Source organism: Streptomyces sp. NPDC005898 (assembly GCF_040629635.1).
GTDB lineage: Bacteria > Actinomycetota > Actinomycetes > Streptomycetales > Streptomycetaceae > Streptomyces.
In genome coordinates this window covers 111,400-285,986 of record NZ_JBEXWC010000008.1, presented here as the reverse complement: position 1 = coordinate 285,986, position 174,587 = coordinate 111,400, and the positions used below count along the sequence as shown (strand labels likewise).

Annotated in this window: 159 protein-coding genes, 1 tRNA gene and 6 pseudogenes (1 of these 166 running past the window's edge); 106 read left to right on the top strand and 60 right to left on the bottom strand. The window is 71.1% G+C overall.

The window, feature by feature from the left end; translation table 11 throughout:
- Positions 1-141: 141 nt before the first annotated feature.
- Both ABZ385_RS14665 and ABZ385_RS14660 read right to left on the bottom strand, forming a co-directional pair.
- Complete coding sequence (locus tag ABZ385_RS14665; protein WP_358590018.1) at positions 142-936, bottom strand: ECF subfamily RNA polymerase sigma factor, BldN family; 795 nt, start codon at positions 934-936, stop codon at positions 142-144.
- Positions 937-1,277: 341 nt separating this feature from the next.
- Positions 1,278-2,219 carry an HAD-IB family hydrolase gene (locus tag ABZ385_RS14660; RefSeq protein WP_358590020.1) on the bottom strand — a complete coding sequence of 314 codons (942 nt, stop codon included), beginning with the start codon at positions 2,217-2,219 and terminating at the stop codon, positions 1,278-1,280.
- 137 nt (positions 2,220-2,356) lie between these two features.
- Here ABZ385_RS14660 and ABZ385_RS14655 point away from each other — a divergent pair, with 137 nt between their 5' ends.
- The 6 genes from ABZ385_RS14655 to hemB all read left to right on the top strand — a co-directional run bounded on the left by ABZ385_RS14655 (position 2,357) and on the right by hemB (position 9,127).
- The gene (locus tag ABZ385_RS14655; RefSeq protein WP_358590022.1) at positions 2,357-2,635 is read left to right on the top strand and encodes a glutaredoxin family protein; all 279 of its coding nucleotides are present in this window, start codon (positions 2,357-2,359) and stop codon (positions 2,633-2,635) included.
- A gap of 307 nt (positions 2,636-2,942) precedes the next feature.
- A complete protein-coding gene (locus ABZ385_RS14650) occupies positions 2,943-3,698 on the top strand; it encodes a redox-sensing transcriptional repressor Rex (RefSeq protein WP_358590024.1) in 756 nt (251 codons plus the stop codon).
- Positions 3,695-5,425: a glutamyl-tRNA reductase gene (locus tag ABZ385_RS14645; protein WP_358911555.1), complete on the top strand. Its 1,731-nt coding sequence runs from the start codon at positions 3,695-3,697 to the stop codon at positions 5,423-5,425. Before ABZ385_RS14650 ends, ABZ385_RS14645 begins: the two co-directional genes overlap by 4 nt.
- On the top strand, positions 5,422-6,420 hold the full coding sequence (gene hemC, locus ABZ385_RS14640) for a hydroxymethylbilane synthase (protein WP_358698436.1): 999 nt from the start codon (positions 5,422-5,424) through the stop codon (positions 6,418-6,420). Before ABZ385_RS14645 ends, hemC begins: the two co-directional genes overlap by 4 nt.
- The gene (locus tag ABZ385_RS14635; RefSeq protein ID WP_358580998.1) at positions 6,417-8,075 is read left to right on the top strand and encodes a bifunctional uroporphyrinogen-III C-methyltransferase/uroporphyrinogen-III synthase; all 1,659 of its coding nucleotides are present in this window, start codon (positions 6,417-6,419) and stop codon (positions 8,073-8,075) included. The genes hemC and ABZ385_RS14635 overlap by 4 nt, the downstream gene beginning before the upstream one ends.
- Before the next feature lie 62 nt (positions 8,076-8,137).
- On the top strand, positions 8,138-9,127 hold the full coding sequence (gene hemB, locus ABZ385_RS14630) for a porphobilinogen synthase (RefSeq protein WP_358581000.1): 990 nt from the start codon (positions 8,138-8,140) through the stop codon (positions 9,125-9,127).
- Here the strand turns inward: hemB and ABZ385_RS14625 are convergent.
- Both ABZ385_RS14625 and ABZ385_RS14620 read right to left on the bottom strand, forming a co-directional pair.
- Positions 9,090-9,329, bottom strand: a pseudogene (locus tag ABZ385_RS14625) (ATP-binding protein); the annotation flags it as partial. The gene hemB and the pseudogene ABZ385_RS14625 sit on opposite strands and share 38 nt — an antisense overlap.
- Before the next feature lie 24 nt (positions 9,330-9,353).
- Positions 9,354-10,262: an NAD(P)-binding domain-containing protein gene (locus tag ABZ385_RS14620; protein ID WP_358581002.1), complete on the bottom strand. Its 909-nt coding sequence runs from the start codon at positions 10,260-10,262 to the stop codon at positions 9,354-9,356.
- 318 nt (positions 10,263-10,580) lie between these two features.
- Between ABZ385_RS14620 and ABZ385_RS14615 the strand changes: the two genes are divergently transcribed.
- Both ABZ385_RS14615 and ABZ385_RS14610 read left to right on the top strand, forming a co-directional pair.
- A complete protein-coding gene (locus tag ABZ385_RS14615; protein ID WP_358911553.1) occupies positions 10,581-11,942 on the top strand; it encodes a helix-turn-helix domain-containing protein in 1,362 nt (453 codons plus the stop codon).
- A 104-nt stretch (positions 11,943-12,046) separates the two neighbouring features.
- The gene (locus ABZ385_RS14610; protein ID WP_358911551.1) at positions 12,047-13,255 is read left to right on the top strand and encodes a PLP-dependent aminotransferase family protein; all 1,209 of its coding nucleotides are present in this window, start codon (positions 12,047-12,049) and stop codon (positions 13,253-13,255) included.
- A gap of 86 nt (positions 13,256-13,341) precedes the next feature.
- Here the strand turns inward: ABZ385_RS14610 and argS are convergent, their stop codons facing one another.
- The gene (gene argS, locus ABZ385_RS14605) at positions 13,342-15,102 is read right to left on the bottom strand and encodes an arginine--tRNA ligase (RefSeq protein ID WP_358581008.1); all 1,761 of its coding nucleotides are present in this window, start codon (positions 15,100-15,102) and stop codon (positions 13,342-13,344) included.
- 146 nt (positions 15,103-15,248) lie between these two features.
- Between argS and lysS the strand changes: the two genes are divergently transcribed.
- Both lysS and ABZ385_RS14595 read left to right on the top strand, forming a co-directional pair.
- A complete protein-coding gene (lysS, locus tag ABZ385_RS14600) occupies positions 15,249-17,027 on the top strand; it encodes a lysine--tRNA ligase (RefSeq protein WP_358911550.1) in 1,779 nt (592 codons plus the stop codon).
- 132 nt (positions 17,028-17,159) lie between these two features.
- Positions 17,160-17,387 (top strand): hypothetical protein, encoded by a 228-nt coding sequence (locus ABZ385_RS14595; RefSeq protein ID WP_358581013.1) that lies wholly within the window; start codon positions 17,160-17,162, stop codon positions 17,385-17,387.
- Here the strand turns inward: ABZ385_RS14595 and ABZ385_RS14590 are convergent.
- On the bottom strand, positions 17,359-17,880 hold the full coding sequence (locus ABZ385_RS14590) for an MYXO-CTERM sorting domain-containing protein (RefSeq protein ID WP_358911548.1): 522 nt from the start codon (positions 17,878-17,880) through the stop codon (positions 17,359-17,361). The two genes, ABZ385_RS14595 and ABZ385_RS14590, sit on opposite strands and share 29 nt — an antisense overlap.
- Positions 17,881-18,006: 126 nt before the next feature.
- Here ABZ385_RS14590 and ABZ385_RS14585 point away from each other — a divergent pair, with 126 nt between their 5' ends.
- On the top strand, positions 18,007-19,878 hold the full coding sequence (locus ABZ385_RS14585; protein ID WP_358911546.1) for a trypsin-like serine protease: 1,872 nt from the start codon (positions 18,007-18,009) through the stop codon (positions 19,876-19,878).
- Between the two features lie 12 nt (positions 19,879-19,890).
- Here the strand turns inward: ABZ385_RS14585 and ABZ385_RS14580 are convergent, their stop codons facing one another.
- Positions 19,891-20,790: a hypothetical protein gene (locus ABZ385_RS14580; RefSeq protein WP_358911545.1), complete on the bottom strand. Its 900-nt coding sequence runs from the start codon at positions 20,788-20,790 to the stop codon at positions 19,891-19,893.
- A gap of 126 nt (positions 20,791-20,916) precedes the next feature.
- On the opposite strand from ABZ385_RS14580, the gene ABZ385_RS14575 reads away from it, so the two are divergent.
- Complete coding sequence (locus ABZ385_RS14575) at positions 20,917-21,777, top strand: DUF4231 domain-containing protein (RefSeq protein ID WP_358911543.1); 861 nt, start codon at positions 20,917-20,919, stop codon at positions 21,775-21,777.
- A 185-nt stretch (positions 21,778-21,962) separates the two neighbouring features.
- Here the strand turns inward: ABZ385_RS14575 and ABZ385_RS14570 are convergent, their stop codons facing one another.
- Together ABZ385_RS14570 and ABZ385_RS14565 are read right to left on the bottom strand one after the other, a co-directional pair.
- Positions 21,963-23,309, bottom strand: a complete 1,347-nt coding sequence (locus ABZ385_RS14570; protein ID WP_358911541.1) for a caspase family protein — start codon at positions 23,307-23,309, stop codon at positions 21,963-21,965.
- Positions 23,309-23,674 carry a hypothetical protein gene (locus ABZ385_RS14565; RefSeq protein WP_358911573.1) on the bottom strand — a complete coding sequence of 122 codons (366 nt, stop codon included), beginning with the start codon at positions 23,672-23,674 and terminating at the stop codon, positions 23,309-23,311. The genes ABZ385_RS14570 and ABZ385_RS14565 overlap by 1 nt, the downstream gene beginning before the upstream one ends.
- A gap of 350 nt (positions 23,675-24,024) precedes the next feature.
- Between ABZ385_RS14565 and ABZ385_RS14560 the strand changes: the two are divergent.
- A pseudogene (locus ABZ385_RS14560) lies at positions 24,025-24,645 on the top strand (transposase); the annotation flags it as partial.
- A 185-nt stretch (positions 24,646-24,830) separates the two neighbouring features.
- Here the strand turns inward: ABZ385_RS14560 and ABZ385_RS14555 are convergent.
- The 3 genes and pseudogenes from ABZ385_RS14555 to ABZ385_RS14545 all read right to left on the bottom strand — a co-directional run.
- A pseudogene (locus ABZ385_RS14555) lies at positions 24,831-25,028 on the bottom strand (DUF2637 domain-containing protein); the annotation flags it as partial.
- A 145-nt stretch (positions 25,029-25,173) separates the two neighbouring features.
- Positions 25,174-26,049: a DUF3558 domain-containing protein gene (locus ABZ385_RS14550; protein WP_358911540.1), complete on the bottom strand. Its 876-nt coding sequence runs from the start codon at positions 26,047-26,049 to the stop codon at positions 25,174-25,176.
- Between the two features lie 143 nt (positions 26,050-26,192).
- Positions 26,193-27,155, bottom strand: coding sequence for a DUF3558 domain-containing protein (locus ABZ385_RS14545; RefSeq protein ID WP_358911538.1), 963 nt, complete (start codon positions 27,153-27,155; stop codon positions 26,193-26,195).
- 181 nt (positions 27,156-27,336) lie between these two features.
- Between ABZ385_RS14545 and ABZ385_RS14540 the strand changes: the two genes are divergently transcribed.
- Positions 27,337-28,530, top strand: a complete 1,194-nt coding sequence (locus tag ABZ385_RS14540) for an RtcB family protein (protein ID WP_358581027.1) — start codon at positions 27,337-27,339, stop codon at positions 28,528-28,530.
- Positions 28,531-28,601: 71 nt separating this feature from the next.
- Here ABZ385_RS14540 and ABZ385_RS14535 read toward each other — a convergent pair whose 3' ends face one another.
- The 4 genes from ABZ385_RS14535 to ABZ385_RS14520 all read right to left on the bottom strand — a co-directional run bounded on the left by ABZ385_RS14535 (position 28,602) and on the right by ABZ385_RS14520 (position 31,113).
- A complete protein-coding gene (locus ABZ385_RS14535) occupies positions 28,602-28,826 on the bottom strand; it encodes a hypothetical protein (protein ID WP_358911536.1) in 225 nt (74 codons plus the stop codon).
- Positions 28,826-29,590 (bottom strand): SDR family oxidoreductase, encoded by a 765-nt coding sequence (locus tag ABZ385_RS14530; RefSeq protein ID WP_358911534.1) that lies wholly within the window; start codon positions 29,588-29,590, stop codon positions 28,826-28,828. The genes ABZ385_RS14535 and ABZ385_RS14530 overlap by 1 nt, the downstream gene beginning before the upstream one ends.
- An 85-nt stretch (positions 29,591-29,675) precedes the next feature.
- The gene (locus ABZ385_RS14525; protein ID WP_358911532.1) at positions 29,676-30,011 is read right to left on the bottom strand and encodes a YnfA family protein; all 336 of its coding nucleotides are present in this window, start codon (positions 30,009-30,011) and stop codon (positions 29,676-29,678) included.
- 565 nt (positions 30,012-30,576) lie between these two features.
- A complete protein-coding gene (locus ABZ385_RS14520; protein ID WP_358697343.1) occupies positions 30,577-31,113 on the bottom strand; it encodes a GNAT family N-acetyltransferase in 537 nt (178 codons plus the stop codon).
- Between the two features lie 128 nt (positions 31,114-31,241).
- On the opposite strand from ABZ385_RS14520, the gene ABZ385_RS14515 reads away from it, so the two are divergent.
- Together ABZ385_RS14515 and ABZ385_RS14510 are read left to right on the top strand one after the other, a co-directional pair.
- Positions 31,242-32,342: an LLM class flavin-dependent oxidoreductase gene (locus ABZ385_RS14515; RefSeq protein WP_358911530.1), complete on the top strand. Its 1,101-nt coding sequence runs from the start codon at positions 31,242-31,244 to the stop codon at positions 32,340-32,342.
- Positions 32,339-33,001 (top strand): CE1759 family FMN reductase, encoded by a 663-nt coding sequence (locus tag ABZ385_RS14510; RefSeq protein ID WP_358911528.1) that lies wholly within the window; start codon positions 32,339-32,341, stop codon positions 32,999-33,001. The genes ABZ385_RS14515 and ABZ385_RS14510 overlap by 4 nt, the downstream gene beginning before the upstream one ends.
- A gap of 64 nt (positions 33,002-33,065) precedes the next feature.
- Here the strand turns inward: ABZ385_RS14510 and ABZ385_RS14505 are convergent, their stop codons facing one another.
- Together ABZ385_RS14505 and ABZ385_RS14500 are read right to left on the bottom strand one after the other, a co-directional pair.
- Positions 33,066-34,100 carry an XRE family transcriptional regulator gene (locus tag ABZ385_RS14505; RefSeq protein WP_358911571.1) on the bottom strand — a complete coding sequence of 345 codons (1,035 nt, stop codon included), beginning with the start codon at positions 34,098-34,100 and terminating at the stop codon, positions 33,066-33,068.
- Between the two features lie 126 nt (positions 34,101-34,226).
- Positions 34,227-34,418 (bottom strand): annotated as a pseudogene (locus ABZ385_RS14500) (helix-turn-helix transcriptional regulator); the annotation flags it as partial.
- Between the two features lie 242 nt (positions 34,419-34,660).
- Between ABZ385_RS14500 and ABZ385_RS14495 the strand changes: the two are divergent.
- The gene (locus ABZ385_RS14495) at positions 34,661-34,912 is read left to right on the top strand and encodes a hypothetical protein (protein ID WP_358697339.1); all 252 of its coding nucleotides are present in this window, start codon (positions 34,661-34,663) and stop codon (positions 34,910-34,912) included.
- Positions 34,913-34,947: 35 nt separating this feature from the next.
- A complete protein-coding gene (locus ABZ385_RS14490; protein WP_358911526.1) occupies positions 34,948-36,075 on the top strand; it encodes an NAD-dependent epimerase/dehydratase family protein in 1,128 nt (375 codons plus the stop codon).
- On the opposite strand, the gene ABZ385_RS14485 is transcribed toward ABZ385_RS14490, so the two are convergent.
- Entirely contained in the window at positions 36,068-36,952 is an 885-nt protein-coding gene (locus ABZ385_RS14485) for a glycosyltransferase (RefSeq protein WP_358911524.1), read from the bottom strand. The genes ABZ385_RS14490 and ABZ385_RS14485 overlap by 8 nt on opposite strands.
- A gap of 84 nt (positions 36,953-37,036) precedes the next feature.
- On the opposite strand from ABZ385_RS14485, the gene ABZ385_RS14480 reads away from it, so the two are divergent.
- The gene (locus ABZ385_RS14480) at positions 37,037-37,744 is read left to right on the top strand and encodes a transferase (protein ID WP_358697333.1); all 708 of its coding nucleotides are present in this window, start codon (positions 37,037-37,039) and stop codon (positions 37,742-37,744) included.
- A 99-nt stretch (positions 37,745-37,843) separates the two neighbouring features.
- Here ABZ385_RS14480 and ABZ385_RS14475 read toward each other — a convergent pair whose 3' ends face one another.
- A complete protein-coding gene (locus ABZ385_RS14475) occupies positions 37,844-38,281 on the bottom strand; it encodes a hypothetical protein (RefSeq protein WP_358581112.1) in 438 nt (145 codons plus the stop codon).
- A gap of 334 nt (positions 38,282-38,615) precedes the next feature.
- Here ABZ385_RS14475 and hemL point away from each other — a divergent pair, with 334 nt between their 5' ends.
- The 7 genes from hemL to ccsB all read left to right on the top strand — a co-directional run bounded on the left by hemL (position 38,616) and on the right by ccsB (position 46,356).
- Positions 38,616-39,941, top strand: a complete 1,326-nt coding sequence (gene hemL, locus ABZ385_RS14470) for a glutamate-1-semialdehyde 2,1-aminomutase (protein ID WP_358581051.1) — start codon at positions 38,616-38,618, stop codon at positions 39,939-39,941.
- Between the two features lie 44 nt (positions 39,942-39,985).
- Positions 39,986-40,633: a histidine phosphatase family protein gene (locus tag ABZ385_RS14465; protein WP_358581114.1), complete on the top strand. Its 648-nt coding sequence runs from the start codon at positions 39,986-39,988 to the stop codon at positions 40,631-40,633.
- A gap of 205 nt (positions 40,634-40,838) precedes the next feature.
- Positions 40,839-42,071 carry a hypothetical protein gene (locus ABZ385_RS14460; RefSeq protein ID WP_358911522.1) on the top strand — a complete coding sequence of 411 codons (1,233 nt, stop codon included), beginning with the start codon at positions 40,839-40,841 and terminating at the stop codon, positions 42,069-42,071.
- A gap of 66 nt (positions 42,072-42,137) precedes the next feature.
- On the top strand, positions 42,138-42,788 hold the full coding sequence (locus ABZ385_RS14455; RefSeq protein WP_358911520.1) for a TlpA disulfide reductase family protein: 651 nt from the start codon (positions 42,138-42,140) through the stop codon (positions 42,786-42,788).
- Positions 42,788-43,552: a cytochrome c biogenesis protein CcdA gene (locus ABZ385_RS14450; RefSeq protein WP_358696792.1), complete on the top strand. Its 765-nt coding sequence runs from the start codon at positions 42,788-42,790 to the stop codon at positions 43,550-43,552. The genes ABZ385_RS14455 and ABZ385_RS14450 overlap by 1 nt, the downstream gene beginning before the upstream one ends.
- 3 nt (positions 43,553-43,555) lie before the next feature.
- Positions 43,556-45,268, top strand: a complete 1,713-nt coding sequence (locus ABZ385_RS14445; protein ID WP_358581059.1) for a cytochrome c biogenesis protein ResB — start codon at positions 43,556-43,558, stop codon at positions 45,266-45,268.
- A complete protein-coding gene (gene ccsB, locus ABZ385_RS14440; RefSeq protein WP_358911519.1) occupies positions 45,265-46,356 on the top strand; it encodes a c-type cytochrome biogenesis protein CcsB in 1,092 nt (363 codons plus the stop codon). The genes ABZ385_RS14445 and ccsB overlap by 4 nt, the downstream gene beginning before the upstream one ends.
- Before the next feature lie 98 nt (positions 46,357-46,454).
- Here the strand turns inward: ccsB and ABZ385_RS14435 are convergent, their stop codons facing one another.
- Positions 46,455-46,781 (bottom strand): PLD nuclease N-terminal domain-containing protein, encoded by a 327-nt coding sequence (locus ABZ385_RS14435; protein WP_358581065.1) that lies wholly within the window; start codon positions 46,779-46,781, stop codon positions 46,455-46,457.
- Between the two features lie 89 nt (positions 46,782-46,870).
- Between ABZ385_RS14435 and ABZ385_RS14430 the strand changes: the two genes are divergently transcribed.
- From ABZ385_RS14430 to ABZ385_RS14420, 3 genes are read left to right on the top strand one after another with little or no spacing between them, the layout of a single operon-like run.
- Positions 46,871-48,325, top strand: coding sequence for a menaquinone biosynthesis decarboxylase (locus ABZ385_RS14430; protein WP_358581068.1), 1,455 nt, complete (start codon positions 46,871-46,873; stop codon positions 48,323-48,325).
- Positions 48,322-49,227: a menaquinone biosynthesis prenyltransferase MqnP gene (gene mqnP / locus ABZ385_RS14425; protein ID WP_358581071.1), complete on the top strand. Its 906-nt coding sequence runs from the start codon at positions 48,322-48,324 to the stop codon at positions 49,225-49,227. Before ABZ385_RS14430 ends, mqnP begins: the two co-directional genes overlap by 4 nt.
- A gap of 25 nt (positions 49,228-49,252) precedes the next feature.
- Positions 49,253-49,936 carry a UbiX family flavin prenyltransferase gene (locus ABZ385_RS14420; RefSeq protein ID WP_358696783.1) on the top strand — a complete coding sequence of 228 codons (684 nt, stop codon included), beginning with the start codon at positions 49,253-49,255 and terminating at the stop codon, positions 49,934-49,936.
- 85 nt (positions 49,937-50,021) lie between these two features.
- Here the strand turns inward: ABZ385_RS14420 and ABZ385_RS14415 are convergent, their stop codons facing one another.
- Positions 50,022-50,159, bottom strand: a complete 138-nt coding sequence (locus ABZ385_RS14415) for a hypothetical protein (RefSeq protein ID WP_358911517.1) — start codon at positions 50,157-50,159, stop codon at positions 50,022-50,024.
- Between the two features lie 122 nt (positions 50,160-50,281).
- Here ABZ385_RS14415 and ABZ385_RS14410 point away from each other — a divergent pair, with 122 nt between their 5' ends.
- From ABZ385_RS14410 to ABZ385_RS14390, 5 genes are all read left to right on the top strand, one after another.
- Positions 50,282-50,737 carry an Lrp/AsnC family transcriptional regulator gene (locus tag ABZ385_RS14410; protein WP_030791839.1) on the top strand — a complete coding sequence of 152 codons (456 nt, stop codon included), beginning with the start codon at positions 50,282-50,284 and terminating at the stop codon, positions 50,735-50,737.
- 69 nt (positions 50,738-50,806) lie between these two features.
- Positions 50,807-51,970 (top strand): aminofutalosine synthase MqnE, encoded by a 1,164-nt coding sequence (mqnE, locus tag ABZ385_RS14405; RefSeq protein WP_358581080.1) that lies wholly within the window; start codon positions 50,807-50,809, stop codon positions 51,968-51,970.
- A gap of 87 nt (positions 51,971-52,057) precedes the next feature.
- The gene (locus tag ABZ385_RS14400; RefSeq protein WP_358581083.1) at positions 52,058-52,351 is read left to right on the top strand and encodes a DUF4229 domain-containing protein; all 294 of its coding nucleotides are present in this window, start codon (positions 52,058-52,060) and stop codon (positions 52,349-52,351) included.
- Between the two features lie 336 nt (positions 52,352-52,687).
- Positions 52,688-54,055 carry a dicarboxylate/amino acid:cation symporter gene (locus tag ABZ385_RS14395; RefSeq protein WP_358581086.1) on the top strand — a complete coding sequence of 456 codons (1,368 nt, stop codon included), beginning with the start codon at positions 52,688-52,690 and terminating at the stop codon, positions 54,053-54,055.
- A 162-nt stretch (positions 54,056-54,217) separates the two neighbouring features.
- Positions 54,218-55,783: an alpha/beta hydrolase gene (locus ABZ385_RS14390; RefSeq protein WP_358911515.1), complete on the top strand. Its 1,566-nt coding sequence runs from the start codon at positions 54,218-54,220 to the stop codon at positions 55,781-55,783.
- 59 nt (positions 55,784-55,842) lie between these two features.
- Here ABZ385_RS14390 and ABZ385_RS14385 read toward each other — a convergent pair whose 3' ends face one another.
- Positions 55,843-56,730: a helix-turn-helix transcriptional regulator gene (locus tag ABZ385_RS14385; protein WP_358581091.1), complete on the bottom strand. Its 888-nt coding sequence runs from the start codon at positions 56,728-56,730 to the stop codon at positions 55,843-55,845.
- 178 nt (positions 56,731-56,908) lie between these two features.
- On the opposite strand from ABZ385_RS14385, the gene ABZ385_RS14380 reads away from it, so the two are divergent.
- A complete protein-coding gene (locus ABZ385_RS14380) occupies positions 56,909-58,312 on the top strand; it encodes an MFS transporter (RefSeq protein ID WP_358911513.1) in 1,404 nt (467 codons plus the stop codon).
- A gap of 42 nt (positions 58,313-58,354) precedes the next feature.
- Here the strand turns inward: ABZ385_RS14380 and ABZ385_RS14375 are convergent, their stop codons facing one another.
- From ABZ385_RS14375 to ABZ385_RS14365, 3 genes are all read right to left on the bottom strand, one after another.
- Complete coding sequence (locus ABZ385_RS14375) at positions 58,355-59,365, bottom strand: molybdopterin-dependent oxidoreductase (protein ID WP_358581097.1); 1,011 nt, start codon at positions 59,363-59,365, stop codon at positions 58,355-58,357.
- Between the two features lie 232 nt (positions 59,366-59,597).
- The gene (locus ABZ385_RS14370) at positions 59,598-60,752 is read right to left on the bottom strand and encodes a lipase family protein (protein WP_358911511.1); all 1,155 of its coding nucleotides are present in this window, start codon (positions 60,750-60,752) and stop codon (positions 59,598-59,600) included.
- Between the two features lie 86 nt (positions 60,753-60,838).
- Complete coding sequence (locus ABZ385_RS14365) at positions 60,839-61,906, bottom strand: AraC family transcriptional regulator (protein ID WP_358911509.1); 1,068 nt, start codon at positions 61,904-61,906, stop codon at positions 60,839-60,841.
- Between the two features lie 94 nt (positions 61,907-62,000).
- On the opposite strand from ABZ385_RS14365, the gene ABZ385_RS14360 reads away from it, so the two are divergent.
- Positions 62,001-64,322: a long-chain fatty acid--CoA ligase gene (locus tag ABZ385_RS14360; RefSeq protein WP_358911507.1), complete on the top strand. Its 2,322-nt coding sequence runs from the start codon at positions 62,001-62,003 to the stop codon at positions 64,320-64,322.
- Here the strand turns inward: ABZ385_RS14360 and ABZ385_RS14355 are convergent.
- Both ABZ385_RS14355 and ABZ385_RS14350 read right to left on the bottom strand, forming a co-directional pair.
- The gene (locus ABZ385_RS14355; RefSeq protein WP_358581106.1) at positions 64,299-64,613 is read right to left on the bottom strand and encodes an AzlD domain-containing protein; all 315 of its coding nucleotides are present in this window, start codon (positions 64,611-64,613) and stop codon (positions 64,299-64,301) included. The two genes, ABZ385_RS14360 and ABZ385_RS14355, sit on opposite strands and share 24 nt — an antisense overlap.
- Positions 64,610-65,392, bottom strand: coding sequence for an AzlC family ABC transporter permease (locus ABZ385_RS14350; protein WP_358581108.1), 783 nt, complete (start codon positions 65,390-65,392; stop codon positions 64,610-64,612). Before ABZ385_RS14350 ends, ABZ385_RS14355 begins: the two co-directional genes overlap by 4 nt.
- Before the next feature lie 178 nt (positions 65,393-65,570).
- Here ABZ385_RS14350 and ABZ385_RS14345 point away from each other — a divergent pair, with 178 nt between their 5' ends.
- A complete protein-coding gene (locus tag ABZ385_RS14345; protein ID WP_358581116.1) occupies positions 65,571-66,113 on the top strand; it encodes an XRE family transcriptional regulator in 543 nt (180 codons plus the stop codon).
- Positions 66,114-66,279: 166 nt separating this feature from the next.
- On the opposite strand, the gene ABZ385_RS14340 is transcribed toward ABZ385_RS14345, so the two are convergent.
- Positions 66,280-66,483: a cold-shock protein gene (locus ABZ385_RS14340; protein ID WP_006138897.1), complete on the bottom strand. Its 204-nt coding sequence runs from the start codon at positions 66,481-66,483 to the stop codon at positions 66,280-66,282.
- A 371-nt stretch (positions 66,484-66,854) separates the two neighbouring features.
- Here ABZ385_RS14340 and ABZ385_RS14335 point away from each other — a divergent pair, with 371 nt between their 5' ends.
- Together ABZ385_RS14335 and ABZ385_RS14330 are read left to right on the top strand one after the other, a co-directional pair.
- Positions 66,855-67,709 (top strand): menaquinone biosynthesis protein, encoded by an 855-nt coding sequence (locus ABZ385_RS14335; protein WP_358581118.1) that lies wholly within the window; start codon positions 66,855-66,857, stop codon positions 67,707-67,709.
- A gap of 409 nt (positions 67,710-68,118) precedes the next feature.
- Positions 68,119-69,768, top strand: coding sequence for a serine/threonine-protein kinase (locus ABZ385_RS14330; protein ID WP_358911505.1), 1,650 nt, complete (start codon positions 68,119-68,121; stop codon positions 69,766-69,768).
- A gap of 33 nt (positions 69,769-69,801) precedes the next feature.
- On the opposite strand, the gene ABZ385_RS14325 is transcribed toward ABZ385_RS14330, so the two are convergent.
- Complete coding sequence (locus ABZ385_RS14325) at positions 69,802-74,565, bottom strand: FtsK/SpoIIIE domain-containing protein (RefSeq protein ID WP_358911503.1); 4,764 nt, start codon at positions 74,563-74,565, stop codon at positions 69,802-69,804.
- Positions 74,566-74,812: 247 nt separating this feature from the next.
- On the opposite strand from ABZ385_RS14325, the gene ABZ385_RS14320 reads away from it, so the two are divergent.
- The 5 genes from ABZ385_RS14320 (at position 74,813) to ABZ385_RS14300 (ending at position 78,181) form a co-directional block, all read left to right on the top strand.
- Positions 74,813-75,112 carry a WXG100 family type VII secretion target gene (locus ABZ385_RS14320; protein ID WP_358577163.1) on the top strand — a complete coding sequence of 100 codons (300 nt, stop codon included), beginning with the start codon at positions 74,813-74,815 and terminating at the stop codon, positions 75,110-75,112.
- 109 nt (positions 75,113-75,221) lie between these two features.
- Complete coding sequence (locus ABZ385_RS14315) at positions 75,222-75,530, top strand: hypothetical protein (protein ID WP_358911501.1); 309 nt, start codon at positions 75,222-75,224, stop codon at positions 75,528-75,530.
- Positions 75,530-76,900 (top strand): hypothetical protein, encoded by a 1,371-nt coding sequence (locus ABZ385_RS14310; protein WP_358911499.1) that lies wholly within the window; start codon positions 75,530-75,532, stop codon positions 76,898-76,900. Before ABZ385_RS14315 ends, ABZ385_RS14310 begins: the two co-directional genes overlap by 1 nt.
- On the top strand, positions 76,900-77,583 hold the full coding sequence (locus ABZ385_RS14305) for a hypothetical protein (protein WP_358911497.1): 684 nt from the start codon (positions 76,900-76,902) through the stop codon (positions 77,581-77,583). Before ABZ385_RS14310 ends, ABZ385_RS14305 begins: the two co-directional genes overlap by 1 nt.
- Position 77,584: 1 nt before the next feature.
- Positions 77,585-78,181 (top strand): hypothetical protein, encoded by a 597-nt coding sequence (locus tag ABZ385_RS14300; protein WP_358911495.1) that lies wholly within the window; start codon positions 77,585-77,587, stop codon positions 78,179-78,181.
- Between the two features lie 6 nt (positions 78,182-78,187).
- Here the strand turns inward: ABZ385_RS14300 and ABZ385_RS14295 are convergent, their stop codons facing one another.
- The 7 genes from ABZ385_RS14295 to ABZ385_RS14265 form a co-directional block, all read right to left on the bottom strand.
- Complete coding sequence (locus ABZ385_RS14295) at positions 78,188-78,793, bottom strand: hypothetical protein (RefSeq protein WP_358911494.1); 606 nt, start codon at positions 78,791-78,793, stop codon at positions 78,188-78,190.
- A complete protein-coding gene (locus ABZ385_RS14290; protein ID WP_358911492.1) occupies positions 78,790-79,416 on the bottom strand; it encodes a hypothetical protein in 627 nt (208 codons plus the stop codon). The genes ABZ385_RS14295 and ABZ385_RS14290 overlap by 4 nt, the downstream gene beginning before the upstream one ends.
- A complete protein-coding gene (locus ABZ385_RS14285; protein ID WP_358911490.1) occupies positions 79,403-79,831 on the bottom strand; it encodes a hypothetical protein in 429 nt (142 codons plus the stop codon). The genes ABZ385_RS14290 and ABZ385_RS14285 overlap by 14 nt, the downstream gene beginning before the upstream one ends.
- 48 nt (positions 79,832-79,879) lie before the next feature.
- Positions 79,880-81,145: a putative T7SS-secreted protein gene (locus ABZ385_RS14280; protein WP_358911488.1), complete on the bottom strand. Its 1,266-nt coding sequence runs from the start codon at positions 81,143-81,145 to the stop codon at positions 79,880-79,882.
- Between the two features lie 91 nt (positions 81,146-81,236).
- Positions 81,237-81,530 (bottom strand): hypothetical protein, encoded by a 294-nt coding sequence (locus ABZ385_RS14275; protein WP_358911486.1) that lies wholly within the window; start codon positions 81,528-81,530, stop codon positions 81,237-81,239.
- 76 nt (positions 81,531-81,606) lie between these two features.
- Positions 81,607-82,686, bottom strand: a complete 1,080-nt coding sequence (locus tag ABZ385_RS14270) for a hypothetical protein (protein WP_358911484.1) — start codon at positions 82,684-82,686, stop codon at positions 81,607-81,609.
- Entirely contained in the window at positions 82,683-83,354 is a 672-nt protein-coding gene (locus tag ABZ385_RS14265) for a hypothetical protein (protein ID WP_358911482.1), read from the bottom strand. The genes ABZ385_RS14270 and ABZ385_RS14265 overlap by 4 nt, the downstream gene beginning before the upstream one ends.
- Positions 83,355-83,784: 430 nt before the next feature.
- Between ABZ385_RS14265 and ABZ385_RS14260 the strand changes: the two genes are divergently transcribed.
- The gene (locus tag ABZ385_RS14260) at positions 83,785-84,426 is read left to right on the top strand and encodes a hypothetical protein (RefSeq protein WP_358911480.1); all 642 of its coding nucleotides are present in this window, start codon (positions 83,785-83,787) and stop codon (positions 84,424-84,426) included.
- A gap of 188 nt (positions 84,427-84,614) precedes the next feature.
- On the opposite strand, the gene ABZ385_RS14255 is transcribed toward ABZ385_RS14260, so the two are convergent.
- The gene (locus ABZ385_RS14255; protein ID WP_358911478.1) at positions 84,615-85,499 is read right to left on the bottom strand and encodes a serine protease; all 885 of its coding nucleotides are present in this window, start codon (positions 85,497-85,499) and stop codon (positions 84,615-84,617) included.
- Positions 85,500-86,195: 696 nt separating this feature from the next.
- On the opposite strand from ABZ385_RS14255, the gene ABZ385_RS14250 reads away from it, so the two are divergent.
- The 12 genes from ABZ385_RS14250 (at position 86,196) to ABZ385_RS14195 (ending at position 96,527) form a co-directional block, all read left to right on the top strand.
- On the top strand, positions 86,196-86,942 hold the full coding sequence (locus tag ABZ385_RS14250; protein WP_358911476.1) for a hypothetical protein: 747 nt from the start codon (positions 86,196-86,198) through the stop codon (positions 86,940-86,942).
- 17 nt (positions 86,943-86,959) lie between these two features.
- The gene (locus tag ABZ385_RS14245; RefSeq protein WP_358577188.1) at positions 86,960-87,805 is read left to right on the top strand and encodes a hypothetical protein; all 846 of its coding nucleotides are present in this window, start codon (positions 86,960-86,962) and stop codon (positions 87,803-87,805) included.
- Positions 87,802-89,112 carry an ATPase, T2SS/T4P/T4SS family gene (locus tag ABZ385_RS14240; RefSeq protein WP_358577190.1) on the top strand — a complete coding sequence of 437 codons (1,311 nt, stop codon included), beginning with the start codon at positions 87,802-87,804 and terminating at the stop codon, positions 89,110-89,112. The genes ABZ385_RS14245 and ABZ385_RS14240 overlap by 4 nt, the downstream gene beginning before the upstream one ends.
- 7 nt (positions 89,113-89,119) lie before the next feature.
- Complete coding sequence (locus ABZ385_RS14235) at positions 89,120-90,235, top strand: type II secretion system F family protein (protein WP_358697038.1); 1,116 nt, start codon at positions 89,120-89,122, stop codon at positions 90,233-90,235.
- Positions 90,232-91,161, top strand: coding sequence for a type II secretion system F family protein (locus tag ABZ385_RS14230; protein WP_358697040.1), 930 nt, complete (start codon positions 90,232-90,234; stop codon positions 91,159-91,161). The genes ABZ385_RS14235 and ABZ385_RS14230 overlap by 4 nt, the downstream gene beginning before the upstream one ends.
- A 105-nt stretch (positions 91,162-91,266) precedes the next feature.
- Entirely contained in the window at positions 91,267-91,518 is a 252-nt protein-coding gene (locus ABZ385_RS14225) for a hypothetical protein (RefSeq protein WP_358577444.1), read from the top strand.
- Between the two features lie 103 nt (positions 91,519-91,621).
- Positions 91,622-91,999, top strand: coding sequence for a TadE family protein (locus tag ABZ385_RS14220; protein ID WP_358911569.1), 378 nt, complete (start codon positions 91,622-91,624; stop codon positions 91,997-91,999).
- Complete coding sequence (locus ABZ385_RS14215) at positions 91,999-92,424, top strand: TadE/TadG family type IV pilus assembly protein (protein ID WP_358699099.1); 426 nt, start codon at positions 91,999-92,001, stop codon at positions 92,422-92,424. The genes ABZ385_RS14220 and ABZ385_RS14215 overlap by 1 nt, the downstream gene beginning before the upstream one ends.
- Before the next feature lie 11 nt (positions 92,425-92,435).
- Complete coding sequence (locus tag ABZ385_RS14210; protein WP_358911474.1) at positions 92,436-92,894, top strand: pilus assembly protein TadG-related protein; 459 nt, start codon at positions 92,436-92,438, stop codon at positions 92,892-92,894.
- A 498-nt stretch (positions 92,895-93,392) separates the two neighbouring features.
- Positions 93,393-93,722: a hypothetical protein gene (locus tag ABZ385_RS14205; protein WP_358911472.1), complete on the top strand. Its 330-nt coding sequence runs from the start codon at positions 93,393-93,395 to the stop codon at positions 93,720-93,722.
- On the top strand, positions 93,719-95,011 hold the full coding sequence (locus tag ABZ385_RS14200) for a hypothetical protein (RefSeq protein WP_358911470.1): 1,293 nt from the start codon (positions 93,719-93,721) through the stop codon (positions 95,009-95,011). Before ABZ385_RS14205 ends, ABZ385_RS14200 begins: the two co-directional genes overlap by 4 nt.
- A gap of 793 nt (positions 95,012-95,804) precedes the next feature.
- Positions 95,805-96,527 carry a hypothetical protein gene (locus tag ABZ385_RS14195; RefSeq protein WP_358911468.1) on the top strand — a complete coding sequence of 241 codons (723 nt, stop codon included), beginning with the start codon at positions 95,805-95,807 and terminating at the stop codon, positions 96,525-96,527.
- Between the two features lie 8 nt (positions 96,528-96,535).
- On the opposite strand, the gene ABZ385_RS14190 is transcribed toward ABZ385_RS14195, so the two are convergent.
- Positions 96,536-96,895, bottom strand: coding sequence for a hypothetical protein (locus ABZ385_RS14190; protein ID WP_358911567.1), 360 nt, complete (start codon positions 96,893-96,895; stop codon positions 96,536-96,538).
- 338 nt (positions 96,896-97,233) lie between these two features.
- Here ABZ385_RS14190 and ABZ385_RS14185 point away from each other — a divergent pair, with 338 nt between their 5' ends.
- From ABZ385_RS14185 to ABZ385_RS14155, 7 genes and pseudogenes are all read left to right on the top strand, one after another.
- Complete coding sequence (locus ABZ385_RS14185) at positions 97,234-100,362, top strand: BTAD domain-containing putative transcriptional regulator (protein WP_358911466.1); 3,129 nt, start codon at positions 97,234-97,236, stop codon at positions 100,360-100,362.
- A gap of 75 nt (positions 100,363-100,437) precedes the next feature.
- A complete protein-coding gene (locus ABZ385_RS14180; protein ID WP_358911464.1) occupies positions 100,438-101,163 on the top strand; it encodes an A24 family peptidase in 726 nt (241 codons plus the stop codon).
- Between the two features lie 73 nt (positions 101,164-101,236).
- Entirely contained in the window at positions 101,237-102,436 is a 1,200-nt protein-coding gene (mqnC, locus tag ABZ385_RS14175; RefSeq protein WP_358577221.1) for a cyclic dehypoxanthinyl futalosine synthase, read from the top strand.
- Positions 102,437-102,443: 7 nt separating this feature from the next.
- Complete coding sequence (locus ABZ385_RS14170) at positions 102,444-103,043, top strand: hypothetical protein (protein ID WP_358577223.1); 600 nt, start codon at positions 102,444-102,446, stop codon at positions 103,041-103,043.
- 275 nt (positions 103,044-103,318) lie between these two features.
- Positions 103,319-104,014 carry a demethylmenaquinone methyltransferase gene (locus ABZ385_RS14165; protein WP_358577226.1) on the top strand — a complete coding sequence of 232 codons (696 nt, stop codon included), beginning with the start codon at positions 103,319-103,321 and terminating at the stop codon, positions 104,012-104,014.
- A 172-nt stretch (positions 104,015-104,186) separates the two neighbouring features.
- Positions 104,187-104,255 (top strand): annotated as a pseudogene (locus tag ABZ385_RS14160) (zinc-ribbon domain-containing protein); the annotation flags it as partial.
- Positions 104,256-104,339: 84 nt separating this feature from the next.
- Positions 104,340-106,994, top strand: a complete 2,655-nt coding sequence (locus tag ABZ385_RS14155) for a hypothetical protein (protein WP_358911574.1) — start codon at positions 104,340-104,342, stop codon at positions 106,992-106,994.
- Between the two features lie 27 nt (positions 106,995-107,021).
- Here ABZ385_RS14155 and ABZ385_RS14150 read toward each other — a convergent pair whose 3' ends face one another.
- Positions 107,022-107,579 carry a GNAT family N-acetyltransferase gene (locus ABZ385_RS14150; RefSeq protein WP_358911565.1) on the bottom strand — a complete coding sequence of 186 codons (558 nt, stop codon included), beginning with the start codon at positions 107,577-107,579 and terminating at the stop codon, positions 107,022-107,024.
- Between the two features lie 118 nt (positions 107,580-107,697).
- On the opposite strand from ABZ385_RS14150, the gene ABZ385_RS14145 reads away from it, so the two are divergent.
- From ABZ385_RS14145 to ABZ385_RS14135, 3 genes are read left to right on the top strand one after another with little or no spacing between them, the layout of a single operon-like run.
- Positions 107,698-108,984, top strand: coding sequence for a geranylgeranyl reductase family protein (locus ABZ385_RS14145; RefSeq protein WP_358577228.1), 1,287 nt, complete (start codon positions 107,698-107,700; stop codon positions 108,982-108,984).
- Complete coding sequence (locus ABZ385_RS14140; protein WP_358911462.1) at positions 108,981-109,727, top strand: IclR family transcriptional regulator C-terminal domain-containing protein; 747 nt, start codon at positions 108,981-108,983, stop codon at positions 109,725-109,727. Before ABZ385_RS14145 ends, ABZ385_RS14140 begins: the two co-directional genes overlap by 4 nt.
- 48 nt (positions 109,728-109,775) lie before the next feature.
- Positions 109,776-110,111 (top strand): putative quinol monooxygenase, encoded by a 336-nt coding sequence (locus tag ABZ385_RS14135; RefSeq protein WP_358577234.1) that lies wholly within the window; start codon positions 109,776-109,778, stop codon positions 110,109-110,111.
- A gap of 95 nt (positions 110,112-110,206) precedes the next feature.
- Here the strand turns inward: ABZ385_RS14135 and ABZ385_RS14130 are convergent, their stop codons facing one another.
- A complete protein-coding gene (locus ABZ385_RS14130; protein ID WP_358577237.1) occupies positions 110,207-111,046 on the bottom strand; it encodes a C40 family peptidase in 840 nt (279 codons plus the stop codon).
- Positions 111,047-111,874: 828 nt separating this feature from the next.
- On the opposite strand from ABZ385_RS14130, the gene ABZ385_RS14125 reads away from it, so the two are divergent.
- The 15 genes from ABZ385_RS14125 to recQ all read left to right on the top strand — a co-directional run bounded on the left by ABZ385_RS14125 (position 111,875) and on the right by recQ (position 130,295).
- Positions 111,875-112,234, top strand: coding sequence for an NADH-quinone oxidoreductase subunit A (locus tag ABZ385_RS14125; RefSeq protein WP_358577239.1), 360 nt, complete (start codon positions 111,875-111,877; stop codon positions 112,232-112,234).
- A 21-nt stretch (positions 112,235-112,255) separates the two neighbouring features.
- Positions 112,256-112,810, top strand: coding sequence for an NADH-quinone oxidoreductase subunit B family protein (locus tag ABZ385_RS14120; protein WP_358577241.1), 555 nt, complete (start codon positions 112,256-112,258; stop codon positions 112,808-112,810).
- 68 nt (positions 112,811-112,878) lie between these two features.
- Positions 112,879-113,577 carry an NADH-quinone oxidoreductase subunit C gene (locus tag ABZ385_RS14115; RefSeq protein WP_358698343.1) on the top strand — a complete coding sequence of 233 codons (699 nt, stop codon included), beginning with the start codon at positions 112,879-112,881 and terminating at the stop codon, positions 113,575-113,577.
- Entirely contained in the window at positions 113,577-114,899 is a 1,323-nt protein-coding gene (locus ABZ385_RS14110) for an NADH-quinone oxidoreductase subunit D (RefSeq protein WP_358577243.1), read from the top strand. The genes ABZ385_RS14115 and ABZ385_RS14110 overlap by 1 nt, the downstream gene beginning before the upstream one ends.
- A complete protein-coding gene (gene nuoE / locus ABZ385_RS14105) occupies positions 114,896-115,747 on the top strand; it encodes an NADH-quinone oxidoreductase subunit NuoE (RefSeq protein ID WP_358911460.1) in 852 nt (283 codons plus the stop codon). Before ABZ385_RS14110 ends, nuoE begins: the two co-directional genes overlap by 4 nt.
- Entirely contained in the window at positions 115,747-117,108 is a 1,362-nt protein-coding gene (nuoF, locus tag ABZ385_RS14100; RefSeq protein ID WP_358577248.1) for an NADH-quinone oxidoreductase subunit NuoF, read from the top strand. The genes nuoE and nuoF overlap by 1 nt, the downstream gene beginning before the upstream one ends.
- A complete protein-coding gene (locus tag ABZ385_RS14095) occupies positions 117,105-119,615 on the top strand; it encodes an NADH-quinone oxidoreductase subunit G (RefSeq protein ID WP_358911459.1) in 2,511 nt (836 codons plus the stop codon). Before nuoF ends, ABZ385_RS14095 begins: the two co-directional genes overlap by 4 nt.
- A 38-nt stretch (positions 119,616-119,653) precedes the next feature.
- Positions 119,654-121,009 (top strand): NADH-quinone oxidoreductase subunit NuoH, encoded by a 1,356-nt coding sequence (gene nuoH / locus ABZ385_RS14090; RefSeq protein ID WP_358577454.1) that lies wholly within the window; start codon positions 119,654-119,656, stop codon positions 121,007-121,009.
- On the top strand, positions 121,002-121,763 hold the full coding sequence (gene nuoI / locus ABZ385_RS14085; protein WP_358911457.1) for an NADH-quinone oxidoreductase subunit NuoI: 762 nt from the start codon (positions 121,002-121,004) through the stop codon (positions 121,761-121,763). Before nuoH ends, nuoI begins: the two co-directional genes overlap by 8 nt.
- Positions 121,760-122,599, top strand: a complete 840-nt coding sequence (locus ABZ385_RS14080) for an NADH-quinone oxidoreductase subunit J (RefSeq protein WP_358697550.1) — start codon at positions 121,760-121,762, stop codon at positions 122,597-122,599. Before nuoI ends, ABZ385_RS14080 begins: the two co-directional genes overlap by 4 nt.
- Positions 122,596-122,895 (top strand): NADH-quinone oxidoreductase subunit NuoK, encoded by a 300-nt coding sequence (gene nuoK / locus ABZ385_RS14075; RefSeq protein ID WP_168543269.1) that lies wholly within the window; start codon positions 122,596-122,598, stop codon positions 122,893-122,895. Before ABZ385_RS14080 ends, nuoK (ABZ385_RS14075) begins: the two co-directional genes overlap by 4 nt.
- Positions 122,896-122,905: 10 nt before the next feature.
- Positions 122,906-124,852 (top strand): NADH-quinone oxidoreductase subunit L, encoded by a 1,947-nt coding sequence (gene nuoL, locus ABZ385_RS14070; protein WP_358577256.1) that lies wholly within the window; start codon positions 122,906-122,908, stop codon positions 124,850-124,852.
- Positions 124,853-124,857: 5 nt separating this feature from the next.
- Positions 124,858-126,429: an NADH-quinone oxidoreductase subunit M gene (locus ABZ385_RS14065; RefSeq protein WP_358577258.1), complete on the top strand. Its 1,572-nt coding sequence runs from the start codon at positions 124,858-124,860 to the stop codon at positions 126,427-126,429.
- Complete coding sequence (gene nuoN / locus ABZ385_RS14060) at positions 126,426-128,075, top strand: NADH-quinone oxidoreductase subunit NuoN (protein WP_358577260.1); 1,650 nt, start codon at positions 126,426-126,428, stop codon at positions 128,073-128,075. Before ABZ385_RS14065 ends, nuoN begins: the two co-directional genes overlap by 4 nt.
- 273 nt (positions 128,076-128,348) lie before the next feature.
- On the top strand, positions 128,349-130,295 hold the full coding sequence (gene recQ / locus ABZ385_RS14055; protein ID WP_358911563.1) for a DNA helicase RecQ: 1,947 nt from the start codon (positions 128,349-128,351) through the stop codon (positions 130,293-130,295).
- A gap of 165 nt (positions 130,296-130,460) precedes the next feature.
- Here recQ and fahA read toward each other — a convergent pair whose 3' ends face one another.
- Complete coding sequence (fahA, locus tag ABZ385_RS14050) at positions 130,461-131,774, bottom strand: fumarylacetoacetase (protein WP_358911455.1); 1,314 nt, start codon at positions 131,772-131,774, stop codon at positions 130,461-130,463.
- Positions 131,775-132,140: 366 nt separating this feature from the next.
- Here fahA and ABZ385_RS14045 point away from each other — a divergent pair, with 366 nt between their 5' ends.
- The gene (locus ABZ385_RS14045) at positions 132,141-132,953 is read left to right on the top strand and encodes an HAD family hydrolase (protein WP_358577267.1); all 813 of its coding nucleotides are present in this window, start codon (positions 132,141-132,143) and stop codon (positions 132,951-132,953) included.
- A 40-nt stretch (positions 132,954-132,993) separates the two neighbouring features.
- Here the strand turns inward: ABZ385_RS14045 and ABZ385_RS14040 are convergent, their stop codons facing one another.
- On the bottom strand, positions 132,994-135,009 hold the full coding sequence (locus ABZ385_RS14040; protein ID WP_358911453.1) for a CocE/NonD family hydrolase: 2,016 nt from the start codon (positions 135,007-135,009) through the stop codon (positions 132,994-132,996).
- Between the two features lie 110 nt (positions 135,010-135,119).
- Here ABZ385_RS14040 and ABZ385_RS14035 point away from each other — a divergent pair, with 110 nt between their 5' ends.
- From ABZ385_RS14035 to ABZ385_RS14015, 5 genes are all read left to right on the top strand, one after another.
- On the top strand, positions 135,120-135,377 hold the full coding sequence (locus tag ABZ385_RS14035; RefSeq protein WP_358911451.1) for a hypothetical protein: 258 nt from the start codon (positions 135,120-135,122) through the stop codon (positions 135,375-135,377).
- Entirely contained in the window at positions 135,374-136,384 is a 1,011-nt protein-coding gene (locus ABZ385_RS14030; RefSeq protein ID WP_358577273.1) for a polyprenyl synthetase family protein, read from the top strand. Before ABZ385_RS14035 ends, ABZ385_RS14030 begins: the two co-directional genes overlap by 4 nt.
- A 289-nt stretch (positions 136,385-136,673) precedes the next feature.
- Complete coding sequence (locus ABZ385_RS14025; RefSeq protein WP_358911449.1) at positions 136,674-137,972, top strand: DUF2092 domain-containing protein; 1,299 nt, start codon at positions 136,674-136,676, stop codon at positions 137,970-137,972.
- Between the two features lie 389 nt (positions 137,973-138,361).
- Positions 138,362-139,357, top strand: coding sequence for an ABC transporter ATP-binding protein (locus ABZ385_RS14020; RefSeq protein ID WP_358911447.1), 996 nt, complete (start codon positions 138,362-138,364; stop codon positions 139,355-139,357).
- Complete coding sequence (locus tag ABZ385_RS14015) at positions 139,344-140,294, top strand: ABC transporter permease (RefSeq protein WP_358911445.1); 951 nt, start codon at positions 139,344-139,346, stop codon at positions 140,292-140,294. The genes ABZ385_RS14020 and ABZ385_RS14015 overlap by 14 nt, the downstream gene beginning before the upstream one ends.
- Here the strand turns inward: ABZ385_RS14015 and ABZ385_RS14010 are convergent.
- The 5 genes from ABZ385_RS14010 to ABZ385_RS13990 form a co-directional block, all read right to left on the bottom strand.
- Positions 140,284-140,955, bottom strand: coding sequence for an NAD(P)H-dependent oxidoreductase (locus ABZ385_RS14010; RefSeq protein WP_358577281.1), 672 nt, complete (start codon positions 140,953-140,955; stop codon positions 140,284-140,286). The two genes, ABZ385_RS14015 and ABZ385_RS14010, sit on opposite strands and share 11 nt — an antisense overlap.
- Positions 140,956-141,049: 94 nt before the next feature.
- On the bottom strand, positions 141,050-142,741 hold the full coding sequence (locus ABZ385_RS14005) for a hypothetical protein (protein WP_358911444.1): 1,692 nt from the start codon (positions 142,739-142,741) through the stop codon (positions 141,050-141,052).
- Positions 142,742-142,813: 72 nt separating this feature from the next.
- Positions 142,814-143,161, bottom strand: a complete 348-nt coding sequence (locus tag ABZ385_RS14000) for a hypothetical protein (protein WP_358577285.1) — start codon at positions 143,159-143,161, stop codon at positions 142,814-142,816.
- Between the two features lie 192 nt (positions 143,162-143,353).
- A complete protein-coding gene (gene rarD / locus ABZ385_RS13995; RefSeq protein WP_358577459.1) occupies positions 143,354-144,358 on the bottom strand; it encodes an EamA family transporter RarD in 1,005 nt (334 codons plus the stop codon).
- A 207-nt stretch (positions 144,359-144,565) separates the two neighbouring features.
- Positions 144,566-145,426, bottom strand: a complete 861-nt coding sequence (locus ABZ385_RS13990) for an SDR family oxidoreductase (RefSeq protein ID WP_358577287.1) — start codon at positions 145,424-145,426, stop codon at positions 144,566-144,568.
- A 92-nt stretch (positions 145,427-145,518) separates the two neighbouring features.
- Here ABZ385_RS13990 and ABZ385_RS13985 point away from each other — a divergent pair, with 92 nt between their 5' ends.
- The gene (locus ABZ385_RS13985) at positions 145,519-145,893 is read left to right on the top strand and encodes a helix-turn-helix domain-containing protein (protein WP_358577290.1); all 375 of its coding nucleotides are present in this window, start codon (positions 145,519-145,521) and stop codon (positions 145,891-145,893) included.
- Positions 145,894-146,023: 130 nt separating this feature from the next.
- Here the strand turns inward: ABZ385_RS13985 and ABZ385_RS13980 are convergent, their stop codons facing one another.
- The 5 genes from ABZ385_RS13980 to ABZ385_RS13960 form a co-directional block, all read right to left on the bottom strand.
- Positions 146,024-147,085, bottom strand: a complete 1,062-nt coding sequence (locus tag ABZ385_RS13980; RefSeq protein WP_358577293.1) for a 2-oxoacid:ferredoxin oxidoreductase subunit beta — start codon at positions 147,083-147,085, stop codon at positions 146,024-146,026.
- Positions 147,078-149,009 carry a 2-oxoacid:acceptor oxidoreductase subunit alpha gene (locus ABZ385_RS13975; protein WP_358577296.1) on the bottom strand — a complete coding sequence of 644 codons (1,932 nt, stop codon included), beginning with the start codon at positions 149,007-149,009 and terminating at the stop codon, positions 147,078-147,080. The genes ABZ385_RS13980 and ABZ385_RS13975 overlap by 8 nt, the downstream gene beginning before the upstream one ends.
- 281 nt (positions 149,010-149,290) lie before the next feature.
- Positions 149,291-149,962, bottom strand: coding sequence for a response regulator transcription factor (locus ABZ385_RS13970; RefSeq protein ID WP_358577299.1), 672 nt, complete (start codon positions 149,960-149,962; stop codon positions 149,291-149,293).
- Positions 149,963-150,196: 234 nt separating this feature from the next.
- On the bottom strand, positions 150,197-151,555 hold the full coding sequence (locus ABZ385_RS13965) for a sensor domain-containing protein (RefSeq protein ID WP_358911442.1): 1,359 nt from the start codon (positions 151,553-151,555) through the stop codon (positions 150,197-150,199).
- 117 nt (positions 151,556-151,672) lie between these two features.
- Positions 151,673-152,899 carry a sensor domain-containing protein gene (locus tag ABZ385_RS13960; protein WP_358911440.1) on the bottom strand — a complete coding sequence of 409 codons (1,227 nt, stop codon included), beginning with the start codon at positions 152,897-152,899 and terminating at the stop codon, positions 151,673-151,675.
- Positions 152,900-153,150: 251 nt separating this feature from the next.
- On the opposite strand from ABZ385_RS13960, the gene ABZ385_RS13955 reads away from it, so the two are divergent.
- The 13 genes from ABZ385_RS13955 (at position 153,151) to ABZ385_RS13895 (ending at position 165,434) form a co-directional block, all read left to right on the top strand.
- Positions 153,151-153,540 carry an NADH-quinone oxidoreductase subunit A gene (locus tag ABZ385_RS13955; RefSeq protein WP_358577306.1) on the top strand — a complete coding sequence of 130 codons (390 nt, stop codon included), beginning with the start codon at positions 153,151-153,153 and terminating at the stop codon, positions 153,538-153,540.
- Complete coding sequence (locus ABZ385_RS13950) at positions 153,531-154,265, top strand: NADH-quinone oxidoreductase subunit B family protein (protein ID WP_358911438.1); 735 nt, start codon at positions 153,531-153,533, stop codon at positions 154,263-154,265. Before ABZ385_RS13955 ends, ABZ385_RS13950 begins: the two co-directional genes overlap by 10 nt.
- Complete coding sequence (locus ABZ385_RS13945) at positions 154,262-155,659, top strand: NADH-quinone oxidoreductase subunit C (RefSeq protein WP_358911436.1); 1,398 nt, start codon at positions 154,262-154,264, stop codon at positions 155,657-155,659. Before ABZ385_RS13950 ends, ABZ385_RS13945 begins: the two co-directional genes overlap by 4 nt.
- The gene (locus ABZ385_RS13940) at positions 155,656-156,624 is read left to right on the top strand and encodes a complex I subunit 1 family protein (RefSeq protein WP_358577313.1); all 969 of its coding nucleotides are present in this window, start codon (positions 155,656-155,658) and stop codon (positions 156,622-156,624) included. The genes ABZ385_RS13945 and ABZ385_RS13940 overlap by 4 nt, the downstream gene beginning before the upstream one ends.
- 2 nt (positions 156,625-156,626) lie before the next feature.
- The gene (locus tag ABZ385_RS13935; RefSeq protein WP_358911434.1) at positions 156,627-157,268 is read left to right on the top strand and encodes an NADH-quinone oxidoreductase subunit I; all 642 of its coding nucleotides are present in this window, start codon (positions 156,627-156,629) and stop codon (positions 157,266-157,268) included.
- Positions 157,265-157,840, top strand: a complete 576-nt coding sequence (locus ABZ385_RS13930) for an NADH-quinone oxidoreductase subunit J (protein ID WP_358911433.1) — start codon at positions 157,265-157,267, stop codon at positions 157,838-157,840. Before ABZ385_RS13935 ends, ABZ385_RS13930 begins: the two co-directional genes overlap by 4 nt.
- Positions 157,840-158,274: an NADH-quinone oxidoreductase subunit NuoK gene (gene nuoK, locus ABZ385_RS13925; RefSeq protein WP_358911431.1), complete on the top strand. Its 435-nt coding sequence runs from the start codon at positions 157,840-157,842 to the stop codon at positions 158,272-158,274. Before ABZ385_RS13930 ends, nuoK (ABZ385_RS13925) begins: the two co-directional genes overlap by 1 nt.
- Positions 158,271-160,265 (top strand): NADH-quinone oxidoreductase subunit L, encoded by a 1,995-nt coding sequence (locus tag ABZ385_RS13920; protein WP_358911429.1) that lies wholly within the window; start codon positions 158,271-158,273, stop codon positions 160,263-160,265. Before nuoK (ABZ385_RS13925) ends, ABZ385_RS13920 begins: the two co-directional genes overlap by 4 nt.
- Before the next feature lie 6 nt (positions 160,266-160,271).
- Complete coding sequence (locus ABZ385_RS13915; protein WP_358577325.1) at positions 160,272-161,861, top strand: NADH-quinone oxidoreductase subunit M; 1,590 nt, start codon at positions 160,272-160,274, stop codon at positions 161,859-161,861.
- Positions 161,858-163,408: an NADH-quinone oxidoreductase subunit N gene (locus tag ABZ385_RS13910; protein ID WP_358577328.1), complete on the top strand. Its 1,551-nt coding sequence runs from the start codon at positions 161,858-161,860 to the stop codon at positions 163,406-163,408. The genes ABZ385_RS13915 and ABZ385_RS13910 overlap by 4 nt, the downstream gene beginning before the upstream one ends.
- 171 nt (positions 163,409-163,579) lie before the next feature.
- A complete protein-coding gene (gene htpX, locus ABZ385_RS13905) occupies positions 163,580-164,443 on the top strand; it encodes a zinc metalloprotease HtpX (protein WP_358577331.1) in 864 nt (287 codons plus the stop codon).
- Positions 164,440-164,835, top strand: coding sequence for a YccF domain-containing protein (locus tag ABZ385_RS13900; RefSeq protein WP_358697828.1), 396 nt, complete (start codon positions 164,440-164,442; stop codon positions 164,833-164,835). The genes htpX and ABZ385_RS13900 overlap by 4 nt, the downstream gene beginning before the upstream one ends.
- Positions 164,836-164,879: 44 nt before the next feature.
- Complete coding sequence (locus ABZ385_RS13895) at positions 164,880-165,434, top strand: SMI1/KNR4 family protein (RefSeq protein WP_358697826.1); 555 nt, start codon at positions 164,880-164,882, stop codon at positions 165,432-165,434.
- A gap of 153 nt (positions 165,435-165,587) precedes the next feature.
- Here ABZ385_RS13895 and ABZ385_RS13890 read toward each other — a convergent pair whose 3' ends face one another.
- The gene (locus ABZ385_RS13890; RefSeq protein WP_358577338.1) at positions 165,588-166,820 is read right to left on the bottom strand and encodes an APC family permease; all 1,233 of its coding nucleotides are present in this window, start codon (positions 166,818-166,820) and stop codon (positions 165,588-165,590) included.
- A gap of 103 nt (positions 166,821-166,923) precedes the next feature.
- Here ABZ385_RS13890 and ABZ385_RS13885 point away from each other — a divergent pair, with 103 nt between their 5' ends.
- A complete protein-coding gene (locus ABZ385_RS13885; protein ID WP_358577462.1) occupies positions 166,924-167,190 on the top strand; it encodes a GlsB/YeaQ/YmgE family stress response membrane protein in 267 nt (88 codons plus the stop codon).
- A 192-nt stretch (positions 167,191-167,382) separates the two neighbouring features.
- Here the strand turns inward: ABZ385_RS13885 and ABZ385_RS13880 are convergent, their stop codons facing one another.
- On the bottom strand, positions 167,383-167,871 hold the full coding sequence (locus ABZ385_RS13880; RefSeq protein ID WP_358577341.1) for a YajQ family cyclic di-GMP-binding protein: 489 nt from the start codon (positions 167,869-167,871) through the stop codon (positions 167,383-167,385).
- 196 nt (positions 167,872-168,067) lie between these two features.
- Between ABZ385_RS13880 and ABZ385_RS13875 the strand changes: the two genes are divergently transcribed.
- A tRNA-Tyr gene (locus tag ABZ385_RS13875) sits at positions 168,068-168,149 on the top strand.
- 174 nt (positions 168,150-168,323) lie between these two features.
- On the opposite strand, the pseudogene ABZ385_RS13870 reads toward ABZ385_RS13875, so the two are convergent.
- A pseudogene (locus ABZ385_RS13870) lies at positions 168,324-168,587 on the bottom strand (site-specific integrase); the annotation flags it as partial.
- Between the two features lie 216 nt (positions 168,588-168,803).
- Here ABZ385_RS13870 and ABZ385_RS13865 point away from each other — a divergent pair.
- A complete protein-coding gene (locus ABZ385_RS13865) occupies positions 168,804-169,931 on the top strand; it encodes a hypothetical protein (RefSeq protein WP_358911428.1) in 1,128 nt (375 codons plus the stop codon).
- A 378-nt stretch (positions 169,932-170,309) separates the two neighbouring features.
- Here ABZ385_RS13865 and ABZ385_RS13860 read toward each other — a convergent pair whose 3' ends face one another.
- Positions 170,310-172,430 (bottom strand): tetratricopeptide repeat protein, encoded by a 2,121-nt coding sequence (locus ABZ385_RS13860; protein ID WP_358911426.1) that lies wholly within the window; start codon positions 172,428-172,430, stop codon positions 170,310-170,312.
- Complete coding sequence (locus tag ABZ385_RS13855) at positions 172,427-172,789, bottom strand: hypothetical protein (protein ID WP_358911424.1); 363 nt, start codon at positions 172,787-172,789, stop codon at positions 172,427-172,429. Before ABZ385_RS13855 ends, ABZ385_RS13860 begins: the two co-directional genes overlap by 4 nt.
- A 434-nt stretch (positions 172,790-173,223) precedes the next feature.
- Here ABZ385_RS13855 and ABZ385_RS13850 point away from each other — a divergent pair, with 434 nt between their 5' ends.
- The gene (locus tag ABZ385_RS13850) at positions 173,224-173,436 is read left to right on the top strand and encodes a hypothetical protein (RefSeq protein ID WP_358577343.1); all 213 of its coding nucleotides are present in this window, start codon (positions 173,224-173,226) and stop codon (positions 173,434-173,436) included.
- Positions 173,437-173,483: 47 nt separating this feature from the next.
- Here ABZ385_RS13850 and ABZ385_RS13845 read toward each other — a convergent pair whose 3' ends face one another.
- Both ABZ385_RS13845 and ABZ385_RS13840 read right to left on the bottom strand, forming a co-directional pair.
- Positions 173,484-174,140: an SDR family oxidoreductase gene (locus ABZ385_RS13845; RefSeq protein ID WP_358577345.1), complete on the bottom strand. Its 657-nt coding sequence runs from the start codon at positions 174,138-174,140 to the stop codon at positions 173,484-173,486.
- A 161-nt stretch (positions 174,141-174,301) separates the two neighbouring features.
- Positions 174,302-174,587: the 3' end of an amidohydrolase family protein gene (locus ABZ385_RS13840; RefSeq protein ID WP_358911422.1), read on the bottom strand. Its footprint extends 1,001 nt past the window's final position; only the last 286 of its 1,287 coding nucleotides appear in the window; the start codon falls outside the window, past its right edge — the gene reads right to left on this strand; it ends in the stop codon at positions 174,302-174,304.

Below are 174,587 nucleotides of genomic sequence, written 5' to 3'. Positions count from 1 at the left end.
GCGCCTCCACCCCCAACACCGTGGGGCGGGGCTTTGGGTTACGGCCCGTCTGGTTCACGGCACCGCAAATAACCCCCGCGGGGCGGGGGCGCCCCCCGCCCCCCCACGGAGGGTGAATTGGGCGTGACACCGCGTGCTGGGTCAGCGCGCGTCGTCCGGGAGCAGGCGGGCGAGGGTGCGGACGGCGCGGTACTGCAGGGTTTTGATCGCGCCCTCGTTCTTGCCCATGACGCGTGCGGTCTCGGCCACGGAGAGGCCCTGGAGGAACCGCAGGGTCACGCACTCCTGCTGCTGGGGGTTGAGGCGGCGGACGGCTTCGAGCAGGGCCGCGTTCGACAGGGACTCCAGGACGGAGTCCTCGGGGCTGCGCTCGACCTCGTTGGCGTCGAGCATTTCGCCGGTGGTCACTTCGAGACGGAAACGGCTCGACTTGAAGTGGTCGGCGACCAGATTGCGGGCGATCGTGACCAGCCAGGCGCCGAAGTCGCGGCCCTGCCAGGTGAAGGTGCCGATGCGGCGCAGGGCGCGCAGAAAGGTCTCACTGGTGAGGTCCTCGGCGGTCGCCTTGCCGCCCACGCGGTAGTAGATGTAGCGGTAGACCGTGTCGCTGTACTGGTCGTAGAGGCGGCCGAAGGCGTCGGCCTCGCCGGCCTGGGCGCGCTCGACGAGGTCCATCATGCGCGCGCTGTCGCTGTCCGCGGCGGGACGGCGGGGGGTGGGGGTCGAAGTGGCGGCAGCGGCGCCGGAACGGGCCCGTCTGTTGACAGCCGCACCGCCGTCCGCCAGGGCATAGCACGGCCCGGCGGGTGCGGGGACGGCGAGGGCGGGGACGGCGGGGACGGCGTACGCGGTGGGGACGAAGCCGCGCAAGCGGTCGATGACCGTTGCGCGCAGCGTAGCCAGGCCCGAGGCGTCAACCCCGACGTGTGGGTACACGGGACTCCCAGAGGCAGAGCTTCCATCACGTGCAGTACGGAACCTTTCACTCGTCGTAGCGACGCGAGGGGTCCGTTGTGCGTTTGAGGAGAATAACGCTTTGTACAGGCAGCGCTACACCGAGTTGCTAAAATCGCCGATTGCGTCGCTTCTGTGACGGAACGGAGTCGGTTCAAGTGCCGGAGAGTGAGCGGTTGTTGATCGAAAGAGTTCACATTCCGTCACGACGCGGGGCGTGTTGTGGCCGAGTTCCACCGCCGGGACTGGCCGCACGCGGGGCGGGGTAGGACCGGGGAATGGCTGGTGACCGGCGCTGTTGCCGGTGGGCGGGGGCCGCTCGGTCAGTGCCGGCGGCGGTGCAGGGCGATCGCCGCGGCCGTGCCGCCCGCGAGCGCGCCGACCCCGGCCGCGGCGGGGATGCCGACCTTCGCGGCCTTGCGGCCGGTGCGGTAGTCGCGCAGCCGCCAGTCCCGCTCACGGGCGTGCTTGCGCAGCTTGGCGTCGGGGTTGATCGCGTAGGGGTGCCCGACGAGCGAGAGCATCGGGATGTCGTTGTGCGAGTCGCTGTACGCGGCGCAGCGGGCCAGGTCCAGGCCCTCGGCGGCGGCCAGGGCGCGCACGGCCTCGGCCTTGGCGGGCCCGTGCAGGGGCTCGCCGACGAGCTTGCCGGTGTAGACGCCCTCGACGGACTCGGCGACGGTGCCGAGGGCGCCGGTCAGGCCGAGGCGGCGGGCGATGACCGTGGCGATCTCCACCGGGGCCGCGGTGACGAGCCAGACCTTCTGGCCGGCGTCGAGGTGGGCCTGGGCGAGGGCGCGGGTGCCGGGCCAGATGCGCTCGGCCATGTACTCGTCGTAGATCTCCTCGCCGATGGTCATCAGCTCGGCGACGCGGTGGCCCTTGACGATGGACAGGGCGCTGTCGCGGGCGTCCTGCATGTGCTCGGGGTCCTCGACGCCCGCGAGCCTGAACCACGCCTGCTGCCAGGCGAAGCGGAACAGCTCCTGGCGCTCGAAGAACTTCCGCTTGTACAGGCCGCGGCCGAAGTGGAAGATCGCGGCGCCCTGCATCACGGTGTTGTCGAGGTCGAAGAAGGCGGCCGCCTCGACGTCGCCGACGACGGGGAATTCCGGCTCGCCCGGCCCCTCGGGCAGTTTCCGCCCGGCGAGCTCCGCCAGCTCCTGGGAGGACTTGCGGGCGGCCTCGGCCGAGGCCTCGCCTGCCAACACGCTCCGCGCCGTGGCGGAGCGCCTACGGGGGGTGAGCCATCCGAGAGCGGCCATGCCGTGAGCATAGCCAGTTCGCCGGGTGCTGCCGGAGCCGGTGGGATGCGGGCCCGTGAACTCTTCGGGGCCGGGCCGTGAAAGGGCGCGCGGCGGGTGCGGACGCCGGGCGCGTCGGCGGGGCGAGAATGAGGGGCATGAGCCCGATTTTTCGTCGTACGGAGAAGAAGAAGCCCGCGGAGCGCACGGTCACCCTGATCGGGAAGCCGGGGTGCCATCTGTGTGATGACGCACAGCTGGTGATCGAGAAGGTCTGCCGGGAGCTGGGCGCCTCGTGGGAGAAGAAGGACATCACGCGGGACGAGGAGCTGCACCGGGCCTACTGGGAGCAGATTCCGGTCGTCCTGGTGGACGGGGAGCAGCACACCTTCTGGCGGGTGGACGAGGACCGGCTGCGGCGCGAGCTGGCGGGCTGACCGGCCGAAGTTACTGACCGGGTAGTCCAAACTGACTACTGAGTCGTTTACGCTTTGGGGCGGTTTTGGTCTCGGGGGCGATGATCGTGAGGGAGAGTGTGCGGTTTTGCCCCCATCCAGTGAGCAACGACGTCGCCCGCGCTTCGGTTCCATGGTGGCGCGTCGGAGGCGCGTGACCCCGGTCACGTTGGCCGGGCAAATCGGACACAATCTTTGTGCACGCGTTCACAAAGACATAGCCTGCATTCGACGGGGCGGTCTGGGGACGTGTGACCGCCTGCAGCCCCGCTCTACCCGCAGGAGCACCGTGGCAACTGGCCGAACTCACCGACCGGCGACCCGCAGCCGAGGGATTCCCGAGGCCACCGTCGCCAGGCTTCCGCTGTACCTCCGAGCCCTCACGGCGCTGTCGGAGCGCTCGGTGCCCACGGTCTCCTCCGAGGAGCTCGCGGCCGCCGCGGGAGTCAACTCCGCGAAGCTGCGCAAGGACTTCTCCTACCTCGGTTCCTACGGGACGCGGGGTGTCGGGTACGACGTCGAGTATCTCGTGTACCAGATCTCCCGCGAGCTGGGCCTGACGCAGGATTGGCCGGTTGTCATCGTCGGCATCGGCAACCTCGGCGCCGCCCTGGCCAACTACGGCGGGTTCGCCTCGCGCGGTTTCCGCGTCGCGGCCCTGATAGACGCCGATCCGGCAATGGCCGGAAAGCCCGTCGCCGGGATGCCCGTGCAGCACACCGACGACCTCGAGAAGATCATCGAGGACAACGGTGTCTCGATCGGTGTCATCGCCACCCCGGCCGGCGCCGCCCAGCAGGTCTGCGAGCGGCTCGTCGCCGCCGGCGTGACCTCCATCCTGAACTTCGCGCCGACTGTGCTCTCCGTGCCGGACGGTGTCGACGTGCGCAAGGTCGACCTCTCCATCGAGCTGCAGATCCTCGCCTTCCACGAGCAGCGCAAGGCCGGTGAGGAGGCCGCCGCGGACGGCGTCGTGCCGCCCGTCGCCGCCAAGCCGCACCGCAAGGGACCCGACGGGGACGTCCCCGCCGTGATGCCGGCATGAGTCTCCTGGTCGTAGGGCTGAGCCATCGCAGCGCCCCGGTGAGCGTCCTGGAGCGGGCCGCGCTGCCCGCCGACGCGCAGGCCAAGCTGCTGCACGACGCGGTGGCCGCCGAGCCCGCCGCCGAGGCCGCCGTGCTCGCCACGTGCAACCGCATCGAGCTGTACGCGGACGTAGACAAGTTCCACGCGGGCGTCGCCGAGCTGTCGACGCTGCTCGCGCAGCACAGCGGCGTGGGCCTGGACGAGCTGACCCCCTATCTGTACGTCCACTACGAGGACCGGGCCGTCCACCACCTCTTCTCGGTGGCCTGCGGCCTCGACTCGATGGTGGTCGGCGAGGGGCAGATCCTCGGGCAGATCAAGGACGCCCTCGCGCGGGCGCAGGAGCTGCACACCGCGGGCCGCCTCCTCAACGACCTGTTCCAGCAGGCCCTCCGCGTCGGCAAGCGGGCGCACTCCGAGACCGGCATCGACCGGGCCGGGCAGTCGCTCGTCACCTTCGGCCTCGAACAGCTCGCCGTGCGTACGTCCGTCGAGACCTGGGCCAAGGGCAAGCGGGCCCTGGTGATCGGGGCGGGCTCCATGTCCTCGCTCGCCGCGGCGACGCTCGCGCGCGCCGGGGTCGAGGAGATCGTCGTCGCCAACCGCACCCCGGAGCGGGCCGAGCGGCTCGCCGCCATCCTGGCCGAGCAGGGCGGCACGGGCGTGAGCGCCCGCGCCGTGCCCTGGGACCAGGTGGCCCACGAACTGACACGTGCCGATGTGGCGGTCTCCTGCACCGGCGCCACCGGTCTCGTCCTGACGGCGGACGTCGTCGCCTCGGCCGTCGAGGGGCGCGTCCCCGCGGGCAGCCGGCCCGGTGACGTACCGGCGCAGGCGCGGCACGGATCGGCCGGGCACCTCGCGCAGCCGACCGTCGCCGACGAGGGCTGCCCCGTCGACCTGTCCGTGCCGCGCGGTTTCTCCGTCGCCGGCGAGGCCGCCGTCGCCGGGATGGACGCCGCGTCCCTGGAGCAGCACGCCGCCTGGGTGGACAACGCCCCGGCCGAGCGGCGCGAGGACAGGAGCGACCCGCGCGCCGAGGCCGAGGCGATCGCCGCGCTGGTCGCGGCGGCGAGCGTCCTCGGGCGGCTGCCCGAGCGGCGCAGGCCCGTGTCGTCGGCGGGCGCGGCCCGTCCGGCGGTGCTCGCCCTGCTCGACCTCGCCATGCCCCGGGACATCGACGCCGCCGTGCACCGGATCCCCGGCGTGCGCCTCGTCGACATCGAGTCGCTCGCGGAGGCCTCCGCCGACGCGCCCATGGCCGCCGACGTCGAACAGGTGCGCGGCATCGTCTCCGACGAGGTCGCCGCCTTCGGCGCCGCGCAGCGCGCCGCGCACATCACACCGACCGTGGTCGCCCTGCGCACCATGGCCGCCGATGTGGTGGCGAGCGAGATCGCGCGGCTCGACGGACGGCTGCCGGGCCTCGCGGACAAGCAACGCGCGGAGATCACGCAGACCGTGCGCCGCGTCGTGGACAAGCTGCTGCACGCGCCGACGGTGCGGGTCAAGCAGCTGGCCGGCGAGCCCGGCGGCGCCGGGTACGCGGACGCGCTGCGCACGCTCTTCGACCTCGACCCGCAGACGGTCGCGGCGGTCAGCAGGGCCGACCACCTGAGCGCCGACCAGGTGTCCGCCGACCACTTGAACAACGAGAACGACGACCCGAATAGAGGCCGGGCATGACCGAGAGGGCTCTGAGGCTCGGGACCAGGCGCAGCAAGCTGGCCATGGCCCAGTCGGGCCAAGTGGCCGAGAAGGTGCGGCGGGTGACCGGCCGTCCCGTCGAGCTCGTGGAGATCACGACGTACGGCGACATCTCGCGCGAGCACCTGGCGCAGATCGGCGGCACCGGCGTGTTCGTCACCGCCCTGCGCGAGGCGCTGGTGCGCGGCGAGGTCGACTTCGCCGTGCACTCGCTCAAGGACCTGCCGACCGCGCAGCCCGAGGGGCTGGTGCTGGCCGCGGTGCCGGAGCGCGAGGACTGCCGGGACGTGCTGATCGCGCGCGACGGGCTGACCTTCGCCGAGCTGCCCGAGGGGGCCCGCGTGGGCACCGGTTCGCCGCGCCGCATGGCGCAGCTGAACGCCTACGCGCGCAGCCACGGGATGAGCGTCCAGGCCGTGCCGATCCGCGGGAACATCGACACCCGCATCGGATACGTGCACAAGGGGGAGCTCGACGCCGTCGTGCTCGCCGCCGCCGGACTGAGCCGCATCGGCCGGACCGGCGAGGTGACCGACTTCCTGTCGGTCGACACCGTTCTGCCCGCCCCCGGCCAGGGGGCACTGGCGATCGAGTGTGCCGCGGACAACGCGTCACTCGCCGCCGCGCTCGCCGAGCTCGACGACCCGCACACCCGGGTCGCCGTCACGGCCGAGCGGTCCCTGCTCGCCGCCCTGGAAGCCGGTTGCAGCGCACCTGTGGGTGCGCTGGCCGACCTTCCCCAAGCTCTCGACTTCGCTCGAGCAGGGGAGACCCCAACGGCCGACGGGCAGATTGTCAAGGAAATGCGCCTGCGCGGTGTCGTCGGTACGACCGACGGCTCGACGCTGGTGCAGCTGTCCACCACCGGTCCCGTGCCCGAGACGGAGGCCCGAGCCATGGCGCTGGGCCGTGAACTCGCGGTCGAGATGCTCGCCAAGGGCGCGGCCGGTCTGATGGGGGAGCGAGCACTTTGAGCCCCACCTCGAACCTTCCCGGCATTCCCGCCCACGGGCACGTCACCTTCCTCGGTGCCGGACCCGGAGATCCGGGACTGCTGACCCTGCGCGCCGTCGAGGCGCTGGCCCGAGCGGATGTGCTGATCGCCGAGCCGGATGTGCTCGACGTCGTCCGTGTGCATGCCAAGGGAGGTGTGGACACACCCCTGCCACCGGCGACTGACGACACGTCAGCGACCGCGGACACGGCGACGATCCGAGTCGCCGCCAATCTTGTCATGGAGGCCGCGAGGGGCGGCAAGCGGGTCGTGCGCGCGGTCAGCGGCGACCCCGGCCTCGACGCGTACGCGGCCGAGGAGATGCTCGCCTGCGCCGCCGAGGGCATCTCCTTCGAGGTCGTGCCGGGCATCGCGGCCGCGGTCGGTGTGCCCGCGTACGCCGGTGTGCCGCTGCGGGACGCGCAGGGCACGGACGTGCGCTTCGTCGACGCCCGTACGGCCTCCGAGCGCTGCTGGAGCGAGGTCGGCGCGTCCGACGCGACCGCGGTGGTCTCCACGTCGCTCGACTCCGTCGCGGCCACCGCGGGCGAGCTGGTGGCCGCGGGCCGCAAGCCGGACACCCCGATGACGGTGACCATCGGCGGCACGACGACGCGCCAGCGCACCTGGAACGCGACGCTCGGCACCATCGCGCAGGTCCTCAAGCAGGCCAAGGTGCTGCCCTCGCCCGACGGGGGCCGGTCCGTCATAGCCGTCGTCGGCGAGCGCTCGGCCGCCGCCCAGCGCGAGCAGCTGTCGTGGTTCGAGTCGAAGCCGCTGTTCGGCTGGCGCGTGCTGGTGCCGCGTACGAAGGAGCAGGCGGCCTCGCTCTCCGAGCAGCTGCGCTCCTACGGCGCGGTGCCGCACGAGGTGCCGACCATCGCGGTGGAGCCGCCGCGCACGCCCCAGCAGATGGAGCGCGCGGTCAAGGGCCTGGTCACGGGGCGCTACGAGTGGATCGCCTTCACGTCCGTCAACGCCGTCAAGGCGGTGCGGGAGAAGTTCGAGGAGTACGGGCTCGACGCGCGTGCCTTCGCCGGGATCAAGGTGGCGGCCGTCGGCGAGCAGACCGCCGCCGCGCTGATCGCCTTCGGCGTCAAGCCCGACCTGGTGCCGAGCGGCGAGCAGTCGGCCGCGGGCCTCCTGGAGGACTGGCCGCCCTACGACCCGGTCTTCGACCCGATCGACCGCGTCTTCCTGCCGCGGGCCGACATCGCCACGGAGACGCTGGTCGCCGGGCTGATCGACCTGGGCTGGGAGGTGGACGACGTCACGGCCTACCGGACCGTGCGCGCCTCGCCGCCGCCGGCCGAGACGCGGGAGGCCATCAAGGGCGGCGGCTTCGACGCCGTGCTCTTCACGTCCTCCTCCACGGTGCGCAACCTCGTCGGCATCGCCGGCAAGCCGCACAACGTGACCGTCATCGCCTGTATCGGCCCCGCCACCGCGAAGACCGCGGAGGAGCACGGGCTGCGGGTGGACGTGATGGCTCCCGAGCCGTCGGTCCACAAGCTCGCGCAGGCGCTGGCCGACTTCGGTTCGCAGCGGCGGGCGGCGGCGCTGGACGCCGGGGACCCGGTGACGCGGCCGAGTGAGCGACGGCCCGGTTCGCGCCGGCGACGCACCGCGCCGTAGGTTCGTGGGCGGGCCATCGTGCCCGCCCACCCACAGCAGCAGCACGAATCCAGGTGACGTCAGTGACGAAGTACGGATCTTTCCCCGGAACGCGGCCGCGGCGGCTGCGGACGACGCCGGCCATGCGGCGCATGGTCGCCGAGACGCGGCTGCACCCGGCCGATCTGATCCTGCCCGCGTTCGTGCGCGAGGGGATCGGCGAACCGGTGGCGATCGGCTCGATGCCCGGCGTCTACCAGCACACCCGCGACACCCTGAAGAAGGCCGCCGTCGAGGCGCTGGAGGCCGGCGTCTCCGGGATCATGCTCTTCGGGGTCCCGGAGGAGTCCAAGAAGGACGCCGCGGGGACGGTGGGCACCGACCCCGACGGCATCCTCCAGCTCGCGCTGCGGGACGTGCGCGCCGAGGTCGGTGACGAGCTGATCGTCATGTCTGACCTGTGCCTGGACGAGTTCACCGACCACGGGCACTGCGGGGTCCTGGACGCCGAGGGCCGCGTCGACAACGACGCGACCCTGGAGCGGTACGCCGAGATGGCGCAGGTCCAGGCCGACGCGGGCGCCCATGTGGTGGGCCCGAGCGGCATGATGGACGGTCAGGTCGGCGTCATCCGCGACGCGTTGGACCAGGCGGGGCACGAGGACGTGTCGATCCTCGCGTACACCGTGAAGTACTCCTCGGCGTTCTTCGGGCCCTTCCGCGAGGCGGTCGGCTCGTCCCTGAAGGGCGACCGCAAGACGTACCAGCAGGACACGGCCAACATCCGGGAGTCGCTGCGGGAGTTGGCGCTGGACCTGGAGGAGGGCGCCGACATGGTGATGGTCAAGCCGGCCGGTCCCTACCTCGACATCCTGGCGAAGGTCGCCGAGTCGGCGGACGTGCCGGTGGCGGCGTACCAGATCAGCGGCGAGTACGCGATGATCGAGGCCGCCGCCGAGCGGGGCTGGATCGACCGCGACAAGGCGATCATGGAGTCTTTGACGGGGATCAAGCGCGCGGGCGCGGACATGATCCTCACGTACTGGGCCACCGAGGTGGCGCGGCAGCTGTAGCGCAGCCCCCGCCGCCCGCGGCCGGGGCGTCGTCCAGGTGGCGGGTGCGGTGGCTGTCGGCCTCCAGGGTGATGACGTCCGCGTGGTGGGCCAGGCGGTCCACCGTCGCGGAGGCCGTCGCGCCGTCGCCGAACGCCTCGTCCCAGCGGCTCAGCGGCCGGTTGCCGGTGACGATCAGCGAGCCCCGTTCGTAGCGGTGCGAGACGAGCTGGAAGTGCCGTACTTCTCAGTCCTTCGCCGCCGGGATCTGGTCCTTTCCGATCAGAGTGACGAGGCGGGAGAGGCCGTCGGCCGCGTGTCCCTCGTCGATCGCGCGGTCGAGGAGGGACTGGAGCGGCTCGAACAGGTCGCCGCGCAGGCCCTGTTGTGCGAAGGCCGTCAGGAAGTTGGGGAGCGCCGCCTGGTTGACCGCGAGCGACGACACGTCCGTGCGGTGCCGCCCGGAGTCCAGTGCCTCGGCCATGCCGGGCACCAGGCCGTCCGTCATCGCGGCGATCCAGTCCCTGAGCAGCGGCGCGAACTCGCGGGCCGGCACGCCCGCGCTGCCGATCAGGGCGTAGGCCTGCACGACGCCCATCACCATGCCGTACATGCCGGTGAGCAGCGACAGGTCGTACAGGGCGGCGCCGCCGGGGTCCTTGCCGACCCATCTGGTCCCGGCGAGCGCCGCCAGCGTGGGGCGGTGCGTCTCGTACGCCTCCTCGTCGGCGCCGCTGTAGAGGATGTACGCGCCGGGGGTGGCGATCATCTGGGGGACGGCCATGATGCCGCCGTCCAGGTAGGTGATGCCGCGCTCGGCGGACCAGTCGGCCAACTCCCGTGCCTGGGCCGGGGTTCCGTTGGTGAGGTTGACGACGGTCCGCCCGGCGAGGGCCTCCGCCGTGTCCTCCAGCAGGCCGCGTACGGCGGAGTTGGTGGTGAGGCAGACGAGGACGAGAGGGGCGGCGCGGACGGCCTCGGCCGCCGTGTGGGCCGGGAGGGCGCCCTGGGCGGCCAGGGGTTCCGTCTTGGCGGTGGTGCGGTTCCAGACGGTCGTGCGGTGGCCCGCCTTGAGCAGGGCGGAGGCGAGCGCGCCGCCCATCAGGCCGAGGCCGAGGACGGTCACGGGCGCGGGGCGTGCGGTGCTGCGGGACACGGGGGCTCCTTCAGAGGTGGTCCGGGGATGTCTCCGATCCTGGTGGGGCCCTGCGGAGAGGACAAGTACCGACTAATTGGTGCGGTACTCACCAAAAGGTCAGTGAGCTGGTGGCGGCGCCGGTGCGGGCGGCCGAAAGGCAACGGGCCCGTGCGGCACGGGACATGGCTGATCCTCGGCGTTGTCCGGGCGGGGGAGCGGGCGGCGCGGCGGCTGTCGCGGGCGGCGTGCTTGGATGGCCACAGCTTGTGCGGTGGTGCGTCCCGGTCGCCAGAGGCGCAACCCCGGCACGCGGTACCGGAATGGGGGAGGACGGGGATGGATTCGCTCGCGGAGCTGCTGCGGGAGCTCAAGGAGCGGTCGGGGTTCAGCTACGGGGTGCTGGCCAAGCGGCTCCACATGAGTACGTCGACCCTGCACCGGTACTGCAACGGCGACGCGGTGCCGGTGGACTACGCCCCGGTGGAGCGGTTCGCCCGGCTCTGCAAGGCCTCGCCCGAGGAACTGGTGGAGGTGCACCGGCGGTGGATCCTGGCGGATGCCGCGCGCGGTCAGAAGGCGGGGCCGCGAGGGGGTGCGGTGGCCGTGCCCCCTTCCGTGTCCGCGCCGCAGGACGAGCCCGACGCTGCCCCCGCCCCCGAGTCGGAACCCGCCGCCCCCGAGTCGGCGTCCGAGGCCCGCCCCGCCGCTGAACCCGGGGCGCCCGTAGCCGAGTCCGCTGCCGCGCCCGGCGTTTCGGACCAGCCCGTCGGCGGGGGGCGGCGGCGCATGACCGCCATGGCCGCCGCCGTCGCCGCCGTCGTGGGGATCGGCTCCGTCGCCCTCGCCCTGAGCGCCGACGACGACGGCGGCCACCGGCGCGCCGAGGGAGCCACCGCCCCCGCGAGCACCTTGCCCCGGGCGGAGGACGCCAAGGGCGAGGAGCGCGAGGACCGGGGCGAGGTGGAGAAGGACAAGGACAAGCCCTCCGCGCCGCCCTCGCGCAAGGAAGGCCGGGGCGGCCCGAAGCCGGACGCCTCGCGGGAGGGCGGGGCCGGCCGCGACCACACCTCGTCCGCCGGTGGCACGCAGAACACCGACCTCGTCGAACCCCTGACGGCACGCACCAAGCCGTACGTCTACGAGGACGCCTGCACCCAGCACTTCCTGGTCGACCGCAAGCCCGGCGAGGTGCCGCAGCCGCCCCCCGAACAGGACGCGCCCGCCTGGGTCGCCGACCTCGGCGCCGTCTCCTCGGGCGAGCAGTTCATCGAGGTCACCGTCCAGGGCGCCGGCGAGGAGACCGTCGTACTCCAGGACATGGACGTACGCGTGCAGAGCACCAGCGCGCCGCTGGCCTGGAACGATTACGCGATGGAGACCGGCTGCGGCGGCAACGTCTCCACCAAGTCCTTCGGCGTCGACCTCGACGACGCGGCGCCGCGCACCGAGCCCCGGGCGGGCCAGCGCGACTTCCCGTACAAGGTCAGCGAGAACGACCCCGAGGTCTTCTACATCAAGGCCGCCACCAAGGCGCACGACGTGCGGTGGTACCTGGAGCTGCGGTGGTCGAGCGGCAAGCGGCACGGCACGCTCCGCGTCGACGACCAGGGCAGGCCGTTCCGCACCAGCGGCCGGGAGGGGCGCACCACGTACGGCTGGCCGCTCGGCAGCACGAAGTGGGGCCGTCAGCCCGGTTGAGCCCTTGCGGAGAGGTGCCGTCCGTATCCCGGAACGGCGGGTGTAGGCAGCACGGACGTGCTTAGGGTGCGGGCAGAGTCGTCCGATCCGAAGGAGTCACCGCCGTGACCGTCGCCGAGCACGCCCCCGCCGCCGCCCCCATGCCGCCGCTCGCCGCGCGCGCCGCCGCGGTCGGGGGCTCGCCGGTACGCGACATCCTCGCCGTCACCGCGCGGCCCGAGGTCATCAACTTCGCGGGCGGCCTGCCCGCCCCCGGCCTCTTCGACGCCGAGGGCATAGCGGCCGCCTTCCGCGCGGTCCTCGCGGAGGTGCCCGAGCGCGCGCTGCAGTACTCCACGACCGAGGGCGAGCCCACGCTGCGGGCCGCCATTGCCGCGCGCACCGCGGCGCGCGGCCTCGCGACCGACGCCGACGACGTGCTGGTCACCACCGGCTCGCAGCAGGCGCTCTCGCTCCTCGCGACCGCGCTGATCGAGCCGGGCGACACGATCCTGGTCGAGAACCCCTGCTATCTGGCGGCGCTCCAGGCCTTCGCCTTCGCGGGCGCGCGCGTGGTGCCGGTGCCCGGCGACGAGCTGGGCATGGACCCCGCCGCCCTGGACGAACTCGTCGCCCTGCACCGGCCGAAGCTGCTCTACACCGTGCCCACCTTCCAGAACCCGACCGGACGCACCCTGCCCGCCGCGCGGCGCGCCGCGGTGGCCGAGGTCGCCGAGCGGCGCGGGCTGTGGATCGTGGAGGACGACCCGTACGGGGAGCTGCGGTTCGAGGGCGAGCGGGTGCCGTGGATCGCCACGTACCCGGGGGCCGAGGGCCGCACCGTCCTGCTCGGCAGCTTCTCCAAGGTCATGGCCCCCGGCCTGCGGCTCGGGTGGCTCCGGGCCCCGCGGGCGCTGCTGCGTGCCTGCGCGGTGGTCAAGCAGGCGGCGGACCTGCACACGCCGACCGTCAACCAGCTCGCCGCGGCACGGTACTTGGCGGACTCGGACCTGGACGCGCACGTGGCCAAGGTCGCGGGGGTCTACCGGGAGCGGCGGGACGCGATGCTTTCGGGCCTCGCGGACGCGCTGCCCGATGGGTCCGGCTGGCTCCGGCCCGAGGGCGGCATGTTCGTCTGGGCGAAGCTGCCCGAGGGGTACGACACGGGGGCGCTGCTGCGGGATGTCGTCGCGCACGACGTGGCGTACGTGCCGGGGGCGCCGTTCTTCGCGGGGGCGCCGGACGTCTCCACGGTGCGGCTGTGCTTTGTGACGCAAGGCGTCGAGGAGATCGCCGAGGGGTTGCGTCGGCTGCGGCGTGCGTTCGGGGGGTGAGATCTGCGGGTCCGGTGGGGCTGGTCGCGCAGTTCCCCGCGCCCCTCATGGGGGCGCCCCTCGCGGGGCGCCCCCATGAGGCGCCTTCAGAGGCGCTCGGGGGTCCTGATGCCCAGCAGGGCCATGCCCTTGTGCAGGGTGCGGGCCGTGATGTCGCACAGGAACAGGCGGTTCTCCACCTGCGCCGGGCTGTCCGCCTTGAGGACCGGGCACTTGTCGTAGAACGAGGTGTACAGCGACGCCAGCTGGTAGAGGTAGGCGGCCAGCTTGTGCGGGGCGTACTCGGCGGCGGCCTCCGCGAGCGTGTCGCCGAACGCGTCCAGGTGCAGGCCCAGCGCCCGCTCCGCCGGGTCCAGCGCCAGCTCGGGGTGGGCCGCCGGGCCCGTCCCCGCGCCCGCCTTGCGCAGGATCGACTGGATCCGGGCGTACGCGTACTGGAGGTAGACGGACGTGTCGCCGTGCAGGGACACCATCTGGTCGAGGTCGAACTTGTAGTCGCGGTTCGCCGACGTCGACAGGTCCGCGTACTTCACCGCGCCGATGCCGACCTGGAACGCCCGCTCCTGGATCTCCTCCTCGGTGAGGTCGCGCGCCTTCTCGCGCACGACCTCCGCCGCGCGCTGCACCGCCTCGTCCAGCAGGTCCTGCAGCCGTACGGTCTCGCCCTCACGCGTCTTGAACGGCTTGCCGTCCGCGCCGAGCACCGTGCCGTAGCCCATGTTGTGGGCCGTGACCTCGTCGTTCAGCCAGCCCATGCGGCGGGCCGCCTCGAAGACCATCTTGAAGTGCAGCGACTGCCGCACGTCCACCACGTACAGCAGGGTGGTGGCGTGCAGGCCGAGGACGCGGTCGCGGATCGCCGAGAGGTCGGAGGCCGCGTACCCGAAGCCGCCGTCCGCCTTCTGCACGATCAGCGGGACCGGCTTGTCGTCCTTGCCCTTGATGTCGTCGAAGAACACGACGAGCGCGCCCTCGGAGCGCACCGCGACGCCCGCCTCCTCCAGGAGCCGCGCCGTCTCGGCCATCATGTCGTTGTACGCCGACTCGCCGACGATCTCCTCGTCGCGGACCTCCATGTCCAGCTTCTCGAAGACCGAGTAGAAGTAGACCTTCGACTCGTCCACGAAGCGCTGCCACATCTCCAGCGTCTCCTTGTCGCCCGACTGGAGGGCGACGACCCGCTTGCGGGCCCGGTCCTTGAAGTCCTCGTCCGCGTCGAAGACGGCGCGCGAGGCCTTGTAGACCCGGTTGAGGTTGCTCATCGCCTGCTCGCCGTCGACGTCGGCGGCCGGGGCGAGCCGGTCGGGGTTCTCCACCAGGTACTGGATGAGCATGCCGAACTGGGTGCCCCAGTCGCCGATGTGGTGGCGGCCGATCGTCTTCTCGCCCGTGAAGTCCAGCATGTGGCGCAGCGCGTCGCCGATGACGGCGGACCGCAGGTGGCCGACGTGCATCTCCTTGGCCACGTTCGGCTGGGCGTAGTCGATCACGGTGGTGCCCGCGTGCGGGTTCAGCGGCACGCCGAGCCGCTCGCCGTCGGCGGCCCGGGCCGCGAGGGTGTCCACGATCGCCTTGTCGGTGACCGTCACGTTCAGGAAGCCGGGGCCCGAGACCTCGATGTCGGCGAGCAGCTCGCCGCTGTCGATCCCGGCGACGACCCGCGTGGCCAGCTCCCGCGGATTGCCCTTGAGCTTCTTGGCGAGCGCCAGGATGCCGTTGGCCTGGAAGTCCGCCCTGTCGCTGCGTCGCAGCAGCGGATCCGCGGCGCCCGCTTCCGGCAGAGCTGCCGTCAGGGCGTCCGCGAGGCGCTGGTGGACGGAGGCGGTGAGGGACGTGACCGAGGCCATGAATGGGTGCCGTTCTGCTCGGGTGTCTGGGTGTGCTCAAGCTGTGAGAGCCGAGTATCCCACGCGGGGAAAAGCGGTTTTCGCCCTCCGGGAACGACCTGGGAGAATGGCTGCGTCAAGCGGTACTCACGTAGAAGAAGAAAGGCGTGCCGATCGTGGCTCAGAGCACTGATTCCACCGACTGGGTCTCCCGCTACGCGGACGAGGTCATCGCCGAGTCGGAGCGTCGTGCCCCGGGCGCGAAAGACGATGGCGCCGCCGCGCCGGTGGTCGTCGTCGCCTCCGGTCTCTCCCCCTCCGGCCCGATCCACCTCGGCAACCTCCGCGAGGTCATGACCCCGCACCTGGTCGCCGACGAGATCCGCCGGCGTGGGTACCAGGTCCGCCACCTGATCTCCTGGGACGACTACGACCGCTACCGCAAGGTGCCGGCCGGCGTCCCCGGCGTCGACGAGTCCTGGGCCGAGCACATCGGCAAGCCCCTGACGTCGGTGCCCGCCCCCGCCGGGTCCGCGTACCCGAACTGGGCCGAGCACTTCAAGGCCGCCATGGCCGAGGCGCTCACCGAGCTGGGCGTCGAGTACGACGGGATCAGCCAGACCGAGCAGTACACCTCGGGCGCCTACCGCGAGCAGATCCTGCACGCCATGCGGCACCGCGGCGACATCGACGCGATCCTCGACCAGTACCGCACCAAGAAGGACCCCGCCAAGGCCGGCAAGGGCAAGCAGCAGAAGCCCGTGGACGAGGCCGAGCTGGAGGCCGCCGAGGGCTCCGGCGCCGCCAGCGAGGACGACGGCAGCGGCGGCACCGGCGGCTACTACCCGTACAAGCCCTACTGCGGGAAGTGCGAGAAGGACCTGACGACCGTCGTCTCCTACGACGACGAGTCCACCGAGCTGGTCTACACCTGCACGGCGTGCGGCTTCGGCGAGAGCGTCCTGCTCAGCGAGTTCAACCGCGGCAAGCTGGTCTGGAAGGTCGACTGGCCCATGCGCTGGGCGTACGAGGGCGTCGTCTTCGAGCCGAGCGGTGTGGACCACTCCTCGCCCGGGTCGTCGTTCGTCGTCGGCGGGCAGATCGTGCGGCAGATCTTCGACGGCGTGCAGCCGATCGGCCCGATGTACGCCTTCGTGGGCATCAGCGGCATGGCGAAGATGTCCTCCTCCAAGGGCGGCGTGCCGACCCCGGCCGACGCGCTGAAGATCATGGAGGCGCCGCTGCTGCGCTGGCTCTACGCCCGCCGCAGGCCCAACCAGTCCTTCAAGATCGCCTTCGACCAGGAGATCCAGCGGCTCTACGACGAGTGGGACAAGCTGGAGGCCAAGGTCGCCGACGGCTCCGCGCTGCCCGCCGACGCCGCCGCGCACTCCCGCGCGGTGCGCACCGCCGCGGGCGAGCTGCCGCGCACCCCGCGGCCGCTGCCGTACCGCACGCTGGCCTCCGTCGCCGACATCACCGCCGGCGCCGAGGACCAGACGCTGCGCATCCTGAGCGACCTGGACCCCTCGACGCCGCTGGCCTCCCTGGACGAGGTCCGGCCGCGCCTGGACCGCGCCGAGAACTGGATCACCACGCAGGTCCCGGCCGACGCCCGCACCGTCGTGCGCTCCGAGCCTGACACCGTGCTGCTGGCGTCCCTGGACGACGAGGGCCGTGAGTCGCTGCGGCTGCTCCTGGAGGGCCTGGACTCGCACTGGTCCCTGGACGGCCTCACGCACCTCGTGTACGGCGTGCCGAAGGTGCGGGCCGGGTTCTCGGCGGACGCGACGGCCAAGGAGCTGCCGCCGGAGATCAAGGTGGCGCAGCGGACGTTCTTCGCGCTGCTGTACCGGCTCCTCGTGACTCGGGAGACCGGGCCGCGGCTGCCCACGCTGCTGCTCGCCGTGGGCGCGGACCGGGTGCGCAAGCTGCTCGGCGCGTAGCGCTCGGCGCCGGCGGGGCGGGCGGGGACTCCAGGTCCCGCCCGCCCCGCCGTGTGTCTGCATTTTTCGGGTGACCGCCGTTTCCACCCCAGGCAGGACGTCCCCGGGTGATCCGCCCGGGATCGTGGACGCATGAAGGAAATCATCGCCATCGTCGGATGGGTCGTGGGAATCCAGGGCGGCCTCGGCGCCGCGGGCCGCCTCTTCGGGGACGGCCCCTGGGGGCTGCTGCACAAGTGGTGGGACATCCCCACCCCCCTGTACGTGGTGCTGTTCGCCGTCGGCGCCGCTCTCGCCGTCTACGGGGAGCTGGGCAAGATCCGGGCGCGTGCTAGGAGCGGCGCCGCCGGCGCAAGGTGACGAAGGCGAGCGTGGCCAGCGCCGCGAGGGCGGCCGCGCTGATGGTGACGGTCACCGGGGACCAGTCGCCGCCCTCGGGCTCGGCGGCGCACTCGGGGCGGGGGTCCGACCCGGTGTCCGCCACGACCCGCATCCTGCCGTTCGTCCTCGCCTCGTCCGGGGGGACCGGCCGGTCGAAGCGCAGGGTGTACGCGCCCGGTTCCGCGTCGCAGCGGACGGTGGCCCGGCCGCGCCAGGAGACCTTGCCCGAAGGGGCGAGCCGTACCGGCCCGGCGAAGGCGTCGGAGTGGACGGTCACGCGGTGCCCGTCGTCCATCTGGTCCATCAGCTCCGGGTTCAGGACGGACAGCGTGACGCTCTGCCCGGGGGCCACCGGGCCGGGTGCGACGTGGAGTTCGCCCGTTCCGCCCGACTGGGCCGCGGCGCCGGGAATTGCCGTCAGTGAAAGGGCGAGGGCGAACACTCCAGCGATCACGGCGGGTTTACGTGGCATAAGGTGCAGTCCTCGGGTTCGGCCGCCGGAGTTTGTTCTCCGGTTCGCTGGGTCCGTTCTTTGCGATCTTAACCAGGGGGAGTCCGGCCACCCGCCGACCTCGGGTGCGCCGGCAGAAAGGCAGTTGTGGGCATTTCCCGTTGGGCCCGGGCCCTCGCCATGGGGATAGGCGGCGGATTGCTCGCCACCTCGGTGACGGCCACCGCTTTCGCCGCGGCGCCCGCCGCGCCGGAATCGACGTACGAGGACACGCCCGCGCCGAGCCCGACAAAGGGCGACGCGAACGAAGACGGTCCGGGCCGGAAGAAGGCCGTTCCGAAAAAGAGCGGCGCGCAATGGGGGGCGCCGGCCGCGGAGCGGTTCTGGACCGCCGAGCGCATGGAATCCGCGACACCGCCCGAGGGGGCGACGGGGCGGCGGACTGCCGAGGGGCCGGCCGGGCGGGAGGCCTCCGTGCGGCGCGGGGCCGTCGCGCGCGGGGCGCTGCGCGCCGAGACGTACCCCGAGGGCGCCAAGACCATCGGCGTCCTCTACTTCGTGGACAAGGACATGGCCACGCACAACTGCACGGCCAGCGTGGTGCACAGCCCCAAGGGCAACCTCGTCCTCACCGCCGCGCACTGCGGCAACGGCAACAAGTACGCCTTCGTGCCGCAGTACCGCACCGGCAAGTCCCCGGCCCGGCAGCCGAACGGCATATGGGCCGTCGACCGGGTCTTCCGGGACCCGCGGCACACCGACCGGGGCCCCGGCTCGGACCTCGACTTCGCGTTCGCGACCGTCAAGGCCGACCGGCGCGGCCGCCAGGTCGAGGAGGTCACCGGAGCCAACACGCTGACCAGGACGCCCGGTTACCAGGTGCCGGTCACCGTCATCGGCTACCCCTCGGCGCGGAACGCCCCCAAGGACCAGGCGATCAAGTGCCGGGTGAAGACGGCCCGGCTGCCCGGCTACAAGCAACTGCGCATGGCGTGCGGCGGGTTCTACGGCGGCACCTCCGGCAGCCCCTGGCTGATGAACTACGACGAGCGGACCGGGACCGGGCAGGTCGTCGGCAACCTCGGCGGGGTCGGCGGCGGCGGGGCCACCGACGCGGTCTCCTACGCGCCGTACTACGACGACGAGGTCTTCAGGCTCTACGACGACGCCGTGGGGGACGTCGCCGTGGTCGAGCGGCCCCCGCTGCCGCCCACCCTCGGCACCGGCGAGACCTGGCAGTACGCCAAGCGGCTGGCCACCGGCGAGTACACCGGGGGCGGCGGGGCCGACCTGCTCGCGGTGTGGGCCGACGGCGAGGTCACCCTCCACCCCGGCGACGGGAAGGGCGGGTTCACCGCCGAGCGGCGCCTGGTGAAGCCCAACGCCACCTGGAAGCACGCCACCGACGTCACGGGCGGCGACTTCGCGGGGACGGGCCTCTCCGACCTGCTGGTGCGCTGGTCCGACGGCGAGGTCACGCTGTACCAGGACGTGTCCGCCGCGGGGCTCGGCAAGGAGACCAGGCTGGCCGCCGCCGGGTCCGCGTGGAAGAAGGCCGCCCAGCTCACCGCGGGCCGCTTCGGCGCCGGCGAGAAGAGCGACGACGTCGTCGTGCGCTGGGCCGACGGCGAGGTCAGCCTCTACAGCGACGTGGACGTGCGCGGCTTCAGGAAGAAGACGCGGCTCCAGAAGCCCGACGCCACCTGGCAGCGCACCGCCCTGCTGACCGGCGGCGACTTCACCGGCACCGGCCTGTGGGACCTCCTCGTCCGCTGGAGCGACGGCGAACGCACCGTCCACAAGGACGTCAGCACGGCCGGCACCGGCACCAGGACCCGCATGGGAGCGCCCGGCGCCCTGTGGAAGAACGCCAAGGTGATGACGGCGGGCGCCTACACCGGGGGCGGCCGTCCCGACGACCTGATCGTGCGCTGGAGCGACGGCGAGGTCAGCCTCTACGCCGATACGACGACGAAGCTCGGCCGCGAGGTCGGCCTGGTCCCGCCGAAGGTGCCCTGACCCGCCCAGGGGTCACGCGATGTACTCCGCCTCCGCGTCCAGGTCCTGCTGGTAGCGGCCGCGGAAGTCGTGCAGGTACGGGCGGAGGGTGCTCTCCGTGAGCGGTCCGCCCGCCTGGCCCGTCACCCCGTACAGGTCCATCAGGTACAGGCCGAACTGGCGGGCGTTGGGGTACTCGCCGTGCTCGCTGACGTACTTGCGGAACGCCGCGAAGTACGCCTCCTCGCGGGTCACGTCCTCGGGCAGGCCGGGGATGTCGGGGGCGGCCTCGGACTCGGGCTGCTGGGGCTGCTGTTGGGGCTGGACCTGGGCCTGGGCCTGCGGCTGCGGCTGGGATTGCGGTCCGGGCGCGCGCCCCGGCTCTCGCTCCGACCCCGGCCCCGACCCCGGCTCCCGCCCCTGCTCCGGCTCCGCGACGCGCTGGTCGGCGTGCTGCCCGTCGTCGTAGGGCGCCTGCTCCTCGTACCACTGGTCGTACGGCTCCTCGGGGGCGTACGACGCGGGGTGCCGGGCGAACCACGGGCTCTCGTGCGGCAGGATCTCCGGCTCGGGCTCGGGTCCGGGTCCGGTCTCCGGGTGGGGGCGCGGGGCGTGCTGCGGCTGCGGCTGTTCGTCCCGGGGCCCGGAGTCGTGGTGGGGGTCCCGGGCCCGGGGGAGCTCCGGCTGCTGCGGGGACGTCGCGGGGACCGGGGGCAGCAGGGCGGGCTCGATGCCGGCGGCGGCCAGCCCGGCGGGAGCGGTCTCGGCGAGGGGGACGCCGTAGCGGGCCAGGCGCAGCGGCATCAGGGACTCCACCGGCGCCTTGCGGCGCCAGGCACGGCCGAAGCGGGAGCGCAGCCGGGCCTGGTAGACGAGACGTTCCTGCTCCAGCTTGATCACCTGGTCGTAGGAGCGCAGCTCCCACAGCTTCATATTTGTCTCTAGGCCCCTGACGCCACTCCTGATCGGTAGGGCGTTCTGCCTTCTGGCACGTGAGTTCCGTCGGCCGCAGTGATGGTCGGCTGGCATGATGAGCGTGCCGCAGGGACAGGGGGAACAGTGACTGTAGGGACAGACGGCGGGGCGGGCTCGGCGCCACTGACGGAAGAGCAGGAGCGGGCACTCCAACAGGAGTACCGCGAGAAGGTGAGAGCCTTCGACCAGTTGGAGGACGATCTACGCGCCGCCCGGACGTTTCAGCGGATCTTCTTGCTGACGATGTTGGGCGCCATCGCCTTGGCGTTCTTGCTGGGCTACACCGTCGTCGTGGGTTTGTGGAACGAGCAGCCGACCTTCACACGGTACGTCGGCCTGGTCATCGTGCTGGTGCTATGGGTGGCCGCTGGGTGGGCGCTCTGGAAGAACCGCAAGAAGATAGTGGCAGCGAACACGACGCTGCGGAATGCATCGCTGGACCGGCAAACGGCTGCGGCGAAGCTCCCGCTGGATTCGCCATCAGGGCTGCGGATCTATCGCGAAGCATCACTCGACCTGATCGACCAGTACAGGAAGGGTGCGGCGACAAACCGCCGTGTTCACAACTTCTTCCAGATCATCATTATCACGGGGTCGATCGTTACGTCGACGCTGGCGGCGATGAACGAAGGCTCCAACTTGGTCTTGCGGATCATCACGTCAGCCCTTAGCGCCCTAGTGGGTATCTCCGCTGGCATCACTGGCTACTTCAAGTTCCGTGAACGTGGGTACAACCTTCAGTCAACGGCCGACGACATCGAGAAGCATTACAATGCGTCGCAGTTCATGCTCGATGACTACGCGGGAACCGACCCGACACGGCCCCTCTCGGAGCAGGAGAGGCTGAGAATGTTTGCGCGATTCGTCGAGCGTCTGAAGGAAGAGCAGCGCAAGAGGGAACTGCAGCTTGAGCAGCAGAGTTCAACCGAAGAACGGTCGGCCTGACGCGGGCTTCGGGTGAAGCGCGGCTGTCATTGCCGGTGGGGCAGAACCAGCCGTGGTGGACAGAGCGCCCAAGACAGACCGTCATGAGTATCACCAGGCAGCTCGTATCCGCAGGTGACCGCCTCTGGGCGGCAGGCCGTGCGTATACGGGTCGGTGGCCTCAGCCGAAACTGGGTGGCTGGCTTCTATTTTTCCTCAATCTCCCGGTACCGGCGCAGGCTGTCGGCCAGGTGCGCCTCTTCGGCATCTCTCTTTGTCGAGATGAAAGCCTCCCTACGCTTCGCCTGGATCATCCTCTTCACATCCGGATGAAGCTCAGGACACAGGATATCCACGACCATTCCGCGGAATAGGTACGGAACGTAGGAGATAGGCATCAGAAGCATCGCCACCCCGTAAGCCCTGACCGGCAGGCCTCGACCATCCGTAACCTGCCAAGCATAGAGGAACGGCCCCAAAGAGAGCACTACCGACGAGAGTATGTACGAGTATCTTGGGAGGCTGATTCCGCGCCTTCGGTAATCAAGGTCGAGGCGCACGATGGCGAAGAAGACCAGGGGAGGCATGAAAACGAGCATCGACTTGTCTATCCATTTTTCACCTTCCATCGACTTCCAGCCGAGGTAGCTGGACCACAGAACGACTGCGACGGCGAAGACGGAACCAACCCAAGGCAGGAATCGTCGACTTCTGCGCGTCTTTCTTTCATCGAGAGCAGAGTCGCTCACCGGTGCGCCGGGCTCCACCTCTACAGGGAAGGCTTGCCGCTTACGAGCCTCCTCCCCCTTCCTCGGTGGCGCGACATCCGACTGGGTCTGACGTCGCGCGATGGCCACATCTCCCTCACCACGGAAGTTCAGTTGTGGGGTGATAACCGTGTCGGCTGTCATCCGGTCATGCACTTGCTGGTACGTCTCGGAAAGAGTCAAGTACTCACAAGAACCCGTGGGTTGAGCGGTACGCAGCACCCGCACGAGTCGCTGTGTGAAGGGGCTGGGGTTTCCGAATCCGATGGCTGCCTGGGTGAGCTGAGTGGACCGACTGCTTGTGAGCACATAACGCCCACGTCCCTCGGCCAGTAGTGCGGGTGCAGTGCTCTTGAAAGCGCCGCTGTAGCAGCAATCGAGAATCACAACCGTGGTGCCGGCGGGTGAACCGTCGATGATGTTGTTAATCTCAATGGCGCTGAGGGCAGTTGCACGTAGCGCCCCGGTTCTTGTGTCTGTGGCCCCCAGGTAGAGCGTGCCACGTTCGTCGAGTTGACCGTGGCCGCTGTAATAGAGCAAGAGCACGTCTTCCCGGGAGGCAGTCGTGAAGAGTTCGTCGACCCGCTCCCTCAGTTCCTGGATGCCACAGTCGGCCAAGACTGCGAGGTCGGCGGGGTTGAAGAGCCCGACCTCTGGATCCGTGAGCGCAAGGTTCAGCTCCTCGATGTCGGTGAGGGGGCCGTCGATTGCAGGCAGTGCGTGGGGATCGCGGACGTAGGTGGCGTTTCCGATCAGCAGTCCTCGGTAGCGCCGTTGCTCGCTCATCAGTCGTGGCCCAAGCGGTTTTCGAGGGACTTAACGAGTGCTTGGAATGATGCCTGGTCAATGTTGTCACCTGCTAGGTGCAGTCGCTGCTCAGCTCCAGTCCCATCGGTCCACGTGATGGTGAGTGTTCTGGTCTTGTCCCGGGCTAGCCATGCCCGAAAGCATGTCACCGCTGCGGTCAAGACGCCCGAAGACCCCAGCGCAAGCGCCGTCGCTTCCACTGCGCCCTTCTGTCCAGGGGCCGGCACGCCGCCCCGAGCCGGTGCACCAGCCTCCTCTGAGAGCAACACGTACAGGGTTGCAACCTGATCTCGCCATGCCTGACTGCCCTCCCCGTACCTGCCGGTCCCTGGCTGAATCGACACCTCAACCACTGCGAACTCCTCTCCCTGTCATGCCTCTGGAACAGGGACCTTATGTCCAGGAGGCTCGCAGAACATGTTCTGGGCCAGATATGACGGCGCCGAGTCAGCAGTTGACATGCCGCCGACGGAACGACGCGCTCAGCCACCATTGCAGCGGCGTAACCAAGCGGACCCCACAAAACAGCACGTCGCGCTCACCGGGAGTGTAAGAGGATGTCTCGTGTGGTGACAGCGTGAGCTGCGGCATGATGTCTCTTCGTGAGTGTCGATCTGTCGTAGCGGCTGGTCCCGACGGCCTGTGGGAACTGGTTGCCCTGTAGCTAGCGTCGGTCAACTCCCGCCCACGAGGCGGCGGGATCGCTCCGCTGGGCAAGCGGGCGGTGTGCGCGGCGGTGGTGTACGTGCTGACCAGTGGGTGTTCCTGGCGGCATCTACCGGAGGCGTTTGGGGTGTCGCCCGCGACGGTGCCTCGCCGGTTCACTGCATGGACCGGGGCGGCCCTGTGGCGCCGATTATACCGGGCGGCCCTAGACGAACTCGGCGCCCGGGGCAACCTCGACTGGACCTCGGAGATCGTCGATGCCGCGTCCGCGTGGGCGAAAAGGGAGATTCGCAGACCGCACCCAAGCCGGTCGATCGCAGAAAGAAGGGTACAAGCTGCGTGCTGCCGAGGCCCAGGGCATTCTGCGCGTCGTCGCCGTGCCCGGCGCGAACATGCGCGACAGCCTCGCCCTCAAGCCGCTGATCCGCGGCATACCCGCAATCCGTTCCCGGCGCGGGCCACGGCGGCGTCGATCGGTCAAACAGCGCGCCGACACGGCGTACGTCTCCGCCGAGCACCTCGCCTGGCTGCGGGACGAACGAGCATCCCGCGCATCGCTGGCCCGGCATCCGAGCGAAAGGACGCCTACTTCCTCGGTCTCGCCGCAACGCTGACCTGCTACAAGGAACTGACGATACTCACCACGTGAGACAACCTCTTAGACCGACCCTCGAACGGCTCTCATGGGCTCCCCAAGCCGACGGCTCTCGAGAGCGCGTCCCCTGAAAGGTGTGAGCCAGCTTCACTGCTGGTTCCACGACGGATGACGCTTGAGGCCTTTGCGGTGCTGCCCATGGCGAGATGAGGATCTGAACACAAGAACTTGACAGGGAACAGGGCGAGCAGCACGCAGATGCCCGCGTCGATGCCGATCGGGAAGACCGCCGAGAAGTCGCCGAAGCCCTTCTTCTCGGCGAGTTCGCGCACCGCCGCGTACGACCCCGCGAAGCCGATCCCGGCGATGACGACCGCACCGGCGACGACCACCCCGATGAGTATCCGGTGCGTGCGTGTCAGCTGCATCGCGGCCACCCGCGAACCCCTCCCTGTTCGGCCTGTGTCGGCTTGTTGCGATCGATAGCCTGGCACACGTGTACGGAGGGTCGGTCGGCCGGTACGCCGGGAGCCCGGCCGCTTCGGGCCGGGCTCCTTCAACTGCTGTGTCTGACGGGCGTGTTCAGGACTTCGACTTGGCCTTGGTGGCGCCGGACTTGCCGTCGTCGGACTTCGCGGAGTCCTTCTTCGGGTCGTCCTTCTTCGGGTCGTCGTCCTTCTTCGGCTTCTCGTCGGAGTCGGCGGGCGCCTTGCCGCCGCCCTCGTTGGCGGAGACGACCGCCGCCGCGGCCTCCTTCGCCGCCTTCTGCGCGGCCTTCGACAGGTCACCGGCGTCGGGGGACTTGTCGCCCGCGAGACCCGCGCCGTTGTAGTCGACCGTGACGACCGCGTTCTCCACGCGCGTCACGAACGTCTGCTGCTTGAAGGTGTCCTTGTCCTTCTTCAGGTCGTAGCGCACCAGCGTCGCCTGGTCGCCGACGCCCTGCACCGGCTCCGCCTTGACGCCCTTCGCGTCCTTGGTCGCCTGCGCGTCGGCGACCTGCTTGGCGAAGTTGTCCTGCGCGCGCTTGGCGCCGCTGCCCAGGGAGGGGTCCGACTCGAAGCGCATCAGCGACACGCGCAGCCAGCGGAACTGCGAGCCGTCCACGCCGTTGTTGTCGAGGCTGTCCCAGGAGCAGCTGCCGCGCAGCGCCGTGTCCGTGGACGTGCCCGCCTTGCCCTTGTCCTTGGCCTGCGGGACCAGCTCCTGCAAGGTCTTCTTCGACAGGACGGCGCAGGGCTCGGGGAGCTTGGCGTACGCGGCCTTCTCCACGGCCGGGGGCTTGTCCGCGCTCTTGTGGGAGGCCGAGGCCTTGGCGCCCGTGTCCTTCTTGGCCCCCTCGGAGCCGGAGTCGGAATCGGAGGAGCAGCCGGAGGCGACGAGGATCACCGGTACGGCGGCCGCGCTGACGAGGATGCGGCTCAGACGCTGGCGCTGTCGCTGTGCAGGTCGGTGCATGGTTCCTTCACTCAGTTCGTCTCGTGACGTCCGGTTCGTCTCGTGACGTCTTCGGGTCCGAGGGGCCACGGTACGCGTACGGGGCGACGGGCGGCTCGCTTCCGGGGGGCCCGGCCGCCGTGCTCGCCCGCCGGGTCCGCCCGCTACTCGTCGAACGCGTCGGCGAGCCCGTCGGCCAGTTCCCGCGTCTTGTCCTGCATTTCCTTGCTGTCGGGGACGTCGGTGCGCCGGCCGGGCTGCTCGTCGTACTCGATGGTCACGATGACGTTCGACGTGCGGAACACCACAGTCACGGTGCGGTGACGGGTGGCCGAAGCGGCGGTGGTGAGGGCGTCGTCCAGGAAGGCCTCGTCGCCGAGGTCGTCCAGGGTGCGCGGTTCCAGGCCGGCGGGCGGGGTGGTGGGCGAGGTGGAGGCGTCGTCCGCGCCCTCGTCCTTCTCGCCGTCGCCGTCCGGCTTGCCCTTGTCGTCCCCCGTGTCCTTGCCGACGTCGTCCGGGCTCTTGCTCTTGTCGCTCTTCCCGCCCTGGGCCTTGTCGCCCCCCGCCTTGTCGCCCGCCGCCGTCTTCTCGGCGTCGCCGGATCCCTTCGAGGGGGAGGAGTCGGGACTCTCGCCGTCCCCGCCGTCGCCCTCGTCCTGAGTCCCGGAGCTGGGGGGCGCCGACAGGCCCGCCTCGCGCAGCTTGGTCGCGTAGACCTCCGCGGCGCGGTCGTCGTCGCTGACCGCGCCGTCGAAGGAGACGACCCGCTCGAAGTCGACGAGGAGGTGGTGCGAGGCGCCGGCGGACTCGACCTTCCAGCGGCAGCCCACCCGCCGGTCGGTGTCGTACGTGACCATGGGCGTGCCCTCGTACGCCTTCTCGCGCTGCTCGGTGTCGGTCAGCTCCTTGATGCCGGGCAGCATCGCGTCGAGGGTGCCCGGGTCGACCTCGCCGCAGGGCTCCGGGAGCGTGCGGTACCTGCCGGGCTCGGCGGGGGCGGCGGAGCTGCCGGTGTCGCCGGGCTTGGAGTCGTCGGAGGCGCCGTCGCCACCGGAGCCGGAGGTGCAGCCGACGAGCAGCGCCGCGAGGAGCGCGGCGACACCGGGTGCGTGGACCTTCCGCTGCACCGTGATGGCTCCTCTCATAGGGGATATTCGGTTGCCGCTGACGGGCGACCGGTGGACACAATGTCTATCGCACGCGCTGCCGTGGATGCCGGTCCGTCCCCCTTTTCGTCGACCTCGGCTCCGGTATTTGCGCTTCACGCACTTCAGGGCTCGTAGTGGATTGCGGGGGAAAGAGGGCGAAATGTCTTACGTAGAGGTGTCCGGGGCGAAGGTGCCGATCCGGATGTGGGCCGACCCGGCGTCGGTCGAGGAGTCCGCGATGCGGCAGCTCCAGAACGTGGCGACGCTGCCGTGGATCAAGGGCCTGGCCGTCATGCCGGACGTCCACTTCGGCAAGGGCGCGACGGTCGGCTCGGTGATCGCGATGCGGGGCGCGGTGTGCCCGGCGGCGGTCGGCGTCGACATCGGCTGCGGGATGTCAGCGGTCAGGACGTCGCTGACGGTCAACGACCTGCCGGGCGACCTGTCGCGGCTGCGGTCGAGGATCGAGCAGGCGATCCCGGTGGGCCGCGCGATGCACGACGACCCCGTGGACCCGGGGCGCTTCCACGGCATGGCGACCGCCGGCTGGGACGACTTCTGGGGGCGGTTCGCCGGGGTCGCGCGGGCGGTGCGGTTCCGCGAGGAGCGCGCCACCAAGCAGATGGGGACGCTCGGCTCGGGCAATCACTTCGCGGAAGTGAACATCGACGAGGACGGTGCGGTCTGGCTCATGCTGCACTCCGGTTCGCGCAACATCGGCAAGGAGCTGGCCGACCACCACATCGGGGTGGCCCAGGGGCTCCCGCACAACCAGGGGATCATCGACCGTGACCTGGCGGTCTTCGTCGCGGACACCCCGCAGATGGCCGCCTACCGGAACGACCTCTACTGGGCGCAGGAGTACGCGAAGTACAACCGCGCGATCATGATGGCGCTCTTCAAGGACGTGATCCGCAAGGAGTTCAAGAAGGCGAAGCCGGTGTTCGGTCAGGAGATCTCCTGCCACCACAACTACGTCAGCGAGGAGCGGTACGACGGGATGGACCTGCTCGTCACCCGCAAGGGCGCGATCCGCGCGGGCAGCGGCGACTTCGGGATCATCCCCGGCTCCATGGGCACGGGCTCGTACATCGTGAAGGGCCTCGGCAACGAGGCGTCCTTCAACTCCGCCTCGCACGGCGCCGGCCGCCGCATGAGCCGGAACGCGGCCAAGCGGCGCTTCTCCACGCGGGACCTGGAGGAGCAGACGCGGGGCGTCGAGTGCCGCAAGGACGCGGGCGTCGTGGACGAGATCCCGGCCGCGTACAAGCCGATCGAGCAGGTCATCGACCAGCAGCGGGACCTCGTCGAGGTGGTGGCGAAGCTGAAGCAGGTCGTCTGCGTGAAGGGCTGACGGCCCCGGGCGCGGGTGGGCCGGCGCCCGTGCGCCCGGGTGCCTGGACCGTCAGGGGCGGCCGGCGACCTTCAGGGGCGTTCGGCGCGTTCGCCCGCGTGGCGTTCGCGGGCCGCGGCCAGTGCCGTGTCGAAGTCGCGCTGGGTGTCGTCGCACCAGTGCAGCAGGTCCGCGAGGACGCGCTGGAGCGTCTCGCGGGGACTGTCGCGCCAGCCCTCCTCGGAGAGGGCGTACGCCTGCAGGGCCTCGGTGGCCCGGCGTGCGGCGGCGGTGTGGGCGTCGGACGCGTCCGGCATCACAGCTCCCGGTGGATCTTGGTGTTGGAGGCCTGGGCGCGGGGGCGGACCACCAGGAGGTCGATGTTGACGTGCGGCGGGCGGGTGACCGCCCAGGTGATCGTGTCGGCCACGTCCTCGGCCGTGAGCGGCTCGGCGACGCCCGCGTAGACCTTCTCGGCCCGCTCGGCGTCGCCGCCGAAGCGGGTCAGCGCGAACTCGTCCGTCTTGACCATGCCGGGCGCGACCTCGATGACGCGGACCGGGGTGCCGACGATCTCCAGGCGGAGGGTCTCGGCGAGGACGTGCTCGGCGTGCTTGGCGGCCACGTAGCCGCCGCCGCCCTCGTAGGTGCCGTGGCCCGCCGTGGAGGACAGGACGACGACCGTGCCGTCGCCGCCGGCGGTGAGCGCGGGCAGCAGGGCCTGCGTGACGTTCAGCGTGCCGATGACGTTCGTCTCGTACATCCGGCGCCAGTCGGCCGGGTCGCCCGCGGCGACGGTGTCCGCGCCGAGCGCGCCGCCCGCGTTGTTCACCAGGACCGCGACCTTCTTGAAGGCGGTCGCGAACGTGTCCACCGCCGCGCGGTCGGTGATGTCGAGCGCGTACGCCATCGCGTCGTGCCCGGCGCCGGTCAGCTCGGCGGCGAGCGCCTCGATGCGGTCCTTGCGGCGCGCGGTCAGGACGACGCGGAAGCCGGCGGCGGCCAGGCCGCGGGCGGTGGCGGCGCCGATGCCGCTGCTGGCGCCGGTGACGATCGCGATGCGCTTGGCTGCGGCGGTCATGGTGCGCTCCTTGGGCTGGGGGAGGTCAAAGGGGGCCGGTGGCCGTGGGGTTGGCCCGTGCCGTGAGCCAGGATAGGTCGGCGCCTCAGCGGCCACGCGGCGCGTACATGATCACGGCCATGCCGGCGAGGCAGATCAGCGCGCCGGTGACGTCCCACCGGTCGGGCCGGTAGCCGTCCGCCGCCATGCCCCAGGCGATCGACCCCGCGACGAAGACCCCGCCGTACGCGGCGAGGACGCGGCCGAACTCGGCGTCGGGCTGGAGCGTGGCCACGAAGCCGTAGACGCCGAGCGCGAGGACGCCGGCGCCGATCCACGCCCAGCCGCGGTGCTCGCGCACGCCCTGCCAGACGAGCCAGGCCCCGCCGATCTCGAAGAGGGCGGCGAGCACGAAGAGGACGACGGACCGGACGTTCCACATGCCGCCAGCGTGCCACGCCCTCGGGGCAGCTACCGCGCCCCTCGCGCCCCGGGGCAGCCCCCGCGCCCCTCGCGCGAAGGCGTGCGGCCAGCGATCTGGGGGCGGCCACCGCGCCCCTCGCGCCCCGGAGCGGCCCCGCGCCCCTCGCGCCCGGGGCGGCCACCGCGTCTCCGGCGCCAAGGCGCGCCGCCGGTCACCTGGGGCGGTTGCCGCACCCCTCCGCGTGAGGGCGCGCTGCTAGTCGCCTGGGGCGGCCCACACGCCCCGGATCTCCAGGCGTACCGCACCGGGGGCGGCTACCGCGCCCCCGCTTTAAGGCATGCGGCCACCGCACCCCGGACATCCAGGCGCACCACCCATCACCCGGGGCGGGCGCCGCGACCCCCGCACCAGGGCGTGCGGCCAGTGGCCTGGGGCGGCCCCCGCACCCCGGTGCCGAGGCGTGCCGCCGGCCACCCGGGCCGGCCACCGCACCCCGCATGACCGGGAGCACCACCAGCCAGCCCCCGAAAACACCAAGGCGTGCCGCCAGCCAGCCCCCGGAAACACCAAGGCGTGCCGCCCGTCAGCCCCCGGCGCGGGGTGCCGCGTCCCCGTCGCTCAAGGCGTACCGCCAGTCGTTGCAGGGGTGCCATCGGCCCTTCGGGTATTCGATCAGCGCCTCGCCCCGCAGGGTGAAGCCCGCCTTGCGGCAGACCCCGTTGGACGCGCCGTTGTCCGTCGCGGGGAACGCGTGCAGGAAGGCGTGGCGGTCCGCCGCTCTCGCCTCGCGGATGATCAGGCGGGCCGCGTCCGCCGCGACGCCCCTGCCCTGGAACTCCGGCAGGACGCCCCAGCCGGTCTCCCAGACCGTCTCGCCCTGCCAGGTCGTCTCCCAGTACCCGATCGAGCCGGCCGTCTCGCCGTCCAGCGTGATGCGGAACATCCGCCCCTTGTCGCCGAGGCGGAGATAGCGAAGGTGCCGCTCCGCCAGCTTCTCCGGGGTCTCGGGGCCGCCCAGGTGCGCCGTCATCTCGGGGGTGTTGAACCGGGCGAGCAGCGCGGGGCCGCCCTCCTCCGACCAGGGTGCGAGGCGCAGGTCCGACCGCTGTGATCTCTCCATGGCCTCACGGTAGGGGTGGGGTCCGACAGCGGCCCCGGCGTCGGCACCGAGGGGGGAATAGGCGGGGCCGCGCCCCCGTTCTGTGGGTATAGTTGAAGCATCAACAACCTGCGAAGGGTGAGCCAGCCATGCAGTTCGGAATCTTCAGCGTCGGTGACGTCACGGTCGACCCGACCACCGGGCGCGCGCCCAGCGAGGCCGAGCGGATCAAGGCCATGGTGGCGATCGCCCTCAAGGCCGAGGAGGTCGGCCTCGACGTCTTCGCGACCGGCGAGCACCACAACCCGCCGTTCGTCCCCTCGTCCCCGACGACCATGCTCGGCTACATCGCCGCCCGCACCGAGCGCCTCGTCCTGTCCACCTCCACGACCCTCATCACCACCAACGACCCGGTGAAGATCGCCGAGGACTTCGCGATGCTCCAGCACCTCGCGGACGGCCGCGTCGACCTGATGATGGGGCGCGGCAACACCGGCCCCGTCTATCCGTGGTTCGGCAAGGACATCCGCGACGGCATCGACCTCGCCGTCGAGAACTACGCGCTGCTGCGCCGCCTGTGGGACGAGGACGTCGTCACCTGGAAGGGCAAGTTCCGTACGCCGCTGCAGTCGTTCACCTCGACACCCCGCCCGCTGGACGGCGTCGCGCCCTTCGTGTGGCACGGCTCCATCCGCTCCCCGGAGATCGCCGAGCAGGCCGCGTACTACGGCGACGGCTTCTTCCACAACAACATCTTCTGGCCCGCCTCGCACACCAGGCAGATGGTCGAGCTCTACCGGCGCCGCTACGCCCACTACGGGCACGGCACCGAGGAGCAGGCGATCGTCGGCCTCGGCGGCCAGGCGTTCATGCGCAAGAACTCCCAGGACGCGGTACGGGAGTTCCGGCCCTACTTCGACAACGCCCCGGTGTACGGACACGGGCCCTCGCTGGAGGAGTTCACCGAGCAGACCCCGCTGACGGTGGGCTCGCCGCAGCAGGTGATCGAGCGGACCCTGTCCTTCCGCGAGACGGTCGGCGACTACCAGCGCCAGCTCTTCCTGATGGACCACGCGGGGCTGCCGCTGAAGACCGTCCTGGAGCAGCTCGACATCCTCGGCGAGGAGGTCGTGCCGGTCCTGCGCGAGGAGTTCGCCAAGAACCGCCCCGCCTCGGTCCCAAAGGCGCCCACCCACGCCGCCCGCGTGACCGCCGCCCACCACAGCCCCCAGGACGAGGTGACCGCATGAAGCTCGTCGTCGTGTCCGCGGGGCTGAGCCAACCCTCGTCCACCCGGCTGCTCGCCGACCGGCTGACCGCCGCCACCGTGCGGCGGGCCGCCGCCGACGTCGAGGTGATCGAACTGCGGGACCTGGCCACGGAGATCGCCCAGCACCTGGTCACCGGCTTCCCGCCGGCCCGACTGGCCGCGGCGCTCGACGCGGTGGCCGGCGCGGACGGGCTGATCGCGGTGACCCCGGTGTTCTCGGCCTCGTACAGCGGTCTGTTCAAGTCGTTCTTCGACCTCATCGACAAGGACGCCCTGACCGGGAAGCCGGTGCTGGCCGGCGCGACCGGCGGCACCGCGCGGCACTCCCTGGTCACCGAACACGCCCTGCGCCCGCTCTTCACCTACCTGCGGGCCCTGGTCGTGCCGACCGCCGTCTACGCGGCGTCACAGGACTGGGGCGAGGAAGGCCTCGCGGCCCGGATCACCCGCGCCGGCGAGGAACTGGCCCGCTTCATGGCCCCCGTTGAGGGAGCCGAGCGGCCTCGCACCCCCGACACCGACACGACCGCGGCGATCGCCCCTCGCTCACTCACCGGCGCGATCACCTCCGTGGACCCGACGGCCGGCTTCGAGGTCGTCCCCTTCGAACAGCGCCTGGCCGCCCTGCGCACGGGGTGAGGCGAGGGCGGTCACCGCTCCCAGGCCCCTCAGGGCCTGCGCCCTGGAGGTGCCCCGGGCGTCCTCAAGAGAGAGCGCCGACGCGTTCCGCGAACGTCCGTACGCCGGGGAGGGAGCGGTCGTGTCGCATCAGGCCGACTGCCATGGTGCGTACGGAGCCACGCCGGACCTCCTGTGGTGCGGCCTTCTCGGCGGCCAGAAGAGCGCGGTAGCAGCGGTCGGGCTTGCCCCACTGATCGAAGGCTCGGGCGACGTCGATCCAGTAACGGGCCTGCCGCTCGGTGGTGGGCAGTGCGGCGACGTCGACGTGGCGGGCGTGCTCGATGGCTTGCCCAGCGTTGCCGAGGAGGTGGCTGACGGAGATCTGGTGGAGGAGGACTTGGCTGGGGCCAAAGGTGGTTCCGCGTGCTGACCGGCCCTGGCCAAGCCGGTCGGCGCTGGCTGTCGCCTCGGTGATCAGCGCCTGGGCGGTGTGCCTGTCGCCGTGTTTCGCCGCGGTGTAGGCGGCGGTGGCGTACAGGTCGCCCTGCACGGACAGTCGCTCGGTCTGGTTGGTGGTGCGGTCTGCGGCAAGTTGCTGGGCGGCGGTGACCGCGATGTCGGTGGCGCGGGCGTAGTGACCCTGGCGGCGCCAGGCACTGGAGACCATGCGGTGGGCTTCTGCCGTGACCAGCGCGTCGGGACCGCCCAGCGCGGCGGTCAGCGCACGATCGGCTGTGACGGCGGCGAGGCCGTCCTCGCCGAGCTTGATGCAGAGTCTCGTTGCGGTGTTGTACAGCTCGGCGACCGCGATCGTGGCCTGTTCTGGATGTCCGTCAGCGCCGAGGGCGTGGGCGAGCGCGATGCGCGAGGGAAGCGCACGGGCGAGGGTGTCGTAGCGGCAGGCACTGAAGTCGCGGCGTGCGGCGTCCACGGCCGCGGCGACTGCGGCTGTGGTGGGGTCAAGGCCACGGACCGCACCATGGTGTCGATGGAGCAGCAGGTCTTCAAGACCGGACAGGCTCGGTCCTACGGGAGCGTGGGCGGCGGCGGAGGTGGCGCCGAAGGCGGCGCTGGTGGTGGCTCCGGCCAGACCGGCCAGGAGTTTGCGGCGTCGCACCGGGTCCTCACCCTCCTCACCAAGTAGCTTCGCGCCCAGCCTAGTAGCGCCACGAGGGTGGTGAGACGCACATCCATGAGGCGTCACCTGCTCGTGTCGAGGAGCTAGACCGAGCAGGTGGGGCGGGATGTCCAGGGCGCCTGCGACCCGCTGGAGCAAAACCACGTCACGCATCGGCTGCTTACCGCGCTCCATACGCGAGAGCGACGCGGCGGTGTAGCCGACACTCCGTCCAAGTTCAGCCAGCGTGATGTCGGCCGCGCGGCGAGCGAGGCGGACGATCGCCCCGGCATCGCGGCGGGCGAGAGCGTCGCGCATGGGGGTCGAGCCCCAGATCGGATGTGTGACGTCCACGGCGGGTCACCTCCTGCCGCGCTGATTATCCCCTCAACGCGCTTTTGAGCGCGAGGAGTTGCAAGGCATTTACACCGCGTGCAAACCGTGTGCGTGCTGATGAGTCGCCCCTGCCCGCATCGCGGCGAGTGCGGTGTGCTCGGTGGCGCGAGCGGCTCCGCATCAGGAGGGTCGCTCCGTCACCGAATCCGAGGGACGTGATCGCGATGGAAGAGAGCAAGAACGCCGCTGCCGACAAGGGGGCGTGGGCCTCCGTAACCTACGCGACCCCGCTCAAGCAGGACGCGACGTACGACCACAGGGCCCAGCAGGCTGCCCTCGGCATCCAACTGCACCACACCGACGGGCGGACGACGCAGTCGGTTCTGATCCTCACGCCTGACCAAGTGGAGCTCTACGCCATTCAGTTGGAGCACCTCATCACCAAGCGCCAGCAGGCCCTTGACGCGGACCGGTGAGCACCGCTCGCAGTACCACCACCCTTGGAGGCACCGTGCACGACACGTATCTCACCGAACTCTCCGGCCGGACCGTGCTGGTCACCGGCGGGGCCGGATTGATCGGCAGCCGCATCACCGCATACCTTCGACAGCTCGGAGCACGGCCGGTCTCGCTCTGCACCCTGGACGCCTACCCGCCGCACGTCTACCGCGACCTGTTCGGCGTCGACACCGCTGACTCGGACGTCATCGCAGGCGATGTCCAGGACCCGGCCTTGGTGAGACAGGTGGTCTCCGAGTGCGACTACGTGATCCACACCGCCGCCCTCGCCGACGTCGCCGCCTGTACCCGCCACCCCATGGCCGCGATCCAGACCAACATCACCGGCACCCAGGTACTCCTCGATGCGGTGGCCGCGTGCGAGGGTGTCCGCCGGTTCTGCTTCGTCTCCTCAGCCGGCGTCTACGGCAACGGCAATCCGGACGACTGGGCGTCACCACGGGATGAGTGCCGGACCATGCGCCAGCTCCTGGAGTCGGTCTACGGCCAGATCCCGCACCAATTCCACGAGCACACCCCGCTGCGCCCCATGTCCGTCTACGCCAACACCAAGGCGTGGGGCGAGACCCAGACCGCGCTCGTCCTGGGCGCCGTGCACACCTCGTACACGATCGTGCGGTACTTCTCGGTCTACGGTCAACCGCAGGTCGTCAAGGAGAACAGCCACTCGTGGGTGGTGGCCTGGTTCGCCACCCGGGCCGCCCTGGGTCTGCCGCTGCACCTCAACGGCGGCGGCCGCCAGGTCCGGGACCTGGTGCACGTAGAGGACGTGGCCGCCGCCACCGTGCGGTCCCTCGTCGCGCCGCGCGCTCACAACGAGACGGTCAACGTGGGGACCGGCACTCCCACCAGCATCCGCACGGTTGCCGAACTGATCACCAGGCACTACCCCGGCACGCGGGTGAAGGAGACACTGATGCCACCCGGCGACCCCTCGGGTGGTTACGCGGCCACCCACCGTATGGAAGCGGTGCTCGGCTGGCGGCCGACGGTCACTGTCGCCGAAGGCGTCAAGAGCTACGCGGCCTGGCTCGCGAAGCATCCCGCGGCCATCCCCGCGTGGCTACGGGCAGCGCGACACGAGGCCACCGGCGTCGAACCTTCCGAGCCTGTCAGATGAATGGAGGGCGCCCCAGCCGGGCCATCCGCCACACCGTCGCCCAGCGCATCGGGCGACGAGGCGGACACGAGGTGCGCAGCCCTTCCGCAAAGCCGCCGAACCAAGCCCGCAGTCCTCTCAGTGAACGGGTGCGGGCGAGAGTGAGGGCGATCCACACGCCGAGGTAGACGGGCACGAGGAGAGCAGGCAGGCGGCGCTTGGCCAGCCAGACCCGGTTGCGGGCGGTCATCCGGAAGTAGACCGCGTGCCGCGCCGGGGACGTCTTGGGGTGCTGGAGCAGCAACTCCGGCTCGTAGAGGATTTTCCAGCCCCCATCGAGGGCCCGCCACGCGACGTCGGTTTCCTCATGAGTGAAGAAGAACTCCGCCGGCCAGTCGCCGATCTCGCCCAGCATCCGCATCGAGAAGGCGTGCCCGCCGCCCAGGAAACCGGTCACCGGACCGCGGCGCATCGGGTCCTTGGCGCGCAGTCGAGGAACGTGCCGCCGCTGCGTCTCGCCGAGCTCGTCGGTGATACGGAAGCCGACGATGCCAAGGCACGGGTCACCGGCGAACAACTCCCGCACCTTGCGGAGGACCACGCCGTCGACCAGAAGCCCGTCGTCATCGAGCTCGACCACCACATCCACATCGCCGAAGTCGCGCAGCCTGGCCAGTGCCACGTTGCGGCCGCCGGGACAGCCCAGGTTGTCGTCCAGTTCGATGACGGTCAGCTCACCGGGCAGGCCAGGGAAGGCCGGCAGCGGCGAACCATTGCCCACGATCACGATCCGCTCCGGTGGAGCGTCCTGCTCGGCCACCGACTCCAGCAGAGCGGCGACCTCTCCGGGCCGGTTGCCCATGGTCACGACGGCCACACCAACACGCGGGTGACGCACGGATGAACTCTCCGTTCCTCGGGTCTGGTGCCCGCGATGCTAGCCGCCCCGGGGGACGCACACCGACACACACCGGAGGCCCTCATGCCCACCGTCCGCCTCGGCGACTACCTCACCGCTCCCACCGACGGCGACCTCGTCGGAACCCCGTACGAGCAGCTGGAACAGGCGGAGTTGACTGCTTTCCTCGCCGACTGGGACAGCTGGCACGGTCAGGCCCTGGCTCACGTTCCGCAGCGCATCCACCCCACCGCGCAGATCCATCCCACCGCCCTCATCGGTGACGAGGTCATCATCGGTCCACACGTGCGGGTCTGGGAGTTCTCCACCGTCCGGGCGGGCTCCGTACTGTGTGCCGGAGCCTCGGTCGGCTTCAACTGCGAGGTGACGAAGGCTTTTGTCGGCGAGCGGGCGGTGCTCGGTCACCGCATCGGCCTCAACCGCACGCTCGTCGGAGCAGACGCCCACCTGTCCGCCAACTTGACCGTCGCGGCCATCAGCATGTGGAGCCCCGACCTGCGCAAGCCCGAACGGGAAGTCGTCCTGCGCACCCCCGACGGCCTCTATCGCTGCGGAACACCGCAGTTCGGCGCCCTCATCGGCGACCGCTGCCAGACCGGCAACAGCATCAGCCTCGGCCCCGGCCTGGCCATCGGCCGTGACTGCCGAATCAGCAGCGGCGTCACCCTCGCCGGACGGGCCATCCCCGAGCGCAGCGCCATCAGCGCCCCGCACACCACCGACGTCCACGTGCGCCAGAGGCCCCTCCGGCTCCCGGCCCCCGAGGGGTGACGCCGGGGGCAGGGACGCGGCTTCAGCGGCGACGAAGCGACCGACGCCCGAGTGCGGCCGACGGGCAGGGCACAGCCGGGCGGCAAACCAAGGGCATGGTCAGGGCCACACCAGGCAGTAGGCCTGATGCCCCGCGTCATGGAGGCGGTGGCTGAAGTCCTGCCATTCGTGGAGGAGGCGGTAGACGTTGAAGGCGTCGCGGGGGCCGCCGCGGTCGGGGACCGTGGACCATATGAACGCGGCGGCGCCCACCGACTCCTCGCCGACGCCGCGCAGCGGGTCCACGACCGTCATGGGGAGCTTCACCACGGCGTAGTCGGGGTGCAGGACGACCAGTTCGAGCGGGGGGACCTTGTGCAGGGGTATGCCCTCGATGCCCGTGAGGACCATCGCCGCCATCGTCTCCGGCTTGATCTTCGTGAACATGCCGCCCATGCCCAGTTCGTCGCCGCCCAGTTCCTCGGGCCGCATCGAGATCGGCACGCGGGCGGCGGTCGCGCCGTCCGGGGCGCCGAAGTACTTGTACGTCACCCCCACCCCGCCACTCCTGCTGCTCACCCGGTCCGGCCGGGACTCGATGGACTCGCCCCGCACCTGCTCGGGCGCCTGCGCGGGCTGCGCCCCCGCCTCGCGTCGGTGCCTGCCCCGCCGGGCACGCCGCGGACCCAGGCCGTCGGTCCCCTCGCCCAGTCCGCCACCGCGATGCATATCTCCACCCGACTGCTTTCCAGGGCGGCACGGCCCTGTCTTTTCTAGGCCTCGCGGCCCCCGCCACGCAACCCGATCATCGTGTCAGTGACCTCCCCCACGTGCACCCGCTAAAACGTGGAGTGAAACACCTGTCCGCAGGATGTCCGCACCCTCTGACACCATGGCTCGTGTGAGCTTCCCGTATAGCGCCCCAGTTTCGCAGACTCTTTTCGACCGTGCGGCGGCCGTGACGCCCGGCGGTGTGAACTCTCCCGTGCGCGCGTTCCGCGCTGTGGGTGGTACGCCCCGTTTCATGGTGTCCGGTACCGGTCCGTACCTGACCGACGCCGACGGCCGCGAGTACGTCGACCTCGTGTGCTCGTGGGGTCCGATGATCCTCGGCCACGCCCACCCCGAGGTGACCGCCGCCGTCCAGGAGGCCGTCGCGCGCGGCACCTCCTTCGGCACGCCCGGCGAGGGCGAGGTCGCCCTCGCCGAGGAGATCGTGGCCCGCGTCGAGCCCGTCGAGCAGGTGCGGCTGGTCTCCAGCGGCACCGAGGCGACCATGTCCGCCATCCGCCTGGCCCGCGGCTTCACCGGCCGCGCCAAGGTCGTCAAGTTCGCCGGGTGCTACCACGGGCACGTCGACGCCCTGCTGGCCGCCGCCGGTTCGGGCGTGGCGACCCTCGGCCTGCCCGACACCCCGGGCGTCACCGGCGCGCAGGCCGGCGACACCATCGTCGTCCCGTACAACGACCTGGACGCCGTACGCGCCGCCTTCGCCGCGCACGAGGGCCAGATCGCCTGCGTCATCACCGAGGCCTCGCCGGGCAACATGGGCGTCGTACCGCCGGGCGAGGGCTTCAACCAGGGCCTCGCCGACCTGTGCCGGGCGAACGGCGCGCTGTACATCTCCGACGAGGTGATGACCGGCTTCCGCACGTCCAGGGCGGGCTGGTACGGCGTCGACGGCGTCCGCCCCGACCTGCTGACCTTCGGCAAGGTCATGGGCGGCGGCTTCCCCGCCGCGGCCTTCGGCGGGCGCGCCGACGTCATGGCGCACCTCGCCCCCGCCGGGCCCGTCTACCAGGCGGGCACCCTCTCCGGGAACCCCGTCGCGACCGCCGCGGGCCTCGCGCAGCTGCGGCTCCTGGACGACGCGGCGTACGAGACGGTGAACTCCGTCTCCGCGCGGCTGCGCTCCCTGGTGAGCGAGGCGCTGGGCAAGGAGGGCGTCGCGCACACCGTGCAGAACGCCTCCAACATGTTCTCCGTCTTCTTCACCGACCGGCCGGTGCGTGATTACGAGGACGCCAAGAAGCAGGAGTCCTTCCGCTTCACCGCGTTCTTCCACTCGATGCTGTCGCAGGGCGTCTATCTGCCGCCCTCCGCCTTCGAGTCCTGGTTCGTGTCCGCCGCCCACGACGAGCGGGCGATCGAGCGGATCGCCGCCGCCCTGCCGGGTGCCGCGCGCGCCGCCGCGGAAGCGACGGAGGCCACCGCGTGAGCGCCGCCGCTGCCGCTGCCGACGAGCTGACCGTCGTCCATGTGATGCGCCACGGCGAGGTGCACAACCCCGACGGGATCCTGTACGGGCGGCTGCCCGACTACCACCTCTCGGAGCTGGGCCGCCGGATGGCCGACCGGGTCGCCGAGCACCTCGCCCGGCGCGACGTGACCCACGTCGTCGCCTCGCCGCTCGACCGCGCCCAGGAGACGGCCGCGCCGATCGCCAAGGTGCACGGCCTTGAACTGGCCACCGACGCCCGGCTCATCGAGGCGGAGAACGTCTTCGAGGGCAAGACCTTCGGCGTCGGCGACGGCGCCCTGAAGAACCCCGAGAACTGGCGGCACCTGGTCAACCCCTTCAAGCCGTCCTGGGGCGAGCCGTACGTCGAGCAGGTCGTACGGATGATGGGCGCGCTGGACGCGGCGAAGGACGCGGCCCGCGGTCACGAGGCGGTCTGCGTCAGCCACCAGCTGCCCATCTGGATCGTGCGCAGCTTCGTGGAGAAGCGGCGGCTGTGGCACGACCCGCGCAAGCGGCAGTGCACGCTCGCCTCGCTGACGACGTTCACCTACCGCGGCGACAAAATCGTTTCCGTGGGCTACTCCGAACCGGCCCGGGACCTCGTCCCCGCCCATCTCCTCGCGGGCGCCAAGCCGGTGAAGGGCAAGAGCAAGGCGTTCGGGGCCTAGCCGCCATTTCGGGAACACCACGCCCGTCGTCCATTGACGTGGCGTAATCGCGCCGCAACTGTACGTCCCTTTTGGGGAAAGTGCGGCAAATAACCGCGATACGCAGGAACCGCACTCTTCGTCGCGCCCTCTAACAGGTCGTTCCTCTTGCCCGCCGGACCGGGCAGGACGGACGGAACGCAAAGGGCGCGACGAAGGGGATGGAATGCGCGACATCAGCCGCAGGGGAATGCTTGGACTCGGGGCCGGCACCGCGGCCGCTCTCGGGCTCGCGGCATGCGGCTCCGGAGGCGACGGGGATTCCGCGGGGCCCGCGGACCACGCCGGGAACGGGAAGGGCGGCCAGGCCAGGCGCCCGGCCAAGCTGATCGGCGACGGCTCGACCGCGTACACCGGCAAGCAGCCCAGGCAGCCCGCCAAGCCGGTCCCGCTGGAGCCCGGCGAGACGCCCCCGCAGTTCGTGGTCTTCTCCTGGGACGGCGCCGGCGAGGTCGGCAACGGCCTCTTCCCGCGCTTTTTGAAGCTCGCCGAGGACCACGACGCGCACATGACCTTCTTCCTCTCCGGGCTTTACCTGCTGCCGGAATCCAAGAAGCGCCTGTACCGCCCGCCGAACAACGCCGTCGGCGCCTCGGACATCGGTTATCTCACCGACGGTCACATCAAGGCCACGCTGAAGTACGTGCGGCAGGCCTGGCTCGAAGGCCACGAAATAGGCACGCACTTCAACGGGCACTTCTGCACGGGCAACGGAACGGTCGCCAAGTGGACCCCCGCGCAATGGCAGGACGAGATCGACCAGGCCAAGTCCTTTGTGCAGAAGTGGCGCACGAACACCGGCTGGAGCGAGCTGCCGCCGCTGCCCTTCGACTACGACAAGGAACTCGTCGGCGGCCGCACGCCCTGCCTGCTCGGACAGGACAACCTGCTGCCGACCGCGAAGAAGCTCGGCTGGCGCTACGACGCGTCCTCGCCCGGCGGCCGCCAGCGCTGGCCCCAGAAGAAGATGGGCGTCTGGGACCTGCCCCTGCAGGCGGTGCCCTTCCCCGGCCACTCCTTCGAGGTCCTGTCGATGGACTACAACATCCTCGCCAACCAGTCGCAGAACTCCACGAAGGCACCGGCCCACAACTACCCGGGCTGGCGCAAGCAGGCCACCGACGCCTACATATCCGGGTTCAAGCGCGCCTACGAGAGCAACCGCGCCCCGTTCTTCATCGGCAACCACTTCGAGGAGTGGAACGGCGGCATCTACATGGACGCCGTCGAGGAGGCCCTGAAGCACATCGCGGGGAAGAAGGACGTACGCCTCGTCTCCTTCCGGCAGTTCGTCGACTGGCTCGACGTACAGGACCCGAAGGTCCTCGCCGAGCTCCAGGGCCTCGACGTCGGACAGCGGCCGGCGGGGGGTTGGAAGGGGCTCGCGAAGGCCGCCTGAAATGGGACTTTCCGCAACCGCGGGGGGTGCGGAAGATCCCCGGAACAGACATGCGAAACTTTTCACATGAGTGCCGCCAGCCGCGCCCCCCAGAGCACGCACCACCGTCGTAGCCGTCGCCGCGGCGGCCGTCGCGGCCGGGCCGCCCTGCTGGCCACCGGGGCCGCGGTCGCCGCGCTGACCCTGTCGGCCTGCGACTTCGGCGGCACCTCGGGCGGCTCCGGCAACACCAACTTCGTCGCCGGGTCCGACGGCATCGCCACCGCCGCCAAGGCGGACCGCAAGCCCCTGCCCGACCTCGACGGCAAGACCCTCGACGGCAAGCCCCTGAACCTCACCGAGGCGTACAAGGGCAAGGTCCTCGTCATCAACGTCTGGGGCTCCTGGTGCGCCCCCTGCCGGGCCGAGGCGCCGAACTTCGTCAAGGTCGCCAAGGAGAAGAAGGCCGAGGGCGTCGAGTTCGTCGGCATCAACACCCGCGACCCCGAGCGCGGCCCGGCGACCGCCTTCGAGGATGCGCACGACGTGCCCTACCCGAGCGTGTACGACCCCACGGGCAAGCTGATGCTGCGCTTCCCCCGGGGCACGATGAACCCCAACTTCATCCCCTCGACGCTCGTCGTCGACCGGGACGGCAAGATCGCCGCGCGCTCGCAGCAGCCCCTCAGCGAGGCCAAGCTGCGCAAGATGATCGACCCCGTGCTCGCGGAGAAGTGATGTCCACCCTCGCCGCCATCAGCGGACCGAACCAGACGGTCATGAGCGGGGCGCTGCTCCTGGCGATCCCGCTCGCCGTGCTCGGCGGGCTCGTCTCCTTCTTCTCGCCGTGCGTCCTGCCGCTCGTGCCGGGCTATCTGTCGTACGTCACCGGGGTCAGCGGCCAGGACCTCGGCGAGGCACGGCGGGGCCGGATGGCCGCCGGCGCCGCGCTGTTCGTGGCCGGTTTCACCGTGGTCTTCGTCAGCGTCACCGTCTTCTTCGGGGCGCTGGGACACACCCTGAAGGAGCACCAGAGCACCATCAACACGGTGCTCGGCGTGGTGATGATCGCGCTCGGGCTCTTCTTCATGGGGCTCATGCCCTGGCTCACCCAGCGCGAGTTCCGCTTCCACCGGCGCCCGGCCGTCGGACTCGCCGGCGCCCCCGTCGTCGGCGCCCTCTTCGCCGTCGGCTGGACCCCGTGCGTCGGCCCGACCCTCGCCTCGGTCCTCGCGCTCTCCGCCGACACCGGCAACGCGCAGCGCGGCGCGCTCCTGGGCGTCGCGTACAGCCTCGGCCTCGGCATCCCGTTCATCCTCGCCGCCGTCGCCTTCCGCAAGGCGCTCGGCGCCTTCGGCTGGGTGAAGCGGCACTACGTCTGGGTGATGCGCGTCGGCGGCATCATGATGATCGCGACCGGCCTGCTGCTCGTCACCGGAGTGTGGGACAGCATGGTGCAGCAGATGCAGGTCTGGACGAGCAGTTACACCGTGGGGATCTGATCCATGAGCAAGACCGAAGCCCCCGAGCGGCGGGACGACCTGGGCGCCGCGGGCGAGCACCTGTCGACCGCCCCCCAGGAGGAGTCGCCGAACCTGCCCGCTCTCGGGGTGATCGGCTGGCTGCGCTGGTTCTGGCGCCAGCTGACCTCGATGCGGGTCGCGCTGATCCTGCTCCTGCTGCTCTCGCTGGGCGCCATCCCGGGCTCGCTGATCCCGCAGCGCAACGTCGACGAGCTCAAGGTCCAGGACTTCATGGACCGGCACACCACGCTCGGGCCCCTGTACGACAAGCTCCAGCTCTTCGACGTCTACAGCTCGGTGTGGTTCTCCGCGATCTACATCCTGCTGTTCGTCTCCCTCATCGGCTGCATCGTGCCCCGCACCTGGCAGTTCGTCGGCCAGCTGCGCGGCCGCCCGCCGGGCGCCCCCAAGAAGCTGACGCGGCTGCCCGCGTACACGACGTGGCGCACCGAGGCCGGGCCCGAGCAGGTGCGCGAGGCCGCGCTCACGCTCCTCAAGGGGCGCCGCTTCCGGGCGGACCTCACCGGGGACGCGGTCGCCGCCGAGAAGGGCTATCTGCGCGAGGCCGGGAACCTCGTCTTCCACATCGCGCTGATCGTGATGCTGATCGCCTTCGCCGCCGGCCAGCTCCTGAAGTCCGAGGGCGGCAAGCTGGTGATGGAGGGCGACGGCTTCTCCAACACGCTCTCCCAGTACGACGACTTCAAGTCCGGCAGCCTCTTCGACACCGACGACCTGGCGCCGTTCCACTTCGTGCTGGACGACTTCAAGGGCACGTACGAGAAGACCGGCCCCAATCGCGGCACGCCCCGCACCTACCGGGCGGACGTGACCTACAGCGAGGGCGCCGACGGCCCCGAGAAGAAGAAGTCGATCGAGGTCAACGAGCCGCTGGAGGTCGACGGCTCCAAGGTCTACCTCATCGGCCACGGCTACGCCCCCCAGGTCACCGTCCGCGACCCCAGGGGCAAGGTCGTCTACCGGGCCTCCGTGCCGCTGCTGCCCATCGACCAGAACGGCACCGCGACCGGCGCCATCAAGGTCCTGGACGGCTACCGGGACAAGAGCGGCGCCAAGGAGCAGCTCGGCTTCAACGCCTTCTTCGTGCCGACCTTCGCGGGCGAGGGCAAGGGCCAGATGTTCTCGCAGTTCCCCGCGCCCGACTTCCCGGTGCTCGCGCTGTCCGCGTACCACGGGAGCCTCGGCGTCGACTCCGGTGTCCCGCAGAACGTGTACCAGCTCGACACCCGCAAGATGACGAAGTTCGAGGACGCCAAGGGCGAGCTGTTCAAGGAGCGGCTGCTGCCCGGCGAGACCATGAAGCTGCCGAACGGCGCCGGGTCCATCACCTTCGAGAAGGACCTCAAGGAGTGGGCGACCTTCCAGATCTCGCAGGAGCCCGGCTCCGTGTGGGCGCTGGCCGGCGCGCTCGCCGCGATCGCCGGGCTCGCCGGGTCGCTGTTCATCCAGCGCCGCCGTGTGTGGGTGCGGGCGGTGCGGGGAGCCGACGGCGTCACGGTCGTGGAGATGGCGGGCCTTGGCCGCAGCGAGTCCGCGAAGCTCCCCGAGGAACTGTCCGACCTCGCCGCCCACCTGCACGAGAGGGCGCCGAGCGCGCCCGACCCCGACCCGGACGCCCCCGCAGCCTCCGACCCCGACCCCGATGTAGTACCTGCCGAAGGGGCTGAGAAGTGAATCTCGCCACCACCCTGGCCGCCGAACCCAACGAGAACCTCGCGCACATCAGCAACGTGCTGATCTACTCCGCGATGGCCGTCTACCTCCTGGCCTTCTTCGCGCACATGGCGGAGTGGCTCTTCGGCAGCCGCAGCAAGGTCGCCCGCACCGCCGCCGCGCTCACCCCGGGCAGGACCGCGGCCGCGGCGCCCGCGGTGACCGTCCGGGCCAAGGGCGCCACCGCCACCCTGGAGCGGCCGAAGGTCGTCACGCGCTCCGTCACCGGCGCCCGGGACGTGCCGGACGGGCCCGGCGCGGCGGCCGGGGACGAGAAGGGCGACCTGTACGGCCGGATCGCGGTCTCCCTCACCGTGCTCGCGTTCCTGCTGGAGTTCGGCGGGGTGCTCACCCGCGCCCTGTCGGTGCGGCGGGCCCCATGGGGCAACATGTACGAGTTCAGCATCACCTTCTCCACCGTCGCCGTCGGCGTGTACCTGGTGCTGATGGCGCTGAAGAAGAACATCGCCTGGCTCGGCCTGCCGCTGGTCACCACGATCCTGCTCGACCTCGGCCTCGCCGTCACCGTCCTGTACACCTCCAGCGACCAGCTGGTCCCGGCCCTGCACTCGTACTGGCTGTGGATCCACGTCTCCACGGCGATCTTCTGCGGCGCGGTCTTCTACGTCGGCTTCGTCGCGACGATGCTCTACCTCTTCCGGGACAGCTACGAGGCGAAGCTGCAGAGCGGGGGCCGGCCCGGCAGGTTCGCGACCTCCGTGCTGGAGCGGCTGCCCGCCGCGGCCTCGCTGGACAAGTTCTCCTACCGCCTGAACGCGGCGATCTTCCCGCTGTGGACGTTCACGATCATCGCGGGCGCGATCTGGGCGGGCGAGGCCTGGGGCCGCTACTGGGGCTGGGACCCCAAGGAGGTCTGGTCCTTCATCACCTGGGTCGCCTACGCCTGCTACCTGCACGCCCGCGCCACGGCGGGCTGGAAGGGCCGCAAGGCCGCCTACCTGGCCCTGATCGCCTTCGGTTGCTGGCTGTTCAACTACTACGGCGTGAACATCTTCGTCACCGGCAAGCACTCGTACGCGGGGGTGTGACCCGCGCCACGCCTGGCCGCAGGCCGGCTCGGTGGTGGCCCGGGTGAAGCCGCGGACGGTGGTCACCTCCTCGAAGGTGACCACCAGGCGCGGCTCCGTCAGTCGTCGCTGCCCTTGTCCCGCTTCTTCTCGTCGGGGTCCTCGTCGCGGGCCTCGTCCTTGAGGGACTTCAGGAACTCCGGGTTGTCGTCCGGCGCGACCCAGCGCGTGCGGCCGCGAGCGGCGCCGGCGCCCGGCGCGTGCCGCACCTTGCCCGTCACGAGCCATGCGACGGGCCCCAGCAGCACCTCGCCGAAGAGCAGCACGATGATGACCCACACCACCTTGGGCAGATGCCTGACCTCCTTCTCCGGAGTGTTCAGGACATCGATGAAGGCGTAGATCCACACCGCCAGGACCAGCAGGAACGGCAGATACCTGAGCATGGTGGAGCGATCCCCCAAGTGGCGACGGCGAGGGGCGTGCGGCCCCCCGGTGACGGGGCCAGGGTAGCCGGTGCCGGATACTGGAACGCATGGCTTACGACGATCTTCGCTCCCTGCTCCGTGCACTGGAGCGCGAGGGCGATCTCAAGCGCATCAAGGCCGAGGTCGACCCGTATCTGGAGGTCGGTGAGATCGTCGACCGGGTGCAGAAGGCCGGCGGCCCCGCGCTCCTCTTCGAGAACGTCAAGGGCTCCGCGATGCCTTTGGCGATGAACGTGTACGGGACGGACCGCCGCCTGCTGAAGGCGCTCGGCCTGAAGTCGTACGGCGAGATCAGCGAGAAGATCGGCGGCCTGCTCAAGCCGGAGCTGCCGCACGGCTTCGTCGGGGTGCGGGAGGCGTTCGGCAAGCTCGGCGCGATGACGCACGTACCGCCGAAGAAGGTCAAGGAGGCGCCCGTCCAGGAGGTCGTCCTCACCGGCGACGACGTCGACCTGGAGCGGCTGCCCGCGCTCTTCACCTGGCCCGAGGACGGCGGCTCCTTCTTCAACCTCGGCCTGACCCACACCAAGGACCCCGACACCGGGGTGCGCAACCTCGGCCTGTACCGCCTCCAGCGTCACGACAAGCGCACCATCGGCATGCACTGGCAGATCCACAAGGACAGCCGCAACCACTACCAGGTGGCCGCCCGCAGGGGCGAGCGGCTGCCGGTCGCGATCGCCTTCGGCTGCCCGCCCGCCGTCACCTACGCCTCCACGGCGCCGCTGCCCGGTGACATGGACGAGTACATGCTGGCCGGGTTCATCCAGGGCAAGCGCGTGGAGATGGTCGACTGCAAGACGGTCCCGCTCCAGGTGCCCGCGCACGCCGAGGTCGTCGTCGAGGGCTGGCTGGAGCCCGGCGAGATGCTGCCCGAGGGGCCCTTCGGCGACCACACCGGCTTCTACACCCCGCAGGAACCGTTCCCCGCACTGAAGATCGACTGCGTGACGATGCGGAAGCGGCCGCTGCTCCAGTCGATCGTCGTCGGCCGCCCGCCGACGGAGGACGGGCCGCTCGGCCGCGCCACGGAGCGCTTCTTCCTGCCGCTGCTCAAGGTGATCGTCCCGGACATCGTGGACTACCACCTGCCGGAGTCGGGCGGCTTCCACAACTGCGCGATCGTCTCGATCGACAAGAAGTACCCCAAGCACGCGCAGAAGGTCATGCACGCCATCTGGGGCGCCCACATGATGTCCCTGACGAAGCTGATCGTCGTCGTGGACAAGGACTGCGACGTGCACGATCTGCACGAGGTGTCCTGGCGGGCGCTCGGCAACACGGACTACGCCCGGGACCTGACCGTCGTCGAAGGCCCGGTCGACCACCTCGACCACGCCTCCTACCAGCAGTTCTGGGGCGGCAAGGCGGGCATCGACGCGACGCGCAAACTGCCCGAGGAGGGGTACACGCGGGACGGGGGCTGGCCGGAGATGGTCGTGTCCGACCCGCAGACCGCCTCGAAGGTGGACCGTCGCTGGAAGGAGTACGGACTCTCGTGACCTCAGCATCCGCCGCGCTCCCGCAGCAGCCGGGCAGGACCAAGGCCTTCCTGCGGCTCGTCATGATCGAGCACTCGGTGTTCGCGCTGCCCTTCGCCTACATCGCCGCGCTGACCGCGATGTTCCGGCTGGACGGGAACATCCACTGGGTGCGGCTGCTCCTGGTGACCGTCTGCATGGTGGGCCTGCGCACGTTCGCCATGGCCGCGAACCGGATCATCGACCGGGAGATCGACGCCCGCAATCCGCGGACCGCCCACCGCGAGCTGGTCACCGGCGCGGTGTCCGTGAAGTCGGCGTGGACGGGCGCGCTGATCGCGCTCGCCGTGTTCCTCGGCGCGGCCGCCCTGCTCAACCCGCTGTGCCTGGCGCTGGCGCCGGTCGCGGTGATCCCGATGGTCGTCTACCCCTACGGCAAGCGGTTCACGAACTTCCCGCAGGCCATCCTCGGCCTCGCCCAGGCGATGGGGCCGGTCGGTGCATGGATCGCGGTCACCGGCGAGTGGTCGTGGCAGGCGGTGATCCTCGGCCTCGCGGTCGGCGTGTGGATCGGCGGCTTCGACCTGATCTACGCCTGCCAGGACGTGGAGACGGACCGCGAGGTCGGCGTGAAGTCGGTGCCCGCGCGGTTCGGCATCCCGGCCGCCATCCGGGGCGCGCGCGGCTGCCACCTGGTGACCACGGCGCTCTTCGCCTGGTACGCGCTCGACACGGACGCCGGTGTCTTCTTCTGGCTGGGCCTCGTGATCGTCGCGGGCGCCTTCCTGTACGAGCACTCCATCGTGAAGCCGCACGACCTGTCCCGCCTGAACCGCGCCTTCTTCCAGGTGAACGGTTTCATCGGGATCGCCCTGTTCGCGTGCGCGCTGCTGGACCTGCTGGTACGCGGCCTCACCGTCTGACATCCCACTCGGTAGGCTTCACAGCGTGAACCCAGGAGATACGCAGCGTAGGCCTTGGATCGTGGGGGTGTCCGGCGCGTCCGGTACGCCTTATGCCGCTGCCGTCCTGCGCGCGCTGCTCGGCGCGGGGGAGAGCGTGGACCTCGTCGTGTCGCGGGCCTCGCGGCTGACGCTGCTCGACGAGACCGGCATCTCCTTCCGGGACGCGCACTGGCGCGAGGACCTGCGGCAGTGGCTGGCGCGCGGCGCGGACGGCAAGCCGGATACGTTCGACGTGCGCGAGGAGTCGTCGGCGGACGTGCGGTACTGGGCGGCCGGGGATCTGGCCGCGGGCCCGTCCTCGGGCTCGTACCCGGCCAAGGGGATGCTGATCGTGCCGGCGTCCACGGCCGGCGTGGCCGGGGTGGCGCTCGGGCTCTCGAAGGACCTGCTGCAGCGCGCGGCGAGCGTGACGCTCAAGGAGGGCAGGCCGCTCGTGGTCTGTGTCCGCGAGACGCCGCTGAACGGGCAGACGCTGAAGCACCTGGTGAGCCTGGACGAGGCGGGCGCGATCGTGCTGCCCGCCTCACCGGCGTTCTACGCGGGGGCGACGCACATCCAGGATCTGGTGGACTTCGTCGCCGGGCGGGTGCTGGACGCGGCGGGAGTGCCGCACAGCCTGTACCGCCGCTGGAAAGGGGAGCTGGGGGGCGCTTCCCGTGCCGACTGAGCGCGCCCCCGAAGGGGCGCGGGGAACTGCGCGATCAACCACGACGAAGCCGCGGTCGGCACCGCCCCCCACCCCCACGGCGGGACTACCGCTTCTTGGCGCCCCGCGACTTCCGGGTGGCCTTCCGCGGCACCGCGACCTCCGCACGCGAGCGGTTGGCCAGGTCCTGGAGCTCGCGCATACGGGCGTAGGCCATCTCGAACGAGTACACGGGGTGACTCACTCCTGAAGGATCGTCGTTGATCTGCTGAGATTGAGAAAGATTCACAGGGTGCAGACCCTGTTGCGCCTTAGATTCTACACATAGACTCGCGGTATCGCTGAATAATGAAAGGCATCGCACCTATGGACGCCGTGGACAGGCAGCTCATCCAGGCCCTGCGGGAGAACGGCCGCGCCTCGTACGCCGAACTGGGGCGGCTCGTGGGCCTCTCCGGGCCGAGCGTCACGGACCGGATCAACCGTCTCGAAGCGGCCGGTGTCATCACGGGCTACCGCGCGACCGTCGACTCGGCCTCGCTGGGCCTCGGCGTCATCGCCCTCATCGGCATCTCGCTCTCCGACGCCGCCGACCACGAGGACGTGGCCCGCCGCCTGAAGGACCTGCACGAGATCGAGGACTGCTGGTTCATCGCCGGCGACGACTCGTACATGCTCAAGGTCAGGGCGAGCGACGTGGACGGCCTGGAGAAGACGATCCGCCGGCTCAGCGGCACGCGCGGGGTCTCCCGGACGCGTACGACGATCGTGCTCTCCACCAAGTGGGAGAACCGCGTCGGGGAGCTGCCCGAGGAGGAGTGAGGTCCGGGGCGTACCGTTGGCGCAGGTTTGTCGTAGGTCGTAGGTCGCTGGAGAGGTAAGGGCGAGGGCATGGACGCAGGTCTCAAGCGCGAGCTGGAGCAGAAGGTCCGGGACGGCGAGCGGCTGTCCCGCGAGGACGGCATCGCGCTCTACGAGTCGGACGACCTGGCCTGGCTCGGCGGCCTCGCCCACGAGGTGCGCACGCGCAAGAACGGCGACGTCGTGCACTTCAACGTCAACCGCCACCTCAACATGACGAACGTGTGCACCGCCTCCTGCGCCTACTGCTCCTTCCAGCGCAAGCCGGGCGAGAAGGACGCGTACACGATGCGCATCGAGGAGGCCGTCCGCCTCGCCAAGGCGATGGAGGGAGAGAACCTCACCGAGCTGCACATCGTCAACGGCCTGCACCCCAACCTGCCGTGGCGCTACTACCCGCGTTCGCTGAGCGAGCTGAAGAAGGCGCTCCCGAACGTCTCCCTGAAGGCCTTCACCGCCACCGAGATCCACCACTTCGAGACGATCTCCGGCATGTCGGCCTCCGACATCCTGGACGAGCTGATCGAGGCGGGCCTGGAGTCGCTGACCGGCGGCGGCGCGGAGATCTTCGACTGGGAGGTGCGCCAGCACATCGTGGACCACCGCACCCACTGGGAGGACTGGTCGCGCATCCACCGCCTCGCGCACGAGAAGGGCCTCAAGACCCCGTGCACGATGCTGTACGGCCACATCGAGGAGCCGCGCCACCGCGTCGACCACGTCCTTCGCCTGCGTGAGCTCCAGGACGAGACCGGCGGCTTCCAGGTCTTCATCCCGCTGCGCTACCAGCACGACTTCGTGGACATGAAGGACGGCAAGGTCAGGAACCGCCTCCAGGCGCGCACGACCATGGCGTCCGGCGCCGAGGCCCTGAAGACGTTCGCGGTCTCCCGCCTGCTCTTCGACAACGTCCCGCACGTCAAGGTCTTCTGGGTCATGCACGGCCTGCAGACCACACAGCTCGCCCTCCAGCACGGCGCCGACGACATGGACGGCTCGGTCGTCGAGTACAAGATCACGCACGACGCGGACAACTTCGGCACGCCGAACAAGCTGACCCGCGAGGACCTGCTCGACCTGATCCGCGAGGCCGGCTTCCGCCCGGTCGAGCGCAACACGCGCTACGAGGCGATCCGCGAGTACGAGGGCCCCGACCCGATGCTGCGCGAGACCCCGCAGGCGATGCGGGTCTGACCCCCTTGCCGGGGGCGGGCTCCGCCATGCTTCACTGGAGAGGCTCGTCCAGCCAAGAGCCCTTTCGGAACGGAAGAGTGGATTGACATGCTCCGCTACACGCTGATGCGCCTCGGGATCTTCGCGGGCTGCTTCCTGGTCGTCTGGGGCCTCGTCTACTCCGGGATGCTGCCGCGCGGCCTCGGCGACTCCAACATGCTGTGGGTCGCGCTGCTCGCGCTCGTCGTCTCGGCGCCCATCAGCTTCGTCGTGCTGCGCAAGGAGCGCGACCGCGCCTCGGCGGACGTCGTCGCCCGCGTGGACCGCGCCAAGGCCTCGCTGGACGCCAACCGCACGCAGGAGGACGGCGTGGACGACCTGGCCCGCGCCCAGCGCTCGTAACCTCCGTCACACTCTCCCCGGACCCCGGTCCGGAGCATCCCGCTCCGGACCGGGGTTCCGTGCGTTGCGGGGGCCCGGCCCGGCCCGCGCCTCAAACAAGGCCTTTGATGTTCTCAAAGTACGAGTGTTAACGTGTTTGTCATGAAGGCAGCAGCAGCGCACCGCAACGCCATGAGCGTCCCGCTCGTGGCGCGCCTGCATGTCGATCTCTGCCGCTGCATGTCCGCGGCCTGTCACGCCTGAGCGTGTCCCCCGACGCAGCGGCCCCGCTGACCCTTCGCGGTCGCCGCTCCCGTACGTCCCCCACCCCCTGACTTACCTCACCGGAGTGTGTCCGTGTCCGCGAACTCCGCGACGCCCGCCGACCAGGCGGGCGACACCCGAAAGCCCCAGTCCGGCTTCCGGATACCCGACTTCCTCAAGATTCCCTTCTGGGCGCAGATCCTCGGCGGTCTGGTGCTCGGCGTCCTGCTCGGCTGGCTCGCCCGCAGCCAGGACATCTCCTGGCTCGTCACCACCCTCTCCAAGGTCGGCGACACCTTCATCGGGCTGCTGAAGCTCGCGGTCGCCCCGCTCGTCTTCTTCGCGATCCTGGTGTCGATCACCAACCTGCGGAAGGTCAACAACGCCGCGCGCCTGGCCACCCGCACCCTGCTGTGGTTCATGATCACCTCGCTGATCGCGGTGGCCATCGGCCTCGCCATCGGCCTGCTGACCAACCCCGGCTCCGGCACCGGCCTCACCCCCAAGGACGGCAAGGCCCCCGACCACGCGGGCTCCTGGATCGACTTCCTGACCGGGATCATCCCCACGGACGTCATCACGCCCTTCACCGAGCTGAACGTCCTGCAGATCGTCTTCATGGCCGCCGTCGCCGGTGTCGCCGTACTGAAGATCGGCGACAAGGCCCAGCCGATCCTGGAGCTGTCCGAGTCCGTCCTCGCGCTGCTCCAGAAGGCCCTGTGGTGGGTCATCAAGCTCTCCCCGATCGGCACCATCGGCCTCATCGGCTTCGCCATCGCGGACTACGGCTGGAACCTCATCAGCAAGTACGCGACGTTCACCGCGGACATCTACGTCGGCTGCGCCCTGGTGATGTTCGGCGTCTACCCGCTGCTCCTCGCGTTCGTCGCCAAGGTCAACCCGCTCCAGTTCTTCAAGGGCGCCTGGCCCGCGATCCAGCTGGCCTTCGTCTCGCGCTCCTCGGTCGGCACCATGCCGATCACCCAGAAGGTCACCGAGCGGCTCGGCGTCCCGAAGGAGTACACCTCCTTCGCGGTGCCCTTCGGCGCCACCACGAAGATGGACGGCTGCGCCGCGATCTACCCGTCGATCGCCGCGATCTTCGTCGCGCAGATCTTCGACGTGAACCTGGGCATCAAGGAGTACCTGCTCATCGCGTTCGTGTCGGTCGTCGGCTCGGCCGCGACCGCCGGTCTGACCGGCGCCACGGTGATGCTGACGCTGACCCTGTCCACGCTCGGCCTGCCGATGGAGGGCGTGGGCCTGCTCCTCGCCATCGACCCGGTCCTCGACATGATGCGCACCGCCACCAACGTGGCCGGCCAGGCGCTGGTCCCCGTGATCGTCGCCGCCCGCGAGAGGATCCTCGACCGGGAGGCGTACGAGAGTGCCTCGGCGTCGCCGCTCGACGACGCGGACGACTTCGAGGACGCGCCGCGGGCGGTGCCCGCGGCCGCGTAACCCTCGCGAGCGCCCCCGCGCGAATGTCCCGCCCCGTCCCGGAGCTGCTCCGGGGCGGGGCTCTCGCCTGCCGGGGGGCCACGGGCGGGCACGGAGAGTGAGGGGGCGCGGGGGGACGGGGGCGCTTAGGGTGGGGCGGGGGGAGACCCCTGGGAGGTTGCCGTGCGTGGAGCTTGCGCAGTCGCCGGTCTGACCGTACTGGCCGTGGTGGGAGCGGGCGTGCCGGGCGTCGCCTCGGCGGCCGGCGACGACGATCGGCCCGACCTCTCGCGGTACTACACGCAGAAGATCGAATGGGCCGCCTGCAAGGGCGGCACCAAGGCCATGGCGGAGACCTCCGGGCACATGGACGACGTCCGGTGCGGCAAGGTGAGCGTCCCGCTCGACTACGCCAGACCGGCGGCCGGCACGGTGGACCTCGCGATGATCCGCATGAGGTCGAGCGCGCGCGAGCCGCGTGGCTCCCTGCTGCTGAACTTCGGCGGTCCCGGCGGCCCCGGCGTCTCCGCGCTCGCCGGGTCGCAGAAGGAGTTCGGCTTCCTCAGCAAGGGGTACGACGTCGTCTCCTTCGACCCGCGCGGTGTCGGCCTGAGCGCCCCCGTCAGCTGCGGCGACGCCGACGGCGACACCGAGCCCGAGCTGGGGGAGAAGGACGATCCCGCCGCCGTGCTCGCCGAACTGCGCAAGGCCGCCAAGGAGTGCGAGGCCCACTCCGGTCCCGTCCTGCCGCACATGGGGACCGTGAACGTCTCGCGCGACCTGGACGTGATGCGGGCCGCCCTCGGCGACAAGAAGCTCAACTACCTCGGTTTCTCCTACGGGACGCGGATCGGCGCCGTCTACGCCGCCCAGTTCCCGAAGAAGGTCGGCCGGATGGTGCTCGACGGCGTCGACACGCTGACCGAGCCCGTCGCCGAACAGTCCCTCGTGCTCGCCGAGGGACGCCAGACCGCCCTCGACAACTTCCTCACCTGGTGCACAGGCAACGCGGGGTGCGTCTTCGGCACCGACGCGCGCGCCGCCCGGCACTCCATGGTCCAGCTCATCCAGGACATGGACGCCATGCCGCTGCGGTCCATGGAGGGCGAGGAGTTCACGGGGCAGGACGTCGTCGGCGTCCTCGGTCAGGCCCTGTACAGCAGGCAGGCGTGGCCCGCGCTGTCGCAGGCGCTGGGCGCGCTGCTCGCGGACGGCGACCCGCGCGCGCTGATCCGGATGAGCGGCGGGCTCGCGGGCGGCGTGGGCGCCGCCCAGCTCGTGGGCGACGAGGTGCCCATGGACAACATGTCCGCCGCCCTCATGGGCGTGACCTGCGCCGACGACCCCGACCGGCCGGACGCCGCGCGCGTGGCGAAGGAAGTGGGCCGGCTCAAGAAGGAGTTCGAGGAGGCATCCCCCGTCTTCGGCAAGTCGATGCTGATGCCGGTGCTGCTCTGCTTCGGGCGTCCGCCGGGGACCCGGTACATCCGCGACGACGTCCGGGACGTGAAGACGCCGAAGCTGCTGCTCGTCGGCACGCGCGGCGATCCTGCGACGCCCTACCGCTGGACGGAGGAGACCGCCCGCCGCCTCGGCCCGCAGGCCGTCGTCCTGGACAACAAGGGGGACGGGCACACCGGTTACCTGGCCTCCACGTGCGTCCGGGACAAGGTGGACGGTTTCCTGCTGTACGGCGAGACACCGAAGAGCGGCACGTCCTGCGCGGCGGAAACGGACTCGGCGCAGTGACGTCGGGGCGCGTGGGGTCCCGTTCCCGGGTGTCGTTCCCGGGCGGGACGGCCCGGGTGTCACTCGCGGTCGGGTGCCAGCCGCAGCATCGCCGTCTCGTCCGGTGTGCCCGGGGCTGCCTGGTAAACGACCATGCGCTGGCCGCCCGTCCGCGCCAGCCTCATCACCTCGTACGTGAGGGTCATCGCACCGACCTTCGGATGCGCGAAGGACTTGGTGCCGCCGCCGCGCTCCCGGACGTCGTAGCGCTCCCAGATGCGGGCGAAGTCCGGTGATTTGAGGAGCAGTTCACCGACGAGGTTCGTCAGGCGCGGCGAGTCCGTGTCGGTGCCGCCGACGGCGCGCAGATGGGCCACCGACGTGGTGACCGTCTCCTCCCACGGCTGGTACAGCTCGCGTCCCACGGGGTGCAGGAACAGGTAGCGGGTGACGTTGCGCCGCTCGGCGGGCCAGTCCCACAGGCCGGGGAGCAGCGCCTTGCCGGGGGCGTTGGCGGCCAGCATGTAGCTGTGCCGGCTCACGACATAGGCGGGCAGCGGCGTCAGGGCCTCCAGCATGCGCCGGGTGGACTCGCGGACCGTCTCGTCGGCCGTGGGGTGCGGTTCCGTGAGCCGGCCCGAGGCCAGCTCCGCGAGTTCGCGCAGCCGCTCGTGGGCGTCGCCCGTCAGGTGCAGGACGCGGGCCAGGGCGTCGATGACGGCGGGGGAGGGGTTCGTCTCGCGCCCCCGCTCCAGGCGCGTGTAGTAGTCGACGCTCACCCCGGCGAGGGCCGCGAGTTCCTCGCGCCGCAGGCCGGGGGTGCGGCGCAGGCCGGTGCCGGCGGGGAGGCCCGCGTCGGCGGGGGAGACACGGGCCCGGCGGGCGCGGAGGTATCTGCCGAGTTCCGTCCCCGCCGGGGGTGCGCCCGCTGCGCGCGGGGCGGCGTCTGCTGTGCCGGTCGTGGTCATCCCGCCATTCTTCCCGGCCGGGCGCCCGCGTGGGGGGCCCTGTCAGGGCCAGGAACAGGGCGGTCTGGCCGGACCCGCCGCTCGCGGGCATCGTCGGGGTCCCACGGCCGCCCCGGCGACCACCCCGTTCCCCCTTGGAACGCCCCGCACGAATCTCCCGCCACAGGAGCCGCCCGTCATGGCCGTCACCCTCGCCTCCGCCCGCGTCCGCCCGGGCACCGCCCCGCCTCCGCCGGCCCCCCGGGCCGGGAGCCCCGTCCCGCTCGTCGCCGCGCTGCTCGGTTTCACCGTCATCACCATCGACGTCACCGCCGTGAACATCGCGCTGCCCGACATCCGCGCCGACCTCCACGGCGGCATGGCGGGCCTCCAGTGGATCGTCGACGCGTACACGCTGATGTTCGCCGCGCTGATGCTCTCCGCCGGGGCGCTCGCCGACCGGGCGGGGGCCCGGCGGGCGTACGCGTGGGGCGTGGGGCTCTTCACCGCCGCGTCGCTCGCGTGCGCCCTCGCGCCCGGCATCGGCGCGCTGATCGCCGCCCGCGTCGCGCAGGGCGGGGCCGCCGCCGTCGTGATGCCCGCCTCGCTCGCGCTGATCCGCCAGGCGTACGACGATCCGCGCCGCCGCGCCCGTGCCATCGCGCTGTGGACGGTCGGGGGCTCGGCGGCGGTCGCGGTCGGGCCCGTGCTCGGCGGCCTCCTCACGGAGGGCGCCGGGTGGCGTGCCGTCTTCCTGCTCAACCTGCCGGTGGGCGCGGTGATCCTCGCCCTCCTCGCCCGCACCGCCCGCTCCCCGCGCCGTCCCGCCCCGCTCGACCTCGTCGGCCAGGTGAGCGCCGTACTGGCCCTCGGCGGGCTCGCGTTCGCCGTCATCGAGGGCGGCCACCTGGGGTGGACGAGCGCACCCGTCCTGGCCGCGGCCGCCGTGGCCGTCGGCTCCGGCGCCCTCTTCCACGCCGCCGAGAAGCGGCACCGCGCGCCCATGGTCCCGCTCGCGCTGCTGCGCCGGCGGCCGGTCGCCGTGGCCCTCGCGGTCGGCTTCGCGGTGAACGCCGGGTTCTACGGGGTGACGTTCCTCCTCGGCCTGTACTACCAGCAGCTGCGGGGCATGTCGGGCGTCGGGGCGGGCCTGATGTTCGTGCCGCTCGCCGCGATCATCACCGGCACGAACCTGCTCTCGCCGCGCCTCGCGGAACGCGTCGGCCGCCGCCGGGTCGTCGTCCTCGGCCAGGCCGTCCTCGCCCTCGCCATGTTCGTGCTGCTCCCGCTGGACGCCGACACCCCGCTGTGGCTCGCGCTGGTGCTGCTGGTCCCGACCGGCGTCGGGGGTGCGGTCGCCGTGCCCGCGCTCACCGCCCAGCTGATCGACAGCGTCCCCGGCGAGCGTGCGGGCACCGCCTCAGGGCTGCTCAACTCCCTGCGCCAGACCGGCGGTGCCCTGTCCGTCGCCCTCTTCGGCGCCCTCCTGGCGGGCGCCGGTGAGACCTTCTCCCTGCCGGGGATGCGCGTGGGGCTCCTGGTGGCGGGGCTCACCCTGTGCGCGACCACCGCCCTCGCCGCCTGGCTGCTGCCGAGGGACTGACCCCGGCCGGCCTCGGCGCCGGGCAGCCGGCGGCGAGTTCCGTCACGAACGGCCACCCCGCCCCAAGGGCGGCACCGCCCCGCCCTCGACCGTGAAGGCCACCTCGTGCACGGAGTTCCGCGCCCCCGGCGGCGGCTGCACGCGGCCCGCGGCGTCCGTGGCCCGGGAGCGCACCGTGTGCGGGCCCGGTGCGAGGGTGCGGCGCAGCGAGAAGCCCTGCCAGGTCGGGTCGGCGCCCAGGGCGTCGAGGGCGGCGCTCTCCCAGGGGCCGCCGTCCACGGAGACGTCGACGCGGACGACCTCCGTGGTGCTCCAGGCCCGGCCCCGGAAGCCGACCGTGCCACGGGGCAGGCGCGCGTCGGGGGCCGGGGCCAGCAGCTTGCTGTTGACGTCCACCTCGCGCACCGGCTGCGCGGTGTCGGCGCCCGGCAGCTTCCGTGTGTAGAACGTCGTCGTGAACATGTGCTCCGGGCGCTCGTCCGTCAGGACGATCCGCGTCAGCCACTTCACGGAGTTGGTGCCGAACATGCGGGGCACCACGGCACGCAACGGGAAGCCGTGCCGAGTGCGCAGGGGTTCGCCGTTCATGCGGTGGGCGAGGAACACCTGGCGACGCGCGGTCTCCAGCGGCAGGTCCTTGACGTACGACAGGCCGTCCACGCCGTGGAAGGAGCCGGTGTCCGCGCCTTCGAGGACCACGTGCCGGGCGGCGGGCAGCGGGGCCGCGCGGTCCAGGAGCGCGGCGAGGGGGAAGCCCGTCCACTCGATGTTCGCCACCGCGCGTGTCGGCACGTCGGGCCGCAGCGGACTGCCGAAGCACTCGTGCACCGCGGTGAGCTGCCGGGCCGGCAGGGCCAGGACGGCGGACAGGTCCAGCCGCAGGGGCCGCTCGACCAGGCCCTCGACGGTCAGCGTCCAGGCGCCGGCGTCGATCTCCGGGATGCCCAGGTGCTTGCGTACGAAGAGGTTGTCGACCGGCGTCACGAAGTCGGGCCCGGGCGCGGGGTCGGCGTGCGAGGGGTCCTCGGGCGGGGGCGTCGGCGACACGGTCATCGGGCGGCCCCCGCCACCGGGAGGGCCCTGTCGGGTGTGGCCGCCGGGGCCGTCGGCTGTCGGCACGATGAGATTCCCCCTTTTCCCGAGATCCTTTCGGACGAACCTCCAGAGCCTATGAGGGGCGGGGCGGAGCCGCCCACTCCTTTTCCCGCGTGCGCAAGGGGCGCTCTCCTGCATCGCGAGCGGCGGCCTCCAGGAAGCGGAGGCCGCCGCAACACACCGCGTACGCCTAGCAGTTGCCGCGCGTCGGCTTCCCCTGGAAGCGGTCCGCCAGCCACTGTGTCGCGAGCGGCGACTGCGTGATGACACCGCTGACGTGTTCGCCGAGCGGGACGGTGTGCCACTCCACGTCCGCGCCCCGCGCGCACCAGTCGGCGCGGACCTGCTTGCCCACGCCGTAGGGGATCAGCTCGTCGGCGAGCGCGTGGTACAGGTAGACCGGGGCGTCCGGCTTCACCGTGCCGACCCGCGAGGCGCGCAGACGCTGCTGCCAGTCGGGCTGGTCGAGCGGATCGCGGGTGGTCATCGAGTCGATCGTCTTGAACGAACCGAGCACCGCGCCGTCCGCCACGCAGGAGTTCCGCAGCGCGCCGACGAGCGACCTGCCGAGCGGGTTCAGATAGCTGTCCAGCCGCAGTTCGGGGAAGGCCGCGTCCTGGCCGATCGCCGCCATGAAGATCAGGCCCGAGCCGTACGAGCCGTCGTTGAAGTCCGCCACCTTCATCAGGTCGCCCGGGACACCGCCGGTCGCCGTGCCCCTGACGTCGAGTTCGGGGGCGTACGAGCCGTGCAGTTCGGCCGCCCACGAGGAGGCCTGGCCGCCCTGCGAGTAGCCCATGATGCCGACCGGGCTGTCCTCGCCGAGGCCCGCCTCGGGCAGCCGGATCGCGGCGCGGGCCGCGTCGAGCATGGCCTGGCCGGCGGAGCGGCCGACGGTGTAGGTGTGGTCGCCCGGGGTGCCGAGACCCTCGTAGTCGGTGACGGCCACCGCCCAGCCGCGCAGGGTCAGCCGCTGGATGAGATTGGCCTCCAGGCCGGTGCCCTCGGGGAAGTTCGCGCTGGGCGCGCAGCGGTCGGCGACACCGACCGTCCCCACGGCGTACGTGATCAGGGGGCGCGGGCCCGCCCTGCCGTCCTGCGGCACGATGACGGTGCCGGACACGGTGGTGGGCGCCCCCGTGGCCGTGGTCGAGCGGTAGTGGACCTTCCAGGCCTTGGTGCCGGTCGGCTGGCCCGGCAGCGGGTGGAAGGCGCTCGGCTCGGCGCTGACGATGTCGCCGGGGGACGCGTCCTGCGCTGCGTGCGCCGCCCCAAGGGGGGTGACGGCCGACAGCCCGAGCGCGGCCACCACGGCCCACGCCCGCCATCCGGTGCGTATGTGCATGCGGCTCTCCCAACGGTGCACAGGGGCTGGGGACTTCGCCGTCGACGGTAGTGACGGGCGGGTGGGCCGGGGGCTGACCGGGGCGCTCAGCTTCGTTGACCGCGCGGCGCGGGGGTCGCGGCGGGCCGTGCCGTCCCCGTGCGGTGTGCGCCCGACGCCGTGTCCGTGCGGTAGGCGCCCGGCGTCGTGCCCGTCCAGCGGCGGAACGCCCGGTGGAAGGCGGTGTCCTCGGAGAAGCCGAGGCGTGCCGCGAGCTCGGCGATCGGCTCGTGGCCCTCCACGAGGCCGGCGATCGCCGCGTCCCGCCGCACGGCGTCCTTCAGCCGCTGGTACGAGGTGGCCTCCTCGGCAAGGCGGCGGCGCAGCGTCGCCGGGCTCACCGCCAGCCGGGCCGCGACCTCGCCGAGCGAGGGCAGGCGCGGTGCGGAGCGCAGGGACCGCGCCAGGGCGCGCCGCACCTGCTCGGCGACGGTCGTGCCGTACTCGCGGCGGCTGAGCAGCTCGAAGGGCGCGCGGCGCAGCATCTCCTCCAGCGCGTCCTCTTCCCTGACCAGCGGCGCGTCCAGCCAGTGCGGGTCGAAGCGGGCGCCGGTGCGCTCGGCGCCGAACCGTACGGGGCAGCCGAAGAGCAGCTCGTACTCGTCCCGGTGCGGGGGCGGCGGGTGCCCGAACTCCGCGTGGCGCAGCGGGATGCGGCGGCCGATCAGCCAGCTGCACAGGCGGTGCCAGATGATGAGCAGGCACTCGGCGAGGAAGTAGTCCTGGTCGAGGTCGCTGCGGACCCCGAACACCGCCTCCGCGCCCCGGTGTTCCAGGACGAGGTCGGGGCCGCCGGGGAACAGCCCGTAGAAGGTGACGCCCCGCTCCACGGCGGCGCCGAGATCGCGGCAGCCGAGCGAGGCCCGGCACATCATGGCGAAGGTGCCGGGCCTGCTGACGGCGGAGCCGAGGCCGAGGAACTCGTCCTGCGTGACGCGGTACAGCTCGTGGAAGAGCCGCGCGAACTGCGGGGCCGTGACGCGGGCCCGGTCGTCGCCGAGGAGCAGCGGCGGGATCTGCGCGACGCGCAGCAGCGGCACGGTGTCGACGCCGTGCCGTTCGGCGCCGCGCAGCACGGCCCGTACATGGTGCACGGTGATCGTCCGCCTCGCCATGCCATGACGGTAGCGCCGCGTTGAGCGCGTGGGCCAGCGCCGTTGACGTTTCGCGTCATCCCGCCCGCCGGGCGGGCCGCCTAGCGTCGTACGCATGCGGCAGACGCGGAAGGAACCGGTGGCGGCGGCGGAACTCCCCCAGACGCTGGCCCTGTTGACCGAGTGGGCGGCCGACCGGCACGGCGAGGGGCCCGCCCTGCGCTTCCGGCGCGGCGGGGCGTGGGCCGACCTCTCCTACGTAGAGCTGCGGGAGCGCGTCCGCCGGACGGGCCGCGCCCTGATCGCCCTCGGCGTCCGCCCCGACGACCGCGTGGCGATCCTGGCCGAGACGCGCCCCGAATGGACCTACGCCCACTTCGGCGCGCTCGCGACGGGCGCGGTCGTCGTCCCCGTCTACCCGACGGCGGGCGGCGAGGAGACCGCGTGGGTCGTGCGCGACTCGGGCGCGGGGACGGTGCTCTGCGAGAACCCCGCCCAGGCCGCGAAGATCGACCGCCTGCGGGCGGAGGGACGGCTGCCGGGTGTCCGGCACGTCGTCCTCCTGACGGAGGACCCGGAACCGGCGCCTGCTCCCGCGCCCGGAAAGGCGCCCGAAGCACCCGAGGCGACCGCCCCGGAGGGAGCTGCCGAGGTGACCGCCCCGGAGGGAGCTGCCGAGGTGACCGCCCCGGAGGGAGCTGCCGAGGTGACCGTCCCCGAGGGAGCCGCCGAGGGGACCGTCCCCGAGGGAGCCGCCGAGGGGACCGGCACCGAAGTGGCGGCAGAGGCCACCGGCGCCGAAGCGGCCTTCGAAGCCGCCGGCACCGGGGGAGCCGCCGAGGCGACCGCCCCGGAGGGAGCGCCCGAGGCCACCGCCCCCGAAGGAGCCGCCGAAGCCACCACCCCCGAGGGAGCCGCAGAGGCCACCGGCACCGAAGCGGCCGCCGAAGCCACCGGCACCGAAGCGGCCGCCGAAGCCACCCGCACCGAGGTGGCCGCCGAAGCCGTCGACTCCCAGGGCGGCACCGGCGCCGAAGCGGCAGCCGAGGCCGCCGGCCCCCGGGCAGGCACCGGTCCCGTGCCCGTGCGCCCCACGCCGTCAGCCCCCGCCCGTCTCCGCGATCTCCCGCTCGCGTCGCTCGACGTGTTCCTCTCCCGGGCCGCGGGCCGCGCCGCCGGGGATCTGGCCACCGTCATCTACACGTCCGGCACCACCGGGCTCCCCAAGGGGTGTCTGCTGACGCACGGCAATCTGCTGGCCGTGCAGCGGGCCACCGTGCCGCTCGTCGACGGGGGGCCCGGGGACTCGACGTACCTCTATCTGCCGCTCGCCCATCTCCTCGCCCAGCTCATCGAGTTCACGACGCTGGCCCAGGGCGGCACCCTCACGTTCTTCGGCGGGCGCGTCGAGGACGTCGTCGCCGAACTCCAGGAGGCGCGCCCCACCCACCTGCCGTCCGTGCCCCGGCTCTTCGAGAAGGTGCGGTCCTTCGTGCTGTCCCTCGCGCAGGCGCGAGAAGGTGGCCGGGAGCGGTTCGAGGAGGCCGTCCGCATCGGGGTCATGGCCGCCGACGGCACGCTGCCGCCCGAGCTCCGGGACGCGTACGAGGCGGCCGACAAGGAGCTGTACGGCCTGGTCAGGCAGGCGCTCGGCGGCCGCCTCCGGTGGGCGCTCACCGGCGGCGCGCCCATCGCCCCGGACACCGTCGACTTCCTGCGGGCCTGCGGCATCGCGGTCTACGAGGGGTACGGGATGACGGAGTCGGCCGGGGTCCTCACCCTCAACCACCCCGGCGCCGTGCGGTACGGCACGGTCGGCCGCCCGGTCGACGGCGTCGAACTGCGCATCGCGCCGGACGGGGAGATCCTGGCCCGGGGCGCCATGGTCTTCGCCGGCTACCACAACGACCCGCGGGCCACGCGCGCGACCCTGGACGACGAAGGGTGGCTGCGCACAGGCGACTTGGGGGCCCTGGACGAGGACGGCTACCTCACGATCACCGGCCGCAAGAAGGACCTCATCATCACCTCCGGGGGCAAGAACCTCACCCCCTCCCTGAGCGAACTGGCGCTCCAGACCTCGCCGTTCGTCTCCCGGGCCGTCATGGTCGGCGACCGCCGCCCCCACCCCGTCGCCCTGATCACCCTGGACGCGGAGGAGGTCACCGGCTGGGCGGCCCGCGAGGGCAGGGAACTGGCCACGCCCCTCTCCCGCGACCCGCGCGTCCGCGCCCTGGTCCAGGAAGCCGTCGACGCCGCCAACGCCACGGTCTCGCGCCCTGCCCGCATCCGGGACTTCGCCGTGCTTGACGAGGACTTCACGGTCGAGAGCGGGCTGCTGACCCCGAGCCTGAAGGTGCGCAGGCAGGCGGTCACGGAGCGGTACACGGACGTGCTGGAGGAGTTGTACGGGTCAGGAGAGCCCGGCGAGGCGTAGCAGCGCCGTCGTCGCCGCCGCGCCCACCACGACGAGGGCGAACGGCGCCCTGCGCCAGGCGAGGAGCCCGGCGGCCAGCACACCGGCGGGCCTGGCCCAGCCGGCGAAGTCGCCGCCGTCCATGAGCGCCCCGGTGGCGAGCAGCGCGACGAGCAGGACCGTGGCGCCCACTGCCAGCAACTCCTGCACCCGGGCGGGCAGTTCGACGCGCCCGTGCAGGACGGGCCCGGCCAGGCGCAGGACGTACGTCCCGGCGGCGAGGGCGAGGACGCAGGCGAGCGTGGCGTTCACGAGTCGCTCCCGGGGGCGGTGGTGGTGGCGCGCGGGCGGCGGCGGGGTCCGCGGCGCGCCGCGAGCAGGCCGAGCAGGGCGAGCAGCACCGGCACCCCGGCGGGCAGCAGCGGCGCCGCGACGACGGCGACGACCGCGCCGGCCGCCGTGGCCCGCCGCACCGGACCGTCGGCGCGCAGCGCGGGCAGCACCAGCGCGAGCAGCACCGCGGGGAACGCCGCGTCGAGGCCGAACCGCTCGGTGTCGCCGAGCGCCGCCCCCGCGAGGGCGCCCGCGAGCACACTGAGGTTCCACGCCACGAACAGGCCGACGCCGAATATCCAGAACGCGGCCCTGCGCTGCCGGGCCCCCCGCTGGGCGAGGACGAAGGCGGCCGACTCGTCGGTGATGAGGTGGGCGCCGATGAGCCGCGCCGGCCAGGAGCGGCCGAGGTCCTCGGCGATGGCGAGGCTGAACGCCGCGTTGCGGGTGTTGAGGAGCAGCCCGGTCGCCGCCGCGGCCACCGGCCCGCCGCCCGCGGTGAGGATGCCGACGGCGCTGAACTGGGCGGAGCCCGCGTAGACGAGCACCGACATGACCACCGGCACCCACAGCGGAAGGCCGCCCGCGACGGCGATCGCCCCGAAGGAGACGCCGACGACGGCGTCGGCGAGCCAGACGAGGGCGCAGTCGCGCAGCACGCCGGGCGGCAGGTCGGAGAGCCGTACGAGGCCGGAGGCGGCCGGCGGGCCGTCCTCCGTTCGCCCGGCAGGGTCTTCTGTTCGGTGTGGCGAACGCATGCGTCGTAGGATGAGCGGAGAGACGTATGTTCGTCAAGGCGAACGATTGGTCCGCCACAGCGAACGATCGGGTGGTGGCTGGTCGACCCGGAAGGTGGAGGGGCGAGCAATGACTGAGCGGACCGGCGAGGCAGGCGGGGCGAGCGGGGCCGGTGAGCGGGGCGAGGCCCCGCCCCGCATGCCCCGCGAGTGGGTGGCGACGGCGCTGCGCCGCGAGCGCGCGAGGGCCGGCCTCTCCCTGTCCGAACTGGCCAAGCGCGCCGGCATCGCGAAGTCCACCCTGTCCCAGCTGGAGGCGGCCACCGGCAACCCCGGCATCGAGACGATCTGGGCGCTGGCCGTGGCGCTCGGGGTGCCGTTCAGCGTGCTCGTGGAGTCGCCCGTACCGGCGGTGACGGTGATCCGTGCGGGGGAGGGGCCCTCCATGCGGGCCGAGAACGCGCCGTACGTGGGCACCCTGCTCTCCCCGGGCCCGAACGGCGTGCGGCGCGACATCTACCACGGGGCGATGGAGCCCGGCGCGGCGCGCGAGTCGGAGCCGCACATCCCGGGCTCCGTGGAGCACCTCGTCGTCAGCACGGGGCGCCTCGTCGCGGGCCCGCGCGACGCCACGGCGGAGCTGTCCCCCGGGGACTACATGTCATACCGCGGTGATGTCCCGCACCTGTACCGGGCGCTGGTACCGGGCACCACGTTCGTCCTGATCATGCAGCACACCTAGGCGGCCGCGGCGCCTCCGGGCAAGCCCGATGCCCGGGTGACGGGAGAAAAGGCAGGAGCCCCGCTTCCTCCGCTCGCGCGAAGGAGCAGGGCTCCTTGGGTACTGCATCCATGTCCGGATCAAGTCACCGGAGGAATCGCACGCCCCACTCGCGCGGGGCGTTCGATCACATCGGGGTGACGTTCTCCGCCTGCGGACCCTTCGGGCCCTGCGTCACGTCGAAGGAAACGGCCTGGTTCTCCTCAAGGGAGCGGAAGCCGTTCGCGTTGATCGCGGAGTAGTGGACGAAGACGTCCGGGCCGCCGCCTTCCTGGGCAATGAAGCCAAAGCCCTTTTCAGCGTTGAACCACTTCACGGTTCCGGTAGCCATAAGCCCTCCTTGGGCCAAAGGGTTGCCCTGCTCCAGAACCAGCGATTGTTAAAACAACTGCGTAAGTCTGAAAACGACGAGAGCCTACGGAGTTACATGCTCCGCAGGCTCTGTACTGCAAGGGAAACCAAACTGCAACTTGCGGCGAGCTTAGCACGCAGGCAGGGGAATGCAATAGGGGGCAAGATCACGTCACCCGGAGGTTTGAAGGGCCCCCGACGGGGTTGACAAAGGGGCTGTCGGAGGGGTCGGCGAGGGGCCGACAGGGTCCCCGGGGGACCCGGCGCCCGCACCGTACCGCATGGGGGGCTAGCCTCCCCGATGTGGACAATTCTCCCCTGGACGCCTTCGCGGGGGCAGGCGCCGAACAGCTGCCCGACTCCCGTCGCACCCCTCGGCCGCGCGTCGGCCACATCCAGTTCCTGAACTGCGTCCCCCTGTACTGGGGGCTGGCGCGGACGGGCACGCTCCTCGACTTCGAGCTGACGAAGGACACCCCCGAGCGGCTCAGCGAACAGCTGGTGCGGGGCGAGCTGGACATCGCGCCGGTCACCCTCGTCGAGTTCCTGAAGAACGCCGACGACCTCGTCGCCTTCCCCGACCTCGCGGTCGGCTGCGACGGTCCCGTCATGTCCTGCGTGATCGTCTCGCAGGTGCCGCTCGACCGGCTCGACGGGGCGCGCGTGGCCCTCGGTTCGACCTCGCGCACCTCCGTGCGGCTCGCCCAGCTGCTGCTCGCCGAGCGCTACGGCGTGCGGCCCGAGTACTACACGTGCCCGCCCGACCTCGGCCTGATGATGCGGGAGGCGGACGCCGCCGTCCTCATCGGCGACGCGGCGCTGCGCGCCAACCTGATCGACGGGCCGCGGCTCGGCCTCGACGTGTACGACCTCGGCGCGATGTGGAAGGAGTGGACGGGCCTGCCGTTCGTCTTCGCCGTCTGGGCCGCGCGGCGCGAGTACGCCGAGCGCGAGCCGGAGGTCGTGCGCGCGGTGCACCAGGCCTTCCTCGCCTCCCGCGACCTCTCCCTGGACGAGGTCACGAAGGTCGCCGAGCAGGCCGCCCGCTGGGAGGCCTTCGACGCCGAGGTCCTGGAGCGGTACTTCACGACGCTCGACTTCCGCTTCGGCGAGGCGCAGCTGGAAGGCGTCACCGAGTTCGCCCGCCGGGTCGGCCCGACGACCGGATTCCCGGCGGACGTGCGGGTGGAGCTGCTGAAGCCGTAGGAACACCGAAAGGAATCGGCCATACGTTATCGGGCAGGCCGTCCGCCGCACCCGTACCCCCTTTCCGGCCGCCCCCGGGATATCGCCGTCGACGGCCCGGTTCCGAATGGCACCGGACGCCCGGATTGCGTACGGGCGTAAATGCCCAATCCGGTCATTGCCGCCCGGGGGAGGGCAAGCGGGACCGTTCGGGAGGCAATGGAGCACCGTTCGGGCGGCAATAGCGCCCGCCCCGCCGGGCAATGCGCGCCGCCCCGCCGGGCAATGCGCCCCATCCCCGCCGGGCAATGCGCGCCGGCCCGGAGGGGAATGCGCCAGGAGCCGCTGCCCCGCCGCTTCGGGACTACGCTGATCCGCAGTGCTGAGGCGCGCGGGATGTCCGGGGGCGCGCCCGGGGGAGGCCACGCTCATGCAACCGCTCGACGCCGACGAACCCGCCGTGATCGGGCCCTACCGGCTGCTCGGCCGGCTCGGCTCGGGCGGCATGGGAAGGGTCTACCTCGGCCGCAGCGACGGCGGCCGCACGGTCGCCGTCAAGATCGTGCACCCGCACTACGCGCTGGACGAGGAGTTCCGCGCCCGGTTCCGCCGCGAGGTCGCGGCCGCACGGCGGGTCGGCGGCGAATGGACCGCACCCGTCCTGGACGCGGACCCCGACGCGGCCGTGCCCTGGGTCGCCACCGGGTACGCGGCGGGGCCCTCGCTCACCGAGGCGGTCAGGGAGGGCGCGCCGCTGCCCGCGCACTGCGTACGCGTCCTCGGCGCCGGCCTCGCCGAGGCGCTGGCCCACGTCCACGCCCTCGGGCTCGTGCACCGCGACGTGAAGCCGTCGAACGTGCTGCTCACCCTCGACGGGCCGCGCCTGATCGACTTCGGCATCGCCCGCGCCACGGACGGCACCGCCTCGCTCACCGCCACCGGCGCCTCCATCGGCTCGCCCGGCTACATGGCGCCCGAGCAGATCCTCGGCCGGGGCGTCACGGGCGCGGCGGACGTCTTCTCGCTGGGGGCCGTGCTGGTCTACGCGGCGACGGGGGAGTCGCCCTTCCCCGGCGACTCGTCGGCCGCGCTCCTCTACAAGGTCGTCCACGAGGAGCCGGAACTGGGCGCGCTGAGCGGCGGTCTGCGCGACCTCGCGGCGGCCTGCCTCGCCAAGGACCCGGCGGCGCGGCCCGCCCCGGCGGAGCTGGCCCGCCGCCTCGCCCCCGAGGGCGCCGCGCGGCTCGTGGCGGCCGGATGGCTGCCGGGGCCCGTGGTGGAGCGGGTGAGCCGCAGCGCGGTGCGGCTGCTGGACCTGGACACGGGGGCGGGCGCGGGCGCGGCACCGGTGGACGCTCCGTCCGGGCCGGTGGCGTTCGACACCCCTTCCGTCGACGGCACGTTCGGGCCGCCCCACCCCTCGTACGCGGACGCGGGCGCGAGCGTGGGCGGCGTCGCCGCGCCCGGCACCGGTACCCGAGCGCCCGGCAAGCTGTCCGTGTCGGTGGCCGCGACCTCCGTCCCCGAGGGCCCGGGCGGCAGCGGCCGCAGGGTGAGCTGCACGGTGGCCCTCGCCGTGGCCGGGGCGATGGCCGCCGTCACGGTGGGCTCGGTGTTCCTCCTGGGGCTGCTGCCGAAGGACGACGACTCGACGAGCGCGGGGGACGGCAGCGGTCAGCCCCCGGCGGCGACCGGCGCGCCCCACCCCACGGCGACGGACGGCGCCGGCCAGGTCCCCGCGGCCTACCTCGGCACCTGGCGCGGTAAGGCGGCCGCGAGCGGGGGTGCCATCCCCCTCGGCACCTTCGAGGTCACCCTGCGCCGGGCGGAGCGGGGGCAGCGGGTCGGCAAGGTCGTGCAGCGCGACCCGATCGGCAACACCTGCACCGACGTACTCACCCTGACAGGGGCCTCGCCCAAGAAGCTCGTGGCGACGGGCAAGGGCGTCGCGAGCAACGGCGGCCAGTGTGCCCGGACGACCCACACCGTGTATCTGCGCCCCGACGGCAAGGACCTCGTGTACACGTCCAACGATCCGGCGGCCGGCGACCCGAAGGCCCGGCTGTCCCGGGTGCGGTGACGCGGGCGCCGGTACCGTGCCCGGCGCCCGCCCCTACAACGGCGTGGTCAGCGTGGCCAGTTCGCCGTTGCCCAGGTGCAGCATCCCCTTGCCCGGGGCCACCGGGCCGCCGACCACGCTGCGGGAGATCCGCAGGCCGATGAGGTCGCCGCTGGAACTGTCCTGCGGGGAGAGCAGGATGCCCCGGCGGCCCTTCTTCGCGTCGACCTGCCAGCCCGAGAAGCCGCTGCACACGTCCTCCTCGTCACCGGCGAGGACCAGCGCGAGACCCAGGTCGGTGCCGCGCTGGATGATCCGCTTGAACTGGCTCGCGGCGTCCGCGTCCTCCAGGATCTCGGCGTCGTCCACCAGGACGGCGACGGGGTCCTCCGGGGACGCGTCCGCCGCGTCGATCAGCTCCTCGAACTCGTCCTCGCCTATGTCGTCGCCGGTGAACACCTTCAGGACGCCGTCCTGGCCCTCCAGCTGACGCAGCGGCGACTGGCGCGGGGCGGCGATCACCAGCCGGGCGCCCTGGGCGCGGAACGAACGCGCCATGTTGAGCAGCACCGTGGAGCGGCCCGACTTGGCGGGACCCGCGATGACGAACGCGGGCACGCCCTGCGCCAGGTCGGGGCCGTGGCCCATGACCTCGTCGCCGCCGATGCCCACCAGCGCCCACAGCTTGGAGCGCGAGGCCTGCGGGTCGCGCAGCTCCCACGCCTCCTCGAAGGAGATGCGGCTCGGCAGCGTGTCCACCCGGAACGGCCTGCGGTGGCGCGGCACGTCGGCGTCGCGCGCCGCGGCCCGCTCCCCGATCGCGGCGAGCGCGGCGGCCTGCCCCTGACCGGTGACGTCGTCGCTGAGCAGCGCGAACTGCGTCTCCGTACCCGACTCGTTGCGGAAGGCGCGGCCCGGCGCGATCTCCTCGGGCACCTTGCGCGCGGGGATGCCGAGCATCGAGAAGTCGGAGCGGTCCGCGAGGCGCAGGCCGTACTTGTCCTCGGTGAGCGAGGAGATGCGGCCCACCAGGATCTGCCGGTCGCCCGTCATCACCATGTGGATGCCGACGCTCGCGCCCTCCCGCATGATCGTGGTGATCTCGTCCGTGAGCGACCCGTGGTCGATCTCGCCGAGGGTGGGCAGCCAGCCCTCCCAGCGGTCGAGGAGCACGACGAGGTGCGGCAGGCGCTCGTCCTCGGCGGCGTCGGCGCGCTGCTCACCGATGTCGGCATAGCCCTCGTCGGCCAACAGGTCCTGGCGGCGCGACAGTTCGCCCTTGAGTCGACCGACGAGGCGCACGACCCGCTCGGTCTGGTTGCGGCCCACGACGGCACCGCAGTGCGGCAGCCGCGTCAGGGCGTTGAGCGCGCCGTTGCCGCAGTCGATGCCGTACAGATGGACGTCCGCGCTGGAGTGCGTGCGCGCCAGGGAGCCCGCGATCGTCCGCAGCACCTGCGAGCGGCCCGAGCGCGGGGCACCGCCGATCATCAGGTGGCCGAAGGTCGCGAAGTCCACGACGACCGCGCGGCGCGCCTGGTCGGCGGGCAGGTCCTCGATGCCGTACGCGGCGGGCGCGAGGGCGCCGGGGGCGGTGCGGGGCGCGGGCACCGGGATCTCGTCCAGGAGCAGCTTGTCGGCGAGCGCGGGCAGCCAGGGGCTGTGCTGGGCGGGGATGCCGAGGGTCCGGTTGGCCTCGATGACGGTGTCGACCAGGACCTTCAGGTCCGTGATCTCCTCCTCCTCGCGCGCCTCGGCCTTCGGCTTCACCAGCGAGGCACGGCCGAGCGCCGACCAGTCCAGCGCGTCGACCCAGGGCGCGAGCACCGTCGGGTCGGCGGCGCCGGGGCGGCGGCCACCGACGCGCCCGGACTGGAAGGGCACGAGCGAGGCGTGCCCGAGACGCACGTAGGCCCGCCCGGGGGTGTTCTTGGAGATGTGCCCGGCCTCGGGGGAGTCGATGACGTCGCTGGACTCGCCGCCGTCGGTCACGCGCAGCGCGATGCGCAGGTTGGTGTTGGCGCGGATCTCCGGGGAGACGACGCCGGAGGGCCGCTGCGTGGCGAGCAGCAGGTGGATGCCGAGCGAGCGGCCCCGCTGGGCGATGTTCACGAGCCCGGTGACGAAGTCGGGCAGGTCGCGGACCATGGAGGCGAACTCGTCGATGACGATGAGGAGCCGGGGCACGGGCGCGTGCGAGGGGTCGCGCCGCACGAGGTCCTGGTAGTCCTCGATGTCCTTGGCGTCGGCGTCGGCGAGGATGTGCTCGCGCCGCTTCAGCTCGGCGCCCAGCGACTCCAGGGCGCGCTCCACGAGGTGCGCGTCGAGGTCGGTGACCATGCCGACGGTGTGCGGCAGCTTCACACAGTCCTTGAAGGCCGACCCGCCCTTGTAGTCCACGAGGACGAAGGTCATGTTCTCGGGCGTGTTGGCCACGGCCAGGGCGGCGACGATCGTCTGGAGCAGCTCCGACTTACCGGAACCGGTGGTACCGGCGATCAGGCCGTGCGGCCCGTCCTTGCGCATGTCGATGCCGAACGGACCGTCGTACGACTCACCGATGACCGCCATCGTCGACTGCCCGCCCGCCTGCCAGCGGGCCATGATCGCGCCGGGCGTCGGCGGTTCCAGCTGGAGCACGTCCAAAAGGCGGCTCGACGCCGGCAGCGCGGAGTCCTCGCTCTCGCCGCTGATGTCCCGCAGCGGCGAGACGGCCCGCGCCAGGCGCAGACACCAGGAGGGCGAGACGAAGTCGGGGCGTACGTCCTTCAGGCGCTCGGCGCCGGTCATCTCCACGCGCAGCCGCAGCTCCCGCGGCCCGTCGTCGCCGCCGACGGGGTCGGGATCGCTCCGGTGCCAGGCCTGGAACGAGGGGAAGCCGCCCGCGACGGGCGGTCGGGGCAGCCCGCCCGGCCGCGGCCCGGCGGGCCGGCGCGCGGCCTCGTCCGGTTCGCGGGGCTTCGGCTCGGCGACGACGAAGGCCTGGCACTCGCCGGGCAGAAACCGTTCCTCGGTGTCGAGGCAGAGCGCGTACATGTGCACGGCCGGGCCCTCGCGCAGCAGGCGCACGACGCCGGGGAGGGAGCGCAGGCGCCGTGAGCCGTCCCAGACCACCACGATGTCCGGGTCGGAGAAGGCGGCGCCCTGGCTCTTGTTGTCCTCCACGGCCTTGGTCCGCGCGTCGAGGATCTGGGTCAGCTCACCGATGCGGGCGCCGACGGTCTCCGCGTCCGTGCCGATGAGTACGTTGATGTCCTGGCCGCCCGAGGGCCGCGCGTGCGGCAGCCAGCGCACCCAGTCCCAGCTCTGCCGGGCGGAGTTCTCGGTCAGGACGTAGAACTGCACGTCCATCGGGCTGTGCAGCGTCGCGGCCTGCGCGACGGCCCAGCGGCCGAGCGCGGTCGCGCTGTCGCCGGGTCCGGCGATGCCGATGACGCCGAGGCCCTTCAGGGGGAGCGCGACGGGCGCGTCCTCTATGTGCCAGGTCACCTGGCGGCGGTGGTCGTCCTGCTCGGGGTCGTCGAGGACGACCTCGGAGGGCAGCCGGCCGGTGCCGACCCGGATCAGCAGATGGTCGGCGTCGGTCCGCCGCCGCTCCCACAGCCGGGTGCGGGGGCCGGTGCCGAGCGCGAGGACGGCCGCCGGGTCGGGGATGGCGTGGCGCCGGTCCATCCGCTCGGCGACCAGGGCGTCCTGGGCGTCCTTCTCGATCCGGGCCTTGGTCTCCTTGTACTCCCTGACCTGCTTGGCATGGGACTTGCGCCCGTGCTTCTTGTCCATGAAGTAGTTGCCGAAGAGCATGATCGGGCTGAGCCCCGCCATGATCAGGTAGTACCAACGATTGAAGATCATCGCGGCGATGACGGCACCGACCAGCGGGAACAGCGCCATCAGCCAGGGCAGCGGCCGCGCCTCGAACTCCCGGGGCGGGCTCGGCAGCCGGAAGGTGGTCTGCCGCTCGGGCGGGCGCAGGCGCGGGGGCCGGTTGTAGTCGAGGCCCGCCCCGTCCTCGGACCACTTGAGGGCGGCGTCGGGAGGGGAGTACCGGGTGAGTTCCAGCAGGGTGTTGCCGAGGGCGAGCTGGGCGCCGAGGGGCCACCGCACGGTGTCGACCCGACCACCCCCGCCCCCCTTCGCTCTCCCCTTCTCCTGCCGGGCGCGAGCCTTCACCTGCTTGCGCCGCGCCTTCTCCCGCCGCTTGTGCCGCTTGTCCTTCTCCCGCTCGGTCAAGGAGGGGTCGAGGGCGTCGTCCGGGTCGGGTTCCGGCTCCTCCTTCTCTTCGCCGAAGGGGGCGCCGTCGAGGGTGACGCCCTCCTTGTCCTTCTCCTCGCCGTGCAGGGTGACCTGGCAGGTGCCGTCGGTTGCAACTGACAACGTCAGGGCGCGGGCGGGCAGTTCCGGGTCGTCGACGCGCAGGGAGGACGCGGGGCCGCTGCCGATGTCGTAGCGCCCTATGCCGAGCCGGTGCACGGAGCCGGCCGAGGGCCCGCCGGCCACGCGCAGCTCGACGAGTCCGGCGGGCTCGCCGGGCAGGCAGCCGGCGGGGTCGTGGAGGCTGACGACGGCGCCCTCGCGCAGCGGTGAGGTCACGACGGTGGCGCCGGGATCGACGGCGTACCCGTCCACGTAGATCGTCGGGGCGTTGCCGGCGGGGGAGTGCGGGCCCTGTCCGATCGGGATGATCTGCGCGCCGCCGCGGCCGACCTGCCGGCCCAGTTCCACCGCGATGTCCCGCACGGTGGACTCGGGATCGGCGTCGAGGACCACGTCGGCAAAGTCCCCGCCGAACGGATCGACGACGGTCAGAGTCAGGCGCACGACGGTCCTCCCCGGAGCTGGACAACGGGCCCGACGATATCCGCTCCACCGTTCCCTCGGGCAACGGCCCGGGCACGGTCCCACCGCCCAACGGCACGCGCGGTCATGGCAGACCTGTGACTCGACCGGACTGGGCTCCCCTGCGCCCCACCCGTAAGCTGCTGGCCCAAGAGCGGACGATCACACCATCCGCTCAACGGGAGCCACGGGGGTTGGCCCTGGGGCGAGTTGATGAGGAGAGAGCCACATGGCCAAGGACCTTGATGTCACATATCAGGACATGCGTGACGCGGCCAAGCACGTGGTCAAGGAGAAGGACAAGCTCACCGAGAAGCTGGACGGCCTGAAGAAGTACATCAAGCACCTCGTCGAGACGGGCTTCGTCACCAAGAGCGCCTCGAAGGCGTTCGACGAGAACTTCGACGAGTTCGTCGAGGGCGCGAAGAAGACCCTCGAGGGCCTGGACGGCATGGGCGACTACCTGACCAACGCGGCCGACAAGTACGAGCAGATCGACGACGAGCTGGGCAAGGCCGCGCGGAAGTAGCGGCGGGGCGTGAACGCTTCGGAAACGGGGGGACGGGCAGTGCCGACCGTCCCCCCGTTTTCGTTGCTCCCGATGGCGTGGGCGGCACGATGGACGAAGGGGGCGCCCGATGGGTGAGTACACGAGGATCGACGATCTGGACGTCATCCGTGAGATGGGCCTCGGCCTCGGACGGATCAAGGACGCTTTCGACGGCCTGGGGAAGCTGAAGGGCCAGTACGGGGACGACTTCGGCGAGCATGATCTCGCCTGGCAGTTCGGGGACTTCGTGGAGAACTGGGAGAGTCACCGCGAGGAACTGGGCGAGGAGATCAAGAGCCTGGCCGAGATCGCGAAGGGTGCCGCGAAGACGTACGAGAAGATCGACAGCGAACTGGCGAAGGCTCTTCGCGAAGCCGACAGGAGGAAGAGGTCCTGATGGGCGCCGCGCGCCCCACGGACTGGCAGCCGCTGGCGCACCAGGACCCGGTGCCGGGCGATCCCGATCGTCTGGAACAACTGGGCCGCAAGCTGCGCAAGACCGCCGATGAGTTGGAACGGCAGGTACGCCACCTCAAGGCGGCGTCCGAGGTGGAGTCCTGGGACAGTGACGCCGGGAAAAGCTTCCGTGAGAAGGCCAAGAAGTGCCGCGGCCGCCTGGAAGCCGCACACAAGCGCTACAAGACGGTGGCCGACGCGGTCGGCGACCGGATCGTGGACCACGGTCCCGGCTATGAGGCGAACGCCGCTGCCCCGCCCGGCAGCTATGCCACGGAACTCCATCGCGCTCAGCGGATAGCGGAGATCGCTCGGCGCGAGGCGCAGGAGGCCGAGGCCGACAAGAGCGCCGCGGAGAAAGGCCTTGACGGCCTGCCCAGAAAATCCGGGAAGGATGACGGCCCCAAAGGGGGCGGCAAGACCCAGAAGGAGAAACTGGAGGACCGGGCGGAAGCCGCCGGGAAGTCCTTGGAGGCGGCCCGGGAGAAGCTCCGGAAAGCGCAGAGCATCCGCGACGAGGCGGCTCGCAAGGCGCGCGAGGCGATCGACGAAGTCATCTCTCACGACGCTCTCAAGGACGGCTTCTGGGACGACTTCGCCGATGTGGTGAAGTTCGTGGCGGACTGGACCGAGAAAATTTCCAAGTGGGCCGGCATCGCGGCTCTCGCGGTCGGCTGGATCCCCGTGATCGGCCAAGGTCTCGCAGGTCTGCTGGGTGCCATCTCCATGGTCGCCACGCTCGTCAATATCGCCTGCACGGCGATCCAGGTCGGCATGGGTGACGAGTCGTGGACAGCGCTGGCCACGGCGGCGGTGGGGCTGCTGATGATGGGGGCGGGCAAGGCGATGTCCAAGGTGAGCGGCCGGTATGCCAAGGGGCTGCTGGGGCGCCTGAGGACCGCCAAGGGCGGTAAGCAAACGCCCAGGCAGAACAAGCGCAACCGCCACAAGTTCAACCGTGAAGCCGGGCACATCAAGGGCTTGCAGAAGGGTGACATCTCGAAGTCGGTCCGCGAGCCGGTCACCGAGCTCTTCAAGGGATCGACCTGGAAGGACGCGTTCAAGGGCGGTTACCGTGAGTCGGCACAGGTGCTGCGGGACCGTGGAAACGGGAGCCTGATCAAGGGCGGTATCAAGTCCGTGTCCTTGTCGGATGCCGCCGTGGCGTCGGATCTCAAGGAATTGAAGCACCTGGGCAAGAGCATGGGTGACGGGTACGCGGTGAACAAACTGTCGAGCCGAGCGACAGCGCTGAACGTTGCCGGCAGTGGAATAACCGCTGGTGGCCTTCTCATTGACGAGGTGAGCTGATGAACGAAGAAGAGACCGATCCGGCGGAGAACTCACCCGGCTTGGAAGAGGACCACGTCGTCGATTTCGATTTCGACGACGGGTGGCTGCCCCTCACCCTCCATGAAGGCACCCGGGCAGAGGCCCGACGGGTGGCTTCGGGCCTGGTGGAGCAGTTCAATCCACTCCAGCTCGGTGTCAGCAGGTCCGCGCTGCGGGAGGAGCTGGAGCAGCTCGCCCTGGACGCGTTCGAGTCGGGCCCGGTCCTGACGACCGTGGCGTACACGGAGGGCGGCATCCTGCTCGCCGAGCTGTCGGTCTTCGTACACGGAGAGGACGACGTCCGGCGGCCCTCGCCACAGGAGTATCTGCCTCACCTGGTGAAGTGGTCGTACGCCGAGGTCAAGGGCGAAGCACAGGTCTTCGACGTCGAACTGCCGCTCGGCCCGGCGATCCGCATCCAGGCAGTGCTGGCCGAGAAGCGCCGCTTCGGGTGGGGCAAGAAACTCAGCGAGGTCCTCCGGTACGCGGTCTGGCCGGCTGGGCAGGAGGAGATCTTCGTCGTGGAGGCAAGGTGGCTGAATTTTGAGCGGACAGACGAATTGACCGACCTCGTGGACCGCCTCATGCCGACCATGCGCCTCCTGGCGGTCCCCGCCGAACCCGCCACGGACACCGCCATCGAATCCTCCACCGAGAGCTGACATGCCCATCCGGACCGCATGGGAGACACCTCCCAGTGACTACACGATCCTCGTTCCCGACGGCTGGTTCCAACTGCACCTCGACCCCGACGAGCGGGACCGCGGTATCGCCGCCTTGGCCAACCGGCAGTTCGCGGGCATCGACAACGCGCCCGTCCTCAAAGAACGGCTGATGCGGGACCTGCAGAAGCAGGCCAAGGCGGCCTACCGCGAGGGCGGCGTCGAGCTGTACATCTCGCTGCTGACCGTCGAGGGCCTGCCGCTGGCGTCGTCACTGCTCGTGAGCCTGCTCGCCGACGGCTGGCCCGGCTGCGCCACGGCACACGACCTGGCCCGCAGACTCGTGGACACGGGGCATCCGGCTCACGTGAGAAGGCTGGACGCCGCGGGTGACGCCGTGCGGACGGAGAAGACCGAAGCCGCCGACCCGGAGAACCAGATGGGCAACACGCTGGCGACGACGACGGTGACGTACCACGTGCCCATCCCCGCGAGTGAGCAGTGGCTGAGCCTCACCTTCTCCACGCCCCTGGCGGGACTGGCGCCGCGGATGGTCGAACTGTTCGACACGGTCGCGGGAACGCTGCACTGGGAGTAGGACGGATCAGGTGTCGAGGTTGACGAACAGGCTCCGCGCGAAGTCGTCGAACTCGTCGATGTTCGAAGTGATCCAGCCGATGTCCTCGCCGAGCGTTCTCACGATCACGTCGATGCCCAGCGACTCGATGCGCCAGGCGTAGTTGACCGACACACACATCGCTTCGGCCTTGGCGGCGACGAAGTAGCGGATCGAACGCTTGCCGCGCCCCAGGCGCTCCGTGTCGAAGTCGATGACCTCGGGGTCCTGGGCGGCACCCGGCTCGTGCCTTTGGACCAGTTCGTCCAATGTCACGTCGACGTCACCCTCGCTCGGGCCCGCGTGGACGAGGAAGGTGAGGAACTCCCGTCGCGGGTCCGGGACGTAGAGGAAGATCTGGTGCGCCGGCACCGTCCGGGGAATCAGCTCGGCTGCGGATTCGAGCTCGAAGGCCAGCATCTTGACCTGCTTCTTGTCGACCGGCTCGTCGTCGACCAGTCCCCAGAGCAGCTCCGAGGTGCGCCGCGCCCACTTCTTGCGCTCGCGCGCGGCGCCCCACCCCTCCCCCAGAAGGGGCATGGCGGGCCAGACGGTGGCGTCGCTGTCCGTGTCGAGAGAGAAGGTGACGGTCACTGGGTCCTCCAGCGGAACGTGGTCATGACGGCGTCGAAGAGCTCGACGAGGATCGCGGTGAAATCGCTGTCGGGATCGCCGTCCCCGACCGTGCTGAAGTTGACGACCAGCCACCCCGCGTCCTCGCCGGACGACGGCACCTGTACGACGTAGTCGACGTGCCGGGACGGCGTCTCGGCGCCCTTCTCGGGGTCGGCGGGCATCGTGCGCTCCTTGCGCATCCCCGCCGATCCGTCCAGCTCCGCCGGCTCCGAGTCCTCCGAACCGGTGAGCAGTTGTCTCAGCACATCCTGTCTGCCGATCCCCCCGCCCAGGGCGGTGTCGACCTTGGCCACGACGATGGATGCGGCGACGAGGTAACCGTGCATGGGTTCCGTCGGCAGATAGAGGTCCACCCCATCGCGGTGCCGCGCTTCCTTCACCGAGGAGTTCAGCCGCCGGTACAGCTCCATGCGCGCCTCCGCCACCTTGTCCTTGGGCAGCTCCGGGGCAACCCGCTCGGCGGCGTCGTCGACGATCCTCTTGACCGCTTCCTGGGTTCCTTCTCTCAGGGGGACCCGCGTCCACCCCGGCGGTATGACGAGGGTGTATCCGACTGCGTTCTTGGTGTCAGCCGACGGCATCGCGGCGGTTCCTTCGGTTGAGCACTCCGTACCCGAGCGTGAGGGCGCCGGGCAGGAGAGGACTGACGAGTACGACGGGATGGTGGTGCATCAGCAGAAACAACGGTGCCAGCTGAGCGAGTCCACCGCCGGCGAAATAGAGGGCGAATTCATTGCGCCACCCGCCACGCCTGTGCAGCGCGACGACTCCGGCGGACAGGGCCGCGACCGCCAGCAACGGCAGGATCTGGGCCGGTACGCGAAAGACACCGCTGAGCGCTTTCGGAAGAGCGCCGGAGTTGATGAGCACTCCACCGGTGATGGCGACGATGAGAAACGCGAGCGGAGTCACGACGGCGATCCGCGCGTTTCTGATCACCTTCCGGTCCGCGGGCGAGAGGTCGCCGGCGGATCCGGCCGGTCCGTTGTGCACCATGTGCCTGGCTCCTGCGTCTGTACGTCATGTCCTGATCGGACGCCCGCCTCACCAGGCGGACTGGGCCTGCGTCACGCCGTTGTTGCCCTTGAAGTCGTTGTAGGCGCCCCAACTGGGCTTGTGCGGAACGCCGAGCCCGTCGCTCACGGCGTTCAATGAGTCATTGTCACCGAGCAGTTTGTCGCCCCAGTCGACCGCCGTACCGGCGTACGTCGATCCCACGGCGGTGCCATAGGCGACGTTTCCGCCCACCTTGGCACCGGGCGAGATTCCCTCGCCGAAGAGCCGCTTGTTCTGGCTGATCCCCTTGCGCAGAGCGGCGAGTTCGCTGTCCCCGAGGTGTACCGCCTGCGACCACTTGCCGGGAGGCGGCATCTCGTCGGCCACCCTGCCCGCGCGTCCGGCGATTCCCTTGCGCAGCGCCGTCATCTCCTGCCGGATGGCCGCCTTCGTCGCGTCGTCGGTCGCGCCCGCCAGACGATTGGCCAACTGGTTGCGCAGGGATTTGGTGCCCGCGAGGCCCTGCTTGAGCTTGGTGACCCTCTGCACGGTGGAAGCCGCGCGTGTCGTCTTGCTCGCGGCCTTGAGCCCGGCCATGGCACCACGACCGATCCCCATGGTGAGCAGCCCGAAGGCGTCGAACGCGACGTCCATCCAGGTGGCCTTGCCCGCCGCCACCAGCAGCATGCGGCCGAGGACGACCGCGACACCGATGCCGATGACGATGAGATTGAGACCTGGTATGAAGATCGCGGCAATGGCCAGAGCTGTTCCGATCCAGCTGAGGATGTCGAGAAACAGCTTGAATCCCTCGGCGTGCTCTTTGGCCCAGCCCACCAGATCGTCCCAGGCGCTGTCCTCCACCGCGTCGTCGATGGCATCGAGAATGTTTCTGCGGGCCGTCAACGCGTGCTCATGGAAGTGGGAGGTAGCCTTTTCCAGCTGCTTCTTCGCCTCTTTGACCGCCTCTTCGTCCTTCTCGTCGGCCTGCGCCTTGTCACGTGCCTTCACCGCGAGTCCCTGGGCGTGTTCCAGTTCTCTGGCCCAGGTGTTCAGGTGGCCCGACACCTTCTCGTACCGGCCCTTTGTCTTGTCGAAGCGTCCGGCGAGTTCGTCGGACTCCTCCTTCAGGCCCTTCGCGTACTCGCCCTTGATGTTGTCGTCGTCACCGAGCCGGCGAAGTTTCTTCACCTGCCGGGACAGGGTTTCCGCGATGTCCGAGAGCCGCTTCGCCTCCGCACGGACCGCGACCGGGTCGCCCGGGGTCGGGTCGGATTCGGCGAGCGGGGACCAGTCGACGGGACGGCCGGCCACGTGAGTTCTCCCTTGCTCGGTGCACTGTGCTCTGTGCCAAGTGCTCTGTGCTGTGCCGCTGAGTACGCGCGGCCTGTTCGCTGCGGCCTTGCTACTTCTTCTTCTTGCGCTTGTTGGCCTCGGCCAGTTCCTTGTCGAGCTTCTCGAAGTTCTCGATCGACTGCTCGACCAGTTTCCCGACCTTCTCGATGTTCCCGAGCAGTTCCTTGCGGTGGTCGTCCCAGTTCGAGGTGAACTCGTCCATGGCGCCGGCGACATACGAGGACCCGTACTCGTTCCGCATGTCCTCCTGGTGCCCGGAGCACCCCTTGAACTCCTTGCGGACCGTTCCGAGATCCTTTTTGATCGTGTAGAGGTACTCGTAGTCGACCCCGAGGTCGGTCATGGGTTTCTCCTAGCGTTTTCTTCGTCCAAGGGAAGGGCGTCGGCCGGCGCGGCTGCGGGGTCTCCGGGGCGTGAGATCACCGGTTGACGGACTGCACTTCCTCGACCGCGATGTCCTGTACGACCTCGATCGTGCCGTCGGGCATGCCGACCGGCCCGTCCTGGCCCGTGCCCGTCCAGCTGATCTCCCAAATGAGGGAGGCCTTGAGGGGGAAGGTGGCGCCCTTGGACGAGCGGTTGTAGACGATGCCGCAGGGCGGGGTCTCCTTGGACTTGCCCTTCGCGTACGGCGCGCCGATCTTGCCGTCGACGATGGGGCATTCGCCGCTTGCGGGGATCATCGTGGCGTCGTCGCTGCCCGGGTTGATCGAGAGGGACTTGGGCCGTGCGGTCGTCGTCGCCTCCAGGTGGAAGCCGGGCACGTCGATCGCCGCCTTCGCGCGGACGTCGTCGAAGACGGCCTTGTCGAGCCAGGCCCAGGTGGGCAGGTTCACCTTCGTGGTGCCCTCAGGGGCGAGGGAGACCTTGGTCTTCGGCAGCTGCATCCGCTGGTAGGCGAGCTCGGCCAGCATCTTCGACGTGATGGCCTGCTCGTACTGGGGCGGCGGGGCCTCGCCCTTGTCGACCCAGAACGGGATGTCGTTGCAGGAGGAACGCTTGAGGACGTCCGGCTCGTCGGGGTTCTCGACGGCGGCCCAGAACATGCCCTTGCCGTCCTTGTCGACGTTGTAGTCCTTGTAGCCGGGGGTGTCGGTCCAGCCGTAGTCGTCCTCGTAGTGCCGCTGCAACTCGGAGAGGGCCGCGCCCGCGTGTCCGCCCATGCCGGGGGCGCTCATGGAGTCCTTGAGCTCCTTGGACATCTTCTTCTTGAAGTCCTTGGCACCGAGGTAGGGGGCGTACCAGCAGGGGGGAGGGGCCCAGGTGACGTCGGAGGAGGTGACGTTCCCCCTGCTCTTCCCCTGAGCGACGGCACCGGTGTAGTGGATCTGGGCGGCGGCGTAGATGCCGGTTCCGTCGCTGCCGCCCTTTGCCTCTGCCTCGCGGCCCTTGCCGGAGTTCACCGGCTTGGCCGCGTGGGCGGGTGCCGTGAGGACGAGGGTGCCGAGGGCGAGCGTCAGGGCTGCGGTACCGAGGGTCGTACGACGTGCTCTGTTCACCGGCACTGTGCCGCCTCCGTCTCCACGAACACCTTGGATGCCTGCCACAAGTCCTTGCCGGTGGGCATTTTGGTCATGATGAGCTTGTAATGATCGAAGTCCTTGATGCTGGGCTTGGTCCTCAGCACCTTCCCGGTCTTGATCTCTTTGCCGAAGTACTTGCTCGAGTCCGCGCAGAAGGTGACCTCCACCGAGTTGCCGTTGGCAGCGGAGCGTGTGGTGGCCCGGTAGTGGCGCAGCGTGCCGGTGGCGGTCCAGCCGCCCTTGACCCACTCGTTGATCTGCACCTGCGCGTAGTGAAGGCCACCACCGGTCGCGTAGGCGGACACCGCCGCGTCCTTGGCGGTGCGCTTGTCGACGCCTCGGTAGATGGCACGGAAGAAGTTCGCGGCGTCGTCCATGGCCGCCGCTTCGTTCTTGTCGTTCGGCCTGTCCCAGTCGAAGATCAGCCTCATGTCCTTCGGCAGGGACAGGTCCACGCCGTCCGGATTGTCGTCCGTGGATGTCGCCGGCTCCCGCGACTTCTTCGGCTTCGTCGTGCCCTGATCGGCGCCCGCGATCTTGTCCTTGTCCGGGGAGCTGTCGTCACCCCCGCCGCCGCAACCCGTCAGAAGCAGAACAGCGGTCGCGGCGAGCGCGGCGGTGACGGGCAAGGTGCGGCGGTTCACGGTCGGCTCCCGGTGGGGCGAGGATGTCTCCAACAGCCCGACGTTATCCACGGGGTTGGTGGTTCCGCCAGGGTCGATAGTGGGGCAAGGTGTGCCATCCCGGCGGACTGTCATCGTGTCGTGACGCACTCGGGGCGGACTCCCCGGACGCCCTGGACAACACCGGCGGACCCGGCGGGGAACGGAGAGACGTACTCGCTGCGTTGCGTCCTCCCCGCAGAGGATCGAGGAGTACGCCCGCCACAACCGCCCCGCCGACCTGCTGAGGGAGCGGATCGACGGCGGCACGGGCGAGCAGCGGGCGGGCGCACCCGGGTGCCCCCGCCGCCTCGTAGGCTGGCCCCGGCCGGACCGGCGAGGAGTCGGCCGGCCGGTCCGGCACGCCGACGAACCGGCCCGGCACACGCCGACGAAGGGGACGAGAACAGCCATGGCCCGCTACACAGCACCGCAGACCATCGCGCGCGGCGGATTCAGCATCAAGGTGCCGGAGTCGTGGTGGGAGTTCGACGTACGCCCCGAGTCCCGCGACGCCGCCATCCGCCAGATGATCAACGACCGCGTGCGGGCCCGCCCCGAGCTGGCCCCCTACCGCGACACCTTCGAGGGCTTCCTGCGCAAGGCCGCGAAGGACGCCTGGCAGTCCGGCGCCCTGTACTGCGGCTGCATGGCGGAGACCTTCGGCGGCGATACGCCGGTCACCGGCTCGGTCACGGTTTCCCTGGTCGGCGCGCGCACGCCCGGCGGCGACATCCTCCCGACCGACCCGGACCGCATCGTCGCCCAGCTCGGCGTGCGCGAGGCCAAGCGGGAGGGCGACGCGTGGCGCGAGGTCACGACGGTCGACATCCCGGGGGTGGGCCTCGCGGCCCGCACCTACGGCGTCGAGGACATCTCGGTGGAGGGCGACGACCGCACCCTCCGCGTCGTCCTGATGCAGACGTTCATCCCCGTGCCGGGCCAGGAGGGCAAGGTCGCCCTGGTCTCGGGCAGCAGCCAGCTCCTCGAACTGGCGGACTCGTTCTTCGACATCTTCGACGCGGTGACGTCTACGTTCCGCTTCGCCGAGTAGCCGAGTAGCCGAGTAGCCGAGTAGCGGAGTAGCGGAGTAGCGGAGCAGCGAAGTAGGGGAGTAGGGGCGGCCGCTCCGGCCCGTCAGGTCCGAAGAAGTTCGGTCCGAAGAAGTCCGGTCCGAGGACGCCCTCGTCGACGGCGGGGCCCGTACGCGTCAACGGGGAAGCGTACGGGCCCCGCTCGTCCTCAGCGCCGGTTCAGCACCCGATTGATCCGCTTGCCCGAGCGCGACTCGTCCAGCGTCTTCCACAGCTTCGACGAGCTGAGCGACGTGTAGACGCCGGGGGCGCCCTGCGCGCCGCAGCCGTCGCCGTAGGAGACGACGCCGATCAGGATCGGGGCCTCGCGGCCGGGGACCTTGCGGAAGATGGGGCCGCCGCTGTCGCCCTGGCAGGAGTCCTTCGCCTCCACGCCCGCGCAGAAGTTGACCTTCGCGTCGTACTCCTTGTAGCTCGTGCGGCACTCCGCGTGGGAGAGGATCGGGACCTTCACCTCGCGCAGGCGGTCAGGGGTGTGGTCCAGCTCCGTGTCCGTGTTGCCCCAGCCCGCGACCGTCGCCTTCTGGCCGGGGCGGATCAGCGCGTCGGTCCCCTGCGTGGGGAGCGCCACGGGGGAGATGCCCCGCACCGGCTTCTCCAGCTGGAGGAAGGCCACGTCGTAGGCCTCCTTGCCCTGGAGGTAACGCGGGTGCACGACGACGCCGCCCTTGGCGATGTTCCGTATCTGGCCCTGCTTCCTGGAGAGGACCGTGCGGCCCACCGCGACCTGGAGCGTCTTCGGCCCGACCGGCTTGCCCGCGTCGTCGACCAGGCAGTGCGCCGCCGTCACGACCGTGTCCGCGGTGACCAGGCTGGCCCCGCAGAACTGCCGGTCACGCGCGCTGCCGGGGCCCTTCTCCAGTACGGCCGTCATGAACGGATGGGCGTCGTTGGGGACTTCGGTGCCGCCGATGATGGCGTGCGCGGCGGGGGCCGAGGTGGCGACCATCGCGAGGGCGGCGCCGGTCGCGGCGAGGCCGGCGGCGAGGGAGGTCCGGCGGGTGGGGGTCCGCAGGGGGGTTGTGCGACTCATGGGGGGTTGCTTCTCTTTCGTGTCTTGCGTGGTACCTGAATTCCGGCGATCCGCCGGGCAACAGGTGGGGCCGGCACCACATTTGGTCATGCGTTCAACCAAGTGGTCATTCCTCGTGAAACCTTTCGTGCGGAAGGGGAGAGGGGGAATCCGCGGCACCGGTTCACTCCGCCACTCGCGTGGGCTGTTCCGCCACTCGCGTGGGTTGTCCCGCCACTCGCGTGGGCTGTTCCACCACTTGCGTGGGTTGTGGGGAGGATCGCGGGCGGTTCGGTGGTCGCGACCGCGGCGGAGCGCCGTGCCCCTTCGTGCGTGCGGCCGCACATGGTGGCGGGCGGGAACCGGCCGCACCCCCGGTGACGTCCCTCTCGGGGGCCCGCGTGGGCCTTATCGCCCGTCCCGCCGCCGCCAGTTGCGCACGGCGGGCCAATTCGCGTACGCACACACCCGCCACGCCTCCGCAATCCGGCAACGGCATCGGAACCGGCGAGCGCGGATTGCGCGTGGATAACGATGAGGCCTGTGAGGTTCGCGATCTTTAACGTGCCTTGAGGGGCTTATATGCTGCTGATACGGTGCGATGACTTGACACGGGGCCTGGGCTGAACAGCCCGCCCGAGGTGGGGCGAGAGAGTCGCGAGTGTCACAAATGATCGAAATTGACCGATTCTTCTTGTGCGTGCGGGGAGCAGTTGCGTGAAGATCCAGGAGCGTTTGGGGGCGGGCGGCAACCGTTCCGCCGCGCCGGCCCAGCCGGCGATGGGTGAGCGCCTTCCCGCGCCGCCTCGCGAGCGCAAACCCGCGCTCGCCGCCCTGGCCGTCCTCCTCATCCTCGTCGGCGCGCTCGGCGCCACCGTGCTCGTGCTGCGCGCCGGCGACCGCATCGAGGTCGTCAAGGTGACGAAGGAGATCCCGGCGGGCGAGGCGCCCGTCGAGGGCAGGAACATCACCAGCGTGATGGTCGCCGAGGACGACTCGATCCACTACGTCCCGTGGACCAAGGTCGACGCCCTCGTCAAGCTCAAGGCCAAGAGCACCATCCCCGCCGGCACCGTCGCCGTCGGCGAGATGTTCGGCGCCAAGCCCGGCCTGCCCGCCGGAAAGGCCTCCGTCGGCCTCTCCCTCAAGGAGGGCCAGTACCCCGCCGACCTGAAGCCCGGCGACACCGTCGCCGCCTACCCGGTGGTGTCCGGCACCTCGACCGGCAAGGGCTCCGCCGGCAGCGGCAGTTCGAGCAGCGGGTCGAGCAGCGGGTCGAGCGGCGATACGCCGCTGGTCGCCGCCGCCAAGGTGAGCACCATCAGCTCCAACAACGACGCCACCGTCAGCACCGGCAACCAGAACCTCACCCTCCTCGTCCCGCGGGGCGAGGTCGCGGCTCTGGCGAGCGCCGCGTCCGAGGGCAAGGTCGTCGTCGTACGCGTCACCCCCGACAGCAACTAGAGGCGAGCGAAAGGGACATGGCGCTCATCGCACTCGCCGCCGACAAAGGGTCGCCCGGCGTCACCACCGCTGCCGTCGCGCTGGCCGCCGTCTGGCCGCGCCGCGTGCTGGTCGCGGAGACCGACCCCGCGGGCGGCGACCTCGTCTACCGCAGCGCGGCCGCGCACGGCGGACCGCTCAACCCCAACACGGGCATGCTGTCCATCGCGGCCACGGCCCGCCGCGGCCTCGTGCCCGACCAACTGTGGGACCACACGCAGCCGTTGAGCGGCGGTCTCGAAGTCCTCGTCGGACTGGGCAACGCCGAGCAGGCCGCCGGTCTCGCCGGGGTGTGGCCGACCCTCGGGCGCGCCTTCGCGCAGCTCGCCGACTCGCCGCACGCGCCCGCCGACGTCATCGCCGACTGCGGGCGGATCAGCGGCGACACCCCGGCCGTCGAACTGTTCCCGCAGGCCGCCCTCGTCCTGCTCGTCTCGCGCACCGAGCCCGAGGCGCTCGCCCGCGTCCGCGACCGCGCCGCGGCCCTCGCCGCCAAGCTGCACGGCGGATCGCGGGGCGCCGCCTCGCTCGCCACCCCGCTGATCGGCGTCCTGCTGATCGCGGACCCGTCGGCGTCGGCCAAGCTCGTCCACCAGGTCGACGACATGCTGATGGCCGCGCAGACCGGCGCCCGCGTCGTCGGCACCCTCGCCGACGACCCGACGGGCGCCGACCAGCTGGCCGGACGCAAGCGCGGACGGCTCGACAAGTCGCTGCTCATCCGCTCCGCCCGCAAGGTGACCGTCGACCTGTACCAGCAGTACGGCGCCGCCTGGAGCGGCCCGGCCGCGCCGCAGCGGCACCAGCACGGAGCGGGCCGATGAGCACGCCCGTCGACCACCAGCTGGTGAAGCGGTTCCGGCAGGAGGCCGGCGACCGCATCGCCGAGCAGCGCCGCCTCGACCAGATCTCCGGCGTCACCCCGATGTCGGGCGAGGACGAGCGGCACTACGCCCGCGCCGTCATCGCGCAGATCCTGGAGGAGTACGCCCGCGCGGAGATCAACGCCGGGCGCACCCCGCTCGACGCGGAGACCGAGGAGCAGTACGCGGCCGCCGTGCACGCCGCTCTCTTCGGCGTCGGCCGGCTCCAGCCGCTTCTCGACGACCCCGAGGTCGAGAACATCGACATCAACGGCTGCGACCAGGTCTTCGTCGGATACGCCGACGGCCGCGAGACCAAGGCCGACCCCGTCGCCGAGACGGACGAGGAACTCGTCGAGCTGATCCAGGTCCTCGGCGCGTACTCGGGCCTCTCGTCCCGCCCCTTCGACTCCGCGAACCCCCAGCTCGACCTGCGGCTGCCCGACGGCTCGCGGCTGTCGGCGGTCATGGACGTCACCCGCCGCCCCGCCCTGTCCATCCGCCGCGCCCGCATGGGCAAGGTCTTCATGTCGGACCTGGTCGGCAACGGCACGCTGACGCCGGAGATCGGCCACTTCCTGGCCTGCGCGGTCCGGGCCCGCAAGAACATCATGATCGCGGGCGCGACCAACGCGGGCAAGACCACACTCCTTCGCGCGCTCGCCAACGAGATCCCGCCGCACGAGCGCCTGGTGACCGTCGAACGCGCCCTGGAGCTGGGCCTCGACCAATTCGCCGACCTGCACCCGAACGTCGTCGCGTTCGAGGAGCGGCTGCCCAACTCCGAGGGCCAGGGCGAGATCTCGATGGCCGAGCTGGTGCGCCGCTCGCTCCGTATGAACCCCTCCCGGGTCATCGTCGGCGAGGTGCTCGGCGACGAGATCGTCACGATGCTGAACGCGATGTCCCAGGGCAACGACGGCTCGCTCTCCACGATCCACGCCAACAGCTCCAGCGAGGTCTTCAACCGCATCTCCACCTACGCGCTCCAGGCCGCCGAGCGGCTCCCCATCGAGGCGAGCCAGATGCTGGTGGCGGGCGCGGTCAACTTCGTCGTCTTCATCCAGCGGCGCAACAACTACCAGTCCGGCGGCAAGCTCCAGCGCGTGGTGACCTCGGTCCGCGAGGTCAACGGCGTCGACGGCCGCGTCCTGTCCAGCGAGGTCTTCGCGGAGGCCCCCGACGGGCAGGTCGTCGCGCACGCGCCGATCGCCTGCATGGACGACCTGGCCGCGTTCGGCTACCGCCCCGCCGGGCAATGGGGGTGAGCACGACATGAACGCATCCCACCCACTGGCAGCGGGCTCCCTCGGCTCCATGGGCGGCCTCTTCTCGCTGCCGGTCCTGTACGCCCTGCTCTGCGGCGTCGCCGCGGGCGGCGGCATCGCGCTGCTCGCCGTCGCGCTGCGGGGCCTGCCCCCGAAGCCCGAGCACGAGAAGCACAAGGCGAGCGAACGCTGGAGCGAACTGATCCGCTTCGCGGGCCGCCGCGGCTCCCTCGCCGCCGGTGTCGGCCTGGTCGTCCTCCTGCTCACCCGCTGGGCGGTGGCCGGCATCGCGGCCGGCATCCTCGTCTTCTTCTGGGACAAGCTCTTCGGCGGCGCCGCCGAGGAACGCGCCCAGATGAAGCGCGTGGAGGCCCTCGCCGCCTGGACGGAGTCGCTGCGCGACACGATCGCGGGCGCGGTCGGCCTGGAACAGGCCATCCCCGCCTCCGCCCGCGCGGCGGCCCCCGTGCTCCGGCCCCACCTGGACGCCCTGGTGGACCGCCTGCGCGCCCGCACCCCGCTCCCCGAGGGCCTGCAGATCCTCGCCGACGAGATCGACGACGCCTCGGCGGACATCATCGTCGCGGCGCTGATCCTCAACGCCAAGCTGCGCGGCCCGGGCCTGCGCCAAGTCCTCGGCGCGCTCGCCAAGTCGGCGCGCGAGGAGGTCGACATGCGCCAGCGCGTCATGGCGCAGCGCGCCTCGACCCGCCGCTCGGTGCAGATCGTGGTGGCGGTCTCGGTCGCCTTCGTCCTCGGCCTGTCCATCTTCAACCGCGAGTTCGTCGAGCCCTACGGCACACCGGTCGGGCAGCTCGTGCTGGCCCTGGTCTGCGCGCTGTTCGCGCTGGGCTTCTGGTGGCTGCGGAAGCTGTCGACGGTCGAGACGCCGGACCGCTTCCTGGTCAAGGACGAGCCGGGCGTGCAGTTCGTGCGGCCCCGGGGCGCGGCGGACGGCACCGGGCAGGGCCGGCCGGGCGCCGGTCGGCCGGGCGTGAGACAGCCGGGCGTGGGGCAGCCGGGCGTGGGACAACCGGGCGTGGGGCAGAGCGGCCAGCAGGGCCTGCCTCTTCAGCACGGCCTCCCGGGCCAGTCCAACTCCTCCGAGGGGGTACGTCGATGAGCCTGACGATGCCGATCGTGATCGGCGCGGTGCTCGGCCTCGGCGTCTTCGCCCTCGTACGCGCCCTGCTGCCGCCCAAGCAGAGCGCGGTCGCCACGGTGGCCCGCATCGACGCGCTGCGGGCCCGCGGCGCCGCGTACGCCTCGCAGCGGGCCACCGGAGACGTGGAGAAGCCGGGCCGCATCGGGTCGCTGCGGACCCGCGTCGGCGCGCGCGTCGCGGACCTCTACCTCCAGCAGGGCTGGGAGCAGCGCTCGCTGCGGGCCGACCTCGCGGTCCTGGACCGCAGCTGGGAGAAGTTCCTGGCGACGAAGGTGCTGCTGGGCGCGGTCGGCATCTTTTTCGGCCCGTTCCTCTTCACCGTCGTCATGGTCCTCGGCTTCAGCCGCAGCCCGATCATCCCCGTGTGGCTCGCGCTGATGTTCGGCGCGCTCTTCTTCTTCCTGCCCGACCTGGAGGTGCGCAGGGACGCGGCGGACAAGCGGCGCGACCTGCGCCGCGTCATCGGCGCCTATCTGGACCTGGTGTCGATGAGCCTCGCGGGCGGCCGCGGTCTGCCCGAGGCCCTCATGGCGGCGGCGGAAGTCTCCGACGGCTGGGCGACGCAACGTATCCGCAGCGCCCTGGCCGACGCCCGCATCACCGGCGTCAGCCAGTGGCAGGCCCTCGGTTCGCTCGGCGAGGAGCTGGGCGTCGAGGAACTGAAGGACCTGTCGGCGTCCCTGGCGCTGGTGGCGGACGACGGCGCGAAGGTGCGCGAGTCCCTCGCCTCCCGCGCGGAGACGATGCGGCACCGCGAGCTGGCCGAGATCGAGGGCAGCGCGGGCGAGAAGTCGCAGTCGATGCTGGTCGCGCAGCTGCTGCTGTGCGCGGGCTTCCTGGTCTTCCTCATCTTCCCGGCGGCGATGCGCGTGTTCCAGGTGTAGCGGCCCGTCACGACGGTGCCGGGCGACAACGGGGCCCGGCACCACCTCCCCCCACCACTCCTGAGAGGACAACACATCATGAACGGACCGAGCGGCCTGAACGGCCTGGACGAGCGGGACTTCCGCACCGGCAACCCCGGCCTCGACCTCGTGATCACCTTCCTGCAGGGCCGCGTGCAGCGCGTCCGCTCGGGCGAGCTGGACCGGGGCGCGTCCGCGGTCGAGTGGGTCATCATCTCGGCGGTCGTCGTGGCGATCGTGGGCGCGGTGGCGGCCATCATCAACGCGGCTCTGGACAAGGGCGCCACGAAGGTCGGCGAGTGCATCGAGGGCGCGGACGCGGGCAAGACCTGCTGATCCGGTGGTGAACGGGGACAGGGAGCGGGGACGCGTGCGCGAGCGTGCGAGACGATGGGTACGCCGCAGGGTGGAGGCCGCCTCCACCCGCGGCGAATCCGGCATGACCGCGATCGAGTTCGTGCTGCTCACCCCCGTACTGTTCTTCATGATCTTCGCGACGGTGCAGTTCGGCCTGTACTTCTTCGCGGACCACGTCGCCCAGGCGGCGGCCCAGGCCGGCGCGCGCAAGGCCCGCGCCACGGCGGACGAGAACGCGGGCGGCTGGCGCGGCGAGGCCCGCGACGTGGTCGACGCCTACATCCGCCAGCTCGGCCCGCAGCTGGTGCTCGACCCGGACGTGCGCACGATCCAGCCGGAGCCGGGCACCGTCGGCGTGGAGATCACGGCGAAGGTGCCGATGGTCTTCCCCGGGCTCGACTTCACCGTGCACGCGCAGTCCTCGGGACCGGTGGAGCGGTTCGTGGAGGACGACGGCTGATGCGCTTTCGGCTGCCGCGGTGGCGGCGTGACGACCGGGGGCTCTCCACCATCGAGGTGGTGATCCTCGCCCCCGTGATGATCCTGTTCATCCTCGTCCTGGTGGCCTTCGGGCAGCTCGTGGACGGCCGGGGCGCCATCGACGGCGCGGCGCGGGACGCGGCGCGCGCCGGCTCGATCCAGAAGGAGCACGGCACGGCGATGGCACAGGCGCGCAGGGCCGCGCGGGCGGACCTCGCGGACGTCTGCTCGGGCCCGGTCAGCGTCGTGCAGAAGAGCGCCGGCTTCGACCCCGACGTCGACCCCTTCTTCACGGTCGAGGTGAGCTGCCAGGTGCGGGGCCTGGCGATGATCGGCGTCGATGTCCCGACGACCCTGAAGGCCAGCTTCAGCTCGCCGCTGGACCCCTACCGGAGGGCGGCGTGAGAAGGAGAGCCATGACCGACGCCGTACGAGGCTGGGTCGCCGCCCGCCGGGAGGCGCTGGACGACCGGGGCTCGGGGGCGGGCGCCGTCATCATCTTCGCGATCGTGTTCCTCACGCTGTCCGCGTTCGTCATCGACGGCGGGCTGTCCATCTCCAAGCGGGAACGCGCCGCGGACATCGCGGAGCAGGCCGCGCGCTACGCGGCGCAGGACCTCGACACGGAGGGCCTGTACGAGGGGGCCGAGGGCGCCCCCATCAACTACGAGAACTGCGGCGCCCGCGTCCAGGCCTTCGTCCGGGAGGCGGGCCTGTCCGGCGCGGACGTCTCGGCGACCCACTGCGTGACGGCGAACGCCCAACGGGTGGAGGTCCAGGTCCAGATGACCTACAGCCCCGTCTTCACCGGCATGTTCTACGGCGGCGATGTCACGGTGAAGGGGAGCGCGGTAGCGGAGAACGAGGTGGGCTGAGACGGGGCCCGCCGGGGTCGTTCTTCGGCGGCACGACCCCGTTGGGCCACCGCGGGGGTACATGTCTCTTCAGCGTCGGCTCATCACACGTATGGCTGACGCACCGTCTGTCCTCGTCCCCCGCGACGGCCCACGTCCATGGTCGACTTCGAGCCCGGCGCCGCTGCCGGGAGCGGGAGTCCGACGCACCGGGCTCCGCAACGGCCCCTAAGGGAGCCGGTGATGCACGCCCGGGACCGGCGTCGGCTTTTCGGCCACGGACGAGCCCGCCTCGAACCTGTGCGGTCGGCCTCGGCGGCTACGGGACATTGACGCAACGCTCCCGGTGCGGCGGCACAGCCTGGATAGCGTGAGCTTCGCTTCAGCGAACCGCACTCTCCAGGAGCCTTCAGTGAACCGCCCTGTGCACCTCGCGACCGATCCGCACTCCGACTCAGCTCCGGTCCGTCAGCCGCTGACAGAGACGCGCGTGTCTCGGCCCGAGGAGGAGAGGCCCGTATGGCAGGACGGCTGAGGGTGGACGGCACGGAGCTGGACAGGTTCGTCAGGCTCTTGGACAAGTCGAATGACGCGTTGAAGAACATGCGCAAGGCGCTGTCCCACGCCACGGTGTCGGGACTGGGCACAGTCGCTCTGGACAGCGCGTGCGAGCAATTCCAGGACGACTGGAAGTACGGCACGGAACAGATCGGCGAGCAGGCCGCGGATCTCGCGAAGATCATCAACAAGAACAAGGACAGTTACTTCGAGGTCGACAGAGCCCTGGAAGAGGCGATCAGGAGATCCAGGGAGAAAGCTGAGCCGAAGAACGGCGGGAGCACCACATGACCGTGTCGCTCGGGCCGGGCCACCCCAGGGGCGCCAGGAACCCCGACTTCCCGGCGCTCGGTTTCAATCCGGTCCCCGGAGACTGCGACGCGGTCGGAGCGCTCCACAAGAAGCTGGTCAACTGCGCCAAGGTCCTCGACGACACCCATGAGGTGGTCACGAAGCTGATGGACGGCAGCTACTGGGAGGGTGACGCGGCGGTCGCCTACCGCGAGCAGCTGCGGGACGGGCCCCTGCCGAAAAACTTGCGCAACGCGGCACGGTCGATCGGCAAGGCCGCCCGGCAGTTGGCGCGCTGGCGCGAGGAGCTGGAGGAGTTCCGTGCGCGCGCGAAACGGCTGAACGAGGACGCGAAGGACGCGCGTGAAGAACTGCGCAAGGCGAAAGGCGTCGCCGACACGGCGGGCGACGGCCCCGACCTGGACGAGGAGAAGGCCTCGGGGCACGAGGGAGCGCGAAAGGCACTGAGTCGTGCCCACGCCCGCGTCAAGGAGGCCGAGGCGGAGTTGGCCCGTGTCCTCGCCAGGGCCAGGAAGCTCGCCCACGAACACGAGGAGAAGGCCCACCTGCGGGCCACGAAGATCCGCGACGCGACGGGGAAACTCGCTCCGCACGAGCCGGGTTGGTTCGAATCGACGCTGGAATGGGTCAAGGAGAACCTCCCCGACATCCTCAGCACAGTCGCGGCGGTCGTCGGCCTCGTGGCCCTGTTCGTGGTCTCGGGCGGGACGGCTGCGGCGGTTTTGTTGTTGGCCGCGGGGGTGCTGAGTGGGGGTGCGCTTGCGCTGCGTGTCTTCGGTGATCCCGAATTGCGGGAATCGCTATGGGACGGCTTCACCAAGGGCGAGTTGGATCAGGACTTTTGGAGCAACTTGGTGACGGTGGGTGGGGACACTCTCGGTATGGCCCCGGGAGTAGGTGCGGTCTGGAAAGGTACGCGCACGGCCTTGCAGGCCGCGGGTGGGACGGGAGAAGTGCTCCCCTTGGCGCAGCGGATTGCTCAGGTCGGTCCCCGCACCGTTGACGAGGCGAAGGACCTCACCGGTCTCGGTAACTCCCTGCTGACCACCACGGTGCGGGGTGCGAGAGCTGAGCCGGCCATCAAGGCGATCCAGGTGACCTCCGCGTCATTGGGCGTGGCAACCGCTGGATTCGGCCTGGCAATGAAGGCAGTGGATGCCGATGACGACGGGATCAAGGGGGGAGCAGTGGCTGGAATCGATGGTGCCCGACTCGGCGTCGATGGTGGCGGAATCGTCGATGTGGCTCGCCATGCCTTCGCACGGTAACTCTGAATGGCAGGGGGATTGCGCAAATGCGGCCAACTGAACATCAGGTGGCATGGCATCATTCGGCGACTCGCAAAGCTTGGGCCCGGACTCTTGGCGCGAGCGTGCTGCGGTTGCTGATTTTGGCCTGCATTGCATTCGGTAGCCTGGTGGCCGCCGTCGGACTACCGGTTTCGATCGGGTGGATTCTCTTTCCGGTCCTCGCGTACGCGCCGTTCCGGAGCATCGTGGAGATGTCGTTCCTCCTCACTTCTTTTCGTATGCGTCGTGTTCTGCGTGTGTACCCCTGGCAGATTCTCAGCGATGTACCGCGGGGCATCACACCGCACGCTGCGGCGTCGGACCGGCGCATGTGGTTCGAACTGCCCCATCCGGACGACCCGGCCGACAGGGTTCCGTTGACCTTCATCGCTGCGTTCCGTAGCCACTGGTGGTTCAGACGAATTGGAGCCTCCGCCGCGGAACCTGAACGCAAGGCGCAGATCGAGCCGTTGTGGTTCGCGGGTGACCCACGCTTCCTTGCGGTGATCGCTGCTCCCGGTCGTGACGGGGCGAGGCCCCGCCGACTGCATCTTCTGTATCAGGGGGCAGCCCTGCGCCGGGGCGCACCCGCCGATCGCAACGCCAGCCCGGCCGCTCTGGAACGTGCACGCCGTGCAGGCGCCTCTGTTCCGGGGGCGCCGACCCCACAGTCTCCGTCTCGCCGAACGTAATGGCCCTTTCTTGATGTGCGCCCTGGCTCGCAGGGCGTGCGGCTGCCGTGCTCACCTTCATACGTATGGGACATCGACACATGCGGACCGACCTGCCGTCGTTAGTCGTCCACGATTCTGCCCGGGATCCAGAGGCCGACATCTGGTTCGCGGAGCCGGCCGGCTTTACCGCCGTGCCGCTTGATGTTCTGCTGAACGTGCCGGACTCACCCGAGAGTGACCCGTTCCATGTCGCCCTGGGGCCCGTGTTGGACACGGCGCCCGATGAGCTCGCCCGACAACGCTTCCTGGCCCACGTAGGCGCCGCGCGACACCTGCTGTCAGCGCTCTGCGAGGCGGGAACGGTCTACTGCGCCATCGGTCTGCACCGCGATGACACCGACGTCGACAGAGATGCTCCGGGCGAGGAAGCCACCGCCCGAGCCGGGGATGCCGGGCGGCCCCTGTTGTCCTTCCTGACGCTTTCCTGGCGTGACATCGCCATCGCCCCGCCCTCCGTGACGGCGGCCCGAGCCGTCGCATCCGGGGAAGGTGCCCCGCACACCCGCGTCGAGTACGTCGAAGGCCTCGCCTGTGGTCCGGTCAGTCTCAGTGAGACGGTGCGAACACCCGTCCCGGGCGGGCTCGGCGCGGGCCCGCTGCTCCAGATCCACGCCCACCTGCCCCATCCGGACGGCAGGCGGATCGCCGTACTGACCTTGAGTACGCGCGCGACGCACCGCCGAGACGACTACCGCCGCATCCTGCGCGGCGGCATCGAACTGGTCAGCTTCGAGAATCCCTTGCCCCCCGGTGCGGTCTGAACTCCCCGCTACTTGGCCCCGCCCGTGTCCCCCTTGCCGCCGCCCTTGCCGTTTCCGTTTCCGTTCACCTTCACCGCGTCGTTGACCTCCTTCGCCAAGTCGTCGTCGAGCTTCTTGAACTCGCGGACGACCGCGTCGGACAGGGACGCGAGTTGGTCCAGTTGCTGGCCGATGTCCTCGCGGCCGTCCTCCCAGTTGGACTCGAAGTCGTCCAGGGAGTCGTAGACGCCGCCGTCGCCGATGTCGTCGCGGTAGGACTCGAAGATCTTCTTGGTGCGGTTCATGCGGTCCTTGATGGAGCGCAGCCGGCGGCCGTAGTCCTCCAGGTCGGTGATCGGGACCGCGAGGTCGCTCTTGCCCTTGCCCATGGTCATGTCCCCCTCGGGTGCCTCACCGCTCCCCGCCGACAGGGAGCGACGGTCCCGACGCTACCGGGCCGGCCGGCCGTGCGCCTCGTACGCGCCTCCCCTTCGTCGGCGCCGGCCGGGGGAACCGGCCCCGCCCCCACCGCGTCGGTGATCAGGGGCGGGGCCCACCGCCTCGGCCAGGCGAATCGGGCCTTTGGGGCGCGGAGTTGGTAATCGGGCGGAACCCCCGCCCGTACCCCTGTCTGCCCCTCGGCACCTTCCGTACCATCGCCTCAGTGGCTCAGTAGGCTCTTGCCACCACCATCCACTCCTCTCCACAGGACACCAGGACTTCCGCCATGGCGCGCACCACCTCACGCTCGACGAGCCCGCCTGATCCGCGGTCGCCGCGGAACCGGACGCCGCAGCCGCTGCCGGGGCGCCGGCGTTCCGTCGGGGACTTCGTCAAGGCCTTCCTCGCCTTCGTCGCCCTCACGGTGCTCCTGGTGGGCGTGCCCAGCGCGCTGGTGGTGTTCGTGGGGTGGCCGCTGCCGAGCGGGGCGCCCTCGCTGAGCTGGCTGCAGCAGGAGATCACCGTCAGCACGTTCATCAACGTGCTGACCGTCGTCGTCTGGTTCGCCTGGGCGCAGTTCACCGCCTGCGTGCTCGTGGAGATAAAGGCCGCGCTCTCCGGTGTGGGGATCCCGAGCCGCGTACCGGGCGCCGGCGGCAGCCAGCTGCTCGCGCGTCAGCTCGTCGCCGCCCTGCTCCTGGTGGGCGCCACCGCCGCGAGCTTCGCGCCGGGGCTCTCGCAGTTCGGGCAGTCGTCGGAGGGCAACCAGAAGCCCGCGTCCGCGGCCGCGCAGCAGACGCCGGGGCTCTTCGGGCAGGAGCAGCGGACCGCCGCGTCCGCCGCCCACGCGCTCGCCGCGCAGGCCGAGCAGGCCGCCCACGCGGACGGCGGCGTCGGCGCCAAGGACGGCGACACGAAGTTCTACCGGATCCAGCCGCCCGAGGGACGCCACCACGACTCCCTGTGGGAGATCGCCGAGCGGCACCTGGGCGACGGCCGCCGGTACAAGGAGATCTACCAGCTCAACAAGGACCGGGAGCAGCCCGACGGGTCCAAGCTCTCCGAGGCCAGCCTCATCCGGCCCGGCTGGATCATGGAGATGCCCGCGGACGCGCACGGCGGCGAGCTGGTCGAGATGCCCGACGAGGCGCCGAAGATCTCCAAGGACGTCAAGGAGCAGATCTCCGACTACTCCCGGACCGGCGACCAGCGACAGGGCGGCGACCGGCAAGGCAGTGGCGACCAGCAAGGCAGCGGCGAGCAGCAGGGCAGTGGTGACCGGCAGGGCAGCGGCGGCCGGCAAGGCGGCGACGGCCGACAGGGCAGCGGTCACGGCGCCCGTGACGGCGGCAGCGGCCCAGTAGACCAGGACACCGCCCACATCGTCCTCCCCGAACAGCGCCCCGACGCCCCCACCGCCCCCGCCGAGCCCGCCACGCCGCAGGCCCCGGCCACCCCGGAGACACCCGCGGCGGACGCGCCCGACGACGGCCGCCTCGACGGCTCCGGCTTCGGCCTGCCCGAGGCCCTCCTCGGCGCCCCCCTCCTCGCCGCCGGCCTCCTCGGCGCCCTCGGCCGCCGGCGCCGCCACGCCCTGTGGCAGTCGGCCCTGGGAGCCGTCGGCGGGCACCGGCAGCCGTCGACGCCGACCGGTGACGCCGCCGATGTGCAGGACGCGCTGCTCGTGGGCGCCGACCCCGAGGGCGTACGCCTGCTCGACCTGTCGCTGCGCGGCCTCGCCGCCTCGCTCGCCGGGGAGAACCGCCCGCTGCCGACCGTCTACGCGGCCTGGCTGACCAACGGCGACCTGCACCTCCAGCTCGCCCAGCCGGCGGGCCGGCCGCCCGCGCCGTGGCAGCTGGGGCAGGACCAGACGTTCTGGGTGCTGGCCCACGCCGACGCCGAGCGGTACGAGGACGCGGACACAGCCGCGCCCTACCCCGGCCTCGTCAGCCTCGGCACCCTCGACGACTCGCGGCTGCTCCTCAACCTGGAGTCCGTGCCCGGCATCGTCTCGCTGAGCGGCGCCGCGAGCGACCGCGCCGCCGTCTTCGCCTCGGTCGCCGCCGAACTCGCCACCAACGGCTGGTCGGACCGCATGACCATCACCCTCGTCGGCTTCGGCCAGGACCTCTCGACGCTCGCCCCCAACCGGCTGCGGCACCTGGAGGACGTGGCAGCCCTCCTGGAGACCATGGAGGCCGAGACGCGGCAGCGGCGCGGCGCGCTCGGTGCCGCCGGGCACGACTCCGTGCTCACCGGCCGCACCGGCCCCGCCCGGCACACCCGCTGGGCCCCGCACCTCGTCCTGCTCGCCGCCGAACCGACCGGCGAGGACGCGCTCAAGCTCGCCGAACTCGCCGCCGACGCGGCCCGCCTCGGCATCGGCTACCTCGTCGGCACGGACTCCGGTGACCTGCCCGGCGCCGCCTGGGAGATGGAGATCACCCGCGAGGGGAAGCTGCTGGCGCCGCTGCTCGGCCTCGAACTGGCGGCGCAGACGCTCCCCGAGGACCAGCAGCGCGCCGTCGTGCGGCTCTTCACCGAGGCCGACCCCGACAGCGTGGACGACCGGGGCCCCACCGGCCCCGACGACGGTCCCGCGGGCGCCGCGCCGCCGTTCCTCGTCGACGTCACCGAGCAGGGGCGGCCCGCGGTCTACGCCCGCCTCGTCGGCACGTACGAGATCATCGGCCTCGACAGCCCGGACGGGGAGCGCAGCGCGCTGATGCACGAGGCCCTCGCGCTGCTGCTCCTGCACCGCGAGGGAGTGCACCCCCGGGTGCTCTCCTCCGCGCTGTGGCCGCGCGGCGTCACCGAGGACGTGCGCGACGCGCTGGTCGAGCGGCTGCGCGAGTGGCTCGGCACCGACCCCGACGGCTCGCCCCGGCTGCGGACCGACCGGAACGGCCGGCTCACGCTCGCCAAGTCCGTCGTCTCCGACCTGGACGTGCTGCGGTCCCTGTACTACGAGGCCACGCAGGGCCGGGGCGCGGGCAACCGTGCCGTGCGCGGGCGGATGCTCACCGACGCGCTGGTGCTCGTACGAGGGCAACTGCTCGCCGACCGGCCGCGCGGGCGGTACGCGTGGCTCACGCACGAGATCATCGACGCGCAGCTGCCGTTGCTCGTCGCCGACATCGGGCTCGCCCTGTCCGAGTTCCACCTGGAGAAGGGGCGCGCGGAGAAGGCGATCGAGGCGCTGAACGCCGCGCTCGGCTCCGCGCCGGGCGATGAGCGGCTCTGGAACGAGTTGCTTCGGGCGACGGCCGCGACGGAGGATTCCACCCGGCTTCGGCGGGTGGCGGCGGATCTGGTCGCACGGAGTGGGGCGCGCGGGCTGCCGCCTCGTACCGAGGCGTTGCTGGACGAGCTGCTCCCCGGCTGGCGCAGTGAGGCGTCCGCGGCCGGGTGAGGGTCTGGAACCGCCGCTTCGCGGCGGATGTCTCCCACCCACCGCCCGTGAACCCGCGTCGAACAGGTGAACGTCTTGGTCGCTCTCCTCGCCGTCCTCGGCGGCGCGCTCTGGGGCGTTGTCGCCGGCGCCCTCGTCCCCCGCGCCGCCTACCGGCTCTCCGTCCCGCCCGAGGAGAGCCGGCGCCGTGCGTGCCCCGAGGGACACCCCCTAGGGGGGTGGCTGGGGCTCGCCAGGTGCGGGGCGGACGGGGAGTGGTACGGGCCCCGCACCGCCACCCTCGCCGCCGCCACCGCGATCGTCTGCGCGGCCCTCGCCGCCGCCACCGGCGCTCGCCCCGAACTGGGCGCGTGGCTGCTGCTGGCGCCCGTCGGCGTGCTGCTGGCCGTGGTCGACTTCCGGGTGCACCGGCTGCCCGACGTAGTGACCCTGCCGCTCGCCGGGGCGGCGCTCGCGCTGCTGGGGGGCGCGGCGCTGCTGCCCGAGCACGCGGGGGAGTGGACCGGCGCGCTCCACGGGGCGTTCGCGCTGGCCGGCGCGTACTTCGTGCTCTTCCTCGTCAACCCCGGCGGCATGGGCTTCGGCGACGTGAAGCTCGCCCTCGCGCTGGGCGCGGTGCTCGGCTGGTACGGGTGGGGGGTGCTGCTCCTCGGGACCTTCGCCGGGTTCGTCCTCGCCTCGCTGTACGGCATCGGGCTCGTCGCCGCCCGCCGCGCCGGGCGCAGGACCGCGATCCCCTTCGGCCCCTTCCTGATCGGCGGCGCCTTCGTGGGAGTGCTGCTCGGGGCGTACTCCGCCTGACGTCGGGGGCTCTCGGGGGCTGGCGTACGCTGGCTGGCAGTCCGTCCACAACCCTTACGAAAGGGACGCCCCGGTGACCGAGAAGGCCGACCTTCAGTCCGTCCTCGACCGTGCCGCCGCAGGTGGCCGGATCACCCCCGAGGAGGCGCTCGCCCTCTACCGGGACGCCCCGCTGCACGCGCTCGGCGCCGCCGCCGACGCCGTGCGCCGCCGCCGCTACGCCGGTACGGAGCACATCGCGACGTACATCATCGAGCGGAACATCAACTACACGAACGTCTGCGTGACGGCCTGCAAGTTCTGCGCCTTCTACGCCGCCCCGAAGGACACCAAGAAGGGGTGGAGCCGCGACCTCGACGACATCCTGCGCCGCTGCGCGGAGACCGTCGAGCTGGGCGGCACGCAGGTCATGTTCCAGGGCGGGCACCACCCCGACTACGGCGTCGAGTACTACGAGAAGCACTTCGCGGCGATCAAGGAGAACTTCCCGCAGCTGGTCATCCACTCCCTCGGCGCGTCCGAGGTCGAGCACATGGCCCGCATCTCGAAGGTCCCCGTAGAGGAGGCCATCCAGCGGATCAACGCCGCCGGCCTCGACTCCTTCGCGGGCGCCGGCGCCGAGCTGCTGCCGGAGCGGCCGCGCAAGGCCATCGCCCCGCTCAAGGAGAGCGGCGAGCGCTGGCTGGAGATCATGGAGATCGCCCACAACCTCGGCGTGGAGTCCACCTCCACGATGCTCATGGGGACGGGCGAGACCAACGCCGAGCGCATCGAGCACCTGCGGATGATCCGCGACGTGCAGGACCGGACCGGGGGCTTCCGGGCCTTCATCCCGTACACGTACCAGCCCGAGAACAACCACCTCAAGGGCCGTACGCAGGCGACGATCTTCGAGTACATCCGCATGATCGCCATCGCGCGGATCTTCCTGGACAACGTCGCGCACATCCAGGGCTCCTGGCTGACCACCGGCAAGGAGGCCGGCCAGCTGACGCTGCACTACGGCGCGGACGACCTCGGCTCGGTGATGCTGGAGGAGAACGTCGTCTCCTCGGCGGGGGCCAAGCACCGCTCGAACCTGCGCGAGATGATCGACATGATCCGCACGGCGGACCGGGTGCCGGCCCAGCGCGCCACCACGTACGAGCACCTCGTCGTCCACGACGACCCGGCGAACGACCCGGTCGACGACCGCGTCGCCTCGCACATCTCGTCCACCGCGATCGAGGGCGGCACGGCACATCCCGAGCTGAAGCTCCTCGCCACCAACTGAGGCCGCCTTGCTGACACTTCACGTCGCCGAGGGCACGCCGGAGACGGCGGTCCTGGTCGAGGGGGCGAGCGTCGCCGCCGTCGGGCCGTACGAGGAGCTGGCCGCCGCGCGTCCCGCCGCCCGGGTCCGCCGCTGGCCCGGCATCCTCACGCCGGGCCTGCTCAACCCCTACGGGCCCGAGCTGCTGGAGGCCACCTACCACCCCGATCCGCGCGAGGCCGGGTGGCTGGGCACCGAGCCGATCGGCGGCGAGCGGGCGAAGGCGCTGTTCCGCAAGGACCCGGCCCGGCTCGGCGCGAGCGCGCGGCGCGGGGTGCAGCGGCTCCTCGCGCACGGCACGGTGGCCCTCGCGGGCGAGCTGCGGGCCCGCCCCGTCCTGGACGCGGTCCGCAGGGCCGGCCTGGCGATGGCCGCCCGCCCGCCCCACCTCGCGGGCCCCCCGTCCCTCTCCCCGACCCCGCTGGTCCTGCTGCCCCCCTTGCAGCCGGGCGCCCCCGCCCGCTTCGCCGTCTTCGACGTCCCCGACCGCCAAGCCCTGGTGGAGCAGGGCGCGGCAACCTGCGCGGCAACGATCCTCGCCGGCCGCCTACTCCACAGAACAACCTGACCCACCCCGCCCCCACCCCCCAAGGGGCGCGGGGAACGGCGCGAGCAACGACGACGGACCCGCACCCGGGAACGCACAGCCACCCCCCCAAGGGGCGCGAGGAACGGCGCGAGCAACCCCAACGCACCCGCACCTGAGAACGCACGACCACCCCCCCCAAGGGGCGCGAGGAACGGCGCGAGCAACCACAACGCGCCCGCACCGCCAAGAGCCCCCGGCTCCCCACGGCGCCGCCCCCGCCAGGGGAAGAAGACCGGCCTGACACAATGGGCCGGGTGACCCGAGCCACCCTGGACAAGCAGCCGCACGAAGTCGCCACGATGTTCGACGACGTCGCGGAGCGATACGACCTCACCAACGACGTGCTCTCCCTCGGCCAGGCCCGCCTCTGGCGCAAGGAGGTCGCCAAGGCCGTCGACGCGCGCCCCGCGCAGAAGGTCCTCGACCTCGCCGCCGGTACCGCCACCTCCTCCCAGCCCTTCGCCCGCGCCGGCGCGTACGTCGTGCCCTGCGACTTCTCCCTCGGCATGCTCCGGGTCGGCAAGGCACGCCACCCCTGGATGCCGTTCACGGCCGGCGACGGGACGCGGCTGCCGTTCAAGGACGACACCTTCGACGCCGTCACCATCTCCTTCGGGCTGCGCAACATCCAGGACACCGACGCGGCCCTGCGCGAGCTGTACCGCGTGACGAGGCCCGGCGGACGCGTCGTGATCTGCGAGTTCTCCAGCCCGACCTGGGCGCCGTTCAGGACGGTCTACACCGAGTACCTGATGCGCGCCCTGCCGCCGGTCGCCCGCGCCGTCTCGTCCAACCCGGACGCGTACGTGTACCTCGCCGAGTCGATCCGCTCCTGGCCCGACCAGCCCGCGCTCGCCGCCCGGCTGCGCGACGCGGGCTGGTCGAAGGTCGCCTGGCGGAACCTGACGGGCGGCGTCGTGGCGCTGCACCGGGGATACAAGCAGGCCTGAACGACAAGCGCTCCGTAACGCTTGAGTGGAGAACGCGCATCTGGGCCGGCGGGGAACCGGCCACGGGGCAAGATGTGTCCGTTGATACGACCCGTGCCGGAACTTATCTGGTTCTTATAGGGTCGGTCCTTCCCGCTCGCGGGTGATCTCCTGGACTGTGACGGAGCGTTTGATGGCGTCGTACTGCCCGCACTGTGGGGCATCTGCCCCCGATGAGGCCCGCTTCTGCATGAAGTGCGGCAAGGAACGCCCCCCGGAGCCGTCGGCACCGAAGGAACCGCCCGCCTCGACCGAGACCCCGGAAGACGGAGTTCCCGCAGTACCGGTGTCGCCGCCTCCGCCCGCCCACACCCCCGCGCTCACTCCCGCCCACACCCCCGCGCACGCGCCCGCCGGGCCCTCGCCCGTCGGCGCCTTCCTCGGGCGTACGTTCCGCGGCGACTGGGCCGGTGCCGCGCAGGCCGCGCTCTGGCCCCTCGCGCTGCTGCTCATCGGCGCCATCGGCATCGCCATCCCCTCGTACGGCCAAGAGGACGCGGTGGTCGTCGGGTTCGTCGCCCGGCTGCGGGTCGGTCTGGCGCTGCTCCTCCAATCGGTGGGCGGCGGCTTTGAACTGACGGGCAGTGAGCGGGGTCCCGGCTTCGGCGGGTCGAACGGCACCGGCTCGGGCAGCCTCGGCTCCAGCGACCTCGGCTCCGACGGTCCCGGCTCCGACGGTCTCGGCTCGGGCGGCGGATTCGGTTCGGGCGGCGGGTTCGGTTCGAGTGGCGGGTTCGGTTCGGGCGGACTCGGCTCGGACTCCTCCGGGTCCGTGTTCGAAGGCACCGCCTCCCTGCACTTCGTCCCGCTCACCGTGACCGTGCTGTGGCTCCTGGCGCTGTTCATCGGCGTACGCGTCCTGCGGGGCTGCCTCGCCGCGCGGGGCCACGGCGGGCACGGCGGGGGCACGGCGGGCCTGGAAGCGGCCCTGCGCGTCACGCTGTTGGTGACCGTGGGCGTCCTGGCGCTCGCGCTCTTCGCGCAGCCCGAGATCGAGGGCATCGAACTGTCGTCGTCCCCGGCGCTCGCCGCGCTCGGCGCGCTGGTGCTCACGCTCGTCGTCTCCTGCGCGGTGCTGCAAGGGTTCCCCGCGCACCCCGGCGCGCGGTTGGTCGCCCGCGCCGCGGGCACCGCGCTGCGCGCCCTGGTGGTCGTCCTCGTGCTCTGCTCGCTCGTCGCCTTCGTCAGCCTGGCCCAGATCGACGACCTGGACCGGGCGACCGACCTCGACGACACCGACGTCTCACCGCTCCTGATCGCCCTGCTCCTCCTGCCGAACCTCGCCGTCGCCGCGCTCGGCATCGGCTGGGGAGCGGGCGCGCAGGCGTCGGTGCGGGGCAGCAGCTCGCTGTACGGCGGCGGGCACGAGAGCCGGTCCTTCGGCCTCTCCGAGCTGGGTGACGTCACCAACGACTGGGCGATCGTGGGCGCGTTGGCGCTCGGCCTGGTCTGCGCGCTGACGATCGGCGTGCTCGCCGCGCGGCGCTGTGCGAGCCGGGGCGAGCAACTGCTGTCCGCCGCGCTCTTCTTCGGGCTCGTCCTGCTGCTCGCCGGGGCCGGCGGGATCGGCGTCGAGGCGTCGGGCTCGGCGGCCGCCGGCGGCTCGGGCTTCGGCGGTCTCAGCGGCAACGGCGGTGTGGAGGTCGGACTCGACGTCCCCGAGGTACTGCTGTTCGGCCTGCTGTGGGTCTTCGCGGCGACGCTGCTCGGGCCGTACCTGCTGAGGATGACGGGCCGGCCGACGGCTGTGGCCGCGCCCGCGTACGCCCCCGGAGCGCCGCCGTACGCCGCCCCTGCGGGGATCGCCCCTACGGGGGACGCGGTTGCCGCAGACGTGCCGGTAGGGGTCGCGGCCATGGGCGCCACGCCCACCGGGGCCGAGTCCGGGTCGTCCGGAGCCGCCGAGCCCGCGACCGGCGAGCCCGAGACCGGCGGACCCGCATCCTCCGGTTCCGCCGGGGCCGGTTCCACCGAGTCCGGTTCCGCCGGCACCACCCCCCGCGAACTCACTCCCGCCGAAGCCGCCGCCTACGTCACCCAGCGCGCCCACGGCACACCGGCTCCTGGCACACCGGCCCCCGGCACACCGGCCCCCGGCAACCCCGGCCCCGGCACACCGACCCCCGGCACCCACACCCCGCCCGCCCTGTACCCCGCGTACACCCCCCAGGCCGTCCACATCGGTCCGCAGCAGGCGCCCGCCGAGCCCAAGCGCCGTGGGCGCGCCGGGGTCTGGGCGGGGACGCTCGCCGCCGCCTTCGTCATCGGCGGGGGCGCCACGGCCGGGATCCTGATCTGGCAGGACAACGCCGACGACAAGGCGGGCGACGCGGGCAAGAACGGCAAGCCCGCCGCCAGTCGTTCGGGGGAGCCGAGCCAGGAACCCAGCTCGGTCGTCTCGCAGGAACCCCCGGGCCCCGAGTCGAGCGACAGCTCGGACACCGAGGCCTCCGGGGGCGGCGAGGACAGCGAGGTCCCCGCGGGCTCCGAACGGGTGACCGACTCCGAGGGGTTCTCCTTCGCGGTCCCGACGGGCTGGACGCGGCAGACCGTGAACCCGGAGCGGCCGGGGCAGATCACGTACGCGGACCCGACCGGGCGCGAGCAGTTCCTCGTCGGCGTCGTCGTGGACGCGCCCTACACCTCGTACGAGAACTTCACGAACATCGAGGATCACACCAAGTCCGCCTCGGACAAGTCGGACTACCGGCGGATCCAGCTGGAGCGGAACACCTTCCGGGGGCGGGACGGCGCCCTGTGGGAGTACACCTACACCGACGAGGTGGGCCGCACGATCCACGCCCTCAACCAGAGCTACATCGCCGAGAACGGCACCGAGTACGCCATCCAGCTGTCCTGGCGCGAGGACTTCTGGTCCGCGGGCGAGGGTGCCCAGACGCACCGGACGGCGCTGCGGACCTGGCGGCTCACGGGGGACTGACCCCCGCCCCGGCCGCGCCCCGCCGCGCTACAGCGTGAGCCGGAAGCAGTACGCCACGCGCCGCGCCCCCTCGCCCTCGGGCGGCGGGGGCGTGGTGAAGGTCTCGCCCAGCTCCATGCCGAGCCGCCGGGTCACCGCGACGGAACGTTCGTTGCCGGCGTCGACCATCGCCACCACGCTCGGCACCCCCCGCTCGCGCAGCCGTTCGACGGTGAGGGTGGCGGCGGCGGTCGCGTACCCCTTGCCCCAGGCCGCGCGCCCCAGCCGCCAGCCGATCTCGGTCTCCCCGACCGGCCCCCACGGCCGGGTCCAGGGCTGGGCGCCCGTGAAGCCGACGGGCTCACCGGCCTCGTCCAGCAGGGTCCACAGGCAGTACCCCAGTTCGGCGTCGTGTCTGCGCTGCCGGGCGGTCAGCTCCTCGTACACGGACAGCTCCGCGGGCGCGCCCCCGTGGAACTCCATGACCTCGGGGTCGCGGAAGAGCCGGTGCCAGGCGAAGGCGTCCTCGTGGGTCGGGACCCGCAGCCGCACGGCGGGCGGGCGTGCGGCGGAAGGCCGGGCGGCGGGAAGCTGTCCGGTCGGCAGGGTGTCGGTCTGCTCGGTCACGTGTGGCCCTTCGGCTGGCTGGTCGCTACCGCCTCATAGACTGCCCATATCCCGTGCCGGTCGGCACACAGATTTCGAGCCTTGGGGAGAACCCGCCGTGACCGAGCCCCTCTCCGAACACTCAGCGGACGTCATCGTCGTCGGAGCCGGGCCCGCCGGTTCGACGACGGCGTACTACCTGGCGAAGGCCGGGCTCGACGTCCTCCTCCTGGAGAAGACCGCGTTCCCGCGCGAGAAGGTCTGCGGTGACGGGCTCACCCCGCGCGCCACCAAGCAGCTGGTGTCCATGGGCATCGACATCTCCGAAGAGGCGGGCTGGCTGCGGAACAAGGGCCTGCGCATCATCGGCGGAGGCATGCGGCTCCAGCTGGACTGGCCCGAGCTGGCCTCGTACCCCGACTACGGCCTCGTCCGCAAGCGCGACGACTTCGACGAGCAGCTCGCCCGGCAGGCGCAGAAGGCCGGCGCCCGGCTCCACGAGCGGTGCAACGTCGGCGAGCCGATCATCGACGACCGCACCGGCCGCGTCACCGGCGTGCACGCCAAGCTCGGCGAGGAGAAGACCCCGGTCACCTTCCACGCGCCGCTGGTCGTCGCGGCCGATGGCAACTCCTCGCGGATCTCGCTGGCCATGGGCCTGCACCGCCGCGAGGACCGCCCGATGGGCGTGGCCGTGCGCACCTACTTCACCTCGCCCCGCCACGACGACGACTACCTGGAGTCCTGGCTGGAGCTGTGGGACCGCCGCGGGCCCGGCGCGGACCGGCTCCTGCCCGGCTACGGCTGGATCTTCGGCATGGGCGACGGCACGTCGAACGTCGGCCTCGGCATCCTCAACTCCTCCAAGGCCTTCCGCGAACTGGACTGGCGTGAGGTCCTCAAGGCCTGGTGCGCCTCGATGCCCGAGGACTGGGGGTACACCCCGGACAACATGACGATGCCGATCCGGGGCGCGGCCCTGCCGATGGCCTTCAACCGCCAGCCGCACTACACCAAGGGGCTGCTCCTGGTGGGCGACGCGGGCGGCCTCGTCAACCCGTTCAACGGCGAGGGCATCGCGTACGCCATGGAGTCCGGGCAGCTGGCCGCCGACGTCATCGTGCAGGCACACGCGCGTGCCACCCCCGCCCAGCGCGAACTGGCCCTCCAGAACTACCCGCAGATCCTCAAGGACACCTACGGCGGCTACTACACGCTGGGCCGCGCCTTCGTGAAGCTCATCGGCAACCCGAAGATCATGAAGATCGCCGCGCAGCGCGGTCTGACGCACCCCGTCCTGATGAAGTTCACGCTGAAGATGCTGGCGAACCTCACGGACCCGACGGGCGGCGACGCCATGGACCGCATCATCAACGGACTGAGCAAGGTGGCGCCGAAGGCGTGAACGGCGTGCACGGCGGACCGGCATCGGTGGACCGCGCGCTCGACCTCCTGGAGGCGATCGCCCGCTCCCCGGAGCCGGTCGGCGCCAAGTCGCTCGCGGGCGAACTGGGCTGCGCCCTCTCGACGGTCTACCACCTGCTGGCCCCGCTGACCGCGCGCGGGCACGTCGCCCGCACCGGCGCCGGCTACGTCCTGGGGCCGCGGGTGCCCGCCCTGTACCGGTCGTTCCAGCGGCACGCGGGCATCGACGCGGGCACCCGGGGGCTGTTGCTCGGGGTGCGCCGGGCCGTCGGCGCCCACGCCTATCTCAGCGTGCGCCGCGGCGGACGGATCGCGGTGGTCGACAGCACCACGGCCGTCACGGCCGACGCCGCCGACCCGTTCGAGGTCGGTCTCGACCAGGGCGCACACGCCACCGCCCACGGCAAGGTGCTGCTCGCCTCACTGGGCCGGCCGGCCAGGCGCCGCTACCTCGACGAGCACGGCCTGCCCCGGCTGACCGAGCACACCATCACGAGCCCGGACCGCTTCGAGGCCGAGCTGCGCCGGGTGCGGGCGGCGGGCGTCGCGGTGTCGGTGGGGGAGACGGACCCGGCGTACACCTGCGTGGCGGTACCCCTCGGGGACGGCACGCGGGCGCTTTCGGTCTCGCTGCCGACGGCGCGCTTCCGCGGGCGGCGCTCGGAGTTGGCGCGGGTCCTCACCCGTGCCGCGCGGCACGGTTTTCCGGCAGCGTCGGAATAGCGGGCGGCTCCGGTTGCCGGGGTCGGTGGGCGGGCGGACGCTGGGTCCATGATCTTCATCGCCGTCAAGTTCACCGTCCGCCCGGAGCACGCCGACACCTGGCTGGAGCGGACCGCCGCCTTCACCCGCGCCACGCGCGCCGAGCCGGGCAACCTGTTCTTCGAGTGGTCGCGCAGCGTCGACGACCCCCACCAGTTCGTCCTGCTGGAGGCGTTCGCCTCGCCCGAGGCCGGCACCGCGCACGTGGAGTCGGAGCACTTCAAGGCCGGCATGGAGGCGATGGCCGAGGCCGTCGCGGAGGTCCCGCGGATCGTGAACACGCAGGTTCCGGGCGACGACTGGTCGCTGATGGCGGAGCTGACACCGAAGAACGGCCGGCCGTAGGCCACTGGAACGGCTGTACGGCCGTCTGAGGGCGCGCGAAGGGCCGGAACCCCACCGGGGGGTTCCGGCCCTTCGTACGTGGCTCCAAGGGGCCGTCAGAGGACGCGCACGGCACCCGACGCCGGGTAACCCGACAGATCCTGGATGACGACGCCCTTGCTGGGGTTGGCGGCGTCGAGGTACTGGCCGTTGCCGATGTACACGCCCACGTGGTACGCGGAGCCCGCGCCACCCCAGTAAAGGATGTCGCCCACCTGGACGTTGGAGAGCGAGACCGGCGTGCCGGCGACCGACTGGTCCTGCGAGACGCGCGGAAGGTCCACGCCCGCCTGCTTGAACGCGGCCTGCACCAGGCTGGAGCAGTCCCAGGCGTTCGGGCCCGAGGCGCCCATCACGTACGCGTCGCCGAGCTGCGCCTTGAGGAAGCTGATGACCGTGCCGACGCTGCCGCTGGCCGGGGCGGCCGAGTCAGAGGCGGACGCGGAGGTGGCGGCGGCGGAACCGCCGCCGGACGTCGTCTGGGTGGAGAGCGTGGTGCGCTCGGTGGCGCGCGAGGCGCGCTCCTGCTCGGCCTTCTTCTTCGCGGCGGCGTCGGCCTTGCGCTTGGCCTCGGCCTTCTGCTCGGCCTGCGCCTGGTCGGCGCGGGCCTGCTTGGCGGCCTTGGCGGCGGCGGCGTCCCGCTCGGCGTGCGACTCGTAGGTGTCGGCGGCCTGCTGGGTGGCGTCCGCCGACTGCGCGATCTGCGCGGACAGATCGGTGGTGAGCGTGGGCATTTCGATGGTCTCGGACACCGGCTCGGCCGCGTTCGCCGTACCGGCCGCCGCGGCCACTGCCAGGGTGCTGAGGACGCCACCGGCAACTCCGGCGCGCAGGGCGATCTTGGAGGCGCTGCGACGGGGCTTCCGGTGGCTGGGTATGTGAGCGGTGTGGGACATGGGAACAACCGGTACCAGGGACTTGTGGTTCCCATCAAGAAACGTGTGCTGCGCCACAGTTGCCGCTCGCGGGCTTGAATCCCGGGCGTGTCGCTTCTTATTGACGCCGTAACGGGCAATGCGGACACGGCCGATCACGCCTGTGATCATGGGTTTTCTGAGATACGCCCGAATTGCCCTCGGTCTACCACCGGTTGAGACCGTTGGCCAAGCCCGCTTGATTTGGCGTGGGGCTGTTGTGGCGCAGGTCACAGGGAGAGCCCCTCGGGGATCTCCCTGAGATCTTGCCGAGACCTCCCTGAGATCTCCCGTACTTTTCGACTGCCCGGTGCGGGGATTTCGAACCCGGCGCGACGCGTCGGCGGGTGCGCGGACGGACCGGCGACGGGTGCCGGTCCCGGGACCGGTCGGCGCTCCGTTCGTGAATCGGTGCACGTGTCCACTTCCGTCCCCATCTCTGCCGCCAAAGTGTGAACGGGGCGCCTTTATCAAGTGAGCGTGCCCAGCGCCAATTTGCCTGAACCGGCCATGGCTTGATAGTGCGACACCTCTTCGACCAGCGGTAACACGCCGAGATGTCACCTCTGGTGATCACTCAGGTGCTTCGCGTACGAAGATCACCGCTCATCCGACTTCATGATCCTTCGTCAGGTGGTGGAGATCACAAAGCTGTTGGCGCACCCCGTGTCGCAGATCACAGACCGCCGGGCATAAGATGCGGGGCAGTTGGGCTTGTGACCTGCTTCACATGAGAGCGATCTTCGTGGGGCCCGGGCTCGGTCCGACGCAACCGCCAACAGTCAGTGCCGACTGAGAGGAGCGAGGAGCGTGAACGCCTATGCGCCCATCCTCGTGCTGGGAGCCCTCGGGGCAGGCTTTGCGATCTTCTCCGTGGTCATGGCCGCGCTTATCGGTCCAAAGCGGTACAACCGCGCGAAGCTAGAGGCCTATGAGTGCGGTATCGAGCCGACGCCGACGCCGGCCGGGGGTGGGCGATTCCCCATCAAGTACTACCTGACGGCGATGCTCTTCATCGTCTTCGACATCGAGATCGTCTTCCTCTACCCCTGGGCCGTCACCTTCGACGCGCTGGGGATTTTCGGGCTCGTGGAGATGCTGCTCTTCGTGCTCACCGTCTTCGTCGCGTACGCGTACGTATGGCGGCGCGGCGGCCTGGAATGGGACTAAAGGTCTGAGGGGCCAAAGAGCATGGGACTCGAAGAGAAACTGCCGAGCGGTTTTCTGCTGACCACCGTCGAACAAGCGGCCGGCTGGGTGCGCAAGTCGTCCGTCTTCCCCGCCACGTTCGGCCTCGCCTGCTGCGCCATCGAGATGATGACGACCGGCGCGGGGCGGTACGACCTGGCGCGCTTCGGCATGGAGGTCTTCCGCGGTTCACCGCGCCAGGCGGATCTGATGATCGTGGCGGGCCGGGTGAGCCAGAAGATGGCGCCGGTCCTGCGGCAGGTCTACGACCAGATGCCCAACCCCAAGTGGGTGATCTCGATGGGGGTTTGCGCCTCATCGGGCGGGATGTTCAACAATTACGCGATTGTGCAGGGTGTGGACCATGTCGTCCCCGTCGACATCTATTTGCCCGGTTGTCCGCCCCGCCCCGAGATGCTGATGGACGCGATCCTCAAGCTCCACCAGAAGATCCAGGGCGGCAAGCTCGGCGTGAACGCGCAAGAGGCGGCCCGCGAGGCGGAGGAGGCGGCCCTCAAGGCCCTCCCCACCATCGAGATGAAGGGGCTGCTGCGGTGAGCGACGCGCACGACGAGCGCCCGAACGGCAAGGGCGACGACAAGACCCCGGATGCCACCGGCGAGCACCTGAACGGGGGCGGCCTCCCCGCCCCGCGCGACGCGGCCGGCGACGTCATCCGCGTACGCAAGGGCATGTTCGGCGCCGAGAACGGCGGCGACACCTCCGGGTACGGCGGCCTGGTGCGGACCATCACCCTGCCCGGCGCCACCCCGCGCCCCTACGGCGGCTGGTTCGACGAGGTCGCGGACGAACTGGAGGGCGCCCTGGAGGAACAGGGCCTGCTCCCCGAGAACGCGATCGAGAAGACGGTCGTCGACCGAGGCGAACTGACCTTCCACATCGCCCGCGAGCACCTCGTGCGCGTCGCCCGGACCCTGCGCGACGACCCGGCCCTGCGCTTCGAACTGTGCACCGGCGTCAGCGGAGTGCACTTCCTGGAGGACAAGGGCCGCGAGCTGCACGCCGTCTACCACCTGCGCTCCCTGACCCACAACCGGCTGATCCGGCTGGAGGTCGGTGCCCCCGACGCCGATCCGCACGTCCCCTCCCTCGTCTCCGTCTATCCGACGAACGACTGGCACGAGCGCGAGGCGTACGACTTCTTCGGGCTGATCTTCGACGGTCACCCGGCCCTGACGCGGATCATGATGCCGGACGACTGGCAGGGCTTCCCGCAGCGCAAGGACTACCCCCTCGGCGGCATCCCCGTCGAGTACAAGGGCGCCCAGATCCCGGCTCCGGACCAGCGGAGGTCGTACAGCTGATGAGCACTTCCCACGCATCTGCCCGGGAGACCACCGAGGGGACCGTCTACACGGTCACCGGCGGCGACTGGGACGAGGTCGTCCAGGCCGCCGCGAAGGCCGACGACGAGCGCATCATCGTCAACATGGGGCCCCAGCACCCCTCCACGCACGGTGTGCTCCGCCTGATCCTGGAGATCGAGGGCGAGACCGTCTCCGAGGCCCGCTGCGGCATCGGCTATCTGCACACGGGCATCGAGAAGAACCTCGAGTACCGCACCTGGACGCAGGGCACGACGTTCGTCACGCGCATGGACTACCTGACGCCGTTCTTCAACGAGACGGCGTACTGCCTCGGGGTCGAGAAACTCCTCGGCATCGAGGAACAGATCCCGGACCGTGCCTCGATCATCCGCGTGCTCCTCATGGAGCTGAACCGCCTCTCCTCGCACCTGGTGTGCATCGCCACCGGCGGCATGGAACTGGGCGCGACGACGATCATGATCTACGGCTTCCGGGATCGTGAACTGATTCTCGACATCTACGAACTGATCACCGGCCTGCGGATGAACCACGCGTACATCCGGCCCGGCGGACTCGCCCAGGACCTGCCGCCCGGCGCGGTGGACCAGATCCGCGAGTTCGTGAAGAAGATGAACAAGAACCTTCCCGAGTACGACAAGCTCGCCACCGGGAACCCCATCTTCAAGGCCCGCATGCAGGACGTCGGCTATCTCGACCTCGCCGGCTGCATGGCGCTCGGCGCCACCGGCCCGGTCCTGCGCTCGGCCGGCCTGCCGCACGACCTGCGCAAGTCCCAGCCCTACTGCGGCTACGAGAACTACGACTTCGAGGTCCCGACCGCGGACACCTGCGACTCCTACGGCCGCTTCCTGATCCGCCTCGAAGAGATGCGGCAGTCGCTGCGCATCGTCGAGCAGTGCCTGGACCGGCTCGCGCCGGGCCCGGTCATGGTCGCCGACAAGAAGATCGCCTGGCCCGCGCAGCTGGCGCTCGGCCCCGACGGCCTCGGCAACTCGCTCGACCACATCAAGAAGATCATGGGCACCTCCATGGAGGCCCTGATCCACCACTTCAAACTGGTGACCGAGGGCTTCCGGGTCCCGGCCGGCCAGGCGTACACCGCAGTCGAGTCACCCAAGGGCGAACTGGGCGTGCACGTCGTCTCCGACGGCGGCACCCGCCCCTACCGGGTCCACTTCCGCGACCCGTCCTTCACCAATCTCCAGGCCATGGCGGCGATGTGCGAGGGCGGCCAGGTCGCCGACGTCATCGTCGCCGTCGCGTCCATCGACCCCGTGATGGGAGGCGTCGACCGGTGACCACCACTCCTTCGGAGAAGGCCGCGGGCGTCAGCCTGGGCATGCCCCAACTCCCCGCCCCCGCCTACCCGGACGACGTCCGGGCCCGCCTCGAGGCGGACGCGCGGGAGATCATCGCCCGCTACCCCGACTCGCGGTCCGCGCTGCTGCCCCTGCTGCACCTCGTGCAGTCCGAGGAGGGGCACGTCACCCGCACCGGCATGCGGTTCTGCGCCGACGTCCTCGGCCTGACCACCGCAGAGGTCACGGCCGTCGCGACCTTCTACACCATGTACCGGCGCAAGCCCTCCGGCGACTACCAGGTCGGCGTCTGCACCAACACGCTCTGCGCGGTCATGGGCGGCGACGCCATCTTCGACGAACTCAAGGCCCACCTCGGCGTCGGCAACGACGAGACGACCGAGGACGGCAAGATCACCCTTGAGCACATCGAGTGCAACGCCGCCTGCGACTTCGCCCCCGTGGTGATGGTCAACTGGGAGTTCTTCGACAACCAGACCCCCGAGTCCGCCAAGCGGCTCGTGGACGACCTGCGCGACGGCAAGACCGTACGGCCCACCCGCGGGGCGCCCTTGTGCACGTACAAGGAGACCGCCCGCATCCTGGCCGGCTTCCCCGACGAGCGGCCCGGCGCCGTCGAGGCGAGCGGCGGCGCGGGCCCCGCCTCACTGATCGGGCTGCGCCTGGCCAAGGGCGAGGCGCCCCAACGACGCGTCGTCCACCCGCGCACCGCGGGCCCGCAGGACGAGGCCCCCGCCGAGCACCTCAGCTCGCACGACGCACCGCAGCAGACCTCGGCATCCGACCCGGCCAACCCGGCCGGACCGACCGCCGAGGAGGGGGAGTGATGACCTTGGCCGCCGAGATCAACAACGAGACCAGCCCGGAGAAGCTGCTCGCCCCCGTCCTCACGGCCTTCTGGGACGAGGACAAGCCCTGGACGCTGGAGACCTACCGGCGCCACGACGGCTACGAGGGCCTGCGCAAGGCACTCGCCATGGCCCCCGACGACCTCATCGCGTACGTGAAGGACGCGGGCCTGCGCGGCCGCGGCGGCGCGGGCTTCCCCACCGGGATGAAGTGGCAGTTCATCCCGCAGGGCGACGGCAAACCGCACTATCTGGTCGTCAACGCCGACGAGTCGGAGCCGGGGACCTGCAAGGACATCCCGCTCCTCTTCGCGAACCCGCATTCCCTCATCGAGGGGATCGTGATCGCGTGCTACGCGATCCGTTCGTCGCATGCCTTCATCTATCTGCGGGGCGAGGTCGTCCCCGTGCTGCGCAGGCTGCACGAAGCCGTCCGCGAGGCCTACGCGGCGGGCTACCTCGGCAAGGACATCCTGGGCAGCGGACTCGATCTCGAACTCACCGTGCACGCGGGCGCGGGCGCGTACATCTGCGGTGAGGAGACGGCGCTGCTCGACTCGCTCGAAGGCCGACGCGGCCAACCGCGACTGCGTCCCCCCTTCCCGGCCGTCGCGGGCCTCTACGCATGCCCCACTGTCGTGAACAACGTCGAGTCCATCGCGTCGGTTCCCGCGATCCTCCATCGCGGAAAAGACTGGTTCAAGTCGATGGGGAGCGAGAAGTCCCCGGGCTTCACGCTCTACTCGCTCAGCGGCCACGTCACCAACCCCGGCCAGTACGAGGCCCCGCTCGGCATCACGCTGCGCCAGCTGCTCGACATGAGCGGCGGCATGCGCGCCGGACACCGGCTCAAGTTCTGGACGCCCGGCGGCTCCTCGACGCCGATGTTCACCGACGAGCACCTCGACGTCCCCCTCGACTACGAAGGCGTGGGCGCCGCCGGTTCGATGCTCGGCACCAAGGCGCTCCAGTGCTTCGACGAGACGACGTGCGTGGTGCGGGCCGTGACCCGCTGGACCGAGTTCTACGCCCATGAGTCCTGCGGAAAGTGCACGCCCTGCCGCGAAGGGACGTACTGGCTCGTGCAGTTGCTCCGCGACATCGAGGCCGGCAAGGGCGTCCTGGCCGACCTCGACAAGCTCAACGACATCGCCGACAACATCAACGGCAAGTCCTTCTGCGCCCTCGGCGACGGCGCCGCCTCGCCGATCTTCTCCTCGCTGAAGTACTTCCGCGAGGAGTACGAGCAGCACATCACCGGCAAGGGCTGCCCCTTCGACCCGGCCAGGTCGACCCTGTGGAGCGACCGCACCGACCAGCACACGGAGGTGAACGCATGACAGTGACCACGAACAGCGCTCCCTCCGGGGGCGGCGCGGCGGCCGTACCGCCCGAGGACCTCGTGTCGCTGACCATCGACGGCATCGAGATCAGCGTCCCCAAGGGAACGCTGGTGATCCGCGCCGCCGAACTCCTCGGCATCGAGATCCCCCGGTTCTGCGACCACCCGCTGCTCGACCCCGCGGGCGCCTGCCGCCAGTGCATCGTGGAGGTGGAGGGCCAGCGCAAGCCGATGGCGTCCTGCACCATCACCTGCACCGACGGCATGGTCGTGAAGTCGCAGCTGACCTCGCCGGTCGCCGAGAAGGCCCAGCGCGGGGTGATGGAGCTGCTGCTCATCAACCACCCGCTGGACTGCCCGGTGTGCGACAAGGGCGGCGAATGCCCCCTGCAGAACCAGGCGATGCAGGTCGGCGACCCCGACACCCGCTTCGAGGGCAAGAAGCGGACGTACGAGAAGCCGGTGCCGATCTCCACCCAGGTGCTGCTCGACCGCGAGCGGTGCGTGCTGTGCGCGCGCTGCACCCGGTTCAGCAACCAGATCGCCGGCGACCCGATGATCGAGCTGATCGAGCGCGGCGCCCTCCAGCAGGTCGGCACCGGCGAGGGCGACCCCTTCGAGTCGTACTTCTCCGGGAACACCATCCAGATCTGCCCGGTCGGCGCCCTGACCTCGGCGGCGTACCGCTTCCGCTCCCGCCCCTTCGACCTGGTGTCGTCGCCGTCGGTGTGCGAGCACTGCGCGGGCGGCTGCGCGAGCCGCACGGACCACCGGCGCGGCAAGGTCATGCGCCGCCTCGCGCAGGAGGACCCCGAGGTCAACGAGGAGTGGATGTGCGACAAGGGGCGCTTCGCCTTCCGCTACGCGCAGCGGCCCGACCGGCTCACCACCCCCCTGGTGCGCAACGCCTCGGGTGAGCTGGAGCCCGCGAGCTGGCCCGAGGCCCTGGCGGTCGCCGCCCGCGGCCTGGCCGCCGCGCGCGGCCGGGCGGGCGTGCTGACCGGCGGCCGGCTCACCGTGGAGGACGCCTACGCGTACAGCAAGTACGCGCGCGTGGCGCTCGACACGAACGACATCGACTTCCGCGCGCGCGTGCACAGCAGCGAGGAGGCCGACTTCCTCGCGGCCCGGGTCGCCGGACGGGGCCTGGACCTGGACGGGACCGGCGTCACGTACACGGCCCTGGAGAAGGCGCCCGCCGTCCTGCTCGCCGGTCTCGAGTCCGAGGAGGAGGCGCCCGGCGTCTTCCTGCGGCTGCGCAAGGCCTGGCGCAAGCACGGCCAGCGCACCTTCTCCCTCGCCACGCACGTCACACGGGGCCTGGAGAAGGCGGGCGGCACGCTGCTGCCCGCGGCTCCCGGCACCGAGACGGAGTGGCTGGACGCCCTCGCCGCCGACGTGGGACTCGCGGACGACGGGGCCGGGGCCGCCGAGGCGCTGCGTACGCCCGGGGCCGTCATCGTCGTCGGTGAGCGGCTCGCGGCCGTGCCCGGCGGACTCACCGCCGCCGTGCGCACCTCCCTGGCGACCGGCGCCCAGCTGGTGTGGATCCCGCGCCGGGCGGGCGAGCGGGCCGCCGTCGAGGTGGGCGCGCTGCCGTCGCTGCTGCCCGGCGGCCGCCCGGCCACCGACCCGCGCGCGCGGGAGGAGGTCGCGGCCGCCTGGGGCGTCGCCGAACTCCCGCACCGCTACGGCCGCGACACCGGGCAGATCGTCGAGGCCGCCGCGACCGGCGAACTCGGCGCGCTGCTCGTCGCGGGCGTGGAGGTGGCCGACCTGCCCGACCCGGCACGCGCGCGTGAGGCGCTCGACGCGGTCGGCTTCCTGGTCTCGCTGGAGCTGCGGCCCAGCGAGGTGACACAGCGGGCCGACGTCGTCCTGCCGGTGGCCGCGGTCGCGGAGAAGCCGGGCACCTTCCTCAACTGGGAGGGCCGGGCGCGGATGTTCGACGCCGCGCTGAAGCCGGACCACATGACGCGCAGGCTGGCGCCCACCGACGCGCGCGTGCTGCACATGCTGGCCGACGCCGGTGACGTCCACCTCGGGCTGCCCGACCTGGTCACGCTCCGCCGCGAGCTGGACCGGCTCGGCGGCTGGGGCGGACCGTACGCGGATCAGCCCCGCGAGACGGGGGCCCAGCCGCCGCGGCCCGCCGCCGGAGAGGCCGTGCTCGCCGGTCACCGGCTGCTGCTCGACCAGGGCCGCCTCCAGGACGGCGACGAGGCGCTGGCCGGCACCCGGCACGCCGCCCACGCGCGCGTGTCCGCCGCCACGGCGGCCGAGGCGGGCGTGAAGGACGGCGACCTCCTCGCGGTCACCGGCCCGGCCGGGTCGACCGCGCTGCCGCTCCAGGTCACCGCGATGCCCGACCGGGTGGTCTGGCTGCCGCTGAACTCGACGGGCGGAGGCGTCGCTTCGGACACCGGCGCGCGCCCCGGCGAACTCGTCCGCATCGGCCCGGCGGTCCCGCCGGAGTCCACCGAGGCCCCGGAGGTGACGTCGTGACGCACACCGTGGTGCCGCTTGCGGCGGAAGACCTGTCCATGTTCGGCCGCGACCCCTGGTGGCTGATCGCCCTGAAGGCGGTCTTCTGCTTCGCGTTCCTGATGGTGACGGTCCTGTTCTCCATCGTGTGGGAGCGCAAGGTCGTCGCGTGGATGCAGCTGCGCATCGGACCCAACCGGCACGGCCCCTGGGGCATGCTCCAGTCCCTCGCCGACGGCATCAAGCTGATGCTGAAGGAAGACGTGATCGTCAAGCGGGCGGACAAGGTGGTCTACGTCCTCGCCCCGGTCGTCGCGGCGATCCCGGCCTTCATGGCGATCGCCGTGATCCCGTTCGGCCCCGCCGGCAACGAGGTCTCGATCTTCGGTCAGCGCACCACCATGCAGCTCACCGACCTGCCGATCGCGATGCTGTACATCCTCGCGGTCGCCTCCGTCGGCATCTACGGCATCGTGCTCGCGGGATGGAGTTCCGGCTCCACCTATCCGCTCCTCGGCGGCCTGCGCTCCTGCGCGCAGATGATCTCGTACGAGATCGCGATGGGCGCCGCGTTCGCCTCCGTCTTCCTCTACTCCGGGTCGATGTCGACCTCGGCGATCGTGGAGGCGCAGACCGACCGCTGGTACGTCCTGCTGCTGCCGGTGTCGTTCCTCATCTACATCGTGACGATGATCGGTGAGACCAACCGCGCGCCGTTCGACATGCCGGAGTCCGAGGGCGACCTCGTGGGCGGCTTCAACACCGAGTACTCCTCCATCAAGTTCGCGCTCTTCATGCTCGCCGAGTACGTCAACATGGTCACCGTCTCGGCGGTCTCGGTCACGCTCTTCCTGGGCGGCTGGCGGGCCCCGTATCCGATCAGCACCTTCTGGGAGGGCGCGAACCACGGCTGGTGGCCGATGCTCTGGTTCGTCGTCAAGGTCCAGCTGCTGCTGTTCTTCTTCATCTGGCTGCGCGGCACGCTGCCCCGCGTGCGCTACGACCAGCTGATGAAGCTCGGCTGGAAGGTCCTCATCCCGGTCTCGGTCCTGTGGCTGATGCTCGTCGCCACGGTCCGGGCGCTGCGGAACGAGAACTACGACTTCACCTCGATCGCGCTGTACGTGGGGGGCGGGGTCATCGCGCTCCTGCTGCTCTCCGTGGTCGTCGACATCTTCCGCGACAAGCGGGAGAAGGCGACGGCGGTCGAGGAGGAACCGGTCGCCTTCGACCCGATGGCCGGCGGATTCCCCGTGCCGCCGCTGCCCGGGCAGAGCCTTCCGCCCGTCCCGCGCCGCCGCTCGCGCCAGGAGCGGGAGCTGATTGTCAGTGGCGGGCCGGATACTCACAGTGACACCCGCGGTGACGCCAGTGGCGGCACCCGAAGTGACGGAAAGGAGGCGTCCGATGGCTGAGTCGCACAACGAATCGCCGGCATCGCCGGAGTCACCCCATGAGTCGAACCAATCGAAGCAGGGGTTCCAGAACCCTGTGGCGGGCTTCGGCGTGACCTTCAAGGCCATGTTCAAGAAGCGGCTGACCGAGCAGTACCCGGAGCAGCAGAAGACCACCGCTCCCCGCTTCCACGGCAGGCACCAGCTGAACCGCCATCCGGACGGCCTGGAGAAGTGCGTCGGCTGTGAGCTCTGCGCCTGGGCCTGTCCCGCGGACGCCATCTATGTGGAGGGCGCGGACAACACCGAGGAGGAGCGGTACTCCCCGGGCGAGCGGTACGGCCGCGTCTACCAGATCAACTACGCCCGCTGCATCCTGTGCGGCCTGTGCATCGAGGCGTGCCCCACGCGCGCGCTGACGATGACGAACGAGTTCGAGCTGGCCGACAGCAGCCGCGAAAGCCTCATCTACACCAAGGAGCAGCTGCTCGCCGGGCTGGAGGAGGGCATGGTCGAGAGCCCGCACTCGATCTTCCCCGGTATGGACGAGCAGGACTACTACCGAGGCCTGGTCACCGAGGCCGCCCCGGGGACGGTGCCCCAAGTGGCGCTCTCCAAGGGCGAGACGCCCCAGGAGGCGGCCTCCGACTTCGGGGCCGGCGAACCGGCCTCGCGGAAGGTGGCCGGCGGCCCCGTCGCCGGGAAGCCGGCCGGCGGACCGGCGGCCGGGAAGGTGGCAGGCGGACCGGCGGCCGGGAAGGTGGCAGGCCGATGACGCAGCTCGCCGCCTACTCCACCTCCACCGGCGAGGCCTTCCAGTTCTGGGTCCTCGGCACGGTCGCCGTCATCGGCGCCCTGTGCACGATCCTGATGAGGAAGGCCGTGCACAGCGCGCTCTGCCTCGCCGGGACCATGATCATCCTCGCGGTGTTCTACCTCGCCAACGGCGCGTACTTCCTCGGCATCGTCCAGATCGTCGTCTACACCGGCGCGATCATGATGCTCTTCCTCTTCGTGGTCATGCTCGTCGGCGTCACCGCCGCCGACTCCCTGAAGGAGACCATCAAGGGCCAGCGCTGGCTGGCCCTGCTCTGCGGCCTCGGCTTCGCGGTACTGCTCTTCGCGGGCATCGGGAACGCCTCGGTGAGCGAGTTCAACGGCCTCGGCAAGGCGAACTCCGGCGGCAACGTGGAGGGCCTCGCGAGGCTCATCTTCACCAAGTACGTCTTCGCCTTCGAGATCACCGGCGCCCTGCTCATCACCGCCACGGTCGGCGCGATGGTGCTGACCCACCGCGAGCGCACGGAGCGCGCCAAGACCCAGCGCGAGCGGGCCGAGGAGCGGGTGCGCGCGGGCAAGCACCTGCCGCCGCTGCCCGCCCCCGGGGTGTACGCGCGGCACAACGCCGTGGACATCGCGGGCCTGCTGCCCGACGGCACCCCGTCGGAGCTGACGGTCAACAGGACGCTGCGCGAGCGCGGCCAGATCCGTGACGTGTCGAGCCAGGCACTGGAGGACCTGCGGGCGCTGGAGCAGCGCTCCGCGGACCGTCTGGAGCGGCCCGACCCGCGCGGCACCGACATCGGGCGGACCGAGGAGGCGTCGAAGTGAACCCGGTCAACTACCTCTACCTGGCCGCGCTGCTGTTCTCGATCGGCGCGACCGGCGTGCTCATCAGGCGCAACGCGATCGTGGTGTTCATGTGCGTCGAGCTGATGCTCAACGCCTGCAACCTCGCGTTCGTGGCCTTCTCCCGGCTGCACGGCAACCTCGACGGCCAGATCATCGCGTTCTTCACGATGGTCGTCGCCGCCGCGGAGGTCGTCGTCGGGCTCGCGATCATCGTGTCGCTGTTCCGTTCCCGCCACTCGGCCTCGGTCGACGACGCCAGCCTGATGAAGCTGTGAGGGGCTGAAAGTGGAGAACCTGATCGCGCTGCTCGTCGCGGCGCCGCTGCTCGGAGCGGCCGTACTGCTGTGCGGCGGGCGGGCGTTGGACCGTGTGGGCCACTGGCTCGGCACGCTGCTGGCCGCCGCCTCCTTCGCCGTCGCCGCCGTGCTCTTCACGGACATGCTGGGCAAGGGCGCCGAGGAGCGCGCCCTGTCGCAGCACCTGTTCAGCTGGATCCCCGTCGAGGGCTTCCAGGCGGACGTCGCCTTCCAGCTGGACCAGCTGTCGATGACGTTCGTCCTGCTGATCTCCGGAGTCGGCACCCTGATCCACGTCTACTCCATCGGGTACATGGAGCACGACGAGCGGCGCCGCCGCTTCTTCGGCTACCTGAACCTCTTCCTCGCGGCGATGCTCCTGCTGGTCCTCGCCGACAACTACCTGCTCCTGTACGTCGGCTGGGAGGGCGTCGGCCTCGCCTCGTACCTCCTGATCGGGTTCTGGCAGCACAAGCCCAGCGCGGCCACCGCCGCGAAGAAGGCCTTCCTGGTCAACCGGGTCGGCGACATGGGCCTGTCGATCGCGATCATGCTGATGTTCACCACCTTCGGGACGTTCGCCTTCGGGCCCGTCCTGGAGGCCACCGGTGAGACCGGCGAGGGCAAGCTCACCGCCATCGGCCTGATGCTGCTGCTCGCCGCGTGCGGCAAGTCGGCCCAGGTGCCCCTGCAGTCCTGGCTGGGCGACGCGATGGAGGGCCCGACCCCGGTCTCGGCCCTGATCCACGCCGCGACCATGGTGACCGCCGGTGTCTACCTGATCGTCCGCTCCGGGGAGATCTTCAACGCCGCGCCGGACGCCCAGCTGGCCGTCACGGTCGTCGGAGCGGTCACGCTCCTGTTCGGTGCGATCGTCGGTTGCGCGAAGGACGACATCAAGAAGGCCCTCGCCGGTTCGACGATGTCCCAGATCGGCTACATGATCCTGGCCGCCGGCCTCGGCCCCGTCGGTTACGTCTTCGCGATCATGCACCTGGTGACGCACGGCTTCTTCAAGGCCGGGCTCTTCCTCGGGGCCGGTTCGGTCATGCACGGCATGAACGACGAGGTCGACATGCGCAAGTACGGCGGCCTCAGGAAGTACATGCCGGTCACCTTCGTCACCTTCGGGCTCGGCTACCTCGCGATCATCGGCTTCCCCGGCCTGTCCGGCTTCTTCTCCAAGGACAAGATCATCGAGGCGGCGTTCGCCAAGGGCGGCACGGAGGGCTGGATCCTCGGCTCGGTGGCCCTCCTGGGCGCGGCCATCACCGCGTACTACATGACACGCGTGATGATCATGACCTTCTTCGGAGCGGAGCGCTGGCGCGACCGCCCCACCGCCTCCCCGGACCAGCCGGACGTGGAGCCCGCCGCGGAGCACCGCGGGGCGCACGAGGAGCCGCACCCCCACGAGTCCCCGAAGTCCATGACGATCCCGATGGTCGTGCTCGCCTTCGGATCGGTGTTCGCGGGCGGCTTCTTCAGCATCGGGGACCGCTTCCTGCACTGGCTGGAGCCGGTCACCCACCACGACCACGGCGACTCGCCGCTGAGCGCCGCCACGGTCACGGGCGCCACCATGGTGGTCCTCGTCATCGGCGTCGCCCTGGCCTACGTCCAGTACGGGCGCCGGCCGGTCCCGGTCACCGCCCCGCGCGGCTCGCTGCTCACCCGGGCCGCCCGCCGCGACCTCCTCCAGGACGATTTCAACCACGTCGTCCTGGTGCGCGGCGGCGAGCACCTCACGCGGTCCCTGGTCTACGTCGACCACAGCCTGGTCGACGGCGTCGTCAACGGCACGGCGGCCTCCATGGGCGGCCTCTCCGGGCGGCTGCGCACCCTGCAGAACGGCTACGCCCGCTCCTACGCGGTCTCGATGTTCGGCGGCGCTGCGGTGCTCATCGCCGCGACCCTGCTGATGAGGGCGGTCTGATACCGATGTCCTTTCCCCTGCTGACAGCGACGGCGGCCCTGCCCGCGGTCGGCGCGATCGTCACGGCGGCCGTCCCGGCCGCCCGGCGGACCGCCGCCAAGTGGCTCGCGCTGCTCGTCTCACTCGCCACGCTGGCGCTGGCCGTGGCCGTCCTGGTGCGGTTCGACCCGGACGGCGACCGCTATCAACTCACCGAGTCCCGCGCCTGGATCGCGGACTTCGGGGTGCGCTACGAACTGGGGGTCGACGGCATCGGCGTCGCGCTCATCGGGCTCACCGCGCTGCTGATCCCGTTCATCGTCCTGGCGGGCTGGCACGACGCCGATCCCCTCGAGACCGCCTCCTCCCGGTGGCGGCCGACGCAGGGCTTCTTCGCCCTGATCCTGGCCGTCGAGGCGATGGTGATCATCTCCTTCGAGGCCACCGACGTCTTCCTCTTCTACATCTTCTTCGAAGCCATGCTCATCCCGATGTACTTCCTCATCGGCGGCTTCGGGGACCGCGCCCACGCGGGCAGCGACGAGAACGCCTCGGCGCAGCGCAGCTACGCGGCCGTGAAGTTCCTGCTCTACAACCTCGTCGGCGGCCTCATCATGCTGGCCGCCGTCATCGGGCTCTACGTGGTCGCCGGGAACTTCTCGCTCCAGGAGATCGCCGAGGCCCGCGCCAACGGCACGCTGGACATGGCGACCAACACCGAACGGTGGCTCTTCCTCGGCTTCTTCTTCGCCTTCGCGGTGAAGGCGCCGCTGTGGCCGCTGCACACCTGGCTGCCGAACGCGATGGGGGAGGCCACGGCCCCGGTCGCGGTACTGATCACGGCGGTGGTCGACAAGGTCGGCACGTTCGCGATGCTGCGGTTCTGCCTCGGCCTCTTCCCCGAGGCGAGCAAGTGGGCGACGCCGGTCATCCTCGTACTGGCCCTGATCAGCATCATCTACGGCGCGCTCCTCGCGGTCGGCCAGCGCGACATCAAGCGCCTGGTGGCGTACGCGTCGATCTCGCACTTCGGGTTCATCGTCCTCGGCATCTTCGCGATGACCTCGCAGGGACAGTCCGGCGCGACGCTGTACATGGTCAACCACGGCATCTCGACCGCCGCGCTGATGCTGGTGGCCGGCTTCCTCATCTCGCGGCGCGGCTCGCGCCTGATCGCCGACTACGGAGGGGTGCAGAAAGTCGCCCCGGTGCTCGCGGGCACCTTCCTGGTCGGCGGTCTGGCCACGCTCTCGCTGCCGGGGCTCGCGCCGTTCGTCAGTGAGTTCCTGGTGCTCGTCGGGGCGTTCGCGCGCTACCCGGTGGCCGGGGTCGTCGCGACCCTCGGCATCGTGCTCGCCGCGCTCTACACCCTCGTCCTCTACCAGCGGACGATGACGGGACCCGTGAAGCCGGCGGTCTCGGCCATGCCCGACCTGCGGGTGCGTGAACTGGTCGTCGTCGCCCCGCTGATCGCGCTCCTGATCGGCCTCGGCGTCTATCCGAAGCCGCTCACCGACCTGGTGAACCCGGCGGTCGAGCACACCATGTCCGACGTCCAGAAGAAGGACCCCGAGCCCGAGGTGGAGGCGGCCAAGTGAGCGCATCAGCCGTCCACAGCCTGTGGACAATGGCCGCCGATCCGATCGACAAGATCGACGCGCCGAAGATCGAGTATGGACAGCTGTCGCCGACGTTGATCGTCATCGGCGCGGCCGTCCTCGGAGTGCTCATCGAAGCCTTCGTCCCGCGCAAGGCCCGCTACCACGCCCAGCTGTTCGTCTCCGTCGTCGCGCTCACCGCCGCCTTCGCCGCGGTGGTCGGCCTCGCGGCCCGCGGCTTCGGCACGACGAAGGCGCAGATCGCGGCCATGGGCGCGATCGCGGTCGACGGGCCCGCGCTCTTCCTCCAGGGCACGATCCTGCTCGCCGGGCTCGTCGCCGTCTTCACCTTCGCCGAGCGGCGGCTGGACCCGGTGGCGCACGGCAACCGCGTCGACTCCTTCGCCGCACAGGCCGGAGCCGTGCCGGGCAGTGAGGGCGAACAGGCCGCCACCAAGGCCGGGTTCACCACCACCGAGGTGTTCCCGCTGGCGCTGTTCGCCATCGGCGGCATGCTGGTCTTCCCGGCGGCCAACGACCTCCTGACGCTCTTCATCGCGCTGGAGGTCTTCTCCCTGCCGCTGTACCTGCTGTGCGCGCTCGCCCGCCGCAAGCGCCTCATGTCGCAGGAGGCCGCCGTCAAGTACTTCCTGCTCGGCGCCTTCGCCTCCGCGTTCACCCTCTTCGGCATCGCGCTCCTGTACGGGTACGCGGGCTCCGTGTCGTACGCGACGGTCGCCGACGTCGTCGAGGGCAACGTGCAGACCCTGGACCCGGCGCTCGCCGAGACCATGGGCAATGACGCGCTGCTGCTGATCGGCGTCGCGATGGTGGTGATGGGGCTGCTCTTCAAGGTCGGCGCCGTGCCGTTCCACATGTGGACCCCCGACGTGTACCAGGGCGCTCCGACGCCGGTCACCGGCTTCATGGCGGCGGCGACGAAGGTGGCCGCGTTCGGCGCGCTCCTTCGGCTGCTCTACGTGGTCCTGCCCGGCCTGCGCTGGGACTGGCGGCCGGTCATGATGGGCATCGCGGTCATCACGATGCTGGGCGGCGCGATCGTGGCGATCACCCAGACCGACATCAAGCGGCTCCTGGCGTACTCGTCCATCGCGCACGCCGGCTTCATCCTCGCCGGCGTCATCGCCACCACCCCGGAGGGCGTCTCCTCGGTCCTCTTCTACCTGGCGGCCTACTCCTTCGTGACGATCGGCGCCTTCGCCGTGGTCACGCTGGTGCGCGACGCCGGGGGCGAGGCCACGCACCTGTCCAAGTGGGCGGGGCTCGGACGCAGGTCACCGCTGGTCGCGGCGGTCTTCGCGGTGTTCCTGCTGGCCTTCGCCGGCATTCCGCTGACCTCCGGTTTCACGGGGAAGTTCGCGGTGTTCAAGGCGGCGGCGGAGGGCGGCGCGGGCGCGCTGGTCGTGGTCGGCGTGCTGTCGTCGGCGATCGCCGCGTTCTTCTACATCCGTGTGATCGTGCTCATGTTCTTCAGCGAGCCGAAGGCGGACGGCCCCACGGTCGCCGTGCCCTCCCCGCTGACGATGACGGCGATCGGGGTCGGCGTCGCCGTGACGCTGGTCCTCGGCGTGGCCCCGCAGTACTTCCTGGACCTCGCGGGCCAGGCGGGGGTCTTCGTCCGGTAGCCGCTCCGGTTCGCACACATGTCGCCGCCCGGCGTCCCGACCTGGGGATGCCGGGCGGCGGCCTGTGGATAACTTTTCGGCCTGTCGGCGCGGGGCCCTATCGTGGAGGCAGTGGTCGAGGCAGTGGACGAGGCAGGACGTACGGCGGGGGACAGGGCGATGGATGGGACCAGCGGCATGAGCGAGGTGACGGCGTCGGCATCGACGCCGGGTACGGCGAGCGACACGGTGACCGGCACGGCGGGCGCGGTGGCGCAGAGCGATGCCCTGCGCATGCTCCAGCGCGTCTTCGGCTACGACGCCTTCCGCGGCGAGCAGGAAGCGATCATCGACCATGTCGTGGCCGGTGGCGACGCCGTCGTCCTCATGCCCACCGGCGGCGGAAAGTCCCTCTGCTATCAGATCCCCGCCCTGGTCAGGCCCGGTACGGGCGTGGTGGTCTCGCCGCTCATCGCGCTCATGCAGGACCAGGTGGACGCCCTGCGGGCGGCCGGTGTGCGGGCCGGGTTCATCAACAGCACGCAGGACTTCGACGAGCGGCGCGTGATGGAGGCCGAGTTCCTCGCGGGGGAGCTGGACGTGCTCTATCTCGCCCCGGAGCGGCTGCGCCTGGACGCCACGCTGGACCTGCTGTCCCGCGGCAAGATCTCGGTCTTCGCCATCGACGAGGCGCACTGCGTCGCCCAGTGGGGGCACGACTTCCGCCCCGACTATCTCGCGCTCTCCGTGCTCGGGCAGCGCTGGCCGGACGTGCCGCGCATCGCCCTCACGGCGACGGCCACGCATGCCACGCACCGGGAGATCACCGAGCGGCTCGGCATGCCGGACGCCAAGCACTTCGTGGCGAGCTTCGACCGGCCCAACATCCAGTACCGCATCGTGCCGAAGGCCGAGCCGAAGAAGCAGCTCCTGTCCTTCCTGAAGGAGGAGCACGCGGGCGACGCGGGCATCGTCTACTGCCTCTCGCGGAACTCGGTCGAGAAGACCGCCGAGTTCCTGTGCCGGAACGGCATCGAGGCGGTCCCGTACCACGCGGGTCTCGACGGCGGCACGCGCGCGGCGCACCAGTCCCGCTTCCTGCGCGAGGAAGGCCTCGTGGTCTGCGCCACCATCGCCTTCGGCATGGGCATCGACAAGCCGGACGTCCGCTTCGTCGCCCACCTCGACCTGCCGAAGTCGGTCGAGGGGTACTACCAGGAGACGGGCCGCGCGGGCCGCGACGGCCTGCCCTCGACGGCCTGGATGGCGTACGGCCTCCAGGACGTCGTCCAGCAGCGCAAGATGATCCAGGGCAGCGAGGGCGACGAGGCGTTCCGGCGCCGGGCCGCCTCCCACCTCGACGCGATGCTGGCGCTCTGCGAGACCGCCCAGTGCCGGCGGGCCCAGCTCCTCACCTACTTCGGCCAGGAACCGGCCGCGCAGTCGTGCGGGAACTGCGACACCTGCCTGACCCCGCCCGAGACCTGGGACGGCACGGTCGCGGCGCAGAAGGTGCTCTCCGCGGTGGTGCGCCTCCAGCGGGAGCGCGGCCAGAAGTTCGGCGCGGGCCAGATCATCGACATCCTGCTCGGCAAGAAGACCGCGAAGGTCATCCAGTTCGACCACGACCAGCTCTCCGTCTTCGGCATCGGCGAGGAGCTGGCGGAGGCCGAATGGCGCGGGGTGGTACGGCAGTTGCTGGCACAGGGCCTGCTCGCGGTCGAGGGGGAGTACGGCACGCTGGTGCTCACCGAGACGAGCGGCTCCGTCCTCGCCCGCGAGCGTGAGGTGCGGCTGCGCAAGGAGCCGAAGCGTCTCCCGGCGGCGCGGGCCGCCAAGGGCGAGCGCAAGGCGAAGGGCGCGGCGGCGGTCGCCGAGCTGCCCCAGGAGGCGGTGCCGGTCTTCGAGGCGCTGCGCGCCTGGCGCGGCGCCCAGGCCAAGGAGCAGGGCGTCCCCGCGTATGTGATCTTCCACGACGCCACGCTGCGGGAGATCGCCACGCTGCGGCCCACGTCCGTGGCGGACCTCGCGGGCATCAGCGGAGTGGGCGAGAAGAAGCGGGCGACGTACGGCGAGGGCGTGGTCGGGGTCGTCGCGGAGTTCACCGGCGGGGCGGGCTCCGGCGAGGCGCCCGGCGGGGGTGCGTCGGGCACCGCCGCGTCCGACGGCGACGTTCCGTCGGGGGCCGGTGCGGACGAGCTGGGCTGGGGGGACGAGGAGGAGCCGGACTGGACGTCCTGACGAGGACGACCGAAGGCGGGCCGCGCCGCACCCGGGAGCGGCGCGGGACATGCCTCGGGCCCGGCAGGACACCGGGCCCGAGGAGTAGACGGCGCCGCGCGCCGCTCAAGCGTTCAGGTCAGCCAGCCAGCCAGCCAGCCAGCCAGCCAGTCAGTCAGCCGCCGCTCAGCGCGCCGCCACGATCCGGCCCGTCACCTCGCCGAGGCCCACCTTGGTGCCGTCCGGGCCCGGGGCCCACGCCGACAGGGTGACCTCGTCGCCGTCCTCCAGGAACGTCCGCTTGCCGTCGGGGAGTTCGATGGGGTCGCGGCCGTTCCAGGTGATCTCGATCAGGGAGCCGTACTGGCCGGCGGAGGGGCCGCTGACCGTGCCCGAGCCGTACAGGTCGCCGGTGCGCAGCGAGGCGCCGTTGACCGTCATGTGCGCCAGCTGCTGCGCGGCCGTCCAGTACACGGTGGAGAACGGCGGTTCGGAGATGACCTGGCCGTTGAGCGTGACCGTCATGCGCAGGTCGTAGCCGCCCGGCTCGTCGGCCGCGGACTCGGCGGAGTCGTCCAGGTAGGGCAGGAGCGGGTGCGTGCGCTCGGGGGGCGCCACCCGGGCCGCGTCCAGCGCGTCGAGGGGCGTGATCCAGGCGGAGACGGAGGTGGCGAAGGACTTGCCGAGGAACGGCCCGAGGGGGACGTACTCCCAGGCCTGGATGTCCCGCGCCGACCAGTCGTTGAGGAGGGTGAGGCCGAAGACGTGCTCGCGGAAGTCGGCGAGCGGCACGGGGGTTCCGTGCTCCGAGGGCGCGCCGACCACGAAGCCGACCTCCGCCTCGATGTCGAGGCGGACCGAGGGGCCGAAGGTGGGGGCCGGGTCGGCGGGCGCCTTGCGCTGACCGGAGGGGCGCACGACGTCCGTCCCGGAGACCACGACGGTGCCGGAGCGGCCGTGGTAACCGATGGGCAGGTGCTTCCAGTTGGGCGTCAGGGGCGTCGGCGAGTCCGGGCGGAACATCTTGCCCAGGTGCGTCGCGTGGTGCTCGGACGCGTAGAAGTCGACGTAGTCCGCGACCTCGAAGGGCAGGTGCAGGGTCACCTCGGAGAGGGGGTGCAGCAGGGGGCGCACGGAGTCCCGGTAGGAGGGCACGGTCACCCATGCCGTCAGGGCGCGGCGCACGTCGGACCAGGCGGTGCGGCCCGCGGCGAGCAGCGGGTTCAGCGTGGGCCGGGCCAGCAGGGAGACATAGGGCGAGCCGAGCGCGGCGGCCGCGGCGCCCGCGTCCAGGACGTGCGAGCCGAGCCGTACGCCGACCCTGCGCTGGTCGTCCCGCTCTCCGGCCAGGGAGAACACGCCGTAGGGAAGGTTGTGCGGCCCGAAGGGGTCGCCCTCGGGCAGGCCGAGGGGGTCGCCCCCGGGGAGGCCGAAGGAGTCGCTCCCGGGAAGGCCGGTGGAGTCACCGGCGGCCGGGTCGAGCGGGGTCTGCTCGGACATGCGTACCTGCCTCGCTTTCCATAGGGGTGTGCCACACGTTACGTGTGAAGACCCTGGTTGCGGCAGTGTCCAAAGAGTGCGCCCTGTCCGGAAAGGTCGTGCTGGAGTGTCCGATTCCGGCTTCGCGTCCTCCGGGGCGCGGGCGAGGTGGTGACGCGCGTCGGGTGCCGCACGCGGTTCGCCTCGCCGCGGCCGGCGGAGCACTTGGCGCGTTCGTACGGCTGAGCGGCCGGACACTCGGCCGGGTAAGAATCGGAATGCTGAATTCCGCTTTCTGGTGAACCGTGCCGGTCCTCGCCGTCCCCCTCGCGCACCGGCCCCGCCAAGGCGCTTCCGGCGTGCCTCAGGATCCGTATTCTCTGGATCATGGCCGCTCCCCTCGCGTACGCACTCATCGCCACCGACCTGGACGGGACGCTGCTGCGCGGCGACGACACGGTCTCGGACCGGTCGCGGCGGGCGCTGGCCGCCGCGGACGAGAGGGGCGCGCGGCACCTCGTGGTGACGGGGCGTCCGGCGCCGCGGGTGCGGCCGCTCCTCGCCGAACTCGGGTACGACGGCCTGGCCGTCTGCGGGCAGGGCGCGCAGCTCTACGACGCCGGGGCGCACCGCATGGTCTGGTCGGTGACGCTCGACCGCGAGCTGGCCGAGGTCGCGCTGGGGAAGATCGAGGCGGAGGTCGGGCAGGTCTTCGCCGCCGTCGACCAGGACGGCGTGGACGGCCTCACGCTCATCGAGCCGGGGTACGAGATGCCGCACCCGACGCTGCCCGCGGTGCGGGTGCCCGGGCGGGACGTGCTGTGGGAGGTGCCGATCAGTAAGGTGCTGCTGCGCCATCCGACGCTGGCGGACGACGAGTTGGCGGCGGTGGCGCGCGGTGTGGTGGGCTCGCTCGCGACCGTGACGATGTCCGGTCCGGGGACGGTGGAGCTCCAGCCGTGCGGGGTGACCAAGGCGACGGGGCTCGCGCTGGCCGCCGGACGGCTGGGGCTGACGGCCGCCGACACCATCGCCTTCGGGGACATGCCCAACGACATCCCCATGTTCCTGTGGGCGGCGCACGGCGTGGCCATGGCCAACGCCCACGCGGAACTGAAGTCGGTCGCCGACGAGTTGACCCTGACCAACGAGGCCGACGGGATCGCCGTCGTCCTGGAACGGATGGCGGCCGCGGCCTGATCGGCCCGCGTTCCGACCGAGCGGCCCGCAGTCCCCCGGTTCAGCCCGCGGTCCGCCGGATCCGCCGCTCCCAGGTGCGGTGGAAGACGACCTCGTCGCCGTCCCGGCAGATCACCTCGTCCGTGGTGCGGAAGTCCGCGGCGTCGCAGGTGATCTCCGAGTGCGTCTCGATCCTGGTGTCCCAGGCCAGTTCGGGGCGGTGCAGCCGGATCGTCCGGTCGGAGCGGGCGCGGGCGCTCAGCGGGTCGCTCTCGTGGATGGTGTACGTCTCCACGGCGTCCTCGGTGAACTCCAGGCCGTCGGGGTGGACCCGCGTGCCGCCGGCGCCCGGGACGACCTCCAGGCGCCACTCGCCCCGGGCGACATCGCGTACGACCAGGCGTTCGGGGCGCTCCTCGTCGAGTGTCGCGGGGTGCGTCACGCCGAGCGGCTCCGCCTGTTCCGGGGGTTCGAAGGTGATCGTCGGGTCCGGGCCGCCCGCGCGCACCGGGAGCTCCAGGAAGCTGCCGGCCGGCTCCAGCGTGAAGCCCGCCGTGTCGGCCTGCGGCCAGATCCACGGCCAGTACGCGGAGGAGACCGCGAGCCGGATGCGGTGGCCGGCCCGGAAGGCGTGGCCGATGCCGGTCAGCTCGAAGGCCACGTCCTCGGTGGCGCCGAGCGGCCAGGCGTCCGCGCGGTCCCGGCCGTGCCGGGCCGAGAGGTTCAGCGCGCCGCGCGTCACCAGCGTGGACGAGCCGTCGGGCGCGATGTCGCACAGGCGGGCGACGGCCTGGCCGAAGGGCACGTCCATCCGCAGCCGCAGCGTCACCCGGGGCCGCCCGAGGACGCGTACCTCGGCGGGGACCTCGAACTCGAAGCACGCCGACCTCGCGTCCTCGTCCCGCTGGTCGGGCGGCAGGTCGGCGGGGCCGCCGCACGGGATGTGGCGGCCCGCGTCCACCCCGGTGTGCTGCGGGGAGGCGACCAGCACCGGGGTGCCTTGGAGGGCGTAGGAGACGGGGGTGACGTTCGGGGAGGGCCAGGCCGGATCGCCGGCCCAGCCGCCGCGCAGTTCGGCGAGGTCCGTCGCCGGGCGGTGCGAGTCGCTGATCCAGGACCGGAGCTTCGGCTCGGCCATGACGCCGGTGTCGACGCCCTTGAGGTGGTGGTCCCACCAGCGCAGCGTCTCCTGGAGGAAGCCGATCGCCGGACCCGGCGCCAGGCCCTGGTCGGGGTACTGGTGCGACCACGGGCCGATCAGGCCCCGCACCTGGTCGTCGGGCAACTGTTCGACGAGGCGCAGGACCGTGTCCCGGTACGGGTCGTGCCAGCCGCCCACCGCGAGGACCGCGGCGCCGATCGTGGAGCAGTCCTCGCGGACGCTGCCGTGCCGCCAGTAGGCGTCGCGGGTCTGGTGGTCCAGCCAGGTGTGGACGGGGGGCTCGACGGCCTCCAGGCGCGTCAGCCACATCGCGCGCCACGCGTCGCCCACGAAGCGCGGGTCCGGCGGCCGGCAGGCGCGGGCGAGCGTCGTCGCGGACCACGCGTGCGTGTCCACCGCGAGGACGGAACCACCCATGTAGTGGAGGCCGTTGTCATGGCGGTCGTCCGTCGAGCAGACCGTGACGAGCGCCTTGAGCGGCTCGGGCGCGAGGGCCGCGATCCGGAGGGACCCACCGCCGTCCCGGGAGAGGCCGAACATGCCGACCCGGCCGGTCGACCAGGGCCGCGCGGCCAGCCAGTGCACCACCTCCACGCCGTCGGCCGCGGCCCGCTCCGCGTACGCGTCCACGGGCAGGCCCTCGCTGTTGCCGTGGCCGCGGGCGTCGACGCGTACGGAGGCGTAGCCGTGGCCCGCGTACCAGGGGTGGCGCTGCGCGTCGCGCGCCGCCGTCCCGTCGGTGAGGCGCTCGGGGAGGTATTCGAGGAGCACCGGCACGGGCTCCTCGGTGAAGGGGCGCCACACGCGCGCGTACAGCTTGGTCCCGTCGGCGAGGGGTACGCGGAGGTCCTCGTGCGTCGTCTCGTACGGGAAAGCTGTCCGGATCTTCGGGCGCGTCATCTTCGGGTGCGTCATCTGGGGAACCTCGGTGGACGGAAATGCCGGGTCGGCGACGACTCGTACTCAGCGGGGGTACAGCGGTAGTACTCAGCGGTAGTACTCAGCGGTAGTACGGGAGGAACAGGATGTTTCCGTTCACCCGTGCGACAACCGGCACAGAACAGCTTTCTCGGCCGTATGGGCTGATCAAGAACATACCGGTGGTGATCGGCGGGCGCCCGGTCGGCTTTGTGCGGGCAGGTGCTCGCTGTGATCGAAAGGCGACCGGATACGCTGACTTGAGTGATGGCAGCGACACATCGACAAACCGTGTCATCGACCGAGATCCAATGATCGACCGAGTTCGCCATGTGATCGTCAGCAGACAGGAGAACCTCTCGTGACCGTCGTCGGGCCTTTCGGGCTGAGCGTGCGGGACCAGGCTCTCGAAGCCGATGTCCAGGCAGGGTTGGCGGCTGTCGAGGAGGGCCTCCTGGAGGCCACCAAGAGCGCGGTCCCCTTCATCACGGAGGCCGCCCAGCACCTCGTCCGGGCCGGCGGAAAGCGTTTCCGCCCGCTGCTCGTGATGCTCGCCTCCCAGTTCGGCGACCCGGACGCGCCCGGCATCGTGCCCTCCGCCGTGGTCGTCGAGCTCACGCACCTCGCGACGCTCTACCACGACGACGTGATGGACGAGGCGGACGTGCGCCGCGGGGTCGCCAGCGCGAATCAGCGCTGGGGCAACTCCGTGGCCGTCCTGACCGGCGACTTCCTCTTCGCCCGCGCCTCCTACATCCTCGCCGACCTCGGCCCGGAGGCCGTCCGCATCCAGGCGGAGGCCTTCGAGCGCCTGGTCACCGGACAGATCCTGGAGACGGCCGGCCCCAGCGAGGGCCGCGACCCGGTCGACCACTACCTCGACGTGCTCGGCGGCAAGACCGGTTCGCTGGTCGCCGTCGCCTGCCGGTTCGGCGCGATGATGTCCGGCGCGGACGAGACCGTCGTGGACGTCCTGACCCAGTACGGCGAGCGGCTCGGCGTGGCCTTCCAGCTCGCCGACGACGTGCTGGACATCGCCTCCGACTCCCACGAGTCCGGCAAGACGCCGGGCACGGACCTGCGCGAGGGCATCCCCACGCTGCCGGTCCTGCGGCTGCGCGAGCGCGTGGCGCGGCTCGGCCTGCCCGAGGACATCGCCCTGAGCGAGCTGCTCGCCTCCGATCTCACCGACGACGCCCGGCACGCCGAGGCGCTCGCGGGGCTGCGCGCCCACCCGGCCCTGGAGCAGGCCCGCCGGGACACCGTGCGGTACGCGGAAGAGGCGCGGGCCGCGCTGGCGCCGCTGCCGGAGTGCGACGCGAAGATCTCCCTGGTCGAGCTCTGCGACCTCGTGGTGCACCGGGCGGGCTGAGGGCCCACTGCCGACGGCCGGCGGCGTCACCCCCTACGGGACGGGGGAGGCGCCGCCGCTCTGTGTCATCCCGTGGCAGTACGACGAGTTGCGCCCCGGGGCTGACGCTTCTGCGCGCCCGATTTGGTCGGATGGACCTCGGCAAGAACCACCACTCCTGACCAATTCGGGTGAGAATGGCGGCGCGGGGTGGACAAAGGCGCGTACGCATGTATGGACGTACCGGCACATGCGGCACGTACCGCACGTACAGGCAGGGCCGCCGCCGACCACGGAGGTAGGGCACACAATGGCACCGTACGGACCGGAACAGGACACCACAGAAGCCGGGGAACCGCGCGCGAGGCGCCGCAAGGCGAGCCGTTACGCGGTCCCCGTCGCGGTGGCGGGGGTGGCGGCGGCGACGATCGGGCTCGTCCCGGCGCTCGCCACCTCGGGCGACCCGGATCTGCCGAAGATCACCGCTCAGGAACTCATCGAGAAGATCGCCGCGTCGGACACCCAGCGGCTTTCCGGCCACGTCAAGATCAGCACGGATCTGGGGCTGCCCTCGGTGGGCGGCCTTGCGGGCGGCGTCGCGGGCGGAGGCGGCGGCGCGGGCCGCGGTGAGGGCGGCGAGGGTTCCGCCGCGGACCCCGCGAGCAAGCTGATGGAGCTGGCGTCCGGCACGCACACCCTGCGGGTCGCGGCCGATGGCCCCGACAAGCAGAAGGTGTCCGTCCTCGGGGACGCCTCCGAGTACAGCCTGATCCACAACGGCGACGAGGTGTGGGGCTACGACAGTGCCTCGAACGAGGCGTACCACGCGCAGGGCGCCGACGAGGGCGCCGAGAGGCGCTCCGGGAAGGGCACCGGGAAGGGCGCCGAGTTCGGGAAGGGCGCGGCGAAGGGGCTGCCCGCCACGCCCAAGGACCTCGCCGAGCAGGCGCTGAAGGCCGTGGACGGCACGACGTCCGTCACGGTCGACGGGACCGCGCAGGTCGCGGGCCGCGACGCGTACCGCCTGGTCGTCAAGCCGAAGCAGTCCGGTTCGACGGTCGGGCAGATCACGGTCGCCGTGGACGCGGAGACGGGTACGCCGCTGAAGTTCACGCTGACCCCGGCGCCCGGGGGCGCGGCGGTGATCGACGCGGGCTTCACGAAGGTCGACTTCGGCAAGCCGTCCGCGGCCACGTTCGACTTCACGCCGCCCAAGGGCGCGAAGGTCACCGAGGCCGACGAACGCGGGGCGCGCGGCGGTGACTTCAAGCCGAAGGACGGTGACTTCAAGGGCAAGGGCAAGGAGAAGGGCAAGGAATTCAAGGAGGAGGATCTGAACGACCTGCGGGTCATCGGAGAGGGCTGGGGTTCCATCGCCGAGCTGAAGCTGCCCGGCGGCCAGGGGCTGCCGACGGCCGGTTCGGGCGATGTCCCGCCGGACGCGCAGAAGCTGCTGGACTCCCTGGGCGACAAGGTCAGCGGCGAGTTCGGCTCCGGCACGGTCTTCTCGACCCGCCTGATCAACGCCCTCGTCACCGACGACGGCACGGTCTACGCGGGCGCGGTCACGAAGGACGCGCTGGTGAAGGCGGCGAACGCGGCGCATTAGCGCGTAGGGCCCACGGGGGGCGCGCGGTGGTGCACGGCGGCGCGGGACGGCACCGTGCACCACCGCGTACTACCGCGACGCGGACGAGCGGGCGGGCCACATGAGGATGAGCGGGAACGACGCCGGTACGGCCGATCCGCGTGCCGCGTGCCGCGTGCGTGGCCGGGGGCACAGCTGGGAGCGGAGCGTTCCCGACGGCACAACCGGGAGCGCGCCGACGGCACAGCCAGGACAGGGACCGGAAGCGTGCCGGGCGACAGCCGGGCGTGTGCCCGACGGCACGGCCAGGAACGTGCCCGACGGGACAGCCAGAAGCGTGCCCGAAGGCGCAGCCAGGACAGGACAGACCGGAAGCGTGCCGGGTGACAGCCGGCCGACGGGAGGACGCGGTGTCGGGCACGATCGGGGGGACGCCGTCTCTCGCCGGCGGAACATCGCCCCACGTCATCGAGACGCGAGGGCTCACCAAGCGGTACGGCGGACACCTCGCCGTCGACCGGCTGGACCTCGCCGTCCCGCAGGGCAGCGTCTTCGGGTTCCTCGGGCCGAACGGCTCGGGCAAGACGACCACCATCCGCATGCTGATGGGCCTCATCGAGCCGACCTCGGGCACCGCCCGGGTCCTCGGCAGGCCCATGCCGCGCGCCGCCCGCGCCGTGCTCCCGCACGTCGGCGCGCTGATCGAGGGCCCCGCCCTCTACGGCTTCCTGTCGGGCCGCGACAACCTCCTGCGCTACGACTCCGCCGACCCGACGGCCGACCCCCGCACCCGCCGGGCCCGTGCCGAGGCCGCCCTCGACCGGGTGGGCCTGGCCGCGGCCGCCGGCAAGAAGGCGAAGGCGTACTCGTTGGGCATGAAGCAGCGGCTCGGCCTCGCCGCCGCGCTGCTCCGCCCACGCGGACTCCTCGTCCTGGACGAGCCGACGAACGGCCTCGACCCGCAGGGCATGCGCGAGATCCGCGCCCTGGTGCGGGAACTGGCGGCGGAGGGCACGACCGTCTTCCTGTCCTCGCACCTGCTGGACGAGATCGAGCAGATCTGCACGCACGCGGCCGTGATGAACCGGGGCCGCCTGCTCACCCAGGGCCCGGTCGCCGAGCTGGCGGCGGGCGCGCGCGGCAGGCTGGTCGTGACGACACCGGACCCGGGCGAGGCGGCCCGGGTCCTGAAGGAGCGGGGCGTGGCGGATCTGGTCGTGACGCAGGACGGCGTGACGGGTGAGCCGCCGGCGCAGGACGCGGCCGGCCGGGACGTGGATCTGGCCGAGGTGAATGCCGCGCTGGTGGCGGCGGGCGTCCGCGTCCGGGGCTTCGGCCTCGAACGGGCCTCGCTGGAGGACGCGTTCGTGGCGCTGACGGGGGAGGGCTTCGATGTCGCGGGCTGAGACGGGGGCCGTACCGGAGCCGGGCAAGTCCGGGGCGGGCGCTTCCGGGGCGGGCGCTCCCGGGGCAGGGGGAACGGGGCCCGTGTCGGAGCCCCGGCCGAGCTGGACGCTCGGGCTGTTCCGCAGCGAGCTGACGATCACCTTCCGCCGCTGGCGGACCCTCGCGCTGCTCGGCGTGCTCGCCGCCGTGCCGATCGTCGTCGGCATCGCCGTCAAGATCGAGACGAGCGACGGTTCGACCGTCGGCGGGGGCGGCGAGGGCGGCGGCCCCGCGTTCATCGCGCAGATCACCAACAACGGCCTGTTCCTGGTCTTCACCGCGCTCGCGGCGACACTGCCGTTCTTCCTGCCGATGGCGATCGGCGTGATCGCGGGCGACGCCGTCGCGGGCGAGGCGAACGCGGGCACGCTGCGCTATCTGCTGGTCGCGCCCGCGGGCCGCACCCGCCTGCTGCTCGTCAAGTACGCGACCACGCTGACGTTCTGCCTGGTCGCGACCCTGGTCGTGGCCGTGACCGCGCTCGCGACGGGCGCGCTGCTCTTCCCGCTGGGCGAGGTCACCACCATCTCCGGCACCCGGCTGGGCTTCGGCGAGGGACTCTGGCGGGCCCTGCTCGTCGCGCTCGTCGTCGCCGCGTCACTGACCGGTCTCGCGGCGCTCGGCCTGTTCGTCTCGACGCTCACCAGCAGTGGCGTCGCCGCGATGGCGACGACCGTCGGCCTGCTGATCACGGTGCAGATCCTCGACCAGATCCCGCAGCTGGACGCCCTGCACCCGTACTTCTTCTCGCACTACTGGCTGTCCTTCGCCGACCTGATGCGCGAGCCCGTCTACTGGGACGACCTCATCAAGAACCTCCGCGTCCAGGGGCTCTACGCGGCCGTCTTCGGCTCGGCGGCGTGGGCGAGGTTCGGCGCGAAGGACATCATGGCGTGAGGACCGCGTCGCCTGCCTTGTCCGAGTCGCCCGCCGTGTCGCCCGCCGTTTCGTCCGTCGTCCCGCCGGCCGTGTCCTCGTACGGGTAGCGGGCCACGGGCGCCTCCCGCGCGAAGAACGTCTTGGCGCGCAGCAGCGCCTGCTCGTCCGCCAGGACGTGGCCGGGCCGGGTGCCGTTGCCGAGCAGGACGCCGCCGAAGCGCATGGGGAAGAAGGCGGCGGTGTGGTTCAGCGTGTCGATCAGCGGTCCGGCCACCTCCTCCTCGGAGTGCGCGAGCGCCGTCACGCCCCACAGGGTGCGGCCCCGCAGCGACTCCTTGAAGTCCAGCTCCGGCGTCTCCAGCCAGGCGTCCCAGTAGTCGAGGTAGCGCTTGGCGGTGGCCGAGAGCGAGTACCAGTACAGCGGCGACGCGATCACGATGTCCGTGGCGTGCAGCGTGGCGTCCAGGAGCAGGGCCTCCGTGCCCTCGGGGCGCGGCCGGGCGCGGGGCAGCGAGTCGTCGTGCCGCAGGTCCTCGAAGTCGGGCAGCGGGTGATCGGAGAGATGGATCCAGCGCTGCTCGACGTCCGAGGGCAGCTGCTCGGCGGCCTTGCGGGCCAGGATCTCGGTGTTGCCGCCGGTGCGGCCGCTGCCGAGGACGAAGAGGAACGAACGGGTCATGGGAATCCTCCTGGAAGTGGCCGGGGACGGCCGAGCGCCGACTTACTTGCGTGTGCACTATATGCACGCGCATTCAAAGTCGTCCAGAGGGAATTCAGCCCGTACGCGTCGGCTGCCGGACCACCTCGCCGCGGTCGGGGCGTACGTGGATGACCCACCCGGCGGCGTAGGTGCCGGGCACGGTCTCGCGGGGCCAGTCGCGGGCCCAGGGTGGCGGTGCCGCCCGGCGCAGGACGAGGGCGGTGGGGCGGCGCGGATCGCGCGGGCCGCCGCCGGGGGCGCAACCGGCGGTGTGGGCGAGGGGGATGACGGAGGTGTTGCCGTTCAGGGTGCAGGGGGCGCGGGTGCCGGCACCCGGGTGCGGGCCGTTGCCGACGCCGTGCCGCTGGAGGGCCGCGGCGATCCGCTGCCAGTCACCGCGAGCGGCCGCCTGGACGGTCGTGTGGCCCTGGACGAGGAGCATCTGGACGGCGAGATGCCCCCCGAGCACGAGCACCGCCACGCCCGCCACCGCCCACCGAGGCAGGACCGTCCGCCCCCATCCGACGAGGGTGAGCAGGCCGAGCGCGGCGACGGGCGCGAGCAGGGCATGGGCGGGCAGCAGGAACCGGGGGGCGGCGTAAGGGACGAGCAGCAGATAGGGCAGCGCGACGGCCAGAGCGGTGCCAAGGGCCAGGGCGGTGCCAAGGGGCACGGCGGTGGCAGGGGGCGCGGCGGTGGCAGGGGGCAGCAGGCCGAGGCGGGCCAGACGGCTGACACGGGGCAGCAGGCCGAAGCGGGACAGACGGCTGACACGGGGCAGCAGGGTGAGACGGGACAGACGGCTGGCACGGGGCAGCAGGGTGAGGCGGGGCAGAAGGGTGACACGGGCGGGGCCCACCGGCCGGCCGACGGGCCGCGCCCGAGCCGCCGTCCCGCTGTCGCGGCGGGTGGCCCACAGGCCGGTCGCCACCAGGACGGTGAGCAGGAGCCACCACTCCGCCGCCACCGGGCGGATGCCGTCGCCGGTGCAGGGGCGGCAGAGCAGCGGGCCGTCGAAGGCCGTGAGGTGGTGGACGAAGGACAGCAGCGGGCGCAGATCGCCCTGCACCTCGCTGGCTTCCGTCAGCCGTTCGCGGACCCCGCCGAAACGGACGTACGCCTCGACGGCCCACGGCAGCACACCCACCGCGAGCCCGCCGAGCACCGCGCCGACCCGGCCCCGCCTCCGCCAGGCGGGCACCAGCAGGGCGGCGAGCAGCAGGGGCAGGCCCACGGCGGCGCCGTCGTTGGGCCGCATCAGCGTCGCGAGGGCGAGCCCGGCCGCGATCCCGGCGTACGTGCGGACGGACTGGCGTGAGCACAGGAACAGGCCGACCGCGCCCACGGCACCCATGGCCGTGTAGTGGTTCGGCATGGCCGCGCTCGCGTAGAACAACGTGATCCACAGCCCGCCGTACAGCGCGGCCGCGACGACGGCCGCCGAGGGCCGGGGCGCGGCACGCAGCCACGGCCGAAAACCCAGATAGAGGCCGGCGGACGAGAGCAGCGTCAGCCACACCCTGAGGAGCGGCACGGAGTCGCTCCAGGCGGCCACGGGCGCGATGAGGAGCGGTACGCCACGGGTGCGGGGCGCGCTGAACGGGGTGGCGGGGGCGTGGGGCGCGTACCGGCTGGCGTAGACGAGTTCGTCCCAGCCGAGGGGCAGGCCGAGCGGAACGAGGGCCAGGGACAGCAGGGCGAAGGCACCGCAGACGGCGAGAAGGAGCCGGCGCGGGTCGGCCGCCCCTCGCGTACCGCCGCTCACAGATCGTCCACGACGATGGCCGGCCCTCCTCGATGACCCCACCGCCCCGCCCGCCACACCGCGCTCACATGGTCAGCTGAAGACCACGGACCGTACTTTCATACGCTCCGACCCTCCACCGGTGCGCGGACTCAGGCTGAAGAATTGAGCCCCCTCGCAGTCGGCACGCAGGAAGACGATGGCCGTGGCGCCAGTACGGTTCTTCGGCGAGTGGCCGGGAGCCAGGTCGTCCGACCCCACACCCTTGAGGTTGATGCACTTCCTGCTCGGCGGGTTGTTGAGGAACCCCACTGCCTCGTGATCTCCGCTGGTTGTGTACGTGTAGCGGAACTGGCCCGTGGCGGCGACAGCCGAGGTGGGCACGGTGGTGACGAGCACCAGGGCGCCGAGGGCGGCGGTCATGGCGTGACGAAGGCGCATGGGACCTCTTTCTTTTCCGTTGCCGGGGAGTTGACGTCTCCACCGGCGAGGTCCCCGGGCGGTGGTGACGGGATGCGCGGCGTCACTCCTTGGACGGGTGGGGAAACGATTCGTCATGCGCCATCCGGGCTACGGGCTACTCCGCTACCAGGCGAGCCGTGGCCTGGGGGGGGCGATGGGGCCCTGGGGCAGTCAGACCACGGGCTCCGGCTCGTCCCGGACGCCGGGCTTCCGCTCCCCGTCCGCGCCGACGGCCTCAGCGGTGCCAGCCTCGGCAGCGACGGCCTCCGCGCCGAGGGCCTGCGCGGTGATCGCCTCCGTGGGCTCGGTGGCCGGCGTGGCCCGCCGGGCGGCGCCCAGGCGGACCGCGTTCCGGCGGGCCGTGCGCAGCGCGTCCCACGTCAGCAGCGAGAGGGCCAGCCAGACCAGAGCGAAGCCTGCCCACCGCTCGGGCGGCATCGCCTCGTGGAAGTACAGGATGCCGATCAGGAACTGGAAGACGGGTGCGAGGTACTGGAGCAGCCCCAGCGTGGACAGCGGCACGCGGATCGCCGCCGCCCCGAAGCAGACCAGGGGAACGGCGGTCACCACCCCGGTCGCCGCGAGGAGCGCCGCGTGCCCCGCGCCCGCCGTGCCGAACGTCATGTCGCCCCGCGAGCCGAGCCACACCAGGTAGCCGACGGCGGGCAGGAACTGCACGGCGGTCTCGGCGGCGAGCGACTCCAGGCCGCTGAGGTTGACCTTCTTCTTCACCAGGCCGTACGTCGCGAAGGAGAAGGCGAGGCAGAGCGAGATCCAGGGCGGCTGCCCGTAGCCGAAGGCCAGGACGAGGACCGCCGCGAGCCCGACGGCGACGGCGGCCCACTGCACGGGCCGCAGCCGCTCGCCGAGCAGCAGGACACCCATCGCGATGGTGACCAGCGGGTTGATGAAGTAGCCGAGCGAGGCCTCGACGACGTGGCCGGCGTTCACGGCCCAGATGTAGACGCCCCAGTTGAGCGTGATGACCGCGGCGGCGATCACCACCAGCCCCAGCCTGCGCGGCCGGCGGACCAGCTCGCGGGCCCATCCCCAACGCCGTACGAAGAGCATCGCGAGGCCCACCACCACGAGGGACCACGCCATGCGGTGTGCGAGGATCTCGCCGGCCCCGGAGGGCTTGAGCAGCGGCCAGAAGAGAGGCACGAGGCCCCACATCCCGTACGCCGCGAAGCCGTTCAGCAGCCCTATGCGCTGCTCGCCCTTCGACTGTCCGGCTGCTCCGCTGTCCACGGCCCCTCCTCGGCGCACGGCAGTCCGACGCTGCCCTCTCGAAGGTAGCGTCGAGAGGCCGCACCTGTCATGTCCGTATGGGTCGGACACTCATGACGCCGAGGAGTCGGGCGTGGCCCGGCCAGGGCCGCCTCAGCGGCGGAGCCCGGCGGCCACCGCGTCGGCGAGCGGCGTGGTCGGGCGGCCGATCAGCCGGGCCAGGTCCCCGCTGGTGCCCGCGAGGCGCCCCCGCCCGATGGCCGCGTCCACGTCGACGAGGATCGCCGCCATCGGCTCGGGCACTCCGGCGCCGGTCAGCACGGCGAGGTGCTCCTCGGCCGGCACGTTCGCATGGCTGATGTCCTTGCCGCTCTGCCGGGCCACCTCGGCGGCGTACTCGGCCAGGCTCCACGCGACGTCGCCGCTCAGCTCGTAGGCCTTGCCCTCGTGGCCCTCGCCGGTGAGCACGGCGACGGCGGCCGCGGCGTAGTCGGCGCGCGAGGCCGAGGCGATGCGGCCCTCGCCCGCGGAACCGATGACCACGCCGTGCTCCAGCACGGGGGCGAGGTGCTCGGTGTAGTTCTCGTGGTACCAGCCGTTGCGCAGGAAGGTGTGCGGCAGGCCGGAGTCGAGGATCAGCTGCTCGGTGGCCTTGTGCTCGGCCGCCAGGTCGAAGTCGGCCTCGGGGCCGCCGAGGATGCTTGTGTAGGCGAGCAGCGCCACGCCCGCCTCGCGCGCGGCGTCGATCACCGCGCGGTGCTGCTCCACGCGCCGCCCGACCTCACTGCCGGAGATCAGCAGCACGCGGTCACCCGCGTGGAAGACGCCGCGCAGGGTCGCGGGGTCGTTGTAGTCGGCCGTGCGCAGCTCGACGCCGCGCTCCGCGAGCTCGGCGGCCTTGCCCTTGTCGCGCACGACGGCCGCGATCTGTCCCGCGGGGACCTCGGCGGCGAGCAGCCCCTCGATGACGAGACGGCCCAGGTTCCCGGTGGCTCCGGTGACGACGATGCTCATGTCTGAAATCTCCTCTTCCGATGCGGTCTGCCTCTCACTCTAGGCCCGGCACTAACTATACGTAAGTACCCACTTTGAAGTAAGGTACTGGTATGTCCGTAAGCCCGGTAAGTCGTGGCGTCAACGAAGAGATGTGCCCCTACCGCCTGGTCCTGGAGCACGTCACCAGCCGTTGGGGTGTCCTGATCCTGATCGCGCTCGAAGAGCGCTCGTACCGCTTCAGCGAGCTGCGCCGCGAGATCGGCCGCGTCAGCGAGAAGATGCTGACCCAGACCCTGCAGACCCTGGAACGGGACGGCCTGGTGCACCGCGACGCCAAGCCGGTCATCCCGCCCCGCGTGGACTACTCCCTGACCGGCCTCGGCCGCGAGGCCGCCGAGCAGGTCAGAACCCTCGCGGCCTGGACGGAACGGCGCATGGCCGACGTGCAGAAGGCGCGCCAGGAGTACGACCAGAAGGCGCGCTAGGGGTACCGCCAGGGGTACGACGAAGCCCGGCTCTGAGGTGTTGAAGGCGCAGAGCCGGGCTCGGTGCGAAGGCGTCCGCCGGTGAGGGCGGTTCTCGGCCGGGGCGGTTCCCGGCCGGGGCGGCCCCGGGTCAGCCGGTGACGGTCCAGGTGTCGGTGCCGGTGAGCAGCGCGGCGAGGTCGCCCTTGCCGTTCTGTTCGATGGCGGTGTCGAGCTGGTCGGCCATGAGGGTGTCGTAGACCGGGCGCCGGATGTCGCGGAAGACGCCGATCGGCGTGTGGTGCAGCGTGTCGGGGTCCGCGAGCCGGGAGAGCGCGAACGCCGTGGTGGGGGAGGCGGCGTGGGCGTCGTGGGTGAGGATGTCGGCCTCGTTGTCCGGAGTGACGGCGACGACTTCCAGGTCGCCGGTGGCCGGGTCGCGCACGACGCCCTTCGACTGCTCGGTGCCGAAGCGGATCGGCTGCCCGTGTTCCAGGCGGATGACGGCTTCCTCGGCCTGCTGTTTGTCCTTGAGGACCTCGAAGGCGCCGTCGTTGAAGATGTTGCAGTTCTGGTAGATCTCCACCAGTGCCGTGCCCGGGTGTTCGGCGGCCGCGCGCAGCACCGACGTGAGGTGCTTGCGGTCGGAGTCCACCGTCCGTGCCACGAAGGAGGCCTCCGCGCCGATGGCCAGGGAGACGGGGTTGAAGGGGGCGTCCAGGGAGCCCATCGGCGTGGATTTGGTGATCTTGCCGAGCTCCGAGGTGGGGCTGTACTGGCCCTTGGTCAGGCCGTAGATGCGGTTGTTGAAGAGCAGGATCTTCAGGTTGACGTTGCGGCGCAGGGCGTGGATGAGGTGGTTGCCGCCGATGGACAGGGCGTCGCCGTCGCCGGTGACCACCCATACGCTCAGGTCGCGGCGGGAGGAGGCCAGGCCGGTGGCGATGGCCGGGGCGCGGCCGTGGATGGAGTGCATCCCGTAGGTGTTCATGTAGTACGGGAAGCGGGACGAGCAGCCGATGCCGGAGACGAAGACGATGTTCTCTTTGGCCAGGCCCAATTCGGGCATGAAGCCCTGGACGGCCGCCAGGACGGCGTAGTCGCCGCAGCCCGGGCACCAGCGCACTTCCTGGTCGGTCTTGAAGTCCTTCATGGACTGTTTGGCCTCGGTCTTGGGGACCAGGTGCAGCAGTGCGTTGCCGGAGTCAGTCATCGATGGCCTCCTTGAGAGCCGTGGCCAGCTGCTCGGCCTTGAACGGCATGCCGTTGACCTGGTTGTACGAGACCGCGTCCACCAGGTACTTCGCCCGGACGAGGGTGGCGAGCTGGCCCAGGTTCATCTCCGGGATCACCACCTTGGGGTAGCGGCCCAGGATGTCGCCCAGGTTGCGCGGGAAGGGGTTGAGGTGGCGCAGGTGGGCCTGGGCGATGGGGACGCCGGCCGCGCGCAGCCGACGCACGGCCGCGGTGATGGGCCCGTAGGTGGAGCCCCAGCCCAGGACCAGGGTGTCCGCTTCCCCGCTGGGGTCCTCGACGTCGAGGTCGGGCACCTCGATGCCGTCGATCTTGGCCTGTCGGGTGCGGACCATGAAGTCGTGGTTGGCCGGGTCGTAGGAGATGTTGCCCGTGCCGTCCTGTTTCTCGATGCCGCCGATCCGGTGTTCCAGCCCCGGCGTACCCGGAATCGCCCACGGCCGTGCCAGCGTGTGCGGGTCCCGCTTGTAGGGCCAGAACACCTCGCTGCCGTCGGCCTGGGTGTGATTGGGGCCGGTGGCGAACTGCACGCGCAAGTCCGGCAGTTCCTCCGGTTGCGGGATGCGCCACGGCTCGCTGCCGTTGGCCAGATAGCCGTCGCTGAGCAGGAAGACGGGGGTGCGGTAGGTCAGCGCGATCCGCGCCGCCTCCAGCGCCGCGTCGAAACAGTCCGCCGCGGTCCTGGGGGCCACCACCGGCACCGGCGCCTCGCCGTTGCGCCCGTACATCGCCTGCAGCAGGTCCGCCTGCTCGGTCTTGGTCGGCAGCCCCGTGGAGGGGCCGCCGCGCTGGATGTCCACGATGAGCAGCGGCAGTTCCAGGGAGACCGCCAGGCCGATCGTCTCCGACTTCAGCGCCACGCCCGGCCCGGAGGTCGTCGTCACCGCCAGCGAGCCGCCGAACGCCGCCCCCAGCGCCGCTCCGATCCCGGCGATCTCGTCCTCCGCCTGGAACGTGCGCACGCCGAAGTTCTTGTGCCGGGACAGCTCATGCAGGATGTCCGAGGCCGGCGTGATCGGATACGAACCCAAGTACAGCGGCAGATCCGCCTGGCGGGCCGCCGCGATCAACCCGTACGACAGCGCCAGGTTGCCGGAGATGTTGCGGTAGGTGCCCGCGGGGAACGCGGCCGCCGCCGGCGCCACCTCGTACGAGACCGCGAAGTCCTCGGTCGTCTCCCCGAAGTTCCACCCCGCACGGAACGCCGCGACGTTCGCCTCGGCGATCTCGGGCTTCTTCGCGAACTTCGACCGCAGGAACCGCTCCGTGCCCTCCGTCGGCCGGTGATACATCCACGACAACAACCCCAGCGCGAACATGTTCTTGCAACGCCCCGCGTCCTTGCGCGAGAGGTCGAAGTCCTTCAACGCCTCCACCGTCAACGTCGTCAACGGCACCTGGTGCACCCGGTAGGCGTCCAGCGAACCGTCCTCCAGCGGCGAGGCGTCGTACCCGACCTTCTGCATCGCCCTCGGGGAGAACTCATCCGTGTTCACAATGATCTCCGCGCCCCGCGGCACATCCCCGATGTTCGCCTTCAGCGCCGCCGGATTCATCGCCACCAGCACATTCGGCGCATCCCCCGGAGTGAGGATGTCGTGATCGGCGAAATGCACCTGGAAAGAGGACACCCCGGGCAACGTCCCGGCAGGCGCCCGGATCTCCGCCGGGAAGTTCGGCAACGTCGACAGGTCGTTGCCGAACGACGCGGTCTCCGACGTGAAACGGTCACCCGTCAGCTGCATGCCGTCACCGGAGTCACCCGCGAAACGGATGATCACCCGGTCGAGGCGCTGTACGTCTTTTCCACCCGCGGGCCTGCGTTGCTCTCCGACGATTGCCTCGTCGGCCTGCTCGGCTTCGCTACTGACCTGGCTGGTCACTGAACTGGACCTCCCTCAAGGCGGCTGAGGGTAAACGCCGGGACGCCCGGCGTTCCCAAGGCCCACCCTACGTCTGTAAGGGGTGCCTGCCCCGGGTGGCTCGTATTTTGGATGTCCTTTTCAGACGGTTCACTGTCCCGTTTTGCCATGATGTGCCCGACCCCCCGGCCCTTCGTAGCTGACGCTCCCGCTCATCCTTTGGTTGTAGGACTCTCTACGGCCTGCCCCTGACCGCTGCCTGACCCGGACCTGACACCCTCCGTTCGGGGTGCCCCGGCCGGTCAGGAGTTGAGGTAGGTCAAGACCGCGAGCACCCGACGGTGGTCCCCGTCGCTCGGGGACAGGCCGAGCTTCAGGAAGATGTTGCTCACGTGCTTCTCGACGGCGCCGTCGCTCACCACGAGCTGGCGGGCGATCGCGGAGTTCGTCCGGCCCTCCGCCATCAGCCCGAGCACCTCCCGCTCCCGCGGAGTGAGCCCCGCGAGGACGTCCTGCTTGCGGCTGCGGCCCAGCAGCTGCGCGACGACCTCCGGGTCGAGCGCCGTGCCGCCCTCGGCCACCCGCACCACCGCGTCCACGAAATCGCGCACGTCGGCGACCCGGTCCTTCAGCAGATAGCCCACCCCCCGGCTGGACGCGGCGAGCAGTTCGGTGGCGTACTGCTCCTCGACGTACTGCGAAAGGACCAGCACCCCGAGACCCGGGTGGCGGTGGCGCAGCAGCACCGCCGCCCGTACCCCCTCGTCGGTGTGGGTCGGCGGCATCCGCACATCGGCGACGACCACGTCCGGCAGGGCGTCCCGGGCCGCGAGATCCGTGATCGTCTCGATCAGCGCGTCGGCGTCCCCCACCCCCGCGACCACCTCATGTCCGCGGTCGGTCAGCAACCGGGTCAGGCCCTCCCTGAGCAGCACCGAATCCTCGGCGATGGCCACCCGCACTTTGTCCTCCACTGTTCTTGTCCCCCCGCGCTCGTCCGGCGGCCCGGGTCCGACGTCCGTCGCGTCGGCCGACCGTCCGGCACCTCAGTATCGCGCGATCCACGGCCGGCCACCGGGGCCTGTGGATAACTTCCCCGCCCGCCGCGCGGGGGCAGACGAGCGGGGTCGAACGGCCGGGGTCAGACGGGTGGCACAGCGGGTGGCTCAGGCGTGGTGGTGCAGGTGTGCCGGGGCAGGCGTGCCGGGTCAGGCGTGCCGCCACGGCAGTTCCGCCGTTATCGTCGTCGGACCGCCCCGCGGCGAGTCGACCACCAGGATCCCGTCGACCGCGTCCAGCCGCTCCGCGAGGCCCGTGAGTCCCGAGCCCGCCATGACGTCGGCGCCACCCGAGCCGTTGTCCGTGACCTGGAGCATCAGCCGGTCCTCGGAACGCCACACGTCGACCGCGCCCTGGGTCGCCCGGCTGTGCTTGCTGATGTTCTGGAGCAGCTCGGAGACCGTGAAGTACGCGATGCCCTCGATGGCGGCGGCCGGCCGGCTCGGCAGGTCCACCTCCACCTGGACCGGCACGGTGCAGCGCGCGGCCAGCGCGGAGAGCGCCGCGTCGAGACCGCGGTCGGTGAGGACCGCCGGATGGATGCCGCGGGCCAGGTCGCGCAGCTCCTGAAGGGCGACCTTCACCTCGCCGTGCGCCTCGTCCACCATGCGGGCCGCGGCCTCGGGGTCCTCGGCCAGCTTCTCCTTGGCCAGCCCCAGGTCCATGGCGAGGGCGACCAGGCGGGCCTGCGCGCCGTCGTGCAGATCGCGCTCGATGCGGCGCAGATCGGCGGCGGCGGTGTCCACGACCACGCCCCGGTCCGACTCCAGCTCCACGACGCGGGTCGCGAGCTGCGAGGGGCCCAGCAGCCCCTGCACCATCACGCGGTCCACCGTGGTCAGGGCCCGCAGGATCCACGGCGTGGCCAGCGTTATCAGCAGGCCGGTCGCCGCCGTGACGCCGATCTCGAAGGGGTTGTCGAGGTAGATGCGGTGGCCGTCGTCGCCGTAGAGCTGGATGCCGCCCTGGCCGCCGTACAACGGGAAGAGCCAGAACCACAGCGGGTACGTGAGCATCATCCAGCCGTACGACCAGAAGGCCACTGTCACCACGAACGAGAACAGCGACCAAGGCAGCATCAGCACCGAGTACAGCAGGTGCCGCCAGGACGCGCCGGACTTGAGGACGGCCCCGATGACCGCCATCGCGCCGCCGCCCTTGGGTCGCAGCGGCTCCGGGGCCGCCACGTCCAGGTCGAGCAGGCCTCGGGCCCTCGTCCGCTCCAGGGCGCCGATGCCGCGGCAGCCGGCGAGGGCCCCGGCCAGCACCGGTATGCCGATGAAGGTGATCAGCAGCCCCACGCCGAGGGAGAGCATCGTGACCGCGAAGACGAAGGACATGACGCCTATGGGCAGGCTCAGCAGGGTGTAGCCGAACTCCTTCCAGGTGCGCGCCTCGATCGGGGCGCGCAGCCCCGCCGGGAGGCGGCGACGCCCGTCCGCCCCACCCGTGCCGCGCAGGTCCGGCCGGCCCCCGTGCGCGTACCCCTGTCCGTACTCCGTGGCCATCGCTGCCGTCCGTTTCTGCTGAAGCTGCCTGGTTCCCGTGTTCTTCTGCTTCCAGCCTCGCCGCCGCGGGGGTCCGGGACCATGGAGCGGGTCGGCGTCTTCGGGCGGGGGTTTTCCCTACCTTCCGCGCGAGCCGGACGCGTGGTCCTGCGCCCGGTCGCGCCACGGCAGCTCCGCGGTGATCGTCGTCGGTCCGCCCTGCGGCGAGACGATCACGAAGAGGCCGTCGACCGACCCGAGCCGCTCCGCGAGCCCCGCCAGGCCGGTGCCGCCGTCCGGCCCGGCCCCGCCCCGCCCGTCGTCCCACACCTGTATGAGCAACCGGTCGTCCGCCCGCCACACCTCGACGCTCGCGGATTTCGCCCCGCTGTGCTTGCTGACGTTCTGGAGCAGCTCGGAGACCGTGAAGTACGCGATGCCCTCGATGGCCGCCGCCGGCCGCTCCGGCAGGTCGGCGGTCACCTTCACGGGCACCGTGCAGCGCGACGCCACGGAGGACAGCGCCGCGTTCAGCCCGCGGTCGGTGAGGACCGCCGGATGGATGCCGCGGGCCAGGTCACGCAGCTCCTGGAGGGCCAGTTTCACCTCGCCGTGGGCCTCATCGACCATCGAGGCGGCGACCTCGGGGTCCTCCAGGAGCTTCTCCTTGGCGAGGCCGAGACCCATGGCGAGGGCGACCAGACGGGCCTGCGCACCGTCGTGCAGATCGCGCTCGATGCGGCGCAGATCGGCGGCGGCGGTGTCCACGACCACGCCCCGGTCCGACTCCAGCTCGGCGATGCGCCGCTCCAGCTCGTCCGAGGGACAGAGCAGCCCGCGCACCATCGCCCGGTCGACGTTGGTAAGGCCCCGGACGACGAAGGGCAGCACCGGCCAGAGCACGAACAGCCCCGCGATCGTCACGGCGAAGGTGAGCACCCCCCACGGCAACCGGATGAACGCGTACAGCATGGTGCGCCACCCCACCGGGTCCTTCAGGCTCGACCAGAGCCAGCCGAAGACGCCGATGCCGCCGAACACCGGCATCGGACTCGGCTCCTCGACGTGCACCCCGAGCAGTTTCCTGGCCCGCGCCCGCTCGGCCCTGCCCAGCAGACGCGCCCCCGACAACCCCGCCGCGAGCAGCGGCAGCCCGACGACCGTGACCGTCAGCGGGACACCAACGGCCAGCACGACCACCGCGTAGACGAAGCCGGCGATGCCGAGCGGCAGGTTCACCAGGAGGTGGGCGATCTCCTTCCAGGTGTGCCGGTCGTACGCGAATCGCGCGGGCGGCGGCCGGTCGTCGTACGAGGGCCCGGGCGACTTCGGGTCGTCGGGCAGGGGCATGGCGCGTGCGGTCATACGCGCCAGAGTGCCCGGCGCGCCGCCGTAACGCCATGAGGTCCCCTCCCGGGTCACCGGGGGGATAACCCCACCCCGCCCGGCCTGAAGCCACTCCGCCCTGCCCGAAGCGTGACACTCTGCTTACTCCGTCTTTAGCAGGCCCTAGACTCCCGTGCGTACAGATCGTCGAACAGGCTCGGGACCACGGGCGGCCAGCTCGGGATCAAGGGCGGTCAGGGAGTGAGGACTGACGTGAGTGAGGGGCTGACGTGCACGTGACGAACGTCGCGGCGAGCTACTACCAGTCGTACTCCGTCGTCGGGCTGCTCGCCGTCGTGGGCGTGCTGTTCGTCGCCGTCGCCTTCGGCGCGGGGCGCCTGCTGCGCCCGGTGGTGCCCACCCCCGAGAAACTCCTGACGTACGAATGCGGCGTCGACCCCGTCGGCGAGGGCTGGGCCCACACCCAGGTCCGCTACTACGTCTACGCCTTCCTCTACGTGATCTTCGCCGTCGACTCGATCTTCCTCTTCCCCTGGGCGACGGTCTTCGCCGCGCCCGGCTACGGCGCGGCGACGCTCGTGGAGATGTTCATCTTCCTCGGCTTCCTCGCCGTGGGCCTGCTGTACGCATACAAGAAGGGCGTCCTCACATGGACGTGAGTGCCGTGACCTCCGCTCCCGTGGAGACCTCCGCTCCTGTGGAGACCCCCGCTCCCGTGGACCTTCCGGAGCCGAAGCGGCTTGGGGTGCTCTCCCGCCTGGCCCCCGAGCCGATGAAGGTGGTCCTCAACTGGGGCCGCCGGTACTCCCTGTGGGTCTTCAACTTCGGCCTCGCCTGCTGCGCCATCGAGTTCATCGCCGCCTCCATGGCGCGCCACGACTTCATCCGGCTCGGCGTCATCCCGTTCGCGCCGGGGCCGCGCCAGGCCGACCTGATGGTCGTCTCCGGCACGGTCACCGACAAGATGGCCCCCGCCGTCAAGCGCCTGTACGAGCAGATGCCCGAACCGAAGTACGTCATCTCCTTCGGCGCCTGCTCCAACTGCGGCGGCCCCTACTGGGACTCGTACTCCGTCACCAAGGGCGTCGACCAGATCATTCCGGTCGACGTTTACGTGCCCGGCTGCCCGCCGCGACCCGAAGCGCTGCTCCAGGGCATCCTCAAGCTCCAGGAGAAGATCGCCGCCGAGTCGCTGGGGGAGCGGTACGGCAACGGCACGGGCGGTAAGGGCACGGACGGCAAGGGCACCGACGCCAAGGGCACGCGGCCCTCCGCGGCGGCGCTGCGCAGTGGTCTCGTCCAGGGCCCGGCGGCGCCCGAGACCCGGTCGGCGCCCGGGACCCGGTCGGCGCCCGAGGCCCAGGTTCAGGAAGGTGACCGGTGACCGGCTGGCTGCCGAGCCCCGTCGAGGAGCTCTTCGGCGCGGAGGCGACGGCCGAGGAGTCGTACGACGTACTGACCGTCGACGTCCCCCCGGCCCAGTGGACCACCGCCCTGGAAACCGCCCGCACCACGCTGGGCTGCACCTACTTCGACTGGTTGAGCGCGGTCGACGAGCCCGGCACGGGCTTTCGCGTCGCCGCCCACGTCGTCGCGCTCTCCCCGGTACGACGCCTCCTCCTGCGGACGACGGTCGCGCACGACGCGCCGGTGCTCGCCTCGGCCGTGGACGTCTACGCGGGCGCCGCCTGGCACGAGCGCGAGACGCACGAGATGTTCGGCGTGACGTTCGAGGGCCACCCCGGGCTGACCCCGCTGCTGCTGCCCGAGACTTTCGAGGGCCACCCTCTGCGCAAGGATTTCGTCCTCGCGGCGCGCGTCGCGAAGGCCTGGCCGGGCGCCAAGGAGCCGGGCGAGTCCGAGCACGGCGGCCCCAAGCGGCGCCAGATGCTGCCGCCCGGCGTTCCCGACCCCAACGAATGGGGCCCCCTGAAGGGCCAGCTCCCGGCCGCCCCGGCCCGCCCGGCGCGGACCGCTCGTGCGGCGGGCGCTGCCGGTCGTGCGGCGGCCGGTGAACGCCCGGTGCGGCGGGCCCGCTCGGTGAGCGAGGGCTCGGCGAGCCAGGCGGCGACCCCGCCGGCGACCGGCGCTTCCGGTACCGGGGGAACTCCGCCTGCGGACCAGGCGGCCGCTGATTCCGCCGAGGTCCAGCAGCCGGCGGCCCCGGCCCGGCCCCCACGGCGCTCGCGCAGCGTCAGCCAGGGCTCGGCGTCCCAGCGGGCGGAAGTTACGCCTTCTTCGGAGACGGGCGCCTCGCCCACGGACGCGGGTGCCTCGCCTACGGACGTGGGCGTCTCGCCCACGGATGCGGGAACCTCGCCCACGGACGCGGCGTCAGCGACGCCGACACCACCACCGCCGATGCCGGAGCCGACTCCCGCGCCCAAGGCGTTCCCGGCGACCGAGGCAGCTCCCGCGCCCGAGGCGACCCCCGCTGCCGAGGCGACCGCGCCCCCGGCGACTGACGCGTCCCCGGCCACGGAGGCGACGCCCGCACCCGCCCCCGCGCCCGAGCCCAAGCGGCGCCCCGCCCCGCGCAGCTCCGACGCCCCGTGGCACCACGCCCGCCCGACCTTCGACGACGCCGAGCGGTCCGGGGCCGAGGCCGAACAGCCCGAAGGTGCGAAGCCGCCTCGCCCCGCTGAGCCCGAGCCGAAGCCCGAGCCCGAGCCGAAGCCCGAGTCCGAGCGCCCCGCACCCGACCCCGACCCCGAGCGCCCCGCGCCCGGCACCGCCGAGGACCCGGAGAACGGCGAACGCCCAGGAGGCACCGAGTGAACGACGCCCTCGACGTCGCCCTGCGCCTAGTCATCGTCTTCGCGGCGTTCCTGGTCCTGCCCCTCGTGGTCGGTCAGACCGAGCACAAGGTGATGGCCCACATGCAGGGCCGCCTCGGCCCCATGTACGCCGGCGGTTTCCACGGCTGGGCCCAGCTCGTCGCCGACGGCGTCAAGTTCGCCCAGAAGGAGGACATCGTCCCGGCCGACGCCGACCGCCGCGTCTTCCAGCTGGCCCCCGCGATCGCCCTCCTGCCCTACCTCCTCGTCCTGGTCGCGATCCCGGTCGGCCCCGGCGAGGGCGCGGTCGGCGAGGTCGTCGACGCCGGCATCTTCTTCGTCCTCGCGGTCATGGGCGTCGGCGTCCTCGGTTCCCTCATGGCGGGCTGGGCCAGCGCCAACAAGTTCTCCCTCCTCGGCGGCCTGCGCACCGCCGCCCAGCTCCTCGCCTACGAGCTGCCGATGCTGCTCGCCGCCGCCTCGGTCGCGATGGCGGCGGGCACCGTCTCGCTGCCCGGCATCGTGGACGCGTTCGAGTGGTGGTGGCTGCCCTGGCAGATCGTCGGCGCCCTCGTCTTCTTCGTCGCGGGCCTCGCCGAACTCCAGCGGCCGCCCTTCGACATGCCCGTCGCCGACTCCGAGATCATCTTCGGCGCCTACACCGAGTACACCGGTCTGCGCTTCGCCCTGTTCCTCCTCGCCGAGTACGCCGGGATCGTCGTCCTGTGCGGCCTGACCACCGTCCTCTTCCTGGGCGGCTGGCACGGCCCGGGGGGCGCCGACGGTCTCGGCTGGGTCTGGACCCTGCTGAAGACGGCCGTCCTCGCCTTCGTCGTGATCTGGCTGCGCGTCTCCTACCCCCGTCTCCGCGAGGACCAGCTGCAAAAGCTCGCCTGGACCACGCTCGTGCCCCTCGCCCTCGCGCAGATCGCGCTCACCGGAATCGTGAAGGTGGCGATCTCCTAACCATGTCTCCCGTCCCCGGATCCGGCCTCGCCAAGGGCCTCGCCGTCACCCTCCGCACGATGACGAAGAAGACCGTCACCGAGCAGTACCCGGAGCACCAGCCCGAACTGCCGCCCCGCACCCGGGGCGTCATCGGCCTGTTCGAGGAGAACTGCACGGTCTGCATGCTCTGCGCCCGCGAGTGCCCCGACTGGTGCATCTACATCGACTCCCACAAGGAGACCGTCCCGCCCGCCGCCCCCGGCGGCCGTGAGCGCAGCCGCAACGTCCTCGACCGCTTCGCCATCGACTTCTCCCTCTGCATGTACTGCGGCATCTGCATCGAGGTCTGCCCCTTCGACGCCCTGTTCTGGTCACCGGAGTTCGAGTACGCCGAGACCGACATCCACGAACTCACCCACGAGCGCGACAAGCTCCGCGAGTGGATGTGGACGGTGCCGGCCCCGCCCGCCCTGGACCCCGGCGCCGAGGACCCGAAGGAACTCGCCGCCGCCCGCAAGACCGCCGAAAAGCTGGCAGCCGCCGAAGCCGCCGAAGCCGCTGCCTCCCAGCCGTCGGGCAGCACCTCCTCCGAGCCGACGGCCGCCACGGCCACCACGCCCGAGCCGCCGGCCGGCCCCGAGACGAAGGGCGGGGAGTCGTGAACATCGCCGCCGAAACCCACGGCTTCCTCTCCCCGACCGGCGTCGAGATCGCCTTCCTCCTCGTCGGCCTCCTCACGCTCGGCGCGGCGGTCATCACCGTCACGACCAGGCAGCTCGTGCACGCCGCCCTGTGGCTGGTCGTGGCCCTGGGCGGCCTCGCCGTCGAGTACCTCCTGCTGACCGCGGAGTTCATCGCCTGGGTGCAGGTCCTCATCTACGTCGGCTCCGTCGTGGTCCTCCTCCTCTTCGGTCTGATGCTCACGAGGGCACCCATCGGCCGCTCCCCGGACGCCGACTCGGGCAACCGCCCGGTCGCGCTCGCGGTGGCCCTCGTCGCCGCGTCCGCCCTGGTCTGGGTGGTCGTGGACGCCTTCCGCACCACGGTGATCGACCTGGACGGCGCCGCCCAGGGCTCCACCCGCCTGAGCGGATCGATCCTCTTCCGGCACTGGGTGCTCCCCTTCGAGGCGCTCTCCGTCCTGCTGCTCGCCGCCCTGGTCGGCGCGATCGCCCTGTCCCGCAGGAACGCCGCGGCGGATGCCCGGGCCACGGACCGCGAGGAGAACCGCTGATGCACCTCCACCTCGCCTATCCGGCCGTCCTCGCCGTCCTCCTCTTCTGTGTCGGCCTCTACGGCGTACTCGCCCGGCGCAACGCGATCCTGGTCCTGATGTCCGTCGAGCTGATGCTCAACGCCGTCAACCTCAACCTCGTCGCCTTCGACGTCTGGCTCCGCGACTCCCTCCACGCCGGCCAGGCGCTGACCCTGTTCACCATTGCCATCGCCGCCGCCGAGATCGGCATCGGCCTCGCCATCGTGCTTGCCGTCTACCGCAACCGCGGCACCTCCGCCGTCGACGCCCTCCGCGACACCGCCGAGCCCTCCGCGCCCGACGAGTCCCAGGAGTCGCAGGAGCCGGACGAGTCGCGGGAACCTCAGCAGTCACCGCAGTCACCGCAGTCACCGCAGTCACCGCAGTCACAGAAGGCCGAGGCCACCGCGTGACCACGACCACCCTCGCCGTCCTCGTCCCCCTTCTGCCGTTCCTGGGCGCGGCCGCCGGCCTGATTTTGGGCCGCCGGGCTCCCGGACTCGTACGCCCCCTCGCGGTCCTGCCCACCCTGACGGCGCTGCTGCTCGCCGTGCTCGTGGCCGTCCGCCAGGGCGGCGGTCACTCGGTCGACGCCGCGACCGAGCTGACCCCGACCGGTTCGGTCCCCGTCGAACTCGCCCTGCACATCGACGGCTTCGCCGCCCTCGTCGCGGTCCTGGTCGGCGTCGTCGCCTCCTGCGTGCAGATCTACTCGACGGGCTACCTCCGCGAGGACCCGCGCTACCCCTCCTACGCCGCTCTCGTCTCCCTCTTCACCTCCGCCATGCTGCTCGTCGTCTACTCCGGCGACCTGATGGTGCTCCTGGTCGGCTGGGAGATCATGGGCATCTGCTCGTACTTCCTCGTGGGCCACTACTGGGAGACGCCCGAGGCACGCGCGGCCTCCCTCAAGGCCTTCCTGGTCACCAAGCTCGGCGACGTCCCCTTCCTGATCGGCCTGTTCGCCCTCGCCGCGGACACGGGCTCGTTCCGCGTCACGACGATCACCGCGCGCGTCGCGGACGGCGGCCTGGACCACCCCACCCTGATCGCCCTGCTGCTCCTCGCGGGCGTCGCGGGCAAGTCCGCGCAGTTCCCGCTGCACACCTGGCTGCCCGACGCGATGGCGGGCCCCACGCCCGTCTCCGCGCTGATCCACGCCGCGACGATGGTCGCCGCCGGTGTCTACTTCGTGGCCCGGCTCCTCCCCGTCTTCGCCGCCTCCGGGGCGGCCCTGGTCGTCCTCGCCGTCATGGCCGCCGTCACCATGGCCGGTTCGGCCCTCGCCGCGCTCGCCCAGGACGACATCAAGCGCGTCCTCGCGTACTCGACGATCGGCCAGCTCGGCTACATGACCGGCGCCCTCGCTGTCGGCGACCGCGGCGCCGCCGTCTTCCACCTCCTGTCCCACGGCGCCTTCAAGGCGCTGCTGTTCCTCACCGCGGGCGTGCTGATCCACGCCGCCGGCACCAACTCGCTGGCCGCCATGTCCCGCATGACGGGCCTGCGCGACCGCGTCCCGGACGCCTACTGGACGATGACCGTGGCGCTCCTCGCGCTCGCCGCGATCCCGCCGTTCAGCGGCTTCTTCTCCAAGGAGGCCGTCCTCGGCGCCGCCGAGCACACGGCCACCGGCCAGGCCGGCTCCGTGCCCGCCGCCGCCGGCTGGATCGTCCTCGTCGCCGGTCTGCTCACCGCCCTCCTCACCGCCGCGTACGCGACGCGCCTGTGGCTGCTCGCCTTCCACGGAAGGGGAGCGGAGGTCCCCGACCACGGGAAGCAGCCGCTCGCCATGACGGCCGTGCTGTGGGTGCTCGCGGTGCCCTCCCTCGCCTTCGGTACCGCCGTCGGTGTCCTGCCGGACTGGTTCGACGGCCACTCGCTCTCCCCGACGCTCACGACCTCCGTCCTCGGCACGGGGCTTGCGCTCGCCGGCGCCCTCGTCATGTACGGCGCGTGGCGGCACACCACCGCGCGCGCCGCGCGCGTCCCGCTGGGCGCCGTCGCGGCGAGCCCGGAAGGTGACGGCGGGCAGGTCGAGGCGGAGGCCATCGCCTCCCACGCCCCCGCGTACGGAGACGTCGCCTCGGCCGACGACCCGGCGGACCCCGGCCGGCTGCTGCTCGGCCCCCTGCACCGCCACGCCGCCGCCGGTTTCCGCCTCGACGCCGCCTACGCCGCCCTGTTCGTCCGCCCGGTCCAGGCCGCCGCACGCCTCGTCCGCTTCCTCGACCGCGAGGTCGTCGAGACGTACGTGCGCGGCGCGGGCACCGTGCCCCGCTGGCTCGGCGCGGCCGTCCGGCGCGCGCAGACCGGCAACGTCCAGACCTATCTGAGCGCGCTGCTCGCAGGCACGGTCGTCCTGGCCGTCGCCGCCGTCCTTGTCGCCACCGCCGGAGCGTGAGCAGCCGTGATCGGTATCAGTGAGTCCGTGATGCAGTTTCTTCTGGCGTTGATCGTCGTCGGCCCGCTCATCGGCGCCGCGGCCGCCCTGCTGCCGGCGCCGCCCGGGCTGAAGGGAAAGTCGCCCGACCAGGCCGTGCTCCGCCACGGTGTACTGGTGACCGGCGTCGTCCTGATCGCGGCGCTCACCCTCGCGCTCGGCTTCGACCACGACCAGCCGTCGAAGATGCAGGCCACGACCGATATCAGCTGGATCCCCGCACTCGACGTGCGCATCCATCTCGGCATCGACGGCATCTCGCTCCCCCTTCTGGTCCTGACCGCGCTGCTGACCTTCCTCTGCGCGCTCCACAGCTACTTCAAAATGCCCGCGGGCCCGTCCCCGAAGGCGTTCGTCGCACTGATCCTCGTCCTCGAGTCCGGCACCCTCGCGACCTTCGCCGTGCTCGATCTGCTGCTGTTCTTCCTGGCGTTCGAGATGGTGCTCATCCCGATGTACTTCCTCATCGCCCGCTGGGGCGGTGAGCAACGGACCCGGGCCGCTTGGAAGTTCATCCTGTACACGCTGCTCGGTTCCGTCGTGATGCTGCTGGGCCTGCTCCTGATCGGGCTCAAGTCCGGCACCTTCGACATGGTGGCACTCGCCACTGACAATCGCCTCGGACTGACCACATCGGTGCAGGTCACCGCCGTTTTGGCGATCGGAATCGGGCTCGCGGTCAAGACACCGATGTGGCCGCTGCACAGCTGGCTGCCGGACGCCCACACCGCCGCGCCGACCGTCGGCTCCGTGCTGCTGGCCGGCGTACTGCTGAAGATGGGTACGTACGGGTTCGTCCGCATTCTGCTGCCCATCGCCCCCGACGGGATGCGGGAGTTCGCGCCGTACCTCGCCGCCTTCGCGGTCGTCGGGATCATCTACGGATCGCTGGCCTGCCTCGCCCTCGCCAAGCGCGGCGCGAAGGGCGACCTCAAGCGCCTCATCGCGTACTCGTCCGTCGGCCACATGGGCTTCGTCCTGCTCGGCATCGCGACGATGAGCCCGACCGGCGTGAACGGCGCCCTGTTCGCCAATGTCGCGCACGGCCTCATCACCGGCCTGCTCTTCTTCCTCGTCGGCGCCCTCAAGGACCGCACCGGCACCACCGACCTCGACTCCCTCGCCCAGGGGTCCGGCGCGGCGCTCTACGGCAAGGCCCCCCGCCTCGGCGGCCTGCTCGCCTTCGGCGCCGTCGCCTCCCTCGGACTGCCGGGCCTGGCCGGGTTCTGGGGCGAGATGCTCGCGCTTTTCGGCGCGTTCAAGCCCGCCGACGACCTGAGCCGCCCCGCCTTCCTCACCTTCATGGCGATCGCCGCCCTCGGCACCCTGCTCACCGCCGCGTACATGCTCATCGTCGTACGCCGTGTCTGCATGGGCCCGATGCCGCGCACCACCGCCGAGCCCGCGCCCACGGCGATCGCCGACGTCCACGGCCACGAGTTCGCCGCCTGGACGCCGCTCGTCGCCCTCACCGTCCTCGCCGGACTCTGGCCCGCGGCTCTCCTCGGCCTGACCGACCCGGCCGTGCAGAAGCTCCTCACTGGAGGCAAGTCGTGACCGTGGCCGCCGAAAGCGCCGCAAGCCTCGTCCAGTCCGTCGACTGGCTCGCGATCGCGCCGCCGACCATCGCGGCGGTCGTCGGCCTCGTCGTGCTCGTGGCCGACCTCTTCGTGGGTGACGGCAAGAAGGCGCTCCTCGGCTGGATCTCCGTGGCGGGCCTTGCCGCGGCGGCCCTCGCCCTGCTGCCGCTCCTGGACGACGACCGCTCGACCTTCTGCCTGACCGGCGGCGGCACGCACGCGTGCAGCTACACCGCGGACCGCTTCACCCTGGTCATCCAGCTCCTCGTCCTCGGCGGCGCCCTGTTGGCCGCTCTGCTCTCGATGAGCACCCTGAAGGACGCCCAGAACGGCGAGGGCCAACTCCCGGCGGGGGAGTACTGGTTCCTGCTGCTGTCCTCGGCCGCGGGCGCCGCCCTGCTGCCCGCCTCACGCGACCTCGCGACGCTCGTCGTCGCCCTGGAGGTGGCCTCCCTGCCCGCCTTCGCCCTGGTGGGCCTCAAGTACGGCGACAAGCGCTCCTCCGAAGCCGCCCTGAAGTTCTTCCTCTCCTCGGTCACCGCGACTGCCGTGACCCTCCTGGGCGTCAGTTTCGTGTACGCGGCGACGGGCACCCTGCACCTCACCGAGATCGCGACGAAGCTCCAGGACCCCGAGGTCACCGGCGGGCAGCTGCACACGCTCGCCCAGACCGGCGTCGCCCTGACCCTCGTCGGCTTCGCCTTCAAGGTGGCGGCCGTCCCCTTCCACTTCTGGGTACCGGACACCTACGTAGGCGCGCCCCTGCCCGTCGCCGCGTACCTGTCGGTCGTCGGGAAGGCCGTCGGCTTCACGGGGCTCATCCTCGTGACGGTCGTCGCCTTCCCCTCGTACGCGGACGTGTGGGGCCCGGTGCTCGCCGTCCTCGCGGCACTCACCATGACGGCGGGCAACGTCGCCGCCCTGCGGCAGCAGTCCACGCGCGCGTACAGCGCGGTCCGCCTCCTCGCCTGGTCCTCGGTGGGCCAGGCCGGCTACCTCCTGGTGCCGATCGCCGCCGCCGGATACGCCGACAACGAGGCGGGCGCCGAGAAGGCCGTCGGCTCCACCGTCGCGTACGCCCTGATGTACGCCGCCGTGAACCTGGGGGCCTTCGCCGTGGCCGCGCTCGTCGGCCGCGGCCAGCGCCTGAACCGCGTCAGCGACTACCGCGGCCTGTACGCGCGCAACCCCCTGGCCGCCCTCGTACTGGCCTTCTTCCTGCTCTGCCTCGCGGGTCTGCCGCCCGGCATCATCGGCCTCTTCGCCAAGGTCACGGTCTTCTCGGCCGCGGTCGACGCGGGGCTCGGCTGGCTCGCCGTGGTGATGGCCGCGAACGTCGTGATCGCGCTCTACTACTACCTCCAGTGGACCGCGCTCCTGTTCCGCGCCCCCGAGGGCGAGCCGGCCGAGCACCGCGTACCGGCGCCGCTCAAGGCGGCCATCGCACTGACCGCCGTCCTCGGCATCGCGCTCTCCGGAGCGCCCCAGCTCGTCCTGAGGTTCTCCGACACCGGCCTCTTCTGACACCGCCCCCGGGTGCCCCCGGGCCGTCACCCGCGCGGCCTACACCCGCTCCTGAGCGCACAAGGGAACTAGTGCTCCCCGCCTGGCGTTGACCAGTACGGGAGGGTCCACTGAACAGTGGAAGCACCAGTCGACAGAGGGTTCCCCCACGCACCACCAGGAGGGCGTACCGTGCACCGCCGGCACAACGGGTTGAAGACCGCCGTACTCCTCGGGGGACTGTCCGCGCTCATCCTTGTCGTCGGCAGTTTCTTCGGGCGTACGGGGCTGGGCGTCGGGCTCCTGGTGGCCCTCGGCACCAACGCGTACGCGTACTGGAACAGCGACAAGCTGGCCCTGCGCGCCATGCGGGCCCGCCCGGTGAGCGAATTCGAGGCCCCCGCGCTGTACCGCATGGTCCGCGAGCTCTCCACCCAGGCCCGCCAGCCCATGCCCCGCCTGTACATCTCGCCCACAGAGGCCCCGAACGCCTTCGCGACGGGCCGCAACCCGCGCAACGCGGCGGTGTGCTGCACCGACGGCATCCTGCGCCTCCTGGACGAGCGTGAGCTGCGCGGCGTCATCGGCCACGAGCTGAGCCACGTCTACAACCGCGACATCCTGATCTCGTCCGTCGCGGGCGCCCTGGCCTCCGTGATCATGTTCCTGGCCCACTTCGCCTGGCTCATTCCCGTCGGCCGGTCGAACGACAACGAGGGCCCCGGCCTCTTCGGCGTACTCCTGATCGCCCTGCTCGGCCCGCTGGCGGCCTCCGTCATCCAGCTCGCCATCAGCCGTTCCAGGGAGTACGAGGCCGACGCCTCCGGCGCCCAGCTGACCGGCGACCCGCTCGCCCTCGCGAGCGCCCTGCGCAAACTGGAAGTGGGCACCAAGCAGTTGCCGCTACCGCCCGAACCCCGCCTGGAGACGGCGAGTCACATGATGATCGCCAATCCGTTCCGCCCGGGGCAGGGCATGTCCAAGATGTTCTCCACGCATCCGCCGATGGCGGAGCGCATCGCCCGACTCGAGCAGATGGCAGGTCGCCACCAGTGAAGGCAATCCTCAACGTCATATGGCTCCTCCTCTGCGGATTCTGGATGTTCCTGGGATACCTGCTGGCGGGCGTGCTGCTGTGCGTCACGATCATCGGCATCCCGTTCGGCCTGGCCAGCTTCCGCATCGGCCGCTATGCCCTGTGGCCCTTCGGCTACACCACGGTAGAGCGCCGTGACGCGGGAGCGCCCTCGTGCCTGGGCAACGTCCTGTGGCTGGTCCTCGCCGGCTGGTGGCTCGCCATCGGCCACCTCGTGACCGGCTTCCTCCTGTGCGTCACGATCATCGGCATCCCCCTGGGCGTCGCCAACTTCAAGCTGATCCCGGTCTCGCTCCTGCCGCTCGGCCGCGAGATCGTCCGCACCGACCAGCCGTTCGCCGGGCGCTACTGACGCCGACGGGCCGCGTTGTCAGTGCCGTGGTCCACCATGAACTCATGATGGACACCGAGCAGTTGCTGGCCCGTGTCGCCGCCGCGGCGCGCGCCACCCGCCCCTGGGGCTGGGACACCCTGCCCGCGCCCGTGGACGCGGACACGCTGGCACGGGCGGAGGCCGCCCTGGGCTTTCGCCTGCCGCCGCTGCTCGCCTCGCTGTACACCCACATAGGCGACGGCGGATTCGGCCCGGAGTACGGCCTGTTGCCCCTGCTCGAAGAGAAGTCGTCCGGAGCAGAGCCGCCCGTCGTCGACAAGTACCTCGGGATGCGCCACCGCGACGACTGGGACTGGCCCGAGGGCGTGCTGCCGATATCCCACTGGGGCTGCGCGATGTACGCGTGCGTGGACTGCCGCATGGACGAGGGCCAGGTGCTGCTCTTCGAGCCCAACGGCGGCGACCCCGAGCACGCCTGGTTCATCGACTCCCCGAGCCTCGCGTCCTGGCTCACCGCCTGGCTCGACGGCACCGGCTGGTACGAGGACGCCAACGACGGTGTCGAACTGCCGGAGTGGCGGGACGCCGCGGGGGGCGTGGCCCGCATACAGGCGTGAGGCCTACGCGCGTACCGCGGTAGGGATGTGGGGGGCCTCCGCTCCAGGCACCGCCTGCCCGAAGTGCCCCCTCCCCGAAGCGTGCCCCCTCCCCGAAGCGTGCCCCCTATCCGAAGCGTCCCGCACCCATGCCCGCGCACGCTGCCCGCCGGGTCAGCGCCACCTTCGTACTCCGTAGGCCACGACCCCTACCGCCAGCACCGCCCCACCGGCCGCCACGGAGGACACCGGCAGCGCGCACGCCAGCACCACGCAGCCGAGGCCGCCCACCGCGGGCACGGCACGCGTGGCGGGCGCCGAAGCGAGCGTCCACGCCGAGGCGTTGGCGATCGCGTAGTACACGAGCACCCCGAAGGAGGAGAAGCCGATCGCCCCGCGCACGTCCACCGTCGCCGCGACCACCGCGACCACCGCCCCGACGGCCAACTCGGCGCGATGCGGCACCCGGAAGCGGGGATGCACGGCTGCGAGCGCCCCCGGCAGATGGCTGTCGCGCGCCATGGCCAGCGTCGTCCGCGAGACGCCCAGGATCAGCGCGAGCAACGAGCCGAGCGCCGCCACGGCGGCCCCCACCCGCACGGCGGGAACCAGCCCCGGCACACCCGCCGCCCGTACGGCGTCGGCCAGCGGCGCGGTCGCGTCGGCGAGCCCCGCGACCCCGAGGACGGAGAGCGCGGCGACCGCCACGGCCGCGTACACGCACAGGGCGATGCCCAACGCCAGCGGGATCGCCCGCGGAATGGTGCGCGCCGGGTCGCGGACCTCCTCTCCGAGCGTCGCGATCCGCGCGTAGCCCGCGAAGGCGAAGAACAGCAGACCGGCGGCCCGGAGCACGCCACCGAGCCCGTCCGAGAGCCCCACGTCGAGCCGTCCGGCCCCGGCCCCGCCCGAGCCGAGACAGGCGACGACGACCGCCACCAGGACGGCGAGCACCACCGCCACGATCCCGCGTGTCAGCCAGGCCGACTTCTGGACGCCCAGGTAGTTCACGGCGGTGAGCAGCACCACGGCCGCGACCGCCACCGCGTGCGCCTGCCCCGGCCAGACGTATGTCCCGACGGTCAGCGCCATCGCCGCACAGGACGCCGTCTTGCCGACGACGAACGCCCAGCCCGCCAAGTACCCCCAGAACTCCCCGAGCCGCTCCCGCCCATAGACGTAGGTGCCGCCGGACGCGGGGTAGCGGGCGGCGAGGCGCGCGGACGCCGTCGCGTTGCAGTACGCGACCACGGCGGCCACCGCGAGCCCGATCAGCACCCCCGAGCCGCCGGCGCCCGCCGCCGGCCCGAGCGCCGCGAAGATCCCCGCCCCCACCATCGACCCGAGGCCGATCATCACCGCGTCGAACACACCAAGGGTCCGCCGCAGCTCTGGCTGCTGTGTCATGCGCCGCACCTTACGGATCACCGCAACCGTGTCACTCCGTAGAGACGTCTTCCCGGACAACAGCGCACAAAAGCTCACCGCGCGGGAAAGGCCGGGTCATCACATGGGCGTCATCAGCTGGATCGTTCTGGGGCTGCTCGCCGGGGCCGCCGCCAAAGTGCTGCTGCCCGGCCGCGACCCGGGCGGTTTCATCGGCACGACCGTCATCGGCATCGCGGGCGCCTTCACCGGCGGCTGGATATCCGCCCGCTACCTCGACCGGCCGATCGACAACCACTTCTACGACGGCGCCACCTGGGCGGCGGCCATCGGCGGCTCCCTCGTCCTGCTCGTCGCCTACCGCATCCTCTTCGGCCACTCGCGGCGCTGAGCGGCAGCTGCTCCCACTCGGGGCGCGAGGAAGCCAGGTCGGGGCACTGGCCGGGCGCCAACAGGCGCGATGGGGGCGCATCGCCGAGCTGTCCTCGGCGGTGCGCCCCCATCGCGTCCTGTGGACTCTGCCTGGCAACGTCCGCGCAGGTCAGACCGGTTGACTACCGGTCGTGCAGATCAGGCCGGTTGGCTACCGGTAGTTCACGAACTGCAGCGCGAAGTCGAAGTCCTGGCCCTTGAGAAGCGCCTGCACGGCCTGGAGGTCGTCGCGGCTCTTCGAGCTGACCCGCAGCTCGTCGCCCTGGACCTGCGCCTTGACGCCCTTCGGGCCCTCATCACGGATGATCTTGGCGACCTTCTTCGCGTTCTCCTGGGAGATGCCCTCCTCGATCGAGGCGAAGATCTTGTACTCCTTGCCGGACAGCTGCGGCTCGCCCGCGTCCAGCGACTTCAGCGAGATGCCGCGCTTGACCAGCTTGGACTGGAAGACATCGAGGATCGCCTTGACCCGCTCCTCGCCGCTCGCCTCCATCAGGATCTTCTCGCCGGACCACGAGATCGAGGCACCGGTGCCCTTGAAGTCGTAGCGCTGCGAGATCTCCTTGGCGGCCTGGTTGAGGGCGTTGTCGACCTCTTGCCGCTCGACCTTCGAGACGATGTCGAAACTGGAGTCGGCCATGTCCTGTGGCTCCTTGTATCGGGGTGTGCGTACTCAGCGGATACACGGCCGCCTGACGCTGGCCGCATCCGCAAAGCCTAGTCACCGCCGCCACGCCGGGTGGCGCTCAATCGGGTGGCGAAGCACCCCTGTGCATCAGGTATCGTTTACGTCGTTGCCACGGAGCACCGCGAAAGCGGGGCGAGGCAGCGACCCAGGCGGTGTGCCCGAGCGGCCAAAGGGAGCAGACTGTAAATCTGCCGGCTCAGCCTTCCCAGGTTCGAATCCTGGCGCCGCCACACTGGGGAGAACCCCTTCCGGCGTGCCATTACGGCACGTCGGAGGGGGTTTCTTCGTTCCCGGTGCCCGTTCGAATCATCGTGGACAGGCGCGGAGGTGTCTCACTCAGTCCCGCCCGAATCCCACCTCTGATCAGTGCGTGTCCCCCAGGTGTCCCCCGGGAGAGAGCATGATCACTCCGGTTCGTTCCACTCCCGGAGGGCCGCGTCGATCCGGCTGTTCGCCCGCTCACGGGTCTAGTCGAGCACCTTGGCGTACACCTTGTGCAGCACCGCGATGCTGTGCCCAGCTCGGCGGGCGCACTCCATGGCGTCCACTCCGGAGCTGAGCCAGAAGGAGACCCCGGCGTGCCGCAGGTCGTAGGGGCGGCGGGCGAGCAGTAAGGCTGTCTCTACTTCGGTCGGTACGTCCTTGCGGGCCTTTGCCCACACCTCCCCGTCTTGGACGCCTCACGAGATGAACCGTACATCGGCTAGAGGCTTCCTTCCGGATTAGGCAAGCTCGGAACGACGGATTTGCCCAGGCCACCTGAGCGGGGTCCGGTGCGTGCAGATGCAAGGCTGAGGAAGGCATCTGCACGATGGGGTGCCACATCCGAATTTGCATCGCAAACGAGAACCTCCGTTACCATTATCCCCTAGCTAGGAGGTGTGATGCGAACCGTAAAGATGGAGCGCGAAGGCCAGTCACTCATCACGGGCAAAAGGGACTGGCCGATGAGGGAAACAGCAGATGGATTCATTGCCCACGAAAACGACCTGGATGACGTAACAGCAACGGACTTGCAGGCAGCCCTGCGATCCTACTGCAATTACATGTGGGGAGACCCTAGCGAAGGCGAAATCGACCTCGCGGTGACGGATGTGCCTGAGGAATATTTGGATGACGAGGCGCCACCGAACGGGATCGCGTTTTCTCTGGAAGAGGGGCAGCTTCGCCTGTCTCTGACGGCTTGGCTGGATGATTACCTTGACGAGGGATATGACGACGGCAAAGCCGAAGCCTACAAAGACTCCCTAACGCTCATACTGGAGCGGCTAGGGTGCGGGCTTCTCCATATAGGGGCTCACCCGAACGCTGGTTCGACGCCCCCGTACTTCACCGAGATCCACGTCCGCACGCCGACGCGCGGCAAAAGCTTGGCCTATATGTACGCCATCGGAAAAGACGTACTGGCTTTCATTGATGCCCTGCAGGGAGGTTTCCTCACCAGGGAGACCGCTGTCAGCCTGCTCAGGGCAGAAAAGGGTGATCTATTGGTCGGCCAGCCAGAAGGGCCATGGCTGGATGTAAAGGTCGACCACTACGACCTGTCGGAACGCTCAGGAAAAATTTCCCTCGCTCAGGCCGTTGCTAGATTCGCGAATGCCGAGCATGGTGGAGTTATCGTAGTCGGGATGAAGGCTAAGAAGGTTCCCAGCGGGGAAATCGTCAAAGCCGTACAGCCGGTTCCCTTGGATGCCCGCATGCAGAGGAAATATGAGATAGCGATCGAGCAGCATCTATATCCGTCTCCTGATTACTTGAACATCGAAATGGTGCCGCATGGGAAAGGCATGCTTGTCGTGCTGAGTCTGCCCCCGCAGCCGGAGGAGTTGAAGCCTTTCCTGGTCCACGGGGCCATCGTCGACGGGTCGGTTGAGGGGGCATTCATCAGCATCGTCCGAAGGCGTGGAGAAGCGTCAATCCCCATCACCGCCCCATCGATCCACGCGACGATGGCGGCTGGGAGGGCGCTCCTGCGGCGGGGCGAGGTGCGCGAAATACAGGATGAGGACTAGAGCCTGTCTTCCGGCTCAGGATGGCCCTGCCAGCGGAGCCAAGCTCGCGACCGGGGGAAGCAGTGGTTGCCTCCAAGGTTGGCGCCGGGTGGTGTACCCCTCGACGCTGCATGAGTCGCGTGGCACGTGAGCGGTCGCCTCGATGGCAGGTCGCAGCGCGCTCGCTCCTTCAGGCGTCCCCCAGCGGAGACTTCTCCACTGAAATCCGCAGGTGACATGGACTGGACTGGGCCCGCTGGAAGACTGCGGCTTCGGAAGTGGAGGCCGTCGCTTCGTAAGTTATTGCTGGCCTTGGTGCCGCTGGCCATTGGTTCGAGCAGGTAATTGCAACCCTCTTGCTGAGGGACTGGGTAGGTCGATGCGATGTCAAGATTCTCTCTATGAGTCTCGATATTGTTCCAGGAGTTCCCTGGCGTCGATTGTCCACGGATGGTTCGGTCCGAGTACCCTGGTCCGACCTTGTGCAACTTCTTCCATATGCTCGATTGCTTCATCTTTTTGTTGGAGCGCATGCAGGATCATGCTCAGAGTTTGCCGAGCGTTTAACGCGATGGGGTAATCGCTGCCAAAGCGGCGCACAAATTTGGGGAACGTGGAGCGAATGAACGGTAGGGCCTCTTCCGGTCGCCCAACACGATTAAGTGCAAAAGCGCAATTGAGTTCTGCGGAGAGTGTTATGGTGTGATCTTCTCCGACTTCGTTACGACATTCCATTACCAAATCCGGCCCTGCGTTTACGTCTCTCGGCAGTGTGGAATCACCTAAAATGTCTGTCCGGGCGATAAGCGTAATAGGGTGCACGGGACCTAGTGCTCGAATGTATCCCTCTATTTCTCGTCGAAACAGAGCGATGCCTTCTGGTTCTTGGCCAAGGTTGAAGAGCGGTTTGGCTAGGCTTCTACAAGCCGCTAAAGTGTCCAGTGCTTCTGGCCCTATGGTCCGTTCGCAGTCATCCCGGACTTGCCGCAAGATGACCTCGGACTCCTCGAACCGTCCAAGCCGAAAAAGAGCTCGCCCCAGACGTTGGCGCAGCCTGATAAGGCAAAGGTTGCCTTCGCCTAGCCGGGGCTTCAGCAGCTCAACGGCATCATTGCTCAAACTGTGTGCCGAGGCGTAGTCGCCAGATCTATGAACTGCGGTAACAAGCCGAAGAGCGCACTCTGCCGCAGCTTCGGCTGCTGGCTGACTGGTGGCCCAACTCATCGTTCTTCGCAATAGCGCGATCACATGTGGCGCGAGCAGGTTCACCTGGGGGTTCTGCGCCCCTCTGTCAGGCACCTCGGGCAAAAGAGTGAGACATAGGAGGGCCGCCGCGGATGCGAGTTGGTTGTGCTGTTCAGCGGGTGTGTCTCGGGCCACGCTGTCGAGGAGTACGCCGTGGGTGCGTAGGCAGCGCACTTCTCCAGGTGACAGCTCGGTGAGGGAGTGATCAATGAGCCCGCGCAGGGCCGATTCGACGTGAGACGCCGGAAGCGCCGGGCCGAGTTCGGCCCCGAGGAGGACTGACAGCGGCAATGGGTCACTGGACCAGCAAGCAAGTAGGCGCAGAAGTTGAGCCGCTTCGGGCAGCCCTTGCGCGGCCAGGGCGTCAAGGGAAAGCTGCCAGGTGCGGCTGGGCAGGTGCCGAGAATCGCCGCCGATGGCTGCGGCGCCTTGTTCGATGAGCCCGATGGGGTCGAGATCGGCGCTGCCTTCGAGTCGGCGGCCGTAGTCGGCAAGGCTCCATGGGTCGATTACCTGGTGAGCGAGGAATCTACCGGCGAGGGTGAGCGCCAGAGGCAGTCGTCCGAGGCGGTCAGCGACCTCCACAGCGTCTTCGATCGATCCGGCATGTGGTGCGAGGTCACGAAGTACCAGGCCGGCATCCTCACGTGGGAGCACGCCAAACTGGAGCAGTTCGGCCCCAGGCCACCAGTGAGCCGCTGCTTGCCGACTCGTGACGACCACGGTGCCGCTGGGGCTGGTGCGCAGCCATCCACCGTCGCGGAGGAGGGCGGGGTTGTCGGCGTTGTCGAGGACCAGGAGCCAGGGCTCGTCTGAGTGGTCGAGGTAATGCCAGACGAGATCGGCGGCGGGACGTAGTCCGCTGCGCGCTCCCATCAGTTCGCCGTCGGTGGCCCCGCGGTCGGCTGCGACGGCGAGCATGCCCGCCCGTAGAGAGGTCGAGTCGGAAGCATTGACCCACAGCCCGAGCCGGCCAGCCCGGTTGGTGGCGTGGTGGAAGAGCGTGTAGGCAACGGCGGTCTTGCCGCAGCCGCCCAAACCGTGGAGGACGTAGACGCGGTTGCCAACGCCGGGTTCGACGGCGGCGCGCAGACGGTCCATCTCGCCAACGCGGTCGCGCAGCACCACGGGGGCGTGGCCGACCGTGGGGTGGCGCACGGAGTCTGGCCCCGACCAATCGGGGGTGTGGTGATGGTGCTCAGTGATGTGCTGGTCGCCGGAGGCTTGGTAGATGCGGCCCTGGCCATCGGCCCGGGCATCGTTGGCGCCGCTCATCGGCGGCCGAAGTTCTGGTCTCGGCCAGCCTGGTAGACCCGGGCATGACCGGAGGCGGTGGCATGCTGCGTCACCGACGAGTCCGCAGGTGTGTACGGCGCCAGTTCCTTAAGCAGCGCCTGCAGCGCGTAGGTTTCCTCGGGGTGTGTTGCGAGCAGTCGCCGTATGCGGCCCTGCCATTCCGCACCTAGTTCACCGGGGGATTCTAGGTCGCCGCCAGCCTGTGCAGCCAGCAAGTCCCTTCGGGTCACGTCGAGCTCGGCGGAAATTGCCTCGGCCCGCTCTGGCTCGGCACGGCGCCATAACGAGGCAATACCGTCCCTGGCTCGTTGCCACACCTCGGTCGTCAACAAGGTCACCAGGGTTGTCCCTGCTGTACCCGCCAGCAAGCACAGCCATCTCTGGGTCCACGAACCCGCCCCCTACAGCTCGCCATTACCTGTTGCACAGAGTAGCCAGCAGGTCCGGCACCTGCTCGATCTCGCTCACATTCACTGCACATCTGCGAGCGAGCCCTACCCGGCAGGCCGATTGAGGAACAGGGGCCTCTCCCCAGGCGGCCCCCGGCAGCGCCAAGTTCGAGGAAAGTCGCTGGTCAAGGAGGGCACATGGAGCCCGCTGTAAATCTGCCGGCTCAGCCTTCCCAGGTTCGAATCCTGGCGCCGCCACACGAAGGAGACCCTCCCCGACTTGCGGAAACGCAGGACGGGGAGGGTCTTTTCGTGCGCGGGGACTTTCCTCCGCGAGGACTTTTCGTGCACTACGCGCGCGGGGCGGGGCGCAAAATGGGGGCATGTCGTCCCGCCGCAGAAACTGCCCGGAGTGCCGCCGTGAGATCGCCGTCGTCGGCGGACGGTTCGCCCGCCACGACCCGCCCGGCGCGCGCACCAGCGGCGAGCTGGTCTCCTGCCCGGGATCCCGCCGACAGGCCCCGCTGGGCGCCGCACAGCCCGCCCTGGACGGCTACACGGTCCCGGACCTGCCGGGGCAGCTCCCGCTCTTCTGAACGGGCCGCCCCGCGCGGGCCCCGTCGCGCTGGGCCGCCGGGGAAGCTCAGTTCCCGGCGACCGACTTGACCGCCACCGACACCGGTACGGAACCGCTGATCAGCTCCAGCGTCAGCCCGGCCGTCGCCGGGGTCTCCACGAGTTCCGCGAGCACCGCGGCGACGTCGTCACGCGGCACCGGCCCGCGCCCCGTCGACGCCTCCAGGCGCACGAGCCCGGTGCCGGCGTCGTCCGTCAGCATCCCGGGGCGCAGGATCGTCCAGTCCAGGGCGGCACGCGCACGTACCTCCGCGTCCGCCTCGCCCTTGGCGCGCAGGTACGCGTCGAAGACCTCGTCGCCCTCGTGCGCGGGGTCCGCGCCCATCGACGACACCACGACGTACCGCCGCACCCCGGCCCGCTCCGCCGCGTCCGCGAAGAGCACGGCGGCCCCCCGGTCGACGGTGTTCTTGCGGGCGGCGTCGCTGCCCGGTCCCGCGCCCGCCGCGAACACGGCGGCGTCGGCGCCGCGCAAGTGCTCGGCGACCTCGTCGACCGACGCCGACTCCAGGTCGCACAGCACCGGTTCGGCGCCGGCCTCTCGCAGATCGGCTTCCTGTCCGGCGTTGCGGATCAGCCCTGCGACCTCGTCACCGCGCGCGGCGAGCAAACGCTCCAGCCGCAACGCGATCTGACCATGACCTCCAGCGATGACAATGCGCATGTCTTCGACCGTACGACAGTGCGGACCCGTCCGCCGCACGCGGAGCACGCGGCTCCCGGGGATCACGCTTACGCGCGCGTTGACAGCCGCCCAACCGCCCACGCGCCCCGCTCGGCCACGGCGTCACCCCGGCACGCCCCATGACGGCCGCTCAACTCACGCTACGAAGGCGTCTCGCCGCCCCTCGGCCACCCAGGGTCGCTCCCCTTGGCCCGGCCCTGCCGGGGCAGGTCCAGGGCCACCGCGGCCGCCGAGTCGCAGTACTCACGCACCGCGCTGGTCCGCGCCACCACGCGCCCCCGGTGCACCACGATCCGGCTGTACGCGAGCGACAGCGCCCCCGCGAGCCGGTCGCCGCGCACCGCGAGCAGCTCGGCCGGGAAACCGGCCTCCACCCGCACCTCGGGCAGCCCCATGGCCGCCCGCGCCGCCCCGCTCACCGTGCCG

Excerpts from the sequence above, each read along its gene's own strand:
- ABZ385_RS14380 (WP_358911513.1), top strand. The coding sequence starts at position 56,909 with ATGGCCGTCACCCTCGCCTCCGCCCGCGTCCGCCCGGGCACCGCCCCG.
- ABZ385_RS14465 (WP_358581114.1), top strand. The coding sequence starts at position 39,986 with ATGCGCCACGGCGAGGTGCACAACCCCGACGGGATCCTGTACGGGCGG.
- ABZ385_RS13980 (WP_358577293.1), bottom strand. The coding sequence starts at position 147,085 with ATGACTGACTCCGGCAACGCACTGCTGCACCTGGTCCCCAAGACCGAG.
- ABZ385_RS14320 (WP_358577163.1), top strand. The coding sequence starts at position 74,813 with ATGGCCAAGGACCTTGATGTCACATATCAGGACATGCGTGACGCGGCC.
- ABZ385_RS14130 (WP_358577237.1), bottom strand. The coding sequence starts at position 111,046 with ATGTCCCACACCGCTCACATACCCAGCCACCGGAAGCCCCGTCGCAGC.
- ABZ385_RS14495 (WP_358697339.1), top strand. The coding sequence starts at position 34,661 with ATGGAAGAGAGCAAGAACGCCGCTGCCGACAAGGGGGCGTGGGCCTCC.
- ABZ385_RS14220 (WP_358911569.1), top strand. The coding sequence starts at position 91,622 with ATGACCGCGATCGAGTTCGTGCTGCTCACCCCCGTACTGTTCTTCATG.
- ABZ385_RS14210 (WP_358911474.1), top strand. The coding sequence starts at position 92,436 with ATGACCGACGCCGTACGAGGCTGGGTCGCCGCCCGCCGGGAGGCGCTG.
- ABZ385_RS14095 (WP_358911459.1), top strand. The coding sequence starts at position 117,105 with ATGACAGTGACCACGAACAGCGCTCCCTCCGGGGGCGGCGCGGCGGCC.
- ABZ385_RS14385 (WP_358581091.1), bottom strand. The coding sequence starts at position 56,730 with ATGACCACGACCGGCACAGCAGACGCCGCCCCGCGCGCAGCGGGCGCA.
- ABZ385_RS14255 (WP_358911478.1), bottom strand. The coding sequence starts at position 85,499 with ATGAGTCGCACAACCCCCCTGCGGACCCCCACCCGCCGGACCTCCCTC.
- ABZ385_RS14260 (WP_358911480.1), top strand. The coding sequence starts at position 83,785 with ATGGCCCGCTACACAGCACCGCAGACCATCGCGCGCGGCGGATTCAGC.
- ABZ385_RS14480 (WP_358697333.1), top strand. The coding sequence starts at position 37,037 with ATGCCCACCGTCCGCCTCGGCGACTACCTCACCGCTCCCACCGACGGC.
- ABZ385_RS14120 (WP_358577241.1), top strand. The coding sequence starts at position 112,256 with ATGGGACTCGAAGAGAAACTGCCGAGCGGTTTTCTGCTGACCACCGTC.
- ABZ385_RS14345 (WP_358581116.1), top strand. The coding sequence starts at position 65,571 with ATGCCCCGCGAGTGGGTGGCGACGGCGCTGCGCCGCGAGCGCGCGAGG.
- recQ (WP_358911563.1), top strand. The coding sequence starts at position 128,349 with ATGCTCCAGCGCGTCTTCGGCTACGACGCCTTCCGCGGCGAGCAGGAA.
- ABZ385_RS13950 (WP_358911438.1), top strand. The coding sequence starts at position 153,531 with ATGGACGTGAGTGCCGTGACCTCCGCTCCCGTGGAGACCTCCGCTCCT.
- ABZ385_RS14300 (WP_358911495.1), top strand. The coding sequence starts at position 77,585 with ATGCCCATCCGGACCGCATGGGAGACACCTCCCAGTGACTACACGATC.
- ABZ385_RS14310 (WP_358911499.1), top strand. The coding sequence starts at position 75,530 with ATGGGCGCCGCGCGCCCCACGGACTGGCAGCCGCTGGCGCACCAGGAC.
- ABZ385_RS14360 (WP_358911507.1), top strand. The coding sequence starts at position 62,001 with ATGCGGCAGACGCGGAAGGAACCGGTGGCGGCGGCGGAACTCCCCCAG.
- ABZ385_RS14340 (WP_006138897.1), bottom strand. The coding sequence starts at position 66,483 with ATGGCTACCGGAACCGTGAAGTGGTTCAACGCTGAAAAGGGCTTTGGC.
- ABZ385_RS13990 (WP_358577287.1), bottom strand. The coding sequence starts at position 145,426 with ATGAGCATCGTCGTCACCGGAGCCACCGGGAACCTGGGCCGTCTCGTC.
- ABZ385_RS14215 (WP_358699099.1), top strand. The coding sequence starts at position 91,999 with ATGCGCTTTCGGCTGCCGCGGTGGCGGCGTGACGACCGGGGGCTCTCC.
- ABZ385_RS14230 (WP_358697040.1), top strand. The coding sequence starts at position 90,232 with ATGAGCCTGACGATGCCGATCGTGATCGGCGCGGTGCTCGGCCTCGGC.
- ABZ385_RS13860 (WP_358911426.1), bottom strand. The coding sequence starts at position 172,430 with ATGAGCGGCGCCAACGATGCCCGGGCCGATGGCCAGGGCCGCATCTAC.
- ABZ385_RS14000 (WP_358577285.1), bottom strand. The coding sequence starts at position 143,161 with ATGCGCCTTCGTCACGCCATGACCGCCGCCCTCGGCGCCCTGGTGCTC.
- ABZ385_RS13880 (WP_358577341.1), bottom strand. The coding sequence starts at position 167,871 with ATGGCCGACTCCAGTTTCGACATCGTCTCGAAGGTCGAGCGGCAAGAG.
- hemC (WP_358698436.1), top strand. The coding sequence starts at position 5,422 with ATGACCGAGAGGGCTCTGAGGCTCGGGACCAGGCGCAGCAAGCTGGCC.
- hemL (WP_358581051.1), top strand. The coding sequence starts at position 38,616 with ATGGCTCGTGTGAGCTTCCCGTATAGCGCCCCAGTTTCGCAGACTCTT.
- ABZ385_RS14245 (WP_358577188.1), top strand. The coding sequence starts at position 86,960 with ATGGCGCTCATCGCACTCGCCGCCGACAAAGGGTCGCCCGGCGTCACC.
- ABZ385_RS14190 (WP_358911567.1), bottom strand. The coding sequence starts at position 96,895 with ATGGGCAAGGGCAAGAGCGACCTCGCGGTCCCGATCACCGACCTGGAG.
- ABZ385_RS14510 (WP_358911528.1), top strand. The coding sequence starts at position 32,339 with ATGAAGCTCGTCGTCGTGTCCGCGGGGCTGAGCCAACCCTCGTCCACC.
- ABZ385_RS14035 (WP_358911451.1), top strand. The coding sequence starts at position 135,120 with ATGTTTCCGTTCACCCGTGCGACAACCGGCACAGAACAGCTTTCTCGG.
- ABZ385_RS14350 (WP_358581108.1), bottom strand. The coding sequence starts at position 65,392 with ATGCGTTCGCCACACCGAACAGAAGACCCTGCCGGGCGAACGGAGGAC.
- ABZ385_RS13960 (WP_358911440.1), bottom strand. The coding sequence starts at position 152,899 with ATGACCGCACGCGCCATGCCCCTGCCCGACGACCCGAAGTCGCCCGGG.
- ABZ385_RS14200 (WP_358911470.1), top strand. The coding sequence starts at position 93,719 with ATGACCGTGTCGCTCGGGCCGGGCCACCCCAGGGGCGCCAGGAACCCC.
- ABZ385_RS14330 (WP_358911505.1), top strand. The coding sequence starts at position 68,119 with ATGCAACCGCTCGACGCCGACGAACCCGCCGTGATCGGGCCCTACCGG.
- ABZ385_RS14550 (WP_358911540.1), bottom strand. The coding sequence starts at position 26,049 with ATGCACCGACCTGCACAGCGACAGCGCCAGCGTCTGAGCCGCATCCTC.
- ABZ385_RS14460 (WP_358911522.1), top strand. The coding sequence starts at position 40,839 with ATGCGCGACATCAGCCGCAGGGGAATGCTTGGACTCGGGGCCGGCACC.
- ABZ385_RS13985 (WP_358577290.1), top strand. The coding sequence starts at position 145,519 with ATGTCCGTAAGCCCGGTAAGTCGTGGCGTCAACGAAGAGATGTGCCCC.
- ABZ385_RS14040 (WP_358911453.1), bottom strand. The coding sequence starts at position 135,009 with ATGACGCACCCGAAGATGACGCGCCCGAAGATCCGGACAGCTTTCCCG.
- ABZ385_RS14655 (WP_358590022.1), top strand. The coding sequence starts at position 2,357 with ATGAGCCCGATTTTTCGTCGTACGGAGAAGAAGAAGCCCGCGGAGCGC.
- ABZ385_RS14365 (WP_358911509.1), bottom strand. The coding sequence starts at position 61,906 with ATGGCGAGGCGGACGATCACCGTGCACCATGTACGGGCCGTGCTGCGC.
- ABZ385_RS14570 (WP_358911541.1), bottom strand. The coding sequence starts at position 23,309 with ATGAGCGAGCAACGGCGCTACCGAGGACTGCTGATCGGAAACGCCACC.
- ABZ385_RS14110 (WP_358577243.1), top strand. The coding sequence starts at position 113,577 with ATGAGCACTTCCCACGCATCTGCCCGGGAGACCACCGAGGGGACCGTC.
- ABZ385_RS13965 (WP_358911442.1), bottom strand. The coding sequence starts at position 151,555 with ATGGCCACGGAGTACGGACAGGGGTACGCGCACGGGGGCCGGCCGGAC.
- ABZ385_RS14455 (WP_358911520.1), top strand. The coding sequence starts at position 42,138 with ATGAGTGCCGCCAGCCGCGCCCCCCAGAGCACGCACCACCGTCGTAGC.
- ABZ385_RS14375 (WP_358581097.1), bottom strand. The coding sequence starts at position 59,365 with ATGACCGTGTCGCCGACGCCCCCGCCCGAGGACCCCTCGCACGCCGAC.
- ABZ385_RS14615 (WP_358911553.1), top strand. The coding sequence starts at position 10,581 with ATGGATTCGCTCGCGGAGCTGCTGCGGGAGCTCAAGGAGCGGTCGGGG.
- ABZ385_RS14535 (WP_358911536.1), bottom strand. The coding sequence starts at position 28,826 with ATGCCGGACGCGTCCGACGCCCACACCGCCGCCGCACGCCGGGCCACC.
- ABZ385_RS14540 (WP_358581027.1), top strand. The coding sequence starts at position 27,337 with ATGTCTTACGTAGAGGTGTCCGGGGCGAAGGTGCCGATCCGGATGTGG.
- ABZ385_RS13865 (WP_358911428.1), top strand. The coding sequence starts at position 168,804 with ATGCGAACCGTAAAGATGGAGCGCGAAGGCCAGTCACTCATCACGGGC.
- ABZ385_RS13850 (WP_358577343.1), top strand. The coding sequence starts at position 173,224 with ATGTCGTCCCGCCGCAGAAACTGCCCGGAGTGCCGCCGTGAGATCGCC.
- ABZ385_RS14065 (WP_358577258.1), top strand. The coding sequence starts at position 124,858 with ATGTCCTTTCCCCTGCTGACAGCGACGGCGGCCCTGCCCGCGGTCGGC.
- ABZ385_RS13885 (WP_358577462.1), top strand. The coding sequence starts at position 166,924 with ATGGGCGTCATCAGCTGGATCGTTCTGGGGCTGCTCGCCGGGGCCGCC.
- ABZ385_RS13890 (WP_358577338.1), bottom strand. The coding sequence starts at position 166,820 with ATGACACAGCAGCCAGAGCTGCGGCGGACCCTTGGTGTGTTCGACGCG.
- ABZ385_RS14285 (WP_358911490.1), bottom strand. The coding sequence starts at position 79,831 with ATGGTGCACAACGGACCGGCCGGATCCGCCGGCGACCTCTCGCCCGCG.
- rarD (WP_358577459.1), bottom strand. The coding sequence starts at position 144,358 with ATGTGGGGCCTCGTGCCTCTCTTCTGGCCGCTGCTCAAGCCCTCCGGG.
- ABZ385_RS14080 (WP_358697550.1), top strand. The coding sequence starts at position 121,760 with ATGACGCAGCTCGCCGCCTACTCCACCTCCACCGGCGAGGCCTTCCAG.
- nuoH (WP_358577454.1), top strand. The coding sequence starts at position 119,654 with ATGTTCGGCCGCGACCCCTGGTGGCTGATCGCCCTGAAGGCGGTCTTC.
- ABZ385_RS14590 (WP_358911548.1), bottom strand. The coding sequence starts at position 17,880 with ATGCCACGTAAACCCGCCGTGATCGCTGGAGTGTTCGCCCTCGCCCTT.
- mqnE (WP_358581080.1), top strand. The coding sequence starts at position 50,807 with ATGGACGCAGGTCTCAAGCGCGAGCTGGAGCAGAAGGTCCGGGACGGC.
- ABZ385_RS14520 (WP_358697343.1), bottom strand. The coding sequence starts at position 31,113 with ATGGAGAGATCACAGCGGTCGGACCTGCGCCTCGCACCCTGGTCGGAG.
- ABZ385_RS14240 (WP_358577190.1), top strand. The coding sequence starts at position 87,802 with ATGAGCACGCCCGTCGACCACCAGCTGGTGAAGCGGTTCCGGCAGGAG.
- ABZ385_RS14525 (WP_358911532.1), bottom strand. The coding sequence starts at position 30,011 with ATGTGGAACGTCCGGTCCGTCGTCCTCTTCGTGCTCGCCGCCCTCTTC.
- ABZ385_RS14025 (WP_358911449.1), top strand. The coding sequence starts at position 136,674 with ATGGCACCGTACGGACCGGAACAGGACACCACAGAAGCCGGGGAACCG.
- ABZ385_RS14275 (WP_358911486.1), bottom strand. The coding sequence starts at position 81,530 with ATGACCGACCTCGGGGTCGACTACGAGTACCTCTACACGATCAAAAAG.
- argS (WP_358581008.1), bottom strand. The coding sequence starts at position 15,102 with ATGGCCTCGGTCACGTCCCTCACCGCCTCCGTCCACCAGCGCCTCGCG.
- ABZ385_RS14400 (WP_358581083.1), top strand. The coding sequence starts at position 52,058 with ATGCTCCGCTACACGCTGATGCGCCTCGGGATCTTCGCGGGCTGCTTC.
- fahA (WP_358911455.1), bottom strand. The coding sequence starts at position 131,774 with ATGTCCGAGCAGACCCCGCTCGACCCGGCCGCCGGTGACTCCACCGGC.
- ABZ385_RS14195 (WP_358911468.1), top strand. The coding sequence starts at position 95,805 with ATGCGGACCGACCTGCCGTCGTTAGTCGTCCACGATTCTGCCCGGGAT.
- ABZ385_RS13935 (WP_358911434.1), top strand. The coding sequence starts at position 156,627 with ATGTCTCCCGTCCCCGGATCCGGCCTCGCCAAGGGCCTCGCCGTCACC.
- nuoF (WP_358577248.1), top strand. The coding sequence starts at position 115,747 with ATGACCTTGGCCGCCGAGATCAACAACGAGACCAGCCCGGAGAAGCTG.
- ABZ385_RS14015 (WP_358911445.1), top strand. The coding sequence starts at position 139,344 with ATGTCGCGGGCTGAGACGGGGGCCGTACCGGAGCCGGGCAAGTCCGGG.
- ABZ385_RS14660 (WP_358590020.1), bottom strand. The coding sequence starts at position 2,219 with ATGGCCGCTCTCGGATGGCTCACCCCCCGTAGGCGCTCCGCCACGGCG.
- ABZ385_RS14370 (WP_358911511.1), bottom strand. The coding sequence starts at position 60,752 with ATGCACATACGCACCGGATGGCGGGCGTGGGCCGTGGTGGCCGCGCTC.
- ABZ385_RS13845 (WP_358577345.1), bottom strand. The coding sequence starts at position 174,140 with ATGCGCATTGTCATCGCTGGAGGTCATGGTCAGATCGCGTTGCGGCTG.
- ABZ385_RS13895 (WP_358697826.1), top strand. The coding sequence starts at position 164,880 with ATGATGGACACCGAGCAGTTGCTGGCCCGTGTCGCCGCCGCGGCGCGC.
- ABZ385_RS14135 (WP_358577234.1), top strand. The coding sequence starts at position 109,776 with ATGATCTTCATCGCCGTCAAGTTCACCGTCCGCCCGGAGCACGCCGAC.
- ABZ385_RS14010 (WP_358577281.1), bottom strand. The coding sequence starts at position 140,955 with ATGACCCGTTCGTTCCTCTTCGTCCTCGGCAGCGGCCGCACCGGCGGC.
- ABZ385_RS14435 (WP_358581065.1), bottom strand. The coding sequence starts at position 46,781 with ATGCTCAGGTATCTGCCGTTCCTGCTGGTCCTGGCGGTGTGGATCTAC.
- ABZ385_RS14450 (WP_358696792.1), top strand. The coding sequence starts at position 42,788 with ATGTCCACCCTCGCCGCCATCAGCGGACCGAACCAGACGGTCATGAGC.
- ABZ385_RS14445 (WP_358581059.1), top strand. The coding sequence starts at position 43,556 with ATGAGCAAGACCGAAGCCCCCGAGCGGCGGGACGACCTGGGCGCCGCG.
- ABZ385_RS14185 (WP_358911466.1), top strand. The coding sequence starts at position 97,234 with ATGGCGCGCACCACCTCACGCTCGACGAGCCCGCCTGATCCGCGGTCG.
- ABZ385_RS14515 (WP_358911530.1), top strand. The coding sequence starts at position 31,242 with ATGCAGTTCGGAATCTTCAGCGTCGGTGACGTCACGGTCGACCCGACC.
- ABZ385_RS14530 (WP_358911534.1), bottom strand. The coding sequence starts at position 29,590 with ATGACCGCCGCAGCCAAGCGCATCGCGATCGTCACCGGCGCCAGCAGC.
- ABZ385_RS14315 (WP_358911501.1), top strand. The coding sequence starts at position 75,222 with ATGGGTGAGTACACGAGGATCGACGATCTGGACGTCATCCGTGAGATG.
- ABZ385_RS14430 (WP_358581068.1), top strand. The coding sequence starts at position 46,871 with ATGGCTTACGACGATCTTCGCTCCCTGCTCCGTGCACTGGAGCGCGAG.
- ABZ385_RS14290 (WP_358911492.1), bottom strand. The coding sequence starts at position 79,416 with ATGCCGTCGGCTGACACCAAGAACGCAGTCGGATACACCCTCGTCATA.
- ABZ385_RS14410 (WP_030791839.1), top strand. The coding sequence starts at position 50,282 with ATGGACGCCGTGGACAGGCAGCTCATCCAGGCCCTGCGGGAGAACGGC.
- ABZ385_RS14305 (WP_358911497.1), top strand. The coding sequence starts at position 76,900 with ATGAACGAAGAAGAGACCGATCCGGCGGAGAACTCACCCGGCTTGGAA.
- nuoI (WP_358911457.1), top strand. The coding sequence starts at position 121,002 with ATGGCTGAGTCGCACAACGAATCGCCGGCATCGCCGGAGTCACCCCAT.
- ABZ385_RS14580 (WP_358911545.1), bottom strand. The coding sequence starts at position 20,790 with ATGAAGCTGTGGGAGCTGCGCTCCTACGACCAGGTGATCAAGCTGGAG.
- ABZ385_RS14205 (WP_358911472.1), top strand. The coding sequence starts at position 93,393 with ATGGCAGGACGGCTGAGGGTGGACGGCACGGAGCTGGACAGGTTCGTC.
- ABZ385_RS14235 (WP_358697038.1), top strand. The coding sequence starts at position 89,120 with ATGAACGCATCCCACCCACTGGCAGCGGGCTCCCTCGGCTCCATGGGC.
- ABZ385_RS14045 (WP_358577267.1), top strand. The coding sequence starts at position 132,141 with ATGGCCGCTCCCCTCGCGTACGCACTCATCGCCACCGACCTGGACGGG.
- nuoK (WP_358911431.1), top strand. The coding sequence starts at position 157,840 with ATGCACCTCCACCTCGCCTATCCGGCCGTCCTCGCCGTCCTCCTCTTC.
- ABZ385_RS14645 (WP_358911555.1), top strand. The coding sequence starts at position 3,695 with ATGAGTCTCCTGGTCGTAGGGCTGAGCCATCGCAGCGCCCCGGTGAGC.
- ABZ385_RS14595 (WP_358581013.1), top strand. The coding sequence starts at position 17,160 with ATGAAGGAAATCATCGCCATCGTCGGATGGGTCGTGGGAATCCAGGGC.